Origin of the sequence: Halomonas sp. BN3-1, assembly GCF_003056325.1 — a bacterium.
Taxonomy (GTDB): domain Bacteria; phylum Pseudomonadota; class Gammaproteobacteria; order Pseudomonadales; family Halomonadaceae; genus Halomonas; species Halomonas litopenaei.
The window spans coordinates 1-230,686 of the sequence record NZ_PYVV01000003.1 but is presented as its reverse complement, the minus strand read 5'-3'; the positions used below and the strand labels follow the sequence as shown (position 1 = coordinate 230,686).

General features: G+C 64.4%; 191 protein-coding genes and 1 pseudogene (1 of these 192 cut by a window edge). 74 read left to right on the top strand and 118 right to left on the bottom strand.

Features of this window, described 5'->3' with window-relative positions; all coding sequences use genetic code 11:
* Positions 1 to 732 carry the 5' portion of a multidrug ABC transporter permease/ATP-binding protein gene (locus tag C9F12_RS06075; protein ID WP_108448290.1) on the bottom strand. It extends 972 nt beyond the left edge of the window, so 732 of the gene's 1,704 nt are visible here — the first part of the coding sequence; its start codon is at positions 730 to 732; its stop codon lies beyond the left edge, outside the window.
* Positions 733 to 1,116: 384 nt separating this feature from the next.
* Here C9F12_RS06075 and C9F12_RS06065 point away from each other — a divergent pair, with 384 nt between their 5' ends.
* Positions 1,117 to 1,719, top strand: coding sequence for a hypothetical protein (locus tag C9F12_RS06065; RefSeq protein ID WP_052704314.1), 603 nt, complete (start codon positions 1,117 to 1,119; stop codon positions 1,717 to 1,719).
* Positions 1,720 to 2,084: 365 nt separating this feature from the next.
* On the opposite strand, the gene C9F12_RS06060 is transcribed toward C9F12_RS06065, so the two are convergent.
* The 5 genes from C9F12_RS06060 to C9F12_RS06040 form a co-directional block, all read right to left on the bottom strand.
* Positions 2,085 to 2,960: an ABC transporter ATP-binding protein gene (locus tag C9F12_RS06060; RefSeq protein WP_083970345.1), complete on the bottom strand. Its 876-nt coding sequence runs from the start codon at positions 2,958 to 2,960 to the stop codon at positions 2,085 to 2,087.
* Positions 2,961 to 3,021: 61 nt separating this feature from the next.
* Positions 3,022 to 4,026 (bottom strand): iron ABC transporter permease, encoded by a 1,005-nt coding sequence (locus tag C9F12_RS06055; protein ID WP_108448378.1) that lies wholly within the window; start codon positions 4,024 to 4,026, stop codon positions 3,022 to 3,024.
* A 101-nt stretch (positions 4,027 to 4,127) separates the two neighbouring features.
* Positions 4,128 to 5,096, bottom strand: a complete 969-nt coding sequence (locus tag C9F12_RS06050; RefSeq protein ID WP_275886753.1) for an iron ABC transporter permease — start codon at positions 5,094 to 5,096, stop codon at positions 4,128 to 4,130.
* A gap of 29 nt (positions 5,097 to 5,125) precedes the next feature.
* Positions 5,126 to 6,109 (bottom strand): ABC transporter substrate-binding protein, encoded by a 984-nt coding sequence (locus C9F12_RS06045; RefSeq protein ID WP_240184184.1) that lies wholly within the window; start codon positions 6,107 to 6,109, stop codon positions 5,126 to 5,128.
* 168 nt (positions 6,110 to 6,277) lie between these two features.
* Positions 6,278 to 8,155, bottom strand: coding sequence for a ligand-gated channel protein (locus tag C9F12_RS06040; RefSeq protein ID WP_083970350.1), 1,878 nt, complete (start codon positions 8,153 to 8,155; stop codon positions 6,278 to 6,280).
* Positions 8,156 to 8,802: 647 nt separating this feature from the next.
* On the opposite strand from C9F12_RS06040, the gene C9F12_RS06030 reads away from it, so the two are divergent.
* From C9F12_RS06030 to C9F12_RS05985, 10 genes are all read left to right on the top strand, one after another.
* Positions 8,803 to 9,738: a LysR family transcriptional regulator gene (locus C9F12_RS06030; protein WP_108448288.1), complete on the top strand. Its 936-nt coding sequence runs from the start codon at positions 8,803 to 8,805 to the stop codon at positions 9,736 to 9,738.
* A gap of 88 nt (positions 9,739 to 9,826) precedes the next feature.
* A complete protein-coding gene (locus C9F12_RS06025; protein WP_108448287.1) occupies positions 9,827 to 10,045 on the top strand; it encodes a DUF1656 domain-containing protein in 219 nt (72 codons plus the stop codon).
* Positions 10,046 to 10,909 (top strand): efflux RND transporter periplasmic adaptor subunit, encoded by an 864-nt coding sequence (locus C9F12_RS06020; RefSeq protein ID WP_108448286.1) that lies wholly within the window; start codon positions 10,046 to 10,048, stop codon positions 10,907 to 10,909.
* On the top strand, positions 10,909 to 13,170 hold the full coding sequence (locus C9F12_RS06015) for an FUSC family protein (RefSeq protein WP_108448285.1): 2,262 nt from the start codon (positions 10,909 to 10,911) through the stop codon (positions 13,168 to 13,170). Before C9F12_RS06020 ends, C9F12_RS06015 begins: the two co-directional genes overlap by 1 nt.
* A 16-nt stretch (positions 13,171 to 13,186) precedes the next feature.
* On the top strand, positions 13,187 to 14,062 hold the full coding sequence (locus C9F12_RS06010) for an AEC family transporter (protein ID WP_045992015.1): 876 nt from the start codon (positions 13,187 to 13,189) through the stop codon (positions 14,060 to 14,062).
* Between the two features lie 121 nt (positions 14,063 to 14,183).
* Positions 14,184 to 15,314 (top strand): PQQ-dependent sugar dehydrogenase, encoded by a 1,131-nt coding sequence (locus C9F12_RS06005; protein WP_108448284.1) that lies wholly within the window; start codon positions 14,184 to 14,186, stop codon positions 15,312 to 15,314.
* Between the two features lie 373 nt (positions 15,315 to 15,687).
* Positions 15,688 to 16,890, top strand: coding sequence for a glycine betaine/L-proline ABC transporter ATP-binding protein (locus C9F12_RS06000; protein WP_045992017.1), 1,203 nt, complete (start codon positions 15,688 to 15,690; stop codon positions 16,888 to 16,890).
* A gap of 5 nt (positions 16,891 to 16,895) precedes the next feature.
* On the top strand, positions 16,896 to 17,729 hold the full coding sequence (locus C9F12_RS05995; protein WP_045992040.1) for a proline/glycine betaine ABC transporter permease: 834 nt from the start codon (positions 16,896 to 16,898) through the stop codon (positions 17,727 to 17,729).
* 106 nt (positions 17,730 to 17,835) lie between these two features.
* Entirely contained in the window at positions 17,836 to 18,690 is an 855-nt protein-coding gene (locus C9F12_RS05990; protein WP_108448283.1) for a glycine betaine ABC transporter substrate-binding protein, read from the top strand.
* 345 nt (positions 18,691 to 19,035) lie between these two features.
* Entirely contained in the window at positions 19,036 to 20,706 is a 1,671-nt protein-coding gene (locus tag C9F12_RS05985) for a BCCT family transporter (RefSeq protein ID WP_108448282.1), read from the top strand.
* Between the two features lie 109 nt (positions 20,707 to 20,815).
* On the opposite strand, the gene C9F12_RS05980 is transcribed toward C9F12_RS05985, so the two are convergent.
* From C9F12_RS05980 to dctP (C9F12_RS05960), 5 genes are all read right to left on the bottom strand, one after another.
* Positions 20,816 to 21,538, bottom strand: a complete 723-nt coding sequence (locus tag C9F12_RS05980) for a 3'-5' exonuclease (RefSeq protein ID WP_045992020.1) — start codon at positions 21,536 to 21,538, stop codon at positions 20,816 to 20,818.
* A gap of 5 nt (positions 21,539 to 21,543) precedes the next feature.
* A complete protein-coding gene (locus tag C9F12_RS05975; RefSeq protein WP_108448281.1) occupies positions 21,544 to 23,442 on the bottom strand; it encodes a DUF294 nucleotidyltransferase-like domain-containing protein in 1,899 nt (632 codons plus the stop codon).
* A gap of 362 nt (positions 23,443 to 23,804) precedes the next feature.
* Positions 23,805 to 24,194, bottom strand: coding sequence for a DUF4168 domain-containing protein (locus tag C9F12_RS05970; protein WP_108132478.1), 390 nt, complete (start codon positions 24,192 to 24,194; stop codon positions 23,805 to 23,807).
* Positions 24,195 to 24,486: 292 nt separating this feature from the next.
* Positions 24,487 to 26,682: a TRAP transporter large permease subunit gene (locus tag C9F12_RS05965; protein ID WP_108448280.1), complete on the bottom strand. Its 2,196-nt coding sequence runs from the start codon at positions 26,680 to 26,682 to the stop codon at positions 24,487 to 24,489.
* 93 nt (positions 26,683 to 26,775) lie between these two features.
* On the bottom strand, positions 26,776 to 27,945 hold the full coding sequence (gene dctP / locus C9F12_RS05960; RefSeq protein WP_083970293.1) for a TRAP transporter substrate-binding protein DctP: 1,170 nt from the start codon (positions 27,943 to 27,945) through the stop codon (positions 26,776 to 26,778).
* Positions 27,946 to 28,619: 674 nt separating this feature from the next.
* On the opposite strand from dctP (C9F12_RS05960), the gene C9F12_RS05955 reads away from it, so the two are divergent.
* Entirely contained in the window at positions 28,620 to 29,492 is an 873-nt protein-coding gene (locus C9F12_RS05955; RefSeq protein ID WP_108448279.1) for a DMT family transporter, read from the top strand.
* A gap of 16 nt (positions 29,493 to 29,508) precedes the next feature.
* On the opposite strand, the gene C9F12_RS05950 is transcribed toward C9F12_RS05955, so the two are convergent.
* From C9F12_RS05950 to doeA, 8 genes are all read right to left on the bottom strand, one after another.
* Positions 29,509 to 30,321 carry a DUF1206 domain-containing protein gene (locus C9F12_RS05950; protein WP_108448278.1) on the bottom strand — a complete coding sequence of 271 codons (813 nt, stop codon included), beginning with the start codon at positions 30,319 to 30,321 and terminating at the stop codon, positions 29,509 to 29,511.
* Positions 30,322 to 30,382: 61 nt separating this feature from the next.
* Positions 30,383 to 31,342, bottom strand: a complete 960-nt coding sequence (locus C9F12_RS05945; protein ID WP_108448277.1) for a cyclodeaminase — start codon at positions 31,340 to 31,342, stop codon at positions 30,383 to 30,385.
* Between the two features lie 58 nt (positions 31,343 to 31,400).
* Positions 31,401 to 32,435, bottom strand: a complete 1,035-nt coding sequence (gene eutB / locus C9F12_RS05940) for a hydroxyectoine utilization dehydratase EutB (protein ID WP_108448276.1) — start codon at positions 32,433 to 32,435, stop codon at positions 31,401 to 31,403.
* A gap of 233 nt (positions 32,436 to 32,668) precedes the next feature.
* Positions 32,669 to 34,078, bottom strand: a complete 1,410-nt coding sequence (locus tag C9F12_RS05935; protein WP_045992026.1) for an aminotransferase — start codon at positions 34,076 to 34,078, stop codon at positions 32,669 to 32,671.
* Between the two features lie 108 nt (positions 34,079 to 34,186).
* On the bottom strand, positions 34,187 to 35,656 hold the full coding sequence (locus C9F12_RS05930; protein WP_108448275.1) for an NAD-dependent succinate-semialdehyde dehydrogenase: 1,470 nt from the start codon (positions 35,654 to 35,656) through the stop codon (positions 34,187 to 34,189).
* 245 nt (positions 35,657 to 35,901) lie between these two features.
* Complete coding sequence (locus tag C9F12_RS05925) at positions 35,902 to 36,387, bottom strand: Lrp/AsnC family transcriptional regulator (RefSeq protein WP_045992028.1); 486 nt, start codon at positions 36,385 to 36,387, stop codon at positions 35,902 to 35,904.
* A gap of 114 nt (positions 36,388 to 36,501) precedes the next feature.
* Positions 36,502 to 37,515 carry a N(2)-acetyl-L-2,4-diaminobutanoate deacetylase DoeB gene (gene doeB / locus C9F12_RS05920; protein WP_108448274.1) on the bottom strand — a complete coding sequence of 338 codons (1,014 nt, stop codon included), beginning with the start codon at positions 37,513 to 37,515 and terminating at the stop codon, positions 36,502 to 36,504.
* A gap of 173 nt (positions 37,516 to 37,688) precedes the next feature.
* Positions 37,689 to 38,888 carry an ectoine hydrolase DoeA gene (doeA, locus tag C9F12_RS05915; protein ID WP_108448273.1) on the bottom strand — a complete coding sequence of 400 codons (1,200 nt, stop codon included), beginning with the start codon at positions 38,886 to 38,888 and terminating at the stop codon, positions 37,689 to 37,691.
* Positions 38,889 to 39,098: 210 nt separating this feature from the next.
* Between doeA and C9F12_RS05910 the strand changes: the two genes are divergently transcribed.
* The gene (locus tag C9F12_RS05910) at positions 39,099 to 40,505 is read left to right on the top strand and encodes a PLP-dependent aminotransferase family protein (protein WP_045992031.1); all 1,407 of its coding nucleotides are present in this window, start codon (positions 39,099 to 39,101) and stop codon (positions 40,503 to 40,505) included.
* A gap of 31 nt (positions 40,506 to 40,536) precedes the next feature.
* Positions 40,537 to 41,481: a glyoxylate/hydroxypyruvate reductase A gene (locus C9F12_RS05905; RefSeq protein WP_108448272.1), complete on the top strand. Its 945-nt coding sequence runs from the start codon at positions 40,537 to 40,539 to the stop codon at positions 41,479 to 41,481.
* Between the two features lie 165 nt (positions 41,482 to 41,646).
* Here the strand turns inward: C9F12_RS05905 and yghU are convergent, their stop codons facing one another.
* The 5 genes from yghU to C9F12_RS05880 form a co-directional block, all read right to left on the bottom strand.
* A complete protein-coding gene (gene yghU / locus C9F12_RS05900; RefSeq protein ID WP_108132470.1) occupies positions 41,647 to 42,522 on the bottom strand; it encodes a glutathione-dependent disulfide-bond oxidoreductase in 876 nt (291 codons plus the stop codon).
* 178 nt (positions 42,523 to 42,700) lie between these two features.
* The gene (locus tag C9F12_RS05895) at positions 42,701 to 43,459 is read right to left on the bottom strand and encodes an SDR family oxidoreductase (protein WP_108448271.1); all 759 of its coding nucleotides are present in this window, start codon (positions 43,457 to 43,459) and stop codon (positions 42,701 to 42,703) included.
* Positions 43,460 to 43,582: 123 nt separating this feature from the next.
* Positions 43,583 to 44,689 carry an alkene reductase gene (locus C9F12_RS05890; RefSeq protein ID WP_108448270.1) on the bottom strand — a complete coding sequence of 369 codons (1,107 nt, stop codon included), beginning with the start codon at positions 44,687 to 44,689 and terminating at the stop codon, positions 43,583 to 43,585.
* A 424-nt stretch (positions 44,690 to 45,113) separates the two neighbouring features.
* Complete coding sequence (locus C9F12_RS05885; protein WP_108448269.1) at positions 45,114 to 45,698, bottom strand: TetR/AcrR family transcriptional regulator; 585 nt, start codon at positions 45,696 to 45,698, stop codon at positions 45,114 to 45,116.
* A 138-nt stretch (positions 45,699 to 45,836) separates the two neighbouring features.
* Positions 45,837 to 46,394 carry a DJ-1/PfpI family protein gene (locus tag C9F12_RS05880; RefSeq protein ID WP_045992037.1) on the bottom strand — a complete coding sequence of 186 codons (558 nt, stop codon included), beginning with the start codon at positions 46,392 to 46,394 and terminating at the stop codon, positions 45,837 to 45,839.
* A 175-nt stretch (positions 46,395 to 46,569) separates the two neighbouring features.
* Between C9F12_RS05880 and C9F12_RS05875 the strand changes: the two genes are divergently transcribed.
* From C9F12_RS05875 to C9F12_RS05845, 7 genes are all read left to right on the top strand, one after another.
* Entirely contained in the window at positions 46,570 to 47,259 is a 690-nt protein-coding gene (locus C9F12_RS05875) for a hypothetical protein (RefSeq protein WP_108448268.1), read from the top strand.
* Between the two features lie 347 nt (positions 47,260 to 47,606).
* The gene (locus C9F12_RS05870) at positions 47,607 to 48,533 is read left to right on the top strand and encodes a lysine exporter LysO family protein (protein ID WP_108448267.1); all 927 of its coding nucleotides are present in this window, start codon (positions 47,607 to 47,609) and stop codon (positions 48,531 to 48,533) included.
* A 119-nt stretch (positions 48,534 to 48,652) separates the two neighbouring features.
* Complete coding sequence (locus C9F12_RS05865; RefSeq protein ID WP_240184183.1) at positions 48,653 to 49,729, top strand: LacI family DNA-binding transcriptional regulator; 1,077 nt, start codon at positions 48,653 to 48,655, stop codon at positions 49,727 to 49,729.
* Between the two features lie 148 nt (positions 49,730 to 49,877).
* The gene (locus C9F12_RS05860; protein ID WP_045994065.1) at positions 49,878 to 51,317 is read left to right on the top strand and encodes an ATP-binding protein; all 1,440 of its coding nucleotides are present in this window, start codon (positions 49,878 to 49,880) and stop codon (positions 51,315 to 51,317) included.
* A complete protein-coding gene (locus C9F12_RS05855; RefSeq protein ID WP_045994066.1) occupies positions 51,314 to 52,021 on the top strand; it encodes a response regulator in 708 nt (235 codons plus the stop codon). The genes C9F12_RS05860 and C9F12_RS05855 overlap by 4 nt, the downstream gene beginning before the upstream one ends.
* Positions 52,022 to 52,244: 223 nt before the next feature.
* The gene (locus C9F12_RS05850) at positions 52,245 to 52,631 is read left to right on the top strand and encodes a type II toxin-antitoxin system RelE/ParE family toxin (RefSeq protein WP_108448266.1); all 387 of its coding nucleotides are present in this window, start codon (positions 52,245 to 52,247) and stop codon (positions 52,629 to 52,631) included.
* Complete coding sequence (locus C9F12_RS05845) at positions 52,612 to 52,932, top strand: DNA-binding transcriptional regulator (RefSeq protein WP_108132465.1); 321 nt, start codon at positions 52,612 to 52,614, stop codon at positions 52,930 to 52,932. The genes C9F12_RS05850 and C9F12_RS05845 overlap by 20 nt, the downstream gene beginning before the upstream one ends.
* A 280-nt stretch (positions 52,933 to 53,212) precedes the next feature.
* Here the strand turns inward: C9F12_RS05845 and C9F12_RS05840 are convergent, their stop codons facing one another.
* Complete coding sequence (locus tag C9F12_RS05840) at positions 53,213 to 54,736, bottom strand: DUF3360 family protein (RefSeq protein WP_108448265.1); 1,524 nt, start codon at positions 54,734 to 54,736, stop codon at positions 53,213 to 53,215.
* 291 nt (positions 54,737 to 55,027) lie between these two features.
* On the opposite strand from C9F12_RS05840, the gene C9F12_RS05835 reads away from it, so the two are divergent.
* Positions 55,028 to 55,927, top strand: a complete 900-nt coding sequence (locus tag C9F12_RS05835) for an AraC family transcriptional regulator (protein ID WP_108448264.1) — start codon at positions 55,028 to 55,030, stop codon at positions 55,925 to 55,927.
* Between the two features lie 27 nt (positions 55,928 to 55,954).
* On the opposite strand, the gene C9F12_RS05830 is transcribed toward C9F12_RS05835, so the two are convergent.
* Entirely contained in the window at positions 55,955 to 56,551 is a 597-nt protein-coding gene (locus C9F12_RS05830; RefSeq protein WP_045994069.1) for a LysE family translocator, read from the bottom strand.
* 279 nt (positions 56,552 to 56,830) lie between these two features.
* On the opposite strand from C9F12_RS05830, the gene C9F12_RS05825 reads away from it, so the two are divergent.
* From C9F12_RS05825 to C9F12_RS05815, 3 genes are all read left to right on the top strand, one after another.
* Positions 56,831 to 57,457 (top strand): hypothetical protein, encoded by a 627-nt coding sequence (locus tag C9F12_RS05825; protein WP_108448263.1) that lies wholly within the window; start codon positions 56,831 to 56,833, stop codon positions 57,455 to 57,457.
* Between the two features lie 416 nt (positions 57,458 to 57,873).
* Positions 57,874 to 59,919 (top strand): choline BCCT transporter BetT, encoded by a 2,046-nt coding sequence (betT, locus tag C9F12_RS05820; protein WP_045994071.1) that lies wholly within the window; start codon positions 57,874 to 57,876, stop codon positions 59,917 to 59,919.
* Positions 59,920 to 60,095: 176 nt separating this feature from the next.
* Positions 60,096 to 60,443 carry a DOPA 4,5-dioxygenase family protein gene (locus tag C9F12_RS05815; protein WP_045994072.1) on the top strand — a complete coding sequence of 116 codons (348 nt, stop codon included), beginning with the start codon at positions 60,096 to 60,098 and terminating at the stop codon, positions 60,441 to 60,443.
* Positions 60,444 to 60,446: 3 nt separating this feature from the next.
* Here C9F12_RS05815 and phnX read toward each other — a convergent pair whose 3' ends face one another.
* The 3 genes from phnX to C9F12_RS05800 form a co-directional block, all read right to left on the bottom strand.
* Positions 60,447 to 61,280, bottom strand: coding sequence for a phosphonoacetaldehyde hydrolase (gene phnX, locus C9F12_RS05810; RefSeq protein WP_108448262.1), 834 nt, complete (start codon positions 61,278 to 61,280; stop codon positions 60,447 to 60,449).
* 148 nt (positions 61,281 to 61,428) lie between these two features.
* Positions 61,429 to 62,457 carry an alcohol dehydrogenase AdhP gene (gene adhP, locus C9F12_RS05805; protein ID WP_108448261.1) on the bottom strand — a complete coding sequence of 343 codons (1,029 nt, stop codon included), beginning with the start codon at positions 62,455 to 62,457 and terminating at the stop codon, positions 61,429 to 61,431.
* 189 nt (positions 62,458 to 62,646) lie between these two features.
* A complete protein-coding gene (locus C9F12_RS05800) occupies positions 62,647 to 64,167 on the bottom strand; it encodes an aldehyde dehydrogenase family protein (protein WP_045994075.1) in 1,521 nt (506 codons plus the stop codon).
* Positions 64,168 to 64,314: 147 nt separating this feature from the next.
* Between C9F12_RS05800 and C9F12_RS05795 the strand changes: the two genes are divergently transcribed.
* The gene (locus tag C9F12_RS05795) at positions 64,315 to 65,013 is read left to right on the top strand and encodes a response regulator transcription factor (RefSeq protein WP_108448260.1); all 699 of its coding nucleotides are present in this window, start codon (positions 64,315 to 64,317) and stop codon (positions 65,011 to 65,013) included.
* Between the two features lie 35 nt (positions 65,014 to 65,048).
* Here C9F12_RS05795 and C9F12_RS05790 read toward each other — a convergent pair whose 3' ends face one another.
* From C9F12_RS05790 to ptsP, 6 genes are all read right to left on the bottom strand, one after another.
* Positions 65,049 to 66,461, bottom strand: a complete 1,413-nt coding sequence (locus C9F12_RS05790; RefSeq protein ID WP_231498611.1) for a hybrid sensor histidine kinase/response regulator — start codon at positions 66,459 to 66,461, stop codon at positions 65,049 to 65,051.
* Positions 66,445 to 67,650: a nitric oxide-sensing protein NosP gene (gene nosP, locus C9F12_RS05785; protein WP_083970549.1), complete on the bottom strand. Its 1,206-nt coding sequence runs from the start codon at positions 67,648 to 67,650 to the stop codon at positions 66,445 to 66,447. The genes C9F12_RS05790 and nosP overlap by 17 nt, the downstream gene beginning before the upstream one ends.
* 97 nt (positions 67,651 to 67,747) lie before the next feature.
* A complete protein-coding gene (locus C9F12_RS05780) occupies positions 67,748 to 68,320 on the bottom strand; it encodes an antibiotic biosynthesis monooxygenase (RefSeq protein ID WP_204248979.1) in 573 nt (190 codons plus the stop codon).
* 409 nt (positions 68,321 to 68,729) lie between these two features.
* The gene (locus C9F12_RS05775; protein ID WP_045994077.1) at positions 68,730 to 70,493 is read right to left on the bottom strand and encodes a PTS fructose-like transporter subunit IIB; all 1,764 of its coding nucleotides are present in this window, start codon (positions 70,491 to 70,493) and stop codon (positions 68,730 to 68,732) included.
* Positions 70,490 to 71,491: a 1-phosphofructokinase family hexose kinase gene (locus C9F12_RS05770; protein WP_045994078.1), complete on the bottom strand. Its 1,002-nt coding sequence runs from the start codon at positions 71,489 to 71,491 to the stop codon at positions 70,490 to 70,492. The genes C9F12_RS05775 and C9F12_RS05770 overlap by 4 nt, the downstream gene beginning before the upstream one ends.
* Positions 71,488 to 74,376 (bottom strand): phosphoenolpyruvate--protein phosphotransferase, encoded by a 2,889-nt coding sequence (ptsP, locus tag C9F12_RS05765; RefSeq protein WP_108448259.1) that lies wholly within the window; start codon positions 74,374 to 74,376, stop codon positions 71,488 to 71,490. The genes C9F12_RS05770 and ptsP overlap by 4 nt, the downstream gene beginning before the upstream one ends.
* Before the next feature lie 331 nt (positions 74,377 to 74,707).
* On the opposite strand from ptsP, the gene cra reads away from it, so the two are divergent.
* Entirely contained in the window at positions 74,708 to 75,706 is a 999-nt protein-coding gene (cra, locus tag C9F12_RS05760) for a catabolite repressor/activator (protein ID WP_108448258.1), read from the top strand.
* Between the two features lie 66 nt (positions 75,707 to 75,772).
* Here cra and C9F12_RS05755 read toward each other — a convergent pair whose 3' ends face one another.
* The 6 genes from C9F12_RS05755 to C9F12_RS05730 form a co-directional block, all read right to left on the bottom strand.
* Positions 75,773 to 77,947, bottom strand: coding sequence for an ATP-binding protein (locus tag C9F12_RS05755; protein WP_108448257.1), 2,175 nt, complete (start codon positions 77,945 to 77,947; stop codon positions 75,773 to 75,775).
* Positions 77,948 to 78,113: 166 nt separating this feature from the next.
* Positions 78,114 to 78,527: a molybdopterin-dependent oxidoreductase gene (locus C9F12_RS05750; protein ID WP_240184182.1), complete on the bottom strand. Its 414-nt coding sequence runs from the start codon at positions 78,525 to 78,527 to the stop codon at positions 78,114 to 78,116.
* Positions 78,528 to 78,769: 242 nt separating this feature from the next.
* Positions 78,770 to 79,588, bottom strand: coding sequence for a DUF2189 domain-containing protein (locus C9F12_RS05745; protein WP_045994083.1), 819 nt, complete (start codon positions 79,586 to 79,588; stop codon positions 78,770 to 78,772).
* A 221-nt stretch (positions 79,589 to 79,809) separates the two neighbouring features.
* Positions 79,810 to 80,238: a universal stress protein gene (locus tag C9F12_RS05740; RefSeq protein WP_045994084.1), complete on the bottom strand. Its 429-nt coding sequence runs from the start codon at positions 80,236 to 80,238 to the stop codon at positions 79,810 to 79,812.
* A gap of 11 nt (positions 80,239 to 80,249) precedes the next feature.
* Positions 80,250 to 82,844: a TRAP transporter permease gene (locus C9F12_RS05735; RefSeq protein WP_045994085.1), complete on the bottom strand. Its 2,595-nt coding sequence runs from the start codon at positions 82,842 to 82,844 to the stop codon at positions 80,250 to 80,252.
* Positions 82,845 to 83,057: 213 nt separating this feature from the next.
* Positions 83,058 to 84,041 carry a TAXI family TRAP transporter solute-binding subunit gene (locus C9F12_RS05730; RefSeq protein WP_045994086.1) on the bottom strand — a complete coding sequence of 328 codons (984 nt, stop codon included), beginning with the start codon at positions 84,039 to 84,041 and terminating at the stop codon, positions 83,058 to 83,060.
* A gap of 419 nt (positions 84,042 to 84,460) precedes the next feature.
* Here C9F12_RS05730 and C9F12_RS05725 point away from each other — a divergent pair, with 419 nt between their 5' ends.
* A complete protein-coding gene (locus tag C9F12_RS05725) occupies positions 84,461 to 85,327 on the top strand; it encodes a carbon-nitrogen hydrolase family protein (protein WP_052704464.1) in 867 nt (288 codons plus the stop codon).
* A gap of 11 nt (positions 85,328 to 85,338) precedes the next feature.
* Complete coding sequence (locus C9F12_RS05720; RefSeq protein ID WP_204248980.1) at positions 85,339 to 85,866, top strand: macro domain-containing protein; 528 nt, start codon at positions 85,339 to 85,341, stop codon at positions 85,864 to 85,866.
* Between the two features lie 76 nt (positions 85,867 to 85,942).
* Here the strand turns inward: C9F12_RS05720 and C9F12_RS05715 are convergent, their stop codons facing one another.
* From C9F12_RS05715 to C9F12_RS05705, 3 genes are all read right to left on the bottom strand, one after another.
* Positions 85,943 to 87,238, bottom strand: a complete 1,296-nt coding sequence (locus tag C9F12_RS05715) for a TRAP transporter large permease (protein WP_108448255.1) — start codon at positions 87,236 to 87,238, stop codon at positions 85,943 to 85,945.
* The gene (locus C9F12_RS05710; protein ID WP_045994089.1) at positions 87,228 to 87,704 is read right to left on the bottom strand and encodes a TRAP transporter small permease; all 477 of its coding nucleotides are present in this window, start codon (positions 87,702 to 87,704) and stop codon (positions 87,228 to 87,230) included. The genes C9F12_RS05715 and C9F12_RS05710 overlap by 11 nt, the downstream gene beginning before the upstream one ends.
* 89 nt (positions 87,705 to 87,793) lie before the next feature.
* Positions 87,794 to 88,816: a DctP family TRAP transporter solute-binding subunit gene (locus tag C9F12_RS05705; RefSeq protein WP_108448374.1), complete on the bottom strand. Its 1,023-nt coding sequence runs from the start codon at positions 88,814 to 88,816 to the stop codon at positions 87,794 to 87,796.
* Between the two features lie 423 nt (positions 88,817 to 89,239).
* Between C9F12_RS05705 and C9F12_RS05700 the strand changes: the two genes are divergently transcribed.
* Positions 89,240 to 90,136, top strand: a complete 897-nt coding sequence (locus C9F12_RS05700; RefSeq protein WP_045994091.1) for an EamA family transporter — start codon at positions 89,240 to 89,242, stop codon at positions 90,134 to 90,136.
* Here C9F12_RS05700 and C9F12_RS05695 read toward each other — a convergent pair.
* The 9 genes from C9F12_RS05695 to gcl form a co-directional block, all read right to left on the bottom strand.
* The gene (locus C9F12_RS05695) at positions 90,133 to 90,642 is read right to left on the bottom strand and encodes a DUF192 domain-containing protein (protein WP_045994092.1); all 510 of its coding nucleotides are present in this window, start codon (positions 90,640 to 90,642) and stop codon (positions 90,133 to 90,135) included. The two genes, C9F12_RS05700 and C9F12_RS05695, sit on opposite strands and share 4 nt — an antisense overlap.
* A gap of 9 nt (positions 90,643 to 90,651) precedes the next feature.
* Positions 90,652 to 91,800: an ABC transporter ATP-binding protein gene (locus C9F12_RS05690; protein ID WP_108448254.1), complete on the bottom strand. Its 1,149-nt coding sequence runs from the start codon at positions 91,798 to 91,800 to the stop codon at positions 90,652 to 90,654.
* A 2-nt stretch (positions 91,801 to 91,802) separates the two neighbouring features.
* A complete protein-coding gene (gene modB / locus C9F12_RS05685) occupies positions 91,803 to 92,471 on the bottom strand; it encodes a molybdate ABC transporter permease subunit (RefSeq protein ID WP_045994094.1) in 669 nt (222 codons plus the stop codon).
* Positions 92,472 to 92,478: 7 nt separating this feature from the next.
* Positions 92,479 to 93,240 carry a molybdate ABC transporter substrate-binding protein gene (gene modA, locus C9F12_RS05680; RefSeq protein ID WP_239452589.1) on the bottom strand — a complete coding sequence of 254 codons (762 nt, stop codon included), beginning with the start codon at positions 93,238 to 93,240 and terminating at the stop codon, positions 92,479 to 92,481.
* A 100-nt stretch (positions 93,241 to 93,340) separates the two neighbouring features.
* Complete coding sequence (locus C9F12_RS05675) at positions 93,341 to 94,063, bottom strand: GntR family transcriptional regulator (RefSeq protein WP_045994095.1); 723 nt, start codon at positions 94,061 to 94,063, stop codon at positions 93,341 to 93,343.
* A 162-nt stretch (positions 94,064 to 94,225) separates the two neighbouring features.
* Positions 94,226 to 95,701, bottom strand: a complete 1,476-nt coding sequence (gene pyk, locus C9F12_RS05670) for a pyruvate kinase (protein WP_108448253.1) — start codon at positions 95,699 to 95,701, stop codon at positions 94,226 to 94,228.
* A 582-nt stretch (positions 95,702 to 96,283) separates the two neighbouring features.
* Positions 96,284 to 97,195, bottom strand: a complete 912-nt coding sequence (locus C9F12_RS05665) for a 2-hydroxy-3-oxopropionate reductase (protein ID WP_331281210.1) — start codon at positions 97,193 to 97,195, stop codon at positions 96,284 to 96,286.
* A gap of 19 nt (positions 97,196 to 97,214) precedes the next feature.
* The gene (gene hyi, locus C9F12_RS05660; RefSeq protein WP_045994098.1) at positions 97,215 to 97,994 is read right to left on the bottom strand and encodes a hydroxypyruvate isomerase; all 780 of its coding nucleotides are present in this window, start codon (positions 97,992 to 97,994) and stop codon (positions 97,215 to 97,217) included.
* 83 nt (positions 97,995 to 98,077) lie between these two features.
* Entirely contained in the window at positions 98,078 to 99,853 is a 1,776-nt protein-coding gene (gene gcl / locus C9F12_RS05655; RefSeq protein ID WP_045994099.1) for a glyoxylate carboligase, read from the bottom strand.
* A 612-nt stretch (positions 99,854 to 100,465) separates the two neighbouring features.
* On the opposite strand from gcl, the gene C9F12_RS05650 reads away from it, so the two are divergent.
* Positions 100,466 to 102,520: an EAL domain-containing protein gene (locus tag C9F12_RS05650; protein WP_162816396.1), complete on the top strand. Its 2,055-nt coding sequence runs from the start codon at positions 100,466 to 100,468 to the stop codon at positions 102,518 to 102,520.
* Positions 102,521 to 102,580: 60 nt separating this feature from the next.
* Here C9F12_RS05650 and C9F12_RS05645 read toward each other — a convergent pair whose 3' ends face one another.
* The 3 genes from C9F12_RS05645 to puuE form a co-directional block, all read right to left on the bottom strand.
* Entirely contained in the window at positions 102,581 to 103,423 is an 843-nt protein-coding gene (locus tag C9F12_RS05645; RefSeq protein WP_045995186.1) for a bifunctional allantoicase/(S)-ureidoglycine aminohydrolase, read from the bottom strand.
* A 66-nt stretch (positions 103,424 to 103,489) separates the two neighbouring features.
* Positions 103,490 to 103,981 (bottom strand): ureidoglycolate lyase, encoded by a 492-nt coding sequence (locus tag C9F12_RS05640; protein ID WP_108132437.1) that lies wholly within the window; start codon positions 103,979 to 103,981, stop codon positions 103,490 to 103,492.
* Between the two features lie 77 nt (positions 103,982 to 104,058).
* Complete coding sequence (gene puuE, locus C9F12_RS05635; protein ID WP_045995184.1) at positions 104,059 to 105,000, bottom strand: allantoinase PuuE; 942 nt, start codon at positions 104,998 to 105,000, stop codon at positions 104,059 to 104,061.
* A 784-nt stretch (positions 105,001 to 105,784) separates the two neighbouring features.
* Here puuE and C9F12_RS05630 point away from each other — a divergent pair.
* The 4 genes from C9F12_RS05630 (at position 105,785) to C9F12_RS05615 (ending at position 111,452) form a co-directional block, all read left to right on the top strand.
* On the top strand, positions 105,785 to 106,543 hold the full coding sequence (locus C9F12_RS05630; RefSeq protein WP_108132434.1) for an aspartate/glutamate racemase family protein: 759 nt from the start codon (positions 105,785 to 105,787) through the stop codon (positions 106,541 to 106,543).
* 71 nt (positions 106,544 to 106,614) lie between these two features.
* Positions 106,615 to 107,976 carry an NCS1 family transporter gene (locus C9F12_RS05625; RefSeq protein WP_108132433.1) on the top strand — a complete coding sequence of 454 codons (1,362 nt, stop codon included), beginning with the start codon at positions 106,615 to 106,617 and terminating at the stop codon, positions 107,974 to 107,976.
* A gap of 87 nt (positions 107,977 to 108,063) precedes the next feature.
* Entirely contained in the window at positions 108,064 to 109,515 is a 1,452-nt protein-coding gene (locus C9F12_RS05620) for an NCS1 family nucleobase:cation symporter-1 (protein ID WP_108448251.1), read from the top strand.
* A gap of 338 nt (positions 109,516 to 109,853) precedes the next feature.
* Positions 109,854 to 111,452, top strand: coding sequence for an inorganic phosphate transporter (locus tag C9F12_RS05615; protein WP_108448250.1), 1,599 nt, complete (start codon positions 109,854 to 109,856; stop codon positions 111,450 to 111,452).
* 179 nt (positions 111,453 to 111,631) lie between these two features.
* On the opposite strand, the gene C9F12_RS05610 is transcribed toward C9F12_RS05615, so the two are convergent.
* From C9F12_RS05610 to uraH, 3 genes are all read right to left on the bottom strand, one after another.
* Entirely contained in the window at positions 111,632 to 112,366 is a 735-nt protein-coding gene (locus C9F12_RS05610; RefSeq protein ID WP_083970245.1) for a GntR family transcriptional regulator, read from the bottom strand.
* Positions 112,367 to 112,476: 110 nt separating this feature from the next.
* Complete coding sequence (locus C9F12_RS05605) at positions 112,477 to 113,709, bottom strand: urate hydroxylase PuuD (protein WP_045991738.1); 1,233 nt, start codon at positions 113,707 to 113,709, stop codon at positions 112,477 to 112,479.
* A gap of 77 nt (positions 113,710 to 113,786) precedes the next feature.
* Positions 113,787 to 114,140 carry a hydroxyisourate hydrolase gene (gene uraH / locus C9F12_RS05600; RefSeq protein ID WP_045991737.1) on the bottom strand — a complete coding sequence of 118 codons (354 nt, stop codon included), beginning with the start codon at positions 114,138 to 114,140 and terminating at the stop codon, positions 113,787 to 113,789.
* A gap of 438 nt (positions 114,141 to 114,578) precedes the next feature.
* Between uraH and uraD the strand changes: the two genes are divergently transcribed.
* On the top strand, positions 114,579 to 115,097 hold the full coding sequence (gene uraD / locus C9F12_RS05595) for a 2-oxo-4-hydroxy-4-carboxy-5-ureidoimidazoline decarboxylase (RefSeq protein ID WP_045991736.1): 519 nt from the start codon (positions 114,579 to 114,581) through the stop codon (positions 115,095 to 115,097).
* Between the two features lie 715 nt (positions 115,098 to 115,812).
* Here the strand turns inward: uraD and C9F12_RS05590 are convergent.
* Together C9F12_RS05590 and C9F12_RS05585 are read right to left on the bottom strand one after the other, a co-directional pair.
* Positions 115,813 to 116,169, bottom strand: a complete 357-nt coding sequence (locus C9F12_RS05590) for a hypothetical protein (RefSeq protein WP_045991735.1) — start codon at positions 116,167 to 116,169, stop codon at positions 115,813 to 115,815.
* A gap of 849 nt (positions 116,170 to 117,018) precedes the next feature.
* On the bottom strand, positions 117,019 to 117,732 hold the full coding sequence (locus C9F12_RS05585; RefSeq protein WP_045991734.1) for a glutathione S-transferase N-terminal domain-containing protein: 714 nt from the start codon (positions 117,730 to 117,732) through the stop codon (positions 117,019 to 117,021).
* 357 nt (positions 117,733 to 118,089) lie between these two features.
* Here C9F12_RS05585 and C9F12_RS05580 point away from each other — a divergent pair, with 357 nt between their 5' ends.
* Positions 118,090 to 119,793, top strand: coding sequence for an L-lactate permease (locus tag C9F12_RS05580; RefSeq protein WP_045991733.1), 1,704 nt, complete (start codon positions 118,090 to 118,092; stop codon positions 119,791 to 119,793).
* A gap of 615 nt (positions 119,794 to 120,408) precedes the next feature.
* Here the strand turns inward: C9F12_RS05580 and C9F12_RS05575 are convergent.
* The 10 genes from C9F12_RS05575 to C9F12_RS05530 all read right to left on the bottom strand — a co-directional run bounded on the left by C9F12_RS05575 (position 120,409) and on the right by C9F12_RS05530 (position 132,480).
* The gene (locus tag C9F12_RS05575) at positions 120,409 to 120,933 is read right to left on the bottom strand and encodes a gamma carbonic anhydrase family protein (protein ID WP_045991732.1); all 525 of its coding nucleotides are present in this window, start codon (positions 120,931 to 120,933) and stop codon (positions 120,409 to 120,411) included.
* 88 nt (positions 120,934 to 121,021) lie between these two features.
* On the bottom strand, positions 121,022 to 122,050 hold the full coding sequence (ltaE, locus tag C9F12_RS05570) for a low-specificity L-threonine aldolase (RefSeq protein WP_045991731.1): 1,029 nt from the start codon (positions 122,048 to 122,050) through the stop codon (positions 121,022 to 121,024).
* Positions 122,051 to 122,151: 101 nt separating this feature from the next.
* Positions 122,152 to 125,160: an FAD-binding and (Fe-S)-binding domain-containing protein gene (locus C9F12_RS05565; protein WP_045991730.1), complete on the bottom strand. Its 3,009-nt coding sequence runs from the start codon at positions 125,158 to 125,160 to the stop codon at positions 122,152 to 122,154.
* 65 nt (positions 125,161 to 125,225) lie between these two features.
* Positions 125,226 to 126,449, bottom strand: coding sequence for an aminotransferase class V-fold PLP-dependent enzyme (locus C9F12_RS05560; protein WP_108448249.1), 1,224 nt, complete (start codon positions 126,447 to 126,449; stop codon positions 125,226 to 125,228).
* 178 nt (positions 126,450 to 126,627) lie between these two features.
* Positions 126,628 to 127,815 carry a CoA transferase gene (locus tag C9F12_RS05555; RefSeq protein ID WP_045991728.1) on the bottom strand — a complete coding sequence of 396 codons (1,188 nt, stop codon included), beginning with the start codon at positions 127,813 to 127,815 and terminating at the stop codon, positions 126,628 to 126,630.
* A 25-nt stretch (positions 127,816 to 127,840) separates the two neighbouring features.
* The gene (locus tag C9F12_RS05550) at positions 127,841 to 128,635 is read right to left on the bottom strand and encodes an enoyl-CoA hydratase (RefSeq protein ID WP_045991727.1); all 795 of its coding nucleotides are present in this window, start codon (positions 128,633 to 128,635) and stop codon (positions 127,841 to 127,843) included.
* 28 nt (positions 128,636 to 128,663) lie between these two features.
* Positions 128,664 to 129,950, bottom strand: a complete 1,287-nt coding sequence (locus C9F12_RS05545; RefSeq protein ID WP_045991726.1) for a TRAP transporter large permease — start codon at positions 129,948 to 129,950, stop codon at positions 128,664 to 128,666.
* A gap of 13 nt (positions 129,951 to 129,963) precedes the next feature.
* Positions 129,964 to 130,530 carry a TRAP transporter small permease subunit gene (locus C9F12_RS05540; protein ID WP_071211091.1) on the bottom strand — a complete coding sequence of 189 codons (567 nt, stop codon included), beginning with the start codon at positions 130,528 to 130,530 and terminating at the stop codon, positions 129,964 to 129,966.
* Positions 130,531 to 130,592: 62 nt separating this feature from the next.
* Complete coding sequence (locus C9F12_RS05535) at positions 130,593 to 131,567, bottom strand: TRAP transporter substrate-binding protein (protein WP_045991725.1); 975 nt, start codon at positions 131,565 to 131,567, stop codon at positions 130,593 to 130,595.
* 436 nt (positions 131,568 to 132,003) lie between these two features.
* On the bottom strand, positions 132,004 to 132,480 hold the full coding sequence (locus C9F12_RS05530; RefSeq protein ID WP_045991724.1) for a heme-binding protein: 477 nt from the start codon (positions 132,478 to 132,480) through the stop codon (positions 132,004 to 132,006).
* Positions 132,481 to 132,714: 234 nt separating this feature from the next.
* Here C9F12_RS05530 and C9F12_RS05525 point away from each other — a divergent pair, with 234 nt between their 5' ends.
* Entirely contained in the window at positions 132,715 to 133,374 is a 660-nt protein-coding gene (locus C9F12_RS05525) for a GntR family transcriptional regulator (protein WP_045991723.1), read from the top strand.
* Between the two features lie 46 nt (positions 133,375 to 133,420).
* Here the strand turns inward: C9F12_RS05525 and glcC are convergent, their stop codons facing one another.
* Positions 133,421 to 134,194 (bottom strand): transcriptional regulator GlcC, encoded by a 774-nt coding sequence (gene glcC, locus C9F12_RS05520; RefSeq protein ID WP_045991722.1) that lies wholly within the window; start codon positions 134,192 to 134,194, stop codon positions 133,421 to 133,423.
* Between the two features lie 186 nt (positions 134,195 to 134,380).
* Here glcC and glcD point away from each other — a divergent pair, with 186 nt between their 5' ends.
* From glcD to C9F12_RS05465, 10 genes are all read left to right on the top strand, one after another.
* Positions 134,381 to 135,880 (top strand): glycolate oxidase subunit GlcD, encoded by a 1,500-nt coding sequence (glcD, locus tag C9F12_RS05515; RefSeq protein WP_108448248.1) that lies wholly within the window; start codon positions 134,381 to 134,383, stop codon positions 135,878 to 135,880.
* A gap of 281 nt (positions 135,881 to 136,161) precedes the next feature.
* A complete protein-coding gene (gene glcE / locus C9F12_RS05510) occupies positions 136,162 to 137,247 on the top strand; it encodes a glycolate oxidase subunit GlcE (protein WP_045991720.1) in 1,086 nt (361 codons plus the stop codon).
* Positions 137,248 to 137,375: 128 nt separating this feature from the next.
* Positions 137,376 to 138,608: a glycolate oxidase subunit GlcF gene (gene glcF / locus C9F12_RS05505; protein WP_108132418.1), complete on the top strand. Its 1,233-nt coding sequence runs from the start codon at positions 137,376 to 137,378 to the stop codon at positions 138,606 to 138,608.
* A 405-nt stretch (positions 138,609 to 139,013) separates the two neighbouring features.
* Positions 139,014 to 139,415: a heme-binding protein gene (locus C9F12_RS05500; RefSeq protein ID WP_045991718.1), complete on the top strand. Its 402-nt coding sequence runs from the start codon at positions 139,014 to 139,016 to the stop codon at positions 139,413 to 139,415.
* Positions 139,416 to 139,556: 141 nt separating this feature from the next.
* Positions 139,557 to 140,453 carry a DMT family transporter gene (locus tag C9F12_RS05495; protein WP_108448247.1) on the top strand — a complete coding sequence of 299 codons (897 nt, stop codon included), beginning with the start codon at positions 139,557 to 139,559 and terminating at the stop codon, positions 140,451 to 140,453.
* A 182-nt stretch (positions 140,454 to 140,635) separates the two neighbouring features.
* Positions 140,636 to 140,950 (top strand): hypothetical protein, encoded by a 315-nt coding sequence (locus tag C9F12_RS05490; protein ID WP_045991716.1) that lies wholly within the window; start codon positions 140,636 to 140,638, stop codon positions 140,948 to 140,950.
* 533 nt (positions 140,951 to 141,483) lie between these two features.
* The gene (locus tag C9F12_RS05480; protein ID WP_108132416.1) at positions 141,484 to 141,834 is read left to right on the top strand and encodes a hypothetical protein; all 351 of its coding nucleotides are present in this window, start codon (positions 141,484 to 141,486) and stop codon (positions 141,832 to 141,834) included.
* Positions 141,835 to 142,109: 275 nt separating this feature from the next.
* Complete coding sequence (locus C9F12_RS05475) at positions 142,110 to 143,684, top strand: bifunctional GNAT family N-acetyltransferase/carbon-nitrogen hydrolase family protein (protein WP_045991713.1); 1,575 nt, start codon at positions 142,110 to 142,112, stop codon at positions 143,682 to 143,684.
* Between the two features lie 3 nt (positions 143,685 to 143,687).
* A complete protein-coding gene (locus C9F12_RS05470) occupies positions 143,688 to 144,530 on the top strand; it encodes a M90 family metallopeptidase (protein ID WP_108448245.1) in 843 nt (280 codons plus the stop codon).
* Positions 144,530 to 145,237: a TVP38/TMEM64 family protein gene (locus C9F12_RS05465; protein WP_108448244.1), complete on the top strand. Its 708-nt coding sequence runs from the start codon at positions 144,530 to 144,532 to the stop codon at positions 145,235 to 145,237. The genes C9F12_RS05470 and C9F12_RS05465 overlap by 1 nt, the downstream gene beginning before the upstream one ends.
* Positions 145,238 to 145,254: 17 nt before the next feature.
* Here C9F12_RS05465 and C9F12_RS05460 read toward each other — a convergent pair whose 3' ends face one another.
* From C9F12_RS05460 to C9F12_RS05450, 3 genes are all read right to left on the bottom strand, one after another.
* On the bottom strand, positions 145,255 to 146,331 hold the full coding sequence (locus tag C9F12_RS05460; RefSeq protein WP_108448243.1) for a sensor domain-containing diguanylate cyclase: 1,077 nt from the start codon (positions 146,329 to 146,331) through the stop codon (positions 145,255 to 145,257).
* 168 nt (positions 146,332 to 146,499) lie between these two features.
* A complete protein-coding gene (locus C9F12_RS05455; RefSeq protein WP_108448242.1) occupies positions 146,500 to 147,837 on the bottom strand; it encodes a glycosyltransferase in 1,338 nt (445 codons plus the stop codon).
* A gap of 236 nt (positions 147,838 to 148,073) precedes the next feature.
* A complete protein-coding gene (locus C9F12_RS05450) occupies positions 148,074 to 148,952 on the bottom strand; it encodes a LysR substrate-binding domain-containing protein (protein ID WP_108448241.1) in 879 nt (292 codons plus the stop codon).
* Positions 148,953 to 149,116: 164 nt separating this feature from the next.
* Between C9F12_RS05450 and C9F12_RS05445 the strand changes: the two genes are divergently transcribed.
* On the top strand, positions 149,117 to 150,295 hold the full coding sequence (locus C9F12_RS05445; RefSeq protein WP_240184181.1) for a TauD/TfdA family dioxygenase: 1,179 nt from the start codon (positions 149,117 to 149,119) through the stop codon (positions 150,293 to 150,295).
* Positions 150,296 to 150,311: 16 nt separating this feature from the next.
* Here the strand turns inward: C9F12_RS05445 and C9F12_RS05440 are convergent, their stop codons facing one another.
* Positions 150,312 to 151,217, bottom strand: a complete 906-nt coding sequence (locus tag C9F12_RS05440; RefSeq protein ID WP_108132410.1) for a LysR family transcriptional regulator — start codon at positions 151,215 to 151,217, stop codon at positions 150,312 to 150,314.
* A gap of 173 nt (positions 151,218 to 151,390) precedes the next feature.
* Between C9F12_RS05440 and C9F12_RS05435 the strand changes: the two genes are divergently transcribed.
* A complete protein-coding gene (locus C9F12_RS05435; RefSeq protein WP_045991709.1) occupies positions 151,391 to 152,467 on the top strand; it encodes a tartrate dehydrogenase in 1,077 nt (358 codons plus the stop codon).
* Positions 152,468 to 152,506: 39 nt separating this feature from the next.
* On the opposite strand, the gene C9F12_RS05430 is transcribed toward C9F12_RS05435, so the two are convergent.
* The 4 genes from C9F12_RS05430 to C9F12_RS05415 all read right to left on the bottom strand — a co-directional run bounded on the left by C9F12_RS05430 (position 152,507) and on the right by C9F12_RS05415 (position 157,011).
* Complete coding sequence (locus C9F12_RS05430; protein ID WP_108448240.1) at positions 152,507 to 153,820, bottom strand: TRAP transporter large permease subunit; 1,314 nt, start codon at positions 153,818 to 153,820, stop codon at positions 152,507 to 152,509.
* On the bottom strand, positions 153,820 to 154,329 hold the full coding sequence (locus C9F12_RS05425) for a TRAP transporter small permease subunit (protein ID WP_240184180.1): 510 nt from the start codon (positions 154,327 to 154,329) through the stop codon (positions 153,820 to 153,822). The genes C9F12_RS05430 and C9F12_RS05425 overlap by 1 nt, the downstream gene beginning before the upstream one ends.
* A gap of 55 nt (positions 154,330 to 154,384) precedes the next feature.
* Positions 154,385 to 155,434: a TRAP transporter substrate-binding protein DctP gene (gene dctP, locus C9F12_RS05420; RefSeq protein ID WP_108132408.1), complete on the bottom strand. Its 1,050-nt coding sequence runs from the start codon at positions 155,432 to 155,434 to the stop codon at positions 154,385 to 154,387.
* Between the two features lie 509 nt (positions 155,435 to 155,943).
* Positions 155,944 to 157,011: a class I SAM-dependent methyltransferase gene (locus C9F12_RS05415; protein ID WP_108448238.1), complete on the bottom strand. Its 1,068-nt coding sequence runs from the start codon at positions 157,009 to 157,011 to the stop codon at positions 155,944 to 155,946.
* A 155-nt stretch (positions 157,012 to 157,166) separates the two neighbouring features.
* Here C9F12_RS05415 and C9F12_RS05410 point away from each other — a divergent pair, with 155 nt between their 5' ends.
* From C9F12_RS05410 to msrA, 11 genes are all read left to right on the top strand, one after another.
* Positions 157,167 to 157,763: a lipocalin family protein gene (locus C9F12_RS05410; protein ID WP_108448237.1), complete on the top strand. Its 597-nt coding sequence runs from the start codon at positions 157,167 to 157,169 to the stop codon at positions 157,761 to 157,763.
* 128 nt (positions 157,764 to 157,891) lie between these two features.
* Positions 157,892 to 158,914 (top strand): SMP-30/gluconolactonase/LRE family protein, encoded by a 1,023-nt coding sequence (locus C9F12_RS05405; protein ID WP_045992790.1) that lies wholly within the window; start codon positions 157,892 to 157,894, stop codon positions 158,912 to 158,914.
* 428 nt (positions 158,915 to 159,342) lie between these two features.
* On the top strand, positions 159,343 to 160,350 hold the full coding sequence (locus C9F12_RS05400; protein ID WP_108448236.1) for a succinylglutamate desuccinylase: 1,008 nt from the start codon (positions 159,343 to 159,345) through the stop codon (positions 160,348 to 160,350).
* A gap of 223 nt (positions 160,351 to 160,573) precedes the next feature.
* The gene (locus C9F12_RS05395) at positions 160,574 to 161,344 is read left to right on the top strand and encodes an ATP-binding cassette domain-containing protein (RefSeq protein WP_045992792.1); all 771 of its coding nucleotides are present in this window, start codon (positions 160,574 to 160,576) and stop codon (positions 161,342 to 161,344) included.
* Positions 161,345 to 161,362: 18 nt separating this feature from the next.
* Positions 161,363 to 162,067 carry an ABC transporter permease gene (locus C9F12_RS05390; RefSeq protein WP_045992793.1) on the top strand — a complete coding sequence of 235 codons (705 nt, stop codon included), beginning with the start codon at positions 161,363 to 161,365 and terminating at the stop codon, positions 162,065 to 162,067.
* The gene (locus C9F12_RS05385; protein WP_045992794.1) at positions 162,067 to 162,798 is read left to right on the top strand and encodes an ABC transporter permease; all 732 of its coding nucleotides are present in this window, start codon (positions 162,067 to 162,069) and stop codon (positions 162,796 to 162,798) included. The genes C9F12_RS05390 and C9F12_RS05385 overlap by 1 nt, the downstream gene beginning before the upstream one ends.
* Before the next feature lie 200 nt (positions 162,799 to 162,998).
* The gene (locus C9F12_RS05380; protein WP_045992836.1) at positions 162,999 to 163,760 is read left to right on the top strand and encodes a transporter substrate-binding domain-containing protein; all 762 of its coding nucleotides are present in this window, start codon (positions 162,999 to 163,001) and stop codon (positions 163,758 to 163,760) included.
* Positions 163,761 to 164,198: 438 nt separating this feature from the next.
* Positions 164,199 to 164,981, top strand: a complete 783-nt coding sequence (locus C9F12_RS05375; protein WP_083970403.1) for a transporter substrate-binding domain-containing protein — start codon at positions 164,199 to 164,201, stop codon at positions 164,979 to 164,981.
* A 61-nt stretch (positions 164,982 to 165,042) separates the two neighbouring features.
* Positions 165,043 to 166,200, top strand: a complete 1,158-nt coding sequence (gene iadA, locus C9F12_RS05370) for a beta-aspartyl-peptidase (protein ID WP_108448235.1) — start codon at positions 165,043 to 165,045, stop codon at positions 166,198 to 166,200.
* Between the two features lie 115 nt (positions 166,201 to 166,315).
* Entirely contained in the window at positions 166,316 to 166,762 is a 447-nt protein-coding gene (msrB, locus tag C9F12_RS05365; RefSeq protein WP_045992796.1) for a peptide-methionine (R)-S-oxide reductase MsrB, read from the top strand.
* Between the two features lie 2 nt (positions 166,763 to 166,764).
* Complete coding sequence (msrA, locus tag C9F12_RS05360) at positions 166,765 to 167,274, top strand: peptide-methionine (S)-S-oxide reductase MsrA (RefSeq protein ID WP_045992797.1); 510 nt, start codon at positions 166,765 to 166,767, stop codon at positions 167,272 to 167,274.
* Between the two features lie 144 nt (positions 167,275 to 167,418).
* Here msrA and cadR read toward each other — a convergent pair whose 3' ends face one another.
* Positions 167,419 to 167,868: a Cd(II)/Pb(II)-responsive transcriptional regulator gene (gene cadR / locus C9F12_RS05355; RefSeq protein ID WP_108448234.1), complete on the bottom strand. Its 450-nt coding sequence runs from the start codon at positions 167,866 to 167,868 to the stop codon at positions 167,419 to 167,421.
* 125 nt (positions 167,869 to 167,993) lie between these two features.
* Here cadR and C9F12_RS05350 point away from each other — a divergent pair, with 125 nt between their 5' ends.
* Positions 167,994 to 170,378, top strand: a complete 2,385-nt coding sequence (locus tag C9F12_RS05350) for a cation-translocating P-type ATPase (RefSeq protein ID WP_240184179.1) — start codon at positions 167,994 to 167,996, stop codon at positions 170,376 to 170,378.
* A gap of 94 nt (positions 170,379 to 170,472) precedes the next feature.
* Here the strand turns inward: C9F12_RS05350 and C9F12_RS05345 are convergent, their stop codons facing one another.
* From C9F12_RS05345 to C9F12_RS05300, 10 genes are all read right to left on the bottom strand, one after another.
* Entirely contained in the window at positions 170,473 to 170,742 is a 270-nt protein-coding gene (locus tag C9F12_RS05345; RefSeq protein ID WP_108132401.1) for a BrnA antitoxin family protein, read from the bottom strand.
* Positions 170,711 to 170,995, bottom strand: a complete 285-nt coding sequence (locus C9F12_RS05340) for a BrnT family toxin (protein ID WP_108132400.1) — start codon at positions 170,993 to 170,995, stop codon at positions 170,711 to 170,713. Before C9F12_RS05340 ends, C9F12_RS05345 begins: the two co-directional genes overlap by 32 nt.
* Positions 170,996 to 171,123: 128 nt before the next feature.
* Positions 171,124 to 171,858, bottom strand: coding sequence for a GMP synthase (locus tag C9F12_RS05335; protein WP_108448371.1), 735 nt, complete (start codon positions 171,856 to 171,858; stop codon positions 171,124 to 171,126).
* 122 nt (positions 171,859 to 171,980) lie between these two features.
* Positions 171,981 to 173,159, bottom strand: a complete 1,179-nt coding sequence (locus tag C9F12_RS05330; protein ID WP_185696393.1) for an iron-containing alcohol dehydrogenase — start codon at positions 173,157 to 173,159, stop codon at positions 171,981 to 171,983.
* 7 nt (positions 173,160 to 173,166) lie between these two features.
* Positions 173,167 to 174,552, bottom strand: a complete 1,386-nt coding sequence (locus C9F12_RS05325) for an aldehyde dehydrogenase family protein (protein ID WP_108448233.1) — start codon at positions 174,550 to 174,552, stop codon at positions 173,167 to 173,169.
* A 73-nt stretch (positions 174,553 to 174,625) separates the two neighbouring features.
* The gene (locus C9F12_RS05320; RefSeq protein ID WP_108448232.1) at positions 174,626 to 176,005 is read right to left on the bottom strand and encodes a glutamine synthetase; all 1,380 of its coding nucleotides are present in this window, start codon (positions 176,003 to 176,005) and stop codon (positions 174,626 to 174,628) included.
* A gap of 99 nt (positions 176,006 to 176,104) precedes the next feature.
* On the bottom strand, positions 176,105 to 177,163 hold the full coding sequence (locus C9F12_RS05315; RefSeq protein ID WP_045992803.1) for a twin-arginine translocation signal domain-containing protein: 1,059 nt from the start codon (positions 177,161 to 177,163) through the stop codon (positions 176,105 to 176,107).
* Between the two features lie 136 nt (positions 177,164 to 177,299).
* Entirely contained in the window at positions 177,300 to 178,622 is a 1,323-nt protein-coding gene (locus tag C9F12_RS05310) for a TRAP transporter large permease subunit (RefSeq protein ID WP_108448231.1), read from the bottom strand.
* Positions 178,623 to 178,818: 196 nt separating this feature from the next.
* Positions 178,819 to 179,394, bottom strand: a complete 576-nt coding sequence (locus C9F12_RS05305) for a TRAP transporter small permease subunit (RefSeq protein ID WP_108448230.1) — start codon at positions 179,392 to 179,394, stop codon at positions 178,819 to 178,821.
* Between the two features lie 183 nt (positions 179,395 to 179,577).
* Entirely contained in the window at positions 179,578 to 180,537 is a 960-nt protein-coding gene (locus C9F12_RS05300; RefSeq protein ID WP_045992806.1) for a LysR family transcriptional regulator, read from the bottom strand.
* A 183-nt stretch (positions 180,538 to 180,720) separates the two neighbouring features.
* Between C9F12_RS05300 and C9F12_RS05295 the strand changes: the two genes are divergently transcribed.
* Positions 180,721 to 181,521 (top strand): TraX family protein, encoded by an 801-nt coding sequence (locus C9F12_RS05295; protein WP_108132396.1) that lies wholly within the window; start codon positions 180,721 to 180,723, stop codon positions 181,519 to 181,521.
* A 24-nt stretch (positions 181,522 to 181,545) separates the two neighbouring features.
* Here the strand turns inward: C9F12_RS05295 and C9F12_RS05290 are convergent, their stop codons facing one another.
* Positions 181,546 to 182,490, bottom strand: a complete 945-nt coding sequence (locus tag C9F12_RS05290) for a LysR substrate-binding domain-containing protein (RefSeq protein ID WP_108448229.1) — start codon at positions 182,488 to 182,490, stop codon at positions 181,546 to 181,548.
* 201 nt (positions 182,491 to 182,691) lie between these two features.
* Between C9F12_RS05290 and C9F12_RS05285 the strand changes: the two genes are divergently transcribed.
* On the top strand, positions 182,692 to 183,696 hold the full coding sequence (locus C9F12_RS05285) for a YeiH family protein (protein ID WP_108448228.1): 1,005 nt from the start codon (positions 182,692 to 182,694) through the stop codon (positions 183,694 to 183,696).
* Positions 183,697 to 183,820: 124 nt separating this feature from the next.
* On the opposite strand, the gene C9F12_RS05280 is transcribed toward C9F12_RS05285, so the two are convergent.
* From C9F12_RS05280 to purE, 3 genes are all read right to left on the bottom strand, one after another.
* Positions 183,821 to 184,810 carry a BMP family protein gene (locus C9F12_RS05280; RefSeq protein WP_205254632.1) on the bottom strand — a complete coding sequence of 330 codons (990 nt, stop codon included), beginning with the start codon at positions 184,808 to 184,810 and terminating at the stop codon, positions 183,821 to 183,823.
* A 135-nt stretch (positions 184,811 to 184,945) separates the two neighbouring features.
* Positions 184,946 to 186,061 (bottom strand): 5-(carboxyamino)imidazole ribonucleotide synthase, encoded by a 1,116-nt coding sequence (locus C9F12_RS05275; protein WP_108448226.1) that lies wholly within the window; start codon positions 186,059 to 186,061, stop codon positions 184,946 to 184,948.
* A gap of 37 nt (positions 186,062 to 186,098) precedes the next feature.
* Positions 186,099 to 186,620 (bottom strand): 5-(carboxyamino)imidazole ribonucleotide mutase, encoded by a 522-nt coding sequence (gene purE, locus C9F12_RS05270; RefSeq protein ID WP_045992811.1) that lies wholly within the window; start codon positions 186,618 to 186,620, stop codon positions 186,099 to 186,101.
* 249 nt (positions 186,621 to 186,869) lie between these two features.
* On the opposite strand from purE, the gene C9F12_RS05265 reads away from it, so the two are divergent.
* Complete coding sequence (locus C9F12_RS05265) at positions 186,870 to 187,568, top strand: YbaY family lipoprotein (RefSeq protein ID WP_108448225.1); 699 nt, start codon at positions 186,870 to 186,872, stop codon at positions 187,566 to 187,568.
* Between the two features lie 92 nt (positions 187,569 to 187,660).
* On the opposite strand, the gene C9F12_RS05260 is transcribed toward C9F12_RS05265, so the two are convergent.
* The 6 genes from C9F12_RS05260 to C9F12_RS05235 all read right to left on the bottom strand — a co-directional run bounded on the left by C9F12_RS05260 (position 187,661) and on the right by C9F12_RS05235 (position 195,539).
* Positions 187,661 to 189,664 (bottom strand): TRAP transporter permease, encoded by a 2,004-nt coding sequence (locus tag C9F12_RS05260; protein WP_108448224.1) that lies wholly within the window; start codon positions 189,662 to 189,664, stop codon positions 187,661 to 187,663.
* A 140-nt stretch (positions 189,665 to 189,804) separates the two neighbouring features.
* Complete coding sequence (locus tag C9F12_RS05255) at positions 189,805 to 190,386, bottom strand: DUF1850 domain-containing protein (protein WP_240184177.1); 582 nt, start codon at positions 190,384 to 190,386, stop codon at positions 189,805 to 189,807.
* Between the two features lie 17 nt (positions 190,387 to 190,403).
* Complete coding sequence (locus tag C9F12_RS05250) at positions 190,404 to 191,366, bottom strand: TAXI family TRAP transporter solute-binding subunit (protein ID WP_108132391.1); 963 nt, start codon at positions 191,364 to 191,366, stop codon at positions 190,404 to 190,406.
* A gap of 245 nt (positions 191,367 to 191,611) precedes the next feature.
* Positions 191,612 to 192,814 carry an L-2-hydroxyglutarate oxidase gene (gene lhgO, locus C9F12_RS05245; protein ID WP_108448222.1) on the bottom strand — a complete coding sequence of 401 codons (1,203 nt, stop codon included), beginning with the start codon at positions 192,812 to 192,814 and terminating at the stop codon, positions 191,612 to 191,614.
* A gap of 142 nt (positions 192,815 to 192,956) precedes the next feature.
* Positions 192,957 to 193,952, bottom strand: coding sequence for a glutarate dioxygenase GlaH (gene glaH / locus C9F12_RS05240; RefSeq protein WP_108448221.1), 996 nt, complete (start codon positions 193,950 to 193,952; stop codon positions 192,957 to 192,959).
* Positions 193,953 to 194,117: 165 nt separating this feature from the next.
* Entirely contained in the window at positions 194,118 to 195,539 is a 1,422-nt protein-coding gene (locus tag C9F12_RS05235) for an APC family permease (protein WP_108448220.1), read from the bottom strand.
* A gap of 323 nt (positions 195,540 to 195,862) precedes the next feature.
* Here C9F12_RS05235 and C9F12_RS23025 point away from each other — a divergent pair, with 323 nt between their 5' ends.
* The 4 genes from C9F12_RS23025 (at position 195,863) to C9F12_RS22465 (ending at position 199,170) form a co-directional block, all read left to right on the top strand.
* On the top strand, positions 195,863 to 196,147 hold the full coding sequence (locus tag C9F12_RS23025; protein ID WP_071211119.1) for an XRE family transcriptional regulator: 285 nt from the start codon (positions 195,863 to 195,865) through the stop codon (positions 196,145 to 196,147).
* 114 nt (positions 196,148 to 196,261) lie between these two features.
* Entirely contained in the window at positions 196,262 to 196,927 is a 666-nt protein-coding gene (locus C9F12_RS05220; protein WP_045992818.1) for a hypothetical protein, read from the top strand.
* A 240-nt stretch (positions 196,928 to 197,167) separates the two neighbouring features.
* The gene (locus tag C9F12_RS05215) at positions 197,168 to 198,319 is read left to right on the top strand and encodes a diguanylate cyclase (RefSeq protein WP_052704349.1); all 1,152 of its coding nucleotides are present in this window, start codon (positions 197,168 to 197,170) and stop codon (positions 198,317 to 198,319) included.
* A 179-nt stretch (positions 198,320 to 198,498) separates the two neighbouring features.
* Entirely contained in the window at positions 198,499 to 199,170 is a 672-nt protein-coding gene (locus C9F12_RS22465; RefSeq protein WP_045992819.1) for a hypothetical protein, read from the top strand.
* Positions 199,171 to 199,172: 2 nt separating this feature from the next.
* On the opposite strand, the gene C9F12_RS05205 is transcribed toward C9F12_RS22465, so the two are convergent.
* Both C9F12_RS05205 and C9F12_RS05200 read right to left on the bottom strand, forming a co-directional pair.
* On the bottom strand, positions 199,173 to 199,760 hold the full coding sequence (locus tag C9F12_RS05205; protein ID WP_205254638.1) for a peroxidase-related enzyme: 588 nt from the start codon (positions 199,758 to 199,760) through the stop codon (positions 199,173 to 199,175).
* A gap of 239 nt (positions 199,761 to 199,999) precedes the next feature.
* Positions 200,000 to 201,499 carry a CoA-acylating methylmalonate-semialdehyde dehydrogenase gene (locus tag C9F12_RS05200; RefSeq protein ID WP_108448216.1) on the bottom strand — a complete coding sequence of 500 codons (1,500 nt, stop codon included), beginning with the start codon at positions 201,497 to 201,499 and terminating at the stop codon, positions 200,000 to 200,002.
* 248 nt (positions 201,500 to 201,747) lie between these two features.
* Between C9F12_RS05200 and C9F12_RS05195 the strand changes: the two genes are divergently transcribed.
* A complete protein-coding gene (locus C9F12_RS05195) occupies positions 201,748 to 202,695 on the top strand; it encodes a LysR family transcriptional regulator (RefSeq protein ID WP_108448215.1) in 948 nt (315 codons plus the stop codon).
* 108 nt (positions 202,696 to 202,803) lie between these two features.
* On the opposite strand, the gene C9F12_RS05190 is transcribed toward C9F12_RS05195, so the two are convergent.
* The 3 genes from C9F12_RS05190 to C9F12_RS05180 all read right to left on the bottom strand — a co-directional run bounded on the left by C9F12_RS05190 (position 202,804) and on the right by C9F12_RS05180 (position 206,411).
* Positions 202,804 to 203,466 carry a response regulator transcription factor gene (locus tag C9F12_RS05190; RefSeq protein ID WP_045992823.1) on the bottom strand — a complete coding sequence of 221 codons (663 nt, stop codon included), beginning with the start codon at positions 203,464 to 203,466 and terminating at the stop codon, positions 202,804 to 202,806.
* A gap of 234 nt (positions 203,467 to 203,700) precedes the next feature.
* Complete coding sequence (gene acs, locus C9F12_RS05185) at positions 203,701 to 205,650, bottom strand: acetate--CoA ligase (protein WP_108448214.1); 1,950 nt, start codon at positions 205,648 to 205,650, stop codon at positions 203,701 to 203,703.
* A gap of 170 nt (positions 205,651 to 205,820) precedes the next feature.
* A complete protein-coding gene (locus C9F12_RS05180; protein ID WP_045992825.1) occupies positions 205,821 to 206,411 on the bottom strand; it encodes a SprT-like domain-containing protein in 591 nt (196 codons plus the stop codon).
* A gap of 97 nt (positions 206,412 to 206,508) precedes the next feature.
* Between C9F12_RS05180 and C9F12_RS05175 the strand changes: the two genes are divergently transcribed.
* Complete coding sequence (locus C9F12_RS05175) at positions 206,509 to 207,246, top strand: YecA family protein (RefSeq protein WP_108448213.1); 738 nt, start codon at positions 206,509 to 206,511, stop codon at positions 207,244 to 207,246.
* Between the two features lie 96 nt (positions 207,247 to 207,342).
* Here the strand turns inward: C9F12_RS05175 and C9F12_RS05170 are convergent, their stop codons facing one another.
* Positions 207,343 to 208,455: a phospholipase D-like domain-containing protein gene (locus C9F12_RS05170; protein ID WP_108448212.1), complete on the bottom strand. Its 1,113-nt coding sequence runs from the start codon at positions 208,453 to 208,455 to the stop codon at positions 207,343 to 207,345.
* 141 nt (positions 208,456 to 208,596) lie between these two features.
* Here C9F12_RS05170 and plsB point away from each other — a divergent pair, with 141 nt between their 5' ends.
* Positions 208,597 to 211,041 carry a glycerol-3-phosphate 1-O-acyltransferase PlsB gene (gene plsB / locus C9F12_RS05165; protein ID WP_108448211.1) on the top strand — a complete coding sequence of 815 codons (2,445 nt, stop codon included), beginning with the start codon at positions 208,597 to 208,599 and terminating at the stop codon, positions 211,039 to 211,041.
* Here the strand turns inward: plsB and C9F12_RS05160 are convergent.
* The 6 genes from C9F12_RS05160 to ampD form a co-directional block, all read right to left on the bottom strand.
* On the bottom strand, positions 211,025 to 211,729 hold the full coding sequence (locus C9F12_RS05160; protein ID WP_275886751.1) for a class I SAM-dependent methyltransferase: 705 nt from the start codon (positions 211,727 to 211,729) through the stop codon (positions 211,025 to 211,027). The genes plsB and C9F12_RS05160 overlap by 17 nt on opposite strands.
* Before the next feature lie 38 nt (positions 211,730 to 211,767).
* Positions 211,768 to 212,487, bottom strand: coding sequence for a tRNA (adenosine(37)-N6)-threonylcarbamoyltransferase complex dimerization subunit type 1 TsaB (gene tsaB, locus C9F12_RS05155; protein WP_045992827.1), 720 nt, complete (start codon positions 212,485 to 212,487; stop codon positions 211,768 to 211,770).
* 100 nt (positions 212,488 to 212,587) lie between these two features.
* Positions 212,588 to 213,244 carry an adenylate kinase gene (adk, locus tag C9F12_RS05150; RefSeq protein ID WP_045992828.1) on the bottom strand — a complete coding sequence of 219 codons (657 nt, stop codon included), beginning with the start codon at positions 213,242 to 213,244 and terminating at the stop codon, positions 212,588 to 212,590.
* A gap of 289 nt (positions 213,245 to 213,533) precedes the next feature.
* Positions 213,534 to 215,588 carry a pyruvate dehydrogenase complex dihydrolipoyllysine-residue acetyltransferase gene (gene aceF, locus C9F12_RS05145; RefSeq protein ID WP_108448209.1) on the bottom strand — a complete coding sequence of 685 codons (2,055 nt, stop codon included), beginning with the start codon at positions 215,586 to 215,588 and terminating at the stop codon, positions 213,534 to 213,536.
* Between the two features lie 74 nt (positions 215,589 to 215,662).
* Positions 215,663 to 218,335, bottom strand: coding sequence for a pyruvate dehydrogenase (acetyl-transferring), homodimeric type (gene aceE / locus C9F12_RS05140; RefSeq protein WP_045992830.1), 2,673 nt, complete (start codon positions 218,333 to 218,335; stop codon positions 215,663 to 215,665).
* A 358-nt stretch (positions 218,336 to 218,693) separates the two neighbouring features.
* Positions 218,694 to 219,251, bottom strand: a complete 558-nt coding sequence (gene ampD, locus C9F12_RS05135; RefSeq protein ID WP_108448208.1) for a 1,6-anhydro-N-acetylmuramyl-L-alanine amidase AmpD — start codon at positions 219,249 to 219,251, stop codon at positions 218,694 to 218,696.
* Positions 219,252 to 219,358: 107 nt separating this feature from the next.
* Here ampD and nadC point away from each other — a divergent pair, with 107 nt between their 5' ends.
* Positions 219,359 to 220,216, top strand: coding sequence for a carboxylating nicotinate-nucleotide diphosphorylase (gene nadC / locus C9F12_RS05130; protein ID WP_045992832.1), 858 nt, complete (start codon positions 219,359 to 219,361; stop codon positions 220,214 to 220,216).
* Positions 220,217 to 220,396: 180 nt separating this feature from the next.
* Here the strand turns inward: nadC and C9F12_RS05125 are convergent, their stop codons facing one another.
* Positions 220,397 to 220,918 (bottom strand): GNAT family N-acetyltransferase, encoded by a 522-nt coding sequence (locus C9F12_RS05125; protein ID WP_045992833.1) that lies wholly within the window; start codon positions 220,916 to 220,918, stop codon positions 220,397 to 220,399.
* Positions 220,919 to 221,201: 283 nt separating this feature from the next.
* On the opposite strand from C9F12_RS05125, the gene tsaA reads away from it, so the two are divergent.
* Positions 221,202 to 221,939, top strand: coding sequence for a tRNA (N6-threonylcarbamoyladenosine(37)-N6)-methyltransferase TrmO (gene tsaA / locus C9F12_RS05120; protein ID WP_045992834.1), 738 nt, complete (start codon positions 221,202 to 221,204; stop codon positions 221,937 to 221,939).
* 187 nt (positions 221,940 to 222,126) lie between these two features.
* On the opposite strand, the gene C9F12_RS05115 is transcribed toward tsaA, so the two are convergent.
* The 4 genes and pseudogenes from C9F12_RS05115 to C9F12_RS05105 form a co-directional block, all read right to left on the bottom strand.
* Positions 222,127 to 227,019, bottom strand: a complete 4,893-nt coding sequence (locus C9F12_RS05115) for a YadA-like family protein (protein WP_162816395.1) — start codon at positions 227,017 to 227,019, stop codon at positions 222,127 to 222,129.
* 1,675 nt (positions 227,020 to 228,694) lie between these two features.
* A pseudogene (locus C9F12_RS05110) lies at positions 228,695 to 228,955 on the bottom strand (IS110 family transposase); the annotation flags it as partial.
* Positions 228,956 to 229,045: 90 nt separating this feature from the next.
* Complete coding sequence (locus tag C9F12_RS22460; protein ID WP_162816394.1) at positions 229,046 to 229,225, bottom strand: hypothetical protein; 180 nt, start codon at positions 229,223 to 229,225, stop codon at positions 229,046 to 229,048.
* 137 nt (positions 229,226 to 229,362) lie between these two features.
* Entirely contained in the window at positions 229,363 to 230,571 is a 1,209-nt protein-coding gene (locus C9F12_RS05105; RefSeq protein ID WP_162816393.1) for a type I secretion C-terminal target domain-containing protein, read from the bottom strand.
* Positions 230,572 to 230,686: the final 115 nt, after the last annotated feature.

The window sequence follows — 230,686 nt, the reverse complement described above, 5'->3', positions numbered from 1 at the left end:
GAGCATCATGATATTGGAGACATTGACCGCGCTCAGGTGATAGGTGTCGGCGCGGATGACGTGGTGACGATAGCGGCGGGCATCACGATCATAGGTCTCCTCGAACAGGGCTCTCGCCCGGGCGCGATTGAGCGCCAGTTCCTTGCGTCCATCGATGACCGCCTGATAGTCGCGATAGAGCGAATCTTCGGTCGCACGAACCTGGGCCAGATGGCGGTAGACCCGCCCTACCAGCCAGGCCCCTCCTGCCATGGTCAGCGTGACCCACAGCGCGGTGACCAACAGCAGTCCGGGGGACAGCCAGCCGAGATACAACGCCGAGCCCAGCGTCAGCACGATGCCCTGAACCAGCTCGGGCAGGCGTACGAAAGCGATGGTGATATTGCGGATATCGCTGGACAGACTGGCCAGTAATTCGGCGCTGCCCAGGCGTTCGAGGCGCTCGATATCGGTATCGAGGATCTGCTTGACCAGACGGCCTCTCAGGCCATAGACAAAATGATGACCCAGAGTGGTCAAGGCCAGCTGAGAGGCCAGAGTCACGGCCAGCAATGCCACGATCACCCCGAGAAACTGCGGCAGCACGCCGAGCGCATCTCCGGACACCTCGATCAAGCGGCGGTTGATAAAGGCGATGGCGCCGATACCCAGTCCGGCACTGGCAAGGCTCAGCAGCATGACGCCGATAAAGGGCCAGCGATAATGACGAAAGACGACGCTCAACAATTCCACGAAACAGGACCTCGAGGGGCGGGCCAGACGGCGCTTTCGCACCGCTTATACGGTGTCGATCGTCGCCCTGGCCATGATAATGCGGACAAGGGGCCGGTATTGTCCCAGAGGCAACACACCATGGAAAGCCGCATGCGCACCTGACTTTTCAAACAGGGACCATCCCTGAAATAGCGCCAGGTCGGCTCTCTCGAGCACGTTTGAAACAAGCTCTGTGGTGGCGTCATCGATAGGCAACAGAGCCTTGCATGTTTCTTTCACAAGACTGGCTTGAAATCTTGTACATAACCTCCACAATGATTCGTGCAACATCGCAAGTCGCAGCACAGGAACCCGCTGCGACCGATGACATCGCTGGAACCATCCGCGAGAAGGAGAAATGGAATGATCCGCAAGAATCTGCTGACTACCGCTATCGCAAGCACCGTCTTCGCCGGCACCATGGCCGTGGGCACCAACGCCTTCGCCGAGCAGAACACCGCTCAGAATAATGGCGCCGGTAACCAGCAGCAGGCTCAGGGCCTCTACTCCGCCGATGAGCTGATGGACGCCGACGTTTTCGCCAAGGGTTCGAGCGAGGATGAAGTGGGCGAAGTCGAGGACATCCTTCTCGACAATGACATGAAGGTCCGCGCCATCGTCGTCGAAGCGGGCGACCTGCTTGACCTCGGCGGCAGCGAGTATGTGGTCGAAACCGGCAACTTCACCGTGCAGACTGCCAACGGCGACAGCCTCGACAACATCGAGTACAGCGTTCATCTGGACATGACTCAGGACGAGGTGTCCCAGCTGCCCGAATACACCGACACCTGGTGGAACCAGACCAAGTCCAGCGTTCAGCAGGCCTGGATGGACACCAAGGAAGGCGCCCAGAGCGCCTGGCAGACCACCAAGTCTGCTACCGCCAACGCTCTGACCAGCGCTGGCAACGCCATCGAAGGCGCGGGCGACAATGCCCAGGACGCCGCTCAGGACGCTACCAACTAAGAGCGATCCGAAGCTGACGGGCAGCGCCCGTCAGCCAGAGAACACACCCGGCCTTCGCGCCGGGTGTGTTGCGTCTGGCTCCCCGAATTCGCTTCCCTCAAGGCCTGCATTTCCGTTCGGCCCCGCCAACCATGACCCGCCGCCGACTATTCCTCGCGCCGACTATGCCTCGCGCCAACCAGGCCCTGCCGACCAAGACCTGGCGACTAGGCCTCGCGCCAACTAGGCGCTGTCCGAAAAGTCGACGAGCGAAGGTTAGACAAGGCAAAAATCGGTGAGACAGCGCAGTTTACGGGGTGTAAATGAGCATGTTGATCCGATTTTTAACGCCGTATTACCGAGCGCAGGCACTTTTCAGACAAGCCCTAGGCCCTCCGACTAAGCCCTGCCAGCAATGGCTTGCCGGTCAGCGGGTCTTCCACCAGCGAGCAGTCCACGTCGTAGAGTTGCCTGACCAGTGCCGGCGTCACCACCTTTTCCGGCTCGCCCTCTGCCACCAGGCGCCCATCGCGCATGGCGACCAGGTGATCGGCGTAGCGGCAGGCGCTGGAAAGATCGTGGACCACCATGATCACCGTACGCCCTCGCTCCACCAGCCGATGCAGCAGTTCGAAGACCTCCAGCTGGTGACCCAGATCCAGCGCCGAGGTGGGCTCGTCGAGCAGAATGATCGGTGTCTGCTGGGCGATGGTCATGGCGATCCAGGCGCGCTGGCGCTGACCGCCGGACAGGGTATCGAGGGCGCGTTCGGCCAGGTCCTCAAGCCCCGCCGCGGCGATGGCGCGCGCCACCACCGCCTGGTCCTCCTCGCTCCACTGGCGATACCAGGCCTGGTGGGGCTGGCGCCCGAAGCGAATCAGGTCGCTGACGCTCAGCCCCTCCGGGGCCGACGCTTCCTGGGGCAACAGGGCGATGCAGCGGGCCAGCTTGCGCGCCGCAAACCGCTTGAGGTCCTGGCCTTCGAGCCAGACGCGCCCGCCACTTGGTGCATGCAGGCGGGACAGCCCGGCCAGCAGCGTCGACTTGCCGCAGCCGTTGGGGCCGACGATGGCGGTGAGCTTGCCCCGCGGGATCGTCAGGTCGAGACCATCGATGACCTTGTGACGGCCGTGGCAGAGCACCAGATCCTCGACCACATAGGGATGCGGCACTGCGGTGTCCCGCTGCTGGCCCGAATCCGGGTGCGAAGCCACCTCGGCCCGGGGAATTCCATCGGATCGTGAAGACAGCGTCAGTGACATCAAGGTCCCCTTGCACAAGCGCCCCCGGCCACCATTGGCCCGGGAGCGGGTCAATATGAATTCAGCGGCGAATCAGTATCCACAGAAGCCAGGGGCCACCGACCACGGCGGTGACGATGCCCACCGGCAGCTCCAGCGGCGCCAGCATCAATCGTCCCGCCAGGTCGGCCAGCACCATCACCGCCGCCCCGGCCAGGGCCGCACCGGTCAGCGGGACCTGACGGTTGCCGCACAGATGGCGCGCGATTTCCGGACCCAAAAGCCCCACCATGCCGACCGGCCCCGCCACCGATACCGCCAGCGCCGTCAACGCCACCGATACCACCAGTACCTGCAGCCTGCGACGCCTGAGCGGCGTTCCCAGGCCGAGTGCCACGGCGTCGCTGAAACGCATCAGGCTAAGCGAGCGCGACAGCCACAGCGCCACCGGGGTGAGCAGCGCAAGACCGATGGCGAGAACGACGACGGCTCCGGCCGGCCGTGAGTTCAGGGTGCCCACGGTCCAGGGGTAGGCGGCGTTGGCCGCATCGATGGCGGCACGCGACAGTATCAGCTGGGTCACCGCGGCGAAGATCGCCCCGACGCCGATGCCGGCGACGATAAAGCGATAGCCCTTGGCACCGCCCCCGGCGGCCAGACCGAAAGTCAGGGCCGCTGCGGTGGCTGCCCCGGTCAACGCCATGGCAGAAGGCGCCAGGCTCAAGCCCATCCCCACCACCGAGGCCACCGCAAAGGCGGTGGCACCGTTGTCGATGCCGATGATGCCGGGCGTGGCCAGACGGTTGCGCGCCAGCGTCTGCATCAGGCAGCCCGACAGCCCGAAGGCGGCGCCGCTGGCAAGCGCCGCCAACAGCCGTGGCAGGCGTAACTGTTCCACCACGAAGGTATCGAGCATCGCGCCCTGTCCATTGATGACCGCCCAGATTTTACCCGGCGACAGCGGTTTCTCGCCGAGGCACAGATAGGCCAGGCTCGCCCCGACCAGCAAGACAGCGAGCAACAGGGCGCCGAAAAGCTGGCGTCGATCGACCAGCAGGCTGAACCGCCCACTGCGCAGCAGCCACATGCCGTCGGGGGTAGCGCTGGCATCGCGGCGGCCGTGACAGTCGCGATATTCATCCGACGAGCGGGTGGCGGCGGCAGACAAGCAACGATCATCCAGCATAGTCACAGGCTCGGCAGACGGCGGGCGCGAACGACGCTGATCAGCACCGGCGCCCCGCATAGCGCGGTCAGCACCCCCAGCGGCATCTCCGAGGGCGCCACCAGGCGGCGCGAGATCACGTCGGCGGTCAGCACCAGCAGAGGCCCCAGCGGCAGGCACAGCCACAGGGTGCGACGCAGCTCCGGGCCGGCGATGGCACGGGCGATAAAGGGCACCACCAGGCCGACGAAGGCGATCGGCCCGGCGATGGCGGTGGCCCCGCCCACCAGCAGGGCGACGATCAGGATGGCCAATAGCCGCAGTCGCCCCGGATGGTGACCGAGACCGGCGCTGGCGCGCTCGCCCAGCGCCAGGCTGGCCAGCGGCCGCACCACCATCACCAGCACCAGCGCCGCCAGCGCCATGCTTGGCAGTACCGCCAGCAGGTCGTCGAGCCGCCGTCCCGACAGGCTACCCACCACCCAGAAACGAATCTCGTCGGCGGCGCGCCGGTCGGTGATCAGGATCAACGAGGTCATCGCGCCAAGCAGCCCCGAAAAGGCCGCCCCCGCCAGCACCAGGCGCACCGGATCGGCGCCGAGCCCACGGATGCGGCTGACCCCGAGCACGCACAGACAGCCGAGCAAGGCCCCCAGCTGGGCCACGCCGATGCGCAGCTCCAGCAGGCTGCCACCCAGCAGCAACATCAGCGCGACGGCAAAGGCGGCGCCGGCGCTGACGCCGAGCAGGCCCGGCTCAGCCAGGGGATTGCGGGTGATCGACTGCAGCAGGGTGCCGGAGACGCCCAGCGCCACCCCGACCACCAGGCCGACCAGGGTCCGCGGCAGCCTCAGGTCCCACACCACGAAGCGTGCCTCCTCGCTGCCCAGGCCCAGCAGCGCCTGAAACGACGGCACCGGGCCGATCTCCCCGGCACCCACGACAAGGCTCGCCATGATGGCGAGCCCAAGCAGAACGACAAGGCCGAACAGGATTCCTGCGGGTAAGCTGCGCTCTGCACTCACGGTGTCACGACGCCCTCCAGGGCCTGCTCGATGTCATCGAGCACCGCCTGGGCAGCGATGGGACCGCTGGCACTGGTCCACAACTGGCCGTCCACCGCCACCACACGGTCGTTGCCGACCACCGCCAGACGCTTGAAGGCGTCGCTCTGCATCGCCTGATCCAGCGCCTCGGCCCCGTTGGCGTCCAGGGTCGCGACAAACAGCCAGTCACCGTCGACCCGGGACAGCGCCTCCAGGCTCAGCGGGTCGCTGTGGGGCCGTCCCTGCGGCACCAGCTGATCGTCCTGGACGTCGAGGCCGGCGGCGGCGAGCAGGCCAGTGGTGAAAAGCTCGGTGGACATCACCAGCGGCCCCTGGGGCATCCAGCGAATCAGGAAGGCGTTGTCCTGGGACGTCTGTGCCTCGAAGGTAGTAGCGAGCTCGGCGGCGCGCGCTTCGGCCGTCTCGATGGCGCGATCGATCTCGCCTTCGTGGCCCAGCGCCCTGCCGAACAGCCGCGCCTCGTCCTTCCAGGCCTCGGGGGCGAAGCCCTCGGTCGCCGGTACCACGGTGGGGGCAAGCTGCGACAGCAGCGCGTAGGTATCCTCGGACAGTCGCGAGGAAGCCAGGATCAGGTCCGGCTCGAGCCCGACAACCGCCTCTACATTGACCTCGCCGGCGGTGCCCACGATCTGGATGTCGGGCACCTCATCCTTCAGGTAGTCGGCTACGTCCTCGGCGGCGCGGGTCGCCACCGCGCCAAGCGGCGTCACCCCGGCGGTCAGGGAGGTGTCCAGTGCCCCTTCGTAGAGCGTGACAACCCGCTCGGGCTGGCCCTGGATCTCGACCTCACCGAAGGCGGTGTCGAGGACGCGAGGTTCCTCCTGGGCGCTGGCCACCCCCAGGGTGACCAGGCTGAGTCCGAGTGCCAGGCCAATCCCCGGGCCTACTTTCTGGCCCAGCGCGACGGCGCCTCGGGCCAGGGGTGACATTCCACGCATGCTCATCTTCCTTGTCGGTTCCCCCGCAATGGGGCGGGGCATCACTATTGACGCTTATAGTAATCAATCTCGTTTGAGAATACCTGCCCTTCTCGTCCAAGCTCGCGCAACGATGCGTTCGATCATGGCGGACAGGCATTCTCTTTCTTTCCCTTGGCCCCTCAGGGATCAGAAATCGACGTTCAGCCCCAGCCACAGCCGGCGGCCATCCTCGACGTAGCCATACTCGTCGTAGTCGATGTCTTCATCGAACAGGTTGTAGATGCCGACGTTGACGCGGGCGGCGTCGGTCAACTGATAGCCGAGGCCGGTGTCGACGAAGGTGTAGTCCGGCGCGACGATTTCACTCTGGGACGGGCCGGTGGTGGGCTGACTCTCGTCGCCACGGTAGGTGACCCGGGTCCACTGGGACAGGCGATCGTTGATCTCCCAGTCGAGACTGGCCGAGAACTCGTGCTCCGGCAGCTGAGTCAGAGGCTCGCCCTCGTACTCGCCACTCTTCTGCTCGGAGTCGGTGTAGGTGTAGCTCGCCGACAGCTCGAGCGAGTCGCCAAGCGGCGTCGACAGCGACAGCTCCACCCCCTGGGTGACCGCTTCGTCGACGTTGACCCGATAGGTGGGGTTGCTGCCGAACTGGTTGGGGCCGTCGGTACAGACGTCGGCCGGGCACTCGATCCGCGTGATCTTGTCGTCGAAGTCGTTATGGAACAGCGTGGCGCTGGCCGACAACCCGCCAGCCCCGTTATAGAGAAGGCCCAGCTCCTTGTTGAGCGAGGTCTCCGGCTCGAGATCCGGGTTGCCGTAAACGTCACCGCCGCGGCTGACCTGGCCCCAGTCCGGGGTGATTTCCCTGAGGTCCGGCGAGCGATAGCCGGTGGACACGCCACCCTTGAGGGTCCAGTCCTGGGTCATGTGCCACACACTGTAAAGCCGTGGGCTGATCTCGGAGCCGTAGTTCTCGTCATGATCCATGCGCACGCCACCGGTCAGCGACCAGTCGTCGAGCAGCATCCATTCGTCCTCGGCGAACAGCGCCCATTGGCTGTTGCGGACATTGGTGAGATCCGAGATCTGGTTCGAGGTACGATCGTCCAGCTCCTCTTCCTCGAAGCTTGCGCCGACGGTGACGATATGGGCACCGAGCGGCACCACCAGGCTCGACTTGGCGTTGGTGTTGGTGATCTCCATCTCGCGGCTCTCGTTCTCGGACACCTCGCGCTGGACATAGGTCTCGCTGGTGCCGAAGGAGAAACGCCCGGTATGGGTCAGGGCGACGTACTCCTGGGTGTAGTCGTCGAAGCTGTCCTCACAGCCGCCACGACAACCGTCCGGATCGACGCTGTTGCCCACCAGCGCCTCGCGCTGCTGCTCGGTACGACTGGCCTCCAGCGCCAGGTCGTGGTTGACGCTGGGTGTCAGCGACAACCTCGCGGTCAGGCTCTGGACCTGCTTGTCCTCGTAGCCATAGAGGATATTGTCTTCATCGCGCTGGGTCGCACGGCCGTAGAGGGTCAGCCCGGCCAGCCCCTCGACCAGCGGACCAGAGGTATAGAAGTTGGCCTGACGGCTGTCGCCGGACGCGCTGTCTTCCTGCAGCATGGTGTCGAGCTGCAGGTTGCCGTGCCACTCATCGGCCACCTTGCGGGTGATGACGTTGATCACCCCACCGATGGCATCGGAGCCGTAAAGAGTGGCCATGGGGCCACGCACCACCTCGATGCGCTCGATGGCCTGCAGTGGCGGCAGCCAGTCCTGCTCGAAGCCGGCGCTGCCGTTGGGGCGGGTCTCACGAGTACTGACACGGCGCCCGTCGATCAGCAGCAGGGTGTACTCCGCGGGCATGCCGCGCATGCTGATGTCGTAACCGTTGTCGCCACCGCCGCCGCCGGTGACGATCACCCCGGGCACGTCACGTAGGGCGTCGGTGACGTCCTGGTAGTAGCGCTTTTCCAGATCCTCCCGGGTCACCACGCTGATCGAGGCCGGCGCATCGGCCACGCTCTGATCGAAGCCTGAGGCGGTGACCACCACGTCATCAAGCGCCATGTCTTCGGCGCCGAACGCCGGCACTGCGCCACACAGGGCGATCCCCGACAGCCCCGCCGCCAGGCGGCGAATGTGAAGCGATAGAGGGTGCAGCGACAGAGGGTGAAGCGACAGGCAACGAGCAGACAGGCTGCGAGATGACAGAGGTTGAGCTGACAAGCGCTGAGGCAACATCTTCTTCATGACTCCGAAAAGGGGTGGCAAGCCACCCGGTGGCACGCGCAATGGCTGGCGTTTCAGGACCGCCGCCCTGGGTCGAGGCGACCTGCGCATAACAATGAATGTGAATATTTATCATTTAGATTCTTCCATCAAAGTTGCACAATTGCTCGTGAACGTGACGTTGCAACTCTCGCAACCCCCTCCCGAAGCTGGCTTGCCTGTCTGGCCTACCTGCCTTGCCTGCCTTGCCTGCCTTGCCTGCCTTGCCTGTCTTGCCTGTCTTGCCTGTCTTGCCTGTCTTGCCTGTCTTGCCTGTCTTGCCTGCCTGATTCGCTCGCCCCCCGGCTTGCGTCGCTCCACGCGCAGGAAGTGCACGGCTGGGCATGCGGTAGAGGCCGCCAGCACAAGGGAGAATGATTTTCATCCGCACGATCCCGTGGCATACTGGCGGTTCGTGTTGCCCCTCTTCCCGCTTGCGTGATGCCATGCCAGATCTCGACGAACTGCTTGCCTTCAACCGCGTCATGGAGACCGGAAGCCTGACCCAGAGCGCCATCCAACTGGGTCTGGCGAAGTCGACCTTGAGCCGGCGAATCAGCCAGCTCGAGTCGCGGCTGGGCCAACCGCTGCTCAAGCGTCAGGCCAACCAGCTCCTGCCCACCGAGGCCGGACAGCGCTACTACGTGATCAGTCGGGAAATCCTGGAACTCGCCGAACAGGGTCAGCGCACCCTGGACAGCCTGCGCGAGGACGTCAGCGGCGAGCTTCATGTCGAAGCCCATCGCACCCTGACGCGAAGCTGGCTGGGCGGCGTGATGGAGACCTTTCTGGAACGTCATCCGGCGATACGCCTGACGCTGAGTACCGGCGAAACGGCACCACGGGATCCCGACTTCCAGGGCATCTGCGTATGGCTTGGCGAGACCGACGAGGGCAACCTGCGCCAGGAGCGCCTCGGCGCGCTGGAGCGCGGCATCTACGCTCATCCGGACTATCTGGCGAAGCACGGTACCCCGGAGGCTCCCGACGCCCTTGGCCATCACGCCTGGATCGACCTGATGGGCGACAGTCAGGGCGGCATCACCCTGTCCCACCGTCACGGCGGCACGGTGCACTTCCAGCCACCGGCGTCACGCTTTCGCGTCGACCAGTCGATGCTGCATATCGACGCCATCGCCCGGGGACGCGGGCTCGGCATCCTGCCGGTGTGGACCACCGAAGCCCGCGAACGCCATCACCCCGGCGAACTGGTGCGCTGCCTGGAAGACTGGTCGCTGGCACCGCTGCCGGTGACCCTGCTTTACGGTTTCGGCCATCAGCCGCGCAAGGTCAGCGCCCTGCTCGACCATCTGCGCGACGCCGTGCCGGACGCCTGGCGAGCCCTGGAGACCACCGCCCTGCACCGCCGTCAGGCGGGGTGAGCCCCTCCCGCCTTGCTTGCATGTTTGCTACGCTTGGTCTCGGTTACACGATTCACAACCGCACGGTTGAATTCCGGGGAGGCCCAGCATGGCGCTCAAGGAAGTCGCGCTTGGCGGTATCTATTTCAGCCCACTGCTGGTCTACGCCCTGATCGGACTGCTGCTCGCCGCAGTACTACGCTTCGCCCTGCACCGCCTGTGCGGCACCTCTCGGCTGTGGTACGAGGCGTGGCTGGACACCTCTCTTTTCGTTCTGTGCACCGCCGGGGTCGCCTGGTGGGGCGCGCTTGCCAGCGGAGGCGTCTGAATGCGCAAGACCCTGCGCGTGCTGATCACCCTGGCGGTGGTCGCCGCCGCCGTGGCGGCCGGACTGTGGCTATGGCGCTACTATCTGTACAGCCCCTGGACCCGTGACGCCCGGGTCGGCGCCGACATCATCACCGTGGCACCCGACGTCTCGGGCCGGGTGATCGCCCTTGCGGTCGACGACAACGACCACGTTGAAAAAGGCCAGGTGCTGTTTCGTATCGACGATGCTCGCTACCAGGCCGCCCTGGCCAAGGCCTCTGCCATCGTCGCCCAGCGTGAGGCCGAGCTTGCACTGAAGGAACACGAGGCGTCGCGGCGAGAGCAACTCAGCCGCCAGGCGATCAGCGCCGAGAATCGCGAAAGCGCCAATCGTGACCGCGATGTCGCCGCCGCCGCCCTCAACCAGGCCCGCAGTGACCTGACCAGCGCCCGCCTGGACCTGGAGCGCACCGAGGTCACCGCCCCGGCCCCGGGGCACCTGATCAACCTCAAGCTCACTCAGGGCAACTACGTCAATCGGGGCACCTCGGTCATGGCGCTGGTGGTGGAGGATTCCTACTACGTCACCGCCTACTTCGAGGAGACCAAGCGCCCTGCCCTGGCCGTGGGCGATCCGGCCAAGGTCATTCTGATGAGCGGCAACCTCGAGCTGGATGGCCACGTCGACAGCATTGGACGAGCCATCGCCAATGACAACGCCACCCCCAACGACCAGCTGCTGCCCCAGGTCGAGCCCACCTTCAGCTGGGTGCGCCTGGCCCAGCGCATCCCGGTACGCATCGCCCTCGACGAGGTGCCGACGAACCTCGACCTGAGCGCCGGCATGACCGCCACGGTGCGGGTCCGGCCCGAGCCTCGCTGATGCCTTTTTCGGTATGGTGGCAGGCCTACCTGACGCCGCCGGCCAGTGCGGTCAAGTTCGCCATCAAGGCCACCCTGGCCATGGCCCTGGCGCTGTACATTGCCCTATGGTGCGACCTCGATCGTCCCTATTGGGCGCTGATTTCCGCCGCCTTTCTGCAGATCCGCCCGATGAGCGGCATGGTGCTGGAGAAAGGCATCAGCCAGATCACCGGCACCGTCGTCGGCTGCCTCGCCGGCATCGCCATCATGTCGCTGTTCGTGCAGTCGCCGACACCGGCACTGGTCTGTCTGACCGCCTGGATCATCCTGTGCGCCTACGCCGCCTCGGTGACCCGCAACAACGCTTCCTTCGGCTGCATCATGGCGGCCGTCACCGCCATGCTGATCGTGGTCATCACCGCCAGCGCCCCCACGGGTCTGTTCGCGGTGGCCGTGGCCCGCCTGTCAGAGCTGGCGCTGGGGGCCATCTGCGCCACCCTGGTCAGCGCCTTGCTGTGGCCGATTCAGGTCCGTGATCATCTCGCCGACCTGGCCGATCAGGTGGTCAATCAGGCCTTCCTGCACGGCGCCCTGCGCCTGGACAACAGCGCCGATATCGCTGCCCTGCAAGCCACCCTGACCGCCAGTCTGCAACCCCTGACCCAGCTGGAAACCGACAGTCAGGCGGCACGCTACGAAGGCCCGGAAGGCATCGGCCGGCTACGCGCCAGCCATGTGCTGACGGTGCGCACCGCCCGCCTGCTGGCGATCCTCCACGCGCTGCAGCAACTGCTGCGCTCCCACGGCGCCGAGCTGCCATCGTCCACCCGACGCCTGATCGAGGACATGGCCAGTGACCTGCGCCACAGCGCCGAGGGCAGCGGTGTGGCCCAGGCCCGCCAGCGGCTGCAGGCGCTCAGGCATCGCGCCCTTCAGTGCATGGCCGCAGACTCGGACGAGGGCATAGCCCCGGCCCCAGCCCCGGCCCCAGACCAGGCCCCAGACCTGGCCTCGGACCAGACCCCAGGCCAAACCACAGCCCGGTGCGGGCGCAGCGCCAGTGGGCCCATCACCAGCGACCCCGCGCCGACACGCACTACCGAGTCACCAGAGGCGCTGCTGCAACGGCGCATCCATCTCGGCCTGCGCGAGGCCCTCGGCCACGCTCTGGTCATCCTCGATGCGCGGGAGGCGATCCACACCCCCGGCAAACGCCGCCTCAAGGCGCCGGCGCTGGCCTTTCACCGGGATCATCTGGAAGCCGCCCTCAACGGACTGCGAGCCGGACTGGTGTTCGCCCTGCTGGCCATCGTCTGGCGCTACACCGCCTGGGACAATGGTCAGATCGCGATGCTCGTCGGCACCCTGTTCTCGGCCTTCTTCGCGACCCGCGACAATCCGGCAGCGGTCGCCACCACCTTCCTCAAGGGCATGCTGGCGGCGGTGCCCAGCGCCTTGCTGTTCGGCCATGTACTGCTGGCCCAGGCCAATGACTTCGTCACCCTCGCGCTGGTGTTCATGCCACCCTTGTTCCTGGGACTGCTGGGCGCCGCCAACCCCCGCTTGATGGGCTATTGCCTGGCCTTCACCATCGGCAACATCCTGCTGACCATGCCCGGCAATGGCATGGACTTTTCCATCGATGGCTTCCTCGGCCGCGCTATCGCCCTGCTGCTCGGGCTCTCCACCGTGGTGATGGCCTTTCGCCTGGCGCCAGGACTCCCCACCACCATTCGCAAGCACCGGCTGGTCAGCGCCACGGTGAACGACCTCCACGGGCTTCACCGGCGTAGCCTGCATGAAGCCGAGTCACGCTTCGGTGGTACCATGGCGGACCGCCTACTCAGGCTCGCCCAGCACGACGACAGCCTCCCGGAAGAACGCCGCTATCTATTTTCGCTGGGCCTGGTGGGGCTGGACCTCGGCTACGCCAGCCTCAATCTGCGGCGACGGCTGGGCGGGCGCAGTGACGCGCTCGACCTCGCCCTTGACGACCTTGCCGCCGCCCTCGCCGACGACTACGGCGCCAGCGCCAGAGGCCACGCACCAGATAGAGCTCGTGAATACGGCAACCGGCTGCTGCAGACGCTTGAACGACAGGCGGATGACAGCGCCGAGTACCGGCTGATGGCGGGTCTGATCGAGCGCTTGACGATGTCGCTGGAGCGCCAGGCCGCTCGCTCTCGACAGGCCCGGCAAGCCGCGCCTGCCGTCGGCGTCGCTGGCCTGCAGCGTACTCCAGACCGACAGGGTGCCAAGGCCCCGGGTGTCGACCGATAAGGAGATAGATCCTCGCATGTTTGCCCAACTCTTTGCCGTGATGGCGCCGGTGATCACCGGCGCCGGTCTCGGATTCTTCTGGATCCGCCGCGGTTTCGACTATCCGGTGGCCTTCGTCACCAAACTGGTGTTCAACATCGGTACGCCTGCGTTGGTGATCGCCTCGCTGGCGGGTGCCGAGATCGACGCCTCGAGCTTCGGTCGCACCATGCTGGCGGCCGCCCTGGTGCTGTGCGCCATGGCCGCGCTGGCCTTCGTGCTGGCGCTGGTACTGCGCAAGGACTGGCGGGTACTGCTGGCTCCCACCATGTACCCCAACACCGGCAACATGGGGCTACCGGTGATCCTCTACGCCTTCGGCGAGGCTGGCTTCGCCTTCGGCATCACGGTGATGGTGACGGTGTCACTGTTCCAGTTCACCCTGGGCACCATGCTGGCCAGTCGTGGCAATCCGCTGAAGTCGCTGGTCAAGACGCCCACGGTCTACGCCATCCTGATCTCCATCGCGCTGTTGTTCACCGACACCGAACTGCCGCTGTGGCTGCAGAACAGCGTCGATCTGATTTCAGGCTTCACCGTGCCGCTGATGCTGATCACCCTGGGGGTGTCGCTGGCCAGCATCCAGGTCAGAAGCCTGCGCTCGGGTGTCTGGTTCAGCCTCTTGCGCATCCCGCTGGCGGCGGGCGTGGCCTGGGGCATAGGCATCTGGCTTGACCTGCCCCCCATGGCACTGGCGATCCTGGTGCTGCAGATGAGCATGCCGGTGGCGGTGTTCAACTATCTGTTTGCCCAGAAGTCCCAGCGCGAGCCCGCCTATGTGGCGAGCCTGGTGTTCTGTTCCACACTGCTATCCTTGATCTATCTACCGGTGCTGCTGGCGCTGCTGCTGTAACGCTTGTTGCCGTTGGCAGGAAAAGCGTCTCCGCCGACCTGGCACGCCATCGCCGCTCGGCGTGCCCGGGACTGGGAAGCGGTCCGCCACCGGAAACCCATACTTGCCGTGCGGAGTCTCCATGTTGCGAAGCCTTTCCCTCGCCCTGCTGACGTTGTCATTGCCTGCAGGCGCCCAGGCGGCGTCGTTGCCCGAGCAGGTGCCGGGGCTTCATCACCCGGTCGCGCTCGAGCTGATCACCGATGAGCTGGACACCCCCTGGTCGCTGGCCTTTCTGCCCGATGGGCGCATGCTGGTCGCCGAGCAGCCCGGGACCCTGGCGCTGGTGGATGACGGTGATGTCCAGAGGCTCGACGGCCTGCCCCAGGTCTCACATCGCGGCCAGGGTGGGCTTTTTGACCTGGCGCTGCATCCACAATTCGGCGATGGCACCCACGACTGGCTCTACTTCAGCTGGGCGCAGCCCGGCAAGGACGGCGACTCGGACGACGCCACGGCGGTATCACGGGTCAGGTTCGAGGACGACGCCCTGGGCGCGATAACGCCAATTTTTGTGCAGAATCGCTTTTCCACGCCAGGCCGCCACTATGGTGGCCGCCTGCTGTTCGACGACCAGGGCCTGCTGTGGCTGACCATCGGCGATCGCGGCGTCAGCAAAGGCCGCGCCCAGGACCCGGCAGACCACGCCGGCAGCCTGCTCAGGCTGACCGCAGACGGCGATCCCGCGCCGGACAATCCGGGCTTCGACGATGACGCGGCCCCCGAGGTCTACTCGATCGGCCACCGCAACCCTCAAGGCCTTGCCCAGGCTGCCGACGGCACCCTGTGGTCGACCGAGCACGGCCCGCGCACCGGCGACGAACTCAATCGTATTCTGCCCGGCGAGAACTACGGCTGGCCCGAGGTGACCCGCGGACGCGACTACGCCACCAACCTGCCGCTGGGCGTCGACAGTGCCCCGGGCATGCGCGATCCGGTGCATGTGTTCGAAGGACGCTTTGCGCCGTCCGGGCTCGCCGTGGTCAGCGGTGAAGAATTTCCCGCCTGGCAGGGCGATCTGCTGGCGGGCGGGCTTCGCGGCGAGCGACTGCTGCGCCTGCGCCTCGAGGGCGACAGCATCATCGAGCGCGAGGTGGTGCTGGATGGCGAGGTCGGCCGCATCCGCGACGTGCGGCTCGGCCCCGACGGCGCCATCTACCTGCTGACCGACAGCGATCCCGGTCGTCTGATCCGGCTGACGCGGGTACGCTGAGCGGCGCCGATACTGACCGCGACAGGAAGCGCGACAGGGAAATAGCTCCCCTTGCCCATGCCGTTCCGGCATGGGCTTCTCCCCCACTTCTACCCAATACCGCACCCATCGGGGCTTTCTCGATTCAGTCAACGTGCGCCCATGCTGAATTTGAATGATCTTTCAAAGACCTTTAGGGTATTGCACCTTTCTGCGCCTCAACGGTGAAAGCTGGCATGCTGTTCAGCCGTGGGGATGCGGCAAGGAGTGCCGCCCCTGACGCAGCCGCGCCAGCGCTGGACGATGAACGCCGACGCCAGGATGCACGTGACGTCGACCTTCATCGTTCGACCGGCTGGACGTGTTTACGCAACCCAACAAGGCACCCCTACCCATGAGCGAGAACCGATCCGTCAAGATCAAGGTTCGCGGGCTGAGCAAGGTCTTCGGCGACCAGCCGAAGAAGGCACTCAAGCTACGCGATGAAGGGCTCAAGCGTCCTGAAATCCTGGACAAGACCGGCCAGACCCTGGGCCTGTCGAACATCGACTTCGATGTCCATGAAGGCGAACTGCTGGTGATCATGGGCCTCTCAGGCTCGGGCAAGTCGACCCTGATCCGCTGCCTCAACCGGCTGATCGAGCCCACCGAAGGCGAGATCATCATCGACGGCGAGGACATTCCGCAGCTCTCCGACAAGGCACTGCTGGAGTGCCGCCGCCGTCACTTCTCGATGGTCTTCCAGAACTTTGCCCTGTTCCCCCACCGTACCGTGCAGCAGAACGCGGAATTCGGGCTGGAGATTCGCGGCATCGACGCCGACACCCGCGCCAAGACCGCCCGTGACGCCCTGACCCAGGTCGGGCTTAACGGATGGGAAGACGCCTACCCCAATCAGCTGTCCGGCGGCATGCAGCAGCGTGTCGGCCTGGCCCGGGCGCTGGCCAATGACTCCACCGTGCTGCTGATGGACGAGGCCTTCTCGGCGCTCGACCCGCTGATCCGCAAGGATATGCAGCAGGAGTTGCTGGAACTCCAGCACCGCATGAAGAAGACCACGGTGTTCATCACCCACGACCTGGACGAAGCGCTGAACATCGGTGACCGCATCGTCCTGCTCAAGGACGGTGAGGTGGTGCAGATCGGCACGCCGGAGGAGATCCTGACCAAGCCGGCCGACGACTACGTCGAGCGCTTCATCGAGGGCGTCGACATGTCCCGGGTGCTGACCGCCGAGAGCGCCATGCGCCCGGTGCGCGCGACCGCCCGCGAGGACGACGGCCCGCGTACCGCACTGCGCAAGATGAAAGAAAACGCCATGGACTCGATCTATGTCACCAGCCGCGATCGCAAGCTCAAGGGACTGGTCGAAGCCGACGCCGCCAACAGCGCCATCCAGAGCGGACAGGATCGACTGGATAGCGTGATGACCCAGGACTTCCGCACCGTGGGGCCCGACGAGCCGCTGCACAATCTGTTCGCGCTGTTCAACGAAAAGAGCTTCCCCATCGCCGTCATCGACGACGAGCGACGCCTGCTGGGCGTGGTGGTCAAGGGCGCGGTACTGGATGAACTGGCACAGGCAGGAGACCACTAATGGCGATCGAGATTCCTCGCATTCCCCTCGGTGACTGGATCGAAACCGGCCTGAGCTGGCTGACCACCGAATACTCTGCCGTCACCCGCGGCATCTCGCGGATTACCCAGACCGGTATCGACGGTCTCAATGACGCCCTGATGTGGCTGCCCGACTGGGCCCTGCTGCTGATCATCGCCGGCCTGTGCTGGAAGATGGCAAGCCCCAGGCTCGCCATCGGCGCGGTCTTGGGCCTTGGCCTGATCTGGAACCTCGATCTGTGGGACCCGATGATCGAGACCCTGACCCTGGTCGTCATCGCTACTCTGGTGGCGGTGGTCATCGCCTTGCCGGTGGGCATCGCCGCGGCGCTGTCAGATCGACTCTATCGCCTGATCATGCCGGTGCTGGACTTCATGCAGACCATGCCGGCCTTCGTCTACCTGATCCCGGCCATCCCGTTCTTCGGTATCGGCTCGGTGTCGGCGATCTTTGCCACCGTGATCTTTTCCATGCCGCCGGCCATCCGCTTCACCACCCTGGGCATCCGCCAGGTACCGGTGGAGCTGATCGAAGCCGCCGACGCCTACGGCGCCACCCGCGGCCAGAAGCTGGTCAAGGTGCAGCTGCCGCTGTCGCTGCCCACGGTAATGGCCGGCATCAACCAGACCATCATGCTGGCCCTGTCGATGGTGGTGATCGCCGCCATGATCGGCGCCGATGGCCTGGGCAGTGAGGTCTGGCGAGCCATCCAGCGACTGCGTCCGGGCGATGGTTTCGAGGCCGGCATCGCGGTGGTCATCCTGGCGATGCTGCTGGATCGCCTGACCCAGTCCCTGCGCAAGGAGCGCAAGCAGTAAACGCTCGACGCGGGCTCCCTCGGCCGGGGGAGCCCGCGGGGCGGCATTTGCAAGACACTGTCGCCTGCTTCACGCTAATACCTCTTATCGCAAGGAGAGTCGCACCATGTCACCCAAGGCAACTCGTTCTCTCGGTCTGGCCCTGGCCATCAGCGCCGCCGCCACCAGTGTTCACGCCCAGGACAAGGGCTCCGTGCACCTGGCCTACGTCGAGTGGTCGTCCACCGTGGCGTCGACCAACGTGGTTCGTGCTGTGCTCGAACAGGCCGGCTACGAGGTCGAGACCTCCGCACTGTCTGCCGCGGCCATGTGGCAGTCCGTCGCCAGCGGCGACGCCGACGCTCTGCTCGCGGGCTGGCTGCCGACCACCCACGAGGACTACTACGCGCGCCTCCAGGACCAGCTGGTCGATGCCGGCGTCAACCTCGACGGCACCAAGCTGGGCCTTGCGGTCCCGGCAGATTCCGAGGTCGACTCGATTGATGAGCTCAATGAACACGCCGACCAGTTCAACGGCGAGATCATCGGCATCGATCCCGGTGCCGGCCTGATGCGTCTGACCGAGGAAGTGGTCGACGCCTACGAGCTCGACCTGGACCTGCGCACCGGCAGCGGCGCCACCATGACCGCCGCACTGGGAAGCGCCATCGACCGTGGCGAGCCGATCGTGGTCACCACCTGGACCCCGCACTGGATGTTCGCCCGCTGGGACCTCAAGTACCTCGAGGACCCCCAGGGCGTCTACGGTGGTGCCGAACAGATCCACACCATCGTCCGTCAGGGCCTCGAAGAGGACATGCCGGAGGCCTACGCCATCCTCGAGAACTTCGAGTGGACCACGGAAATGATGGGTGAAGTCATGCTGATGAATCAGGAAGACGACACCGATCCCTACGAAAACGCCCAGAAGTGGGTCGAGGACAACCAGGACGTGGTCAAGGAGTGGCTCGGCGAGGCCTGAGCCCGATAGATGCCACGCCACCGTCATGATGCTGTGGCAATGGTCAGGGGTGCCACGGGGCGCCCCTGCTGTCGTTGCGGCCAGCACCTGCGTCGCCCACGCGGTGCAAGCGGTCGCCGGCAGAACCTCGAGTCTCGGACGATCGTGGCAAGCTGACCCAGGCGTGCCCGGGCGGCCTTGGAATAGATGCCGTTGACGGCACAACTGGCAAGCTGGCTCAGGCAGGCCACACTTCAGGCAGGCTGGACCGTACGGTATCGATGACAGACGAGCCAGCCGCGACCCCACTCCGAGTCGATGGCGTGACGCCACAGTTACCATTTTTAAACGCAAGGGAGATCGCACGTGGAAAAAGACCCCAACCACAAGCCTTCATCTGCCGACACCGGCAGCGAGGGTATTCCGGCCCCGGATGGGCCAGCCAACCTGATCGATACCGATTACGTCATCGGTCAGGACAATATCGTCACCAAGTCCTTCGGCGTGGACGTGGACCTGCACGGCAAGGTGTTCACCGTCTCGTCGCTGCTGATCCTGGTCTTCGTGATCCTGACCCTGGCCTTTCAGAGCGGCGCCGAGCCGTTCTTCAACGGCGTCCGCGGCTGGCTGACCAGCAACCTGTCCTGGGTCTTTCTGCTCGGCGGCAATATCTTCGTGCTGCTGTCGCTGGTACTGATCTTCACCCCGCTGGGCAAGGTCCGCATCGGTGGCGCCGAGGCCACACCCGACTATAGTTACATGGGCTGGTTTGCCATGCTGTTCGCCGCCGGCATGGGCATCGGTCTGATGTTCTATGGCGTGTCCGAGCCGATGACCCACTTCTCCACCGCGCTGGGTGGCACCTCGGTCGGCGAAAACGGCATACGTACCGACTGGGCACCGCTGGGCGCCGCCGCCGGTGACGAGCAAGCCGCGGTCAATCTCGGCATGGCGGCGACCATCTTCCACTGGGGTCTGCACCCCTGGGCAGCCTACGCCATCGTCGGCCTGTCACTGGCCATCTTCGCCTTCAACAAGGGTCTGCCGCTGACCATGCGCTCGGTGTTCTACCCGATCCTGGGCGAGCGCGTATGGGGCTGGCCGGGCCACCTGATCGACATCCTGGCGGTATTTGCCACCCTGTTCGGTCTGGCCACCTCGCTGGGGCTCGGTGCCTCCCAGGCCGCCGCCGGCCTGAACGAGCTGTTCGGTACGCCGAATACCGACACCACCATGGTGCTGCTGATCGCCGGCATCACCGCCGTTGCGCTGTGTTCCATCATGCTTGGCGTCGACAAGGGTGTGCAGCGCCTGTCCCAGGTGAACATGGTGCTGGCCTTCCTGCTGCTGGCGTTCGTGATCCTGGTGGGCCCGACTCTGGCCATCGCCACCGGCTTCTTCACCAACCTGGGTCACTACCTGGCCGAGCTGCCGGCGCTGTCCAACCCCTTCGGTCGCGAGGACGCCAACTTCGTTCAGGGCTGGACCGCCTTCTACTGGGCCTGGTGGATCTCCTGGTCTCCGTTCGTCGGCATGTTCATCGCTCGGGTCAGCCGTGGCCGCACCGTGCGTGAGTTCCTCACCGCCGTGCTGCTGGTCCCGACCCTGGTATCGGTGCTGTGGATGACCTCCTTCGGCGGTACCGCCATCGAGCAGTACATCACCGATGGTTTCCAGGGCGTCCAGGACGCCGCCCTCGAGCTCAAGCTGTTCGCCATGCTCGGCGAGCTGCCGCTGGCCTCGATCACTTCCTTCATCGGCATCGTGCTGGTCATCGTGTTCTTCGTGACCTCCTCGGACTCCGGTTCGCTGGTCATCGACTCGATCACCGCCGGCGGCAAGGTCGACGCACCCAAGCCGCAGCGCGTGTTCTGGGCCATCATCGAAGGCGCCATCGCCATCGCTCTGCTGCTGGGCGGCGGTCTTACCGCACTGCAGGCGGCGGCGGTCTCGACCGGGCTGCCGTTCACCCTGGTGCTGCTGGTGGCCTGCTACGCCATCATCAAGGGCCTGATGAGCGAGCCCAAGGCGGTCTAGGCCAGCCTTGTGCAGACAGCAAGTGCATGAAAAAAGCGGCAGCCCTCGGGCTGCCGCTTTTCTTTTGGCGAGATGGCTGACGTATCGACGGGCAGCTCAACTCCCTTATTCAGCTCCACAGCATGCCGATGGGCGTCTCCGGGCCGTAGTTGCCGGCTACTTGCGCCTGCAGCAATTCCGCCGTGGCGATGGCGTCGGTCAGGGCGTGGTGCCCATGATAATGCGGTAACCCGTAGCGCAGCCGACTGTCGTGCAGGCGGATCGACCTGGGTGGTCGGCCCATCCAGCGACGAAAGCGCGCCATGGTCGACTGACGGTGGATGCGCGCCTCCAGCGACATGGTGTCGATCACCGGGAAGCTCAGTGACTCCTTCCAGGCCGCGCGTACCGCGGCGTCCAGAAAGGACCTCTCGATATGGCGAAAGTGCACCACCAGCAGGTGGCCGGCCATGGCGCGGAAGACATCGGCGAGCACCTCCTCGATCCGCGGAGCCCCCTGGATATCGGCGTGGGTGATGTGATGAAAGGTCACCGACTCGGCGTTCAGGGTGCGATGGGGACGCACCACCCAGTAGCGCCGCTCGGCGAGCCGAATACGCGACAGCGAAAAGGGCACCAGGCCAATCGAGACGATCTCGTCACGCCTGGGATCGAGCCCGGTGGTCTCCAGGTCCAGTGCCATCAGCGGCGCCTCCTGAATCGGCAGGATCGGCGACAAGTCGGCCCCGGCGAAGAAGTCCACCAGCGCCTGCTGGCGGCTCTTCTGACGTCGGGCGACCAGGTAGTCGTGCCAATCCGGTGCCGAGCGAGTCTTGGGGCGAAGCAACGGCATGGCGGCTACCTGCTGGTCATGGGATAACGGAACTTGAGGAACTTCTGGGCGTTGCTGAGCGCCTGGAAGGCATCCTTGAGATTGTGTCGCTCCTCGCTGGAGACGTTTTCCGGCTCGATATTGTTGTCGGGCTCGTGCTCGTGCTCCAGATCGATGACCTGGTGACGAATCCGCGACATGGACAGAAACTCGAGCGCGTAGCGCAGCTTGTCGCTGACCCCGGGCGCCAGCAACTGGGTACGATCGATATCGTCCAGGCGGTCAAAGCTGTTCTGGGCGCGGGAACCGCAGGCCAGCGCATGGATACGGATCAGGTCCACCATCGGCGCCGTGCCGCGACGCTTCAGATTGATCGAGTTGTTGTGCTTGCCGTCCTTCTCCATCACGAAGGTGCGGAAGATGCCCAGCGGCGGCGTCCGATTCAGCGCATTACGCGCCATGGCGGAAAGAAAGCGCTTGTGCTTCGACGCCTTGGTGGCGACCAGGTCCTGCAACTCCTCCACCAGCGGATTGTCACCGTGGACCGTGTCCAGATCGAAGAAGATCGAGCTGTGCAGCAGCCCTTCCGGTGATGGGCGCTCGATCCATTCGGTGAAGTAGCCCTTCCACACCGACAGCGGCTGTCGCCACTTCGGATTGGTGGCCATCACGTCCCCCTTGCAGTAGGTATAACCGCAGGCGGCCAGGCCATCGCTGACCCGCTTGGCCATGGTCGCGAAGTACTCGTCGTGCAACGCCGGATCGAAGTCATCGGACAACACCAGGGCATTGTCCTGGTCGGTGACGATGCTCTGCTCGTTACGCGCCATCGAGCCCAGCGCCATGAAGCAGTACGACACCGGTGGCGGTCCTAGCTCCTCTTCCGCCATCTCCAGAAGACGCCGGGTGAAGCTGCGTCCAATGGTCGACAGCGCCTTGCCTACCATCTGTGAGTCGGCTCCGTCATGAACCATGCGCACAAAGGCGGCCTGGACGTCCGGCGCCAGCTTGGCCAGACACTCCACCGACGGCTGATGGAAGATGTTGCTGACCAGATAAAGGCTGCTCTGGGTCTCGTAGCGGATGATGTCGGAAAGATGCACGATGCCCACCGGTGAACGACGGTGCATCACCGGCAGGTGGTGGATATTGTTGCGCAGCATGCACAGCATCGCCTCCTGCACCGACTCGTCGGACTGCACCGCGATCAGGCGGCGGCCGGCGACCTCGCCCACCGGAGTATCCGGCGACAGTCCCTCGGCCACGACCTTGGTGCGAAAGTCGCTGTCGGTCAGGATCCCGGTGACCTGCCAGTAGCCACCTTCACTATCCTTGAAGGTGTAGCGCGGGTTGTTCTCGGGCTTGTCCAGCACCAGCACCGCCGAGGCCTGGGACTCGCTGATCTGGCGCGCCGCCTCCTGCACCGTGGCCCGCGCCTCGACCATGACGGGATAGCGAGTCAGCAGCTTGCGGATCCGCGTCACCATCATGTCGTTGTTCTTGCGCTGACTTTCCACCGCCGTCTCGAGCCGGGGGCGATCCACCTCGACGAACTCGGCGAACTGCTCATCCGCTTCGCACAGCTGGTGAAACATCGCCTCGGGGATGAAGTAGATCAGGCTGTCTTCCAGCGCCTTGGCCGGGAAGCGCACGCGACTGTGGCGCAGCAGGCTGAAGTGGCCAAAGATGTCGCCCTCCCCCAGCAGGTTGTAGAGCTCTCCGTTGCGCCGGGTGACCTCCACCGCTCCGCTGCGGATGTAGCAGAACTCCTGATGCACGGCATCAAGCTCGAGAATGGTCGAGCCGGCCTTGAAGTAGCTGACCTGCACCTGTCCGGCGACCTCGTCCAGCAACTCCTCCGACAGCCCGTCAAAGGGCGCAAAGCGCCCCATATGCTGGCTGATTTCCAACAGTTCCGCTTCCATGGTGTCCTCCGCGCGGTCGCCGTGGCTGGCAGCAGGACGCTCCCTGGTCCCCCACCCTCTGACTATCGGAAGCATGGAGCCGAGGCCAGCGGCTGTAAAGCATTAGCAGTATCTTGATCGGCCTCTCGCCAAACGCCGCAGAAGCCATCGAGCGTGGCCCGGAGAGCCAGGCATTGCTGACACTGCGACCTGATGACCGATCCATCCTTCGTTGATCACGACTTCACACCCGACCGGCCGCTCGAATCCTCGCCCTGTGCAAACATCTTCAGCACTGCAAACAACAACGCCCGCCGACCTCGAGGGCGGCGGGCGTCGATCTAGGCGGCCAGTCTCTTTGACTGGCGAGAGTGGCGGTCAGCTCACGACTGCGCCATCTCCTGTACGCGCTTCATCATGTCCGGGTTCTGCTGGATGGCCTGACCGATGGCGTTGAAGGTCTCGACCTCGAGCCCGCTCTGCTGGACGGCTTCGACCATCTTCTGGTTGGCCTCGGTGCGCACATCCTGCTGGGCCTGCTGGCCTTCGGCTTCCTGCAGCTGCTGGGTGTAGTCCTGAGAAATCGCGGCGATCTCCTTGGAAGCGTCGGCGAATTTCTCGAGCTGGGCATCAGAGAAATTCTGCGCCTGAGCGGCAGCCTCGACGTCAGCGTTGCCTGACGCCTGCGCGTTTGCTTCCTGGGCATGGGCGGTGGCGCTCATCAGACCAGCAGAAAGCAGGGCGGCGGTGATCAGGGCGGTGAATCGTTGCATGAAGTCCTCCAGGAGGTGGTTGAGAATTCGTCAATCGCTCGTACAGTGTGACGACGCAGTTGCATGAGGGTTCCCCACAATCGTGTTACGAAATGCAAGCCATTTTCGCCTCTGCGTCGCCGGTCGGCGACAACCGCCAGAGGCCACGGCAGGCCATGGAGATAAGCGTCATGATACGCCACGCAATTCTTCGGCGAAGCACCGAAAAAGGCGTGTTGCCTGCCACTGCTGAACATCTTGCAAAAACGCCTCCGGCCAAGTCGGCCGGAGGCGTTGTCATGACACCGCCCGACTAGCCGTAGGCCAGGTTGGGCAGCCAGGTGACCAGCGCCGGGAACATGATCACCAGCAGCAGGCCCACCGCTTGCAGCGCAAGGAAGGGAAAGGACGAACGGAAGATCTGGCCCATGGTGATATGCGGCGGACACACCCCCTTGATGTAGAACAGCGCATAGCCGAACGGCGGGCTGAGGAAGGACATCTGCATATTGACCAGGTAGATCACCCCGAACCACAGCGAGACGTCGGCGGGGTCCACCCCGGGCAGGCCAAATACCCCGGTGAAGTCCAGCCCCTTGATCAGCGGTACGAAGATCGGCACCGCCAGCAGCAGGATACCGACCCAGTCCAGGAACATCCCCAGCGCCACCAGCAGCACCATCATCAGCGCCAGCACCGCGTAGGGGCCAAGCCCTGCCCCGGCGATCAGCTCCTGCACGAAGGTCTGGCCGCCCTGCAGGATGTAGAAGCCGACGAAGATGCTGGCACCGAAGATGATCCACATGACCATGGCGGTCGCCACCAGGGTGGTCATGCAGGCGGCGTGCAGGTTGGGCCAGGTCAGCCGCTTGTGCATCGCCGCCACCACCAGCGCACCGAAGGTGCCGATACCCGCCGCTTCCACCGGGGTCGCCACCCCGGTGAAGATGATGCCGAGCACCAGCAACACCAGGGCGATAGGCGCCAGCATATTGCGCAGCAGGCGCAGCTTCTCGGCGGTGGAGACCCGGTCTTCCTCCGGCATCGGCGGCGCCACCTTGACGTTCAGGGTGCCCCTTAGCCAGCAGTAGAAGGCGTACATGCCGGCCAGCAACAGGCCAGGAATCAGCGAGCCCAGGTAGAGCTCGCCCACCGACTGCTGGGCGATGACGCCGTAGATGATGGCCAGGATGGACGGCGGGATGAGGATGCCCAGGGTGCCCCCGGCCATGATCGACCCCAGCGCGATCTCCGGCTGGTAGTTGCGCTTGAGCATGGCCGGCAGCGCGATCAGGCCCATGGTCACCACCGCCGCGCCGATCACCCCGACCATGGCGGCCAGCAGCGTCGAGGCGATGATGGTGGCGATCGCCAGGCCCGCCTTGAGACCGCCCATCCACTTGTAGACCACATCGAACAGCTCTTCGATGATGCCGGCCTTCTCCAGTACCGAGGCCATGAAGATGAACAGCGGAATGGCCGAGAGCTGGTAGTTGGTCATCATCGGGAAGATGCGCGAAGGCATCAGGTTCAGCATGTGCTGATCGCCCACCAGGTAGAGGAACACCACCCCCAGACCGCCGGTAACGAAGGCCAGCGGTAGCCCCGCTACCAGCACCACCATCAGGGTGCCGAACATCAACAGGGTCAGCGCGCCGATACCCACCGTGGACAGCGAGCTCTCAAGGCTGAGCGCCAGGCTCTCGTAGTCGGTCAGGGCGATATTGACGATTTCGTGGATGGTGTAGGCGCCGAGGATCACCGCCAGCACCACCAGAATGCTGGCAAACACCGTCGAGCCTTCGTGGTGCTCGCGGTGGTGACGATAGGCCTGGAGGTCCTTGATCAACTGCGCGATCCCCTGCAACAGCAGCAGCAAGGCACCGAAGAACAGCATGAACTTGACCGGGAAGTACTGCACCGCCCATTCGGTGAAGGACACCTCGTTGGCGTAGCTGTCACCGAACCACCAGACGTCGCTGACCGACTGCGAGAAGAAACGCCAGCCGGTGGTCAACAGCGCCAGGGTGAAGATGAAGAAGAAGATCGAGGTGACCAGGTCCAGCGCGGCCTTGTTGAGCGGCGCCGCCCGCTGGTAGAGGATATCGACGCGCACATGCCCGCCCTCGCGCAGCGCGAAGGCACCCGCCAGCAGGTACTGCATGCCGAACATCAGGGTCATCGACTCGTGAGCCCAGTTGGTCGGCGAGTTGAAGGCGTAGCGCAGCACCACCTCGTAGGTGAACACGAAGGGCGCGATCAGCGACCAGTAGGCCACGTAGCGCCCGGCAAAGCCGGAAATGCGGTCGATGCCGCGGGTCACCACATTGCCAGGCGCTGCGTAGGCCTGTTCGCTCGTCGCGACGGGGGTCTCGGCGGTATCGCCACCGCTCACCTCGCCACCCCGGCGGAAGCTTCGATCCACCAGCAGCATCACGATCAGCGGCAGTCCTGCCAGCACCGCCCAGTAGAGCCAGTGCGGCAGAACGAAATCAATCTGTAGATTCATTGACGCTCCTCCGCTGGTCGCCTGGCGTTTCGCCAGGCGACCACGGAATATTCATCGACGTCGACCGGGTCGCCCCGGTCGACACGTGCAGGCCTAGGCGTTGAGCTCGAAGTCCTTGATGTCCTCTTCGGTGATCAGTGCCACCGACGGATCGAGCATAGTGTTGAGGTGGGCACGGAACAGCTTGGCCGCGTCCGGATCCTTGTTGGCCCATTCGAACCACAGCGGGATCGCGGCGTCGCGGAAGCGGTCGGCGTCGTCCTCGGACAGGTGGATGATCTCGACGCCCTTCTCGCGGTACTTGGGCCAGGCCTCGGCGTTGGCCTTCTGGATGGCGGCGTAGTGCTCGCGGGAGTAGGCCGCGACCAGGTCATGCATCAGGTCCTTGGTCTGGTCGGACATGCGCTCGTAGACCCGGCGATTGACCGCGATATCCATCAGGTCGACCGCCTGGTGCAGACAGGGAGTCGAGGGCGGGCCCATGATGATGTAGTCGGTCACCTGCCAGAAGCCCAGCTCAAAGTTGACCGCCGCACCGGTGTAGTCGGCGGCGTCGATGGTGCCCTTCTCCAGCGCCGGATAGACCTCGGAGCCCGGCAGCAGCGTGGTACGCGCACCGATCTTGGCGAAGGTCTCGGCGACGATACCGCCGGGCATGCGGATCTTCACCCCTTCGAAGTCATCGAAGCTTCTCAGCGGTACCTTGGAGTGGATCAGGTTGAGGTCGTGGTGGACGTAGCCCAGAAGCTCCTGACCCTGCTTGCGGTAGAGGTCCTTGGCGATGCCGAAACCGCCGTAGGCACCGAACATCATGTCCCACTGGTGGGGTACCGACAGGCCCATCGGATAGGCGGTGAGAAAGACCCCGGCGGGCATCTTGCCCGGCCAGTAGACGGTGAACCAGTTCTGGCCGTCGAGCACGCCGTTGCGCACCGCGTCGGCTACCTCGAAGGCACCGGCCACGGCTCCGGCCGGGAACGGCTCGATGGTGACCTCGCCGCTGGTGGCCTCGGCGACGCCGGCGGCCCACTCCTCGAAGATGCGGTAGCCGGTGGTGCCGGGCTGCCAGGATGACTGCATGCGGATGCGGATGCCCTGCTGAGCCTGAACGTTGCCGACCCAGGGTGCCGCCACCGCGGCGGCGGAACCAACCGCAGCAGCCTTCAGAAAGCGGCGGCGGTCCGGGGTCGCGATGCGTTCGGACAGGGAGGCCGTTGGCGAGGCCGTATCAAGGTCTTGCTGGGGCTTGTCTAGCCGGGACATGGCATAACTCCTGGTGGATCGGTGCGGTCTCGATCTGCCGCACCCGATGTGTTGTTGTTGTCGATCCATGGCATCGTCATGAGCGCTCGAGGCACTTTCGCCGCAAGCGAGGCCCGCCTGTTGCAAGCGATGTGCGCCGCTGCGCTCTTGAGCCGGGCGTTGCCCGTGCGCGTCCTTGCGAGGACCTCCTCGGGGCATGAACGGGACATCGCTTCGATGCAAGCGAGGCGTCCCCCTCCCGGGGCGTCATCGAAAAGAAAGCTAGCGAAAAGGCCACAGGCGGCCAACGGCCCCATTCAACGCAACCTGTCTGCATTATTGGTCTGACCAGCGGCCATTTCGCCTATAAACTGCGCAAAAACAAGCATCGGCGTGGTCAGACCAATCTCACTCTCCCTCCACGACCTACGACCAAAGCACGAGAGCAACGCTTGGCAATCCCCTCCTTGAGGGAGGCGGGATAGGGCATCATGATTGGGCGCTCGCCCTGCCGATGACATGAACCACAAGGAAGTCCCCGCGATGCCACCCTCAGTGATCACCGCCCAGCCCCCGCTTGCCGCATCGTGTGTCGGGTGGCCGCTTACCGCAGCTTTTGTCGGGTGCCCGCTTACCGCACCTTGTGCGAGGTGCCCGTGAGCCGCCCCGCCCTGCCGTCCTGGCTATTGCCGGCCATGCCGCTGGTGTTCGTGGTGCTGTGGAGCACCGGCTTCATCGGTGCCAAGTTCGGCCTGCCCTACGCCGAGCCCTTCACCTTCCTGAGCATTCGCTTCGCCGCCACCCTGGCGCTGCTGGTCCCCATCGTCTGGCTGACCCGCTCGGCCTGGCCGTCGAGTCCCCGTCTGTGGGGGCATGTGGCGGTGTCCGGCTGTCTGGTTCACGGCGGCTATCTGGGCGGCGTGTTCTACGCCATCAGCCTGGGCATGCCGGCGGGACTGGCGTCCCTGCTGGTGGGGTTGCAACCCTTGCTGACCGCTGCGCTGGCGGGCCCCCTGCTGGGCGAGCGGCTGTCTGCGCTGCAGTGGATGGGACTGGCCCTGGGGCTGGCCGGGGTCAGCCTGGTGCTGGGAGGCAAGATGGACCTGTCGGCGCTGTCCTTCGAAGGGTTTGGCTGGCCGGCGCTGGCCTGCACCCTGGTGGCGCTGGTGGGGATTTCGCTGGGGACGCTGTACCAGAAGCGCTATTGCAGCGGCATGCCGCTGCTCGGCGGCACCGTGGTGCAGTACCTCGGGGCGCTGGCCTTGCTTGGCGCCGGCAGCCTGCTGCTGGAAACCCGCGAGGTGGAGTGGTCGCTGACCTTTGTGCTGACGCTGGGCTGGCTGGTGCTGGTGCTGTCCATCGCCGCCATCATGCTGCTGATGATGCTGATCAAGCGTGGCGAGGCGTCCCGCGTCGCCAGCCTGTTCTACCTGGTGCCGCCGGTCACCGCGGTGGAGGCCTGGTGGCTGTTCGATGAAGGGCTGCCGCCGGTATCCCTGATCGGCATGGCGCTGGCCATTGCCGGCGTCGCCCTGACCGTGCGGGCCAAGAAGCCCCGGGCGTCCTGAACGGCCGCTTAAGGCGCTACACTTTCACCTTGCGAAAGCGGGCATTGATGACGCAGTAGGTACCGTAGTTCATCAGTCCACCGGCCACGGCGGCGAGCAGCCACGGGCCGAAGGGCTGGGCGGCCAGGGTATCCAGGGTGCCGCCGAACCCTTCCGCCTTGGCGGGATCGACCTGCCAGGCGGCCACCAGCAGGAAACTGCCGATCAGCGCGAACACCAGCCCCCTGGCGGCCAGCCCCCAGCGGCTGAGGCCCGAGGCCAGATCACGCTGGCGTTGGCTCATGTCCTGCTGACGCCAGCGATTGAGATAGCTGCGCGCCAGCGCGCGCCACGACTGACGCAGCCCCACGCCGATAAAGATCGCCCCCAGGATCGCCACCAGCCAGACGCCGCCGGGGTGCGACATCAGCATGGCGGTGCGCTCCTCTGCGCCGCCGGTGGTCTCCTGGGGATCGTCCAGCAGCTCGACACCATACCAGCCGAGACTTGCGTAGATACCACCGCTGATGACCAGCGCCAGGCGGGTACCCAGGGCCTTCCAGCTACGCCCGCGGTGCTCGACATCGAACAGCCCCTGCAAGCCCCGCCAGGCGGCGTAGGCATAGAGCCCCAGCACCAGGGCCCCCAGCATCAGGGTGCCGAAGGGCTGGCGAGCCAGGTGCGCCAGCGCCTCCTTGGTGCCGACGTTGTCGCCGCCAAGGCCCGCAGCGCCGAGTGCCGCCAGCACGCCGATCAGCAGGTACACCAGCCCCTTGGCGGTATAGCCCAGGCGGGCGATGATGACGATCAGTCGGCGCCGGTGGCGCAGCAGGCACTGCAGCGAGGGCATGGGGGCTCCTGTCGGGATTAGGGTCCCCCATCCTCCCCAAAAATGCCTGATTCGGCAAAGCCTATCGTGCCGAATCCTCAGCCGACAGACGCGTCAGGGCGAACCCGGCGATGGCCGTATCCTGGACACCGGTACCGGTCAGGTCGCATACCGTGATGGTGGCGTCCGATAGCCGCAGACGCTCGCCCCGGGCAATGACCGCGCCCAGTTCGTGGACCTTGAAGGGTACCTCTCGACCGGCAAGGGCCTTGAGCTCGCCGTTGGACTCGCTCTGGGGCCGGGTATCGCAGACGAAGGCGTCCGCGCGGGTCAGCACGCTCTCGGCCAGTTCGCGCTTGTCGGGACTGTCGGAGCCCATGGCGGTGACGTGGACGCCCTCCGGCAGGTCCGCCGCCTCGAGGATCGGTGTCTGCGACGGCGTCGTGGTGACGATGATGTCGGCCGCTCGGCAGGCCTCGCGCACGCTGTCGTGGACGGTGACCTCGAGACCCGCAGCGCGCATGCGGGTAGCGTATTGCTCGGCGGCCTGGGGCCTTCGCGCCCAGACGTCGATGGCGGTGATGTCGCGCACCAGCCGCAGCGCCTCGACCTGCTTGACCGCCTGCTCGCCGGCCCCCAGCACCGCGATCCGGCGGCTGTTCTCCCGCGACAGGTGCTTGGCGGCGATGGCGCCGGCCAGGGCGGTGCGCACCAAGGTCAGGTAGCCCTCGTCGAACAGCACCGCATCGACCAGCCCGGTGCGCGCGGAGAACACCATCATCAGCCCGTTGAGGCTTGGCAGCCCCAGCTTGGGGTTGTCGAAGAAGCCGGGGCTGACCTTGATCGCGAAGCGCTCGTTGCCACGAATATGGGCGGTCTTGACGTCGACCTCGCCGTTGGCCTCCTCGATGGCCATGGACAGGATCGGCGGTTGCACCACCTCGCCACGGCCCAGGGCGGCGAAACCGGCTTCCACCGCCGCCAGCGCGTCCTGGTCGATGGCGACCGCCTGGCTGATCTGCTCACGCTTGTAGAGTTGCATCCTTGGCTCCTGATCGGGTTGTTGCTGGGCTTGTCTGTCGGTTGGTGGCCTTGACGGTCTATCGCTGGCCTTGACTGGCGCAATCCGCCGCCAGGCGGCGCGCCTGATCGAGGGTATCCAGTGACACCCCGTTGCCGGAAAGCACCAGCACGACCCGCTCCCCCTTGACCTCGAGGTGGCCCTCGGCCAGTGCCGCCAGTCCCACGGCGGCGGCACCTTCGACCAGCAATTTCTCGCTTTCGAGCATGTCCACCATGGCCTGGGCGATGGCGCCTTCCGACACCTGACAGTGGTCGTCCATCACCGCTTCGACCAGCGCCAGGGTGCAGCGGTTGTCGAGGCCGATGCCGCCGCCCAGCGAGTCGCCCAGGCTCTCGACCTCTTCCACCGCCACCGGCTTGCCGGCCTTGAGGCTCTCGCACATGGCCGCCCCCGCCGACAGACTGACCCCGCTGATCCTGGTCTGGGGTCGAACGCCCTTCAGCGCGGCGCCGATGCCGCCGAGCAGACCACCGCCGGACAGCCCGACGATGACCCGATCGACCCGCGGCAGGTCCTCGAGGATCTCGATGCCGATGGTGCCCTGCCCCGCCGCGATCAGCGGATCATCGAAGGGGGGAATCAGCGTCATGCCCTCTTCCTGCACCAGCCTCGCCACCTCTTCGAAGGCCTCGTCCTGGCTGGCGCCGACGCGACGCACCTCGGCACCGAGCGCCTCGATGGCAGCGACCTTGTTGGCCGGCACCAGCCGCGACAGGCAGATCACCGCCGGCACCCCGAGCCGGGAGGCGGCGTAGGCCACGGCACGGCCATGATTGCCGGTGGACGCGGTGGTGACGCCCTGGGCCAGGGCCTCGCGTCCATGGCGCTCGATCAGTGCGGCGATCATGTTGGTGGCACCGCGCAGCTTGAAGGCGCCGGTGGGCTGCAGCGTCTCGAGCTTGAGATAGACCTCGGCGTCGAAGCGTTCGGACAGGGCCCGCGACAGCACCAGTGGCGTGCGCGTTACCTGACCGGCGATGCGTCCCCGGGCCTTGAATATCTCGTCCAGGGTCACGCCGTGACTCGGGCAAGGGGGTGAAACCACCTTCATGACCTTCTCCTTGAACTCATATCGTGAAGACCGGTTGCCAATGCCGGGAGGGCAGGCGTTGTCGGCGCTTCGGCGCTCGCCTACCTGTTCCGCGCTCGCCTACCTGAATGAAAACCGACAGGGGCCGCCTCCTTCAAGGAAGCGGCCCCTTTTGCACCTGCCAAGGTGCGGGCGTCAGGCCAGACACCGGCCTGGGCTTGGACCAGGCATCAGGCCAGGTATCGGACCAGGCATCAGGCCGTCTGCAGTACGCCTTCCTTGACCAGCTCGTCGGTGACCTTGTTGACCGCACGCTCGGCGCGGGCAACGATCTCGTCGACCTCGTCACGGGTGGTGACCAGCGGCGGAGCGAAGCCGAGGATGTCCCCCTGGGGCATCGCTCGGGCGATCAGGTTCTGCTCCAGCGCAGCGGCGGCGATGCGTGCACCGACCTTGTGGCTGGGATCGAAGGGACGGCGAGTCTCCGGGTCCACGGCGAATTCCAGCGCCGCCAGCATGCCGACGCCGCGGGTCTCGCCGACGATCGGGTGATCGCCGAAGGCGGCCTGCATGCGGCTCTGCAGATAGGCGCCAGTATCACGGGCGTTGCCGGTCAGGTCCTCGCGCTCGATGATCGCCAGGTTGGCAAGGGCGGCGGCGCAGCCCAGGGCGTGACCGGAGTAGGTCCAGCCGTGGCCGATCGGGCCCAGCTCGCTGGTACCCTGCTCCAGCACCTGCCACACGCGATCGCCGACGATCACCCCGGACAGCGGCTGGTAGGCGCTGGTCAGGCCCTTGGCGATGGTGATCAGGTCGGGCTTGATGCCGTAGGCATGGCTACCGAAGTCGGCGCCGATACGGCCGAAACCACACACCACCTCGTCGGCGATCAGCAGGATGTCGTACTTGTTCAGTACCGCCTGGATCGCCTCCCAGTAGCCTTCCGGCGGCGGCACGATACCACCGGTGCCGAGCACCGGCTCACCGATGAAGGCCGCCACGGTGTCCGGGCCCTCGGCCAGGATCATCTCTTCGAGCTTGGCCGCGCAGTGGGCGGAGAACTCGCGCTCGCTCATGTTTTCCTGCTCGGCGCTGCGCTGGTAGTAGTGCGGCGCTTCGGTGTGCAGGATGCCGGCCATGGGCAGATCAAACTGGTCATGGAAGGCCTTGAGACCAGTCAGCGAGCCGGTGGCGAGACCAGAACCGTGATAGCCGCGCTGACGCGAGATGACCTTCTTCTTCTGCGGACGGCCAAGCACGTTGTTGTAGTAGCGCACCAGCTTGAGCTGGGTCTCGTTGGCATCGCTGCCGCCGAGGCCGTAGTAGACCTTGGACATGCCGGGGCCGGCGAGCTTGAGGATCTGCTCGGACAGGGCGATCTGCGGCTCGTTGGAGTGACCCACGTAGGTGTGGTAGTAGGACATCTCCAGCGCCTGCTGGTAGATGGCCTCGGCCACCTCGGTACGGCCGTAGCCGATGTTGACGCAGTACAGCCCGGCAAAACCGTCGATGAACTCGCGACCGTCCTTGTCGACGATGTTGATGCCCTTGCCGCCGGTGATCACGCGACCCGGTGCGTCGCCATGGGCGAAGTCACGCAGGTGGGTGGAGGCGTGGAAGGTTACCTTGCGGTCGCGGTCGATCAGGTCCTGATGGGTGCTCATCTCGTTTCCTTTTTTCCTTGGACCGCCCTCGCCGGGAGGGCGGCGTCATCTGTTCATCGAAAGGTGGCCGGCCCGCTGTCGGGCCGGCGATCACTGCCGCTCAGGGCATCAGCTGCCGGAGACGGAGCCCAGGGCGCCGAGGCAGTAGTACTTGGTTTCCAGATACTCGTCGATGCCGGTCGCGCCGCCTTCGCGGCCAAGGCCCGACTGCTTGACGCCGCCGAAGGGCACCGGCGGGCCGGTCATCTTCACCGAGTTGACCGATACCATGCCGAACTCCAGCGCCCGCAACAGCTTCCAGATGCGGCGGATATCGTGGGTGTAGACGTAGGCGGCAAGACCATACTCGGTATCGTTGGCCAGGGCGATCACCTCGTCGTCATCGCGATAGGCGGTGACACCGGCCACCGGCGCGAAGCACTCCTGACGCCACACCTGCATGTCCTGGGTCACCCCGGTCAGCAGTACCGGCATGAAGAAGTTCTCGCCCGGCGCCTGGGACTGGTCCCCGGCCACCAGGGTGGCACCCTTCGACAGGGCGTCATCCACCGTGGCGCGGGCATTTTCCACCGCCCGGCGGTGAATCAGCGGGCCGAGATCGACTTCACTTTCCATGCCGTTGCCCACGGTCAGCGCGGCCATGCGCTCGGTGAAATGCTCGATAAAGGCGTCGTGGATCGACTCGTGGACCAGGATGCGGTTGGCCGCCAGGCAGTCCTGACCGGCGGTCTGGAACTTGGCCGCCACCGCGGCCAGGGCCGCTTCCTTGGGGTCCATGTCGGGGCCGATGATAAAGGGCGCATTGCCGCCAAGCTCCATGGACACACGCTTGACCGTGGGCGCCGACTGTTCGAGCAGCAGGCGGCCGACCCGGGTCGAGCCGGTAAAGGATACCGCCTTGACGCGATCCTCGGCACACAAAAGCGAGGACACCTGGGCGGCGTCGCCCAGCACCACATTGAAGATGCCCGCCGGAATACCGGCACGCTCGGCCAGCTCCGCCAGCGCCAGCGCCGAGAACGGGGTCTCGTTGGCCGGCTTGACGATCACCGGACAGCCAGCGGCCATGGCGGCGGCGGCCTTGCGGGTGATCATCGCCAGCGGGAAGTTCCACGGCGTGATCAGAAGCGCAATGCCCACCGGCTCCTTGATGGTGCCCAGCGCCGCATTGGGGATGTGGCTGGGGATGGTCTCGCCATAGGTACGCTTGCCTTCCTCGGCGAACCAGCGCACGAAGCTGGCGCCGTACTCGACCTCGCCACGGGCGTCGGGCATCGGCTTGCCCTGCTCCAGCGTCATGATGGTGGCCAGATCCTCGCGATGGGCCTGCAGCAGGTCGTACCAGGCCAGCAGCCGCTCGCAACGCTCGTCGGCGCGCAGCGCCCGCCACTGGGCAAAGGCCTCGTCGGCGACGTCGACACTGGCGCGGATCTGCTCGGGCTCGAGCAGCGGGATATGGCCGATCACCTCGCCATTGGCGGGGTTGACCACCGCTTCCTCGCGGCCTTCGTCACCGTGGGTCCACTTGCCGCCGATGTAAGCGTACTGACGGAACAGGCGCGGATCGCTGAGTTTCATGACACTACCTCCCCAAGTGTGTCCCGCCGCAAGGTCAGGGGTGCGGAACACGAAAACGATGTCATGGCCTGCGCCATGTACTGCCGTCATGGTAAGGGAGAAGCCAGGGTCGGACTTTTTGAAGCGCCCGTCTGTCGATGGCGTTTTTTTTGTCCAGGCCCGTGAAAACGCGGTTTTTTCTGCAACGCCTGTTTTAGCAAAAACCTGCAAGCCGACAGGAACTTCCAGGCCAGTGCCAGAGACACTCAGAGCGCCCCGTTGGCCAGCTCGTCGATATCGACTCCCTCGCGAGGAGCCTTGACCGTCTTGGTGACGATATAGGTGAAGTAACGCTCGATGCCGACATCCGAGGTCAGCCAGTCGTCGATCAAGCGCTGGTAGGCGTCGATGGTCTCGGACTCGACCTTGATCAGATAGTCGACTCCCCCGCCCACCGCCACGCACTCGGTGACCGCGTCGGTGGCATGCACCAGCGACTCGAAACGCTGGAAGCTTTCGGCATTGTGGGCCTTGAGTTCGATCTGAACCCACACCGGGGTACGCCGGACCAGGGCGCTTGCGTTGATCCGGGCGCAGTAGCCTTCGATGATGCCGGCCTTCTCGAGGCGGCGGACGCGCTCCCAGCAGGGGCTCACCGACAGGTTGATGGCCTCGGCCAGGCGGGACTTGGTGATGCGGCCGTCGCGGGACAGGATGGAAAGGATCTTGAGGTCGTAGCGGTCGAGTTTCATGGCCGGGCTTGTGTGGTTGAACGGGACCGCCCCGCGAGAGGCGCTCGGCGGGGCGCTGATGACGAGAAACGGCGGGCGGGCTCGGGCAAGACGGTATCCCGAGCCCTGGCCCGTTCAGTCGCCCAGGGTCTCGACCACCTCGGCGATGACGGCGATGGTGTCGCCCATGTTCACCTGGGCGGGGAAGCGTCGAGCCGCCAGGATACCATCACGCTCGGCACGGTACTCGATCGGCTCGGCGCCGCTGCGGGTCATGTCGTAGACCCGGGCGATCACGTCGCCCTTGGCAATGCTGTCGCCGAGGGCGTAGGTCAACTCCAGAAGCCCGGTGTGCTCGCTTTGCACATAGCAGCTGGCATCCGGCATATCGAGATAGACCTGGGTCTCGGGCATGGCCACCTCGCCGTCCTTGAGCCCGAAATGGATCAGCACATTGTCGATGCCGCGCTCGGTGATGGCCAGGCTCTCCGGCGTGGAGGTGCCGCCGCCCCCGAGTTCGGTGGCAATGAAGATCTTGCCCTGGTTCTCGACCACGGTGTCGAATAGCGCCGAGGCGTCCAGCTCGAACATCATCATCGCATAGGGCGCGCCGAAGGCCTTGGCCCCTTCCAGCGCCTGGCGCTGCTGTTCGGGGTTGTCGAGCACGTGGGAGGCGCCGAAGGGAATGATGTCCAGGGTGCGGCCGCCGGAGTGCAGGTCCAGCACCACGTCGGCCATGGGCACCATCTCCCGGGTGAAGTAGTCGGCGATCTTCTCGGTCACGCTGCCGTCCGGGTCACCGGGGAAGTTGCGGTTCAGGTTGCCACCGTCCATCGGCGAGGTGCGACGGCCGACCTGGGCCGCCGGGGTGTTCATCATCGGTACGATGATCACCCGCCCCTTGACGTCTTCGGCCTTGAGCGAGGTCGAGAGCTTCTGCAGCGCGGTGATCCCCTCGTACTCGTCGCCGTGATTGCCACCGGTCAGCAGGGCGGTGGGGCCTTCACCGTTGGCGATCACGGTCACCGGGATCATCACCGCGCCCCAGGCGGACTCGTCGTTGGAAATGGGCAGTTTCAGAAAGCCGTGCTGCACACCCTGGGCGTCGAAGTCGACGGTGGCGGAGATGGGGCTCTTGCGCTTGCTCATGGTGACTCCAGAAACAGGGACAACGGTCAGATTGGATTGTAGTGGTGTTGGGCAACGTCGGTCACCGAGGGCCGATCACACCGGGCAGTTCACACCGCGCCGATCACATGGGGCTAATCAACAGGGCTAGTCAACAGGGCCTGATCGACAAGCCCTGCTCAGCTAACCCCGGCCTACTTGACGAACAGCTGTCGCGGAAACTGCGCCAGCGGCTCGGCGCCATTTTCGGTGATCAGGATGCTCTCGGTGATCTCGAGCCCCCAGTCGTCCATCCACATCCCGGGCATGAAGTGGAAGGTCATACCCGGTTGCAGGATGGTCTCGTCAGACGGACGCAGACTCATGGTGCGCTCGCCCCAGTCCGGCGGGTAGCTGATGCCGATGGGATAACCACAGCGCGCACCGCCTCGGTCGAAGCCGTACTTGTCCATGGCCGCGCCGAGCGCCAGGGCGATGTCCGCGGTCCGGTTGCCCGGCTTGGCCACGGCCAGGCCTTTCTCGATGCCTTCAAGCAGTGCCGACTCGCCACGCACGAAGTCCCGCGGCGGCTTGCCGAGAAACACCGTGCGCGACAACGGGCAGTGGTAGCGCTTGTAGCAGCCGGCGATCTCGAAGAAGGTGCCCTCGCCTTCGCGAAACGGCGTGTCGTCCCAGGTCAGGTGGGGGGCAGCCGCGTCGCTGCCGGTGGGCAGCAGCGGCACGATGGCGGGATAGTCGCCACCGTAGACGCGCCCTTCGCTGTCGGTCCAGCCCTCGATGCCGACCCGATAGATCTCGGAGACCAGCTTGGACTTGGCCAGGCCCGGCTCGATCATCTCGAGGATGCGCGAGTGCATGCCCTCGACGATACGCGCAGCGATGCGCATGTACTCGATTTCACGCGGTGACTTGATCGCCCGACACCAGTTGACCAGCGCGTTGGCATCCTGGAAGCGCGCGTGGGGCATCTCCTTGATCAGGCTCTGGTAGGCCTTGGCGGAGAAGTAGTAGTTGTCCATCTCCATGCCCACGACCCCTTCGCACCAGCCGCGATCCGGCATGATCGACTGTGCCAGATACTCCATCGGATGCATCTCGGGATTCTGGACATAGTAGTCGGGGTAGTAGGTGATATTGTCAGGGTCCATCCAGCAGGTACGCAGGGCACCATTGCTGTCCTGACGTCGTCCGTACCACACGGGCTCGCCTTCGAGCCCCACCAGTACGCACTGATGGACATAGAATGACCAGCCGTCATAGCCGGTCAGCCAGGCCATATTGGAGGGATCGCTGACAATCAGCACATCGATGCCTCGCATGGCCATCTCGGCACGCACCTTTTGCAGGCGCTGAGCATATTCCTCACGAGTGAACGGCAGGGATACCTGAATCATGAAACCACTCGCCACACAGTGTCATCACCGAAAAACCGGACTCACTGGAGTCCGGCGCGCCCTTGAAGCGACATTGCATCCCCTGTAGCGTGCTGACAGGTCACAATTGTCATGAGAAGCTCTTAACAAAGTCATGACAATGACTGATCAATGCCGTCTTGCTGATACTAGCACTACGAATAAGCTACCGGTCAAAGGCTTTATTGGATCATGACAATTGACCTGCTGCCATATCTGGATGATAGCCAACCCAAGTATCTTGCGATTGCGCGGGCACTTTCTCGCGCGATCCGTTCCGGTGAGCTTACGCCAGGCACCCGACTGCCGCCCCATCGACAGTTGGCGGAGCACATAGGCGTCAGCGTCCAGACGGTGTCACGAGCCTATTCACAGGCAGAAAAGATGGGCCTGGTGCAGGCCAGGGTCGGCAGCGGCACCTGGATCAACGCCCTCGATGACAACCGCGAATCCGCCTACCTGAGGGCCGGCGAGCCGCGAACCGAACAGGCGGTGATCGATCTGTCGATCGCCCATCCGGTCTGTCCCCCAAGCCATGACCAGCACTTTCGCGATGCCCTGAGAACGCTGGCCGACAGCGCACATCCCGACGTCTTCACCGCCTGCCGGCCGATCGCCGGCCTGCCCCATCAGCGCGAACGCGCCAGCTGGTGGCTGAACGAGCGCCTGGGCATGCCCGGTGAAGCGGACGACCGCATCCTGACCAACGGTGGCGCCCACGGCATCATGCTGGCGATTTCCAGCGTGGTACAGCACGGCGATCTGGTCCTGACCGAGGCACTGACCGACCATGGCCTGATCGCCCTGTCTCGTACCTTGGGCTTCCAGCTGCGTGGCGTCACCATCGATAGCCAGGGCATCGTACCCGACGCCCTCGACGCCGCCTGTCATCGCTTCAAACCGCGCGCCGTGTGCCTGACCTCGTGCCAGCTCAATCCCACCGGGGCCACCCTGGACGAGAGGCGCCGCGACGAGATCGCCGCCATTCTGGAGCGCCACGGGGTGTGGCTGATCGAGGATGACGTCCACACCCTGCTCGAGCCCGAGCCGCTGATGCCGATCAGCGCGCGCATCCCTTCCCATGCGTTCCACGTCACCAGTCTGACCAAGGCCACCCTGCCCGGGCTTCGCGCCGGCTATCTGACGGTGCCACGCAGTCAGCTGCACCACACCCTGCCCCGCCTGCGGGCGACCTCCTGGATGGCCACACCGCTATGCTTCGAGGTCGCCAATCTATGGCTGGAGGACGGCACCATCGAGCGCATGGCTCAGCAGCAACGCGAACTGCTGGCAGAGCGCCAGCAGCTCGCCGCACGCATCCTGCACAGCCATGGCAGGGCCTCCCGCCCCACCAGCCTGCACGTCTGGCTGTCGCTGCCGGGTAGCTGGCGGGCCGAGGAACTCCAGCAGCTGGCCGAACAGGAAGGGGTGGCCATCACCACCGCGACCCCCTTCATGGTCGAACAGAGTCCGGCGCCACGCCGAGTGCGCCTGAGCCTCGGCGCGGAGCCCGAGATCGAACGTCTCGAGGACGGCCTCAAGCGCCTTGCCAGCCTGCTGGATGACGCTCCGCCGCCCATGATGCAGATTGTCTACTGAACCCCATTCATTCGACCGGAGCGGAATTGTCATGAAGGTGATCGTACACACCGACCAGGCCGACCAGTGGCAGCAGGCGCTAAGCGAGCGGCTGCCCCAGGCCACCATCTGGAAGAGTCAGGAGGCCGACCGCGAACAGCGCGCCCAGGCGGACTTTCTGGCGGCCTGGAAGCCAGACGAGACGCTGCTGCGGGAGTGCACCGGACTCAAGGGCATCGTCAACCTGGGGGCCGGCGTCGACGCCCTGCTCGGCAACCCGGCCCTGCCTCGCGACGTTCCCATCGTCAAGTTGCGTGACGCCGGCATGGCCGAGCTGATCGCCGATTACGTGCGTTACGGTCTTTTCCATTTCCAGCGCGACTTCGACCGCTACGCTCGCCAGCAGCAGCAGTGCGAGTGGCGTGAGCACGAGGTGATCGACAAGCCGGACTGGCCGGTGGGCGTGCTCGGCCTCGGCGCCATCGGCGCCAAGGTGGCCCGCGCCATCGCCGCCGATGGCTTCCCGGTGCTCGGCTGGAGCCGTTCGCACAAGGACATCGATGACATCGAATGCCTGAGCGGTGACGAGGGGCTCGACCGGCTCCTGTCCCGGGTGAAGACCCTGGTGCTGCTGCTGCCCGATACCTCCTCGACCCGCCACATCATCAACGCCGAGACACTCGGCAAGATGCGCGAGGGAGCCAGCCTGATCAACCCCGGGCGCGGCACCCTGATCGACGAGGATGCCCTGCTCGCAGCGCTGGGCGACAAGGACCAGCGCCAGGAAGGCCGCCTCCGGGGCGCGCTGCTCGATGCCTTCCCGACAGAGCCGCTGCCGGAATCCAGCCCCCTGTGGCGCCACCCGCGGGTCATCGTCACCCCTCACATGGCGGGACCGACACCCTTGAGCGAAGCGCTCGATCAGGTCGCCGCAAGCCTCGACGCCCTGGACAAGGGCGAGGACATCGAGACCGTCGACCCCGACGCGGGCTACTGACCCAGGAGCTGGCAAGTGCCAGCGAGGGCCGGTAAGGAACGAGGCGGCGATCGTCTCGCGCTCCTGGCCCGCCCCCGGATCAAGCCCCAGATTGATTCAAAGAAAAGGGCGCCTCCTCGGAGGCGCCCTTGTCGGTGCTGAAAGCGACGTTTGAATTTCAGTGGATCAAGCGTCGTCGCCGATCTTGTCTTGGGTACGCAGTTCGAAATCGCTGGCGTCGTGACGCTCGTGGAGCTGCTCTTCGGGCTCACCGAAGGTGCGGTTGACCATGCGTCCACGCTGTACCGCCGGGCGCGCATCGATGGCCTTGGCCCAGCGCTGGACGTGCTCGTACTCGTGCACGGACAGGAACTCCGCCGCGTCGTATAGACGCCCCAGGGCGAGCTGGCCGTACCAGGCGAAGGTCGCCATGTCGGCGATGCTGTACTCGTCACCGGCCAGGTACTCGTGCTCGGCCAAATGACGGTCGAGCACGTCGAGCTGGCGCTTGGTCTCCATGGTGAAGCGGTTGATCGGATACTCGTACTTTTCCGGCGCGTAGGCGTAGAAGTGGCCAAAACCACCGCCCAGGTAGGGAGCCGAGCCCATTTGCCAGAACAGCCAGCTCATCGCTTCGGTACGCGCCTTGTGCTCGGTCGGCAGGAAGGCGCCGAACTTCTCGGCCAGGTAGAGCAGGATCGAACCCGACTCGAAGACCCGGGTCGGCGGCGTGGTGGTGTGGTCCACCAGGGCCGGAATCTTGGAGTTGGGGTTGATCTCGACGAAGCCGCTGGAGAACTGGTCGCCCTCGCCGATACGGATCAGCCAGGCGTCATACTCGGCCTGATCGTGGCCCTGCGCCAGCAGTTCCTCGAGCAGGATATTGACCTTGACCCCGTTGGGCGTGGCCAGGGAGTAGAGCTGTAGCGGATGCTTGCCCACCGGCAGCGCCTTGTCGTGGGTCGCACCGGCGATGGGACGGTTGATGCTGGCGAAATGGCCGCCACTCTCACCTTCCCACTTCCAGACCTTCGGCGGCTGATACTCGGCATCGTTGCTCATGATGTTCCTTCTCGTTGAGTGGGGCACCACCCGGCACCGCCGGGTTCATTGATGCAGTAAAGATACACAAGCCTAGCGAAAAATAGCGTCAGACGAAGCACCTTGGAGCGACCTGGCGTATTGCGCCGCGGCCGGACTGGCGTCTCCCGGGACGGCGACGCCAGTCGAACGCCAGCCCTTACAGCTCCTGGCGAGTGGGGCGCAGGATCAGTTCGTTGACGTCGACGTCCCCCGGCTGCTCTACCGCAAAGGCGATCGCCCGCGCCACGGCATCGGCATCGATGGCCAGGGTGTAGAGCTCGTTGACCCCCTCGGCGGTCTCATCATCGCTGATCGTCCGGGTCAATTCGGTGTCGATCGCGCCAGGAGAGATATTGGTCGCGCGAATCTCGCCATTGGATTCCTGACGCAGGCCCTCGGTCAGCGCCTTGACCGCAAACTTGGTCGCGCAATAGACCGACGCGGCGGGGAACACCACATGCCCGGCGACCGAAGACAGGTTGATCACGTGGCCTTCGTGCTGTTCGCGCATGGTCGGCAGCACCGCGGCGATACCGTAGAGCACGCCCTTGATGTTGACGTCGACCATCTGCTCCCACTCGTCGACCTTGAGCTTGTCCAACGGCGAAAGCGGCATCAGCCCGGCATTGTTGACCAGCACGTTGATGCGCCCGAATTCGTCGCGGGCGAGCTTGGCCAGGGCCTCGACCTGCTCACGGCTGGTCACGTCGGTGACACGGTAGACGGCCTGCCCACCGTCTGCCTTGATGTCGTCGCACAGTGCCTTGAGGCGGTCCTCGCGACGCGCGCCCAGCACCAGGCGGGCACCGCCCTTGGCCAGGCGCTTGGCGGTGGCCTCACCCAGCCCACTGCTGGCACCGGTGATGATCACGACCTTGTCCTTGATACCGTCGGTATTCAGGTTGTTCACGTCCATGCTGTCCTCCTGTCGGGCCGCCAAGGCCCCTTGAAATGTTCCAGATCGATGACGTTGGCAAGACGGCGAACCGCTTGGCGGTCATCGAGAAAAAGACGTCATCGCGCCAGCGATCTTCAAGCGCTAGCGATCTTCGAGAAACGGGTAGTCGGTATAGCCTTTTTCATCGCCGCCGTAGAAGGTGTCGTAGTCCGGCTCATTGAGCTCTGCTCCGCGACGAAAGCGCTCCGGCAGGTCCGGATTGGCGATGAAGGGACGACCGAAGGTCACCAGATCGGTCTTGCCGGCGGCGATGCGCTCACGCGCTTCCTCCGCGCTGTAAGCGCCATTGGCGATATAGACACCGCTGAAGCGCTCACGGATAGCGCTGATGATCGACTCGGGGCGACCGTTCTCGTGGTTACCCTGGAAGGAATCTTCCACGACCTCGAGGTAGGCGATGCCGATCTCGTCGAGCGCGGCGGCGAAGGCCGGGAAGGTCTCCTCGGGCTTCTGGTCGTGGACATCGTTGAAGCTGCCGGTCGGGCTGATGCGCACCCCGACACGGCCCTTGCCCCAGACGTCGACCACCGCACGCACCACTTCGAGAGGCAGTCGCAGGCGGTTTTCCAGGCTGCCACCGTAGGCATCGGTGCGCGCGTTGCTGTCGGACTTGATGAACTGATCGAGCAGGTAGCCGTTGGCGGCGTGCACCTCGACGCCGTCGAAGCCGGCTTCGCGAGCGTTGATCGCCGCCTGGCGGTACTGCTCGACGATGCCTGGAAGCTCGTCGGTGTCGAGCGCACGCGGGGTCGGCACCTCGACCATGCCGGACTCGGCGCTGATAAAGGTCTTGGCGCCTTCAGGCTTGATCGCCGAGGGCGCCACCGGGTCGGCGCCACCGGGCTGCAGCTCCGGATGCGAGATTCTTCCCACGTGCCATAGCTGGGCGTGCATACGACCGCCGGCGTCATGCACGGCGTCGGTGACACGGCGCCAGCCAGCGATCTGCTCCTGGCTATGGATGCCCGGGGTAAAGGCGTAACCCTTGCCCTGGGGCGAGATCTGGGTGGCCTCGCTCAGGATCAGGCCCGCGCCGGCCCGCTGACGGTAGTACTCGACATTCATCGCCTGGGGCACGTCCCCCGGTTGGGCCGCGCGAGAACGGGTCAGCGGCGACATCAGCACTCGATTAGGCAGGGTGATGTCACCGAGGACCTGCGGGGTAAAGAGGGGATCTTGCTCGCTCATGGAAATCTCCTGTCGTGAAGCTGATACCACGAGGCGCTGCGGCCTCAGCGAGGATGCACGGCTGAACGGTGGCTGGCGCTTCGTTGGCTCGTCGCCAACGGCTGCCCAAGATGTTCGACTAACGTTTTAGCGAATGTTCAGCCCTTACCGTACAATTCATGCATCACATATCAAGCACTTTTGTACAAAAATAGAGGGTTTTATAGACCAGTCTATTATTACTTAGGGCCAAGAAAACGGCAGGGGAATCGAGGACCCACCCTGCCACGCCTTCACCTCGACATACTTCGCTCGAAGGAGTATGCGAGCGATGGTCAGACAAGGCAAAAATCGGAGAGAAAGCGCAGTTTACGAGCTGTAAATGAGTACTTCGGGCCGATTTTTAACGCCGTATCACCGAGCGCAGTCACTCCTCGCCCAACAGCTAGCGTTTGATGCAGGCCAGTAACGTATTCTCGAATTCGGTCAGAGGCTCACAGGTTCTGGCCATCTTGGAGCGCAGCAGCGCCCCCTGCCAGCCGGCCAGAATAAAGGCCGCCATGGCCTGGGGCGTGATGTCGTCACGCACGCTGCCGTCGGCCTGTCCTTCCTTGAGGCAGCTGGCGAAGTAGCCTTCCCAGCGCTTGAAGATGGCGTCCAGGGCATCGCGCAGGCAATCGCTCTGGGATGACATCTCCTGGCCCAGGGTACCGATCAGACAACCCCGGGTATGACCACATTCGGCCATCGCCTGGCGCACGTCTTCGAAATAGTGGCGCAGGCGCGCAACGGGGGCGTCGTGGGAGTGCACCAGCAGCGCCTGGAAGCGTTCGTCGTAGTCTTCGGCGAACACCTCGACCACGGCAAGGCCGAAGGCCTCCTTGCTGGAGAAATAGTGGTAGAAGGAACCCTTGGGCACACCGGCAGCCTTGAGCACCGTATTGATGCCCGTCGCCGTATAGCCGTGCTCGGCAAAGGTGTTCATGCCGACCTGTATCAACAGGTCACGTGTGGGAGCCTTGGTTGTCATGCCCAAGACACTAGACCAGTCGTCTAGTCGTCGTCAAGTGGCTTTCTGCCAAGAGCCCAACGGTTGGGTTTCCAAGGGATCTGGCCTCACTCCTGGCCTGGGCCTGTACCCAGGCCAGAAGGGGCCGGACTGGCGGGCCTACAGCAATTCGTTGAGCTGGCGCAGCCACTCCGGGTGCGCGGGCCAGGCTGGCGCGGTCACGAACTTGCCGCAGGTGATGGCGTCGGTGACTTCGATGTCGACGAATTCGCCACCCGCCAGGCGTACCTCGGGGGCGCAGGCGGGATAGGCCGAGATACGATGTCCTGACAGTGACACCGCCGCCGCCAGAAGCTGGGCGCCGTGGCAGACAGCGGCCACCGGCTTCTCGCTGTCGACGAAGTGGCGCACCACTTCCAGCACGCGCTCGTCCAGGCGCAGGTACTCCGGCGCTCGCCCACCGGGGATGACCAGGGCGTCGTAGTCGGCCAGAGTGATGTCGGCGAAGGTCTCGTTGAGCGCGAACAGATGCCCGGCCTTTTCGGTGTAGGTCTGGTCGCCCTCGAAGTCATGGATGGCGGTCTTGACCTTGTCGCCTTCCTTCTTGTCGGGGCACACCGCATCGACACGATGCCCCATGGCCTGCAGCGCCTGGAAGGGCACCATGATTTCGTAGTCCTCGACAAAATCTCCCGCGAGCAGCAGCAAACGTGCCATGTGGCAAACTCCTTGGTCATTGAGGGGCGGTGCAGGGTCATGATGGCGACCATGCTGTAATGCAGCGTAACCACTGGACCGTGCTTCTGCCAGCCCGCCGGGGAACCTTCAGGGCGCACCGGCCTCCCAAGGTGACAGCTCGTTTCCATATGCCACTCAAGCAGCGGACGCTACTATGCCCAGCAACTCCATCGTCTACCGCTCGCCGTCTCTTCGCCCGCGCCTCGCGGCGGGGCTGCTATGGCTACTGTTCTTGCTGCCGTTTGCGGCACAAGCCGCATCGATGGCCAGCTTCGATGCCCGCTACCACCTGTCGGTGGATGGCTGGCCCGATGCCACCGTGCATCATCGGGTGTACCGCGAAGGCGATCACTGGCGCAGCGACATGCGCGCCCGGGTGGCCATCGCCGAAGGTCAGGAAACCGCACGCTTCGCCGAGAACGGCGACGGCTTGCGTGCGCTGGGCTATTCCAGTGGCTATCGTCTGCTGGGCATCGGCAAGAGCTACCGACTGGACAACCGTCAGCTACGGCGTCACCCCGACCGTCAGACCGCCCTGGTGGATCTGTCACGTAGCGTCCAGCGAGAGCGCTGCGCCAGCGGCTGCGAGATTCACTATCTCGATCACAAGGGCGACATCGAGACCCTGGTCGCAAGCCCTCTGCCCACCGCCGCCATCGACGTGAACGGGCGCATGGTGGACGCCCTGCGGGTCCGCCTGGTCGAGCCCGGCAAGGACGACCGCCACATGGTCGTGGCCTTCCACCCGGACCTGCCCGGCCTGCTGTTGGGGGTGGACTACATCAAACGCGGCGAGCGGGTCAGTCGGCTGAGCCTGACCTCCTTGGCCACTTCCAATAACTGAAGCTGCTCCGTTTCTCCCTTCCTCAGCCGCCTTTTTGGACGCTTGGTGAGGCGCTTGGTCAGCAGCCCTGCCTCACCACCATCCGGCCTTCCGCCCGCCGAGGCCGACGGCTCGTTGCCAGGATGCCTTGTCGACGTCCGGGGTGTGGCGCCGATCTTGCCGACCACTGACGCTTTGGTCGTCTTTTCTCCCTTGTGAAACTTGCATAGAGTATTGCGCTTTTGGTCGCGCCGTTGACCACCGATTTGTCCTGCTCATCCTCGACGGACGGGCTCACGAGCGCAGCAATTCATCGATGCGGTGCCTGACCGACACGCACCGCCTCCATCGAGCAAGGAAGTTCGTTCATGTTCACCGGTCTGTTGATCGTGCTGCTGCCGCTGGTGCTGGGCTATCTGGTACCGGTACGCCGCGCAAGCGTCATGGCCTGGATCAATCGCGGCGTCAGCGCATCGATCTACCTGATCCTGCTGTTGATGGGGGTGAGCCTGGCCGGCCTGCCCGACCTGGGCACTCAGCTGTCGCACATGGGCGGCCAGGCGCTGTTGTTGTTCGTGGTCATCTCGGCCTTCAACCTGGCCGCCCTGTGGTGGCTGTCGCGTCGACTGCGCCTGGACCTTGGCGAAAAACGCGTGATCGACGGCGCCCCGACCAGCAAGCTGGCGGCCATGGCGGGTTCGTTGTCACTGGTCGGGGTGGTGATCGCCGGACTGGTCATCGGGCTGATGCTGGTGGGACGCTGGGGGACGACGCCCTTCGAGCTGGCGGAACACCTGGCAGAATGGGTGCTCTACGTACTGCTGGCGCTGATCGGCTGTCAGCTGCGCAACTCCGGCATGCCGCTCAAACAGATCCTGCTCAATCGTCATGGCCTGTTCATCGCCATGACCCTGGCGGCAAGCTCGCTGATCGGTGGACTCGCCGCGGCACCGATGCTCGGGCTCGCCTGGAACGAGGGCCTGGCCATGGCCTCGGGCTTCGGCTGGTACTCGCTGTCCGGCATTCTGATCGGCGAACACCTGGGGCCGGCCCTGGGCGGCGTCGCCTTCTTCAACGACCTGACCCGGGAACTGCTGGCCTTCGTGCTGATTCCGCTGGTCATGCGACGCTACGCACCCCTGGCGATCGGTTATGGCGGTGCCACCTCGATGGACTTCACCCTGCCGGTGATCCAGCAGCACGGTGGCGTGCGCTGCGTGCCCATCGCCGTGGTCAGCGGCTTTATCCTGTCGCTGCTGTCACCACCACTCATTTTGTTTCTGGTCGCACTATAACAACCACTCATTCAGCGCTTTATGGAAGCACTCTGATGCCCGCTGGTGCTGCCAAGCCGTGACGCCCGATGGCCCAGCGCTTTATGCTGTCGAGAGCACGCAGCAAGGAACACAAGCCCGTGGTGAATCCTGAGGACCGCCCCATCACCCTGAAGAATCTGGCCCAGCGACTTGGGGTCTCTACGGCCACCGTCTCCAACGCCTTCAATCGCCCCGACCAGTTGTCTCGCGCCCTGCGCGAGCACATCCTCGAGGAGGCCCGACGCCTGGGCTACCGCGGCCCCGACGCCAGGGCCCGCAGCCTGCGCACCGGGCAGTCCCGCATCGTCGCGGTGGTGCTGGCAGAGACCCTGACCTACAGCCTCAACGACGCGGTTTCAAGCGAGCTTCTGACCGGCATCACCGAGGTGCTCGACGCCCACGGGCACACCCTGCTGCTGCTGTCGGGACGTCAGCCCGAATCTCCCCGCCACGCCGATGTACTCTGCCATCCGGGCTCCGCCAGCATGGCCGACGGCTTCGTCGTCTATGGCCTGATGCCCGGGGACCGGCTGATCAATGAACTGCCGGCCCAGCGGCCGCTGGTCGGGGTGGATTTCCATATCGATGCCCGCCCCACCGTGCATATCGACAACGAACCGGCCTGCCACGCCATCGCCTGCCACGCACTGAAAAAACGTCCACGGCGGGTCGGTATCCTCAGCCTGCGCTTGATCGATGAATCCTATAATGGCCCGGTGAGCGACGAGCATCGCTGCCTCGATGCCCATCGCACCATCACCCGCTCGCGCCTGGACGGTTTCCACCGCGCCCTGGACGAACACGACATCGACCCCACCGGCGTCCCGGTGTGGAACATCGACGAGAACACCCACGCGGTCTGCGCCCCGGTGATCGAGGAGATCCTCGACCTGCCGGCAGAACAGCGCCCGGATCTGCTTTTGTGCATGTCCGACCGCATCGCCCTGACCGTCCTGACCCTGGCCGAACAGCGTGGCATCCGCGTCCCCGAGGACCTGCGCCTGACCGGCTTCGACGGTATCGAAGAGGGCCAATACCGAGCCCCACGACTGACCACCGTGCGCCAGGACAGCATCGAGAAGGGGCGCGTCGCCGCGCGCATGGTGCTGGGTCTGGAACCCGCCGAGAACCGCCTATTGGGAACGCGACTGCTGATCGGGGAAAGCTGTCCCTGACGGTATGACCGCTACGGACTGAGGTGAACGCTCGACTCATCCGTCGGCGAAGGCTGCACAAAGGTTTCACCGTTATTGGCGCCTTTTTGGCGCCGACGATGGCATGCTGTGTTCATCTTTTTCGCCATTTCGGTCAAGGAATCGTCGCATGTCCGCGAAACGCCTGTTTCGCCCGGCTTTCTCACGCCTGGGTCTGAAGCTCTTCGTCATCATCCTGGTGGTCAATGTGGCCATCGCCGGGCTGGTGTTCGTGGCGATTTCGCGCAGCCTCGACCAGGGCTTCATCGAGTACCTCGACCGCTCCCAGACCCAGCGCGCCGAGACCCTGGCGGAAGGCCTCGGCGAGGCCTGGGCGCGACGCCAGAACTGGCAGTGGCTGCGCCAGTCGCCGCGCGCCTGGCACCACCTGGTACGCCGCCAGCTTTGGCCCGGCGACAACCTGCCGCCGATGAGCATCGAAGGCGACCTGGGCGACCCCAGGGACTTCGTGCTCCATGACGAAAGCGGCCTGCCGGTGATCGGCCTGCCCCCGGACAAGGACGACATGGCCGCCGAACTGCGCTGGCTGCCGGTGATGAGCGCGGGCCGCCAGGTCGGCACCCTGGGCTATCGCCCGCCGGAGCAGTTGATGGCACGCATGGACCGACTGTTTCTGGCCCAGCAGCAACGCAACCTGACCATCATCGTCATCGCCCTGGCGCTGACCTCGCTGCTGCTGGCCGCCGCCCTGTCCTGGTGGATGGGCCGACGCGCCCGCGGCATGGCGCTGGCCACCCGCCGGCTGACCGAGGGCGACTACAGCATCCGCCTGCCGGAGCGCGGTCGCGACGAGCTGTCCAGCCTGTCCCACGACTTCAATGTGCTGGCGGAAACCCTGGAAGCCAGCCGCGAGGCGCGTACTCGCTGGGTTTCCGACATCGCCCATGAGCTGCGTACCCCACTGGCGGTGCTGCGCGGCGAGATAGAAGCGATGCAGGACGGCATTCGCGCCCTCGACCAGGACAACCTGCGTTCGCTGTCCCAGGAGGTCGGCCAGCTAGAGCGCCTGGTCGCCGACCTGCGCCTGCTGTCCCAGAGCGACGCCGGCGCACTGGAAGTCCAGCTCGCACCGCTGGACCTGGGCGAGCAACTGGCCACCCGGCTGGACGAAGCCGAGGGCTGGCTTGCCGATCATGGCCTGACCCTTGAGCACGATATTCAGGGCCCGGCGTGGATTCGCGGCGACCTGCAGCGCCTGCGCCAGCTATGGAACAACCTGATCGACAATACCTGCGCCTACACCCAGGCGCCGGGGCGCCTCAAGGTATCACTGCGGCGTGAGGCCGACGACTGGGTGCTGCGCTGGGAAGATAGCGCCCCCGGGGTGCCGGTCAACGAACTGCCGCGGCTGACCGAACGCCTCTACCGGGTGGAAGGCTCGCGCAACCGCTCAAGCGGCGGCAGCGGCCTGGGGCTGTCCATCGCCACCGCCCTGGCCCGCGCCCACGACACCGACATGCGCCCCTCCCCTTCCGAGCTTGGCGGGTTATGCTGGACCCTGCGTTTTCCGGCCCTGCCGGACCATCAGCAGCACGAGGACGATGAATGAACGACACCGACGCCAGTCTCGACGACATCCTGATCGTCGAAGACGAACCCAAGATCGCCCGTCTGGTGGCGGACTACCTGGAGGGCAGTGGCTACGCCACCCACCATATCGACCACGGCGACCAGGTGGTCGGCTACCTCAGCGAGGCCGAGTCGCGCCCCAGCCTGGTGCTGCTGGACCTGATGCTGCCTGGCACCGACGGCCTGACCCTGTGCCGCGAGATCCGTCAGCGCTGGCCCGATATCGCGGTGGTGATGCTGACTGCCCGAGTCGAGGAGGTCGACCGCCTGCTGGGCCTCGAACTGGGTGCCGACGACTACATCTGCAAGCCGTTCAGCCCGCGCGAGGTGGTCGCCCGGGTCAAGGCCGTGCTGCGCCGCAGCCAGGCACACCAGCAGGACAGCGAAGCCAATCACGACCTGGTGCTGGACGAAAGCGGCTGGCGCGCCCTGGCCGACGGTCAGGACCTGGGCCTCACCGCGGTGGAATTCCAGTTGCTCAAGGTGATGATGCACTCGCCGGGGCGAATCTTCGCCCGCGAGCAGTTGATGGACCACATGTACCGCGACCACCGCATCGTCTCCGAGCGCACCGTGGACAGCCATATCAAGAAGCTGCGCAAGAAGATCGCCGATATCTGGCCCGAGCGGGAGATCATCCGCTCCGTCTACGGCGTGGGTTACAAGTACCAGCCGGAAGAGTGATCCTCGGGGCTGCCTGTCATGGCAGCCGTCCCCCGGCAACCGTCCCCCGGCGGCTGGACATCGTCCGGCCGCTCTGCCTTTCTCTTTTTCTGCTTGATGCCCCGCGTCTTATGCATCGAAAAGGAGACACTGCCCTGCAACGCCCTGCTGCAGGCAGGACAGTTGCTGCGGGCCGCATGATGTCACACTATGTAGTACACTACGAATGGCAAGGACACGGCCGGTGAGGATCTTCAAGAACGCCTGGTTTGAACGCTTCGCCAGAAAACAGAAACTTGACGCCGCCGCGCTGCGCGACGCTATCCAGCGAGCGGAACGGGACTTGATCGATGCTGACCTGGGCGGAGGCGTGATCAAGCCGCGGGTGGCTCGTCCCGGGCAAGGCAAGTCAGGCGGCTACCGCACGATCATCCTCTACCGCCAGGCACACCGAGCCTTCTTCGTTTACGGCTTCGCCAAGAGCCAACAGAGCAATATCAGCGACGAGGAAAAGGTTGCGTTCAAACGGGCCGCCCAACACATCCTCGAGCTGTCAGAAGAGCACCTGGTCGAGTTGATTCATAAGGGGCATTTTTTGGAGGTGGAAGACGATGGCGAAGAAATACCGTAGCGAAGCGATGGCGGCGATCCATGAAACCATGGAAGCTCTGCACGAGGTAGGCGCCGTCGACAAGCAAACGATGCGCGACTTCGATGAGAGCTGCCTCACCACGGTAGAAATGATTTCCCCCGACGCCATCAGAGCGCTGCGCGAGCGCGAAAATCTTTCTCAGTCTGTCTTCGCTCGCTACCTCAACGTCAGCAAGAACCTGGTCTCAGACTGGGAGCGCGGCGTGAAGCGTCCTGGAGGGCCCGCGCTGAGGCTACTGGCAGTCATCCAGAAAAAAGGCATTCAGGCCATCGCTTGCTGAGCGCGCCTCTCCATTCCTGCCGGTGGAAGGGCCACTTGCGTGGAGAGGCGAATCGAGCACCGTACTCAGGGGGCCGCCATATATCACGTTGTGCCCTCTGTCACGCTGCCATGGCCGTAATCGAGAGCCCCTTCTATCTGTTTCGCCTCGACTGACGGTAGGCCCGAAGATTCAGTCGCCAGCACCAAGCAAGCCGGTCGGCTAAGTGTCTCGACCGACTCACCGATAACGCAAGAGGCCGCCCAAGGGCGGCCTCTTGCGTATGGCACTTGCGCTCGATCTAGAACAGCGCGGGAATCCCGTACTGTCCCTCGAACATGCCCACCGCCAGCATGGCGAACAGACACACCGCCAGCACCGAGGCGGGGATGATCAGACGGTCGGCCAGCGACAGCCGGGTGGCGCGTTCGCGATCACCGATCCAGCCGTTGTTGTCGAGCAGCATGGTCACCGCCCAGGCCAATACCGGGTTGGTGACCGCCGCGGCGAACAGACAAACGCCGGCGGCCTGGGCGTCGCGGCTTTCCTTGATCATCTGCACGCCGGCCTCGAGCATCGGCAGGAAGACTCCGACCAAAAGCGCCACACACATCACCGGCGGCCACACCGCCACGTCCATGGGGAAGCCGAGGATGGCGATGGCGATGGTCATCAGGCCCAGCAGAATGGCGCCGGCGGGGATCGGACGCTTGGCGATGGCCGCCGGGATCATGTAGGTGCCCCAGGACGAGGTGATATTGCCACCGCCGAGGGCGGTACCGACCACCTGACGCAGCGAACACATCGTCATGGTGTCGTCGACGTCCATCAGTACCCGGTCGGCCCCCTTGGGATAGTTCATCTCCTGGAAGATGCGATGACCGAGAAAGTCCGGGGACCACATGGCAACCGCCAGGATCGCAAACGGCAGCGAGGCGATGAAGTGCTGCATGTTCGGCAGCCCCAGCATCCAGCCCTGGTCGGTGCTGCCCCACCAGTAGCTCGGGCTGAGCGGTGGCAGGCCGGTCTCGGTGGTGAACTCGAGATCAAAACCCGCACCCAGCGCCAGCGCCACCACCAGGCCGGTGACCGCACAGGCGGGAATCGCCAGCCAGCGCTTGCCCAGCCGCGCCAGCACGGCGTACAGCAGGATATTGACCGCCAGCACCACCAGGGCGACGTAGCCCATCTGGCCCTCGAGCCCCATGCCCCACGCCTTGAGGCTACCGATCTGGCTCATGGCGCCGGAAAAGCCGAGGAAGATCAGCAGACCACCGGCGGTGCCCTGGGAGGTCAGGTTGACCAGGCGCGAGCCGCCCTTGACCCAGGAAAGGCCGAGGCCAAAGGCGCCGATCCACAGCGCCAGGGCCAGCGGGTGGGCACCAGCCAGGGCCATGCTGGCGATCAGCGGAATCATCGGGCCGTGATTGCCGGCCAGGTTGGCACGCGGATTGAAGATACCCGAGCCCAGCACGCAGAACAGCAGGACCGGCAGCAGCATCTCCAGACGCGAGACGGCGATGGCGAACTCGCGCCCCAGGGTGACATCGGGCCAGGCGGCGGACAGGCCATTGGCCCAGGACATCATCACCGCCGAGTACATGGCGATGATGCCGATGGTGCCGGCAATCGCCGGAACCAGGTCCTCGAGTTCGAAGTGGAAGTCCCGGCCGATCAGATTAAGACCATAGCGCCGGGGACGCATGATCTTGAGTTCATGCTCGAGGTAGTCGGAACGGCTGGCAAATTCGCTGGCATCGCGGTGCATCTCGCGATAGCTGGGGGCCTCGCCGGCCTCCCGGGTGGACGTCACGGTGTCTGTCATGTGGATCTCGATGTCTGAGGTGACGCTGCTGTCCGACGCCGAGCCAAGTCCCCCTGACCGTTCGTCGAATTGACAGCGCGCCTTGAAAAAAGATGACAGACCTTAACAATGCCCCCCGCGGGCCTCGTTGACGGCTATCAGGCTTTGGCCTCGCCAAGGGTTGCGACGCCAAAAATGCCTGACAAACTCCCCTCTCCCTTGATCCAGCGCAGGCGTCTCTTGCCTGGCATCCCAGGATCGACGAGAGTGAAGACCTCGACGCAGCCACGGCGTCTTGCCAGGAAGACCGTCATGCCCCCCAGGATCGCTGCCACCTTTTCCCGCTACCTGCGCGACCCGCGGATGCCCCAGGTCGAGGCGCGCCGAGTCAGGGGCGGGCACCGGCTCAGCCACGCACCCCACAGCCACGACACCCACTCGCTGGGCGCGATCGTCCAGGGCCACTCGAGCTTCCTCAACCGCCACCGTACCCTAGAGGTGCGCCAGGGAGACGTGGTGCTGATCAACCCCGGCGACGTCCACGCCTGCAACGCCTTGAGCGAGCGAGACTGGGGCTACGACATGCTCTACCTGGACAGCGCCTGGCTGACCGAGCGCTGCGGCCTCGACGGCAATGACGGTGCGGTGTTCTCGGCACTGACGACGCAAGACGCCGCCCTTCACCAAGTCATTCGCGTCGCCACCGACGCCCTTGCCGATGACGATGCCAGCCTGCTTGAGCGCGAGACCGTGCTTGAGCGGCTCGCCGAGCGCCTGACAGGCCTGCTCGACCTGCCGGCGCAAGGCGAGGCAGAACACGGCGCGCCTCCCGAGCGACTGGTGCGCGCCTGGGAGCGTCTTCACGACGACTGGCAGCAAGAGCTGCGCCTGGACGACCTCTGCGCCGCCGCCGAGTGCCGCGCCACCAGCCTGATTTCGGGCTTTCGACGTCACTATGCCACCACGCCCCATGCGGCGCTGATCGACCTGCGCGTGCGTCACGCCAGGCAACGACTGCGACGGGGCGATCCCATCGCTGCGGTCGCCAACGACTGCGGCTTCGCCGACCAGGCGCACCTGCAACGCACCTTCAAGAAGCTGCTGGCCACCACTCCGGGGCACTATATCCAGAGTCATATGCAGGATCAGATGCAGGGTCAGATGCCAGGCCCGTTGAAGGGTCAGATTCAGCACCTTAAGCAGCGCGCCTGACCGTCGGACCGGTGCCCGCAAGCTGCCTCACAGCAGCATCAGCGCGCCACTAAAAATCAGCAAGGCCGCCAGCAGGCGCTGGAGGACCCGCCGTCTTGCCTCGCACGACAGCCAGCCCCGGGCGTGTCCACCAAGCCACGCCCAGCCGATGGCGCTCGCCAGACAGACGCTGCCCCAGACCAGGGTGAAAAGCGCGATATCGACGCTTTCCCGTCCCGCCGTGAACAGTCCCAGCCCTGCCAACGAGGCGATCCAGGCCTTGGGGTTGAGCCACTGCATCAGCGCGCCGGTGGCGGGCCCCGGCGGTTCGCGCCGCTGGTCCGTGCCCCAGTCGCCTGCGTCCGTCAACAGGCGCCAGGCCAGCCAGGCCACAAAGCTCAGGCCCGCCAGCCGCACCAGCCACTGAAGCCCGGGCAGCGCCAGCCAGACACTCCCGAGCCCCGCGGCGAGCAGGCCCAGCAGCAGGGTAAAACCGCCGCTGGCACCCACCACCAGGGGCATCGCTCGGCGCCAGCCGTGACCCACGCCGGTGGACAGGATCAGCAGGTTGACCGGGCCCGGCGATATCGAGGCCACCAGCGAGAAGGCAAAGATCGCCAGCAGTTCTTCCAGAGAAAACGTCATCACACATGCCTCACAGGATGGCGTTTCAGGCTGACGCGATGACGCCCTTCGGTATTGAAGAAAATTTCACCGGCGCCGACTCCTCGGCCTCGGCTCCACTGCCCCGCCGAAAATTCGAACCCTGCGTTGCACAAACTCGTCTGCGCTTGCCGCTTCTCTGCACATTGGCTGCATCAGCCTTGCACGAGCCAGGGTCAAGATGGATCACGTCAACAAGGGCATCGCCCGCCATAACGCCACGTCCTGTGACGAGGCATCAACGCTGAAGGAAGTCGACCCATGAAAATGACATTTGCCCGCAAGGCCCTGCTGTCCGCCGCTGTCTCTGCCGCCCTGCTGCCGGTCGCCATGACCGCGACGGCCTCGCCCGACCGCCCCGAAGGCCCGCGCCACGAAGGGGGCGAGATGCGCGCCGAGCTGTTTGACCGCGCCGGCATCGACGCCGAGACCCGCGAAGCCCTGAAGCAGGCCGCCATGGAGCACCGTCAGGAGATCAAGGAACTCAACGACGATTTCCGCGAGCAGCGCATGGAAATCCTCGGTGAAGACGGTGTCGCCGCCCTCGAACGTGCCCGCCACGAGCTGCGCGAGGAGCGCATCAACGCCCTGGTCGACAAGTGGGAGCTGTCCGACGACGAGCGCGAAGCGTTCAACGCCGCTCGCGAATCTTTCAAGGAAGGCGCCGAAGCGCTGAAGGCCCAGGAGTTCGAGAACCGCGAAGCCCGTCATGACGCCTGGCGCGAACTGATGTCCTCCACCCGTGACCAGCTGGCCGAGATCCTCGACGAGCGCCAGCTGCGTGAACTGAAGCACACCATGATGCCGGGCCACGGCGACCACCCGCGCGGTGGTCCGGGTGAGCACCGCGCTCATGGTCCCGACAAGCATCACGCCCCCGAGGCCTGATATTGACGCCCTCGGTTCGGCCATAGGCGCCGACCCGGGAGACCAGAAAGCCCCGTACCAACGCGCCATGTCCGAGCCTCGGGCATGGCGTTTTCGTGCGCCCCCTGCCCGCCGTTTCTCCCCCTCGGGTTGAAAGATGCTCCTCATCTCTGTATTTTATTGAACGTTCAATCAATAAAATAACCGCGCGCCCCTGGCCGCGGTGGGTCGCCCAGACCCTTCGCAAGAGCCGCCAACAGGTACCGAGCCACGACTCGGCCACTCCGCCATCATCATTTTGTTAATTGGTCGGTCAATTAACAAAATGGCGTAACGCTCACGGAAGCAGCATCAGGATGCCAGGATGGCATCGTGGAGAACGGCGATAGCCTCGCCGGGCAGGCTCTGTCTCACTTCATCCTCGAGGGAGCACGTGCATGTCACATCACGAGAGCGCCTCCCGCGATCGCCTCAACCCCGTCGTCTTTCACGGCGCGGTAGCCGGCATCGTGGTCTTTCTGTTCTTCACCATGACCTTCACCGAACGGGCCGGTGCCCTGTTCGACAGCGGTCTTGCCTGGGTCAACGACACCTTCGGCTGGTACTACATGCTGGCCGCCGTGGCCTATCTGGTGTTCGTGCTGGTCATCAGCCTGTCCCGGGTCGGCAACATTCGCCTCGGCCCGGACCACTCGCGCCCGGAGTTCTCGCTGCTGTCATGGGCCTCGATGCTGTTCGCCGCAGGCATCGGCATCGACCTTCTGTTCTTCTGCGTGGCCGAGCCGCTGTCGCACTATCTGACGCCCCCGGACATGGCCCCGGAAAGCGCCGCCGCCCTTAGGCAGGCGGTGCCCCAGACCTTCCTCCACTGGGGCCTGACCGGCTGGGGCATGTACGTGCTGATGGGCATGGCCCTGGCCTACTTCAGCTATCGCCATCGCCTGCCGCTGGCCATCCGCAGCGCCCTCTATCCGCTGTTGGGCAAGCGCATCTACGGCCCCATCGGCAATGCCGTCGATATCACCGCGGTGATCTCCACCGTGTTCGGCATCGCCACCAGCCTCGGTATCGGCGTCATCCAGCTCAACTACGGCCTGAGCTTCATGTTCGGCGTACCCGAAAGCCTGTCGACCCAGGTGGTGTTGATCGTGCTGGTGGTGATCCTGGCGACCATCTCGGTGGTCACCGGCGTCGAGAAGGGCATTCGCCGGCTGTCCGAGTTCAATATGCTGCTGGCCGCCGCCCTGCTGCTGTTCGTGCTGTTCCAGGGTGACACCCTGGCGCTGCTCAACGCCCTGGTGCTCAACGTCGGCGACTACTTCAGTGGCTTCGTCGGCAAGAGCTTCGACACCTACGCCTTCGCCGGCAGCGACGCCCAGCAGTGGAAAGGCTGGTGGACCATCTTCTTCTGGGGCTGGTGGATCGCCTGGACACCCTTCGTCGGGCTGTTTCTGGCGCGCATCTCGCGCGGGCGCACCATTCGTCAGTTCGCCCTTGGCGCCCTGCTGATTCCGCTGGGCTTCATGATGGCGTGGATGTCGATCTTCGGTAACGCCGGTATCGACATGGTCGCCAATGACGGCCTGGCGGTGCTCGGCGAGCAGGCGCTGGCCACTCCCCAGACCACCATCTACACCTTCCTCGAGCAGTACCCCTACATCGGCGTCACCGCCTCGGTGGTCACCCTGCTCGGAGTGGTATTCTTCGTCACCTCGGCGGACTCCGGCGCCCTGGTGCTGGCCAACTTCACCTCGATTCTGCGTGACGTCAACCACGACGCGCCGATCCGCCTGCGCATCTTCTGGGCGGCGGTGATCGGCCTGATTACCATCGCCCTGCTGATGGCCGGCGGCCTCGACGCCCTGCAAAGCGCGGTGGTGATCACCGCCCTGCCGTTCTCGCTGGTGATGTTCGCGATCATGGTGGGACTGGCCCGGGCCCTGCGCACCGAGAAGGAAAAGGCCGACGCGCGCAAGCTGGTCGCGGCCAGCGGCGAAGGCGGCAACTGGAAGGAACGCCTGGATCGGGCGCTGGACACCTCCAACCGCGCCGGTGCCGAGTCGACCATGGAGCACGCCCTGCGTCCGGGCCTGAAACAGTTCGTCGAGGAGCTCGAGCGTCGCGGCCAGTCGGCCACCCTGAGCGAAGAGCAGATCGAGGGCGAACCGCTGCCGCGGCTGACCCTGCAGGTAGACTTCGAGGAGATGCAGAGCTTCGTCTACCAGGTCCGCCCCCATCGCATGCGCACGCCGAGCTTCCTGCCGGCGGACGATGACTACTACCTGCGCCTGGACGTGCATCTGGCCGAAGGCGGCGTGGGTCAGAACCTCAATGGCTACACCCGGGGTCAGGTCATCGATGACGTGCTCGGCGAGTACGAACGCCACCTGCAGTTCCTGGCGATCGCCCGCCAGGGCACGCCGACGCCGGCCATGCCGGGCTTTATCGGCGAGCCACCCCAGGGCACGACCCAGGAACCCTGAGCGTGAACCGGCAAGGTCGTCACCGACGACGCCGGAGCAAGTGACAGCGGCGGCCCCAGGGCCGCCGCTTCAGTATGTAACGCTGGTGGGCAGGCGGGCGTGACACCGCGATTGCCATGCATCGCCAGGGACGCGATCCTTGTCGACGTCATCAGCAGAGCGCCCAGGAGAGTCCCATGCCCGACGTCGAGCAGATTCGCTACTACCACGCCCACCTCTACTACGACGATGCCGAAGGGCTTGCCCAGGCCAGGACCCTGGCCGAGCAATGCCAGTCGCGCTTTGCCGTTCAGGTGGGGCGTTTTCATCAACAACCGGTGGGGCCGCATCCGCGCTGGAGCTGCCAGCTATCCTTCGCGGCCGAGGCCTTCGGCGAAATCGTGCCCTGGCTCGCCATCCATCGGGGCGAGCTGGACATCTTCGTGCATCTGGGCACCGACGACGACCTCTTCGACCATACCCAGGGCGTCATCTGGCTGGGACGCAGCCACGCACTCGACCTGTCCGTTTTTTCCCCGAGCTGACCTTCACGAGGCCTGGGGTCGCTCGCCCCGGGCGAGCCGAGCCGCGATCTGATCCAGCACACCGTCAAGCTCGGCGACGCTTGCGATCAGGTAGTGGGGGCGACAGGCGCTCAGTCGCTCGGCTACGTGGCGCCGGCGCCGCTCGAGCGCGTCCGGCGGGGTCGCTTGGTAACCCTCGAGATCCAGCCCCATGGCGTTGCCGGTATCGGTCACCGCCACCGTCCACATGCCGGCGGCGCGCCCCTCCTCGATGCCGGGAGCGGTATCATCGACCTTGACGCAAGCCGCCACATCGCCGATACCGAGCGCCACCACATTGGCCAGCGCCTGAGCCGGCCCGGGTCGCCCGCGCACCACCTCGTCACCGGCGACGGCGTGGTCCACCTCGAGCCCCGCCTGGCGCGCCGCACGGCGCACCGGCGCCAGCACCTCGGCGGGATAGCCGGAGCAGGAACCGATCTTGAGTCCTCTGCCCCGCAGCCCCGCGAGACATTCCCGGGCGCCAGGAATCGGCGCGGAATGCTCGGCCACCTTGGCCACCTGCAACGGCATGAACCGCCGATAGAGCACGTCGACGTCCTCGTCGCTCGGCGAGTGGCCACAGGCCTGGCGAAAACGCTCGGCGATGTCGGGCAGATCGCACAGGGCGCGGATATGATCCCACTTGCTCATGCCCATGGGGCCACGGGCTTCGTCGAGGCTGACGGCCACACCGATCTCGGCGAACACCTCGACAAACACCTGGGTCGGGGCGAAGGAGCCAAAGTCGACCAGGGTCCCGGCCCAGTCGAAGATGACGGCCTCCAGGGCCAGGGGGGCGTGACGTTCGGTACTCATGCGGTCGGCTCCTTGCGGGTTCGAGATGCCATGGATGGTGCCGCGACACCAGCGTAGGCAAGGATGACAAGGACATCACATCAAGATGACAGGGCGGCGACACCCGGTGTCGCCGCCCTGCTGTATCGACCGCTGCTGCTCAGTCAACTTAGCCCTGCATATCGAGCACCACCCGGCCCTCGATCTTGCCATCGATCATGCGGCCGAAGATGTCGTTGATATTGGCCAGACGGTCGGTGGACACGGTGGCCTTGACCTTGCCTTCACCGGCAAAGTCCAGCGCCTCCTGAAGGTCCTGGCGGGTACCGACGATGGAGCCTCGCACGGTGATGCCGTTGAGCACGGTATCGAAGATCGGCAACGGGAAGTCTCCCGGCGGCAGGCCGTTCAAGGCGATGGTGCCACCACGCCGGACCATGCCCTGGGCCTGTTCGAAGGCCTTCGGCGAGACCGCCGTGACCAGGGCCCCGTGGGCGCCGCCGATGTCCCGCTTGATCGCCGCCACCGGGTCCTCCTTCAAGGCGTTGACGGTGACCGTGGCGCCGAGCCGTCGTGCCAGCTCCAGCTTGTCGTCGGCCACGTCCACCGCCGCCACGTTCAGGCCCATGGCCACGGCGTACTGCACCGCCATATGGCCAAGACCACCGATGCCAGAGATCACCACCCACTGCCCCGGGCGGGTATCGGTCATCTTCAGGCCCTTGTAGACGGTGACACCGGCGCAAAGTACCGGGGCAATCTCGACGAAGCCGACGTTGCTCGGCAGATGGCCGACGAAGCCGGCGTCGGCGATGGCGTACTCGGCGAAGCCACCGTTGACCGAGTAGCCGGTGTTCTGCTGGGACTCGCACAGGGTCTCCCAACCGCCCAGGCAGTGCTCGCAGTGGCCACAGGCGCTGTACAGCCAGGGAATCCCCACCCGATCGCCTTCCTTGACGTGGTTGACGCCCTCACCCACCGCGGCGACTTCGCCGACGCCTTCATGGCCGGGAATAAATGGCGGATTGGGCTTGACCGGCCAGTCGCCGTGGGCGGCGTGCAGGTCGGTGTGGCAGACCCCGGAGGCGGCGATCTTGACCAGAACCTCGCCCCTGGCGGGGCGCGGCACCTCGACCTCCTCGAGGGTCAAGGGCTGACCGAACTGACGAACGACGGCGGCTTCCATGGTGCTTTGCATTGTTGTGCTCCTTGCCCTGATCCGGGCAAAAAGGGTCTCGGTCCGCCCGCTATCAAGGAAGGACGGTACAGAGGAGAAAGGTGTCCGGGGACACCCGGTGAACGGGCGTGGCGCTGAGCAGCAAACGGCGTCAGGCCACTGGGGTGAAGCTTCCCGGGCCCGGTGGTACCGGGCCCGGATCGACTCCCTTTAGAAAAAACCGAGGGGGTTGGTGTCGTAGCTCACCAGCAGGTTCTTGGTCTGCTGGTAATGCTCGAGTGCCATCTTGTGGGTCTCGCGACCGACGCCGGACTTCTTGTAGCCGCCGAAGGCGGCGTGGGCGGGATACTGGTGGTAGCAGTTGGTCCATACGCGACCGGCCTGGATGCCACGCCCCATGCGGAAGGCCACGTTGATGTCACGACTCCAGACGCCGGCGCCAAGACCGAATTCGGTGTCGTTGGCAATCGCCAGGGCTTCTTCCTCATCCTTGAAGGTCGTCACCGCCACCACCGGGCCGAAGATCTCTTCCTGGAAGACGCGCATCTTGTTGTTGCCCTTGAGCAGCGTCGGCTCGATGTAGTAGCCGGTGTCCAGATCGGCATTGAGCTTGGCCTGGTTGCCACCGGTCAGGAACTCGGCGCCTTCCTCCCGGGCCACGTCCATGTAGGACATGATCTTGTCGAACTGCTCCTTGGAGGCCTGGGCGCCGACCTGAACCTCGGTGTCCAGCGGGTTGCCACGCTTGATGGTGGTGACCCGCTCCATCACCTTGGCCATGAACGGCTCGTAGATGCTCTCCTGGATCAGCGCCCGCGACGGGCAGGTGCACACCTCACCCTGGTTGAAGAAGGCCAGCACCAGCCCCTCGGCGGCCTTGTCGATGAACTCCGGCTCGGCGTTCATGATGTCGGCGAAGTAGATGTTGGGCGACTTGCCGCCAAGCTCCACGGTAGAAGGAATGATGTTGTCGGCAGCGCACTTGAGGATGTGCGAGCCCACCGGGGTGGAACCGGTAAAGGCGATCTTGGCGATGCGCTTGCTGGTGGCCAGGGCCTCCCCCGCCTCGGCGCCGAAGCCGTTGACCACGTTGACCACGCCGGGAGGCAGCAGGTCACCGATCACCTCCATCAGCTTGAGGATCGAAGCCGGGGTCTGCTCGGCGGGCTTGAGCACCACGCAGTTGCCGGCGGCCAGCGCAGGCGCGAGTTTCCAGGTGGCCATCAGCAGCGGAAAGTTCCAGGGGATGATCTGGCCGACGACGCCGAGTGGCTCGTGGAAGTGATAGGCCACGGTATTGGCGTCGATATCGGCGGCGGTGCCTTCCTGGGCACGAATGCAGCCGGCGAAGTAGCGGAAGTGGTCCACCGCCAGCGGAATATCGGCGTTCAGGGTCTCGCGCACCGCCTTGCCGTTGTCCCAGCACTCGGCCACCGCCAACGCCTCCAGGTTGGCCTCGATGCGCTCGGCAATCTTCAACAGGATGTTGCTGCGCTCGCCGGCGGAGGTGCGCCCCCAGGCCGGCGCTGCCCCATGGGCGGCGTCCAGCGCCTTGTCGATATCCTCGGCACCGGAGCGGGGGATCTGGCAGAACACCTGGCCGTTGACCGGGCTTACGTTGTCGAAGTACTGACCCTTGACCGGGGCGACGAACTCGCCGCCGATATAGTTGCCGTAGCGCTCGTCGAAGCTGACCACGGCGTCGGGTTGTCCGGGGTTGGCGTAGATCATGGCGTGTCTCCTTGGAAAGGATGTTGTAGTTGTCTGCCACTCCAGTCTTGGTCAGGAACCTGGCTTGCGACATACTGCCCTGGCAGGAGAGCGCCTCCTCCTTCGGTAGGAGACCGACCAAGGACACAGACAACCGGGACGCCAGACATGTACAGCCTGATGGTGGCTGACGATCACCCGCTCTTTCGCGACGCCATTGCCGCGGTCATTCAATCGGGCCTGCCCGGCACCGAGCTGCGCGAGGCGGACTGTTTCGCCGCGTTGACCAGCGCCCTCGACGCCGACGACGACGTCGACCTGGTACTGCTGGACTTGAATCTGCCCGACGCCTCGGCCCTGGACGGACTGCGCGAACTGCGCCGGGCCTTTCCGGCGGTGCCGGTGGCGGTGCTGTCGGCCGAAAGCGAGCGCGCCACGGTGCTCGGCGCCCTGGATCTGGGCGCCATCGGCTACCTGCCGAAGTCCACGCCACGCCCGGACCTGCTGGCGGCGATCAAGCAGATCCTCGACGGCCAGATCTATCTGCCCGCCGAGATCATGCGCCGCCCGGCCGAGGCCTCGAGTGCCCCGCCTGTGACGCAGGGGGCGACACAGGGGATGACGGGTCCAGCCGATGCAGGCGCACTCGAGCAACTGACGGTCAAGCAGCTCGAGGTGCTGTCCCTGCTGATTCGCGGCGCCTCCAACAAGGTCATCGCCCGCGAGCTCGATATCGCAGAGACCACGGTCAAGACCCACGTCTCGGCGATCCTCAAGAAGCTTGGCGTCGGCAGCCGCGTCCAGGCGATCCTGGCAGCCGACGAGCCCACCCTGCTGGCCTGCCTGGCCAGGCGGCGGGCGCGCTAGAAGGCAGAACGTCTCGCTGACCAAGGCAAGACGGCTCAACCGGCGTCGAGCAGGTGTATCAGTGCCTGACGCAGGCGCAGGGGCTTCAGCGGCTTCAGTAGACAGGGGAAGCCAAGCTCACGACAACGCCGCTTGATCTCGGCGTCGTGGTTGGCAGTGATCAGTATCGGGGCCAGGTCTACATGAGAGCCGGCCAGGCGCTGCGCCAGCGCCAGGCCATCTTCTTCGTCGCTGGACAGGTGGTAGTCGATCATCACCACCGTTGGCGACGGCCTATCCATGCCCTGTGTCTCGTGGCGCTCGGCCAGGCTCTGTTCCAGTTCAACCACTCGCGACGCGAGGCGCGCCCGACATCCCCAGCCACCCAGCAGCGCGCTCATGCCCTCGAGGATGGCGGGATCGTTGTCCAGCACCCATACCTCGGTACTCTGCAGCTGCCGCGTGCCGGCCTGCTGCAGGGTCGAGGCCGACGGGGCCACCGCACGCGCCGGGCGAGCGCAGGGCACGCTTACCGAGAACTGGGCGCCCTGGCCGGGTCGGCTATTGAGGGTAATGGGATGATCGAGCAGCCGGGCGATGCGATCGACGATGGCAAGCCCCAGTCCCAGCCCGCGCTCCTGCCCCGGGGCTGCGGCGTTGCCCCGGCGAAACTCCAGAAAGATCTCGTCGCGCCGAGCCTCGTCGATGCCCGGGCCGGTATCCCCCACCAGGATCTCGAGCCAGTACTGCTGGCCTACCCGACGTCTGCGACAGCCGAGCAGCACCCGCCCCGACTCGGTGTAGCGCACGGCGTTGGACATCAGGTTGCGAATCACTCGGGCCAGCAGCGCCAGGTCGGACTCGACCCAGGCGGAACTCGGCACATAGCGAAACGCCAGCCCGCGGGCGCCGGCCATCTGACGAAATTCCTCGGCGAGCGCATCCAGCAACTGCGAGACGGCGAAGGGGGCCACGTCCGGGGTCAACACCCCGGCATCCAGTCGCGAGATGTCGACCAGGGTCCCCAGCAGCAATTCCACGTCGCTGAGCGAGCGATCGATACGCTGCACCAGGCGACCGGATTCTTCAGGCAACTTTCGCTCTTCCAGGGCGCTGGCAAACAGCCGCGCGGCGTTGAGCGGCTGCAGCAGGTCGTGGCTGACCGCCGCCAGGAAGCGGGTCTTGGAGGCATTGGCGGCCTCGGCGTCGCGCCGGGCCTCCTCCAGACGGGCATTGGTTTCGGCCAGTTCATCCAGGGTACGGTGCAGGGTCTCGGTGCGCTCGCGCACCTGCTCGGCGAGCAGCACCGCGTGCTCGAAGGCACCATAGGGTGCCCCGCCCGCCCCGGCGGACTCGACCCGCTCGATCAGCGCCTGGCAGATCCGGCGTAACCGATGGTTTTCCTCCAGCAGTTCCTGTTCCAGTGCACTGCTGGCGCGATCCTGCCTTGGCTCACCGACCAGATCCAATCGCCACCCCCGTGAAAGTCTGGTTGATATGCATGCCGTGGTGCTGCTCACCGTAGGTGTTGAAGCCCACCACCGAGGCCCTGGAAAGTCGTTCGGAGGCGTCGCCGATCTGCGCGAGCGCCTCGAACTCCAGACGCCTGAGAAAGCAGTCACAGCCGATGATCAACTGCGGTTTCCCCAGCCGGCGCTGAAGGCCCCCCAGGGTATCGTCGAGGGCCTCGAGAATCGGCGTGCCGGCCATGGCGGTCAGCACGATGCCGGTCTCCACCGCGCAGTAGAAGCTGAGGCTACCGTCGGCGTTGGCACGCTGGATCGAGCGGACGTAGTAGGCATCGCCCAGCTTGACCGCCAACGGGTGGCGGGCAAACACGCCCTCATCGAGTTCGCTTGGCAAGACACCGACCAGCCGGGCGTACTCGTCCACCGCGGGCAGGGCATTGAGCTCCAGCACACGCCGGCCCGCAGGATCGGCGCGGGTGACCACCAGCTTGTCACGGCGTGCCGCCAGGTGATGGGTCGAGAACACCTCGAAGGGATGGTGGGTGGTGATCAGCACCACCACCGCCGCCGCGCTGTGAAAGCGCCCACCGGCAAACACATGGGTATGCGCCAGTCGGTTGTCGTCCCCGGCCGAGCCACCGAAGCTCGGGATACCACCCAGGGCGGCGTCCAGAGTGGTCAGCACCTGCTCTTCGCTGGCCGACAGCCCATCGAGCAGGGTCAGCGCGAAGGCCTCGCCATCCAGATGCCCCCTGGCGGTAGCAAGAAGCGACTCCACCCGACGCTGGGCGTCGATCAGGGAGACGCTCTCGAGGTCCTCGAGCAGGGTGGTGGCCACGCCAAAATGACGGCGATCGAACCCGATGGCGACGATGGTCCCGCGCTCGTACCCCAGCGGGGTGATCTCGCCAGCCGTGGTGCAACCCGCCAGCGGCAGCCCACCGAAGGTCGACTCCAGGGCCTGGGCCAGGGGGTCCAGCGCGTATTCGGCGCTGACGAAGAACAGCACGAAACCCAGGTCGGGATGATAGAGCTCGTGATGCAGCTCACACGCCGCCTGTTCAGCCTTGGGGTGGCGGCTGGCCGCCACCTTGAGTCCCAGCGACGCAAGCTCTTGTTGTTCTGGTGTAGGGCGCTCCCGCGCGGTGATGTCGCCTTCCACGCGGGGCGCCGTGCTCGCACTGCCCATGGGCTGTCCTCAAGATCCGCGGCAACGCCGCATGACCTGAGTGTAGGCGCGAGCAGTGGCCAGACTCAATGCGAGCCGGGAGGGCCGCCTGTCAGCCTCAGCTGCGGCGCAGACGCAGGCTCAGGCGAGCGCCACGTCCGGGCGGCGCCTGAAGCCAGGGCGCCAGCAGGCGGGTAGACAGGGGGATGAAAAGGAACACCATCACCGGGGTCAGCATCAGGGTGCTGGCGAGTACCCGAGGAACCAGCGGCAAGGTCGCCAGGGTATCGCCCAGCAGCCACTGGAACATCAGCGACACCGGGAAGAACGCCAGCCAGATGGCGATCGCCTGCTTCCAGCGCGGCGGCACCCTGGGGCCGGGGCTGGTGAACCAGCTGTCGAGTCCCAGGGCACGCCGCTCCTGGGGGGCCTCGAACAGGCCGGCACCACGCTCGAGCCAGGCACGGCGCGAGGCGGAATGCTCCCAGCGTGCGAGGGTATCGGTGTCCTGAAAGCGAAAGATGATCTGATACTCGTCGTCGCCGGGGGGCGGCGCCAGGATGCCGGAGCCGAGATAGCCGGGAAAGTCCGCCGCCAGCTCGCGGCCTTCATCGAGCCACAGGGTGAAGTCGCGGTAGCGTCCACGCGCCACGCGGCGGGCCACCATGAGAGTCACGGGTTCGCTTGACATGGGATCTCCTCATCAATCGGACGTACCGCCTCGTGCCTGCTCGCGCCGACTTTCGCCGGCCTTCACAAGAAAACGGTCGTCCTTGTCAGGCCCCGGGTGGGGGCCGCCTGGGCCCGGTAAGGCCCTGTCCCGGCTGAGGTGGGGTCGCCACCTGCTCCGGGTCCTGCCTAGCATGAGGCAAGAAGCGCGCCATTATGCCATGCGCTCGGAATTTTTCCGTCTTTTTACTGAGAATCCAGCAAAATACCAGTCGATCATTTCGTTAAAGGGTCAAGAACAAAAAAAATGGCCCGACCTGTCAGGCCGGGCCATTGAGCAATACCCTTCATCGTGCACCAGTGAGAGGCGCCCAGGACGCCATCTGCACCTTGCTGGCCGTCAACCGCCGGTGAGTGCCGAGCCCCCCTTATCAGGCCCCCTCGCCCACCGGCATGGAGGCCGTCTCGCCGCGCTTGATGGCGGCGTAACCGAGCCCGGTCACCAGCGAGCCCGCGACGATCGCCAGCAGGTACCACAACACTGGAGTAATCGCATTTGGAATCAACAGCACGAATACGCCGCCGTGGGGGGCCATCAGCTTGGCGCCCACCAGCATCGAGATGGCTCCGGTGATGGCGCCGCCCAGCATGCTGATGGGAATCACCCGCAGCGGGTCCTTGGCGGCGAAGGGAATCGCGCCCTCGCTGATGAAGCACAGCCCCAGCACGAAGGAGGCCTTGCCGGCCTCGCGCTCGGGGTCGGCAAACTTGCGCCCGGCGACGAAGGTGGCGATGCCCATGCCGATCGCCGGCACCATGCCGGCGGCCATGATCGCCGCCATGGGGGCGTAGGTCTCGGAGGCGAGCAGGCCCACCCCAAAAGTGTAGGCCGCCTTGTTGACCGGCCCCCCCAGGTCGAAGCACATCATCGCGCCGAGCAGAATCCCCAGCAGCACCGCATTGGTGGAGCCCATGCTCTCGAGGAAGGCGGTCAGTGCCTCGAGCACCCCGGCCACCGGCTCACCGACCACATAGATCATCACCAGACCGGTGACCAGACTCGCGACCAGCGGGATGATCAGGATCGGCTTGAGTGACTCGACGCTGGAAGGCAGCTTGACGTAGCGGGTCACCGCCTTGGCCACGTAGCCGGCCAGAAAGCCCGCCAGGATACCGCCGATGAAGCCGGCACCGATGTTCGACGCCAGCATGCCGCCGATCATGCCCGGGGCGATGCCGGGCCGATCGGCGATGGAATAGGCGATGTAGCCAGCCAGCACCGGCACCATCAGGGCGAAGGCGGTGCCCCCACCGATCTCCATCAAGGCGGCAGGCAGGGTGCCCTCCTCCTTGAAGGCCTCGATGCCGAAGACGAAGGACAGCGCGATCAAGAGGCCCCCGGCTACCACCATGGGCAGCATGAAGGACACCCCGGTCAGCAGGTGCTTGTAGACGCCCTTCTCCTTGAAGCTCTTGGCAGACTCGGCCCTGGCGCCACCATCCGCGCTTTCCACCTGGGCCTCGATCAGCGCCGCCTCGATGGTCTGGCGCGACTTCTTCAGGGCGTTGCCGGTGGACGTGCGGTAGATCCGCTTGCCGGCAAATCGGGTGGGATCGACCTCGATATCGCAGGCCAGGATGACCAGGTCCGCCTGGGCGATCTCGTCGTCGGTCAACTGATCCTGAGCGCCCACCGAGCCCTGGGTCTCGACGCGTACCTGATGGCCGAGCCCACGCCCTGCCTCGGCCAGTGCCTCGGCGGCCATGAAGGTGTGGGCGACCCCGGTGGGACAGGCGGTCACCGCGACGATGCGCGCCTCGTCGCTGACGTCTGCAGCCACGGGGCCATTCCCTGAAGCGCTGGCCGCCTCATCATTGAGGGGGGTAAACACCTGGGCGTCACGGGCCGCCCGCTCGAGAAAGTCCGACGGGTCGCTCAGGGCATCTTCCAGGCTGCCACGATACAGGCGCTTGCCGCTGAAGCGGTGGGCCCCGGCGATGGGTTCGCCCACCGCGATCACCAGCTCGGCCGCGGCCAGGGTCTGGTGGGACAGGGTCTCGACCGGCGCCAGGCTCGAGTGCACCTCGGTGGAGAGCTGCCAGTCCTTGGCCTCGGCGGCAGGGGTCAGGCGCTGGGCGGCCAGGTAGCTCGTGACGCTGCCGCCGGGGCAGGTCGTCAACAGGATCACGTTCATGCAAGTACTCCCCGGGCTTCGACGTCATTGAGGCGCCGCACCCTGGTGTCGGAAAGAAGGTCGGTGAAATCGGAGGCGTCGGCCCGGCCCACGCCGGTGTGGCGCACCGCCTCGGCGGACAGCGCCGTGGCAAACCTCAGCGCCTGTTCCACAGGCGCCTCGCACAGCACGCCGTGCAGCATGGCGGCAAACAGGGTATCGCCGGCACATACGGTATTGGCCACCCTGACCGCAGGAGGCAGCGACTGCCACAGGCCATGCGGACCCAGCCAGGTCACACCGTCGGCACCGGCGGAAATCAGCACGTCGCCGACGCCGGCGGCGTAAAGCTCAAGGGCTGCACGCTGAACGTCGACGTCTGTTGCAATGTCACGATCCGCCCAGTCGGCCAGCTCCTCCAGGTTGGGCTTCACCGCGTCGGCCCCCGCCTTGACCGCTGCCTTGAGCGCCTCGCCGCTGGTGTCCACCCACACGGGTACGCCGGTGGCCTTGATCCGAGTGATCAGTTCGGCCAGCGCCGAAGCGCCGACTCCCGGTGGCTGGCTGCCGCCGATCATTACCGCGGCGGGGCGCAGCGCAGGCGTCGTCAGGCGCGCCTCGATGGTGGCGATCAGGCGCTGCCAGGCGTCGGCATCGACGCTGAGTCCCGGCGCATTGATATCGCTGACGCGACCGTCGGCCTCGCTCAGCTTGGTGTTGATGCGGGTGGCGCCGGGCAATCGCACAAAGGCGTCCTCGACCCCCATCTCGGCGAAGGCATCGATGAAGGGCGAGTCGTTGTCACTGCCCAGAAATCCGGTGACACAGACCGGGTGGCCCAGGGCGGCGAGCACCCGCGCCATGTTGACGCCCTTGCCGGCGGCGGTCAGCTCGACTGACTCGGCGCGGTGCAGCGCACCTGGCGTCAGCCGGTCCACAGCGACAGACAGGTCCAGCGCCGGGTTGGCCGAAATGGTCAGCACCGGTGGCTTGACGGCATTGCCGGATATCTCGCTCATTGGTTCGCCTCCAGCTCTCTGCGCACGTCCCGGGCGGTGGGAGCGGCCAATGCCAGGGCGGCGAGTTCCCGGGCCCGGGTGGTGGAGACCGACGCCAGGCGTGCCTTGACCATGGGTACCTGGCGGGCGCTCACCGACAGCTCGTCGATGCCGAGGCCAACCAGCACCGGAATCGCCTGGCGGTCGCTGGCCAGCTCACCGCACACGCCGACCCACTTGCCATGGGCATGGGCCGCCTGGACGGTCATCTGGATCAGCCGCAGCACGGCCGGGTGCAGGCCGTCGGACTCCCCGGAAAGCTCAGGATGACCACGGTCGATGGCCAGGGTGTACTGGGTCAGGTCGTTGGTGCCGATGGAGAAGAAGTCGACCTCGGGCGCCAGGCTCGGCGCCAGCAGCGCGCAGGACGGCACCTCGATCATCACGCCCAGCTGCAGGCGGTCGCCGTCTCGGCTGACGCCGAGTTCGCGCAGCACCTCATCGAAGATCGCACGGGCGGCGCGGAACTCATCCAGGTCCTTGACCATGGGCAGCATGATGCGCAGCGGCCGGCCGTCGGCGGCCTTCACCAGGGCGCTGAACTGATCGCGCAGCACCTGGGGACGCCTGAGGGCCAGACGAATGCCACGCAGGCCGAGGAAGGGGTTGTCCTCCTGGGGCAGTGGCCAGTAAGCCAGCGGCTTGTCGCCACCCACGTCCAGGGTCCGCGCCACCAGCGGGCGGCCGTCCAGAGCATCCAGGGCTTCGCGATATTCGCGCTCCTGGGTCTCCACGTCCGGCAGCGAGGCGTGGGCCATGAACAAAAACTCGGTACGCAGCAGCCCCACCCCCTCGGCGCCGCGCGATACGGCGTCGCGGGCGTGGGCGGTATTGCCCAGGTTGGCGACCACCTCCACGCGGGTACCATCCTCGGTCCGGGCGTCCTCGAAGCGAGCGTCCCAGGCACGTGCCTTGAGCGCCTCCAGCGCTTCCATGCGCGCCTCGAAGCGCTCGCGACGCGCTTGCGAGGGTGCCGGCACGACCCAGCCTTCATCGCCGTCGAGCAGCATCTCAGTGCCATTTTCGAGCGCCAGCACGCCGGCACCGGCACCGACTACCGCCGGTATCCCTAGTGCCCGGGCGAGTATCGCGCTGTGGGCGGTGGCGCCGCCCCGGGCGGTGAGGATGCCGCGAACCCGCTCGGTGTCCAGGCGGGCGACATCGGACGGACCGATATCGTCGGTCACCAGCAGGTAAGGCACGGCCGGCGGCTCGGGCAGCTCGACGTCGCACAGGATACCCAGCACACGACGGCCGACGTCACGCAGATCCGCGGCTCGTTCGGCCAGCAGGCGATCGGCCAGCTGTTCCTGGGCGCGGGCGGCGACGTCGATGGCCTGCCACCAGGCGGCCTCGGCGGAAAGCCCCTCGTCGATGCCCTCGCGCGCGGCCTGGGCCAGTTCCGGGTCTTCGAGCATTTCCTCATGCATCGACAGAATGGCGGCGACCTCGCCTCCGGCGGTCCGGGCGATCAGGGCCTTGAGCTGCTCGCCGCCCTGGGCGATGGCCCGCTCGAGGCGCTGTCGCTCTAACGCGGAGTCCGCCGCCTCGCGGGGATAGTCGAAGTCCGGGGTCTTGATCACGAAAAGCGGCGCCACCGCGAGTCCCGGCGATGCGGCCACCGCTTCCAGCGGCTGGTCGGCGGGCGGCATGCTTGCCGCCACCGGCTCCGCGACCGCCTGCTCGGCTTCGCCTTGCGACACAGCCGAAGACGCCAGTGGCGTCACCTGCTCCCCCAGACCATCGTTGATCGCCTCGACCAGCGATGTCAGCGCCTGTTCGGCACCCTCGCCTCGCGCCGACAGGATCAGCTCCTGTCCTCGTCTGGCACCAAGACCGATCACCTTGGTCAGCGACGCCGCCGACACCGGGCGTCCGCTGCCCTCGGCCAGGCGCACCTGCACGGCGACCCCGCTTTCGCGTGCCTTCTGGACCAGCACCTTGGCCGGACGCGCGTGAAGCCCATGGGCGTTGAGCAGGCGTACGCGACGACTCTGGGCCGAGCCACCTTCGCCAGCCAGCAGCGCCAGCCAGTCGTCGGCGTCCCGCTCGCGCAGATGGGCGGCGTCGGACTCATCCAGTGACGCCACCAGCGACACGATGGCGTCGGCCAGCGGGCGTCCAGCCTCGCCATGGGAGGCCAGGCACAACACCGCCTCGACGTCGCTGCCCTGATGCTGGACGGGCTTGGCCGGCGTCACCGCAGCGAGTGCCGGCGTGGACACGCCGGCTTCGCTGGACGCAAGCCACAGCCCCCGTCCCAGGTGCGTCGGCATGGAGGTGACCATCTCGGCAAGATAGGCGGTATCGACCAATGCCAGCTGGCGCAGCCGCTGAGCCCCGGCCAGCGCCAGATCGAGCAGGTCGTCGGCGCGATGGCCCAGCACCAGGGTGTCCTGGTCCAGTCGCGGGCGAACCACCGGCCGAGCCAGCAGCTCGGTGATCTCCTCGGCGCTGCTCGCCTGGGCCAGGCGTTCGGAGACACCGTCCCGGTCGAGCACGTGGGTCAGGCTTCTGAGGATATCCAGGTGCTCATCACTCTGGGCGGCGATGGTCACCAATACATGAACGAGGTTGCCGTCGTGCCAGCGCACGCCCTCGGGGAACTGCAGCACCCGCACCCCGGTGCGACGCACCGCGCCTCGACTCTCGGGGGTGCCGTGGGGGATGGCGATGCCATTGCCAAGCCAGGTGGAAGACTGGGACTCCCGATCGACCAGGCCCTGGCGGTAGCCGTCATCGACCAGGCTGGCCGCCTTCAGGGCGTCAAAGGCGGCGTCGAGGGCGTGGCGCCAGCTCTCGGCACGACAATCCAGCAGGATGTCGTCGGCGTTCAGCGTCAGCATGAAGGGCTCTCCTGGGTGAGGTGCAGCGTTTCCTCACCGGTATCGGTTGAACGGTGTCGGCGAGGAGGTCCAGCGCCCCGGCACTGCCGGGATGCAACAGATACAGCGCACGCCGGATGCTGGGATCACCTGGCTTCGGCAAATGCAAATTGCTCGAAAGCTGAATCGTGTCACCTCACCATGCCACAATGCTGGTACGATTCAGCGCACATGGCAAGTCGCAAAAGCTACGACTTTGGCAGGGGGACACTGCTGCCATGCCAGGTAGACTAGAGGGAATTGACACCTTGTCGCCGTGACCACGCCCGACGCCTTCAATGGAGACACCCGCATGACCTTGGCCGAAATTGCCCGCCTGGCCGGCGTTTCCCGCACCACCGCCAGCTACATCGTCAATGGCAAGGCCAGGGAGCGCCGTATTCGTCAGGACACCGTGGACCGAGTGATGGCGGTGGTGGCGGAGCATGGCTACCGTGTCGATGCCCAGGCGGCGGCCCTGCGGCGCGGCAGCAGCCGCATCCTGGGGCTGATCGTGCCGGACCTGGAAAACTCCAGCTACGCCCGCCTGGCCAAGCACCTGGAACGCGGAGCGCGGGCCCAGGGCTACCAGCTGCTGATCGTCGGCTCCGACGACCAGCCCGACAGCGAGCGGGACCTGGCCCTGTCACTGCGCGCCCAACGCTGCGAGGCGCTGATCGTGGCAAGCTGTCTGGCGCAGCCGGCGTCCTTCTATACCGAATTGATGAATGAGGGTCTGCCGATCATCGCCATCGACCGGGGCCTGCCCGAAGCGAGCTTCGCCAGCGTCGTCAGCAACGACCGCGAGGCCGCCGAACAGCTCACACGCTCGCTGATGACGCCGGCAGTCAAGAGCGTGCTATGGCTCGATGCGGTGCCGCACCTTTCGATCACCGAAGAGCGCCGCGCCGGCTTCCGCGCAGGCGTAAGGGGACGCGAGCTCGAGTGCACCCTGGAAAGCGGCGACCACTATGCCCGCGAGGAAGGCGCCAGGCTGCTGGCTGACTACATCGACAAGAAGGGACTGCCCGACGCCCTGGTAACCGCGTCCTACATTCTGCTGGAAGGCGCCCTGGACGAATTGATTGCACGCGGCGGCCTGCCCCCGCGTCTGGCCATGGCGAGTTTCGGCGACAACCGCCTGCTGGACTTCCTGCCGCTGGCGGTCAACTCCGCCGTCCAGGATCATCGGGGCATCGCCGAGCAGGCCCTGGCGCTGGCGATGGATGCGGTGCGGGGTGAGTACCGGGCCCAACGGGTGGTGGTGCCACGACATCCGCGCTGGCGGCGTCCCCGTCCCCAAGGCAACTGAAACGGCACTTTCCCACGACCACTGAACAGTAGAGCTCAGCAACACAGCGGGACGCCGAAGCCGACCTCAGGTCTGGGAGGCGCGCCTCTCGCTGCGGGCAAAGGCCGCCAGGGTGCGTTCAAGCAGCTCAGGCAGCGCATCGATGACGCCTCTGGCATCCTCGATGCAGCCATCCAGGGCACAACGCTCCAGCGCTCGCGCCGCCTCGGCCAGAGCCATGGCGCCGACGCCGGCGGCCTCGCCCCTGAGCTGATGGGCCAGTTGGGCCAGCGGCTCCTCCTCGCCTCGCCGGTAGGCGCTCTGGATCTCCGGCAAGCGTTCGCGCGCCTGTCGCCCGAACAGGTCCACCAGAGCATCCCGGCGCTCGCCCCCAAGCCCTTCGTCCAGGGCATCGAGCGTATCGGCATTGATCAGTGAGGTGATACCCCTCGGAGTCGTCGAGGTCTCGGACTCTCCCAGCAGGTGGCGCTTGAGCACCATCAGCAGCGTGCCCATCAACAGCGGCTTGGTCAGATAGTCGTTCATGCCGGCGGCCATGCAGTCCGACTCATCGTGACTGGCGCCACCAGCGGTCATCGCCACCACGGGAACCTCACTACGCCAGTCGGAAAAGCTGCGAAGGCGTCGGGTGACCTCGCGACCATCGAGGTCAGGCATCTGGACATCCATCAATATCAGGTCAAAACGGCGCTGTGAGCAGAGAGCCAGCGCTTCCTTGCCGCAGGAAGCCAGGGTAGCCGAACAGCCGAGGCGTTCCAGCATCGCGATCGCCACTTCCTGGTTGACCAGATTGTCTTCCACCACCAGCAGATCCGCCTCGGCGAGCTGTTTGGGATGCGCGCGCGCCCTGGCCACCGTCAGCGGTTGACGGCGGGGTTCGTCACAGGGCACCAGCGGCAATCGGAACCAGAAGCGACTGCCCTTGCCTCGACGGCTGTCGACCCCTATCTCGCCCCCCATGGCCACTACCAGGCGCTTGGAAATCGCGAGGCCCAGACCGGTGCCGCCATAGCGCCGGGCGACGGAGGCATCGCCCTGGCGGAAGGGCTCGAACAACTGAGGCAGCAGGGACGCCTCGACACCCTGACCGGTATCCACCACGTCGAACTGCACCCAGCCCTCGTCCACAGGCGCTACCGACAGCCTCACCATGCCGCGGTCGGTAAACTTGATGGCGTTGGCCAGCAGGTTGAGCAGCACCTGCCGAAGCCGGCCTGGGTCCCCCTGGAGTCGTGCCGGCAGCGTCTCGTCCACGTGGCCAAGCAAGCGCAACCGCTTGTCGAGTGCGCGCGGACGAAACAGCTCCAGCGCATCTTCGATCAAGGCATCGAGTGCCACCGGCTGAACATCCAGCTCCATGCGTCCTGCCTCGATCTTGGAGAAGTCGAGGATGTCATCGATCATGCCCATCAGTTGGCGGGCGCTGTCATGAATGGTGTGCGAGTAGCGGCTGGCGGGCTCCGACAGTTCGAGATCACGCAACAGTTCGCTCATGCCGATGACGCCGTTGAGCGGCGTGCGGATCTCGTGGCTCACCGTGGCCAGAAAGTCGGACTTGGCCTGACTGGCGGACTGGGCGCGCCGGGCACTGATTTCCAGTTCGCCGCTCAGCGTCTCCAGTGCCTTGCGCGAGGCCTCGTTGTCACGGGCTTCCTTGAAAAGTACGGCAAGCATGACCCCTCCGGCCAGGCTCATACCGAGGATCATCACCAGCAGCAACAGGTACAGTCGCTGCAGACGAACACGCTCTGCGGTATTGATCTCGGCCAGATGGCCGTTGACGGCCATGATCAACCTTTCGGTCTCGGTGGATAGCGCGGCAAGATGCTGGTCAAGAACGGCCTCTGCCTCGCTATCGAGGGACGCCAGGGCACTGACCTCGGCATCCAGGTCCTGCATCAGGCTGATGATGATCGACAGTTGGCGACGCGCGGCCGGAGCCTCCTCGACCAGATCGTGAATGTCGCTGTGGCGAAACAGGTTCAGTCGACTGAACAACAGGTCGAACTCGAGCCTGAAGCCGGCCAGTTGTTCGGGTCCATGCTCCCCGAACAACAGGTGATTGCGCAGCAACACCACGTCTCGGTCCAGCTTGTAGGAATGCCAGGTGATGTCCTCCACCACCTGGTGGGAAAGATTGTCATGGCGCCAGGCGACCAGACCGATCACCACCATGGCAGCAGCAAAGAAGGTCAGTGCCGCCACGGCGCTGAATACCAGTCTCAGAGGATAGCGTCGCATACGGAACGGATGCGCCGAGCACCCTCCTCCTTGGGTCGGGAATCTGCTGGCAGAATGTTCGGGTCGACACCAGCCGATACACCGGGATCACTCACTATGGTATTGGGGCGCTGCACTCCCTGCCTTGCCTCCTGATGGCCTTCGACCGATCTCCCGGTGACATTGATCACGGGACCTCGATGGCATCTACCTGCCACACCGAGCGAAACTGGACCGACTCGTTTCGCAGTTCTGGATGATCATCGAAAGGGTACAACACGAACAGCGGGCCGAAGTTTCGCACCGACATCGCTTCGCCGTCCTGCTTCATGGCCAGGATGACGTCATAGCGATAGGCATCGGAGACCGGGATATCGGCCACGAAGCCGTTCAAGGCGTGCACGCGAATGCTGTCGGCGGTGACACCGGCGGATTCCAGCACGCTGCGGAGCAGCGGCCCCTCGAAACGGCTGGCCTGGCTATGCCACGGGGTATCGGTCACCAGCGCACGACTCTCCAGATCGTCGAGCATGGCACGATCCAGCAGAAGCTGTGCATCCACATTGGTGTTCTGGATATTGCCCGATACTTTAAGCAGCACAGGCCCCACCGGAGCTGGCAAAGGCTGGGAATGGGCCTGGCCGATTCCCCCTGCTACCAACAGCCCCAGGAGGACACCCACCTGGCAAAGGAAAGCTGGCACCCGCATGACGTCTCCTGACTCTTTCTGCAGGAGTAGATTACGTGATCGAGCGCCAAAGGTCAGTCTGCGGGCCCCTCGAGCTTTGCTGGTTCAGGAAAACGCCCCCTGTCGGGGCGTCTTCGCGGACCAGGTTGCCGCCCTCAGGCGCCGGGGTCGTCCAGCCGTTCGCACACCACCAGGTCTTCGTAGGCGTGCCAGCTCGCGTGCCCCAGTACCGGCAGAATCAAGGCAAGCCCGATATAGAAGGTGGCCATCCCCACCAGTACGCAGCCGGTGAGAATCGCTGCCCACAGCAGCATCGGTCGGAAATTGCGTGCCACCGAACGAATACTGGCCTCGATGCCCTCCATGAACGTCAGGTCCTGATCCATCAGGGTTGGAATCGCGACCACGCTAATGGAAAAGGCGCCAAACGCCAGCACACAGCCAAAGGCCAGCCCCACCACCAGCATGCCGAGGCCTTCCGGCGTGGTCAGAAGTGACGCATAGACCGTGGACGGATCCGGCGACTGGAGACCGAAGAACAGGGCAAACAGCAAGGTGGCCAGGCGAATCCAGGCGAGAAAGAAGATCATCATCATCACGCCCATCATGGCCAGTTGCCCGGTGTGGCCGCGCCAGGCGCCAAAGGCATCCCCCAGGGTCGGGGAGCGGCCTTCTTCCAGCGCCCTGCTGATCCCGTAGGAGCCCACCGCCACCAACGGCCCGATGAACATGAAGCCGGCCACCAGCGGCAACAGCCAATGCCACAGTCCCAGCGTCAGCGCCCCTGCCGTGACGGCGATGCTGAGCCCGACCCAGAACATGCCATAGGAAAGGCTGACCGCAGTGGCGGCCCGAAAGTCCTCGAATCCCGAAGATAACCACACCCTGGGCCGCCCCATACCGACGTTCTTGATGGAGATCTTTACCCTGGCCCCGCTCGACTCCTTGTCGTGTCGTGATGCTGCTGCACTCATCATCTACTCCCCCTTGTACCCACGGATGACGGTTGCCACCGCCCACCTGTCACGGGAGTCAAGGGGCAAGATGCGAGGTTCCTTCACGCCATCGCCGGCGCCCATCGACTCTAATTTGACTGTAGTTGATGGGCCCTGGATTCGCCTTCAACCTACGCAAGCTTACGAAAACGCCCCCTCATGTGAGGGGGCGTCGATGGCGCTAGCGCTTGTCGTCTGGGTCAACGCACGATCATCACCGAACACTTGCTGTGATGGACGACGTGCTCGGCGTTGGGGCCGATCACGTAGTCGGCGAACTTGCGCTTGGTATGCGAGGCCATGACGATCAGGTCGGCATCGATCTTCTTGCCGACCTTGATGATGGCTTCCCAGGGGGAGCCATCGGCGATGATCGCCTGAGCCGTCAGGTCCTCCGGCACGTGCTCGACGATGAAGTCATGCTGCGCCTTCTGTACCGCTTCATGGGCCTTCTTGGCGAAGTCCTTGGGGAAGTAGGACCCCACCAGCGGCATGCGGTAGTCCGGCAACACCGTCACCAGGTGCAGGCTGGCACCAAAGTTGCGGCACAGCGAGAGCGCCACCGGCAGTGCCCTCTCCCACGACGATGGCTCATTGAGATCGACCGGTAACAGGATCTTCTGGTACATGACGGACCTCCTCAGGCCGTGGCCTCAGTGGTTTCAGGGGGCCGGCGACGGCGTTGTGCCAACACGATCAGGGCGAACAGCAGCAGCGCCGGAATCCACATCAGCTCTTTCGGCCAGCGGTCCACCGGTGCCTGAATCTCGACGATCTCCTGATCGAAGTCGAAGCCGAGATCCGCAGCCTGACTGCCATAGGTCACCATGTCGACGATGGCGCGACCGTCCTCGACGATCAATTCCAGACCGAGATTGAGCAGGCGATCCTCACCGGTCTCGCCGTCTGCCACCGGCAGCGTCATGTAGGTCGTCAGCGGATCGCCGAAGGCGTCCTCGCCCTTGACCTGCAGACGCAGGGTGCTGTCCTCGTCCACGTTGCCGTAGGCCTCGACGAACTCGGACGGCGGCACACTGCGATAAGGATCATGGATGATGTCCATCCAGAAGCCCGGGCGGAACAGGGTGAAGGCCACCAGCAGCAGCAGGATGCTCTCGTACCAGCGATTGCGGGTGATCATGTAGCCCTGGGTCGCCGCGGCGAAGATCAGCATGGCGATGGTCGCCACCACGAAGATCAATACGCCCTGCAAGGGCGCCACATCGATCAGCAGCAGGTCGGTGTTGAAGATGAACAGGAACGGCAACGCGGCGGTACGCAGGCTGTAGTAGAACGCCTGGAAGCCGGTGCGGATCGGATCCCCTCCAGAAACCGCCGCGGCGGCAAAGGAGGCAAGGCCCACCGGCGGCGTGACGTCGGCCATGATGCCAAAGTAGAACACGAACAGGTGCACCGCGATCAGCGGTACCAGCAGACCATTCTGCTCACCCAGTTGCACGATCACCGGAGCCAGCAGCGCCGACACCACGATGTAGTTGGCGGTGGTCGGCAGCCCCATGCCCAGGATCAGGCTGAGAATGGCGGTGAAGAACAGAATCAGCATCAGGTTGCCCATGGACAGGATCTCGACCACGTCCGCGAGCACCAGGCCGACACCGGTCTGGGAGACCGCACCCACGATGATGCCGGCGGTGGCGGTGGCGATACCGATACCGATCATGTTGCGCGCGCCGGTCACCAGCCCCGTCCACAGGTCCAGACAGCCTTCGCGCAGATCCTTGCCAAGATCACCCCGCCCACGGAAGGCGTGCATGATCGGGCGCTGGGTCAGCATGATGAAGATCATGAACACCGTCGCCCAGAAGGCGGACAGTCCCGGTGACAGGCGCTCCACCATCAGACACCAGATCAGCACGATCACCGGCAGGATGTACTGCAGGCCTACCAGCACCGTGGGTCGGGTCTGGGGCAGCTTGTAGATAGGCTCGTTGGGATCATCGAGCTCGAGCTCGGGATAGTTTGCACCCAGCTTCAACAGCGCCACGTAGACCACCGAGAGCGCCACGGCCACCACCCAGGGAGTCGCATCACCCAGTACCGGCTTGAGCCAGCCCAGGCCGTAGTAGACACCCAGCGCCACCACCATCATCAGCAGCAGACCACCGAGGAAGCCGATCACCTTGCGTACCAGCGGCTTGGGCGGGTTGGAGCTTTCCAGCCCCTCCATGTTGGCCTTGAGCGCCTCGAGGTGAACGATGTAGATCAACGCGATATAGGAAATCAGCGCCGGCAGGAAGGCGTGCTTGATCACCTCCACGTAGGAAATGCCGACGTACTCCACCATCAGGAAGGCGGCGGCGCCCATCACCGGCGGCATGATCTGGCCATTGACCGAGGAGGACACCTCCACCGCACCGGCCTTCTCCGAGGAGAAGCCGACACGCTTCATCATCGGAATGGTGAAGGTACCGGTAGTCACGGTATTGGCGATGGACGAGCCGGAGATCAGGCCGGTCATGCCGGAGGCCACCACGGCGGCCTTGGCGGGCCCGCCCTTGTAGTGGCCCAGCAACGAGAAGGCGACCTTGATGAAGTAGTTGCCGGCACCTGCCTTGTCGAGCAGCGCGCCGAACAGCACAAACAGGAAGACGAAACTGGTCGAAACGCCCAAGGCGATACCAAACACACCCTGGGTGGTCAGCCACTGGTGATTGACCAGGCCGTAAAGGCTGACGCCACGGTGAGCGAGGATACCCGGCATCCAGGGCCCCGCCAGCGAATAGAAGATAAAGATCGAGGCGATGATCATCAGCGGCGGCCCGAGCGCCCGCCGTGTTGCCTCGAGCAGCAGAATCAGGCCGGTCACACCGACGATGACGTCCTGCAGGATGGGTGCGCCAGGACGGTCAGCCAGCTGTTCGTAGAACACGAACATGTAAGCCCCGGCGGAAGCGGCCAGAATCGCCAGCACCCAATCCTGAAGAGGAATGCGGTCCCGCGGCGAGCGCTTGGTCGCGGGGTAGGCCATGAAGGCCAGAAACAATGCAAAGGCCAGGTGAATAGAGCGCGCTTCGGTGGCGTTGAAGACGCCGACGCCGGCCATGAACGGCAACGGCGAAGCAATCCATAGCTGGAACAGCGACCATGCCGCCGCAACGCCTACCAGCAGCTTGCCGGGCGCACCCAAGGGGTTGCGCGAACCGGAGTCGCTGGAGGCGACCATGTCCTCGAGATCCACTTCGGACTGCGTGGATCTCTTGTTGTCCTCAGTCATAAGCGTGCCCTGCCTGGAAGAGGAATCGTCATGATGGAGGGCTTCGCCTCCATCCCCGAATGCCCGCTTTCGCGGGCCAGTCGTGCTGGCGCTGCCTGGTCTCTACCGAACGTCCGGTGTCGATCCATCGACGGGCCACAACGCACTGCGCGGCCGCCCAACGGCCGACCGCGCAGAGATTAGCTGGCTATTCCCCCGAGAGGGGAAGAACCCTTACTCGATCCAGCCCTGCTCGCGATAGTAACGAGCGGCACCTTCATGCAGCGGTGCGGACAGACCGTTGGATACCATGTCCTGCGGATCCAGGTTTTCGAAGGCCGGGTGCAGACGCTTGAAGCGATCGAAGTTGTCGAACACTGCCTTGACGGTCTGGTAGACCAGCTCGTCGTCGGCCTCGGCGCTGGTCACGAAGGTCGCGGCGACACCGAAGGTCTCGACGTCATCCGGGTTGCCCTTGTACAGACCGCCTGGAATGGTGGACATGGAGTAGTACGGATACTCCTCGACCAGGCCCTTGATGGCGTCGTCGTTGAGCGGCACCAGCTTGGCGTCGACGGTGGTGGTGGCTTCCTGGATGGAACCATTGGGGTGGCCGACGACGTAGGCCATGGCGTCGATGTTGTTGTCCGACAGGGCAGATGCCATCTCGGCTGCGTCGAGCTGCGAGGCCAGCGAGAAGGTGTCTTCGGTCCAGCCCTTGGCGTCCATCACCACTTCCATGGTGTTGCGCTGGCCGGAACCCGGGTTACCGATGTTGACGCGCTTGCCGGCCAGGTCATCGAGGCTCTCGATGTCGGCGTCGGCACGGGCCAGGATGGTCAGCGGCTCGCCATGCACCTTGAACACGGCACGCAGGTCTTCGTAGGCTTCGCCCTCGAAGTTGCCGGTACCGTTATAGGCCTGATACTGCACATCAGACTGGGCGACACCCATGGTCAGCTCGCCACTGCGAATACCATTGACGTTGGCCACGGAGCCACCGGTGGACGGCGCGTTACAGCGGATGCCGGTCTCTTCGCTGTTGCGATTCACAAAGCGGCAGACAGACTGGCCAACGACGTAATACACGCCGGTCTGACCCCCGGTGCCGATGGTGATGAACTGTTCTTCGTCCTGGGCCATGGCCGGGGACGTGAACATGGCGGCTCCGAGAATGGCGCTGGACAGTGCAGCGGCGGAGAAAGCATGGCGCTTCATGGTCACACCTCTTTTGGTATTGTCGACGTTGACGGCATGGACTCGTGCCTTGCCCCTCCTGGGCCGGCAAAAGATCCACCAGTCATTCCTTTTGCGATAAATTCACCTGGAGAGACCAGGCCGAATCATTGTAAAACGAGAGTTTAGCTACCGCTAACGTTTAGTGGGCGTTAATTTTTTCTGCACGCCCCTCAGGGCGTGGAGAAATATCCCTTCCCTCCCCGTCGGCCTGCAACGATGGCCAGGTACACAACGAGGACTTAAGGCGCTCGACCACTGACACTCGCGGAGCGGAAATCGAGCGTCGACGGTCTACCGTGAGCATAGCCCTTGGCACCGCTGACGCAATCGACTGCCGCCCATGTCGTCGCGCTGTCGATTCGGGTTACCCTGCCTCTTTCGCCAACTGCGAGGAATCCATGCGCCTGCTGGCTTGCCAGACCACAATCCCGGCGACCCGCAATCGGCTCGACCAGCGCGACCACCTGGACGCCCTGGCCGGGCGCCTGCGCACTGCCGCGTCGCAGCAACGCCCACAGCTGATCGTGCTGCCGGAGCTGTCGTCCCAGGAGTACGGCGAGCAGGCCTTCGAGGCGATGGATGAACTCGATGACGACCTGCAAGGGCCTGTGACAGCACACTATTGCGCGCTGGCCCGGGAACTCAGGTGCCCGATCGCCTTCGGCGTGGCGCGCAGATCACGCCGGGCCGACGGCTCCCTCTGGCGCCATATCAGCCAGGTGGTCGTCGACGCCGAGGGGCAACTGGCGGGAGCCTACGACAAGCTGCACTGCGCCCAGTTCGGCGCCAGCGCCGAGGCGGCCCACTTCAGCCCGGGCGAGCGCCTGGTGACGCTGGATATCGCCGGCTGGCGCGTCGGCTTCATGATCTGCTACGACCTCAGGTTCGGTGAGCTGGCCGCCCGCTACCGCCGGTTGGGCGTCGACCTCATGATCCACCCGGTGGCCTTCACTCGGGACTTCTCCTTCACCAGCTGGCACAGCTTCGTCATCACCCGGGCGATGGAAAACCAATGCTACTGGCTAAGCCTCAACCGGGCCGGTAACGGCTGGGGGCACTCGCTGTTGTGTCCGCCACTGGTCACCCCCGAGGCGTCGCCAGAGGTTCTGGGCGAAGAGGAAGCGTTGGTCAGCTGGCAGCTCGAGCGCGACACCCTGGAGCGTGCCAGGAAGCGGCTTCCACTGGCGGGCGACCGCCGTCAGGACATCGACCGGCTGGCCACAGGGCCGCTACCGTCACCGACGGTTACCACCGCAAGCCAATGACAGGAGTCTCCATGGACTATCCCTTGATCGAATGCATTACCGGTGACATCGCCCGCCAGGCCGACGTCGAGGCGGTGGTCAACGCAGCCAACGCCCAGCTGGAAAGCGGCGGCGGTGTGGCCGGCGCCCTTCACCGTGCCGCCGGCCCGGAGCTGGCCCAGGCCGGGCGGCCGCTGGCACCGATTCGCCCCGGCCAGGCGGTCATCACCGAAGGCTTTGCGCTGCCCAACGCCTGGGTGATCCACTGCCTCGGCCCGGTCTACGGCGTCGACGAACCGAGCGCCGAACTGCTCGCCGGCTGCTACCGAGAGGCGCTGGGCCTGGCCCAGCAGCAAGGCATCCGTCGAGTGGCGTTCCCGGCACTGTCCACCGGCGTATTCGGCTACCCGCTGAACGAGGCGGCGGAAATTGCCGTGTCCACGGTCCTGACCACCCTGCCCGCCTGCCCCGATATCGAACTGGTACGCTTCGTGCTGTTCGACGAGGCCAGCCGAGACGTCCATCAACGCTGGCTCGAGACGCTGACCGACAACGACTGAAGACCATGAACACAACAAGGCGCGAGCCATGCTCGCGCCTTGTGCCCCCACTGCCCAGGGTACTGCCCCAGGCGGCCTAGACGTTGTAACCCAGCACCCGAGGCAGCCACAGCGCGATCTCCGGGAAGATCACCACCAATGCCAGCGCCGAGGCCATCGCCGCCACGAACACCATGGCCCAGCCCAGGGTCTGCTCCAGCCTGACCTTGGCGACCTCGGTGGTCACCATCAGGTTGACCGCCACCGGCGGAGTAAACTGGCCGATGGCGATGTTCATGGCCAGCAGGATGCCGAACCACACCGGATTCCAGCCGAAGTGCTGCATCACCGGGATCAGGATCGGCATCATGATCAGGTAGATCGAGATGGCGTCCAGCAGCATGCCCGCGGCCAGCACCGCCAGCATGATCAACAGCAGCAGCAAGGTGCCGTTGTCGGATAGCCCGATGACCCACTCTGCCAGGTGACGGAAGGTGCCGAGCATGGTCCCGGACCAGGCGAAGATGCCCGCCAGGGCGATGATCAGCATGACCACCCCGGACACCACCACCGCCTCGCCCATCAGCCCCCACAGGTCCTTGAGCGACAGCTCACGGGTCAGCACCAGGCCGACCAGGATGCCGTAGGCCACGGCGACCACCGCCGCCTCGGTGGGCGTGAACAGGCCACTGCGCAGACCGCCGAGTATGATCACCGGCGCGAACAGCGCCGGCAGCGCCTCGCGGAAGCTCTTGCCGATGGGTGGGCGCTCCATCTCGGCAGGGTCTTCCCAACCATAGCGCCGGGACAGCCACAACGCCGGAATCAGCAGCGAAGCGCCGGCCAGCACCCCGGGAAAGAGTCCGGCGGCGAACAGCGCCCGCAGATCCACTCCCGGCACCACGATGGAGTACAGGATCAAGGCCACCGAAGGCGGGATCAGGATGGCGGTAGACGCCGAGGAAGCGATCAGGGTCGCCGAGAAGGGCCGCGGATAGCCCGCGCGGGTCATGCTCGGCAGCATCACCATCGCCACCGCGGCGGCGTCGGCGGGGCCGGAGCCGCTCATGCCCCCCATGATCATGCACACCACCACCGCGACCACCGCGAGGCCACCATGGCGAGGCCCGATCAGCGCCTGGGCGAAGCGCACCAGGCGTGCCGCGACCCCCGCCCGCTCGAAGATCAGCCCGGTCAGGATAAATAGCGGAATGGCGATCAGCGGATACTTGGCCACGCTGTTGTAGGTATTGGTGCCAAGGGTCGCCAGCATCGCCGGCGACAGCCCGGTGACGATGCCCACGGCGCCGGACAGGCCCAGCGAAAAGGCCACCGGCACGCCGGCGATCAGCAGCACCAGAAAGGCGATCAGCATCCATACATCAGGCGTCATCGTGAGCACCTCCGCGCAGTCGCTCCAGGCTCGCCTGGCACTGGCGGAGGAACATCAGCCCCGACAATAGCGGCAGCCAGATCAGGTACCACCACTGGGGCAGCCCAAGTCCGGGCGACAACGACTGCCACTGGTACTCCTGCCAGGTCATGAGCGCACCGAACCAGGTGATCAGGCCCAGCACCAGCAGCCCGCACAAGCCCTGGAAGATCACCAGCAGGCGATAGCCAAGCGGCGGCAGCGCCCGCTCCAGCAGGCCGATACGGATATGGCGATGGCTTCGCAGAGCCACCGAGGCACCGGCGAAGGTCAACATGACCAGCAGAAAGACAGAAAACTCTTCGGTGAACGCAAAGGAACCACCGGTGATGTAGCGCACCACCACATTGACCAGGCTGATCGCACCGATGATCAGGATCGCCAGGGTGGCCAGGGTGCGCTCGATTCGTGCATCAGGACGTTTCATCGAGAAAGGGCGTCGGTAGGGAGTCAATCAACGCCGACCCTCGATCATGAGGGTCGGCACAAGGTTTACCGCCGCGTCAGAGCGGTTGCTCAGCGCGCGTCGATGGCGCTTCGGGCGGCCTCGACCAGGTCCTCGCCGATGCGCGGTACCCACTTCTCGTAAACCCCTTCGGTCGCCGCGACGAACGCCTCGTGCTGCTCCTCGTTCAAGTCGGTGACGGTCACACCACGCTCCTGAATGGCCGCCAGGCGCTCGCTCTCCTGCTCGCGGGTCATGGCGATCTCCCAGGCGCCGGCTTCGACCGCGGTCTCACGCAGCAACGCCTTCTCGTCATCGGACAGGGTGCTCCAGACCTGCTGGTTGGCGGCGAAGATCAGCGGATCGTTCATGTAGTTCCACAGCGTTACGTGCTCCTGGCCGACCTGGTCGATACGCGCCACGTCGAACACCGACAGCGGGTTCTCCTGGCCATCCACCGCGCCGGTGGTCAGCGCCGGCTTGGCGTCGGCCCAGCTCATCTGGGTCGGGTTGGCGCCCAGTGCGCTGAAGGTGTCCTGGAACAGCGGCGACCCCACCACCCGGATCTTCAGGCCTTCCAGGTCCGCCGGCTCGTCGATCACGCCCTGGGAATTGGACAGCTGGCGGAAGCCGTTCTCGCCCCAGGCCAGCGGCACCACGCCCCGCGACTCGATCGCCTGGAACACCAGCTCGCCGGCCTCACCTTCGGTGATCGCGTCCACCGCGCTCTCGTCCGGCATCAGGAAGGGCAAGGAGAACAGATTGAGTTCCGGCACCTGGGGCGACCAGTTGATGGTCGAGCCCACCGCCAGGTCGATCAGCCCCGAGCGCATCGCCGAGAACTCCCGGGTCTGGTCACCGCTGACCAGCTGGGAATTGGGAAAGACCCTGAGCGTCAGCTCGCCGTCGGAACGCTCCTCGACCAGGTCAGCCCACTTCTGAGCGGCCTGGCCCCAGGGGAAGGCATCGGAAAGCACCGTGGAGACCTTGAGTTCCCGCGCTTCGACGTCCGCCGAGGCGGCCAGCGAGCCAAGGGCGATGGCCGCACCGACCAGGGTGAGAGAGAAACGAGACGGCGAGCGCGAGCCGAACAGAGATGTCATGACGTGTCCTTGCATTGATGCCCCCTTGGCCAGGCCAACGCTGAGCGGTACCTGACACAAGCGCTGCATCAGAAGCCGGATCTAGCCTGGCGAAGGCTGGGGGTCGAGTGTGGTGATTAAGGGAGAAACGTATTGATCTTGTCGACTTTTCAATATGCCTGCAAACGGTAATCCGCGACAAGTGCCGCGCGATGCGCGAAAGGCCCGTTGGCCTTCGGACACGCACGCTCAGATGTCCTCGCCATGTCGTTCGTGCGAGGGCTGCACGGCTGGAGCTTGTGAGAGCGTGGACACCAAACGTCTGCGAAGGGGGTGCTAGCATGACGCGGTGAACAAGGCAGTCGAACGAAGGCGCCCCTCGGACCGGCCCAGGGGCTCTGCTATGCTGCTCGTTTTACCCATCAAGGACGACCGGTGCCCCTACGCGACCTCCTCCTCGGCCTCCTGGTCATCGCCATCTGGGCGTTGAATATCATCGTCATCAAGCTTGGCGTGTCAGACATGCCGCCCTTGCTCCTGACTACCCTGCGCCTGGCACTGGTGGCCGCGCTGCTGGTGCCCTTTCATCCGGTGGCGCGCCATCAGCTGCCCTTCCTGGCACTGCTGTCGGTGACCTTCGGGGTGATGAACTTCGCCCTGCTGATCATCGGGCTCGGCCAGGCCGAGGCGGGTACCGGTGCCTTGCTGGTGCAGATGGGTACGCCCTTCGCCACCCTGCTGGCGGTGATCTTTCTCAGGGAGCGGCTCGGCGCAAAACGCCTGGTGGGACTGTTGCTGTCGTTCGGTGGCATCGGCGTGCTGGCCGGAGGGCCGACCCTGCCGGCGCCGCTGCCTACCGCACTGCTGCTGGCCAGCGCCCTGGGCTGGGCGGTATCCCAGCTATTGATCAAGCTCGGGCCCAAGGTCTCGCCGATGGCGATGGCCGGCTGGATCGCGCTGTTCGCCACCCCACAGCTGGCGCTGGCCTCCTGGTGGTTCGAGGACAACCACTGGCAGGCGCTGCAGGATGCTGGCCTTGCGGGATGGGGGGCGGTGCTCTACACCGCCCTGATGTCCTCGATCCTGGCCTACGGCATCTGGTTTGGCTTGATCCGGCGCCACGACGTCAACCGGGTGGTACCGCTGACGCTGCTGGTGCCGGTGCTGGCGGTGATCCTCGGCATCGTGCTGCTGGGTGACAGCGTCAACGCCTACAAGCTGGGCGGTGGTGGCATGGTGGTCGCCGGGGTGGCGCTGATCGTCATCCGCTTCGGGCCTCGTCGTGCTCCCGCCACCCCGCCGGTACCCACCGCCCCCAGCAAGGACCCCTAGCCGCTGCAGCTCTCGCTGCTGCCCGGCCAGCTGACACAGTCGCCGGGACCGACGCCCAGCGCCTCGAACGTCCCGGCCTTGACCTCCAGGGCAGCGTGGTAGCGCGACGCCGGGCGGGTGGTCGGACATTCCTGGGCCTCGCCCTGGCAGGGCTCCATGCGACGAATCTCCTGGATGCGTCCGTCGGCACCGATAAAGGCGATATCCAGCGCCAGCAGGGTCTGATACATCCAGAAGCCGTTATGCACCCCCTGGGGACTGGCGTAGAGAAACAGCATGCCGGCGTCATCGGCCAGTCGCTCGCGCCCCATCAGCCCACGGTTGCGCTCCGCCGCCTCGTCGGCCACCTCGACCGTCAGACGACTCGGCCCCTGGGATCCATGGACCACCAGGGTTACCTCTTCCCTGTCGGCGGCGGCAAAGGCCGACGTCGCCAGAAAGGGAGTAGAAAACGCCACCGGCGCGAGCGCCAGGGAGCTGAGGAATCGACGGCGAGTCAGGGTCATGGAGGCCTCTCAGTCAGGATGGTCATCGGCAGGCAAGGCAGGCAGCTTATCCGCTTGCATCAGGTGGATGCCAGCAGCCAGCAACGAGACATTGACCCAGGCACCCTGCTCGAGTCCATTGCGCCTGGCGGCGTGGGTCGAGATATCAAAGCGCAGGGGCTGGCTTTCGTGAGGCACCCTCAGGGTCACGGAACTCTGTCCGCCCAGCACCAGCAGCTCGTCTACCCGCGCGGTGACCAGGTTTTCCCGCACCCCGCGGGAGGGCCGGTCGCGGCGCTGCAGCACGATATCGGATTCCGGCAGGTACCAGGTCACCCTGGCTCCCTCGCCGAGTCCCTCGAGGCCTGCGGCCACCTCAAGACACCACTCGCCCCAGCCAAGGCGCAGTCCCTGGGCGGTATCGACCACTCGCCCGCTGAAGATGTTCGGCCGGTCCAGCAGGCGCGCCACCTCGGGACTGTCGGGGCGCCGGAACAGCTCGCTCGGGGTGCCCTGCTGCAGGGTCCGGCCGCCATGCAGCACGCACAGGCGATCGGCCAGGGCGCTGGCCTCGTTGAGGTCGTGGGTGACCAGCACGATGGGGATATTGAGGCGTTCGCGCAACTGCACCAGCTCACGCTGAAGCCGACGGCGCGTCACCTGGTCCACCGCCGAGAAGGGTTCGTCGAGCAGCAGCACCTGTGGCTCCCTGGCCAGCGCCCTGGCCAAGGCCACCCGCTGACGCTGGCCGCCGGACAGCTCTCGCGGCAGGCGCCGCTCCAGCCCTTCGAGGTTGACTCGCTCTAGCCAGTGCGCGGCTCGCAGGCGACGTTCACGCCGCGGCAGGTGGCCCAGGGCGGTGGCGATATTGTCGGCGGCGTCGAGATGAGGAAACAGCGCATAGTCCTGAAACACCAGCCCCACCCTGCGCCGCTGCGGCGACCACACGACCCCCTGTTCGGCGTCAAACCACCGCTCACCGCCACAGTGCACCGTCCCCGAGGCGGGAGCATAGAGCCCCGCGATGGCGCGCAGCAGGGTCGACTTGCCGCTGCCCGAAGGTCCGACCAGCGCCAGCAACTCCCCGGGACGGCAGGCGAACTGCGCCTCGAGCGGGATCGGCCCGGGCTGGGCCAGGTCGACGTCGAGTCCCGTATGGACATCCTGGTGATGGTGCATGCTCAACGCCCCCGCCAGCGGCGGCGCGCCGCCAGCCCGTAGACCACCGCAATGGTCACGAAGGAGACCACCAGCAGCAGCGCTGACATCACCCCGGCGGCCCCCTCGTCGAAGGCCTGGACGTGGTCGTAGATGGAAATCGCCAGGGTGCGGGTCTCGCCATCGATGGCCCCGCCGACCATCAGGATGACGCCGAACTCCCCCAGGGTGTGGGCAAAGGTCAACGCCAGCGCCGAGATGACGCCAGGCATCACCAGCGGCAATTCGATGGTCATAAAAGTGCGCCAGGTCGATAGCCCACTGCACCAGGCGGCCTCACGCAGGTGGTCCGGCAAGGCCTCGAAGGCACGCTGGATCGGCTGTACCGCGAAGGGGATGTTGACCACCAGCGAGGCCAGCAGGATGCCGCTGAAGGAGAAATTCAGGCTGGTGCCGGTCAGCGCCTGCCAGGCGCCGCCCAGCGGGGCGTCGGCACTGAAGGCGAGCATCAGGTAGAAGCCCATGACGGTGGGCGGCATCACCAGCGGCAGTGCCACCAGGGATTCCGCCAGCGGCCGCCAGCGTGACCGGCTGTGGGCCAGGCGCCGCCCTAGCCAGATACCCGGTGCCAACAACAAGAGACTGGTCAGCAAGGCCAGCTTGAGCGAGACGACCAGCGCCAGAGCGTCCATAAAGCGGCTACTCGCCGGTCACGGGCGCAGTGAAACCATAATCCCGCAGAATCTCCTGCGCCTCGGGCGTCTGCAAGAAGTCAAAGAAGGCCTCGGCGCCGGCGCCCGCCCCTTCGAGCAGCACCATGCGCTGTACCAGGGGTCGATGCCAGTCTGCGGGGATCAGCCGCCAGGCAGCGCGCTCGGCCAGGCGTGGCGCCTTGACCAGGGAATAGGCGACCAGGCCACCGGAGGCCTCGGCGGACAGCGCGAACTGGGCGGCCTGGGCGACGTTTTCACCCAACAGTTGCAGGGGTTCACTTGCCTGCCACAGCCCTTGGCGCTCGAGCACCTCGCGGGCGGCCATGCCATAAGGGGCGTGGCGCGGGTTGGCCAGGGCGATACGCCGCGCAGGGCCTCCCTGCTCAAGCCCTGCGACCGCCTCGCGCACCGCCTCAAGCGGTGCGTCCTGCGGCGGTAGCGGTCGGCCGTCACGCTGCAGCCAGACCAGCCGGCCCTGGGCATAGTCGACGCCCTCGCCCTGGGTAAGCTCGGCCTGCTCGAGGTCCCGGGCGCGGCGCTCGTCCGCCGACAGAAACAACGCGAAGGGCGCCCCCTGTTCGATCTGGCGCTGAAGATTGCCCGAGGCGCCGAAGGTGACGCTGAGGTCGATGTCGCCATCCTTGCTGGCGTCGCTGTCGCTCGTCTTGAAGCGCTCGATCAAGGAGGGCATCGCGAGCTGTAGCGAAGACGCCGCCGCGACGTGAACCCGGTCGGCCACGGCGGACATCGGTGCAAGTCCGAGAGACAGTCCAAGGAGAAGGATCGACAAGGGAAAACGCATGATCAACACGGCTCGCGGCGGCAATCAGGAAGAAAGGAGTCTCGCCTCAACCCTCGCCGCCCAGGATCGACTTGAGGTCGATACGGCTGTCCCGTGGTCCCAGGTCGAGAAGGCCCATCAGGCTGTCGAGGTGATGCTCGATGTCGTTGCGACTGGCTGCGGCGTCGCCACTGCGCAGGTGCTCGAGCAGACGGTGGTGATCGCCCTCGAGATAGCAGCTACCGAGCCCCTGGCGCTTGTACAGCGCGATGACGATCGAGGTGCGCAGGATCAGGTCGGTGAGCATGGTGCCCAGCACCCGGTTGGGAGAATGCTCCGCCAGCAGGTGGTGGATCGCCAGGGAATGTTCGATGCGTGAAGGCTCATCATTGGCGAGAAAGGCCTGACGCTCACGGTCGGCACGATCCTCGATCTGCAGCAGTACCGTCGATGGCAGCGTGCCGGCGGTCAGCGCCGCCAGCTCACCTTCCACCAGACGCCGGGCGGCAAAGGTCTGGCGGGTTTCGTCGACGTCCGGTGAGCGCACCCGCGCCACCTGATTGGGACGCTGGTCGACCACGTACTCGGAGGCCAGACGCGTCAGCGCCTTGCGCACCACCGAACGACTCACGCCGAACACCTCGCCCAGCGTCACCTCGGGCAGTCGAGTGCCCGGCGGCAGCCGCTGGGCCAACACGGCTCGGCGAACCTGGCGTACGATATCCCCATCGCTGATGCGTCCCCCGGCCTTGATCTCGGCCAGCACCTCTTGCTGCCAGGCGTTGCTCATTGCTGCCTACCCATCATCTTGGAAAGCTTGACCTTCTCACGTTTTCTGCCATTGCACCACATTCGGCGCATCATATGTATACACCAGTGGTGGCACCCCACAACGACCGCGCCCGATCCATTGGATCGGGCGCGGAACCTGTGCATCGGGCTGAGTGAAGGTTCAGCCAGCGACGTGACCGTCGTTGACGTCCAGGATCTTCAGGGTATTGGTGCCGCCGTGGGCGTTCATGTGGTCGCCGCGGGTCAGGATGACGTGGTCCCCCGGCACGGCCACGCCGTGGTTGACCAGACGCTCCAGGGCGCGGTCGTTGAGCTCGGAGGCGGACATTTCGCTGGTGTCGAAGGGCAGCGAGATGACCCCGCGATACAGCGCCATGCGCCGCTGGGCGATGGGGTTGTGGGCCAGCCCGACGATCGGCAGGCCCGAGCGGATGCGCGAGGCGATCAGCGGCGTATAACCGGTGGAGGTCATGCAGGCGATGGCGGCCACCCCCTCCAGATGGTTGGCGGCGTACATCGCCGACAGCGCGATGGTCTCGTCGATGCGCTCGAAGCCTTCGTGGATGCGGTGCCCGGACTCCTGGGCGATACGCTCGCGCTCGGCGCCCAGACAGACGCGATCCATGGCTTCGATGGTTTCCACCGGGTAGTCGCCGGCGGCGGTCTCGGCCGACAGCATCACCGCGTCGGTAGCGTCCAGCACCGCGTTGGCCACGTCGAACACCTCGGCCCGGGTGGGCAGCGGCGACTCGATCATCGACTCCATCATCTGGGTGGCGGTGATCACCGCGCGGTTATGGCTGCGGGCATGCTTGATGATGCGCTTCTGGGTACCGATCAGCTTCTCGTCACCGATCTCGACGCCCAGGTCACCACGCGCCACCATCACCGCCTCACTGGCCTCGATGATGTCATCCAGGGTCTCATCGGAGGCCACCGCCTCGGCGCGCTCGAGCTTGGCGACCAGGCCGATCTCGGCACCGGCCTCGCCCAGCAGGCGACGCGCCTCCAGCATGTCCTCGGCGGTACGCGGAAAGGACACGGCCAGATAGTCGACGCCGATATCGATGGCGGTCTTGAGGTCTTCCTTGTCCTTGTCGGTCAGTGCCGGCGCCGACAGGCCACCGCCCTGCTTGTTGATGCCCTTGTTGTTGGACAGCTTGCCGCCGACCACCACACGGGTATGGATCTGGCTGCCGTCGACGCGGTCCACGTCCAGCACCACGCGGCCGTCGTCCAGCAACAGACGGTCGCCACCGGCCACGTCGTCGGCCAGTTCCTTGTAGTCGCAGCCGACCCGAGTGGCGTCGCCGGCCTGGGAATCCATCGACACATCGATGACGAAGTCAGCGCCTTCTTCCAGATTGACCGCCCCCTCGGCGAAGCGGGCGATGCGGATCTTGGGTCCCTGAAGATCCCCCAGCGCGGCCACACTGCGACCGAGTCGATCGGCGATGGTCCGGACCTCGTTCAGGCGGCGGCGATGGTCGTCGGCGCTGCCATGGGAAAAATTGAGGCGAACCACGTCGACGCCGGCACGCAGCATCTCCTCCAGGACCCCTTCACGATCACTGGCGGGCCCGAGGGTGGCAACGATCTTGGTACGACGTACGGGGGTATGCGGGAGTTGGCTCATGCTGTCCTCGACTGGTTCGAAAATGACGCAAGCAGGATAGGTGGAAGCCACTTCGATGGCATCCAGATCCGAATCCTGTAATTTTACTACAAAATGATCGCTGTAGCGACCACCACTAAAGGCCAAGATGCTGGTGCCGCCACCTATACAATGCGCCAAGGTTAGGCGCAACCTGATGATAGACAAGGATCATCACGGAATTCGAGCACGCCAATTCCAGCGCAGGAAAATTTGATCGCGGCCTGTAATTAAACTACAAAACTTTCGTGATAGCGGGGCTCGCCAGCAGTGATACCTGTTCAAGGCTGCCTTGCTCAAGAGGCTATCGCAATCCCTCTTTCCGTCGATACGACAGAGATGCCCAGGACGAAAGGCAGAGAGGGCTCAGGTCAGCATCGCCTGGCATCAAGCGTCGCCTGTCAGCAAAAAGAGCTCACCGATGGGAAAAATGGGGGGGGCCCATCGGCGAGCAAGGATCGCCTGCGCGATCCCGACGAGTGACGACCTCACACCCGCCGTTCAGGGAGCAGTCATCTCCCTGCCCGGCCCCCGGACCTTGCCGGCCCGAGGGCTCGAACCCGTCTACTGCCCGATTTCGTGATCGGCCAGGGCCTCGAGGGCACGCACGATACCGGCGTGATCCCAGTCGCTGCCACCCAGGGCGGCACAGGACTGAAACAGTTGCTGAGCGTTGGCGGTACCCGGCAGCGCCAGATTGAGCCCTCGTGCTCCTTCCAGTGCCAGATTGAGATCCTTCTGATGCAGGCGAATACGGAAGCCAGGATCGAAGGTCCGCTGGATCATCCGCTCGCCGTGCACGTCGAGGATCTTCGACTGGGCCAGACCACCCAGCAGCGACTCACGCACCTTGGCCACGTCGGCACCTGCCTTGGAGGCGAACAGCAATCCCTCGGACACCGCCTCGATGGTCAACGCCACCACGATCTGGTTGGCCACCTTGCAGGTCTGCCCGGCCCCGTGACCGCCGATATGCGTGATGGTCTTGCCCATCACCTCCAACAGCGGCAAGGCACGCTTGAAGCCTTCCTCGGTGGCGCCCACCATGATCGTCAGGGCGGCATTGATGGCGCCCCCCTCGCCGCCGGATACCGGCGCGTCGACGTACTCGCCTCCGGCCTCGTGAATACGACGGGCAAATTCCTGGGTCGCCAGGGGCGCGATCGAGCTCATGTCGATCACCAGAGTGCCGGGCTTGAGCCCTTCGATCACGCCGTCTTCGCCGAACAGCACGTCTTCGACATCCGGGGTGTCGGGGACCATGGTGATGATCACCTCGCTGGCCTCGGCCACGGCCCTGGGGCTTGCGACCTCACTGAGCCCCTTTTCCGCCAGGGTCGCGTCGAGCTTGCCGCGCTTGACGCTGACCAGCTCATGCCCGGCATCCAGCAGATGTCCCGCCATGGGACGCCCCATGATGCCCAATCCGATAAAACCGATCTTGCTCATTGTGATTCTCCTTGCCTGATATTTCAGGGGGTTACGAATATCGGGATCACGCCCTGGCCTGGTCGAACCAGCCCAGGCCTTCCTGGGTGGTCGTGGCCGGCTTGTACTCGCAGCCGATCCAGCCCTGATAGCCGATCCGGTCGAGGTGGGCGAACAGGAAGGGATAGTGGATCTCGCCACTGCCCGGCTCGTGACGTCCGGGGTTGTCCGCCAGCTGCACGTGGGCGATGCGTGCGAGATGACGCTCCATCGTCGGCGCCAGATCCCCTTCCATGATCTGCATGTGATAGATGTCGTACTGCAGCTTCAGATTGTCGCTGCCCACCTCATCGAACAGCGCCAGCGCCTGTTCGGTGCGATGGAGAAAGAAGCCCGGGATGTCACGGGTATTGATCGGCTCGGCCAGCAGCACGATACCGGCGTCGGCCAGGCGTTCGGCGGCGTAGCGCAGGTTGTCGACCAGCGTACGGTGAGCCTCGTCCTGACTGACGCCCTGGGGCACGATGCCGGCCAGACAGTTGACCTGACCGCAGCCCAGGGCGGTGGCGTACTCAATCGCGGTGTCGACGCCGGCACGAAACTCTTCGACGCGATCCGGGTGGCAGGCGATACCGCGCTCTCCGGCGGCCCAGTCGCCGGCCGGCAGGTTGTGCAGCACCTGGGTCAGGCCATGGGCGTCGAGCCGCGCCTTGATCTCCTCGGCGGGATGGTCATAGGGAAAGAGGTACTCGACACCCTGGAAGCCGGCCTTGGCGGCGGCCTCGAAGCGATCGAGAAAGTCCACTTCGGTGAACAGCATGCTCAGGTTGGCGGCAAACTTGGCCATGAAAATCTCCTGTTGCGCGTAAGACACTTCGTCGATCGACGACCGCCAGACCACGGCGGCCGTCGCTCTCAGTTAGAGCTGAATCAGGTCAGAGCAGCGATGGAACTCGGTGCATCCTCGAGGTTCTCGGCCAGCGCCTCGAACTCGTTGATACCGGTCAGGTCGGTGCCCATGGCGATATTGGTGACCCGCTCGAGGATGACCTCGACCACTACCGGTACCCGGTGCTGGCGGGCCATCTCGCGGGCCTGCTCCAGCGCCGGCGCAATGTCATCGGGCCGGCTGACCCTGAGCGCCTTGCAGCCCAGTCCCTCCACCACCGACACATGGTCGACGCCGTAGCCGTCGATCTCCTCGCAGTTGATGTTCTCGAAGGCGAGCTGCACGCAGTAGTCCATGTCGAAGCCGCGCTGGGCCTGGCGAATCAGGCCGAGATAGGCGTTGTTCACCAGCACGTGGACGTAGGGCAGTTTGAACTGGGCGCCCACCGCCAGCTCCTCGATCATGAACTGGAAGTCATAGTCTCCCGACAGCGCCACCACCTCGGCCTCGGGATCCGCCCGGCAGACACCGAGGGCGGCAGGAATGGTCCAGCCCAGGGGGCCAGCCTGACCGCAGTTGATCCAGTGGCGTGGCCGATAGACGTGCAGGAACTGGGCACCGGCGATCTGTGACAGGCCAATGGTGCTGATGTAGCGGGCGTTGCGGCCGAAGACCTTGTTCATCTCCTCGTAGACCCGCTGGGGCTTCACCGGCACATCGTCGAAGTGGGTCTTGCGCAGCATGGTGCGCTTGCGCTCCTGACAGGACTCGGCCCAGCCGCTGCGATCCTTGAGCCGCCCCTGTTCACGCCACTCGCGGGCCACCTCGACCATCGTCTCGAGCGCCGCCTTGGCGTCGGAAACGATACCGTAGTCGGGGCCGAAGATACGCCCGATCTGGGTCGGCTCGATATCGATATGCACGAAGGTGCGGCCTTCGGTGTAGGTCTCGAGATTGCCGGTGTGACGGTTGGCCCAGCGGTTGCCGATCCCCATCACGAAGTCCGACTCGAGCAGTGTCGCGTTGCCGTAGCGGTGGGAGGTCTGAAGCCCCACCATGCCCGCCATCAGCGGGTGATCGTCCGGCACCGCGCCCCAGCCCATCAGGGTCGGAATCACCGGCACTCCGAGCAGCTCGGCCAGGGTCTGAAGCTCGCCGGCGGCGTCGGCGTTGATGATGCCTCCTCCCGCCACCAGCAAGGGGCGCTCTGCCTCATTGAGCATACCCAGGGCCTTTTCGCACTGGGCACGGCTGGCCCGCGGCTTGTAGGCCGCCAGGGGCTCATAGGCGTCTACATCGAACTCGATCTCGGTCAACTGGACGTCGATGGGCAGATCGATCAGCACCGGCCCCGGACGCGAGGAACGCATGATCTGGAAGGCCTGCTGGAAGGCGTGCGGCACCTGGGCCGCCTCCCGCACGGTGATCGCCCACTTGGTCACGGGCCCGGCGATGGCCTGGATATCCACCGCCTGGAAGTCTTCCTTGTGCAGCTTGCTGACCGGGGCCTGACCGGTGATGCAGAGGATCGGTATGGAGTCGGCGCTGGCGGAGTAGAGCCCGGTGATCATGTCGGTCCCGGCAGGCCCGGAGGTGCCGATGCAGACCCCGATATTGCCGGCCTTGGTGCGGGTATAGCCTTCAGCCATGTGGGAGGCGCCCTCGACATGGCGCGCCAGCACATGGTCGATCCCGCCGACGCGTCGCATCGACGAATAGAAGGGGTTGATCGCGGCCCCGGGCACGCCGAAGGCCACCTCGATACCTTCCTTGATGAGTACGTGAACAGCGGCGTCGGCAGCAGTCATGCGAGTCATGATGCATCTCCTGAGTTATCTATTATTGTATACATTTTTGCACTGCAACATTATACGGAAATGATTTTTTTGGAATTTCTTTCCATTATTTCTAGCAGCCAGACAAGCACCCCGCAAACAATTTTGGAAATTTTTTCCATCAAGCTGTTGGCGTCAGCAAACTTGCATCGGCAAGTCCCTGAAACAACGAGTGATCGGTGAGATGTGCCGTAGCGGGCATCGCCCATCCGGGAGAATCGCGCGACAACTGGCGGTCGCGCGGACAAGGAAAGGTTCGAAAGCACGGCGCCGTGCTTTCGAACCAGAGAAAACGTCAAGACAAGAGTGAGCGGAACAGCAACACTCACCCGCACAGCAACGGGCTATACTCGATAAACTGTGCGGTCTAAAGCACGACAGGCCGCCGGATTGGCGGGCACCCGCCCTATTCGCCTCTGATGACCAGAAGGGAAGGCAACCTTGCCCAGCGGTTCACGGTGCGCCAGCCAATGACGCTCTTGCTCTTGCTCTTGCTCTTGCTCTTGCTCTTGCTCTTGCTCTTGCCCCTGCCCCGCTCTCCTGCGCGCAAGCGTCACCGGGCGCTCGAGATCGACTGCCACGGTGATCGACACGATGGCCAACTTTCGCGATATCGATGAGCGCTTGTCCAGCCTGTCGGCGCATCGCACCCTGCTGGCCATTCGCAACGCCTATCTGTCGATCCTGCCCTACGTCATCGTGATGGCAGCGGTGACCGTGGCCGCCAATCTGTTTCACTTCGCTGGCATCGACACCGGCATCGCCGTCTATGTCAGCCACCTGGCACGCTATCTCGGAGAGCTGTTTCCCGAAGTGATCCTGCTGTCGTTGAGCTGGTCACTGAACAGCCACAACCGTATCCGAGCGCCGGCCGTCATGCTGGTGTCGCTGCCGGTGTTCTGGATCCTGTGTGGCTGGGACCAGCTCTACGCCGAAGTCGGCCAGCAGACCCGCAGCCTGGGGTCGACCATCGCCATCTACCCCGCGATCCTGCTGACCCACACCACCTTCAAGCTGTTCGCCCGGGAGAACACCCGGAGCCATCCCCAGCGAGTGGTCATGAGCCAGATGATCACCTTCAACCTGCGCTACGTGCTGCCTGGCGTGATCGCGGTAATGCTGGCCATCGTGCTGCGCTTTGTCTTCGTCGCCCTCGCCGATCGCTACGCCCAGGACATCTATGCGCTGCTGGTCGACCGTATTCCCTATCACCTGGAGGTCATCCTGTTCGTGATGTTTCTGCAGGTGCTGTCGCTGTTCGCCATCCACGGCTACGCCACCATGCTGGGGGTGTTCGAATACCTGCAGAACAAGAGCGACGTGCTGGGGCTGCCTTCGCCGGAGTTCTTCACCCTCTACGCCACCCCGGGCGGGGCGGGCTCGGTGTTGTGCCTGATGCTGGTGATGCTGGTGGTGAGTTCACGCCGGGAGTACAAGTCGCTGGCGCGCATCTCTGCCCCGCTGACCTTGTTCAACATCAGCGAGACCCTGGTCTTTGGCATACCGCTGGTGTTCAACCTGCGCATGGCCTGGGCCTTTATCTCGGTGCCGACGATCAATGCCAGCCTGGCCTACGCCGCCATGTCCATGGGCTGGGTGGCGCCGCCACCCAACAGCGTCCACTGGGCGGTGCCTTATCTGATCTCGAGCTACCTGGCCTTCGACGGCGTCTACCTGCCATCGATGCTGCTGCAACTGACCTGTATCGGCTGCGGGGTGCTGATATACAGCGTGGCGTGGCGCCGCTATGTTCACCGCGAGCGCTCCAGCAAGGACGAATACCCGGTCTTTCCCTCGCGCAATGCAAGCGACTCGGCGTTTGGCGATGACGCCCTGGATATCGTGCTGATGGAAGAGAACGTCAGCCGCTGGAGTCGTATCAAGCAGGCAGACCGAACCCTGAAATGGCTGAACGAAGGCCAGCTCGAACTGGTTTTCCAGCCCATCGTCGACGTCAGCACTCACCGCATCAAGCACATCGAGGCCCTGCTGCGCTATCGCGATGCCCAGGGCCTGCTGCATCCCCCGCAGTTTCTGGACGTGCTGCGCCACCACCCCGGCGTCATGGAAGGCATCGAATGCTGGGTGATAAGGACTGCCGCTCACCATGTGCGGCAGTGGAATGAGGCGGGGTTGTCCAAGCGTCTGTTCATCAACGTGACGCCGCTGTTCTTTTCCAGCGGCAACGTCCGGCGATGCTTCTTCAATGCGCTCAACGATTGCCCGATCAACTCGCTGGGCATCGAGATCACCGAACAGGCCCTACTCGAGGACCTTCCCCGAACGCTTTCCGATATCAAGCTGTTTCAATCCATGGACGTCCAGTTCGCACTGGATGACTTCGGCAGCGGATACTCCTCCTTCAACTACCTGAGCCAGCTTGGCGTGGACTTCATCAAGCTGGACAAGACGCTGATCGACGATATCCACCTGCCCCGCCAGGCCAGTGTCGTCGAATCGGTGTACCAGTTGTGCCGGCACTTGAGCCTGCAGGTCATCTGTGAGGGCGTGGACAAGGACGCCAAGGAGGCTCGCCTCGAGCGAATCGGCGTCACCCTGATGCAGGGCTTCCTGCTCTACCGCCCGATGGAGGCCCCCGCGCTGGAAACCCTGCTGCGTCAGGAGCAGCACGCAGCAGGTTCCGCGTAAAGGGCGTGAGGGGTCGGGGGCCTCAATCGAGCTCGCTTTCCGGGCCGAGGCCCTGGTCGGTCAGTCCAGCGTCGGCAGCTTCATATGCCGATTGACGTCCTTGTACAGCAGATAGCGGAACGGACCGGGACCACCGGCGTAGCATGCCTGCGGGCAGAAGGCGCGCAGCCACATGTAGTCACCCGCTTCGACCTCGACCCATTGCTGGTTGAGGTGATACACCGCCTTGCCCTCGAGCACGTAGAGGCCGTGCTCCATGACATGGGTCTCGTCGAAGGGAATCACTCCGCCGGGCTGGAAGGTCACCACCGTCACATGCATGTCGTGACGCATGTCGTCGGGATCGACAAAGCGGGTGGTCGCCCACACCTCGTTGCAATCCGGCATCACCGTCGGCGCGATATCGTTCTCGTTGGTGACGATGGGCTCGGGCAGATCGATACCGTCGACGCGTTCGTAGGCCTTGCGTATCCAGTGGAAACGCACGGCTTCCTTGCTGCGATTGTGCACCTGCCAGTCGCTGCCAGGGGGGATAAAGGCGTAGCCGCCGGGCACCATCACGTGCACCTGGCCCGCCAGGGTCAGCTCCAGCTCCCCCTCGACGACAAACAGCACGCCTTCCGCCTGAGGGTTGGGCTCCGGACGTTCACTGCCGCCCTCCGGGCCGACTTCCATGATGTACTGGGAGAAGGTTTCGGCGAACCCCGACAGCGGCCGTGACAGCACCCACAGCCGGGTGTTGTGCCAATGGGGCAGCTTGCTGGTGACGATGTCCCGATAGACGCCCTTGGGGATCACCGCGAAGGCTTCGGTGAACATCGCCCTGTCGGTGGTCATCACCTTCTGGTCCGGATGCCCACCGCGGGGCGCATAGTAGTGTCGTGTCGGTTGGGAAGCGCTCATTGAAAAATCCTTGTTGTTGGCCCGTATGCCGTGCAGCAGTGTCTTTCGCCCGGTCGACGGGGCTCGTCACTCACCCAGGGTGACGCGAATCTCGAGGGGGTATTCGTCGCAATTGTTGCCGTCACCACCGCGATCGACGACGAGAAACTCGCCTTCACGCTCCAGCACGGACTGGATGGCGTGCCAGGTACCGGCGCGGTAGTTGACGCCCTGACGGCCGTCGGTGACGAAGGCACGCACCTCGGCAGGGTCGATGCTATCGCCGGCCGGAGCCACCACGATGATGAAGCGTTCCTCATGCAGCGGCATGAAGGCCTGGCTGCCGAGAGGATGGCGCTCCAGAAAGGACAGCGTCAGCGGCAACTCGATGGGCTGGCTGACGAACAGGCTGATCATCGGCCGCGCGTTGTCGCCCAGAGTCTCGATCGGCACCAGATCATGGTGGCGCTGGGTGCGGCCAGCGTTAATCGGAAAGGAGGCGGAGCTGCGCGCGTCGATGACCTCGCCAAAGGGGGCGAAGGCCTCCGCCGTCAGGGGATGTGCGGTCAATTCGAGCATGGTATTTCCTGAAGTACGGGCGAGAAAGGGCTCCCCGAGGCGGTCGACACTCGGGGAGATCAGGGCGATGGCTTGCGTCAGCCGATTGGCGCCGGCGTCGGCGCGGGAAACTGCTCCGCCCAGTGGCGTGCAATATCGATCCGCCGGGTGACCCAGACCCGATCGTGGGCCTCGATATGGTCGAGAAAGCGCTGCAAGGCGCGAAAACGTCCCGGACGGCCAATCAAGCGGCAGTGCAGGCCCACCGACAGCATCTTGGGAGAGTCCTCGCCCTCGGCGTAGAGCACATCGAAGGCATCACGCAGATAGGTGAAGAAGTGATCGGCAGTGTTGAAGCCCTGGGGCGCGGCGAAGCGCATGTCATTGCTGTCCAGGGTATAGGGCACCACCAGATGCGGATGGTGCTGGCCCTGGCTGTCGGCCTCGCAGGTCCAGAACGGCAGGTCGTCGCCGTAGTAGTCGCTGTCGTAGAGGAAACCGCCTTCGTCGAGTATCAGCCGCCGCGTGTTGGGGCTGTCGCGGCCGGTGTACCAACCCTGAGGACGCTCGCCGTAGAGCCGCTCGAAGATCTCGATGGCCTTGCGCATGTGCTCCCGCTCGACCTTCTCCGAGACCTGCTGGTAGTGGATCCAGCGATAGCCATGACAGGCGATCTCGTGCCCCAGCTCCTTGAAGGCGTGGGCCAGTTCAGGGTGGCGTTCCAGCGCCATGGCGACTCCGAATACCGTCAACGGCAGCCCCCGCCGCTCGAATTCCCGCAGCACTCGCCAGACCCCGGCACGGGAGCCGTACTCGTAGATCGACTCCATGCTCAGATGGCGATCGGGATAGCTGTCGGCACCGATGATCTCGGACAGAAACTGCTCGGAGCCCGCATCACCATGGAGTACACAGTTCTCGCCGCCCTCTTCGTAGTTGAGCACGAACTGCACGGCGATCCTGGCCTTGCCTGGCCAGTTGGCATGGGGAGGCGTGCGACCATAGCCGATCAGATCACGCGGATAGGATGTTGTTGTCATGGGTAGCTTCTCCTGAAAGTCGGGCGATGGCCGGAGCCACCACTGCCGTGCGAGCGTGCAAGTACATAGGCGACAGAGCAAGGTGGCGTGCCTGCGGCCCCCGGACGCCTGCGGTTGAATGGGCACCTGAAACACAGTTTCTGGAACCTGGGGCCCGGGTCGTGGTGGCAGGCACACGGGACCAGGCACTTTTAGCCAGACACATGAGCAACGACGCCTGGAGCTCCCTGAATGGCGCGCTTGGGCTGATCGTTTCAACGAGACACTTCCGCTGAACGCTACCCTCCGGGCGCAGCGTTTGCGCCTGCCTTCGCTCCTCCCTTGCGCCTGCCTTCGCGCGCCGTGCGTGACGTCACCGCACGCCATTATGTATACAAACTAAAAATAGACTGTACTCATTTTCTTGGCAACACCTTCATCGATCCCCTACCAGGGGAAAAAGGCACATCGTACTTCGCCGCAGAACTCGCCGCGAAGCAACGCCCACGCCCTCCCCTCACTGCCCATACCGTTCATGACGACAGGCCGCATGAAGTCCATACACGAGAAACTGTATACAACAATTACCATTATATTGTACTGACTATATCGATAACCCAGTATTCACTTACAGTTCACACTCCTCATGATCGTGACCCTCGCACCACAAAAGCACTCAATGCACTGTTTTTTAAGGTGTTTCCCCGCCAACCGCGCTCGATCAATTCAGCCCTTGATGCGTATCCGATATCGATCTATTTTGTGTACAAAGATATTAATTCCTCGTCCATGAAGGAAGACAGGCATGCATCTCCACCTGATCAACCCCAACACCACCGCCGGCATGACCGAGACGATTCGCCTCGCCGGCAGTGCCATCGCCGCGCCAGGCACGCGCATCACCGCCTCCCAGCCGGTCAGTGGCCCGGTTTCCATCGAGGGCCATTTCGATGAGGCGATCAGCGCCGTGGGCGTGGTCGAGGAGGTCCTGCGCATGGACAGGGAAGCCCAGGTCGATGCCTACGTGGTGGCCTGCTTCGGCGACCCGGGCTTGTTGGCGGCGCGAGAAGCCACCCGTGCACCGGTGATCGGGATCGCCGAAGCGGCCTTCCATATGGCCAGCCTGATCAGCACGCGCTTCTCGGTGGTGACCACCCTGGGACGCACCGTGATCATCGCCGAGCACCTGCTCGACCAGTACGGTTTCCGTCACCAGTGTCGCCGAGTGCGTGCCGCCGAGATCCCGGTGCTGGACCTTGAAGACGATAGCGACTGCGCGCTCGACAAGATCATCGAGGAGAGCCGTCGTGCCAGGGACGAGGACGGCATCGGCGCCATCGTGCTGGGCTGCGGCGGCATGGCCGACCTGACCGAGACCATCAGCCGCGAGGTGGGCCTGCCGGTGGTGGAAGGGGTGACGGCGGCGGTGAAGCTGAGCGAGGCACTGGTAGGGCTGGGCCTTGGCACCTGCAAGACCGGTGACCTGGCCTTTCCCCGACCCAAGGCTTTTAGCGGCACCTTCCAGCATCTGTCCCATCTGGATCTGGAGACCACCGGCCGCTGACCCCTTCCCTCTGCCCCCTCACCGCATGACAAGGCTTGACCCATAACAATCCACAACGAGCGAGGTCCAAGATGACCACTTCCACTTCCCGGCCAGGCGAGCCCCAGGGCGTCGCCGAGGCCACCACCAAGAGCGTCGGCGACGAATCGCTGGCCCCCCAGAAGACCCGTATCATGGGGCGCACCTCCTACCTGCTGGCCTGGTTCGGCGGCTGCGTCTCGATCGGCACCTTCACCATGGGCTCCAGCGTGGTCGGCACCCTCAACCTGATCCAGGCCACGGTGGCCATCGCCATCGGCTGTTTCGTCATCGGCATCGCCCTGGCCATCAATGGCGCCGCGGGCTACAAGTACGGCATTCCTTTCATGGTCCAGGCGCGCAGCGCCTTCGGTTTCCAGGGCACTCGTCTGCCAGGACTGGTCAGGGCGGTGCCGGCCATCGTCTGGTACGGCTTTCAGAGCTGGATCGGAGCGGGCGCCCTGAACCTGGTGTCGGCCACCCTGTTCGGCTACGACAACCTGATCGTGTTCTTCATCGGCTTTCAGTTTCTGCAGATCGGCCTGTCGGTGCTCGGCTTCCAGGGCATCAAGTGGCTGGAGAACGTGGGTAGCGCCTTCATCCTGGCCTCGCTGGTCTACATGTTCTATAGCACCGTGGTCCGCTACGGCGATGCCCTCTCGGCCAACCTGTTGACCATGGAAGGCTCCTGGGGGCTGCCTTTCTGGGGTGCCACCATGCTGTTTCTGGGCATCTACTCGACCATGATGCTCAATGTCAGCGACTACTCCCGCGAGCACGTCAAGGGCACCGGGCCGGGTCTGTTGACCACCATCTACGCCATGTCGATCCTGCCGTGCACGCTGTTCATGGGGTTGATCGGCTACATGGTGTCCGAGGCCACCGGCGTGGCTGACCCGATCAAGGTCTTCGCCAACGCCGTGGACAACACTCCGCTGCTGATGACGACCCTGCTGTTCATCGCCTTCGCCCAGGTCACCACCAACGTGCTCAACAACGTGGTGCCGCCCACCTACGTGCTGATGGACACCTTCAAGATGAGCTTCCGCAAGGCGACGGTGGTCGTCGGCCTGCTGGCCTTCGCGACCTTTCCCTGGGAGCTGGTCAAGGACGAGTCTGCCGCCGGCCTGCAGGTGTTCGTGCAGACCTACTCCTCCTTCCTCGGCCCGATCTTCGCGGTGCTGGTGGTGGACTACTACCTGATTCGCCGCCGTACCCTGGATCTGGACAAGCTGTACGACGAGAACGGCCCTTACCGTGGCGTCAATCTGGCCGCCTTCATCGCCACCGCGGTGGGTGTCGTCGCCGCCTTCAGCATGCCCACGGTGTCCTGGTACGCAAGCCTGATCCCGGCGGGCCTCACCTACCTGCTGCTGATGCGCTACTGGAAGGGCTGCCAGCGCTTTACTCAGTAACACTACCTATCAGTACAGCTATCGACGGGGCCTCTGGCCTCGTCGTCTCCATGTCATTCCATCTCTCCAACAACAAGAGACACCTTTATGTCCCATGACGATCTAAGCCTCGATACCTCCCGGGTCGATCCGGGCCTGTACAACGAGGACCTGGCCCCGCTGCCCCACGCTCGGCGCAACTGGGGCGCCTTCGAGATCTTCAACGTCTGGTCCAACGACATCCAGAGCCTGTTCGGCTACACCCTGGCCGCGTCGCTGTTTCTGTCCTACAACCTGAGCGGCTGGGCGGTGATGGCGGCGATCATCCTGGCCGGGGTGATCGTGATGTTTCTGGTCAATCTGACCGGTGCCCCCAGCGTGCGCTACGGCATCCCCTTCCCGGTCATGGTGCGGGCGAGCCTGGGCGTGCGCGGCTCCAACCTGCCGGCGCTGTTGCGCGCCCTGGTCGGGATCTTCTGGTACGGCGTGCAGACCTACTTCGCCTCCACCGCCGTCACCCTGATGATCACCGCCCTGATCGGTACCGACGGCGGGGCCGGCATGCTCGGTCTGTCACCGGTCGCCTGGCTGTCCTTCGTGCTGGTGTGGCTGTTTCAGATCGCGATCTTCTGGTCGGGGATCGAGCGTATCAAGCACTTCCTCAACTGGGCGGGGCCGCTGGTCTACGTGGTCATGGTAGCGCTGATGGTGGTGGTCTGGTGGCAGGCCGGCAGCGAGCTGCTGCCGGCGGTGGGCACCATCTTCTCGGCCAGCGGGGAAGGCGGTGGTGGCATCGGCGCCTTCGCTGCCGTGGTCGGTACCATGGTGGCCTACTTCGCCGCCGTGGTGATCAACTTCGGCGACTTCACCCGCTTCGTCAGAACCGAACGTCAGATGAAGCTTGGCAACCTGCTGGGGCTTCCCCTCAACGTCGCCTTCTTCTCCTTTATCGCGCTGATCATCACCGCCGGTACCCTGGTGCTGTTCGGCGAGGCCCTGACCAACCCCACCGATATCGTCGAACGGGTCGACGCCTTGCCGTTGACGCTGCTGGCGGCGGTCACCTTCTTCGCCGCCACCGTCGGCATCAACCTGGTGGCCAACTTCATTCCCCCGGCCTACGACCTGGCCAACCTCTTTCCCCGGGTGATCAGCTTCAAGGTCGGCGGCCTGATCACCGCCTGCGTGGCCTTTTTCGTCGGCGCGCTGTGGGTCTCGGTGATCAGCCAGATCGGCGTGCCCGGCTTCGTCAACGCCGTGGGTGCCATCGTCGCTCCGTTCTACGGCATCATCGTGGTCGACTTCTACCTGATCAAGGGCCGCCGACTCGACGTCCAGGCGCTGTTCTCGTCCCGTGAAGGCGACGCCTACACCTACACCAACGGCTGGAACCTGCGCGCCGTGGTGGCCTTTGCGCTGGCCGCGATCTTTTCGCTGGCGACGGTAGTGGTGCCGGCCCTGCAAGGACTGGCCGGCTTCGGCTGGATGATGGGGGCAGCACTCGGTGGCGCCATCTACTACGCGCTGATGCGCCAGCACAAGCAGGTGGTGACGGCCTGATGGGAGCCAAGACGGCAGACCATCACTGGCCCTGCTGAGCCGCCGTCGTACTGCCAGTCCGTACGACTAAGCCACAGCACTACAGGGCCGCACTACAGGGCCGCAGCTAGCCTACCGTCGTCAGGCGGTAGGCTAGCTGCGAAAGGTGGGTACGAAAAGTCTTTCAAGTCTCGCGCCATCACCTACACCTTCACCCTATTTGCGCGCAAAACAGCGCAAAAAACGCGATAGAGTATAGTGCTCCATCACATTGCAACAAATCCGTAAAGCGCCCCCTCCATCGTCGTCCTCTTCCCGCCGTCCATCTTCTTCAGGCCGGCCCAACATGAGGACATCCAATGACAACACCCAGTCATTCCGTATCGACATCGTCGGGATTCAGGCCTTCCGGCCTCAGCCTGGCCTTCGCCGTGCTGCTGTTTGCCACCGTCGGCTACTTTCTGTTCTGGGGGTCTGGCTACACTCAGGGCCATTTTCCCCTGGTCTTTGGACTGGCCACCCTGTTCGGGGTGTTCATGGCCTTCAATATTGGTGGCAATGATGTCGCCAACTCCTTCGGCACCAGCGTCGGCGCCGGCACCCTTACCATCAAGCAGGCACTGCTGGTGGCAGCAGTGTTCGAGGTCAGCGGTGCGGTGATCGCCGGCGGCCAGGTCACCGACACCATTCGCAAGGGTATCGTCGACCTGTCCGGCTTTACTGTCGCGCCGATGGACTTCGTCTACATCATGATGTCGGCCTTGATCGCCGCCGCCCTGTGGCTGCTGTTCGCCAGCAAGAAAGGCTATCCGGTCTCCACCACCCACTCGATCATCGGCGCCATCGTCGGCTCCTCGCTGGTACTCGGCGCCTTGACTCCGGGCGTCCACAGCATGGAACTGGTGCAGTGGGACCAGATCTGGCAGATCGCGGTGTCCTGGGTGCTGTCGCCGGTACTGGGCGGTCTGGTCTCCTACGCCCTGTTCGGGCTGATCAAGAAGCACATCCTCAGCTACAACGACGAAGCCGAGAATCGCCTCAAGGAGATAAAGCGCCAGAAGTACGAGAACGACCGCCGCCACAAGGAGGCCTTCGAGCGACTCTCGGAAATCCAGAAGATCTCCTATACCCACGCCATGACACGTGATGTCCAGGCTTACCACGACCAGGACTACGAAAGCGCCGAGTTCGAGTCGGACTACTTCAAGGAGCTTTCGCGCATCGAGAAGCAGCGCGAAGATGTCGACGCCCACCGAGCCCTGCAGAACTGGGTACCGATGGTGGCCGCCGGTGGTGCCATGATCATTTCCGCCATGCTTCTGTTCAAGGGCTTCAAGCACCTGGAACTGGGTCTGACCACCCTCAACAACTACATGATCATGGGCATGATCGGGGCCGTCGTGTGGATGGCAACCTTCATCTTTGCCAAGACCCTCAAGGGCAACTCGCTGTCACGTTCCACCTTCCTGATGTTCAGCTGGATGCAGGTTTTCACCGCCGCCGGCTTCGCCTTCAGTCATGGTTCCAACGACATCGCCAACGCCATCGGTCCCTTCGCGGCCATCCTCGACGTACTGCGTAATGGTGCCATCGGCAGCGAGGCGGCGATTCCTCCGGTAGCCATGATCACCTTCGGGGTAGCGCTGATCGTCGGGCTCTGGTTTATCGGCAAGGAGGTGATCCAGACGGTGGGCCACAACCTGACGGCCATGCATCCGGCCTCGGGATTCGCCGCCGAACTGGCGGCTGCCGGAGTCGTCATGCTGGCCACGATCATGGGTCTTCCGGTCTCCAGCACGCATATTCTGATCGGTGCGGTGCTGGGGATTGGTCTGGTCAACCACCAGACCAACTGGACCCTGATGAAGCCGATCGGTCTTGCCTGGATCATTACACTACCGGCAGCAGGGGCCATCAGTGCGGTGTCGTTCGTGACGTTGCGCTCGATCTTTGGCTAGGGCTAGGCTAGCCTTGGGTCAGGCTGTTGCGGTTACAGGAAGCGAGCTGTTTCAGGCCACGGCCATACGCAAGACGGCCCCGCTGACACCATGGCGTCAGCGGGGCCGAAACCTGTCAAATCCGGGCGTTTACCAGCGGTCGAGTGGCCGCTGCTCCGCCGCTAGATCACTTGTCGCCGTCAGGGCGCAAAGATATCGAACAGGTTGGGCGCCTCGTCCTCTTCCTCGACGATCGACAACGAGGCCTCGATGGCCTTGAGGTGGCGGCCCATGAAGGCGGCGGCGCGCTCGCCCTTGCCGTCTTCCAGGTACTGGATCAGATCCTGATGGTCGTGTGACTCGCAGCCCAGGTGCCCGGCGTTGCCATAGACCGCCAGAATCAGCGAACTGCGCGAACACAGGCGCTCGACGAAATCCGCCAGGGTGCGGTTGCCGGAGACCCGGGCCAGATAGGTGTGGAAGTCGGCGGACAGGCGAATCGCAACGCTCTGCTCGCCGCTGCGCAGCGCTTCCCGCTCGCGCTGGGCCATGTCCTTGAGGGTGACGATGTCGTCCTGGGTGATGCGCCTGGCGATATCCGACATCAGCCCGCACTCGACCATCTGGCGGGCGTCGAACACGTCCTTGGCTTCGTCAGCGGTAGGACGCGTCACGCTGGCGCCACGGCGTGGCGTCAGGGTGACGAGCTGCTCCAGCGCCAGGCGCTGCAGGATCTTGCGAATGCCGGTACGACTGACCCCAAACACCTCGGACAGGGCATCCTCGCGCAAACGTGCGCCCGGCTTGAGCCGGTGCTCGATGATGGCGTCGCTGATCGAGCGATGAATGGCCTCGTGACGCTCGGCGCCGTCACCGTTCTTGCCCTGTCTGGGGGCCGGTGAGGCGGGGGGCGAAGGCTTCACGCGCTGATTCATCGACACTGTCCTCGGATGCAATATATCCCCATTGTATACGAGATATACCGACAGGAAAGAACCGCAGTTCCCCGCATCCCGCCGGGGCAACTGCGGCTCATCCTGGTCCTCTATTCGCCCCAGTTGGCGACCAGAGCACGCTCCTCGTCGGTCATCTGGGTCAGGTTGCCAAGCGGCATATAGCCGCTGGCGACCACCTGCTGGATCGCGGCCTTCTGCTGCTCGACCTGGGCCTCGGTTTCAAGCGCCACACCGGCGGGCGGAGCGGTGAATCCGGCGTGGGCGGGCTGGGCGGCGTGGCAGCTGACACAGCGCTCCTGCATGACGGCATGCACCTGGGCCAACGGCGAAGCGTCGGATGCAACCGGTGCACTGCTGCCGCTGTTGGCGTTGTCGGCGGCCGGACTGGTCGTCAGGCTCGGAGCCCCCACCGCGAAGGCCACCAGAATCAGCGCCACCCCGGCGGCCGGGTAGCTCGGCTTGTGCTGACCGCTGTGCATCAGCACGAAGTACTGGCGAATCAGGGCGCCGGCAAAGATCAAGAGCGCCATGATCACCCAGGCCCAGTCGCTGGTATAGGCGAAGGAATAGTGGTTGCTGATCATCAGCAGCACCACCGGCAGGGTGAAGTAGGTGTTGTGCACCGAGCGCTGCTTGCCGCGCTTGCCGTCCAGGGGGTTGGGCGTCTCGCCCGCCTTCATCGCCTTCACCATGCGGCGCTGACCCGGAATGATCCAGAAGAAGACGTTGGCGGACATGGCGGTGGCCATGACGGCACCGGTCAGCAGGAAGGCGGCACGTCCGGCGAAGATATGCACGCTGAGATAGGCCACCACCACCATCATGACGGCGACACCCAGGCTCAAGAGGCCATCGCGCTCCATGTTGGGGCTGACACGCTTGCACATCTCGTTGTAGACGACCCAGCCACCGAGCAGGAACAGCAGAGCCACCACATTGGCCTGCCAGCCGGACAGATTGGCGGCCCACTCCCAGGGACTCTGGGGGTTGACCAGGTAGAAACTGGGGTTGGCCATGTACAGAATCACGAACAGCGCAAAACCGGACAGCCAGGTGGTATAGGCCTTCCAGAAGGACCAGTGCAGATCGTCCGGCAGCTTGGCCGGCGCCGTGGCGTATTTCTGATTGTGGTAAAAGCCACCCCCGTGGACCGCCCACATTTCGCCGAACACACCCTTGCCGCGGTCTTCTTCGTCCTTGGGGGTCTTCAACGAGTTGTCCAGCATGACAAAGTAGATCGACTCGCCTATCCAGGCGATGGCCGCGATGACATGCAGCCAGCGCAGCAGAAAATTGCTCACGTCCAACAGGTACGATGACATGGCCCTATCTCGACTTCAGTTGTTGTTGGAAGGCAGTCAATATCGATGGCTGCCTGGTTGATCGTGCTCAATGACGCTCAGCTGCCGCGGTAGGTGGAGTAGCTATAAGGCGACAGCAAGAGCGGCACATGGTAGTGCTCACTGGCATCCGCCACGCCGAATCTCAGGGGAATCCGATCGAGGAAACGCGGCTCCGAGGCCTCGACACCCAGGGCGCGCAGATAGTCACCGGCGTGAAACAGCAGTTCGTACTCTCCTTCGACGAAGTCGTCGCCTTCGAGGATCGGGCTATCGCAGCGCCCGTCATCGTTGGTCATCGTCTCCCCGAGGCGCTGACGTTCGTCGCCAAGGATGCGGAAGAGCTCAATACGAATCCCCTGGCCTGGGCGGCCAAGCGCGGTATCCAGTACATGGGTGGTCAGGCGTCCCATAAGTGTCCTCCCCTCTCGCGGGTCATCAGCGGGTCGATCAGCGGGTCAATGTATCCAGTCCTGGACTGGCTAAAGTGAATCACTGATATGGAGCATCATCGTCTCTCGTCACACCTGGCCAGAGGCTTTCGCCGGTCGTGGCTTGCAGCAACACGAAGATGACTTCAGCGATGCCGGCATGGCGGAACCAGTGCATGGTGGTGTGGAACCATGACAACATACATCATTGACCAAATTAAGAGTACATTTCAAACTATTTTTTGTATACAGTTTGAGCATGCATAGCTGCCTGGTGTTTGCCGACAGCAACAAAGGCTCGACCGACCTCTTGCCGTCTGCGCCTACGCCCGCTGCCAACAAGGTGTGACCGACACCAACGAGTCATCAGAGCTATGCTCGTCCCCATCTACCTTGCCGTCATGACAGGAGCCACTCCCCATGCCTAGCCTCACCCAACGCCCCAGCCAGATGGACAAGACCCAATTCGTGACCACCTACGGAGACGTCTTCGAGCACTCACCCTGGGTGGCGGAGCGTGCCTTCGATCGTGGCCTGAACGAGCAGCATGACGACCCGGTACGTCTTGCCGAGCACATGGGCCAGGTCCTCAGCGACGCCTCCCCGGAGGAACAGCTGCAGGTCATCCGGGCGCACCCTGATCTTGCCGGCAAGGCTGCCGCCGCAGGCGAGTTGACCAACGACTCCACCCGCGAGCAGGCCGGGGCCGGGCTGGACCAGTGCACCCCGGAGGAGCTGGAGCGCTTCACCCGCCTCAACGAAAGCTACAAGGCGCGTTTTGGTATTCCCTTCATCATGGCGGTCAAGGGCGGCAATCGGCACACCATCCTCGCCGCCTTCGAACAGCGCCTGAACAACTCAGCCGAGCAGGAAAGGCAGGAAGCCGTGGTGCAGATCAATCGGATCGCTCGGTTCCGACTGGAAGATCGCGCTAGCTGAAGTAGCAAGCACACAAAAACGGCCGGTCACCTGGTGACCGGCCGCCAAACCCTACGTCGATGACCAGAGGCCTTGGCGCTCTCGTCATCCTGAAATCGTCACGCTTTTCGCGTCCGGGCTGGTTGTAGACGAACGGCCCCATGTGGATGGCGGCCTACCAGACCCTTTCACGTGGTGCCCATCGGCCACGTTCAGCGAACCACCGGGTCATGCTCTGGGCCCTGCCAGCTGCACGACAGTAGAGTTGCGCTACCTCACTTCTGGGGCTCGTCGCTCTCGCTTGAGTTGCACTACCTCATCTCACGACCATGCTGAAACTGCACCCAAGGCGGGACCATTACGCTCGTGCCCACCTTTCCGCGACTTGCGCAGCGCCTGTCGCTCGGGGCCAGGCACCTTTTTACTGCTTTATTTACTTCTGACTAATCTCTTTCTAGCTAATCTCTTTCTAGCTAATTTCCTGCTAGCTAAACGCTTGCTGGTGACGTTCCTGCTGGCTCCATTCTTCTTTTTTGATATCTCTGCTTGAGCCTGCCGGTGTCATCATCGACATGTCGACGTCGATATCTCCGGACCATATCGCCGAGCCATATCACCGAGCCATGTATCCGGGCCGTGTCTCAGGGCCGTGTCTGCGGGCAATATTCCTCGACGATGACGCTAGCCGATGTCTCCAGCCGACGCCCCTGGCGTCCAGAACGTACCAGCTTCGCCGCTACTCCTTGGCCGAATCCAGCGCTTCCTTGGCCACTCCCTGACACTTTTCCTGGTACTCCTTGCTCAACTTGAGCAACGTCTCGCTCTCCTCGCGCAGGCTCTCTCCGATCACCGACAGGGTTTCCTGCTGGGACTGGCTGGCGTTCTTCAGACTTTCGGCATCGCGCACTTCGCACCAGGACCGGGCCTGTGCGATACCTGCCTTCATGGCGGAGTCCATGGTCTTGAAACGCACATCCAGCATCTTCTGGGAATACTCCAGCGTCAGCAGGCTCCCCTCACGCCACGGACTCAACAATTTGTCCATGGAGGGGATCATGTTTTCCATTGTCGGCATTGCCTTGTTCTCGCTCATGTTGGTACTCCCTATAGGTATGCCAGCACGCTCGGCCCACGGGCAGCCTGACCGCCGTAACAACGACGAGACGAGGCAGCCTGGCAGTATCTTGTGCTGCACCGGTTACATATCGTCTTCAAACGAGCACAGAATCGTCTCGCATGTGAAGACTAGAACGCACCTTGTTGCACCGCAACATCATATAAGGCATATACGAGCCACTAATTGCACTAACGCGGGTAAAGTCACCCAGCATTCTCAGCATCTGCCCAGCGGCGCACCATTCGCACCATAGCAGTAGATGATTGACGCTCTGATGACAGCAGCGGCACCAGCTCCAGAAGCACAATAAACACGCTTTTGTGAGACATAACGACCAATACAATCGCCAATAACGACGGTCGCCGATAGAGACAATCGACAGCAGCGACAATCGGCAGTAGCGACAATCGACAGCTTCGTCATCAAACACAAGACCGCTGCTTCGCCATTTCCGACGGGCCACCGGAGCAACTTGCACGCAGATTCACCAGCTCGGTACAGCTACCGCAGCGTTGTCCGATGGCCTTCCAAAAGATATCTGCAAGATTAGCCAAGACGAGGGCCCTTGCTGGCGATCCTCTAAAGCCATGATCGACATGCGGTAATAACCGAGGGGTCATGATCGCCGCAGACTAAAGGCGAAAGCTTACCGAAGGAAACTGAGGAGGGAAGCGCAACGAGGAGCCAAGAGTCGAGAGCAGAGAGCAGAGAGCAGAAAGCAGAGAGCAGAGAGCAGAGAGCAGAGAGCAGAGAGCAGAGAGCAAAGAGCAAAGAGCAAAGAGCGAGACGACGATATCAGGGCGTCGCCTCGCTCGGCAGCAAGGGTCAGGCGCGATAGGCGCCTTCGATATCACAGATGCGCACCGCGTTGCGGCCGACACCGCCATTGGCATCAAGCATCCGCTCGATCCAGGCGTAAACCGGATCGGCATTGGACACCAGATCCGCGGTGGACACCGAACGCGCCCACATGAAGTTGGCAAACACCAGGTAGTCCGCCGCACCGGGTGTGTCGCCATCAATGAAGTCGCTTCCCGACAGCTGGCCACGCAGGGGCTCCAGGGCGCTATCGAGCTGGCTGAGCCCCTTGGCCGGAGAATGGAACTGCTCCAGGGTCATGCCCAGGCGTTTTTCACGAGTGGTGCGGAAGTAGTCGCGGTCCTTGGGATGGATGGCGTTCATCAGGTCCATCACGATGGTACGCAGGATCGGCAGCTGCAGGGCGCGCTCGCTGTAGTGCTTGAAAAAGCGGGCGCGGGATTCGGCCAAGGGACCGCCAAGCAGCGTCGGGGCCTCAGGGTAGGCACGATCCAGGTAACGCAGGATCTCGAAACTGTCGGTGATCACTTCGTCGCCATCGATCAGCACCGGGACCTTGTCATGGTCCGTGAATTCGAGCTTTTCCTTTTCGGTAAAGCACCAGGGCCGCGCCTCCACCTCGAGCCCCTTGTGGGCGATGGCCAGCTTGGCTCGCCAGCAGAAGGGAGAAAAACGCAGTGACTCATCGATGCCACACAGGTCGTACATCACCAGGGCCATGCCAGATACCTCTAGAAGGGGAATGTCTGCCGATAGTGCCATCAACCGCCCACCTCGCCAACGCCATGATTTCCTGAGGGATGGAGACAAACCTGTCCATTAGTCTAAGAAACTAGCCTCGTTCGCACCCGCCTCCAGCGTCTTTGTCGACTCTAACCTACTGTTAAACAATAAATTTGAAGAATGATCGGACGAGGAGTCATCAGCGCTGCATTGGTCTGACCAATATCCCAGTCTAGAACGATTTCGCTAGTCGGCTTATCGTGCCGCCTTGTCCGAGCCTTACCCCGGCGTGAGACCGCCAACTTCGACACAACGGATATTACAAACAAGGACACGACAAGAGACCCCAACACCATGACCGACACCACTCTAGCCTTGATAGCCTTTGTGCCGCTCATACTGGCCGGCATCCTGCTGATCGGCATGCGCATGGCCGCCAAGGTCGCCATGCCCATCGTCTTTCTGGTCACCGCGCTGATTGCCCTGGTGGCCTGGGACATGACCTTCACACGGGTCCTGGCCTCGACCCTGCAAGGGTTGATCCTGACCGTGGCGATCCTGTGGATCATCTTCGGCGCCATCCTGCTGCTCAACACCCTGAAGCACTCCGGCGGTATCGCCGCCATTCGCAATGGCTTCTCCGGCATCAGCCCGGACCGCCGCGTCCAGGCGATCATCGTGGCCTGGCTGTTCGGCTGCTTCATCGAGGGCGCCTCGGGCTTCGGCACGCCGGCGGCGGTGGCCGCCCCGCTGATGGTCGCGCTGGGCTTCCCGGCACTTGCCGCTGTGGTGGTGGGCATGATGATCCAGTCCACCCCGGTGTCCTTCGGCGCTGTCGGCACCCCCATCGTGGTCGGTGTCGCCGGTGGCCTGGACAAGGTCGGCATCACCGAGACGCTGGAAGCCGGCGGCTCCACCTGGATGGAGTACTTCCGCCTGATTGCCGGAGAAGTCGCGCTGGTGCATGCCGTGGTCGGTGTGCTTATGCCGCTGATCATGGTCAGCGTCATGGTGCGCTTCTTCGGTGCCAACCGCTCCTGGAAGGAAGGCCTGGCGATTGCTCCCTTCGCGATCTTCGCAGGCGTCGCCTTCGTGGTGCCCTACGCCCTGGCCGGAGTCTTCCTGGGCCCCGAATTCCCGTCGATGATCGGCGCCATGGTAGGCCTTGCCATCGTGGTCCCGGCCGCCCGTCGCGGTTTCCTGATTCCCGAAAAGAGCTGGGACTTCCCGGAAAGTGACAGCTGGCCTGCCCACTGGATCGGCAAGCTCAGCATCAAGGCCGACGAGGTCGTGGGCCGCGCACCGATGAGCACCTTCATGGGCTGGCTGCCCTACGTGCTGCTGGCGGTACTGCTGGTGGCGTCACGTACCATCGAGCCGTTCAAGCAGGCACTGACCTCGGTAAGCCTGGGCTTCAGCGACATCCTGGGTGAGGCCGGTATCTCCGGCAGCCTACAGCCACTCTACCTGCCCGGCGGAATCCTGCTGATGGTGGTGCTGATCACCGCTCTGATGCATCGCATGAACGGCAATCAGCTCAAGGCGGCCTTCAGTGAATCCAGCCGTACCCTGCTGGGCGCCGGCTTCGTGCTGGTGTTCACCATCCCCATGGTGCGCATTCTGATCAACTCCGGCGTCAACGGCGCGGATCTGGCCTCCATGCCGGTGGCCATGGCCACCGCGGTGGCCAACGGTGTCGGCGACATCTATCCGCTGTTCGCTCCTGCCGTCGGCGCGCTGGGTGCCTTCATCGCCGGCTCCAACACCGTGTCCAACCTGATGCTGGCAGACTTCCAGTTCAACGTGGCCCAGCAACTCGGTGTGTCCACCGCGCTGATGGTGGCGCTTCAGGCCGTCGGCGCCGCCGCCGGCAACATGATCGCCATCCACAACGTGGTAGCCGCCTCGGCCACCGTGGGCCTGCTGGGACGCGAGGGCATCACCATTCGCAAGACCATCCTGCCGACCATCTACTATGTGCTCGCGGCGGGGCTGATCGGGCTGGTGGCGATGCAGGTCGTCGGTATCTCCGACCCGCTGATGGGGCTGTTGCAGTAGGCACTACGCCAAGCCAGGCGCCACCTGGCTGACCGACAAGGGGGTGTCATCGACGATGACACCCCCTTCTTGTTGGCGACAGGCGCCACCTTTGCTCGAGAACCGCGCCACTCTAAGCACAGTTTGACTACCTCTGTGCTGATATGGCGGCCCTTATACCCTGCGCCTAGAGTTAACTCAGTGTAGTACGCACGTGCAGCATTCTTGCTTTCAGGTTCACCGGCAAGGCGCGTTGTCTGCGTGCTGACCAGGGGATGGCTCTTCGTGAGCGCCCACGGACGCATGGCCTCGACAAGGGCCACGACTCTCGACCAGGGGAAATTCAGATGTCCTATCTGCTGCTTGCCATGATCACCGTGATCGCCGTCGTGGTGATTACCAACGGCGCGAGATCCTCGGAATCCATGCTGTTGCTGAGGCACAAGGCTCCCGGTCCACACAGGGTCAAGCGGCACAGAAGGCCGACCCGACGGCATCTCTAGACCGGGGACGCTCCCTCCAGGGTGTTGACGAGTTGCCCGCAGACCACAGACAGCGCGGCGAAGTGTCCGTGGCCTCTTGCGAAGGGGGGGCCAGGCGCTGTCCGATACGTAGACGAGCGCAGGCTCTGATGACCTAGCCGATGCGAGCCAGCCGGGTACGATGTAGCCGCGCCTTGGTCACGTAGCCCTCGGCATTGGTCTTGAGTGCGGCGATGGCCTTGTCGTCCAGTTGCCGGATCACCTTGCCCGGCGAGCCGACGACAAGGCTGTTGTCGGGGATCTCGGCGCCTTCCTTGACCAGCGCCCCTGCCCCGATCAGGCAGTTCTTGCCGATCACGGCGCCGTTGAGCACCACCGCCTGGATGCCGATCAACGAGCCCTCGCCCACGGTGCAGCCATGCAACATCGCCTGGTGCCCCACCGTGACGCCCGGTCCCACCGACAGCGGGTAGCCGGGATCGGCGTGCAGCACGGCGCCATCCTGGATATTGCTGCCTTCGCGCACTTCAAGTGATTCGGTGTCGCCCCTGAGTACCGCCTGGTACCAGATGCTGGCGTCTTCATGGATTTTCACCTGGCCGATGACCTCGGCGCTCTCGGCGACGAAGACGGTGCGATGAATATGGGGGGAATGGTTACCCAGACGATAGATGGCCATGGCCCGCTCCTGACGAGGTTATCCTTGTGGATGGGGGGCGCTGGGCGCCCACCCTGCCTATATAGTGGACGCTGTTTCCAAACTCTGCCTACTCCGTTATCGGTTCCTGTGCGAGAGAGGCAAAGTACGCTGCGATCTCCGTCGCCACTCGGCGTACATCCGACTCGCTGACCCCCAGATGGGTCACCAGGCGGGTGCGCGGCCTCACCGCGATCAAGATGCCACGCTCGGCAAGAAAGCCCTCCAGTGCGGCGCAGTGAGGAGCCGGCACGTCGAGAAAGACCATGTTGGTGGCCTGACCTGCCACCCCGATGCCTTCAATACCACCCAGCCACTCGGCGAGCTGGCGGGCATGACGGTGGTCGTCGGCCAGTCGCTCCACATGGTGATGCAAGGCATGCCGGCAGGCCGCCGCCAGCAGCCCCGACTGGCGCATGCCGCCTCCCAGCGTCTTGCGCCAGCGACGGGCCGCGGCGATAAAGCGCTCGCCGCCGACCAGCAACGAGCCCACCGGCGCGCCCAGCCCCTTGGAAAAGCACAGCGATACAGAATCGAAACCGGCACACAGCTCCGCCAGCGACTTGCCGGTGGCGACGCTGGCGTTGAACAGGCGGGCGCCATCGAGGTGACAGGCCAGGCCTCTCTCGGCGGCAAGGCCGGTCACCTCCTGCACATAGTCCTGGGGCAATACCCGGCCCTGAAAGGTATTTTCCAGTGCGATCAGTCGGGTTCGCGCATGATGGATATCGTCTCCCTTGATGGCCTCGGCGATATCCTCCAGCGCCATGCGTCCATCTGCCTGCTGGGCCAGGGGCTGGGGCTGGATGCCGCCAAGGACAGCGGCACCGCCGCCTTCATCGCGATAGATGTGCGAGCGTTGCCCGGCGATCACTTCGTCGCCACGCGCGCAGTGGACCAGCATGGCGGTCAGATTGCTCTGGGTGCCGGAGGGAAAGAAGGCCGCCGCGGCGAAGCCCGCGCGATCGGCCACCTCAGCCTCGAAGGCGGCGACGCTGGGGTCATCACCCCAGACGTCATCGCCCACCGGAGCGATGGCCATGGCATCACGCATGGCCTCGGTCGGTTGGGTCACGGTATCGCTGCGTAGGTCGATCATGGCGCTCTCCTTGTTCGCGCTGCCCTTTCCCCGAGTATGCCAGTTCGGCCTTCACCTGAGGACTGCCCTCACGCGCATTGGCCCCCTGCCCTCCCGACGACTCAGGCCAGCGCCTCGGCCAGCACCCTGGCGACATGACGCGCCTCACGTGCGGCACCGTCACGAATCTGGTGACGACAGCTGGTGCCGTCGGCCACGATCAGCGCATCCTCGGCGTCGCGCACCGCCGGCAGCAACGAGAGTTCCGCCATCTGCATGGAGGCCTCATAGTGCTCACGCTCGTAGCCGAAACTACCGGCCATGCCGCAGCACGACGACTGGATGGTCTCCACCTCGAGCTCGGGAATCCAGGACAGCACCTGCTGCACCGGCGTCAGGGCATCGAACGCCTTCTGGTGACAGTGGCCGTGGAGCAGCGCCCGCGACACCGGTAGCGCCTCGAGCGAAAGCTCCAGCCTGCCGGCATCCTTCTCGCGCACCAGAAATTCCTCGAACAACAGGCTCGCCTCGGCCAGTCGCTTGGCGGGCTCGCCCAGGCCGAAGCCCAGGAACTCGTCGCGCAGGGTCAGCAGGCAGGATGGCTCGAGCCCGACCACGGCAAGCCCTTTCTCCACGTGGGGGGTCAGCGCCGCCAGGGTCCGCTCGGCCTCCGCCCGGGCCCGATCGACCTGACCGCTGGCCAGGTAGGTACGCCCACAGCACAGCGGACGACGATCCGCAGCGCTCGCCAGGATCACCCGGTAACCCGCGGCTTGAAGCACGCGCATGGCGGCCTCGGCGTTGTCGGCTTCCATATAGTTGTTGAAGGTGTCGACGAACAGCACCACCTCCTTCATCGCCTGGTCGGCAACGGCCGGTCGCTCGCCCTGTCGGGCCCGCCCCAGGTAGTCGTCGGTGACGCGTGGCAGCGCGCGCTCCTCGGCCAGCCCCAGCGCCCGCTTCAGCGGTGAGGCCAGCCAGGGCATGCCGTCGATGGCCTTCACCAAGGGTGACAGGCGTCGCAGCACCGGTGCGCGCCTGGGCAGGTCACCGATCAGTCGCTCGCGCAGCGACACCCCTTCCTTGGCGACCCGTGCCGCCCGGGCCTCGATCTTGATCCGCGCCATATCGACGCCGGTGGGACAGTCACGCTTGCAGCCCTTGCAGGAAACGCACAGATCGAGCGCCTCCTTGACCTCGTCGCTGGCCAAGCCGTCGCGACCGAGCTGGCCGGACAACACCAGGCGCAGGGTATTGGCGCGGCCGCGGGTCAGGTGCTTCTCGTCGCGGGTGATGCGGTAGCTAGGACACATGGTGCCGGCATCGAACTTGCGGCAGTGGCCGTTGTTGTTGCACATCTCCACTGCGCTGGCGAGGCCGCCGGTGACATCGCGGCCGCTACCCGGTGGGGTCTGCTCGCCGTTCAAGGGATCTCGCTCGACGTTCCAGGGCGACCAGTCCAGCACCGGCGTCAGTTCGATGCGCTGGTACTCCCCGGGAAAGCGGAAAAGCCGCGAGTCGTCCATCTTCGGGGTGTCGACGATCTTGCCGGGGTTGAGCAGGTTGTCCGGGTCGAACAGCCCCTTGACCTCGCGGAAGGCGTCGTTGAGTGTCTCGCCAAACTGCCAGGCCACCCACTCGCCGCGACAGATGCCATCGCCGTGCTCGCCGGAGTAGGCCCCCTTGTAGGCCTTGACCAGTGCCGAGGCCTCCTCGGCGATGGCGCGCATCTTCTCGGCGCCGTCCCGGCGCATGTCGAGAATCGGGCGCACGTGCAGGGTGCCGACGCTGGCGTGGGCGTACCAGGTGCCCTCGGTGCCGTGACGATGGAACACCTCGGTGAGCTTGTCGGTGTACTCGGCCAGATGCTCGAGCGGCACCGCACAGTCCTCGATGAAGGACACCGGCTTGCCGTCGCCCTTCATGCTCATCATGATGTTGAGTCCCGCCTTGCGCACGTCCCACAGCGCCTTCTGGGCCTTGGGTTCGGGCATGTCGACGACACAGTCCGGAAGTCCCAGGTCTGCCATCAGCTCGTTCAACCGGGCCAGGCTCGCCAGCAGCTCGTCGCGATTCTCGCCGGCGAATTCCACCAGCAGCACCGCCTCGGGCTTGCCGATCAGGGCCTTCTCGATCACCGGACGGAAGGACGGATTCTCCAGCGACAGCGCGATCATGGTCTGATCGACCAGCTCCACCGCCGTCGGTGACAGGGTCACGATGTGCTGGGTCAGGTCCATGGCCTGATAGAAGGTGGGGAAGTTCACCACCCCCAGCACCTTGTGCTGCGGCAACGGTGACAGCTTCAGGGTCAACTGGCGGGTCAGCGCCAGGGTGCCCTCGGACCCCACCAGCAGATGGGCCAGGTTGGCGCGACCGTCGGCCTCATAGGGCAGCGGGTTCTGACAGTCGAACAGATCGAGGTTGTAGCCCGCCACCCGCCTGAGCACCTTGGGATAGTGCTCGCGGATGCGCTCGCCTTCGCGCCGGGCGATGGCCTCGACCTGCTCGGCCAGCCGCGCCGCCCGGGAACCGGCGGCCAGCTCGTCGACCAGACCGAGGTGCACCTTCTCGCCGTCGGCCAGCAGGACGTCCAGTGCCTGGACGTTATGCACCATGTTGCCGTAGTGGATCGAGCGCGAGCCGCAGGAGTTGTTGCCGGCCATGCCGCCCAGGGTGCACTGGGCGCTGGTGGATACATCCACCGGGAACCACAGGCCATGGGGCTTGAGCCAGGCGTTGAGGTGATCGAGCACGATGCCGGGCTCGACCACCACCGTACGCGCTTCCTTGTCGAAGGACACCACACCGTTCAGATGGCGGCTGGCGTCGATCACCAGCGCCTCTCCCACCGTCTGGCCGCACTGACTGGTGCCGCCACCCCGAGGCAGCACCGGAATGCCTTCCCCACGAGCGATCTCCAGGGCCGTGGCCAGATCATCCTGATGGCGCGGGATCACCACGCCCACCGGGGTGATCTGATAGATCGAGGCGTCGGTGGAATAACGGCCGCGACTGGCGGCGTCGAACAGCACCTCGCCCTGGATTTCCCTGGCCAGGCGCGCGGCAAAGTCCGGCAGCGGCTGGATCCGTGCATCCCGCCCCTTGGCGGCAGACGTCAACGAGTTCATCACCCTCTCCTTGATAACCCTGGGTAGACCGTCGGCGACAGCGCCGCCGACGGGCGGGCGGTGGTTCAATCGCGAGCAAGGCGGGCCACGTGGGGCGCCGGGTTCTCGGAGAAGTACGCCATGGCAGCCTCGACGCCACTGCCGGCAAGGCTCACCCCGGAAAGCTTCAGCCCCATCTCGCAGCCGGCCAGGGTCGCCATCAGCGTCAGGTCGTTGCAGTCGCCCAGGTGGCCGATACGGAACATGCGCCCCTTGGCCTTGCCAAGCCCGGTGCCGAGCGACAGGTCGAAGCGCTCGTAGATCAGCTTGCGCACGGCATCGGCGTCGACGCCCTCCGGCATCACCACGCCGGTCAGCACCGGCGAGTAGACCTCGGGGTCCTGGCACTGGATCTCGAGTCCCCAGGCGTTCACCGCCGCGCGCACACCCGCCGCCCAGCGCTGATGGCGGGCCAGGACGTTATCCAGCCCCTCGTCCAGCAGCATGTCGATGGCCTCGTTGAGGCCGTAGAGCAGATTGGTATTGGGGGTATAGGGCCAGTAGCCCCCCTGGTTGGCCTCGAGGATCTCGTCCCAGGCCCAGAAGCTCTTGGGCAACCGCGACTCGCGACTGGCGGCCAGGGCCTTGTCGGAGATCGCGTTAAAGCTGATCCCCGGCGGCAGCATCAGTCCCTTCTGGGAGCCGGAAATAGTGACGTCGACACCCCACTCGTCGTGGCGATAGTCGGCGCTGGCAAGCCCCGAGATAGTATCGACCAGCAACAGCGCCGGATGACCGGCGGCGTCGATCGCGCGGCGCACCGCGGCGATGTCGCTGGTAACACCGGTGGAGGTCTCGTTGTGGACCACGCACACCGCCTTGATCCGCTGCTCGGTGTCTTGCTTGAGGCGTGCCTCGATCATGTCGGCCTGGACACCGTGGCGCCAGCCCTCGGCCCCCGGCAGGCCCAGAAACTCGGGCTCGAGTCCAAGACGCAGGGCCAGACGATGCCACAGCGAGGCGAAGTGGCCGGTCTCGAACATCAACACCTGATCCCCCGGCGACAGGGTATTGGCCAGGGCGGCCTCCCAGGCCCCGGTACCGGAAGCCGGATAGATGATCACCGGCTTGTCGGTCTTGAAGATCTTGCCGACCTTGCCGAGCAATTCACGTCCGAGGGCGCCGAACTCCGGGCCACGGTGATCGATGGTCGGCAGGCTCATGGCCCGCAGGATACGATCCGGCACCGGCGAGGGGCCGGGGATCTGGAGGAAGTGACGTCCGGTGGGATGAAAGTCGAGATTCAGCATGTAAGGCCTCCTGGCCAGACGTCGCACTGGGCGACGCCTGGGTAGCTGTTCGGGCGCCAAGCGCTGCCACGCCCCTCTTGTAATAATCTGTAATAATGAATGCAATTTTTATGGTGACACCGCCCCACCGATTCGGCGACATGCCAGACGCTAGCTGCCGATCACGGTGGTGCCGGTGTCAGCGCACGGCACCCTGCTGACGCAGCGCGTCGATCTCGTCCGCTGCCAGCCCGATCTCCCCAAGCACCTCGTCGGTGTGCTGGGCGAACAGCGGCGCCGGCTGGCGAATCGCCAACGGGGTCGCCGAGAACTTGCTGGGAAAGCCCAGGGTCTTCATCCGCCCCATGGTCGGATGATCGACCTCCAGCACCATCTCGCGGGCCAGGTAGTGTTCGTCATGCATGGCCTGGTCGAAGTCGTTGATCGGCCCTGCCGGCACCCCGGCGGCGTCACAGCGATCGAGCCAGTAGGCGCGATCCTGTTGCCCGAGGATGTCCTCGAGGATGGCTTCCAGCGCCTCGACGTTAGCCCCGCGGTCGAGGTTGGTCTTGAAGCGCTCGTCGACCATCAGCTCGGGGCGCTCGATGACGTCCTCGCAGAAGCGCTCCCAGGTACGCTGGTTGGCGCAGCCGAGCATCATGTAACCGTCGCGTACCCGCATCGCCTGGTAGGGCGCGGACACCCGATGGCGCCAGCCGGTGGCCTCGGGCACTCGGCCTTCGGAGAAGTAGGCACCCGCCTCCCAGGTGAACCAGGGCAGGCCACACTCGGCGATGGCGATGTCCAGGTGCTGGCCTTCGCCACTACGCTGACGGTGGATATAGGCCGCCAGGATCGAGTAGATGGCGGTCAGCCCGGCGCCGATATCGTAGACGGCGACCCCGGTCTTGAGCGGACGCCGGCCCGGTTCGCCGGTCATCGACATCAGCCCGCTCATGCCCTGGGCCACCAGGTCGAAGCCGCCCTTGTGACGCGACGGACCGGTCTGGCCGTAGCCCGAGATCGAGCAGTAGATCAGCCCCGGGTTGATCGCCTTGAGGCTGTCGTAGTCGATCTTCAGCGACTGGGTGACGCCGGGTCGATAGTTCTCGACCACCACGTCGGCTTCCTTGGCGAGGCGATAGAACACCTCGCGGCCCTTCTCTTCTTTCAGGTTGAGCGAAATGCTCTTCTTGTTGCGGTTGATCTGGGCGAAACAGGTCGATTCATCCTCGACGTAGGGGCCCATCTGGCGGCTGTCGTCGCCGCCGTTGGCCTTCTCGACCTTGATCACCTCGGCGCCCATGTCTCCCAGCACCATGGTGCAGTAGGGGCCGGCCATGATCTGCGAAACGTCGAGTACCTTGATCCCATCGAGTGGCAGCATTGTGGTTCTCCTTGCCTCAGGGCCTTTACTGACCCTGCCAGCGGAAGGGTGTCTTGTTGACGAACTTGTCCACCGCGGCCTTGAAGTCGCGGCTGGTGTAGCAGGTGGCGATCCAGTCGTCGCTGGCGTCGAAGGCCGGGCGGCGCTGTTCGATGACCCGCTGGATCACCTCCTTGGCCGCCCGCACGGTCAAGGGGGCACGCTCCTTGAACGCCTGCGCCCGCTCGACCACCGTCGCCTCGATGGCCTCGGCGTCGACGATCTCGCCGACCAGCCCCAGGGCCAGGGCCTCCTCGGCACGTACCAGTTCGCCCGCCATCAGTACCTGCTTGGCCCGGGCGATACCGGCGTGCTCGACCAGCCGCGAGACGTTGGTGATCGACAGGCAGTTGCCCAACGTCCTGGCGATGGGGATACCGAACTTGAGACTCGGTGTCGCCAGGCGGAAGTCACAGGCCAGAGCGATGGCCGCGCCACCGCCGACACAGAAGCCTTCCAGCAGCGCCAGCGTCGGCAGCGGCAGGGTCTCCACCCGCCCGACCACCCGGTCGATGCGACGCTCGTAGGCGATGGCGTCTTCGCCCTTGTCGAAGGCAGCGAACTGCTTGATGTCAGTGCCGGCGACGAAGGCTTCTCCGCCGGCGCCACGCATGACTACCGCCACTAGCTCCGGGTCGTTCTCGATGGTCTCGCAGTGGGCCTCGAGCTGGTCGTACATCTGCCAGGTCATGGCGTTGCGGCTTGCGGTGCGATCGAAGGTCAGCCAGGCGACGCCATCTTCGCTGTGGTAGTGCACCTGGCCCTGATCGTTGTCGCTCATGTCGTTGTTCTCCTTGTGGTGGTCGCGATCACACGCCGTAGATCAGGTTGACCAGCGCCAGGGCTACGGCGGGCACGTAGGTGTTGATCAGCAGGATCACGAACAGCACCGCCAGGAACCACAGATTGGTGCGCGTGGTGGCCCAGATGTCGGCCTTGGCGATGGAGCAGGAAGCGATCAGTACGCTGGCGACCGGCGGGGTCTGCTGGCCGATGGCCAGGTTCAGCGTCACGATCAGACCGAAGTGCAGCGGATCGATGCCCACCGCGGTCACCAGCGGCAGCACGATGGGCACCACCAGGATGATCGCCGCCGCCGAGTGCAGGAAGATGCCCAGCACCAGGAAGATGACGTTCAGAAGCGCCAGTACCACGTACTTGTTGTCGGTCATCTCGGCGATCGAGTTGGCCAGCTGCTGGGGAATCTGGGTCTCGGTCAGATACAGACCGACCACCGCAGAGGAAGCCACCAGCAGCATCACCACCGCCGTCTGCACGCCAGCATCGAGACAGGCCTTGTAGAAGATCTTGAGGCTGAACTCGCGATAGATCACCGCGCTGATGAAGATCGCCACGACCACCGCCAGCGCCGCGCCCTCGGTGGCGGTGACGATGCCGCCGAAGATGCCGCCGAGGATGATCACCGGAATCAGCAGCGCCCAGATGGCGCCCTTGAAGGCCTCCCACAGACGCGAGGCCTGGAAGCTCTGCTCCGCCGGCAGGTTGTGACGACGCGCCAGGAAGTAGCACATGGCCGCCAGCCCCAGGGCGCCGAGCAGCCCAGGGAAGATGCCGGCGACGAACATCTTGACCACCGATTCGCCGGACATGACCGCGTAGAGGATCATCGGGATCGACGGCGGCAGGATGATCGCCAGGCTCGCCGCCGAGGACGAGATGGCTGCGGCGAACTCCTTAGAGTAGCCCTTCTTGCGCATGGCCGGAATCAGGATCGAGCCGATCGCCGAGACACCTGCGACGGCGGAGCCAGAGATCTCGGCAAAGAAGATCGAGGCGCCGATGGTCACCATGGCGAGACCGCCCTTGATGAAGCCGACCATGGCCGAGGCCAGATCGATCAGACGGCGCGAGATGCTCGAGGCGTTCATGATGGCGCCGGCCAGGATGAACAGCGGTATCGCGATCAGCGGGAACTTGGTAGCACCGTCGAACATCACCATGCCGACATTGGGCAGGGCCAGGGTGCCGTAGCTGGCCACGGTGGCCAGGGCGCCGACGAGGCCGAGGGCGATGGCCACCGGCACGTTGATCAGTATCAGCCCGATCAGGCCGAAGAACATGGAAGCAATGATCATGGGGTTCTCCTCGTCAGCTGGCGCGCTGCGGACCGGTGGGTGAATCGTCGGTACGCACGTCGTCGGCCAGCACACCGGCCTCTTCGAGCTCGTGATCGACGAAGCCGGCTCCCTTGGCCGCCCGGATGACCTCGGGGAGCCTGAGCAGCTGGGCGAGAATGAACATCGCGGCACCGATCGGAATCACCGACTGGGTGAACTGCACCGAGATGCTGGGCAGGCTCACCAGGGTGGAGCCTTCAAGAATCTGCACCACCTGAAAACCGGTGACGCCGAGCAGCACGAAGAAGCCGATGGTGATCGCCTCGGCGAGCAGCGCGATGGGCAGGCGAATGGACGGCGAAACCATGTTGATCACGCTGGGACAGGCGATATGGGCGCCCTTGAGGGCGGCCAGGGCGGCGCCGTAGTAGGTCAGCCAGGCCAGTCCGATCGAGGCGACCTCGTCGTACCAGCTGAAAGGAGAGCCCAACAGGCGTGACGCGAACCCGATGGTCACCACCAGGGTCAGCGCCAGCACATTGAGAAAGACGATGACCTCCAGAATCTTCTGGTAGGCCGCGGAAATGGTGGTAAGCACAGAGCATCCTCCGAAGGTGGATGCGGCCTCACCGAAAGTGGAGAGGCCGCAGTGGACAGGCGTTATTCGCGCAGTGCTTCCACCCGCGACAACAGTTCCTCACCACCTTCCACCTCGGCGGCGAACTTCTCGTAGATCCCGCGGGAACCCTCGACGAAGGCGTCGGTGTCGACCTCGTTCACCTCCATGCCTTCCTCTTCCATGGTGCTGACCAGGCTTTCGTCAAGCGAGGCGCCCTGCTCCAGTGCGAAGGCCTCGACCTCTTCGGCGGTCTCGATCAGCACCTCGCGGACGTGCTCGGGCAGGCGGGTCCAACTGGCACCTGCCAGCACATAGGCCGGGGAATAGACGTGATTGGACAGCGACAGGTAGTCCTGGACCTCCTGGAAGCGCTGGGAATAGATCTGTACCAGCGGGTTTTCCTGACCGTCCATGGCGCCGGTCTGCAGCGCGACGAAGGCCTCGGACAGCGCCATGGGCGCCGGCGATGCGCCGTAGCTCTTGAACATCTCGACCCGCCACACACCGTTGGGGGTACGCAGCTTGATGCCGTCCAGATCCTCAGGGACCACGATCGGGCGGACGTTGTTGGTGATCTGGCGGAAGCCGTTCTCCCAGATGCCGATGATGCGGTAGCGCTTGTCTTCGGCGACCGGATACAGGACATCGCGCAGTACCTCGTCGCGGACTCGGGCGAGGTGCTCCCGGTCCTCGATCAGGTAGGGCATCTCGAACAGCGAGAATTCCGGCGCCACGCTGCTCATGATCGAGGACGGCAGCGACAGATCGATGGTGCCGAGCTTGAGCTTGTTGAGCATCTGCTCGTCGGAACCCAGCTGGCTGGAGCCATAGGTCACCACCTCGGCCTCGCCTTCCAGGCGCTCGTTGGCCAGACGGGCGAACTCGTTGGCGGTCTTCTCGAACAGCGATCCCGGGCCACCGACGTGGCCGAACTTGATCTGCACCTCGTCGGCCTGAGCGGCACCGACGCCAAGCGCCAGTACGGATGCGGCCAGTACGGTCTTCAGCAGTTTCATAACCCTCACTCCGATTGTTGTTGTCCATCGTGGTCTGGCGGTGGGCGCCGACTGGCACCCTGGAGGAAGCCTCAACGGGAGCTGGCGTGCTCTTCACGTAACGGTTCCGTCAGTCGCGGATTCCGTCACTTGAGCTTTCCGTTTCCAGGGCGTTCAGGGCCTGGGGACAGGAGTCGCTTCCCGCTGGGTCAGGGTCAATATGGATACATAATTCAAAATTAGGTATTATACTTTTGTCTTTCGCAAACTCGCCTTAGAGAATATTTATTTCTTAACTTTCAGTGTCTTATATCGAAACAACGAGCTATCCAAGCCACTCGCTCCCTTGCTGCATCCCTGGAGACATACACAAAAAAAGCGAGCTCGAAGGCTCGCTCTGTCGCTTGCTGGTCGGTCCAGCACCCGTCCCTTTTGCCAGACAGTTGCCAGACCGAAATCAGGGATCTGAGACCGTCTCGGGCTCCAGCCCGGCTTGCCAGCCTGCCGCCTCGATGCCAGCGATGGCGGCGGCCTGATCGTCGGCCGAAGAGGCGCCACTGATACCGACCGCCCCCAGAATGCGCTGGTCGTCATCGAGGATCAGCACGCCCCCCGCCACCGGCACGAAGCGGCCCCCGGAGGCCTCGGCCACCGCCGCCAGGAAGGCGGGACGCTCGCGGTTACGCTCGCCGGTGGTACCACTGGATACCCCGATACCCAGCGCCGCGTAGGCCTTGCCGTTGGCCACCGGCCAGCGCAGCGGGCTGCAGCCGTCTTCACGCTCGGCCGCCACCGGATTGCCGCCGGCGTCCAGCACCACCGCGGTCAGAGGAGGCAGTTCGCCCTTGCGGGCAAAGGCGAAGGCGGCGTCGAGCAATTGCCGCGCCGACTGACGCGACAATTGTACCTGTGCAAGAAATACGTTTCCGGCCATAGCAACTCCAGCGCAAGATATGAGAGAAGACAGAAAAGGCAGGCAGCAAGACAGCGGCCGGAATCCGATCGATGCCATTCGGCCCCACCCTCCGCTGCCTCACAGGGTTACCCGAGTGCCTGGCCAAATACGCTCGCCAACACTCGCATAATTTGAATAATGAATTCATAATACGGAAAAGTTGAACCGTCAAGCGTTCGACCGTCAAACGATGATGAGCCCGGGAAATCCGCTATGGAAAAGATTCAGCCGCGTAGCCTGTACCTGGAAGTGGCCGACAGGATCCGCGACCTGATCGAGCAAGGCAGCCTGCTGCCCGGCGAGAAGATCGCCGAAAAGGCCCTGTGTGAAACCTTCGGTGTGTCACGCACCCCGCTCAGAGAAGCCCTCAAGGTGCTGACCTCGGAAGGGCTGGTCGAGAACCTGCCCAACCGAGGTTCCCGCGTGGTGCGCCTGACCCGGCGTGGGGTCAAGAATACCTACGACGTCATGGGCGCCCTGGAAGGCCTGTCCGGTGAGCTGGCCTGTCAGCACCTGACAGATACCGACGTCGAGGAGATCCGTCGTCTGCATCAGCTGATGCTGGGCCATTACCAGCGCCAGGAGCTGGCCCCCTACTTCGAGGTCAACCAGCAGATCCACGAGTGCATCCTGGCCGCGTCGAACAACGACGTGCTGATCGAGATGTACAACAACCTGAGCCAACGGGTGAAGCGCATTCGCTACAGCGTCGAGATGGGCTCGGCCAACTGGGCCAAGGCCGTCGACGATCACGAGGCCATGCTGGAGGCGATCGAGGCCCGCGATGGCAAGCGCCTGGGCGACATCCTGCGCGCGCACCTCGGCCACAAGCTCGAGGTAGCCGCCGTCAGCGGCATCATCGACGAGGAATAGCAGGTCCCGGGACGGCGCGCAGAAGTCTCTGCCGTCGTCCCGGCACTTACCACTCCTCCAGGCGCATGGCCGAGCGCTCCAGACGCTGATCCTCGGCCTCGATCTCGCGCAGCATGTCACCGATGGTGGACAGGTGCTCCAGCGCCACCCGCCGCGCCAGTTGTGGCTTGCCCTCTACCACGGCTCGGTGCAGGCGGGCGTGCTGGCGGTTGATCATGTCCCTGGCGTCAGGGCGATGATAGAGGTGCTTGACCGAGGCGAACACCGAGCTCAGCAGCAGATCGGTCAGGCTCTGCAGCGTATGCGCCAGCACCGGGTTATGCGACGCCTGGCAGATCGCCAGGTGGAAGGCGTGATCGAGTCGCGCCAGACGCTCCACCTCGAGGGGGTCCGCCTTGTCCACGTAGTCCGCCATCTCGCGGTAGCGCCGGGTGATCAACACCCTGTCCGAGGCGGTGCCTCGGCTCGCGGCCAGGCTCGCCGACTCCCCTTCCAGCAGCGCACGCACCTCGAGCAGGTCGTACAGGGTGCGCGGGTGCTCGCGAAACAGGTGCATCAAGGGCGTGGCATGGGGCGCCTCCACCAGTGGCGCCACCTCGGAGCCACGCCCCTGGCGAGTCACGATCACGCCTTTGCTTCGCAGGCTGCCAAGCGCCTCGCGCAGCGACGAACGCCCCACCCCCAGCCGCTCGCACAGCCGCCGTTCCGAGGGCAACAGCTGGCCCGGGCGAAAGACACCGTCAAGGATCAGCGTCTCGAGCTTCGAGGCGATGGCCTGGGAGGTGCTGCTCGGTGCCAGTCGTTCTTCGTTGTCCCACATGTCCTGCCTCCCGCAGCGTGCGCGGTTCGTCGTCCGTATTGATGCCCTGAACCGAGCACATCTGCCAATAACTGGTCAGACCAGCAAACCAAAATCTGGACACCGAGGTCAAGACAACGCAGATTGTAGTGCAGACAATAACCATCATTAGCCGCACGACCGTGCTAGCTCAACCGAGGAAGCGTCATGAACATCCTCTATGACGAACGCCTGGACGGCGCCTTGCCACGGCGCGACAAGAACGAGGTGCTCGCCGAACTCACCCGCGTGGTCCCCGACCTCACCCTGCTGCACCGCGAGGAAGACCTGCGCCCCTTCGAATGCGACGGCCTGTCGGCCTACCGCGTACTGCCCATGCTGGTGGCCCTGCCAGAGCGCCTGGACCAGGTCGAGGCGCTGCTCAAGCAGTGTCGTGAACTCGGCGTGCCGGTGGTCACCCGCGGCGCTGGCACCGGACTTTCCGGTGGGGCCCTGCCGCTGGAACAAGGCGTGCTGCTGGTCATGTCGCGCTTCAATCGGATTCTCGACATCGACGCCGACGCCCGCATCGCCCGGGTCCAGCCCGGGGTGCGCAACCTGGCCATTTCCGAGGCGGCGTCGCCCTACGGGCTCTACTATGCGCCGGACCCCTCCTCCCAGATCGCCTGCTCGATCGGCGGCAACGTGGCCGAGAACGCCGGCGGCGTGCACTGCCTCAAGTACGGCCTCACCGTACACAACGTGCTGAGGCTCGAGGTGATGACCATCGAGGGCGAGCGCATGACCATCGGTTCCGAGGCGCTCGACAGCCCCGGTTTCGACCTGCTGGCGCTGATGATGGGCTCCGAGGGCATGCTCGGCGTGGTCACCGAGATCACCGTCAAGCTGCTGCCAAAGCCCGAGACCGCCAAGGTGCTGATGGCCAGTTTCGATGACGTGGAAAAGGCCGGCGCCGCGGTCGGTGACATCATCGCCGCCGGTATCATCCCCGGTGGCCTCGAGATGATGGACAACCTGGCCATCCGCGCCGCCGAAGACTTCATCCGAGCCGGCTACCCGGTGGACGCCGAGGCGATCCTGCTGTGTGAGCTCGACGGCGTCGAGGCCGATGTGGACGACGATATCGAGACCGTGCGTGAGGTGCTGGCCAAGGCTGGCGCCAGCGACGTTCAGCTCGCCCGCGACGAGGCCGAACGCGCCAAGTTCTGGGCCGGTCGCAAGAACGCCTTCCCTGCGGTCGGCCGCATGTCGCCGGACTACTACTGCATGGACGGCACCATTCCTCGCCGCGAGCTGCCGAGGGTGCTCAAGGGCATCAGCGATCTGTCAGAGCAGTACGGGCTCAAGGTGGCCAACGTCTTCCACGCCGGCGACGGCAACATGCACCCCTTGATCCTGTTCGATGCCAACCGCGAAGGGGAACTCGAAACCGCCGAGGCACTGGGCGGCAAGATTCTCGAGCTATGCGTGGAAGCCGGCGGTTCGATCACCGGTGAACACGGCGTCGGCCGCGAGAAGATCAACCAGATGTGTGCCCAGTTCGACAGCCTGGAGATCACCGCCTTCCACGCGGTCAAGGCCGCCTTCGACCCAGAAGGACTGCTCAACCCGGGCAAGAACATCCCGACGTTGGCCCGGTGCGCCGAGTTCGGCGCGATGCACGTGCACAACAACGAGCTGCCGCACCCGGAACTGCCAAGGTTCTAGCCATGACAGCCACGAGAGCGTCCCGACGCTGGCGCGCTGCGCGCGATCAAGGTTCAGTGCCATGCATGGTGCACAACAACGAGCTGCCGCACCCGGAACTGCCAAGGTTCTAGCCGGAGCCGCCACGCTTCCAGGCGCCGCAGGAAAGGGTCACGGTTCAGACAGGAAGGCGGCAAGCCTCGTCTCCCGCCATCGACCGTGACGTCCTTGCAGCGCTTCCGTGCTCCGTGTGTCGCGCCTTGTCGACGTTTGTCCCTCTTTGTCGGAATTCAGGTACCACCATGTCCAACAATGACGTTTCCCCTTCCGCCTTCGACGGCCTGGCGGCTCTGTCCGAAGCGATCCAGTCGGCAAGCGCCGAACGTCCGCTTCGCATCGTCGGCGGCAACACCAAGGCCTTCTATGGCCGCCCGGTGGAAGGTACGCCGGTATCCACCCGCGAACACCGCGGTATCACCAGCTACGATCCAGTCGAGCTGATCGTCTCGGTGCGTGCCGGCACCCTTCTCTCCGAACTCGAGGAGGCGCTGGCCGACCAGGGCCAGATGCTGCCCTTCGAACCCCCGCACTTTGGTGCCGAGGCCACCGTCGGCGGCACCATCGCCGCCGGACTGTCCGGGCCCCGCCGCCCCTGGGCCGGCTCGGTGCGGGACTTCGTGCTGGGCCTGCGGGTACTCGATCACCAGGGGCGTGAACAGCGCTTCGGCGGCGAAGTCATGAAGAACGTGGCAGGTTACGACCTGTCACGCTTGATGGTCGGCGCCCAGGGCACCCTGGGACTGATCACCGAAGTCACCCTCAAGGTGCTGCCGCTACCCACCGCCAGCGCCAGCCTGCGTCTGGAAATGTCCCAGTCAGAGGCTCTGAGTCGTCTGGCCGAATGGGGACGCAAGCCGCTCCCCTTGAGTGCAGCAGCCTGGCACAGTGGCGCCCTGCATCTGCGTCTCGAAGGCGGTACAAGCTCGGTGGCCGCCACCCGCGAGGCGATCGGCGGGGACACCCTCGAGGCCGACTTCTGGCGCGAGCTCCGAGAGCTGTCGCTGCCCTTCTTCAGGGATGCCAGCACGCCGCTGTGGCGGATCAGCCTGCCGACCAACACCCCGAGCCTGGACATCGCCGGCGTCGAGCCACATCAACTGCTGCTCGACTGGGCCGGCAATCAGCGCTGGCTCAAGGGGCAGGTCGACGCCGAGTCGCTGCGCGACGCCGTCGCCCAGGCAGGTGGCCACGCCACCTGCTTCACACCGGGCGCCGCCGAGCCCTTCACGCCACTGCAGCCGGTGGTCGCCAAGTACCACGAGCGGGTGAAACGCAAGCTCGATCCCGACGGCATCTTCAATCCGCGCCGACTGTATCCGGACTGGTAGACCGGGCACTGAACGATCACAGCCGCCCGGCGAAGGCGGCATGATCGGACAGCCATCGACAGACGACCTGATCCCCCGTTTGGCCCCGGCGAAGGTCCGGGCCTCGACCATGACTAGCGGATAACAACATGCAGACCCATTTCAGCGAAAAAGACCTCGAGAAGCCGCACATTCGCGAGGCCGACAGAGTCCTGAGAAGCTGCGTTCACTGCGGCTTCTGCAATGCCACCTGCCCGACGTACCAGTTGCTTGGCGATGAGCGCGACGGTCCGCGCGGCCGCATCTACCTGATGAAGGAGATGCTCGAAAGTCCTGAAGACGACGACCAGATCACCGAGGAAACCCGTCTTCACCTCGACCGCTGCCTCACCTGTCGCAACTGCGAGACGACCTGTCCCTCAGGCGTCGAGTACCACAAGCTTCTGGATATCGGCCGCGCCGAGATCGAACGGCGTGTGCCGCGCAGCACCTCCGACAAGGCGCTTCGCTTCGGCCTGCGCAAGGCACTGGTCGAGCCCGGCCGGTTCAAGGCCCTGCTGGCGCTAGGCCAGACCTTCAAGCCGCTGGTCCCCGGGGCGCTCAAGAGCAAGATGCCCCCGGCCCCGGTCGACGCTGGCAAGCGCCCCGACGGCAAGCGTCATCCGCGCCAGATGCTGATTCTCGAAGGCTGCGTGCAGCCCGGCCTGTCGCCCAACACCAATGCCGCCACTGCTCGCGTGCTGGACCGCCTGGGGGTCGGCCTGACGCCCGCCCCCGAGGTCGGCTGCTGCGGCGCCATCGACTTTCACCTGAACGCCCAGGAAGCCGGACGCGAGCGAGCCAGACGCAACATCGACGCCTGGCTGCCTCACTTGGACGCCGGTTGCGAGGCCATCATCCAGACCGCCAGCGGCTGCGGCGCCTTCGTCAAGGAGTATGTCGAAGTGCTGGCCGACGACCCCGACTATGCCGAGAAGGCACGCCGGGTCAGCGAGGCCGCCAAGGACCTGGTCGAGGTGCTGGGGCAGGAAGACCTGACAACCCTCGACGTGCGCGCCGACCAGCGCCTGGCCTTCCATTGCCCCTGCACCCTGCAGCACGCCCAGAAGCTCAACGGCGCGGTGGAAACGGTACTGACCAGGATGGGCTTCACCCTGACGCCGGTGCGAGATGGTCACCTTTGCTGTGGCTCCGCCGGCACCTACTCGATCACCCAGCCCGAACTGTCACGCCAGTTGCGTGACAACAAGATGGACGCGCTGGAGGAAGGCAAGCCGGAGGTGGTTGTCACCGCGAACATTGGGTGCCAGACCCATCTCGCCGCCACCAACCGCACCCCGGTGCGCCACTGGATCGAGATCGTCGATGAGGCCCTTGGCTAAGGACGGATGGTCACCGCGCTGAAATGTTCAGGTGCCAGACCCATCTCGCGGCGACCAACCGCACCCCGGTGCGCCACTGGATCGAGATCGTCGATGAGGCCCTTGGCTAAGGACGTATGGTCACCGCGCTGACATCTTCAGGTGCCAGACCCATCTCGCTGCGACTAACCGCACCCCGGTGCGCCACTGGATCGAGATCGTCGATGAAGCGCTGGGCTAAGGACGGATGGTGACCGCGCTGACATCTTCAGCTGCCAGACCCATCTCGCTGCGACCAACCGCACCCCGGTGCGCCACTGGATCGAGATCGTCGACGAGGCTCTGGTCAGACAGGCCCAGAGCGCCTAGACTAAAAACGAAAATATTTTCCATATTAACCACAACCCTCAATCACAAGGACTCCCCATGCCGACCAAGCCTTACCTCGACCAGTCCCAGGTCAACGCCATCCTCGACGCTGCCCAGAAGGAAGCCGAGGCCAATGGCTTCGCCGTGACCATCGTCGTCAGCGATGATGGCGGCTACCCGCTGGGCCTGCGCCGTCTCGACGGCGCTGCACCGTTCAGTGCCGACGTCGCGATGGCCAAGGCCCGCTCCGCCGCTATCGGTCGCAAGGAGACCCAGGTCTTCGAAGACATGATCAACGGCGGCCGCAACGCCTTCCTGTCGGCGCCCATGGAGGGCCTGATGTCCGGTGGCGTACCGGTGATCATCGACGGCCAGGTGGCCGGTGCCGTGGGCATCTCCGGCGTCAAGCCGGACCAGGACATCCAGGTCGCCAAGGCCGGGGCCGCCGCTATCGGCTAAACGCCTGGGCAGGACACAGTGATACGTCACTCGAATCCTGTACAAGCCTGCTGTACAACTGGTATTGCGTTATCGACCGCCGCCTTGACTGGCGGCGGTGCCTTTTCCGCCAGACCTTCTCGATGACATGGACCCGTCCCGATGCCCCTCCTGCCCTTTCTGGCGCCCCTGGGCGCCGTCTTGATCTGGTCCGGCAACATGACCATCAACCAGCTGACCGTCGGCACCATCGCCCCCAGCAGCATCGCCTTCCTGCGCTGGGTACTGGCGGTGGCCGTGTTGACGCCCTTCGTCTGGCGCCAGAGCTGGCGCGAGCGACACGCCATCGCCACGCATTGGCCCAAGCTTGCGCTTCTGGGACTGCTGGGCATGGCTCTGTGGCAAGGATTGGCCTACGTCGCGGCGGCCTCTACCAGCGCCACCAACATGGGCATTCTGGCGGCCATGGTGCCGCTGTTGACGATTCTGCTCAGCGCCCTGGTGCTGCGTGAGCCACCTAGCTGGGGCGGCTGCCTGGGCGGCGTGATGGCTCTCGCGGGCGTGCTGTGGCTACTCGGCAGAGGTGACATCGCCGTCCTGGCCAACCTGGAAGTGGCTCCTGGCGATGCGCTGATGGTGGTGGCCGCGACCTGCTACGCCCTTTACGGGGTCATGCTCAAGCGTTGGCCGCTTGCCATATCGCCCTGGGTCATGCTCTACGTTCAAGCGGTGTTCGCCGTCCTGCTGTTGCTGCCGGCCTACCTGCTGGGCCCAATGACACCGATCGACACAAGCAACGCCGGCCTGATCCTGTACGCCGGCATCCCCGCCTCTATCATCACCACCTATCTGTGGATGTTCGCGATTCGCCACATCGGCGCCAGCCGCGCCAGCATCTTCATCAACCTGATGCCGCTGTTCAGCGCCCTGATCGCCATGCTCTGGCTCGGCGAACGGCTTGGCTGGTACCACCTCAGCGGCGGCGCTCTGGTGCTTGCCGGCGTGCTGACGGCCCAGACCTTCCGGCAGCCGATCCGCCGTCACGGCGAGGCCCGCTGACTTTCGTCCCGCGGCCCCGTCACAAGGGCCGAGGACGTCAAGATGTCGCTGAAACGGCTAACCATAATTAGACAAGAATAACGTCCGTATTTGCAAAACCACCATGCGTTGTATAGGTTTAGTACAACCGTTGAGCACAGGACGCCAACGGCCTCTGCAAATCCAGCGACGAGAGGTTCCGCATGAAACACATCGTCAAGGCCGCAGCACTCATGAGCACGATGGCACTGTTCTCCAGCATGGCCATGGCCGCTCACCATGAGGAAAACGAAGCCCAGGAAAGCGGCGTCGATACCTCAAACAATGTGACCGAACAGCAAGACTCTTCCAGCATGGCCGATGACAGCGCCATGAATGCCGACAAGCCCCTCGTCGAAGACGGTGGCGTCGACTCTTCCAACAGCGCCGAGCAAGCCGACGACAGCATGTCCGAGACCCAGCCGAAGGGTGAGCTGGCAGAGGATAGCGGCGTCGACTCCGCCAACGACACCGAATAATCGCCAGGCCACGGATGGTCACAGTGGCAGGGACTCGCCACGGCATGGCGGCCAGGATGGCCGCTGGTGGTTCCAGGAAGGAACCGCAGGGCAGGACGCCCACGACTGAGCGATGGACAGGCTCGCGCCCGATATCCCCATGGACGATCTCGGGGCCCACGGAAGGGCCCAGGCCTTGACCCGAACAGCCGCGTGGCAGTCATCGCCGCGTGATAGCGGCCAGGATGGCCGCAAGAGGTTCCAGGAAGGAACCGCTGGGCAGGAACCCCAACAGAGCCAGCGGACAGGCTCAGTGCCCGACACCGACAGGGAAGAACACAGGGCCCACGGAAGGGCTCAGGCCACCCACTCGATGGCGTCACCAGGAAGGTGACGCAATATGTCGGGAGCAGGCCTGCTCACGACCCGCCCCACATCCCGCCCCCCACCCTTCAGTCCCCGCATGAAGCGACGGACAATGAAAGGTCGACGACGGGAATGCCGTTGTGCCGTCATCAGAGCATCATCAACAGCTACAACCCGGAGGTACTACGATGAACACCTACCAGACCACACTGCTGAAGCGCCTCGCCCTGGCCGGCTTGATCGGCCTGTTCTCCAGCGCCGCCCTGGCCGATCACCACGCCGAGGGAGACGAAGAGATGAAGCAGGAGCAAGTCATGCCTGAAGATAGCGGCGTCGACTCCTCCAACGATTCAGCGAAGGCCGAGGGCGAAGATGGCGCCATTCCCGGAGGCGAGATCGTCAAGGATGGCGGTGTCGACTCCAACCACGCGCCCAGCGACGACGCTTCCGCCAGCGACAGCCAGTCGGCGCTGGACGAGGGCGACCTGGTGGAAGACAGCGGTGTCGATTCGGCCAACGAGCCGGAAAACGACGTCTAAGCCTCCAGATTGCAGGACACCTGCGCTGCAGAGCTTGCACGCAGCATCCCAAGGCTCCGCTACGGCGGGGCCTTTGTCGTGGCAAGGCCCGCTGTTTGTTGGACGCGTTCTTTCCAGCGCTCTCTCCAGCGCTTCATGCTTCCCTTGATGTGCACTACTGCCCCCCGAGCTTTAGATGCATAACGCTTATGCTTTTGCGCTATGCTGCACACCTCGTTCCGCCTTGCTCTGGGCGGCATGTTAGACTATGCGGTCCATTTCCGGAGGAACGCTTCATGTCCCTCGATGATCTTCAGCTCAATCTCCGTAACCTCACCTGTGACGACTACCCTCAGCTCAAGGGGCTGATGGACAAGGTCTACCACGACATCGGCGGAGCCTGGCCCAGGATCACCATCGACAGGCTGGTGGCGGAGTTTCCTGACGGCCAGATCGTCATCGAGGACGACGGCCGGGTCATCGGCGTGGCGCTTACCGCCCTGGTCGACTACGAGGAGTTCTCCAACCCGCACAAGTACGACGACCTGATCGGCAAGCGCGAGACGATCCAGAACGCCAAGGACGGCGATGCCATGTACGGCATCGACGTGCTGATCGACCCCGACTACCGCGGCTATCGCCTTGGCCGTCGCCTCTACGAGGCGCGCAAGGAGGTCTGTCGCCAGCTCAACCTCAAGGCCATCCTGGCCGGCGGACGCATCCCCGAGTATCACCGGGTGGCCGACAGCATGTCGGCGAGCGAGTACATCGACAAGGTCTCGCGCAAGGAGCTGCATGACCCGATCCTGTCGTTCCAGTTGTCCAACGACTTCCAGGTCAAGCGCCTGCTGCGCAAGTATCTGCCGGAAGACGAGAAGTCCCAGGGCTACGCGACCCTGCTCGAGTGGAACAACATCCTGTTCGAGCCGGCCGAACGCATGCTGGAAAGTCGTCCGACCCAGGTTCGAGTCGGCGCCGTGCAGTGGCAGATGCGCGAGTTCGCCTCGGTGGAGGCGGTGCTGCAGCAGGTCGAGTACTTCGTCGATGCCTTGTCCGACTACCAGAGCGACTTTGCGGTCTTCCCGGAGCTGTTCAATGCACCGCTGATGGGCCTTCAGGACCGCGCCGCCCAGCAGGACCAGATGGCGGCCATCCGCTTTCTGGCCGGCTTCACCGAGCGCTTCAAGACCGAAATGTCGCGCATGGCGGTGGCCTATAACATCAACATCATCGCCGGATCGATGATCGAGGAAGGTGACGACGGACGCCTCTACAACGTGGCCTACCTGTGCCACCGCGACGGCTCCATCGAGCGCCAGGCCAAGCTGCATATCACCCCCCAGGAGCGCCGCGACTGGGTGATCGAGGGCGGCGAGGATCTGTGCGTATTCCAGACGGATGCCGGACGCATCGGCATCCTGATCTGCTACGACGTGGAGTTCCCGGAGCTGGGCCGACTGCTCGCCGATCAGGACATGGACCTGCTGTTCGTGCCCTTCTGGACCGATACCAAGAACGGCTATCTGCGGGTACGTCACTGCGCCCAGGCCCGTGCCATCGAGAACGAATGCTACGTGGTGCTGTGCGGTAGCGTCGGCAATGTGCCATCCATCGAGAACCTGGACATCCAGTACGCCCAGTCCTCGGTGTTCTCGCCTTCCGACTTCGCCTTCCCCCACGACGCAGTGATGGCAGAGACCACCCCCAACACCGAGATGATCATGTTCTCCGACCTGGATCTGTCGCGGTTGACCGTGGTGCGCGCCGAGGGCTCGGTGACCAACCTCAAGGACCGCCGCAAGGACCTGTTCGACCTGCGCCTGCGCGACTGGTCGTGGAAGTCCGGCGCCAGGGACCAGGACGACAGCTAGGCTGTGTTGTCACGACTCAAGCGCTGGCGGGCGGCCCGCTTCGATGCCCGCCACCCCTTCCCCGCCGCCACCTGGGCAGGCGCCCGAGCGCGCCTGCCCTTGCTGGCCCGCGTGCCCGAGGCTTCGGCCCAGCGCCTGGGTCAGCGCGCCTGGCGGTTTCTTCACGACAAGCGTCTGAGCCTGCACCCGGACCTGGACCCTGCGGCACTGGATAGCGAGGAACGCCTGGCCCTGGCGGCCCAGGCCTGCCTGTTGACGCTCGGCTGGAGCGAGCACGAGCACCAGGAAGCCTTTGCCAACGTGCACGAAGTACTGGTGTTGCCCGACGCCTTTCGTCGCCAGGTCGAAGAGATGGACGAGGCCGGGGTGATGCACGTCTACGAGGACGAGCGCGCCGGCGAGACCTTCTACCAGGGGCCGGTGGTGATCGCCTTTCCCGATCTGGTCGAGAGCGGTGGCCTGGATGGCTTCAACGTGGTCATCCATGAATTCGCCCACAAGCTCGACATGGGCAATTCCCAGGACGTCGACGGATTTCCACCACTGCCGGTCGCCATCGCCTCCAGGGAGTGGCATCGCGAGTTCACGGCGGTCTGGCAGGATCTGCAAAAGCGCCTCGAAGCAGGCGACCCCACGCCCATCGATGACTACGCCGCGAGCCATCCCGGCGAGTGCTTCGCCGTCTGCTGCGAGACCTTCTTCAGCGCCCCCGACCGTCTGATGGAGGCCTACCCGGGGCTCTACGGTCTGCTCTGTCGCTACTTTCAGCAGCAGCCCCTCAAATGGCCGCTGACTGCCGATAACGTCCCGCCCGCACCCTCACCCGCCACTCAGGAATCCCCTTGATGACGCGGCGCTGGCTACTGCCGACCCTGGCCATCACCGTGCTGGCAGCGCTGGGACTGACCTGGCAGTGGCTGGCCATGCATGACCTGCTTACCGTCGACACCCTGATGAAGCTTTCCCAGGATGGCACGGCGTGGCGCGACAGCCCCTGGGCCATCGTCGTGGTGGCTGCGGTCTATGCGGGGCTATCGCTTGTGATGTTTCCGCTGAGTCTGCTGGTGGCAGCGACCGGGCTGGTATTTGGCCCCTGGTGGGGCTTCGGCTACGCCCTGATCGGTACCCTGTCGGCCTCCTGCCTGACCTGGTGGGTCGGTCGCAAGCTTGGTCGCGATGCGCTGTTGCGCTACGGGGGAAAGCGCTTGAACGGCCTGTCACGCTACCTGTCGGGACGCGGCATCCGCACCATGACGCTGGTCAACCTGCTGCCGCTGGCCCCCTTTACCCTGACCAACATGATGGCCGGGGCCTTCCATCTGCGCTTTCGCGATTACCTGATCGGTTCCACCCTGGGCATCGCCCCGGGCCTGGCCGGGGTCACCCTGCTCGGCAGCCAGTTGGGCGAGTTGATCACCGCTGACAGTCGCAGCGAGATCTTCTATGCGCTGGGTGGCCTGGCGCTGGGTGTTGGCCTGCTGGTCGGACTCAAGCGCTGGGCCGACGGGAGAAAGGCCGATCGGGGATCATCCAGACAAGTGGAAAGCAAGTAGCACCGCCACGGCTGACCTTACTGCGTCACGTGCACGAACTCGACTCGGTTTCGACCATTGGTCTTGGCCTTGTACATCGCCTGATCGGCCTGGTTGACCAGGCTGTCGAGGTCGCTCCCATCGCTGTCGATCAGCAACGCACCGATACTGGCGGTGACGCGTATCACGCTGTCGGCGACGGGTATCTCCAGCTCGGACAGGGCAAGGTTGAAACGCTCGAGGGCAGACATCAAGGCGGGCTTGTCGACGCCCGCCATGACCACGCAGAACTCCTCTCCCCCCATGCGGGCGATAAGGTCCGACTTGCGAAAGCTTGCGTCGAGCGCCTTGGCCACGGCGACCAGCACCCGGTCTCCGGATTCATGGCCGTAGGTATCGTTGATCGACTTGAAGTGATCGAGATCGACCAGCGCGACGCCCAGCGCTCCCTTGCCGCGCTGCCAGCGCTTGGCCAGGGTGGCGAAACGGGTAGCAAAGGCGCGACGATTGCATACCCCGGTCAGGGGGTCGGTCTCGGACAGCACTTCCATCTCTTCGATCTGATGATGGATGCGTATGCTGGCGGCGACCCAGTGGGCCATGGCCTGCAGGCGCTCACGATCTTCGTCGGTGAAGGCATTCGGGCTTTCGTGGGCGATGTTCATGGTGCCCACGCAGCGACTGCCGCTGATCATCGGGACATCGAGACAGCACCCCAGCCCCTTGGCACTGAGCATCTGGCAGTCGAGATCGGGACTCCCGTCAAAACGCTCGGCGTACTCCGCCTGGCGAGTGCGATAGACACGTCCGACCATGGTGCCGTAGATCGGCACAGGCTGATCCATCGGGATGGCGTTGTTACCTTCCATGGCGATCAGGGTCAGCTCGGTCTCGGACTGCGCCAGAGTGATGGAAGCGCGGTTGGCGCCAAACACCGTACTTGACCAGCGTGCCACCGTATCCAGCACGTCCTGGAGCGATTCGGCCGCGGACAGCTCATGCACGAAGCGTATCGGTAACTCGATGGTCAGATCCGCGCGCAGGGACACGGCGTCGTCATCACGCTGCGCCGACGATGATCGCTTGCTGTCCTGCCGTGTCTGTTCCAACGTCATACCCTCACCGAGCGCTGGTCGCTCTATCCAACCGAAGAAACGAAGCCTTTGGAGATTCTATCGTGCTCTCCCGGGGAAGCACGAGTCACATGAGCATAAAATGAATAAACGCACTATTCGGAAAATCTTGTGCGTTTAAACCTGGGTGTCTTGAATCACCAAGCGGCGTCACCTCGACGGCAGTTCGGGTTCGTCTTCGTGTTGGCCGGGCCACCAGGATGGCCGCTCCTCACGCCACTCTTCACGCCACTCCTCCTGGACCAGATGGCGTAGCACCCTCCCTCGGTAGCGTAGCATCTGCCACTCCGCGCCCAGTCGGCTGCGTACACGCTCCCAGCCGCCGTCATCGGCGTGGGTGAAGGGGCCACCCCGGGCGATCGCCAGGCGGTAGACCCGCAGGCAGCGCTCGGCGCAGCGAGCCTCGTCGTAGGCCTGGGCCGTGCTCAGGGCGGCCTCGTGCTGGGCCGGCCAGTATCGTGCGTCGGTACATTCGGCCAGGGCCAGGGCGAAGGCCTGCTCATCCTCATGCGCCAGCAGCCGTCCATTCTCGCCATTTCGCACGACTTCGCGAACGCCAGGGGCATCGAGGGCCACCACCGGCAGCCCCGCCGCCATCGCTTCGGCCACCACCATGCCCTGGGTCTCGCTGTGTGATGCAAAGGCAAAGACGTCCATGGCGTGGTAGGCGTCGATCAGCGCCTGCCCGTGCAGGCAGCCGGTAAAACAGACACGCTCGCTCACCCCATGACGATCGGCGGCCGCTTCCACCGCTTCTCGGGCATCACCGTCTCCTACCACCAGCCACCAGGCCTCGGCATCCTCGACCAGCGCCTGGCACACCGCGCCCGCCAGAAATGCCAGATTCTTCTCCTTGGCCAGCCGACCAAGATGGCCGATCACCCGGGCATCAGCGGGGATCGCGAAGTGATCCCGCCAGCGATCACGCTTGCCCGTCGCAAAGCGTGAAGTGTCCACTCCGCTGGGCACCACCGTCATGTCCGGGTTGCCGGCGCGCTGGACCAGCAGCTGCTTGACGCTCTCGCTGGGAGCAATCACCTCGTCGCACAGCCAGGTGTACTGGGTCGCCAGCGCCACCGCAAAGCGCTGCATCCGCGAGGAATCTCCCGGCACGTAGTGGGTGTAGTGCTCGTACAGCGTGTGGTGGGTGAACACCAGTGGCAGGCCGTAGGTTTCCGCCGCGCGCGCTGCGGTGTCGCCCAGCAGGAAGGGATGGTGTGAATGAACGATGTCTGGCTCGAAAGCCTCGATGGCGTCGAACAGTTGTCCGGGGATTGGCACCGGCAGCGAGAAGTCGCTGCCGTTGAAATGCTGCACCGCGACGACACGCACCACGTCCGGCTCGTGTTGCGGCTGACCCTCCAGCCGAGGCGCCACCACCAGGACACGATGCCCCGCCTGCTGCAACTGGTGCTTCAGGCGCTGCACGGACTCGCTGACACCACCGACGATCGGCGCATAGGTGTTGGTGAACATCAACACATTCACGGCGGCAGCAGTCTCCCGAAACAGATGATGGACCGCACCCCGGCGGCGACAATCCCAGGGTGCGGTGCAGGCGGGAGCCGGACGGCACCCTCATTCTCAATTCTATGCTCTTACGAGCGCCAGCGCCCGCCAGCGATAGCGCTCGATAAGCGGGCACGATCATACCGACTCGAGCGGCTCAGCCCCAGCCCTCCTGGAGCAAAGTGCCGAAGCCTGACCTCTTGCCGACAAAGTTGTCACGATGGCCCTGGCGCCACCTCGCCCGCCAGCCAGCGCCATAGCCGTTCGCTTTCGATACTGCCCTGCGCACTGCGCGGGCGACACAACCAGAATCCTTCGCGGGTGGGCACCTCGATGTCGAACGGGGCAACCAGCCCCTGGGGATCTTCCAGCAGGCAGCGGTGCACCAGCGCCACCCCCGCCCCTTGCCGGGCCAGGGCCATCACCATGGACAGGTTGTCGCAGATCAGACTGTGACAGTGGCTCGACAGGTCCTTGCGCCCGGCGTGCTCCAGCCAGGCCGGCCAGCCGGCCGCGAAGCCCGCCGCGTGGAGCAAGGTCTGCCCGGCCAGGGCATCCAGCGAGACGAGCTGCTCTGCCAGCGGCGGCGTACAGACCGGCAACAACGACGACGCCCCCAGTGAGATCGACTCCATGCCACGCCACTCTCCCTGGCCGTAGCGCAGTTCGATATCGGCCCCTTCGGCACCGAAATCCGAACTCCAGACGGCGCTGACCACACGCACGGTCACCTCGGGGTGGGTAAGGTGAAATCGTGCCAGACGAGGCGCCAGCCATTGGCTCTGAAGCGCCGGCGTAGTGCGCAGCGTCACCGAACGATCCGGGGTCACGCCGAACACCTCCAGGGTGCCCTCATCGAGCCGCGCAAAGGCTTCCTGGACGCTCGGCAACCAGGCCTGGCCCGCCGGCGTCAGCGTCAGGCTGCGCGGGTGGCGCACGAACAGTGGCTGCCCCAGGCGGTCCTCCAGCAGCCGAATACGTTGACTGATGGCGGCCTGGGTTACCGACAGTTCCTGGCCCGCCGCGGTAAAGCTCAGGGTTCTTGCCGAGGCCTCGAAGGCCTGCAGCCAATGCAGAGGAGGAAGTCGGTGCATGTAGTTTCTGGCCCTGTGGTTTAGCGACGATGAAAAAGACAGTCATAAGCCAGGCTTGGCCTAAGGCGTCATATTAGTCGTTTGTCGCCATCGCCTCGAGCCCCCACCATCGGCGTCAACACTCGTCACCTATTTCGTCAACACTCGTCACCTGGGAGCCATCCATGAGCACCACCTCGTTGACCTCGACCGCCGACGCCGGCCACATCGACATGCACGAACTGGCCCCCTGGCCCCAGCACCTGACGCTGACCGACGTGGTCGCTGAAGACTTGCGTCTCTCGCTGGTCTGGAACAACGGCGACCGAGGACAATTTCCTCTGTTGTGGCTGCGCGATCACTGCGCCTGTGATCAGTGCCGCCACCCGCTGACCCGGGAACGCCTGGTCACACCGATGGCCGCCGTTCCAGGGCTCGACGAGGCCCGCATCGAGCACGGTCAGCTCCACCTTGACTGGCAGGACGGACACCACAGCCGCTTCGCCGCCGGCTGGCTGCACCAGCGTCGCCCCGGCGAGGCCGTCATCGACAGCCTGCCGCGGCCTGTCGCCTGGCAGACGCCGTTTTCCCCCCAGCATGTGCGGCATGCCGATCTGGTAGCCGGGGGCAACGGCGAAAAAGCCTGGATCACGGCGTTGCTGCGCGACGGTCTGGTGCTGCTCGACGAAGGTCCGCTGGAACTCGAGGAGGTCAGTCGCCTGGCACGGCGCATTGGCCCGCTCAAGGCCACCAACTTCGGGGCTCGCTTCGACGTCATTTCAAAGCCCAACCCCAACAACGCGGCCTACACCTCGATTGCCCTGGCGCTGCACACCGACCTGCCCAACTGGCGCCAACCGCCGGACATGCAGTTGCTGTATTGCCTGAAGAACGATGCCGAAGGCGGCGGCTCGATCTTCGCCGACGGCATCCAGGTCGCCGAGGCGCTGCGCGCGGCCAACCCCGATCACTTCCAGCTTCTGGCCGAGACCGCCATCGACTTTCGATTCCAGGACGAGGAACACGATATCGGCGTCCGCGAGCCGGTCATCGACGTCGGCACGGATGGGCGCATCCGCGAGATTCGCTTCAACAACTGGATTCGTGACACCCTGCACCTGCCTGCCGACCTGATCACCCCCTGGTACGAGGCCTACCACCACTTCTGGACCCTGCTGCATGCACCACAGCATCAGATTGCCCTCGACCTGCGTCCCGGGCAGATGGTGGCCTTCGACAACCGCCGGGTACTGCATGGACGTGAGGCCTTCGATCCCACCACCGGGGAGCGTCACCTCCAGGGCACCTACCTGGACCGCGACATGCTGGAATCCCGGCTGCGAGTGCTGGCACGCAAGGGCTGACGGGGCCGGCAGTCGTTCAATCGAGTGACGGGATCCTGGCCGCCAGGCGCCGAGCGAGGAAGTCGACCAGTGCACGCAAGCGCGCGGGGACGTGCCGGCGCTGGGCGTAGACCGCGAAGAAGTCGGCACGCACCCCCTGCCAGCCCGGCAGCAGGCTGACAAGGCGCCCCTCCTTCAGTTCATCGTGAACGTCCCACCAGGAGCGCAGCATCACCCCGTGACCATCGAGCGCCAGTCGCTTGATGACCTCACCGTCATTGCTGGTAAGGCGCCCGCCGACCTTGACCGACGTCTCGACACCGTCGGCGTCGACGAATCGCCACAGCGCAAAATCGCTGTCATTCTCCCGCAGTACCAGACAGGCGTGGCGCTGCAGCGCCTGGGGAGTCTCGGCCCGACCACAGCGCTCGATATAGTCGGGAGAGGCGCAGGCAACACGTCGGCTGGCCACCAGACGGCGGGCCACCAGGCGCGAGTCGGGGGGCTCGCCAATCCGGATGCCCAGATCCACGCCCTCCACCAATGGCGCGGGAAAGTTGGAGAGTTCCAGTGACGCCTCGATGCCCGGATGCAATGCACAGAACTCGGACAGCAAGGGCGCCACATGGCGACGGCCGAAACCGAAGGTCGCGTTGAGCCGCAGCGGTCCCGCCAGCGCTTCGCGATCCTCGCCCAGGCTCTCTTCCAGTTCGGCCAACTCATCCAGTAGCGCGACTCCCCTCGCCAGGTAACGCTCACCTTCGGCGGTCAGGGTAAGCCGCCGGGTGGTGCGCGTGGCGAGCTCCACCCCGAGCCGCGCCTCCAGCTGCTTCAGGCGCTTGCTGACCGCCGACAGCGACAGTCCCAGCTCGCGTGCGGTGGCGGTCAGATTGCCGGCCTGGGCCAGTTGACGAAAGAACGCCAGATCATCGAGTGACGCCACCCTTTTCTCCACTTGAGGTCAACAATGAATTGCCATCGAGCCCCATTATCGCCTCGCTGTAAAGAGCTAGACTGACTTCACCCCTTGCCCCCGCCAGGTTCCACGCCAGGCACCACCGTGGCCGGCGCGTGAGGCGCAAACGACACGCCAGCAGACAAGATCAAGGAGCTTTCATGGCCCATCGCATCGCCATCATCGCCGGTGACGGTATCGGCACCGAAGTCATGCCCGAGGGCGTGCGCGCCCTCGAGGCTGCCGCCAAGCGCTTCGCTATCGACCTGGATACCCAGACCTTCGACTTCGCCTGCTGCGACTACTACCTCGAGCACGGCAAGATGCTGCCGGACGACTGGCGCGAGACGCTGATCGACTTCGATGCGATCTTCTACGGCGCTATCGGCTGGCCCGAAAAGGTACCGGATCACATCTCGCTGTGGGGCTCGCTGCTCAAGTTCCGCCGCGAGTTCGACCAGTACGTCAACCTGCGCCCCTGCCGCCTGCTGCCGGGTATCAAGAGCCCGCTGGCCGGTCGCGAGCCCGGCGACATCGACTTCTACGTGGTCCGCGAGAACACCGAAGGCGAATACTCGAGCGTCGGTGGCACCATGTTCGAGGGCACCGACCGAGAGGTGGTGATCCAGGAAACGGTGATGACCCGCCACGGCGTCGACCGGGTGCTCAAGTACGCCTTCGACCTGGCCCAGAGCCGCCCGCGCAAGAAGCTGACCTCGGCCACCAAGTCCAACGGCATCGCCATCACCATGCCCTGGTGGGACAGCCGTGTGGCCGAGATGGCCAAGCAGTACGGCGACGTCGAGGTGGACAAGTTCCACATCGATATCCTGACCGCCAACTTCGTCATGCATCCGGACTGGTTCGACGTGGTGGTGGCCTCCAACCTGTTCGGCGATATTCTTTCCGACCTGGGGCCCGCCTGTACCGGCACCATCGGCGTGGCGCCCTCGGCCAACATCAATCCCGAAGGCACCTTCCCGAGCCTGTTCGAGCCGGTTCACGGCAGCGCCCCGGATATCGCCGGCAAGGGCATCGCCAACCCCATCGGCCAGATCTGGTCCGGCGCCATGATGCTCGAACACCTGGGTCACAAGGACGCCGGCGACGCCATCCTGGCCGCCATCGAGGCGGTGCTGGAAGACGGCGACAGCGAAGTGCTGACCCCGGACCTGGGCGGCAACGGCACCACCGAGCGTCTGGGCGCCGCGATCAGCGAGCGTATCGCCCAGGGCTGACCCCCCTGCCGGCCCGGCATCCTCGAGCCGGGCCGGTCTTCAGAACCCCACGATCTGCTCTGGCAACCATGTCGCCAGACTCGGCACCAGTGCCACCGCCAGTAGCGTCACCAGCTGGATCGCGATGAAGGGCAGCACGCCTCGGCACATCTGACCGTAGGTGATGTCATCCGGGGCGATGGACTTCAGATAGAAGATCGACGATGCCATCGGTGGGGTGAGATAGCTGGTCTGGATGGTCACCAGCACCAGGGTGGCGAACCAGACCGGATCGATGCCCAGTTGCTTGACCACCGGCGTGAAGATCGGAACGCAGATCAGCACGATGGAGGTCCAGTCGAGCACGAAGCCGAGCAGGAAGGTCACGCCGAGGAAGAACAGTATGACACCGGTGGGGCCGCCGAGCTGCTCAGCGATCTCGGCCACCATCTCGCCGCCGCCGTTGACCGCAAAGATCCCAGTAAACATGGTGCCCCCCGCCACGATCAGCAGAATCATGGCGGTGATGCGCACCGTCAGGGACAGCGACTCCCCTAGCGCCTGGACGCTGATACCGCCATTCATCACAGCCAGCAGCAAGGCGCCGCCCACGCCGACCGCCGCCGCCTCTGTCGGTGAGGCAATGCCCATCAGCAGCGAGCCCAGCACCGCAAACATCAACAACAGCGGGGGTACCAGGGCCTTGGCGGTGATCACGAGCTTCTGGCCCAGCGGCAAGGGTGTCGCCTCCACGGCCGGAGGGCCGTCCTGGGGGCGCAGGGCGCAGCGCACCAGAATGTAGAGAGCAAACAGCGAGACCATCAATCCGCCTGGCAGAATGATGGCGGCAAAGAGTTCGCCGATGGAAAGCTGGGCAAGGGCCGCATACACCACCACGATCACGGTCGGCGGAATGATCGTGCCCAGAGAGCCCCCGGCGCAGATGGTCCCGCTCATCAGGCTATTGCGATAGCCATAGGCGCGCATCGCGGGTATCGCCATCAGACCGATCATGATCTCGACAGCACCGACCACTCCAGAGGCGGCGGCAAAGATGGCCGCCATGGCGATCGTCGTCAGCGCCAGCCCCCCAGGCAGTCGGCCGATCCAGAGCTGGATGGCATCGAACAGTTGACGCGCGATTCCCGACTTCTCGAGGATTCCTCCCATCAGCACAAACAGCGGGATGGAAGACAGCACATAGTGGGTGGCGGCGCTGTAGACGCTACCGTACAGCTGCTGAAAGATCATCGGTCCGAAGGCGTACCAGCCAGCGGCAACCGAGACCAACGTCAACGAATAGGCGATGGGGATGCCCAGGAAGATAAGCAGAAATAAGCCGGGAAACATCAGACCGGCAACGAGGGCATCCATCAGCGACTCTCCTCGGTGGTACGTACTGTACAAAGCTGCCGCACTCCGTCCACCGCAAGCTGGCAGGCGAAGAGGGAAAGCCCGATGGCGATAAGGGCGTAGAGCGGCCACATCCTGGGTGCCCATACGCTGACCATTTCCACCTCATTGGTGTGCCAGGCCCGCAGGGTGCGCAGCCATCCGTGATGCGCCATCAGCGCCACCACCGGCATCATCAGCAGTAGATAGACGGCACCGTGCAGGCGCTGGGCCAGACGCGGCGGAAGCAGGCGACTAAAGGCATCGACCCTGACGTGGCCATCCACCTTGGCGGTCCAGGCGATGCCGAGAACAAAGGCAGTTCCCGTGGCCATGTAGGACAGATCGAAGGCCCAGATGGTCGAGGCATTGAAGACATAGCGTGCAATGACTTCGTAGAGCATGGCGCCGGTCAGGGCGACAAGCGCCAGGCGACTGCCCCACGCCAGCAGCGTCGACGCCCTGTCGATGAGGTTCATCAGTGTATTCATGAATAGGCGTCACCCCGCAGGCCGAGGTGACGTTCCTCCAGGATCGGTTGAGGGGTCAGTCGCGGATCAGGTAGTCGTTCTGCTCGCTCCAGCGCTGCTGGTAGGTGCGGTAGTCTTCCAGCAGCGCCTGCATTGCAGGATCGTCTGACGCTTCAACCGTGGCCTCCATCCAGGCCCGACCGCTCTGGGCCAGATCCTCGACAAACTCGGGGTCCAGGCTCACCACTTCATTGCGGCCCGAACGGTAAGCCTCCATGGCCAGCATGTCCTGGTGATAGAACTGGCTCAGGCCTTCATAGGTCGTGAGCTTGGCGGCGGCTTCGATCAGCGGCTTGAGGTCGTCTGGGACGGCCGCCCAGGTGTCCTCGGTCACGACAACCTCCCAAAGGAAGGTGGGCTGATGCACGCCGGGAACCACGATGTACTTGGCGGCTTCATGGAACCCTTCTGGCTGGTTGCTCGATGGGGTTGCCCACTCCACCGCGTCGACACCCTTGCGCTGAAGCAGGGTGTAGGTGTCCCCCGGCGGCACCACGGTCGGCACTGCGCCGTAGTATTCACGCATCACCTCCGCCCAGGGGCCCGACGTACGATACTTCAAACCTTCGAGATCGTCGGCACCATCGATCCTGACGTTGGCGTGAGCGAAGACTTCGGTGGAGCCGATACCGACGATCAAGGAATGCAACCCCTCGCTGGCGCGCAGCTCCTGCAAGGCCTCTTGACCGCCCCCTTCGTAGATCCAGTTGATATAGGTCTCCGGCCCCATGCCACCGGGGAAGCCGGCAAAGATGGCGTTGATGGGCTTCTGGTTTACCAGGTAGCTGGGCGTGGAGTGCCCCGCCTCCACGGTGCCTTCCAGCACGGCCTCGTATACCTGCAACGCAGGTACGATCACCCCTGCGCCGAAGGGTTTGATCTCCACCCGACCCTGGCTGAGGGTGTCGGCGTTGTCGGCAAACCGCTCCAGAAAGTTCTCGTAAAAAGGGGAGCCCGCCGGTACCGAGGTCGGCACCTTCCACTCGACGTCAGCCGCCAGGGCAGGCGCCACCAGCCCCATCACCAGACTTCCGATCGCTGCTGCACTCAAGGCCTTGTTGTTCATTGTATTGACTCCATCGGTGTATCCAGCGCCCATCGCCAGATTCCACATTCCCCAACGCTTCGACAGGCCGATACACCCAGACTCAGGCAACGCCGCCAAAAACGTAGATTGTATAAAATATATTTACAGGATACCCAAATGCAAGAGCGCCGTGAAAGCCCGCCCCTGTGATCCATCAAGACAATGGTCAGACCAGAACCCGGTCAGGTGGCGCATGCCAGCTCGACGTGACACAACCGCACCAGGCCACCCTGTACCAAGGCGTCGCGCGTCGGCCGAGAGAGCCCGCGAAAAAAGCACGGAGGGAAGGCAGGAAACAGAGAAGGATGCCGAGAGAAGAATGCAGAGAGACGACCAGAGAGCACAGAGCATTAGCAGGCTTGGCAAACCCGTGCCCCCGAGGAGGCAACCATGGGAGAGGGAGCCTCCTGGAGGAGGCCGTCCGCTGAACGACATACAGCGGCGCTTATTCTATGAATCCAGGTGCTTGAATTCAGGGGGTCAAACTGTCAGGTTCGCGGCAATGGGTGGTGTTGCCACACCCCCTGGACCACCCTAACCCGGTCGTCGCTGAGGTTATCGAGCAGGTTACGGCCCATCTCCACGAAGACCTCACCAAAGATCAGCGCAGGCCCGGGCAAGCGGGGACGAATGGGAGGACGGGCAGCAGGTCCTGACGCCTGAGGTGACGACTCGCCCCCCTCCTGCCTGGGCGGCTGCGCCTGGTCCGTGTTGCTGCCCCCATGGGCTCGGCGGTCGGTCCCGCCCTGCTCGCGACGCCGGTGATGGCTGCGCCAGGCCAGCGCCTCGGCGCTGACATCCTCCAGTGCCTGGCGCTGAAACCCGGCGGCCTGGAGGTGTTGCTCGAGATCCTTCAGGGACAACAGTCGGCTATGCTCGGGCGTTCTCGCCCAGGGCACCGGCAGCGATAACGGCGCAGGATTGTCGCCTCGAACCACCTCGTGGAGCAGCAACCTGCCGCCCGGGGCGAGCACCCTGCGACACTCGCTCAGCACAGCGGCGATGTCCGGCATATTGAGCAGGGCATGCTGGCACCACACCGCCTCGACACTGGCATCCCCCAGCGGCAACTCGGCAGCATCGGCGCACACGAAACGGGTACTGTCCTCCAGTCCACAGGCCCGACTCAGCCAGGTCGCGACCTCGATGAAGCCCGGCGTGATATCCACCCCCACCACTTCGTAGCCAAGCTCACGGGCCAGCAGACGACTGGCGCCGCCGGTACCGCAGCCCAGATCGAGCAGGCGCGCTGCGCCGCTGGAACCCGTGCCCGCACCCGCGAACGCGTCCAAGCGAGGACCGTCCCCCTTGTTCGGGGGCTGGCCGGCATCCCTCCCCGCCAGGGCCATCAATCGCCGGCTGGCCGCCCTGCCCCCCAGATGCAGTTGATCGATACCGGCCATCTCGTCATGACTCAGATGGTCGGGGTCGCATCCCGCCTCGACAAAGGCACGTTCGAGCCGAGCCAGCAGGCTTCCTTTGGCATCATAGTGCTGGCCCAGCTGGCTACCTGCCGTTCCCTGCGCGGCCTCTCCTGGTGCCCCCTTTAGCGTCATGCGGCGCTCCTTGCACGTTTATGGCTGCTCGATCTCAAGCAGGAAGCCTCTTGGACAACAGCAGCAAAAAAGACATACACTTCTTGTACGGAAATTATGCAACACATTCAGCGGTGACTCGTCTTCCACCCGCCTGCCACCCTTCAGGAGCCCTCATGGATACGCAAGGACGCCGGCCTTCGTCGGCCCCGGCTCGAAAGCCGACGCGCCTCTCCACCCTGCTCGCAGCCGTTGGCGCCCCGCTGGTGCTGTCGGCCTGCACAGGCCTGCCCTCTGGCACCCAGCCCATCGATGACTTCGCCCTGGAGGACTATCTGGGTCGCTGGTACGAGATCGCGCGCTTCGATCACAGCTTCGAGGAAGGGCTCGACTGCGTCACCGCCGACTACGCCACCCGGGATGACGGTGGCGTCCAGGTGATCAACCGTGGCGTCGACCTGTCCAAGGGCGAGCCCGACGTGGCCGAAGGCAAGGCCTACCTGCTGGAGGAAGACAACGTCGGCCGCCTGAAGGTGAGCTTCTTCGGCCCCTTCTATGCAAGCTACAACATTCTGGCGCTGGATGACGCCGGACAATGGTCGCTGGTCACCGGACCGGACCGCGACTATCTGTGGATCCTCGCCAGAAGTCCCCAGCTTGACGATGCGACCTACCGCTCGCTGGTCCAGCGCGCACAGGATCTGGACTACCCGGTCGAGGAGCTGATAGAGGTCGAACAGGGCGAGGAGTGCGAGCCCTATCGCCAGGGCTGAGCAATAGTCAGGCGCTGCCGCAGGGCCGCCTGACTTCGTCAGAATGTATAACATACAGACCAGTGAACACCTCATACGCTGAAAGGGCGACCACCTCGGTCGCCCTTTCACTGCATGGAGGTCAAGCAATGTCACTGGGAAGACGAGAGTTTCTTGCCGCCACGGCGGCCATCGGCGCCACCGCTGCGGCGCCGTCGCTATTTGCCCACGCCGGCGGCACGCCCGAGCGCTATCCGATCGACGCCTGGCAGGTGGTGGATGATCGCTTCAAGCAGTACATGCTGTTCAACGCCCCGCTGGAACGGGAATGGACGGGCGGACTCTGGCTCGAGGGGCCTGCCTGGAACGCCGTGGGTCGCTACGCAGTGTTCAGCGACATCCCCAGGGCCCGGCAGATGCGCTGGGACGAGGCCAGCGGCCAGGTCAGCGTGCTGCGTGATCATATCGGCCATTCCAACGGCAACGCTTTCGACGATCGTGGTCGCCTGATCGCCTGCGAACACTCGCCGGCCCAGGTGGTTCGCTACGAGTGGGACGGCAGTCGCCATGTGCTGACCAGCACCTTCGACGGCAAGCCACTCAATGCCCCCAACGATCTGGTCACCCTGCCCGGCGGCGCCATCATCTTCACCGACCCCGGCTACGGCGCGCACTCCGACTACGAGGGCAAGCAGCGCTCGCTCGAACTCGAGACCGCCATCTACTACTGGGAGGACGGCATGCAGGAGCCGACCCGTCTGACCACAGAGCTCTACAAGCCCAATGGTATCGCCCTGGGGCCGGACGGCAGCTCGCTGTATGTCACCGATACCGCCCCTTCGCACCATCCCGATCAGCCCGCTACCATCACGCGATTCACTTTCAGCGCCGAGAACAGGACGCTGGCTGGTGCCGAGAGGCTGGTGGAAAGCACCAGCGAGGGCTACGACGGCATGTGCTGTGATGAGGACGGCAACCTCTGGGTCGGCACCTCAGGGGGCGAGGGCAAGGATGGGGTCAGCGTGTTTGCTCCGGATGGCACCCTGATCGGTCGCGTCCTGCTGCCAGAAGTCTGCGCCAACGTCTGCTTCGTCGGAGAGAAGCGCAACCGTCTGCTGATGGCCGCCAGTCAATCGCTGTATACCCTCTATACCGGCGCTCGCGGTCTCTAGGCGCCTGCCGCTGTGGCCGCTCATCTCCAACCCGGCGGCGAATGCTGCCGGGCCTTTCATTATCGCACCCCCGGTTTTCACCAGATCGACGCTCGCTCTTGCGAGGTCCCTCGCTGCCTAAGAAGGTGAAGCGGCATCCGCGCCTCCAGCGATGATCGAATGCCCGACCATCGGCCGCTGACAGGCCACGCCCTGCCCTGTTTCCGTTCGCCCCAGCTCGGCTGGCGAGTCGGCCCGGAGGGTCGCTAGTGGGTAGGTAGTGGGCCAGCTCTGGGCCGATAAGAGGCAACGGGGTCCTCCTGGGGGCTCGCAATGGTGCGGCGACAAGAATTCGATAAATGCCTTGGCAACAAGAAGACTCCCGATGACGTTTGTTCTGACACCCGACTCAGGTTCCCTTTGTTCCTCGCCTCTGGCGGGAGGTCGCCATGCTGGCTGAGTGGCTGACGGCAAGTCTTGAGGCCGATGCGTCGTCCCCCGACCGGCCGATCAAGGGCCGGGAAGGCTCGCTAAAAGGCGGCCGCTATCGGATCGAGGGGCCAGGCCTGCTGCGCCTGATCCCGGACACCGTCGGCGCAGATGCACGCGCCTGCGTGCTGTCCGTCGGCATCCACGGCAACGAGACCGCGCCGATCGAGCTGCTGGGTGATTGCCTGGCGCGCCTGGAGGCAGGGCTTGCCTCTGTCGGTGCTCCGGTATTGGTGATCCTCGGCAACCTCGAGGCGATTCGTCGCAACACCCGCTTCGTCGAGACCAACCTTAATCGGCTGTTCCGGCGGGAACTCGACCAGCTAGGCGACGAGGCCGTCCGCGCGCGTGAGCTGATGGCCGCGGTGGATGCCTTCTTCGCCGACCACAGCCAGCTGCCAAGGCTGCACTACGACCTGCACACCGCGATCCGCGACAGCCACTACCCACGCTTCGTGGTGGACCCTTTCGCCGAGACTCGTACCGATAGCGAGCAGTGGCACTGGATGGCCGGCGCGGGCATCCAGGCGGCGCTCAAGCAGCATCAGCATAGCTGGACCTTCTCCCACTACAGCAAGCACTACCACGGCGCCCAGGCGTTTACCCTGGAACTCGGCAAGGCGTTGCCGTTCGGCCACAATGATCTCGAGCCACTTGAACCCATGGGCCGGCTGATTCAATCGCTGATCGCCGGACAATTGCCCGAGTCGGGCGAGATCCAGCAGCTGGATGGCTTTGCGGTGGCTGTCGAAGTGTTCCGTGAAAGCGAGGACTTCGCGCTGTGCTTTGCCGATGACATTCCCAACTTCACCGAGTTCGCCCCCGGTACCGTGGTGGCGCGTGACGCCCAGGCCGGCGATACCCGTATCGGTGACGAGCCGCTCAAGGTGGTGTTCCCCAACGCCAGGGTAGAACTCGGCGCTCGAGCGGCGCTGCTGGTGCGCCCGGTGAGGCTGACATCAGCGTAAGATCGCACCTCTTTTACTTACAATAAATATATACATAACAACAACCTGGAGATAGACGCATGACAACTCCCGCCCCTATACTCGACGAAGGTCTATACCCCCTCGGATCAGCTTCGTCTGCTGCGCCGTTCCAAGCCTGTTAGAATCCCCCGTTTTTTTCGCGCCAGCCCGCGCCATCCGGCCGGCCCACCCGGCACGGCCGATTCTATCTGGAGCCCGATTCATGGCTGATACACCAATTCCGCTGGAAGTGCGCAATATCAAGAAGCGCTTTGGCAACACCGAAGTGCTCAAGGGGCTGTCTCTCGAGGCCCGCAAGGGGGACGTCATCACCCTGATCGGCGCCTCCGGCTCCGGCAAGAGCACCTTCCTGCGCTGCATGAACCTGCTTGAACAGCCCAACGAGGGCGAGCTGTTTGTCCACGGCGAACAGATCCGCTTCAAGGAAACCAAGCACGGCCGCGAGCCTGCCGACTGGAACCAGGTGGTACAGATGCGCGCCAAGCTGTCGATGGTCTTCCAGAGCTTCAACCTCTGGGCCCACATGACCCTTCTGGAGAACGTCATCGAAGCGCCTGTCCACGTGCTCAAGAAGTCGAAGAAGGAGGCCATCGAACACGCCCGCGCCCTGCTAAAGCGGGTCGGCCTGGCCGAACGCGCCGACTACTATCCGGCCCAGCTTTCCGGTGGCCAGCAGCAGCGTGGTGCCATCGCCCGGGCACTCGCCATGGACCCGGAGGTCATGCTGTTCGACGAGCCGACCTCGGCGCTGGACCCGGAGCTTGTCGGCGACGTGCTCAAGGTCATGCGTGACCTGGCCGAGGAAGGCCGCACCATGATTGTGGTAACCCACGAAATGGCCTTCGCCCGCGACGTCTCCAGTCAGGTGATCTACCTGCACCAGGGTCAGGTCGAGGAAGCGGGTCCGCCCGACCAGGTGCTGGGCAACCCCAGCTCCGAGCGACTCAAGCAATTCCTTGCACCCAAGCGCTGAGGCGGCCAGGAGAGACCCATGATTGACCTTCACGGTTACGGGCCACGCCTTCTCGAGGGGGCGCTGGTCACCATCGAACTGGCGGTGCTGTCACTGATCCTGGCCATCGGGCTTGGCCTTGTCACCGCCAGCGCCAAGATGTCGCGCAACTGGGTGGCCCACCGCCTGGGCACCCTCTATACCACCATCATCCGCGGCGTACCGGACCTGGTGCTGATGATGCTGCTGTTCTTCGGCGGCCAGATCGGCATCAACATGGTCACCGACTGGCTGTATGCCCGCTTCGGTATCGACATCTTCATCAACGTCAACGAGTTCGTCGCCGGCGTCCTGACCATCGGCCTGATCTTCGGTGCCTATATGGGCGAGACCTTCCGTGGCGCCTTTCTGGCGGTGGACAGCGGCCAGATCGAGGCAGGCCGCGCCTACGGCATGAGCCACGCCCTGGTGTTCCGCCGTATTCGCTTCCCGCAGATGATGCGCCATGCCCTGCCGGGCCTGTCCAACAACTGGATGGTGCTGTTGAAGACCACTGCCCTGGTCTCGGTAATCGGCCTGTCCGACATGGTGCGGGTCGCCGCGGAGGCCTCCAAGGCCACCCGCGAGCCCTTCCTGTTCATGATCATCGTGGCGGTCATCTATCTGCTGATCGCCAGCGTCTCGGAGTGGTTCTTCGCCAGACTGCAGAAGCGCTACGACGTCGGCTTCGGAGGGCATGACTGATGGATTCACTGCTTGCCTCAATCGAAGCACTGCTGGCCAACAACACCATCTTCACCCTCGACACCCTGTCCTACTACGGTGAGGGCCTGACCACCACGGTCCAGCTGGTGTTCCTGTCATTGATCGTCGGCCTGATCGCCGCGGTGCCACTGGCCATCGGCCGGGGTTCCAAGCGCCGCTGGATCAAGATGCCGATCTTCTTCTACACCTATGTGTTCCGCGGCACGCCGCTGCTGGTGCAGCTCTATCTTATCTACTACGGCGTGGTGTTCGTCGAGGGCATCCAGGACACCTGGCTATGGGTACTGCTGGAGAAGCCGTTCTTCCCGGCGCTGGTGGCGTTCTCGTTGAACACCGCGGCCTACACTACCGAGATCTTCCATGGTGCGATCAAGGCCACCCCGCGTGGCGAGATCGAGGCGGCCAGGGCCTACGGCATGCGCTACTCGCTGATGATGCGCCGCATCGTGCTGCCCAGCGCCTTCCGCCGGGCGCTGCCGGCCTACGGCAACGAGGTGATCTTCATGCTCCACGCCAGCGCCATCGCCAGCGTGGTGACCATCATGGACCTGACCGGTGCGGCACGCTTCGTCTATGCCCGCTACTACGCGCCCTTCGACGCCTTCCTGTTCGTGGCGGCGATCTACCTGTGCCTGACCTTCGCCATCCTGTACCTGTTCCGCTATCTGGAAAAGCGCCTGCTGGCTCACTTGAAGCCGGCCTCCGGTTAAGCCGTCGTGACGCCGGAGGCCACCGCCTCCGGCGCCGTCGCGCTATCGTCAAACAAGCGTTGGGAACTGGCGTTTCATTTCTGCCGCCCTGCCCTTCCTGAGAGGGCCCCGATTCGCTAAGGTGATGGTATGCGTCCACAAGACGCCCTCCCATCGCATCAACACCCGCTTATCAATAACAAGGGTTTACCGATATGACACTGCGCAAGCTCTTTACCGCTGGCCTGATCGGCACCGCGGTTCTCGCTTCTACCGCCCAGGCCGAGGTTCGTGACATCCGCATCGGCGTCGATGTGCCCTACGAGCCGATGGAATACCGCACCCCCGACGGCGAGCTGACCGGCTTCGACATCGATCTGGGTAACGCTCTTTGTGCTGAAGTCGGCATCCAGTGCGAGTGGGTGGTTCAGGGCTGGGACGGCATCATCCCCGGCCTGATGGCGCGCAAGTACGACGCCATCATGTCCTCCATGACTATCAACGACGAGCGTCGTGAGCAGGTGCTGTTCTCCGACCCCTACTTCACCCCGCCGTCCGCCTGGTTCGCCCCGACCGACCTGGAGATGGGCAACCCTGACGTCGAGTCCCTCGAGGGTCTGACCATCGGCGTGCAGCGTGGCACCCTGCAGGACAACTACGTCACCGACCTGTACGGCGACGTGGCCGATGTCAGCCGCTACGCCACCGCCGACGACCTGGTGCTGGACATGGACTCCGGCCGCGTCGACATCGGCTTCCTCGACTATCCGGTCGGCAAGTCGACCCTGCTGGACAGCGAGGCAGGCGACTACAAGGTGGTCGGCGAGCAGATCACCGAGCCCAAGGAGTACTTCGGTGACGGCTTCGGCATCGCCTTCCGTCAGCGTGACGAGGACCTGGCCAAGGCCTTCAACGAGGCGCTCGCCACCCTGAAGGACAACGGCACCTACGAAGAGATTCATGCCAAGTACTTTGCTGAATAAGTCTTTGCTGAATAAGCATCTTGCTGAAGCAACAAGTCCTGCTCGAGCCAACGCCTCGAGCAGGCACCGCGCCGGACCTTCCGGGTCCGGCGTCACCACCGGCACTCGCTGGAACACTTGCTGGCAATCTTGCTATAGCACTCGCTAGAACACTCGCTAGAACACTCGACAGCACCTTGAAGCGACAGGACATCTTCGTGCCCCTGACCCGGCTCCCCATCTTCGCAGAGTCCCTTCCCCGGCCGCCCTGGCTGGATGGCTTTGCCCTGAGCGAATGGTTCGACGAATAGCGTCCCCGGCGTATACTCCAACGCCTTGAAAGTTCTGCTTGTTCGCCCTCCCCTGGCGACATTCCCCTGTCTGTCGGCAGCCCCCTGCTGATGCATCGTTGCAGGGGTCATATGCTGTGGTTATTCACTCTTGTCCAAGGAAGTCCCCATGAATCGTTCCCCCCTTCTGCTGGCCTCCGCCCTGTCCGCGCTGATGATCGGCGCAGGCCCGGCACTCGCCGATGAGCCGCTGCGCCTGGCCGTCGATGTGCCCTACGAACCCTTCGAGTACAAGACCGCCGACGGTACCCTGACCGGCTTCGAGATCGACCTGGGCAACGCCGTCTGCGAGCGCCTCGAGATCCAGTGCACCTGGGTCGAGCAGCCCTGGGACGGCATGATCCCGGCGCTGATGGCGCGCAAGTTCGACGCCATCATGTCGTCCATGGCGATCACCGAGGAACGCAGCCGCCAGGTGCTGTTTTCCGAGCCCTACTACACCACCCCGAGCGCCTGGATCACGCCGCGCGGCCGCGACATCGACATCGCCGACAAGGCCAGCCTCGAAGGCCTGAGCGTCGGCGTGCAGCGCGCCACCCTGCAGGATCGCTACGTCACCGACCTGTACGGCGATGTGCTCGAAGTGCGCCGCTACGCCAGTGCCGACGACGTGGTCGCCGACCTGCGTGCCGGCCGCCTGGACCTGACCTTCATGGACTATCCGATCGCCGAGGCGATGATCGACATCGATACCGAACAGAGCGACTTCGTGCGCATCAGCGACTTCATCAAGGAGCCCGAGACCTACTTCGGCCAGGGCGTCGGCGTGGCCTTCCGCAAGCGCGACCGTGAACTCGCCGAGCGTTTCAACGAGGCCCTGGCCGAGCTCAAGTCAGACGGCACCTACGACGAGATCATGAACGAGTACTTCAGCTACGACGTCAAACTGTGAACGTTGCCCTTTATCGTTCAGGCCGGCCTGCCCCAGGGCCGGCCCTGTCTCGGGAGCCGCCATGCTGACCCTTCTGAAGAATGCCCGCCTCTACGCCCCTGCCGCGATGGGCCTGAAGCACCTGCTGATCACCGACCGCCGCATCGCGGCGGTGCTGGAGCCCGAGGCCAGCGTCGATGAACACTTTCCCGGCCTCGAGGTACACGACCTCGAGGGCCGGCGGGTCATCCCTGGCCTGGTCGATCCGCTGGTGCACATGACCGGCGGTGGTGGCGAAGGCGGCTTTGGCACCCGCACCCCCGAGCTCCGCCTCGAGGATGCCATCGCCTCCGGCGTCACCACCCTGGTGGGGGCGCTCGGCACCGACGCTCTGACCCGCACGCCGGCCAACCTGCTCGGCAAGGTACGCGAGCTCGCCGCCGGCGGCCTGAGCTGCTACGCCTACACCGGCTCCTACCAGCTGCCGCCGGTGACCCTGACCGGCTCGGTGGCCGAGGATATCGTCCATATCCCCGAGTTCATCGGCGTCGGTGAGGTCGCCATCAGCGACCATCGCGGCTCCCAGCCCAGCGCCCATGAGCTTGCTCGGCTGGCCTCCGAGAGCCGCACCGCAGGAATGCTCGCCGGCAAGTCCGGGATCGTCTTCATCCACACCGGCGACGCCGAAGGTGGCCTGGAGATCCTGCGTGAGGTAGCACGCACCACGGCCTTGCCCATCGCCCAGTTCATGCCGACCCACATCAACCGCACCGCGGCGCTGTTCGAGGATGGCCTGCGCTTCGCCCGGGACGGCGGGCGGATCGACTTCACCACCAGCACCACGCAGGAGCTTCTGGCCGACGGCGAGGTGCCTGCGTCAGAAGCCGCCGCCAGGGCGCTCAAGGCCCGCGTCGACCCTTCGCGCATCAGCCTGTCCTCCGACGCCAACGCTTCCCTGCCCCGCTTTGACGCCGAGGGGCGATTCGTCGGCCTCGAGGCTGGCCGCCTGGACAGCCTGTTCGAGGTACTGGGCGAGTGCGTCAACGACCACGGCATCGCCCTGGAGGTCGCCGTGGGCCTCGCCAGCACCCACGCCGCAGACGCCCTCGGGCTCAAGCGCAAGGGACGTATGGCGGTCGGTCAGGACGCCGACCTGCTGGTGCTCGGCGACGATGACTGGGCCATCGACCAGGTCTGGGCGCTGGGCCAATGCCTGCATCGGCGTGACACGAATCGTTAGGCGTGTAAGGATCTCTCCATCACCACGACTGATTACGGTCCCGCAAGCTGGCGTGTAACCTTGAGGGCAAGCCATCGCGCCGAGCCTGCGTCTCCCCCACCCACGAGGAGAGCCCATGAAAACCTATGAAAAGTCACCCGAGGCCATCGCCCGACTGAACCGCGAGCAGTATCGGGTCACCCAGGAAAGCGGCACCGAGCGTCCCGGCACCGGGGAGCACCTGCACAACCAGGAGCCCGGCATCTACGTGGACATCGTCTCTGGCGAGCCGCTGTTCGCCTCGTCGGACAAGTACGAGTCCGGCTGTGGCTGGCCCAGCTTCACCAAGCCGATCGAGCCGGCCTACGTCAACGAGCTGGTGGATTCGTCTCATGGCATGATCCGCACCGAGGTGCGCTCATCCCACGGTGACAGCCACCTGGGTCACGTCTTCAACGACGGCCCCAGGGACAAGGGAGGCATGCGCTACTGCATCAACTCGGCGTCGCTCAGGTTCATCCATCGCGATGACATGGAAGCCGAGGGCTACGGCGAATATCTGAATCAAGTCGAGGAGGTCTGAACATGGCACAACAACGCGCAGTTCTCGCAGGCGGATGCTTCTGGGGCATGCAGGATCTGATTCGCCAGTTGCCAGGGGTCGAGTACACCCGGGTCGGCTACACCGGTGGCGACGTGCAGAACGCCACCTATCGTAACCACGGCACCCACGCCGAGGGTATCGAGATCCTGTTCGATCCCGACGTGATCAGCTATCGCAAGCTGCTGGAGTACTTCTTCCAGATCCATGATCCGACCACGCCCAATCGTCAGGGCAACGACCGTGGCATGTCCTACCGCTCGGCCATCTACTACGTGGATGAAGAGCAGAAGCGTGAAGCGCTCGACACCATCGCCGACGTGGAAGCCTCGGGTCTGTGGCCCGGCAAGGTGGTCACCGAGGTCGAGCCGGTGGGGGATTTCTGGGAGGCCGAACCCGAGCACCAGGACTACCTGCAGCGCATTCCCCATGGCTACACCTGCCACTTCCCGCGCAAGGACTGGGTACTGCCCAGGCGCACCGAAGAGGCCTGATGCGCGTCGTCTGACAACGCCAACCAGGCCATCGCATCACGGCACCCACCAGCGCCGCCCCTCGGGGCGGCGCTGTCGTGTCCGGCTCCTGGTGTCCTGTCCGGGCTCTCTGCAAGGGGAGACGCGGGCTTGCGCCAGCCGGGCTCAACGCCGCGGATGGACGCCACCGACGTGGGCATGCTCCAGCGTCTCGGGGGGATCGACCGGTTGGGACAGTTCATTGAGGATGCCGCACTCGCCGACCTTGCCCTGGCCTGCGCAGCGACGACGCAGGCCTTCCAGTTCGACCTTGAGCTTGGAGAGCTGAGCGATCCGCTGCTCGACGTGCCCCAGGTGCGCCTCGATCAGGGCGTCGGCCTCCTCGCAGGGCTGCTCGGGATCGTCCTGACAGACCAGCAGCGCGCGGATCTCGTCCAGCGTCATGTCCAGGGCGCGGCAGTGACGGATAAAGTCCAGGCGCTCGGCGTGGGCCTCACGATAGAGTCGATAGTTGCCCTCGCTGCGCGCAGGCTCGGGCAGCAGGCCTTCGCGCTCGTAGTAGCGCACCGTCTCCACCTTGACCCCGCTGCGTCTTGCCAGCTCGCCGATCTTCATGGGTATTCCTCCCGCCAAACGTCCGTCCACTCCTGCCAGGCATCGACTGTCTCGTACCAGCCCTTGACCCTATAGTGACTACAGGGTGTCAACTCTGACTCAGAGACCCGAGTGGAGTTCCCAGGATGGTAGATTCCCCCAAGATGGCAGATTCCCCCAAGATGGCAGATTCCCCCAAGATGGCAGATTCCCCTGAAGAGCGCAGCGCGAAAAGTACGAGCAAGGCCGGCTGCTGCGCCTCCAGTGCCACGCCCCGCACTGAAACCAAGACCGAAACTAGAGACGAAACAACAAGCGAAACCAGGCCGGCGGGAACCAGTACCTGCTGCGGGGCAGCCGAGACTGCCGACACCCCACAGAGCAGCGAAGCGTCCCCTTCGGCCAGTCGTCTTGCGCTGACCATCGACGAGATGTGCTGCCCCACCGAAGAAGGCGTGCTCAGAAAGGCGCTGGCCGATCTTCCCGGGGTCGAGGCACTGAGCTTCCAGCTGATGCAGCGTCGTCTGGTGGTCCATCACCACGGTGTCGATCGCGAAGCCTTGGCCGCCCGTGTCCGCGACACCGGCATGACGCCTCGCTTCGAGGATGACCAAGGCGCCGACGCCACCGATGATTCCCGCAGCACCACGACGACGCCCTGGGGGCGCCTCGCGCTGGCCGGCATTCTGGCCCTGGGCGCCGAGGCCATCGGCTGGCTCGGGCTGACCGCAGGCTTGCTTACGCCGCTGCTGGCCATCGTCGCCATCGCCCTGGTCGGCATTCCCACCTGGAAAAAGGGCCTTGTGGCGCTGCGCCACGGCACCCTCAACATCAATGCGCTGATGAGCGTGGCGGTAACCGGCGCCATGCTGATCGGCCACTGGGCCGAGGCGGCCATGGTGATCGTGCTGTTCACCCTGGCCGAGCACCTCGAGGCCAGGTCGCTTGCACGCGCGCGCCAGGCCATCTCTGGACTGCTCGATCTGGCCCCACCCAGGGCACGGGTGCTGGATGAAGGAGAGTCTGGCAGCGGCGAGTGGCGCGAGATCGACGCTGACGACGTCGCCATCGGTGATCTGGTCAGGGTACACGCCGGCGAGCGTCTGGCGCTGGACGGCGAGATCGTGCGCGGTGACCCTAGCCTGGATGAGGCGCCGATCACCGGCGAGAGCCTGCCGCGTGATCGCTCCCTCGGCGAGAGCGTCTACGCCGGCTCCATCAACCTGGCCGGCGACTTCGACTACCGCGTCACCCGGCGGGCCAATGACACCACCCTGGCGCGCATCATCCACGCGGTGGAAGAAGCCCAGTCCCGTCGCGCGCCTACGCAGCGCATCATCGATCGCTTCGCCGCCATCTACACCCCGGTGGTGTTCGTGCTGGCCGGGCTGGTCGCGCTGGGCTGGCCACTGCTCGGCCTCGGCCCCTGGCTCGACGGGGTCTACCGCGCCCTGGTGCTGCTGGTCATCGCCTGCCCCTGCGCGCTGGTGATCTCCACCCCGGTAACGGTGGTCAGCGGCCTCGGTGCCGCCGCACGCCAGGGTATCCTGATCAAGGGCGGCGTCTTTCTCGAGCAGGCCACCCGACTCACCCACCTGGCGCTGGACAAGACCGGCACCCTGACCGAGGGCAAGCCACGGCTGGTGCGCTCAGCTGCGCTCGGTGACAGCAGCGACGCCGAGGGACAGCGCCTGGCCCTCGCCCTGGCGGAGCGCTCCAACCATCCGGTGTCCCGCGCCCTGGTGCAGGGGCTGGGCTCTCAGCCTGCTTCTCAGCCCGCGGTCTCACTGGAAGGTGTCGAGGAGCGCGGCGGTCGTGGTCTGGTGGCAAGCGAGGCCGATAGCGGTGCGACGGTGTGGCTCGGCAACGCCCGCCTGGCCGGCGAGATGGGGGTCAGCCAGGCCCAGCTGACCAGCGGTGACGCCGACAACGACGACGCCGGCATCGTCTGGCTGGGGCGCGACGATCGGCTGCTGGCCTACTTCGCGGTCAGGGACGCCCTGCGCAGCACCAGCCGCCAAGCCATCGAGCGCCTGCATCGCCAGGGGGTGAGCGTCAGCATGCTCAGCGGCGACGCCCAGGCCAGGGTCGATGCCATCGCTCGTGAAGCCGGCATCGACGAGGCCTACGGTGAGCTGTTGCCGGAGGACAAGCTGGCGCGCCTGGACGCGCTGTCCCGCCGCGGTGTGTGCGCCATGGTCGGCGACGGCATCAACGACGCCCCGGCGCTGGCCCGGGCCGATATCGGCATCGCCATGGGCGCGGCAGGCAGCGACGTGGCCATCGAGACCGCCGATATCGCACTGATGAACGACGACCCGGCCAGCCTGCCACGGCTGATCGACCTGGCCCGCAGCACCCGCCGCCTGCTGGTGCAGAACATCGCCCTGGCGCTCGGCATCAAGGCGGTATTCCTGGCCCTGGCGCTGACCGGCCACGCCACCCTGTGGATGGCGGTATTCGCCGACCTGGGCTCGAGCCTGCTGGTCGTCGGCAACGGACTGAGGATACTCAGACAGCGGTTTGATTGAAGCGCAGTATCCACTCGGCCATCACGCCGTCGTCGATGCGTCCGGCTAGCGAGGCCTGGCCTGGCATGTCCGCCAGCTATTTGGCGGCCAGACCTCAATCGCTACCATGTTCTCGAATGTACTGTTTCAGGGCCTGGTCGATGCGGCGCTGCCAGCCATCACCGCCCTGCTTGAAGTGGTCAATGACGTCCCGAGACAGACGGATCGACGTCTTCACCTTCGTCGGCGTTCGTTGCGCCCCCCGCTGTCCGATGGCCCGTTTGAGGTTTGCAGGCAACACCTCATCCATGGGGCGCATACGTTCGATATCCTCATCGGTGAGTTCCCGGACCTCACCTGTCCTGTCCGTGAGTCGCCTTGTCATAGCGCCGCACCTCCCGAGCGTTGGCCTTTCTCAAGCTGATGACGCGAATTCCACCTTCAATCGGCGTGAAGCACACCACGTGGGCCCGCTGACCGATCATCCCGATGGCAACAAACCGACGCTCCGGGTAATCGTTGCGCTTGTCTTCGGTCAGTAGCGCCCCTTCCCAATCGAAATGAGACACCTCGCTGAAGGGCAGGCCGCGCTCTCTGGCATTCCAAGCGCTCTTCCCCGGATCGAAGTCGATGATCATGCTTTAAATGTATGGACAAAAAAAGGACAAGAAGGTTCGTTCTCCCACTACGCACTCGTTGCCGAAACTAATGCTTGCCAGGTGCCTTGGCTGCCACCACCAAATAATGGCCTCCATCTTGCGTCTCGTCACCCCTCCCTGACCGCCATCGCCTCGCGCATGAAACGCAGTATCCACTCGGCCATCACGCCGTCGTCGATGCGTCCGGCCAGCGAGGCCTGGCCCTGGCGTACTCGCTCCTCGCCGACCAGGCCCTGGCGCAGTCGCATCAGGTCGCGGGAGTAGTCGGGGCGAAACTCGGGGTGGCCCTGGACGCCAAGAAAGCAGCGGCCGACGCGGATCAGGTAGTGGGGACAGAAGCCGCTGCCGCCCAGGGTCGAGGCGCCTTCGGGCAGCGTCTCGACCTGATCCTGATGGCTGACCAGCAGATCGAGGTCATGCTGCCAGGGGGTCATCCAGGGCTCGCGCTCGCCGACCCGATTGTTGGAAAGCCCCACGCCCCAGCCCTTGGGACTCTTGATCACCTCGCCGCCCAACGCCTTGACGATCAACTGGTGACCGAAGCACACCCCCACCAGAGGCTTCTCGGCGCGATAGAGCGCGCGCACGAAGTCCTCAAGCCGGGCGATCCAGGCGTGGCCGTCGTTGACCCCGAACTTCGAGCCAGTGGTCAGCCAGGCGTCCACAGCCTCGACGTCATCGGGAATCTCGCCGTCCAGGCAGCGGTAGACCTGCCACTCGAGGCTGACCCCCAGAGAAAAGGCCGCCGGCGCCAGCAGCGCCTCGAACATGGCCGGATAGTTGCCGTGGGCGTCGATCAGCTCCGGCGCCACGTCGTCGCACTGCAGTAGACCGATTCGCATGATGTTCTCCATCACCAGTACTCCCTTGACGCTGGCCGGCCACCTTGCCAGAGACGAGCCGGGCGCCGCCAGGGCCACGTCATCGGGCGGGGCCGGGCGCTATACCAACGCTATACCAAGCGCTATAGCCGGCCCTGCTGGGCCGCCAGGAAGATGCGTTGATAATCCTCGGCCGTAAAGGCGATGGGATTGCTTGCCGCGGACGGGTCGACCACCGCCATTTCGCCGATCTTCACCGCCTCGGCGTCATCGATGCCGATGGCCGCCAGGTCGTGGGGGATCGCGAGCCGCTCGCGCAGCTCGAGCACCCAGTCGATGGCACTTGAGGTGCCCGGCTGGCGAATATCGAGATAGCGACACAGGCGCACCATGGGCTCACCGATGGCGCGCTCGTTGGCCTTGAGCACATAGGGCATCAGGATGGCGTTCAAGGTGCCATGGTGGGCGTCGTACAGCGCCCCCAGTGGATGGGCCAGGGCATGCATGGCGCCGAGCCCCCGCTGGAAGGCGGTGGCGCCCATGCTCGATGCCACCAGCATGTTGAGCCGGGCCTCCAGATCGTCGCCGTGGGCGTAGGCCCGGGGCAGATAGTCGCGGACCCGGCGCATGCCCTCCACCGCGATGCCCTCGGCCATGGGGTGATAGCCCGGCGCGCACCAGGCCTCCAGACAGTGGGACAGAGCATCCATACCGGTGGCGGCGGTGACCGCAGGGGGCAGGCCCACGGTCAGGGTCGGGTCCAGGATCACCCGGGCCGGCACCATGCCGGGGTGGAAGATGATGCGCTTGACCCGCTCGGCCTCATCGGTGATCACCGAGGCGCGTCCTACCTCCGAGCCGGTACCGGCGGTGGTCGGCACCGCCACCAGCGGCACGATGGCGTCGCCGTCGGCGTTCTTCCAGTTGTCGCCGACATCCTCCAGCGACCACAGCGACAGGCCGTCGCGCTGATTGGCCATCAGCGCCACCGCCTTGGCCGCGTCGAGTCCGGAGCCTCCGCCGAAGGCGATCACGCCGTCGTGTTCCCCCTGGCGGAAGGCATCGACGCCGGCGATGACGTTGGCACCGGTGGGATTGCCCTTGATCTCGGCAAACAGCCCCGCCCTGAGTCCTTCGCCGGCGCAGTGATCGAGCACTTCACGCACCATCGGCAGCGCCGCGAGCCCCGGATCGGTGATCAACAACGGCGCCGTCATGCCAAGCTCTCGGCACTGCGCTGGCAGATCACGAATTCGACCGGCGCCGGTGAGGATGGCCGAGGGGTAGTTCCAGCTGGTGGTGTAGCGGCTGATATCGCTCATGGTTGCCTCAGGCGTGTTTCAGGTGGAAGGACTTGGGCCGGGTCAGGCTGTCGAAGCCGAGCCGCGACAGCGAGCAGCCGCGGCCTGAGTGCTTGACGCCGGTCCAGGCCAGCTCCGGGTCCAAATAGTCGCAGCGGTTGACGAAGGCGGTGCCGACCTGAAGCCGCGCAGCCAGCGCTTCGCCGGTGACCAGGTCGCGGGTGAAGATCGCCCCGGTCAGGCCGAATTCGGAGTCATTCATCAAGGCGATGGCCTCGTCGTCGCCGTCCACCGCCATCACCCCGACCACCGGGCCGAAGCTCTCCTCGCGCATCACCGCCATGCTGTGGTCGACCCCGGTCAACAGCTGTGGCGCCAGATAGGCGCTGCCGGGGCGCGACAGCGGATAGTCGCCGGGGTCGATCCAGGCGCGGGCGCCGGCGGCCACTGCCGCCTCCACCTGGCCCCGTACGAAGTCGGCGGCGGCGGGCTTGACCACCGGCCCCAGGCTGGTAGACGGGTCGCAGGGGTTGTCGAGCCTGAGCTGCTTCAGCCAGGCCACCGCCCTTTCGACGAAGTCATCGAAGATGGCGCGCTCGACGTAGATCCGCTCGATGCCACAGCAACTCTGGCCCGAGTTGAAGAAGGCGCCGTCCATCACCCCTTCCACCGCGCTGTCCAGGTCGACGTCGGCGCGCACATAGGCGGCGTCCTTGCCGCCGAGTTCCAGCGCCGTGGCGATAAAGCGCCCGGCGGTGGCGGCTTCGACGGTGCGACCACCGCCCACCGAGCCGGTGAAGGACACATGGTCGATGCGAGGGTCACCCATCAGGGTCTCGGTGGCCTGGTGGCTCAGGTGCAGGTACTGGAACACCCCCTCGGGGATACCCGCCTCTCGGGCGGCCTCGACCATGCGCTCGGCACACAGCGGGGTCTGGGCGGAGTGCTTGAGAATCACCGCATTGCCGGCGAGGATCGCCGGCACCACGGCGTTCACCGCGGTCATGTAGGGGAAGTTCCAGGGCGCGACGATCAGCGAGACGCCCAGCGGTTCGCGGCGGATATAGCGGGTAAAGCCGGGCTTGTCGGCCAGGCGCAGCGGCGCGAGCGCCTCAGGCGCCATGGCGATCATTGCCCGGGCGCGCTCCTCGAAGCCGCCGATTTCCCCGCCGCCCTGAGAAATGGGCCGGCCCATCTGCCAGCACAGCTCCTCGGCGTGCTGATCGCGCCGGGCGACGAAGGCGTCCACCATTGCGCTGCACAGGCGGCAGCGCTCGGCGACGTCACGCTCGCGCCAGTCCTGCTGGGCCTCGACCGCGCGGACCAGGGCCGTTTCGATCTCGGCCGCGCCGGCCTGCTCGCGCTCCACGTACACCGAGCCGTCCACCGGCGATATCGTCTGTTGAATGGCCATGCAGTTCTCTCGTCTGTCGGTTGGCGGGATGCCGGGCATCCGCGTCAGATGATCTCGATACCGGGCATCCGCGTCAGATAATCTCGAAATAGCGATCGAGCTCCCAGTCGGTGATATGCCGACGGAATTCGCGCTCCTCCCACTCCCGGGTGGCGGCAAAGTGCTCGACAAAGTCGTCGCCGAAAAGCCCGCGCGCAGGCGTCGATGCCTTGAGCCGTTGGGCCGCCTCCCACAGGGTTCGCGGCAGCGCCTGGTGCTCGGGATGGTCGAGCTCGTAGGCGTTGCCGGTGACCGCGGTATCGGGCTCGAGTCCCTGCTCGATGCCATAAAGGCCGGCTCCGATGGCCGCGGCCAGCGCCAGGTAGGGATTGGCGTCGGCGCTGCCGAGCCGGTATTCGACCCGCTGGGACTTGGCGCTGCCGGGGATCACGCGCAGGGCGGTGGTGCGATTCTCGACGCCCCAGGTGGCGTCCGTCGGTGCCCAGAAGCCGGGAATCAGCCGGGTGTAGCTGTTGATGGTGGGGGCGAACATGGCCAGAAACTCCGGCATCAGCCGCTGCTGGCCGGCAACGAAGTGACGCTGGATGGCGCTCATGGAGTGCTCGGCGTCGGCGTCGTAGAAGGCCGACTCGCCGCTCTCGAGGTGCTTCATCGACAGGTGGATATGGCCGCTCTGGCCGGGATAGTCCGGCGACCACTTGGCCATGAAGGTGGCCATCAGGCCGCGTCGCTGGGCCCACACCTTGGTGAAGGTCTTGAACAGCGCCGCCTTGTCGCCGGCGGCCAGCGCCTCGTCGACGCCGATGGCGGCCTCGAGCACGCCTGGCCCGGTCTCGGTGTGCAGCCCCTCGATGGGGAAGTCCATGCGCTGGGACAGCTCCAGCAGCTCGTGGTAGAGCTCGGCGTGCACCGAACTCCTGAGCATGGAGTAGCCCATCATGTCCGGGGTCAGCGGGCGCAGGTTGCGAAAGCCCTTCTCGCGCACCGATTCCGGCGTCTCCTGGAACATGAAGAATTCATACTCCAGCGAGCCGTGTACCGAGAAGCCCATCTCGGCGGCCCGGCCCAGCACTCGCCGCAGCAGGCCACGCGGACAGATCGCCTCGGCCCGCTCGGTGAATTCGGCCATGAACAGCAGCATGTCGCCTTCGAAGGGTACCTCGCGACAGCTCTCCGGCAGCACGCGCAACTGGGCGTCGGGATAGCCGGTGTGCCAGCCGGTGTAGCGCGTGTTGTCGTACAGCTCGTCCTTGCTGTCCCAGCCCAGCACCACGTCGCAGAAGGCGAAGCCGCCGTCGAGGGCGGCAAAGAACTTGTCGCGGTGCATGTACTTGCCGACCATCACCCCGTCCAGATCGAGAAAGCCGATCTTGACGTGGGAGAGGTTGCGCGCCTCGACCACCCGGCGGGCGTCATCCGCCGTGCGCACGTCCCTGGGATTGAGTCCTGACATCGATCACCCTCCTCATGGGCGAAGGAACAAGGGCGAAGAAACAACGGGCCGACCTTGATTGCCGGGCCGGCCCGCAACGCCCGATATCTACCGAGAGTGTCAGCTGTAGCGGTAGGGAGGTCCCGCCTGCTGCATGGTCTGACGATAGTCCTTGAGGATCTGCACCACCTTGGCGTTGCGCTCGCTCTGGCCTGCGATCTCGTCCCAGAAGCTCAGTGCCTCGTCCTCGATGGTCTGCCACTCGCTTTCCGGGATCGAGGTCAGCTCCAGCTTGCCGCCCTGGGTGCGGTAGTGGGCCTCGCCCCACCAGTACCAGTGCTGACGATAGTAGTGAGAGCTGTCCATGCACATTCTGAACAGCGTCTTCAGGTGATCCGGCAGCTCGTTCCAGCGCTCGCTGTTGGCGAAGTAGGAGCCGGCCCAGGCGCCGGAAATATTGTTGGTCAGGTAGTAGCTGGAGACGTCCGCCCAGCCCACGGTGTAGGCCTCGGTGATGCCGGCCCAGGCGATGCCGTCGAGTTCACGAGTCTGCATGGCGACCTCGATGTCCTCCCACGGCAGGGTCACCGGCACCACCCCGAAGCGGGTCAGGAAGCGCCCGGCGGTGGGGAAGGTGAAGACCCGTTTGCCCTCCAGGTCCTTGATGCTGCGGATCGGCTCCCGGGTGACAAAGTTGCAGGGGTCCCAGCTGCCGGAGCCGAGCCAGGTCACTCCCTCGATCTCGCCGTAGGCCTCCTCCCAGATTTCCTTGAGGCCGTAGTGGTTAAACAGGGTCGGCACGTCCAGGCTATAGCGCGAGGCGAACGGGAAGTAGCCGCCGAACACCGAGACATCGACCGGAGCATTGATCGAGTCGTCATCGCTCTGCACCGCGTCGATGGTGCCCCGCTGCATCGCCCGAAACAGCTCGCCGGTGGGCACCAGCTGGTCGGAGAAGTACAGCTCGATCTCCATCTCGCCGTTGGCGGCCTTGTTGAAGGCCTCGATGGAAGGCTTGATCACGTGCTCCGCCAGGGCTGGTCCTGCGTAGGTCTGCAGTCGCCAGCGGATCGGCGTCTTCGACTGGGCGTGGACGTAGGGGGCGGCCAGGGTGCCCGCCCCCACGGTGGCGGCGGTGGCGACACCGGCCTTCTTGAGGAAGTCGCGACGATTGGTCATCCGTTCTCTCCCGTTTTCGTTGTTGTTGCCTGACGTTGCGTCCGTAAAGGACGCCTGTTGTCGTCTTCTCCTGCCTTCTTTAAAGCTCCTTGCTTCACATCCCTGCCTGCCGGGCCAAGACCGCGACAGTCCTGCCTCAGTAGTCCCTGAACAGACCCGGCAGCCATAGCGCCAGCTCGGGAAAGGCGGTGATCAGCGCAAGCCCCGCCAGCATGATGGCGACGAACGGCCAGACGCTGCGGTAGATGTCGCCGAGGCTGATCTCCGGCGGGGCCATGGCGCGCATCAGAAAGAGGTTGTAGCCAAACGGTGGGGTCATGTAGGCGATCTGCACGGTGATGGTGTAGAGCACTCCGTACCAGATCGGGTCGAAGCCCAGGGTGATCACCAGCGGCACGTACAGCGGGGCCACGATCACCAGCATGGCGGTGTCGTCGAGGAACATGCCGAGCAGAATGTAGGACAGCTGCATCATCACCAGGATCTGCCAGGGGGTGAGGCCGAACTGGTCGAGGAATACCGACTCGATGGCGCGCACCGCGCCGAGACCGTCGAACACCGCGCCAAAGCACAGCGCCGCCAGGATGATCCACATGAACATGCAGGTGATGCCGAGCGAGCGGCGCACCGTGGTGTCGATCACCGCCAGCGTCAGACGGCGCTTGAACGCCGCCGCCAGGGTCGCCGACAGCGCCCCCACCGCGGCGCTCTCGACCAGGCTGGTGACGCCCATCACGAACAGCCCGGTCATGAAGAAGAAGATCGCCAGCGGCATGATGCCCGCGCGCAGAAGCTTCAGCTTGTCGGCGGTGGACAGGTTGCGCTCCTCCGGCGGCAGCGCCGGCCCCAGGCTCGGCTGCAGGCGACAGCGCACCACGATGTAGATGACGAACATCGCCGCCAGGATCAATCCGGGGATGGCTCCGGCGAGCCATAGCTGGCTGACCGGCTGTCGCGCGATCATGCCGTAGAGCACCAGCACCACGCTGGGCGGCACCAGGATGCCAAGCGAGCTTCCGGCCTGGATCACCCCGGTGACCATGATCTTGTCGTAGCCCCGGCGCAGCAGTTCCGGCAGGGCGATGGTGGCGCCGATGGCCATGCCGGCCACACTCAGTCCATTCATCGCCGAGACCACCACCATCAGGCCGATGGTACCCACGGCGAGCCCGCCCTTGAGCCCGCCCATCCATACGTGGAACATCTCGTAGAGTTCGGAGGCGATGCCCGACTCCGACAGCATGTAACCCATGAAGATGAACAAAGGCAGGGTCAACAGCGGATACCAGTTCATCAACTGGATGGCGGCGCTGAACGGCATCTCCATGCCGCCATCGCCCCACAGCAAGAGCGCCGCCGCCGCGCCGACGAAGCCGATGACGCCGAACACCCGCTGTCCGGTCAACAACAGCAACATCATCGAAGAGAACATCGTCAGCGCGATCATTTCATAGCTCATCGATCGCCCTCCGTCCCTGGCTCTGGCTTAGCAACAGCAACATCATCGACGCTCTCGACAAGGGCAGCGTAAGCGCGATCATTTCATAGCTCATCGATCGCCCTCCGTCCCTGGCTCTGGCTCTGGCTCTGTCTTAGCAACAGCAACATCATCGACGCTCTCGACAAGGGCAGCGTAAGTGCGATCATTTCATGGCTCATCGATCGCCCTCCCCGTCCTTCCGGTCCTGCTCTTCCCTGCCGTCCTTCTCCCCCTCGGTCTGCTCGAGCGGGTGTCCTCTCAGCACGGCGATATCCTTGAACAGGGTCGAGAGGCACTGGGCGAGCATCAGCGCCACCCCCAGGGTCATGATGATCTTGATCGGCGCCAGCGGCGGTGCCCAGGAGCTGTAGTTGGTCTCGCCGTACTTGATCGCGTAGCTGGTGCTGGAGATGCCGCCGGCCAGCAGGGTGGCGAGGAACACCAGCAACAGCAGCATGGTCAGGACGTCGCTCATGGCCTTGGCCCGTGGCGACAGTCGGGTATAGAAGAGATCCATGCGCACATGGTCGTCGAGCTGCATGGAGTAGGCGCCGCCCAGCAGAAAGTAGGCGACCATCAGGAACTGAGAGACCTCGACGCCCCAGATCAACGGCCGATCAAACAGGGTGCGCGAGAGCGAGGCGTAGAGCAGGACCCCGATCATCACGAAGATCAGGTACATGACGATACGACCGATACGCCGATTGAATCGGTCCACGTAGCGGACGTAGAGACGAATGGCTGCCGGCATGGGCGCTCCCGGACACAAGAGGAATCTCCTGAGTCTTGGCCCAGCCTGGCTGGACGTGCCAGTTGCATCGACTTCAACGACGTGATGACTATCGAAGCTTTCGATACTGCTCAAGCAAAGTGCAGAGAAAAGCAGCCACTGCACCGAAACCGGCCATGAAACTGGCCATCGCCGGGAAGATCCTCAGACGGAAGTGACGATCTGCTCCTCGACCCAGGGCAGCTCCTCGGTGAGCGTGGCACGAAAGTCGCCGTCCAGCAGGCGGCGGGCGTCCCGCGCCAGCTGTCCAGGCAAGCCACCGAGTTCGTCGCGCCTGGCGACCAGCGTCAACGAGCGCTTGAGCGGCGCCAGCGGCAGCGCTTCGATGCGCACCCTGAGCTGATCGAGCCCCGCCTGATACAGGCACAGCGGGGTCGTCACGGTAAAGCCGACGCCGTCGCTCACCGCCTTGAGCAAGGCGCAGGTATTGTCCAGGTGCAGCCGCGCCGGCAGCTCTACTCCGGCCAGGCGCAGGTGGCGCTCGATACTCTGGCCGATCAGCGACTGTGGCACATAGCGCACGAAGTCGAGCTGACGCGATAGCCAGCGCAGATTGTCAGCAGGCCCCGTCCAACTCGCCGGCAACACCAGCACAAAGGGCTCGTCCAGCACCCTGTGACGCTCCAGGCCGTCGTAGTTTTCCAGCCGATCGTCGGAGATGATCACGTCCACGTGCCGGGTCAGCAGCGAGTGGCCGTGCATGTGCGAAAGCCCGGTGGTCAGGGTGTAGTCACGGGTGTGGCGGCGGATGACATCGATCAGCGGCTTGCCCACGGCGGTGGCCAGCGAATCTACCAGCGCCAGGCGCATCTGATGCAATTGACCGAAGGCGCCGGTGATCAGTTCGCGGCGGGTATCCCGGGCCTCGCCCAGCAGACGGCGGGCACGGTCATAAAAGAAGCGTCCGGCGCTGGTGGGTTCCAGCGGCCGCGAGCGGCGCTCGAACAGCGCCAGCCCCAGGCTCTCTTCGAGGGTCGCCAGACAATGCGACACCGACGACTGGGTCAGGCCGAGCGCCTCGGCGGCGGCGCTCTGGCTACCGCGTTCCAGGGTCTCGACGAAGATTTCCATACTGCGCAGGTCGAAGCCGAAGCCATTCTTCATGGCGTCTCCTCGGTGGTGATGTTGTTATTGTCTCGGCGCTGTTGTCGGCTCTTGCAGGGGCTGTCGCAGAGATCCTTGACCCGGTGCTGATCCTGGTCGGTGTCGAAGCTCTACTCTGACTCCTGCGGAACTTGTCGGCCCGGCACAAGTCTACCCTGGCAAGCCGAACAACAGGGAAGTCCGATGACCTACGTCGCCAGCGCCAGCTACCACGAACGACCGTCCTCCCACTGGACCGGCTGGGGCCAGTGGATCGCGCTTGTCACCATGACCCTGGACCACCTGGCACGCTACCTGGCCACCGACGCCTGGCACCTTGGCTGGGTCGACTCGAGCGTGGGCCGTATCGCCTTTCCACTGTTCGCCGGCATGGTCGCCTGGCACGGGCTGTTCAATACCCGTGATCCGCTGCGCTACGCGCGCCGGGTGATGATCATCGGTCTGCTGGCCCAGTTACCCTACCAACTGATGCCCCGCGAGGCGCTGTTTCAGCTCAACATCTGCTTTACCCTGGCGCTCGGGCTGATGGCCGGCCACTGGCTTGAGCAACTGACCCGGCGACAGGAGGCCGGAGAGCTGGGCCATGTACGCCTGGCGCTGGAAACCCTCGGCGTGGCAACCGGCTGGTACTTTGCCGGCTTCTGGGTCGAATACGGCCACCATGGCCTGTTGCTGGTGCCGTTTTTCATGCTCGGCATGGGCCAGCTCCATCGTACCGACGACGCCCTGCTCTCGCGCCTGCTGGCGGTGGTCGGCTGCCTGCCGCTGCTGCTGGTGGCAGGCATGATGAACAGCTCCGACATGGCCAAGTCGGTGACCGTGGCCACGGTCCTGGCGGTGCTGCTGCTGGCCGCTGGTGCTCACCGGCTATGCCGCGCGCCCGGCATCGTCATGCCGCGGCGGATGTGGCTCGCATGGTATCCCGCCCACTTCGCGGTGATCGCCGCCATCCTGCTGTGGACCGGCAACGCTCAGATAATGTAACGGCACCGGCAACGCTCAGATCCTCTAGGCGTCCTGCGCCGGAAGCGCGAAGCGGCTTCTCTGTTCCATCAAGAAGACCTTGAAGGCCTGCCAGGCCGGGCTGCGGTAGCGGTCCGGATGCCACACCAGCGAGAAGTGGCGGGTCAGCGGCAAGTCATGTGACAGCGCCAGCAACTCCCCTCGTTCGAGCTCTCCCCGCACGCTCAGGTGCGACAGGCAACCCAGTCCCAGGCCCGCCGCCACAGCCTGCTTGATCGCCTCGTGCTGCCCCAGCTCCATGCGTACCTTGAGCCTCGGCACCCGGGGCAGCACCGCCGCCTCGAGCACCTCCCGGCTGCCGGAGCCGATCTCGCGCAGGATCCACGACTGCTCGATCAGATCAGCGTCCTCGACCCGGCCCTTGGCCACCAGCGGATGTCCGGGCGCGCAGACGATCACCATATGGTCCTCGCACCACACTTCGCTGGCGAGTCCCGGCTCGTGACAGCGCCCCTCGATCATCCCCAGGTCGGCGTCGAAGCGCTGTACCTCGGAGATCACCTCGCCGGTATTGCGCAGTCGCAGGCGCAGGTCGACCCCCGGATGCAGCCCGCCGAACTCCCCGGCCAGCGGCGGCAACAGATAGGTGCCGATGGTGGCGCTGGCGGAGATCGCCAGGCTGCCGTGGAGCTCGTCTCCCGGTTCCTCGGCGGCGGCGATCAGCTCGCCCAGATCATCCAGCAGCTGTTCGGCGCGCGGCAGCAGCCGATGGCCCATGTCGTTCAGGCCAAGCCGCCGTCCCGGGCGTTCGAACAGGGTGACACCAAGCTGACGCTCCAGGTCTGCCAGCGCCTGGCTGGTCGCTGACTGGGACAGGCTCAGTTGCCTGGCCGCGGCGCTGACGGTTCCCAGCCGGGCCACCGCCACGAAGACCTCGAGCTGGCGCAGGGTGATATGGGAGCGGGCGGGACTGTCTGGCGAGAAACTCATCACGGTGCTCGACGGTTGCAGGGAAGATGGCGGGGAAACGACAACGGCTCCTATATCGGCTCAGCTTATAACAGGTTTCGTTATTACACGATAATCATCTGGCATATCCACGCCTAGAATCTCCCTATCGAAGCGACGCCTCAGGCTCCACCCAGACGAGCCGGTAGCGGCGATACCCTGACACGAAGAGGAGATCCGCCCATGTGGCAAGGACTTGCGCTATGCGCACTATTGACGCTGGCCGGGCAGGCCATCAGCCGACTGCCCGGTATCGCCGACGCAGGCGTGAGTCCGCTGGTGTTCGCCCTGCTGCTGGGCATCGTGGTCGGCAATCTGCCGCTCAAGCGCACCGTCGAGGGCGCCCAGCCGGGGCTCGCCTTCGCTACCCGCTGGCTGCTGCGCGGCGGCATCGTGCTGTTCGGCCTGTCGCTGACCTTCGCTCAGGTGGTCGGACTCGGGCCCAAGGTGCTGCTGCTGGACGCGCTGATCATCACCGCGGTACTGCTGGTCGGCTACCAGATCGGCACCCGGGTGCTCGGCATGGATCGCGAGACCACCCTGCTGACCAGTGCCGGCAGCGCCATCTGCGGCGCCGCTGCGGTGCTCGCCACCGAGTCGACCATTCGCTCGAAGCCGGCAGCAGCGTCCATGGCGGTGGCCACGGTGGTGCTGTTCGGCTCCCTGGCCATGCTGACCTACCCGCTGCTGTATCCGTGGCTGGGCATGGACGAGGGACTGTTCGGGGTCTATATCGGCGCTACCGTGCATGAGGTGGCCCAGGTGGTCGCCGCCGGCGACGCCGTCGGCCCGGATGCCCTGGCCAACGCGGTCATCGTCAAGCTGGTGCGGGTGATGCTGCTGGTGCCCTTCCTGCTGGTGGTCGGCCAATGGTGGCTGCGTCAGCCGACCCAGGAAGGCGCCGAGGCAGGCGGTCAGGGTGCGGCCAAGCTGGTGATCCCCTGGTTTGCCCTCGGCTTTATCGCCATGGTCGGCGTCAACAGCGTCGTCACCCTGCCCGCGCCGCTGCACTCGGGCCTGGTGCTGGCCGGCCAGATCGCCCTGACCATGGCCATGGCCGCGCTCGGCATCAACACCCGGATGTCTCGCCTCAAGGCGCTCGGCGTGAAGCCCTTTCTGCTCGCCCTGATCCTGTTTGTGCTGCTGGTGGTCGGTGGCGGAATGGCCAGTGCCCTGCTGATGGGCTGACCGGATCGACGTAACGGGCAGGAACCCGATTCACAGCGAAGAAGGCGGCCTTGCGGCCGCCTTCTTGCGTGGTGCTGATCCATCATTGAGCAGCGATCGACTTGCGCGCTCGACTTGCCCCCTGCTACAGAGAGAATTCCTCGCCGTCGTAGGACGTCTGTACCTCGATGCTTCCTTCGACGATCTCGCCGGCGAGGCGATCGAGTTCGGCGACGATGTCGTCCTCGACCCAGGGCGCCAGCGACAGACGCACCGCCTCCGGGTTCTCCAGGCCGATACGCACCACCTCACCCGAGCTCCAGCGGCCCTGCTTGACCGCCTCGGCAGCAACAAAACCCGCCATGGACACGTTGGCGATGGCGGAGCCGGCGAACACCTCCGGGTAGTCCTCATGCCACTCGCGCACATTGCCGAACTGCCAAACGCCTTCGGTCTCCTGCATCGCCTCGATGGCCCCTTGGCGACCCGCATTCAACATGGTGAAGATGATATCGGCACCGGCCTCGATCTGGGCGCTGGCCACGTCATGGGCCAGTGACACATCGTCCTGATCGCCGGCGAAGATGGTGAGGAAGTCGGCGTCCGGTCGGGTATGCTGCAGACCGTGGTAGAAGCCCCCGCGACCCTTGAGACCCGGAGTGACGCGAATCCCCGAGATATGGCCCACCACGCCGCTTTGGGTCAGCAGACCCGACGCTGCACCGGCGAGCCAGGCGGATTGCTCCTGAAGGACCTCATAGCTCGACACATTGTCGCCGGTGACATCCCCCTGGGTGACGGAGAACAGCACCTCGGGATAGTCCCCTGCCACCGTCATCACCGCCTCGGAATTCTGACCGCCGTGGGCGATGATCAGGTCCGGCCCGGCATCCGCCAATCGCCGCAGGGCGGCCTCAAGCGCGTCGGGCTCCGGCGCTATCCCGTCCTCGTAGCTGATCTCGGCGCCAAGTTCGGCCTCGATGCGCTCGAGTCCACGGTAACCCGCCTCCATGAAGCCGCCGTCATCCTTCTGCCCCGGCAATAGCATGGCCACCTCGAAGGCATCCGCCACGGCCAGGGAAGGCGAAAGCGAGAGACCACACAGCGCCGCCATGTATCCAACTTTGCGAATCATCGAACACCTCATTACTTATTTTTGTATACAGAACGCATCAACTACTCTAGCGCCGCGGTGGCGTCATCGCCACCCCGAAACAACGACGGGCCCCGTGTTGGGGCCCGTCCTGGAGGGAGCAAAACAGCGCCTGGCTCAGTCTTCGAAGCTGAAGCGCACCTCGGGCGCGTCCGGCACCAGGGCGGCGCATTCGCGCACCCGCTCAAGCAGGCTCGCGTGATCGTCGGCGACCAGGTTGATGTGACCAAGCTTGCGACCGGCGCGCTCGCTCTTGTCGTAGCGATGAAGATGAGCGTCGCGCATGGCCAGCACCTGGCTCGGCTCGGGCTCGCGTCCGATCACGTTGACCATGCAGGTCGGCGCCCGGGCACTGGTGTCCCCCAGCGGCAGGCCCTGGATGGCACGCAGATGATTCTCGAACTGGCTGGTCACCGCGCCATCCATGGTCCAGTGGCCGGAGTTGTGCACTCGCGGTGCCATCTCGTTGGCCAGCAGGCTGCCGTCGGCGCACTGGAACAGCTCCAGGGTCAGCACACCGACATAGTCCAGCTCATCCAGCAGCGCCCGGATGTATTCATCGGCGGTGTGCTGGACGCTATCGTCGAGATCCGGCATCGGCGCCAGCGAGTAACGCAGGATGCCATCGACATGGACGTTTTCCGCCATGGGGTAGAACACCACCTCTCCGTCGCGTCCGCGCACGGCGATGATCGACACCTCGCGCACGAAGTCGACAAAGGACTCGACGATCAACCGCGGGTGATTGATGCGCTTCCAGGCATCGGCAGCTTCCGCCGGGTCCTTCAGCACCGCCTGCCCCTTGCCGTCATAGCCCTCGGTGATCGACTTGGCCACCACCGGCGTGCCCAGCTCACGAGCGGCGGCTTCCAGCGACTCGGCGCTGTCCACCAGGCGATAGGCCGGCGTCGGAATACCCAGTCGATCGAACAGCGCCTTCTCCTCGGCACGATTCTGACACACCCGGATCGCCTCACTGCCGGGGTAGACCGGTTTCTCGGCTTCGATCGCCTGGACCAGCGACACCGGCAGGTGCTCAAACTCGTAGGTGACCAGGTCGACGTCTTCGAGGAAGCTCTGGACGTGCTTCTGGTCGGTGTCGATCATCACCTCGCCGATCCCGGCGCTGGGGTGGCCGGTGGTATCGAGAAAGCGGAACCGGTTGGCCAGCGGATAGCCGGCCAGCGCCAGCATACGGCCGAGCTGTCCGGCCCCGAGAACGCCAATCTTCATGACTTGCTCCTGTTTTCCTGCGGGTACACGACGCCGTTCAGCCCTGACGAGACTCGGGCGGACGAGGATCGGGATTGTCGAGCACGGTCTGGGTCTGCTCGGCGCGGAAGGCCTCGACGGCCTCGCGAACCTGGCTGTCCCCGAGCCCCACGATCTGGGCTGCCAGGAGGCCAGCATTGGTAGCACCAGCCTTGCCGATGGCCAGGGTGCCGACGGCGACGCCGCCTGGCATCTGGGCGATCGACAGCAGTGAATCCAGTCCCTTGAGCGCCTTGGACTCCACCGGCACGCCGAGCACCGGCAGCGCGGTCTGGGAGGCGACCATGCCGGGCAGGTGCGCTGCGCCGCCGGCCCCGGCGATGATCACCTGAATACCACGCTCGGCGGCACCCTTGGCGTAGTCGAACAGCAGATCCGGGGTGCGGTGGGCGGAGACCACCTGGGTCTCGTAGCTCACGCCGAGGCGCTCGAGCATGGTCACGGCGTGTTCCATGACCGGCCAGTCGGACTTGGAACCCATGATCACGCCGACCCGGGGCGCTGGGGAAGTGGATGACATCGGCAACTCCTCGAAGAAACGACGGCGCCGCGGCAAAGAAATCGCCACGACAAGGGAACAATCGGGAAGCGGCATAGTCTAGCAGAGCCGGGGGAGCAGTACCTCTCCCTATGCGGAGACGTCGCCAGCCAGCGACAGCGCCTTTCACCCTGACTGCGCATTGGCCTGCTAGGGTAACGCTGCTGTCGCGGCCATCGCCGACACTCCACGCCGCCTGACAGGACGACCCGCTCACCCAAGGAGAGAGCCATGAAACCGACCCTGCTGCTTATTGCCGCCCTGACCTCCGGCCTGGCGCTGGCCGGTTGCGATGAGGGACAGAGCACCGCCAGCACCGCGCAGGAGGGCTCGAACGCCAGCCAGCAGAGCACCACCGAACAGGCGCAGAAAATGACGCTTGACGGTACCCTGAGCTTCGCCGAGGCCGGCCAGAGCCTGCCCGACAATGCCGAGGCCACGGTGTTGCTCAACGACGTTGCCCTCGCCGACGCCCCGGCCAGGACCATCGCCGAAACCACGGTGACCATCGAGCGCCAGGCGCCGACCGACTTCTCGCTGAGCTACGCAAGCGACGCGGTGAACCCGCGCCACACCCACAGCCTGCGTGGCGAGATCCGCAACGACGAAGGTCAGTTGGTGTGGACCAGTACCGAAGCCACTCCGGTGGAAGTCGGTGCCGACGCCGACCAGCCGCCGGTGTCGGTGGTGCTGCGCCCGGTGGGTGCCGACGGCAATGCCCAGAGCGACAGCATGCAGAAGGCCCAGGAGGCGCTGCTGTCCAGCGGTGATGAACCCACCGCCGCCGAGAAGCAGGCCGTGGAAGAGGCCGACGCCGTGGCCGAACAGGCCGCCGGCATGCAGGAGCCCAGCCAGGGCGCCGCCGCGGCGAGCGGCGAAAATGCCGACACCGGTGCCAATACCGAGACGTCGTCCAGCCAGCCGCAGTAAGCGAGCGCCCTCGACGGACCGGCTCCTCCCGATATGACAACGCCGTGCCCAAGGGCACGGCGTTGTCGCTGCTGGCGGCTGCCCTGGCGCCGCTAAGCTGTTGCCGGCGAGCGGCGAGCCTGCCAGAAGTTGAGGCTGATGATCGCCAGCATGACGGCGGCACCGGCGACGTCGAACACCAGCGACGGCAGGAACACCCCGACGATCGCCGGCAGCAGCAGCACGCGCTGCCAGATCGCCATGCGGGTGAACAGATAGCCTTCCAGGGTGGCGGCGAAGGCGCCCAGCGCCAGAAGCCCGGTGAAGCCCTTCCAGATCAGCAGCCAGACCGGCCCGCCGACGATGATCTCGGGGTTGTAGACCATGAACAGCGGCACCAGGTAGAGGCCCTTGGCAAACTTCCACGACTGGAAGCTGGTCTCCATGGGCTTGGCCCCGGCGATGGCGGCCCCGGCGAAGCCGGCCAGCGCGATCGGCGGCGTCACGTTGGAGTCCTGGGAATACCAGAACACCACCAGGTGGGCGATCAGCAACGGCACCCCGAACTCATTGGCCAGCGCCGGTCCCACCAGCACGATCAGCACGATATAGCTGGCCGTCACCGGCAGCCCCATGCCCAGCACGAGACTCGCCAGCAGCACCATGATCAGCGCCAGCAGCAGGTTACCGCCCGAGAAAGCCAGCATCATGGCCGAGAACTTGAGGCCGAGACCGGTCAGCCCCACTACCCCGACGATGATCCCTGCCACCGCACAGGCCATGGTCACCGCCACGGCGTTGCGCGCACCGAGTTCGAGGCCTTCAATCAGCTTGAGCAGACCGTTGCGACAGGCCAGCCCCAGACGCTCGGCGGTCACCGGCTGCCCCTCGCCTGGCGCCACGAACAAGAACCACACCGCAAAACGCAGCACCGCCACCAGCAGCATGCAGACGATGGCGTAGTAGCCCACTCGCATCGGCGACATGTTCATCATCAACAGCCACACCAGCACCGCCAGCGGCAGCAGGAAGTGCCAGCCGTGCTTGAGCACGTCGCTCATCTGCGGCAGCTCGTCCTTGGCCATGCCCTGCATGCCCTCCTTGAGGGCGATGATATGCACGAACAGATAGACGGTGGCGAAGTACATGAAGGCCGGCAGGATGCTGACCTTGACCACCTCGAGATACGGCAGCCGGGTGTACTCGGCGATCAGGAAGGCACCGGCCCCCATCAGCGGTGGCATGATCTGGCCACCGGTCGACGCCGCCGCCTCGATGCCACCAGCCTGGTGGGGCTTGTAGCCCAGGCGCTTCATCAGCGGGATGGTAAAGGCGCCGGTGGTGACCACGTTGGCGATGGCGCTGCCGGAGATCGAGCCCATGCCGGCGGAGGCGATGACCGCGGCCTTGGCGGGCCCGCCACGCTGGCGGCCGGTGGCAGCGTAGGCAAGATCGATAAAGAACTTGCCCGCCCCGGTGATCTCGAGAAAGGCACCGAACAACACAAAGATGAAGATATAGGTCGCGGCCACCCCCATGGGCAGGCCGAAGATGCCTTCCTGCCCCAGGTAAAGCTGGCCCACCAGGCGATCGAGATTGTAGCCGCGATGCTCGAGGATGCCGGGCAGGAACTGGCCGAGCCAGGGTAACTCGCCACGAGGCCCGGCAAAGGCGTAGAGGATGGCGATCAGGCCGATGATGGTCATGCCCAGACCCACCGCGCGACGGCTGGCCTCCAGCACCGTGATGGTGGCGATGATGCCGACGGTGATGTCGGTCTGGCTCCAGAAACCGGCGCGATTGATGATCTCGTCCAGAAACAGCGCCATGTAGCCGCCGGTGATCATCGCTCCGGTAAAGAACACAAGGTCGATCGCCCCACCCAGCACGCCCCTGTCACGCTTGGGACCGAACACCGGAAACATCAGGAACGCCAGCATCATCACCAGCGCAAGGTGGATGCTGCGCTGATAGAACAGCCCCAGCGGCTGAATCCCCGCCGAGTAGAGCTGGAACAGCGACAGGCCGACCGCCACCAGGGTGATCAGCCATAGGATGGTCTTGGGGTGGTTGGCCTGGCTGCCAGGCACCACCGGTGAAGCTGCCGTTTCGCTCATTGTCGTGATTCTCGTCAGGCCTTGCCGGCGCTTGGCCGGTCGGCATAATTCGGAATGCTGTCGCAGGTCGCAGGCCCCTCGAGGGGCCGAAGTGCCCACGCGGTTGGTGGCGTTATTCGATAGCCTGGGCCAACGACAGGCTAGTCGCGCCGCTCGAGTCCAACGCTGACCAAACGCCCCGCCGCCAGATCGCTCAGGCTGATGGGCGTGGAGGCCGCCGGCACGGCCAGGGAGTCCCCGTCCGCACAGTCGGCCCGAGCCTTGATCAACGTCTCCAGGGTCGGCTCACCACGGCTGACCAGGCGATGATCGACGCGCTTGGCGCCGACCCTCAGCCGATAGCGATTGCCGGGGACGGGCTCGTCGATGTCCTCGATCCAGTAGCCGCCCTGACCGTCGCTGACCTGGCGTCCGCGCCCGGGCACATGGTCGAGGCCCGCGGCGAAGTCCGGCAGGTGGCTACGTTCAAGCACCATGGCACCGCCGAGGTTGCGATAGCAGTCAAGCACCTCGAAGCCTTCTACCGAGTGATTCCAGGCCAGGCACCAGCCGGCGCCATCGGGCATCGGCAGTTCCACCAGCGCGGCGCCCTCGGCGTCGCGCACGCTCAAGGTAAATAGAGCATCGCTGTCGGCATCACTTGCCTGGCCAGCGCCCGCCACGGTCATCAGCGTGACCAGCCCAAGCGCAGGCAGGGCGAGCCCGGAGGCCCGCCCTGCCATGTGTCGACGCCCCGCCATCAAGGACGCTGCTTGTCCTGCACCTCGGCACCGACTTCCTCGTAGTAGCGCAGTGCGCCAGGGTGGAAAGCGATGGGTGTGGAGTTCACCGAGAACTCGACGGTGGTGTCATTGGCCGCCGGATGGATGGCGATCAGCTCGTCGGTCTGCTCGAACAGGGTCTTGGTGATCTGGTAGGCCAGTTCCTCGTCCATCTCGCTGCTGGCGATCAGCACGTTGGGTACGCCAAGGGTCTGCACCGCTTCTTCCATGCCTTCGTAGAGACCGGCCTTGAGCTCATACGGGGCAAACACCGGTTCGTCCTCGCGCGCCTTGGCGACTTCCTCGTCGCTGAGGCCGATCAGCCGAACATCGCTGGTGGTGGCCAGATTCAGAATCGAGCTGGTGGGCGGTCCCACGCTCCAGAAACCGGCATCGATATCGCCATCACGCAGGGCGTCGGCGGTCTCGTTGAAGTTCAAGCGACGCGGGTCGAAGTCGTCGTAGCTGATGCCGTTGGCTTCGAGGATGGCGCGGGCGTTGAGCTCGGTGCCGCTGCCGGGCGCACCCACGGACACGACCTTGCCTTCCAGGTCCTCCAGCGAGTCGATGTCGGAGTCGGCCATGGTCACGATCTGCACCGCATTGGGATAGATGGAGGCGATGGCACGAATGTTCTCGAGCTTGCGCCCCTCGAAGTCACCGGTACCGGTAGCGCCCTGGTGGACGGTGTCGGCCAGCGCCAGCGCCAGATCGGAGTCACCACGCCAGACCAGTCCCATGTTCTCCACCGAGGCGCCGGTCACTTCGGCCACGGCGTCGTAGCCGTCGACGTGCTTCTTGATCAGCTCGGCCAGGCCTCCACCGTAGGGGTAGTAGGTGCCGCCGGTTCCACCGGTGGCGATCGACAGCTGGCTCTGGGCCACGGCGCTGTGGCTGGCAACCAGCAGGGATGCCGTCAGGGCAAGGGTCAGTGCTCGCATGGTCTTCCTCCGTTCCTCGTGGGAACCGCTTAGAATTTATTGTGCGGAATTGAAGTGTCGATACAGCAATCGCCTAGGCAAGCTAGCAAGAGCCGGCCTCGCTTGCCACTGCAGACATTTCGACGTTTTTTATCTTTGTCTGCAATTCTCACAAGGTCTTAGAGACACTGGCCCGCCATCCTGCCCGTCGAACCCCCGAAGGGCGCGCGTCTCAGGGAGCTGGCGTCGCGCCGGCTTTTCACGCCTCAGCGTTGACTGTCGACCAGCTCGCGTACCTTGGCGACGATATGGGCACCGATCGGCAACGCCGAGGTCGCCGCCGGCGATGGCGCATTGCCTACGTTGATGGTGCGCGGCGTGTTGACGAACAGGAAGTCGTCGACCAGCTTGCCGTCTCGTGTCACCGCCTGGGCACGCACCCCGGCCGGGTAGGGCTTCAGGTCATCCAGGGTGAGACTCGGGCAGTACTTGCGCACCTCTTCCAGATAACCACGCCGTGACAGCGAGTTCTTCATCTCGCGCATGCCAGGGCCCAGATGACGCCACAGCACCTTGAGAATACCCGGATGGCTGACCATGCCGACCAGATCCGCTGCCGAGACATCACGCTTGCGATAGCCCTCGCGGGCCAGTGCCAGCACGGCGTTGGGCCCCACCGTCACGCTGCCATCGATCATGCGGGTAAGGTGGACGCCGAGAAACGGCATGCTGGGGTCCGGAATGGGGTAGATCAGATGATTGACGATGGCGTTGCGGTGCTCGGGCAACTGAAAGTACTCCCCGCGGAAGGGACAGATGGTGAAGCTCGGGGTCTGCCCCAGCATGCGCACCACCCGGTCGGCCATCAGCCCCGAGCAACTTACCAGGTAGCGACTGCTGAAGGTCTCGGTGGTGGTGGTCACCACCACTTCCTGGCGACGTTCGTCGAGCCCGGTGACCTCCCGTGAGTAGCGGATCTCGCCACCGCGTCGCTCGAACTCGGCGGCCATGGCGCGAGTGACCTCGGCATAGTCGACAATACCGCTGGACGGCACGAAGATGCCGCCGACGCCGGTGATGTTGGGCTCACGCTCTGCAAGGGCACCGGCGTCGAGCCATTCACGCTCGAGCCCATTGGCTTCGGTGCGTTCCCACAGGGCCTTCATCCGCCCCAACTCCACCTCGTTGGTGGCGACCAGCAGCTTGCCGCAGCTGTCGTAGGCGATGCCGTGGGTCTCGCAGAACGCCTTGGTGGCACGGTTGCCTTCCAGACAGAAGCGCGCCTTGAGGCTGCCCGGTGTGTAGTAGACCCCGGCGTGTATCACGCCACTGTTGTGACCGGTCTGATGGCGAGCCGGACCGTCCTCCTTTTCCAGCAACAGCATGCGCTTTTCAGGATAGGCGTCCTTGAGCTGCATGGCGGTGGACATGCCCAGAATGCCACCGCCGATGATGATGAAGTCGTACATGGGGGTCTCGTTGTCCTTGGTCTTGCCCCGCCGCCGGGACGGGACCGGATACATCGTGGGCGGCCGGGTATCGCGGGGCCCATCACCCTAGAGTACCGCGTCGGGCCGTGCCCCGCTGCACCCCTCTTCCCCGGAGGACACCTCAGCCCTGGCGCGCTCGCAGGGTGCTGCCACAGGTGAAGACACCGCGCTGGCGCATCAGCTCGCGTCTGAGCTGCGGGTGAGCCTTGAACTTGTCGCGACCGTGCAGCCAGAAGTGGTTGTTGATCAGCAGGAAGCTTCCGACCGGGTTGGGCAGGGAGATGACGCCGTCGCTCGACTCCAGCGAGTCCGACAGCTCGCAGAGCCAGTTGCCCTCCTCCAGATCACGTGGCTGGACAAACTGATCGATGTAGGCCATCACCGGGCGGCCATCACGGTCGACGTCGAATACCGGGTGAAAGACGTCGCGCACCACATTCTTGCTGGGCGGAGCCGACCAGCGCATCTCACTGAACGCCAGCGGGTGACGGCAGAACCGCTCCAGCTCGTGCCAGTCGTCCAGATGGAGCAGCCGCGAGTTGCCGCCTTCCATGTGCTGCTCGTCAATCTTCATCATCAGCACATAGTCGGTGACCTGCTCGACGAAGGTGCCGTCGTTGTGAAGCTCCATCACCCGATGCGGCGCCCGCAGATAGCTGTCGGAGGTGTCGACATTCTCGACCACGAAGCGGGCATAGTACTGACCACTCATGGCATCGAAGTTGGATCGTCCGATCAGGTGGGCAACGGCGGTGGCAAACTTGACCATGTCCTCGGCCTGCTCGACCCGGTCCAGCCCTTCCGGCACGACCTGCAGCGCTCCCTGGCGACGGTCCAGCAGGATATTGGCCAGCCGCGGCTTGAGCGTCCCCTCGCACAGCTCATCGAGTATTCCCGCGACACGAAAACGCAGCATCGACTTGTACTCCAGCGCCTGAATCGGCCATTCGGCACAGGCGTCGAGGAAGGCAGCGACGACCGACCGCTCGACACGCAGCTCCTGCAGACGCTCGGAAGAGGTCGACGGGACCAGGGTGAACCCGCGTGGATCGCGTGCGCCAGGGGCGGTGGTCTGATCATCACGATCCTGAAGCTGGGCAGAGGCAAGGATGGACATGGCAGGGCTCCGTATTGTTTTGACGTTTTGTAAAAATATCTACATTTTAATTTTTGGTCAACAAAAACCCGGCTGCCGCCGGGTGCTGATTTTCGGGACAAGGTCCAGAGTTCTTGAAGCGTCCGCCGGCCGGCAAAGCCGCCGACCGGCGTTGCGGTCAAGGCGTCAGGTGCCTTCCAGCTCACGACGCATCTGTCGCTGGCTGTAGGCCGTGCCATAGCGGCGGCGGGACCACAGGTACAGGCAAAGCCCGGCGCCCATCCAGCCGGCGAACAGTCCCCACTCGATGGGTGACAGCGCCGAGGGGCTGCCGGGCAGGTAGAGCCCGATCAGTCCCAGCGACAGCACCACCGCCAGCCAACCGACCAGGCGAGGATGGCTGACCTTGAACGGCCTTTCGAGTTCCGGCTCCTTGCGCCGAAGCACCAGAAACGAAATGGATACGAACAGGTAGGCGATGACGATGCCGAGACCACCGGCCACCACCAGCCACACCATGGCCTGGCGGCCCAGCAGAGGCGCCAGGCTCGACAAGGCTCCCATCAACAGGATGGCGTTGACCGGCGTCCTGTGACGAGGATGCAGCTTGGCCAGAAAGGCCGGCAGCATGGCGCAGTGGGCCAGTGCATAGATGGCGCGAGAGCCACCGACGTAGAAGGCGTTCCAGCTGGTCAGGATGCCGGCGATACCCGCCAGTACCATCAGGTTGGCCGCCCAGGGGGTATTGAACACCGCCCCCATGGCGTCAGGTACCGCCAGGGAGCTGTTCTCGAGCTCCGCCTTGGGCAGCATCAATGCCGTTCCCAGCACGATGAAGGCGTACCAGAACACCGCCAGGACCACCGACAGCATCAAAACCCGACCGATCTCGCGAAACGGCAGGTCGATCTCTTCCGCCGCCTGCGGGATGACGTCGAAGCCGACAAACAGGAAGGGAACCATGATCAGCACCATGGTGATCCCGCCCAGCACACCCTCTTCGGTGTTGAACAACGGTGTCAACGAAGCACTGCTACCCTCGAACAGTGCGCCGGTGATGAACATCACACCGACGGCCAGAATCAGCAGCGTCACCACCTTCTGCACCAGCGCCGCGGTGCGCACGCCAACATAGTTGATGGCCATCATGACCACCGAGCCGGCCACACCGACGGCAACCCAGGTGGCCTTGACGTCCCAGCCCGCCAGGGTCCACAGGTGACCGACGGCGTAGCCGGGGAACAGATGCTCGACCACGGTGGGCAGCGCTACCGCCTCGAAGGCCACCACGCTGAGATAGCCCAGCACGATCGCCCAGGTACACAGGAAGGAGGCAAAATGGCCCAGGGCACGGTAGCTGTAGACGTGCTCACCGCCGACCTGGGGCATCGCCGAAGCGAGCTCAGAGTAGGTCAGCCCCACCAGCACGATCACCATGCCGCCCAGCACGAATGCCAGTATGGCGCCAAGGCTTCCTGCCGAGGTGATGAAGCCACCCGTCAATACGATCCAGCCCCAGCCGACCATGGCACCGAAGGCCAGCGCCAGGACGTCCTTGCGGGCCAGCACTCGGCTCAGCTGGGCTCCGCCATTGCTGTTATTGTCCATGAGATAAACCTCTCGCCGCAGTGGTGCGTTCCCGCAGAACAGTGATTGTTGACCGGGGACAGGACGCACCGTTGAATTTATCAATCGCGCGTGCAACTTATCATGAGGATGTTTGCCGTCCGCAGCCTTCGTTTATACCTCTTTGGTCTAAGTTTGTAGGGCCTGCAGATGGCGCCATCGCCGTCAGCCGCAGTCTCCCGCGGCGTCTGCGGAATGAGGAGTTTTCGTCGCTGCGCCACGTCCAGAACGGACACCAAATTGGACTGGCAAGAGGGCAAAAAAGGTTGCATGCTGTAGGGGTCGAAAACGCCCATTGGAGTACCATGAGCACCGCAGATTCCTTGTCTCGAGCAGACGCTTCCGAACCGCCTCCTCGACGATGCCCTGACCTCGATGTCAGGGACCTGGAACAGCGCACACGACTGATGCGCATTGTTACGCGGCTTATCGCCGTATCTGATCTCGGAAGCCGCGAGATCGCACGCCGCGCGGGTCTCCCCATGCAGAAGATCAGTGATCTGCTGTCGGGACGACTGGAACACTTCACCTGCGACGAGCTGCAGGCCATTCGCCGCATCATCGACGATGGCCATCTGTCACTCTCCTGATTGGCCCGTGCTGGACGGCGCCCCGGAAGGCAATTCTGCCAGGGCGCCGCGTCTTGTTCGCGCGAGCCATTGCCCCGCCCTTCCCCTTGATCTTCATGCCATGAGGAATCATCGATGCGCCGTCTGCTAGCGGCTTGTCTGCTATGTGTGTCTGCAAGCGCCCTGGCCGATGGCCAGGCCACCCTGGTCGATGGCAGTGGCGACCCCGAGAGCGCCGTCACCGCACGCTGGATCGGTGATCAACTGCGCCTGGACTTTCCCCGCCACGCGGCCAAGGGCTATCTGCTGTTGAGAGACGGCAAGGGCCACGTGGTCACCAACTTCGGTGGTCAGACGGTGGTGCTGGGCATCCGCGATGTTCAATCCATCGCCGGGCAACTCGGTGGCCAGGACCTGTCCGACCTCGGCAGTTACCAGGCCCAGCAGGTGCTGTCGCTGGAGCCTGTCGGCACGCGGGAAAGCGTCGCCGGCATCGAGGGCGAGGTCTATCGTCTTGACTGGATTACCCAGGAGGGCGATCGCCGAGAGGATGAACTGGTACTCAGCCAGCGACCGGAGGTCATCGAGCTTTTACGGGTCGTCGACCGCTATCAGAGCATTCTGTCGGGGCAACCGGACCCGGTGGCGGCAAGGCTCGAGCAACAGGGGCTCGGACTTCTGCGTTTTGGCGACAAGTTTCAGGTGGCCAGCCTGACGGCGACGTCGCCCGATCCTGCCCTGCTGGCATTGCCGTCCCAGAGTGGCAACGTTGGTGAGCTGTTGCGTTCGGTCATTCAATAGACTTAGGGCCAGGCGCCAACTTTCCCCCTCTCCAGCACTAGATCCACAGCATACCTAGGATGGTGTACTTGATCGCGCACCGCGTGGAATAGGTGTGTGTCAATTGCGTGTAAAACCGCGAAAATGCGATGCAGGAGTCTCCAATCCACGATATATCTTGAAGGTAGCCTTCAAGACATGGTGCGGCCGCACGGCTCGATGTCGTTCCGCAGTGGTCGCACCCATCCAGTGAGAGTTGCCATGAGGCCAATCGACAAGTCCCTGCTGGAACAGATGCACATCAGCGAGGTCGAGATCCAGCGTCGCAAGGAATTCCTGAGCCTCGACGAAGCCGACCTGGCCGATCTGGCAGCGCTCAAACCCCTCATCAACGAGCATATCGAGATCATCGTCGAAGAGTTCTACGAGCGGCAGACCGAGATCGACGAGATCAGCCTGCTGATCGGCGACTCCGAGACCCTGCAGCGACTGCGCTCGGCCCAGCGCCAGTACGTCCTCGACATCTTCACCGGCTACTACGACGCGGAATACGTCAACAGTCGGCTGCGCATCGGTCTGGTGCACAAGCGTATCGGCGTCGAACCCAAGCTGTTTCTGGCCGCCATGCGCACGCTCAAGGAAATCCTGTTTCGCGTCATCGACGAGAACCTCGAGGACGTGCAGGCGACCAAGTCGGCGAAGAACAACCTCGACAAATTGATGTACTTCGATATCACCCTGGTCTTCGATACCTATATCGATACCCTGCTCAACGAGGTCCACAGCGCCAAGCGCCGAATGGAGCTCTACGCTCGCAACCTGGAAGAGAAGACCAAGGAGCTGGCCGCCTACGCAGAAAAGGACGCCCTTACCGGGCTGTTCAACAAGCGAGGCATGAGCGAGGCCCTGAACAGGGAGATCCGCATGGCCGAGCGACGTCACTCGCTGGTCAGCCTGATCTACTGCGATATCGATGACTTCAAGCAGATCAACGATACCCACGGCCACCACAAGGGTGATGAAATCCTTGTCACCTTCGGCCAGATCATGCGTGAAACGGTCCGCAGCAGCGACATCTGCTGCCGCCTCGGGGGGGATGAATTCTGCTGTATCCTGCCAGACTGTGACGCCAAGAGCGCCAAGACCATCGGCAGCAAGATTGAACTGGCCTTCCAGAGCAAGTACCCGAACTTCTCGATCAGCCTGGGCGTCGCCGAGACCGGGGATCGAGACTACCTGCGCGAGGAAGAACTGCTGCGCGCCGCCGACGCCATGATGTATCGCAACAAGGAAGCCAGAAAGCGCAGTGCCGCAGAGGCCGCCTCGAAGACCTCAGCCAAGACGTTGCCAGCCCCCGCCCAGGCAGCAGAGAAGACAACCAGCTCAACGGCCGCCCAGAGTGACGATCACTGACTTCCACTCGCCTGGCTCGGCATTGTCTCGATAAAAATTTAAATTTCTGCTAATAAAGTTGGGTCTAAAATAAAAAGCCTCGATCAGGGCATGCGGGAAGCTCGGCAGACGCCCCTGCTTCAACCAGGTCCTGATGGTGGCATGTGCTGGTTGTCGTACGGTCTCGAGGAAAATGCCCCATGTCCTACCATGAAGCCAAGGAACACGCGCCCGGTCGCCTGCATCGGCTATTCAGTTCGCCCTATACCGCCTTCGACAACCAGACCAGCGAGCGACGCCTGCATCTACTGCTGGCCCTCAATCTGCTGGTCTTCGCGCCGATGCGCCAGGGCCGACTGACGTTACGACTGCTCGATGGCTGGGAAAACGGCGACTGCGAACAGCACACCCTGAACTTCCGGGACGCCGACATCCACCGCCCTCATGACCTCATCAACGCCGCACCACACACCCAGTCACACCCACTGCTCGCCCCGGCCCTGGAAGAGGCGTTGTCCAGCGCCGAGGCCAATGCCATGGGGCTGGATAGCGATATTCGCCTTCACCCGGCGAAGTGGCCGGCCTTCCCCGGCGGACTCTCGCTCTACACACGCTACAAGGTCTGCCATCGCCTCATCTATGGCGAAGACGACAGCTACCGCTCGATTCGCTGCGAGACCCCGGTAGGCCTGCGCGAGATTCACGAGTTCCACCTCGAAGAAGGCGACTTCGCCGTCAGCCTGCCCCACGATGACTCCCCCGCCGACAGCGATGACACCGTGGGCCTGGTCCTTCATGCGGCCCAGCGCTCCGCCCTCACCCACTGGCTTGCCGATCTGGCAGAGCAACCACTGTCGAAGCTGATGGGCTGAGTTCAGACGTCTCTGGGCACCCTGCCCATCAAGTAGAATTCCGGGTTGGGTGGCGTACCGGTCAAGGTCACCAGGCGGTTGGACAGCCCAAAGAAGGCGCAGATCGCACCGATATCCCAGATATCGTCGCGGCTGAACCCCACCGCCTGCAGACGTTGCTCCCACTCATCGGTCAGCTCGCCCAGATCGATTGCGCAGTGCAGCGCGAAGTCCAGCATGACGCGATGTCGCTCGCTCAAGCCAGAACTGCGATGGTTGACCGCCACCTGGTCGGCGAGCAGAGGATCCTTGCTGTAGATCCTGACCAGCGCTCCATGAGCCACCACGCAGTAGAGGCAGTGGTTGCGGGCGCTGGTGGCGACCACGATCATCTCCTTCTCGGCCTTGGTCAGGCTATCAGACTCACGCTCCATCAGCGCATCGTGATAGGCGAAGAAGGCACGAAACTCCGCCGGCCGATGGGCCAGCATCAAGAAGACATTAGGCACGAAGCCCGCCTTCTCCTGAACCGCCAGGATGCTGTCACGGATATCATCGGGCAGATCGTTCAGTGATTCGGGGACGGGAAAGCGGCTGAGAGATGGGCTGATCGAGGGGCTCATGGGGGCTCCGGGCTGACGTGGGCATGGAAGAAGGGCCAGGCAATACATTGACGTTAACGTAAAGGTCAATTTAGTGCTCTGGTACTTTGATCGAATGCCGGGTCGCCGCTGCCGAAAACGACGATGCCCCCTTGATGGGGGCATCGCAGCCTGCAGCCGGGCCAGGCCCGAGAGCTCGAGTCAGACAGGACGTGGCCGCTGCGTCAGCATGCCTGCTCGGCCCTGGATCAGCCGAGCGAGATGGTGCTGTTGATGCCGCTCGAGACGTTTTCCGGCTCGAACCAGCGCGCGGTCACCGTCTTGGTCTGGGTCCAGAAGCTGATGGCCTGCTTGCCATTGGGGCCAAGGTCACCCAACTTGGAGGCGCGCGAGCCGGTAAAACTGAAGTAGGCCACCGGCACCGGGATCGGCACATTGATGCCCACCTGACCGACATCGATATCGCTCTCGAAGCGACGCGCCACCCAGCCGGAATTGGTGAAGATGGAAGTACCATTGCCGTTGGGGTTGGCGTTGACGAAGGCGATGGCCTCGTCCAGCGTGTCCACCTCGACCACGCACAGCACCGGACCGAACACCTCTTCACGATAGATGCTCATGTCCGCCGTCACGCCGGCGAACAGGGTTGGGCCGACGAAGTTGCCGTCGGGGTAGCCCTCGACCTGGCAGCCACGTCCGTCGACCAGCAGCCGAGCGCCTTCCTGTTCGCCCTTGGCGATCAAGCCTTCGACACGATCCTTGGCCGCCGGTGACACCAGAGGCCCGAGATCCGCCTCGCGGTCGGTGCCCGGCCCCACCTTCATGTTGCGAGCCCCCTCGACGATATCCTCGAGCCACTCCCGGGCCTGGCCGACCAGCACCACCACCGAGTTGGCCATGCAGCGCTGGCCGGCGGCGCCGAAGGCCGACCCCAGCAGGTTGTTGATGGCCTGAGAGCGGTTGGCGTCAGGCATCACCACACAGTGGTTCTTGGCACCCATCATGGCTTGAGCGCGCTTGCCGGACTCGCTGGCACGGCGATAAAGCTGGGTGCCGACATGGGTGGACCCGATAAACGACATGGCCTTGATATCCGGGTGCTCGCACAGGTGATTGGCGACATCAGGGCCGCCATGCACCACGTTGAGGACACCGGCGGGGACACCGGCCTCGAGCGCCAGTTCCACCAGGCGCAGGGTGGAGCTCGGGTCCTGTTCGGAGGGCTTCAGCACGAAGGTGTTGCCGGTGGCAATGGCCAGCGGGAACATGAAGCAGGGCAACATGATGGGGAAGTTGAAGGCGGTGATGCCGGCACCTACCCCCAGCGGCTGGTTGAGGGTGTAGACGTCCACCTCGTTGGCGGCGTTCTCGGCCAGCTCCCCCAGTTGCAGCGAGGTGATCGAGCAGGCGTGTTCGACCACCTCGAGACCACGACCGACTTCACCTTCAGCGTCGGGCAGGGTCTTGCCGTGCTCCTCGGTGATCAGGGCGGCAAGCTCCGGGGTATGCTCGCGAATCAGCGCCTGCAGCTTGAGCATGATGCGCATGCGCTTGGCCAGCGGCACCTTGCGCCAGGTGGCAAAGGCCTGATGGGCGCTGGCAACGGCCCGGTCGACCTCCTCCAGGGTACAGAATGGCACCCGCGCGACCACTTGCTGGGTCGCCGGATTGATCACATCGCGCCATTCGCTGGACTGCGAGAGGACGGCCTGACCATCGATGATCATGGGAATTTCGCGGACTGACATGGGCGTGCTCCGGCTGTTGTCGTTGTGCATGAGCGTGGCGTCGTATGAGATGGACTGGGCGTACTGCCATGCCAGCAGCCGCCTTGATCGCCGTGGCGGTGTGCACCACGGCACGGCTATCCATGCTGACCAGTCTAGACACAGGTAGGATGGCCAAACAACGGCCAGCCAGGCACATTGCTTGTGCACTGATGCACAACCACAAACACATCGAAGTCCACGACGTCGTCGCTCAGCGGAGGTGATTTTTGCTCGACTGGCAGGATCTTCAGGTCTTTCTCGAGGTGGCCAGGCATGCCCGCCTGTCCGACGCCGCCCGACGGCTGGGCGTTGACCACTCGACCCTGTCGCGGCGAACCCGCCGCTTCGAACAGCGACTCAACACCCAGTTGTTCGAACGCAGCACCCACGGCTACCGCCTGACTCCCGCCGGCGAACGTCTGAAGAGCCACGCGGAACAGATGGCCCGACACGCCGACGAGGCCGCCGACAGCCTGACCGATCAGAACCTGCGCCTGGAGGGCCAGATCCGACTTGGCGTGACCGAAGGCTTCGGGACCTGGGTGGTGGCCCCGCTGCTCAGCGCCTTCTGCCGGCGTCATCCCGGCCTCACCCTGGACCTGCTGGCGCTGCCTCGCGTGGTCAATCTCAGCCGCCATGAGGCAGACCTGGCGATCACCATCGAACGACCGGGCAATCCCGGCCTGGTCACCTCACGACTGTGCGACTATCGGCTCAAGCTCTACGCGGCGAGGCACTACGTCGAACGCCACGGGGCACCGCAGCAGCTTGCCCAGCTGGGCACACATCCGCTGATCGGCTACGTGGACGACCTGTTGTTCAGCGAGCAGCTCAACTACCTGGATCCGTTGCTGTCGCCGCAGGTGCAACAGGCGCAGCAGACCCACTTTGCGCTTCGCAGCACCAGCGTGACGACCCAGATGATGGCCACCGAGAGCGGCGCAGGCCTGGGCATTCTGCCGTGCTTCATGACGGCGGGACGAGACGGGCTGATGCCGCTGCTGGAGGACGAAGTGTCGGTGGTGCGTCAGTTCTGGATCACCGCCCGGCAGGAGCAGCGCCAGCTTGCCCGGGTGCGTCTGCTGTGGGACTTCCTGCGCGAGGCGCTGGCAATGAATCAGGATTTTCTGATGGGACGCCATGACCGGCTGGTGCTGCCGGACGACGTCGAATGAACACCGGCTGGCTGCCACCAGGGCCGGCGCCAGCATAGGACTGGGCCCCCGCCCCAGAACCACGACACCCCGCCTGGGCGGGGTGTCGTCGATGCGCAAGCAACCGCGTCAGGATTCGACCTTGGGTGGCTCGACCTCGAGCTTCTGGGCAGCGATCACCGCCTGGGTGCGCGAGTGCACGCCCAGCTTTCTGAGGATGGCGGTCACGTGGGCCTTGATGGTGGCCTCGGAGACGTTCAGCTCGTAGGCGATCTGCTTGTTGAGCAGGCCTTCGGTCAACATGTTGAGTACGCGGAACTGCTGAGGCGTCAGCGAGGCGATGGCCTCGGCAAAGCGCGCCTCTTCCTCGTTGGCCTCACCCAGGGCGTCAGCCATCTCTTCCGGCAGCCACACTTCGCCGTCGAGGATCTCGCCCACCGCCTCGGCGATCAACGCCAGCGACGAGGACTTGGGAATGAACCCCGAGGCACCGTAGTCGATGGCGCGGCGCACGACGTGCACTTCATCGCTGCCGGATACCACCGCCACCGGCACATCCGGGGTCTGACCACGCAGCTGGATCAGCCCGGAGAAGCCGTGGGCCCCGGGCATGTGCAGATCGAGCAGGATCAGGTCCGCGTCGGGGTGGCGAATGACCACGTCCGAGGTGGCCTCCATGGTGTCGGCCTCGATGATTTCGGCCTGGGGCGCGAGCTGGCGAAGCGCCTGCGTCAGGGCGGCACGGAACAGCGGATGATCATCGGCTACGATGAATTTCTGGGCAAAGGCCATGGACTCTCCTCCGGATTCCGATGCAGCGTGTCAGGCCTGGACGCCGCAACGCAAGACGCTTGTTTGCACAGCATGTTACCCCATGGTTGCCGGCTTTCCCAAGCGCCCTGACGCAAGCATCCTCAACGGCTACCCGTGGTGCCGACTCTGCGGCCTCCATCACTATGCAAAAACGGGCCGGCGCCGGAAGTTTCCGGCAGCCGGCCCGCGGGACCTGCTGTTACGCCATGAGCCTTACTTGGCGGCGCGGTGCTCGATCAGATCCTCGACCACCGAGGGATCGGCCAAGGTACTGGTGTCACCGAGGCCATCGCACTCATTGGCGGCAATCTTGCGCAGAATCCGGCGCATGATCTTGCCCGAGCGGGTCTTGGGCAGTCCCGGTGCCCACTGGATATGATCCGGCGAGGCGATCGGGCCGATGTCCTTGCGCACCCACTGGGTCAGTTCCTTCTTGAGCTCGTCGGTGGGTTCGGCCTCGTCGTTGAGGGTCACGTAGATATAGATACCCTGCCCCTTGATGTCATGGGGGAAGCCCACCACGGCGGCCTCGGCCACCGCTGAGTGTGCCACCAGCGAGGACTCGATCTCGGCGGTGCCCATGCGGTGACCGGACACGTTGAGGACGTCGTCCACCCGGCCGGTGATCCAGTAGTAGCCGTCCTCGTCACGGCGACAGCCGTCACCGGTGAAGTAAGTCCCCTCGTAGGTGGAGAAGTAGGTCTGGATGAAGCGCTCGTGATTGTTCCAGATGGAGCGCGCCTGTCCCGGCCAGGAATCGAGGATGACCAGGTTGCCGTCGGTGGCGCCCTCGAGGCGCTTGCCTTCGTTGTCCACCAGCGCCGGCTGCACCCCGAAGAACGGCAGGGTCGCGGAGCCCGGCTTCTGGTCGATGGCACCGGGCAACGGGGTGATCATGATGCCGCCGGTCTCGGTCTGCCACCAGGTATCGACGATCGGGCATTTGCTGTTGCCGATCACCCGGTAGAACCACTCCCAGGCCTCGGGGTTGATCGGCTCGCCCACCGAGCCAAGCAGGCGCAGGCTATCCCGCGAGCTGGAATCCATCACCTTGTCGCCGTGGGCCATCAGGGCGCGCACCGCGGTGGGGGCGGTGTAGAGAATATTGACCTTGTGCTTGTCGACGATCTCGCCCATCCGGCCGTGGGTCGGATAGCTCGGCACCCCCTCGAACATCAGGGTCACCGCACCGTTGGCCAGGGGCCCATAGACGATGTAGCTGTGGCCGGTGACCCAGCCCACGTCCGCGGTGCACCAGTAGACCTCGTCCTCGTGATAGTCGAACACGTACTGGTGGGTGAGGCTGGCGTAGGTCAGGTAGCCACCGGTGGTGTGCTTGAGCCCCTTGGGGGTGCCGGTGGAGCCGGAGGTATACAGGATGAACAGCGGATCCTCGGCGCCCATCTCTTCGGCGGGGCAGTCGGTGTCCTGGTCGGCCACTGCGTCGTGGTACCAGACGTCACGCCCCTCGTGCCATTCGATGTCGCCGCCGGTGCGCTTGACCACCAGCACCTTCTCGGCTACGTCGGTGCCGTCACGGGTCAGGGCGGCGTCGACGTTGTCCTTCAGCGGTACCTGCTTGCCACCGCGTACGGACTGGTCGGCGGTGATGATGACCCGTGAGGCAGCGTCCTTGACCCGCTGGGCCAGGGCGTCGGGAGAAAAGCCGCCGAACACCACCGAGTGCACCGCACCGATACGGGCGCAGGCCAGCATGGCCATGGCGGCTTCCGGGATCATCGGCATGTACAGGGTCACGGTGTCACCCTTGCCGATCCCCATTCCTTTCAGGGCGTTGGCCAGCTGGCAGGTACGCTCGTACAGCTCGCGGTAGGTGATCACCGAAGATTCGTTCGGGTCGTCCCCTTCCCAGATGATCGCCGGCTTGTCGCCACGCTTGTCGAGGTGTCGATCCAGGCAGTTGGCCGCCACGTTGAGGGTGCCATCCTCGAACCAGCGGATATCGACATTGTCGCTGGCGAAGGATACCGACTTGATGGTCTGCGGCGGCTTGATCCAGTCAAGGCGCGCGGCCTGCTCCTTCCAGAAGCCCTCGGGATCTTCCACCGACTGCCGATAGAGCTTGTCGTAGGTGGCCTTGTCGGCCCAGGCGGTCTTGGCAAACGCATCGGAAACCGGATAGACGTGCTGATGATCGCTCATGGTGCTCTGTCCTTGGATACCCATCGAAGTGAAGAGCCAGCCGCCTGAATAAGAGAGACCGACCGGCGCGAATAACCTGACAGCCAGCATAACGTCGCCAGGCCAGGGTTTCCCCTTAGACATTGGTATGACTATTTTTTTATTTTATAACAATAGCTTAAGCACAAATTTCAGCACTTCTTCCCAACCAGGCACAGTCGGCCACGACAGTGCCGGCAGCGATACTCCTGACCGGCCTGGGCGTTGGCGTGACGCCGTGCCGAGAATCCGTGCTCGCGACAGGCGCAGCGATAGCGATACGGGACAGGGCTCGAGCGGGCGGTATCGAAGCGATGGGTGACCCGGGGGGCCAAGCCGAACAGCCTGAGCATGACGGTCTGCCACTCCCTGCCATGGGGGCGAAAGGTGGGGCCATCTTCCAGGTGCCAGACCAGCCAGTGGGCCACCTCGTGGGGCACCACCTCGGTGAAGAAGGCGTGGCGGTTCTCTTCCAGCAGCTGGCCATTGAAGCGCAGTCCGCCGCGACCGAAGTGGGCCTGCCCTGCGCCCTTGCCGCGCAGATCGCACCACACCTTCGGCTCCGGCAGCCCAGGATGATAGTCACGACACAGCGCCACCGCCTCCACGACTCTTGCCATCAGCGCCTGGCGCAGGGCGGCGACGTCGAGTGACTGAAGCCAGGCGTCGTCGACGTCGGGCAACACCGGGGTGGGAGAGTCACCGCGAGCGCGCGGGCGAATTGATGGCCGGGTCGAGGTCATGACGCAGTCAGAGTAGGTAAAGGAGTGCTAGAATGCCGCCTCGAACGGGGACGGTAAAGACCACCGTCCAGTCATCCCCTCGCCAAGTGAGCGCCCCATGTCCGACGCCGAAACGCCGCTCCCCCTCCCCTTGCTCGAAGACGACGCTCTGGACCTGCTCGATGACTTTCTCGAGGAGCGCGCCGGTCCCGATGCGCTGGACCTGATCGGCGCCCACGGCTTCCTGGTCGCGCTGGCGGTGGCGCCGCGGGATGTCGAGGCTGCCGCCTGGGTCGCGGAGCTGTTCCACGGCACCCCCGAGTTCGAAAGCGACCAGGAAAGGGAGATCATCCTGGGCCTGCTCGAGCAGCTCAGGACCAACGCCATCGGCGTGCTGGAAGGCGGCGGCCTTCCCGAGCTGCCCTTCGAGCTGACGCTGGACGGCATGGCGGCGGAAGAGACGCCGATCGGCGACTGGTGTGCCGGCTTCATGGAAGGCGTCTTCCTCGACGAGGCCGCCTGGTTCGAGGGCGATGAAGAAACCGTGGCCACACTGCTGTTGCCCTTCATGGCGCTGTCGGGACTGTTCGCCGACGAGCCCGACATGGCCGATCTGGCCGGGGAAGGCGAGCGACTCGAGCGCCTGGTCGGTCAGTTGCCGGAACTGGTGCTGGATCTGTACCTGCACTTCCGGGTACCGCCGGACACCCCCAAGCCCAAGCCCCGCGGCAAGGCGCCAGCCGGCGGCAGGGGTGGCAAGGCAGGCAACAAGGGGCCTGGCAACAAGAGCCAAGGCAACAAGGGCAAGGGCGGCCAGGGCAGATCCCAGGCCAAAGGCCCCAAAGGAAAGCGATAGCGAATAACAGGCCAAGCGCTAGCGAAGAACAGGCCAAGCGATAGCGAGTCACAGGCCAGGCGCTGGTCAGCACCGGAGCAAGCGATAGCCGGCGCCTCAGCGCAAGCGGGTCAGCCAACCATCAAGGGTGCCGTACAGCCAGGTCCTGATCCTGGCCCACCAGGGGCGGCGCGCCCAGCTTTCCCGGGTGATCTCCCGACTCGCCGCGAAATTGCGCTCGAACAGCGCCGCGACCTCGTCGGCCAGAACGGCGTCCTCGACCTCCTGATTGGCCTCGAGGTTCCACTGCAGGCTCCAGTGGTCGAAATTGCAGGATCCCAGGCTGACCCAGTCATCGGCGACCACGAACTTGGCGTGAATGAAGCTTGGCTGGAACTCGTAGATGCGCACCCCCGCCCGCAGCAACCGGGAGTAGAAGCGCTGCCCGGCGTAGCGAATACCGGGATGGTCGTGGTCCCGTCCTGGCAGCAGCAGGCGCACGTCACGGCCCTTGCGCGCCGCGCGCTGCAGCCTGAGCCTCAGCCCCAGGGTGGGCACAAAGTAGGGCGTACACAGCCACAGGCGCCGTTCGGCGTGGGCGATTCGTTCCTGCAGTGAGTGGCGAATGGCCTGAAAGCGGTAACCCCGCCCCCAGATCACCCGTGCCCTGACTCCAGGGTCATGGCGCCTCTCGCCACTCGACGGAGGCAGCGCCGGCGCCTGCGGGGCGCCTCTGGTCAACGGCGAGTTCCACACCTGGGCAAACAGTGCCACCCAGTCGTCCACCACCGGGCCCTCGACACGCACGGCCACCTCGAACCAGGCCGCCAGGAACTCATCGACGGCGCCAAAGCCCCCGGTAAAGGCCAGGCGCTGGTCCACCACCACCAGCTTGCGATGATCACGACTGACGTTGCGTCCCAGCGAGTGCCAGCCCAGCGGGTTGAAGTCCCGCAACCACACGCCGGATGCGACCAGGCGTTCTCGATCCTGGCCTGAAAGCCCCATGGCGCCGAAACCGTCCAACAGCAGATAGACGGCGACGCCGCGCTGCGATGCGGCCACCAGCGCCTCGATGACGCGGTCGGCCAGTTCGCCGGACTCCATCAGATAAAGTTCGATCAGCACGCTTTGACGGGCCTCGGCCACCGCCTCGAACAGCGCCGGCAGGAAGCGATCGGCCTCCGGCAATAGATCGACGCGATTATGCTGTCGCCACGCGGTGGTCATGCTGCACGTCTCCCTGGCGGTGTCATATCAACCGGATATCAAGCAGATCATGGCGCCACCCTAACCGATCGTTATACTGACGGCACGACATGGATGGCCCGCAGACGGTCCTCGCCTACTGCCCCGAACAACGGAATTGCTATGCCTGGCATGCTTCGCGCACCGCTGCGCCGACTCATCGAACTGTGGACAGAGGTTCGGCTGGCGGAACCGACGCCGGATAAACTGGCGCTGGATCCGCAGCTGCCGACGCTCTATGTGCTACCGCGTCCCTCGCTGAGCGACGCCCTGCTGCTGGACAGCTACTGCCAACGTCATGGCCTGCCCCCGGCGCGTGGCCGGTTGGCGCTGCCCGACAGCAACCTGCCGCGCTGCGTGGCGCTGCCGGCACGCCGGTTCCGGCTGTGGCCGGGCCAAGCCACCGGTGTCGCGCCCTTCACCGAGCTGATCACCAGCGACACCCGGATACAGCTGGTGCCCGTCAGTGTGTTCTGGGGGCGAGCCCCGGGCAAGGACTTCGGTCTCTGGCATCTGCTGGCAGCGGACAGCTGGCGCCTGACCGGACGACTGCGGCGAGCGCTGTCGGTGCTGGTCAACGGCCGCGACGTGGAAATCCAGTTCGGCGCCCCGCTGCACCTCGAAGAACTGCATGACGGTGACGCCCCACGCACCAACCGCAAGGCGGCAAGGCTGTTGCGGGTACACTTTCGCCGGGTGCGTACGCGGGTGCTGGGGCCGGACCTGTCGCACCGCAGCACGATGATTCAGGGAGTGGTGGCAAGCGACGAGGTGCGTCGGGAGATCGACCAACTGGCAGAGAAGGCCAGCTCACGCAAACGACTCAAGCGACGCGCCAGACGCTATGGCCACGAGATCGCGGCCAACATGACCTATCCGGTGCTGCGCTTTCTGGCCGGCGCCTTGAAGCGCCTGTGGAACCGGCTCTACGACGGCGTCGACGTCAATGGTCTGGAAGAGGTCAAGGCCCTGGCCGAGGATCACACCCTGATCTACGTGCCCTGCCACCGCAGCCATATCGACTACCTGCTGCTGTCCTACGTGCTCTACCGCGAAGGCTTGATGCCGCCCCACATCGCCGCAGGACGCAACCTTGACATGCCGTTGATCGGCCCTTTGCTGAGACGTGGTGGCGCCTTCTTCCTGCGTCGCAGCTTTCGCGACAACCGCCTCTACGGCGCGGTGTTCAACGAATATCTGCACCGCCTGCTGGCCCGGGGCTATCCGATGGAGTACTTCATCGAAGGCGGTCGTTCCCGCAGCGGTCGCATGCTCACGCCTCGTCCCGGCATGCTGGCGATGACACTGCGGTCCTTCCTGCGCTGCCAGCGGGTCGACGAGCGGCCGATGGTCTTTGTTCCGGTCTATATCGGCTACGAGCGCATTCTCGAGAACTCCAGCTACCAGCGCGAACTGGGCGGTGGCAAGAAGCGCAAGGAGTCCCCGCTGGATCTGCTGCGGGTGCTCGGACGTCTGCGCGAGCCCTACGGCCGGGTATCGGTCAATATCGGCGAGCCGCTGCCCATCGGGGGCTTTCTCGACAGCCACGCCCCTGGCTGGCGAGACGACGAATCGCCGCGCCCCGACTGGCTGGCACCGACGGTCACCACGCTTGGCAGATCCCTGACCCGGCGCATCAACCGGGTGGCGGCGCTGAATGCCATCAACCTGACAGGCCTCGCGCTACTCTCGTCCCCGCACCGCGCCCTGGAGTACGCCACCCTGACAGACCAGCTCGCCCTGCTCTGTCGCCTGGCCGACAGCCCCGCCTGCGGCGAAAGACCCAGTCTGCCCGACGAGTCTCCGGAAGCCTGCATCGCCAGGGCGGTGGACCTGGACATGGTCGAGCGCCACGCCCATAGCCTTGGTGACATCGTCAGCGCCACGCCCGAGCAGGCGGCGCTGCTGGCCTGGTATCGCAACAACGTGCTGCACCTGTTCGCCCTGCCGGCGCTGGTCGCCTTCGCCTTTCGCAGCCGCCACCAACGCAGCCTCCACGAACTCTGCGACCTGTTGACGCCGCTTTGGCCACCGCTGGCCCGGGAGTTCTGTGTCGATGAAAGCGCGGACATGAAAGAACGCCTCGCGGCCATTCTTGCCGTCCAGGTGGACCTGGGGCTGCTGGAGCGCCATGGCGAAGGCTTTACGCCGGTGGAAAGCCTCGAAGGCAGAGAACGCCTCGAGCTGATCGGCCGCATGATCCAGCCATCGCTGGAGCGCAACGCCCTGCTGATCGAGGTGCTGCTGCGATCCGGATCGGGGGCACTGGACCGGGCCACCCTGAAGGAGCGCTCGCGTGCGCTGTCGGAGCGCCTTGGACTGCTCAGCGGCCGCGAGGCACCGGAGTTCTTCGACCCCAAGCTGTTCGAGACCCTGATCGATACCCTGGAACAGGAAGGCTGGGTGTGGCTCGAGCAGGACCGGCTGCACTTCGACGAGTGCCTCAAGCGCGCGGCCCAGCGGGCCTCACGCCTGCTCGACGCCTCGCTGCGACGGCGGCTGGCGTTGATCAGCCGTCACCGCGAGGAGGCCATCGAGACTCCCTCGGAGGTCAGCGCTCAGCCTTGAGCGAGCGGTGCACGTAGATGTCGTAGCGGCTGGTCTTCTCCTCGAGTCGATGCCTCGGCTCGGGGCCTGCTATGGCAGGCGCCTTGCGCGGACGCTTGACCACCACGCGGTGGCTGGCGACGTCCAGCGCCGCTTCCAATAGCCGCGGTGCATCGTCATCGTCCCCCGCCAACTCGCGAAACAGCCGCATCTCCTTCTTGACCAGGGCCGACTTGTCGCGGTGGGGGAACATCGGGTCCAGGTGGATCACCTCCGGGGCTACCCCGGCCGCTGCCACGATGGCGCCAAGCTCACGACTGCTGTCGCCGTGGGCAAGGTGCATGTGCGCCGCCGCTTCCTGAGTGTCGCTATCCTCCCGGGCACGCTGGAGTCCATCATCCAGCAGGGCCGCAATCGCGGCTACCCGCTCGATCAGCAGCACCTCGGCGCCCAGGCTCGCCAGCACGAAGGCGTCACGGCCTAGACCCGCGGTGGCATCGATGATGCTCGGGGTGACGCCCTTGGCCAGACCACAGGCCCGAGCCACCAGCTGACCGCGCCCGCCGCCGAAACGCCGTCGGTGGCCGGCTCGCCCACCGACGAAGTCCACCCACAGCGGCTTGCCATAGCGGGCCTCGTCACCGACCAGCACCAGCCGACCCTGGTCATCCCGTTCCAGCGCCAGCGCCGCCTCGGGATCGGTGTCCAACACGAAGGGCAGCGCCAGGTCAGGGCTCAGGCGAACACTCACGAACGCGCCTTCCGCTCGGTCTTCTTCCAGGCCACCTGGTCGCGCAGATAGACGGGCTGGGCGTCATGGGGACGCTGGGCATCGCCTGCGGCAAAGACCTCGACGGCCAGGCGCACCATGTCCTCGGCGGCAGGGTCGACATCGGTCACGGTCAGATTGAGGCTGGCCTGGATCTCGGCGGGCATCTGATCCCACAGCGCCCAGCCAGACCCCAGTCCCACCCAATCATGGTCTTCATGCTCCCGGGGCAACACCAGTCGTTCGGGCGGCAGCACCGCTTCGTCCATCAGTGCCAACGGCCGCCCGTCCTCGACCCGCCAGGCACCGACGTAGATTTCGCCCATGCGGGCGTCCAGCGCGGTGACCATGTAGCGATAGCGATGGCGCAGGTGGCCGCCCAGCGCCAGTGCCTCCAGCGTCGATACACCGACCAGCGGGCGGTCCAGTCCATAGGCCAGCCCCTGGGCCACACCCGCGGCAATCCGCAAGCCTGTGAAGGAGCCTGGTCCGCGTCCGTAGGCCACGGCGTCCAGTTCGCTGGCCGCCACCCCGGCCTCGGCCAGCACTTCGTCGACCATCGGCAACAGACGGCGGGTATGCTCTCGCGGGGTCTGCGCAAAACGCGCTATCACCTCGTCCGGGCTACCCTCCTGGCGACGCAGCAGGGCCGCGGAGCAGGCGCTCGAGGAGGCATCGAGGGCCACAATCAAGGTCATGTCAGGCTCATCCTGGTAGTGAATCCGGCACATTATAAACGACTCACGGCCCGCCTTGGGGCGAGCCGTGAGTCGAATGCAGCAAGCGTGGTGCGGTCGATCAGCCTTCGAGGGCCTCGCGCACCTGACGGGTGATGTCGTCGACACTGCCCACGCCTTCCACGCGATGATAGCGGGGGGCATCTTCTGGCGCCTGCTGGGCCCATTGCTGGTAGTAGCCCACCAGCGGCTCGGTCTGCTCGTGGTAGACCGACAGACGATTGCGAACGGTATTCTCGCGATCATCATCACGCTGAACCAGCGCCTCGCCGGTCACATCATCCTTGCCGTCTTCCTTGGGCGGATTGTGGTCGACGTGGTAGACGCGGCCGGACGCCGGGTGGACCCGACGACCCGCCAGACGATTGACGATTTCCTCGTCGGCCACGGCGATCTCGAGCACGTGGTCGATCTTGACGCCACCTTCCTTCATGGCATCGGCCTGGGGAATGGTGCGCGGGAAGCCGTCAAACAGGAAACCGTTGGCGCAGTCAGGCTGGGCGATGCGTTCCTTGACCAGGGCGATGATGATGTCATCGGAGACCAGGCCACCGGTGGTCATGATTTCCTTCACCTTGAGGCCCAGTTCACTGCCTTCCTTGACCGCTGCACGCAGCATGTCACCAGTGGAAATCTGCGGGATATCGTAGCGCTCACAGATGAATTGGGCCTGGGTGCCCTTGCCGGCACCCGGGGCACCCAAGAGGATCAAACGCATCGTTGGAACTCCTTCGAGAAAGCGAAAAGTCGGGGTGAAGAATGGGTTAAGCGAACAATACCCGTGCCGTCTTGGCGACACAACCTGAGGTTACACGCAACTCACCGAAAACCTGCAGAAAAAGCGTTTAACATCAAGCTGCTGGCATCTAGATTGCACTTTGGTCAGGAGTCATAGAAGCGTCACGATTCGCCCGGCCTGGCACATCCACATGGCACGCTGTCAGAGCTGACGGCAGGACGAGAAACGGCGCCTTGCGGCGCCGTTCTGTTCTCGCATTCAGCCTGAATTACAGCAGAAGGCGACGCACGTCGGTCAACAACTGTCCCAGCAACGCGGTAAAGCGCGCGGCATCGGCACCGTTGACGGCACGGTGGTCATAGGACAGCGACAGCGGCATCATCAGTCGCGGCTGGAAGTCCGCGCCATTCCACACTGGCTTCATCGACGCCTTGGAGACCCCGAGGATCGCCACCTCCGGCGGGTTCACGATGGGCGTGAAGGCGGTCCCGCCGATGGAGCCCAGGCTCGAGATGGTGAAGCAACCACCGGTCATCTCGTCACGCTTGAGCTTCTTCGACTGAGCCTTCTTGGCCAGCTCCACCGACTCCTTGGCCAGGTCGATCAGCGACTTCTTGTCGGCATCACGGATCACCGGCACCATCAGGCCATCGGGCGTATCCACGGCGATACCGATGTGCACGTACTTCTTCTGCACCACGGTCTCGCCGTCGGCCTTGAGGCTGACGTTGAACTGCGGGTACTTGTTCAAGGCATAGGCGCACGCCTTGATCAGGAACGGCAGCGGAGTCAGCTTGGCGCCCTGGGCTTCCGCCTCGGCCTTCATCGACTTGCGGAAGGCCTCGAGCTCGGTGATGTCCGCCTCGTCGAACTGCGTGACGTGGGGAATATTGACCCAGCTGCGATGCAGATTGTTGGCGCCCATCTTCATCAGGCGGCCCATCTGCTTCTCTTCGATCTCGCCGAACTGGCTGAAGTCCTGATCCGGGATCGGCGGAATGCCAGAGCCCCCGGCAGCAGGTGCCGCAGCGGCGTCGCTCTTGCCCTTGCCCTGGTTGGCCATGGCCTGCTTGACGTAGTTCTGCACGTCTTCCTTGAGCACTCGGTCCTTGGGACCGGAGGGCTTCACCAGGGCCAGGTCGACACCCAGTTCGCGGGCCAGCATGCGCACCGCAGGGCCGGCGTGGACGCTCTTGGCATCACGCGGCTTGTCGGCCACCGCAGAGCCCTGACCGGACGCCGCCTGCTGCTTGGGCGCGTCCTTCTTCGGGGCATCCTTTTTCGGGGCGTCCTTCTTGGGAGCGTCCTTCTTCGGCGCCTTCTTCTTGGGCGCCGCGCCGGCGACCTCGATGTAGCCGATCAGGTCACCCTCGGAGACACTGTCGCCTTCCTTCACCGACAGCTCCACCACCTTGCCCTTGAACGGACTCGGCACGTCCATGGAGGCCTTGTCGGACTCCAGGGTGATCAGGGCGTCCTCGACGTCCACCTCGTCACCTTCGCTGACGGCCATCTCGATGATCGGCACGTCGCTGGAACCGGACAGGTCGGGGACACGAACCTCCTGACGACCACCTTCGGCGGCCTCGTCGTCGGAATCGTCCTCTTCCTGCTCTTCCGACGCGCTTTCGGCGGACTCGGCTGCACTATCATCGGCAGACTCATCGGCAGACTCATCGGCAGAGTCGTCATCGCCATCATCGCCTTCACCGGCGACTTCCATGGAGCCGATGACGTCACCTTCGGAGACGGTATCCCCTTCCTTGACGTTCAGGCTGACCAACTTGCCGGCGTGGGGGCTCGGCACGTCCATGGAGGCCTTGTCGGACTCCAGGGTGATCAGGGTGTCTTCCTCGCCGACCTCGTCGCCTTCGGACACCGCCACCTCGATGATCTCGACGTCGCTGGAGCCACCCAGGTCCGGCACCTTGATCTCGACGGTCTTGCTGCCACCGCCGCTCTTCTTCTTCGGTGCCGGCTTGTCGTCGGACTTGGGCGCTTCCTGCTCGTCGCCGCCGGAATCGGCCTGCGACTCTTCAGCCGAATCGGCGTCGGCGTCAGCATCCTCGTCGGCGTCGCCACCACCTTCGGCCTCGATCTCGACGATGTCATCGCCTTCCGAGACGGTGTCGCCTTCCTTGACCAGAACCTTGAGGACCTTGCCGCCCTTGGGCGCCGGCACGTCCATGCTGGCCTTGTCGGATTCCAGGGTAATCAGGGTGTCTTCCGGCTCGATCACGTCACCTTCGGACACCGCGACTTCGATGATTTCCACATCGGTGTCACCACCGATATCGGGCACTTTGATGATTTCGCTACTCAAGGTCGCGCTCCTTCAAACTCTTGACGGAGGCGGGCCACCGGCCCGCCATGCCACCGGACAGTCCAACCGATGCCTTACACCTCGAGCGGGTTGGGCTTGTTCGGGTCGATGTCGTACTTCTTGAGTGCCTCGGCCACGACCTTGCGGTCGATCTCGTCACGATCGGCCAGCGCCTTGAGCGCCGCCACGGTGACGTAGTAGCGGTCGACCTCGAAGAACCGGCGAAGCGCTTCGCGGGTGTCGGAGCGACCATAGCCGTCGGTGCCCAGTACATGATAGTCGGTCGGCACCCAGGCGCGGACCTGGTCGGCGTACAGCTTCATGTAGTCGGTCGAGGCGATCGCCGGTCCCTTGCGCCCTTCCAGACACTTGGTGACGTGAGGCTTCTCGGGGTCCGCATCCGGGTTGATGAAGGCCTGACGATCGAGCCCCAGGGCCTCGCGACGCAGCTCATTGAAGCTGGTCACGCTCCAGATGTCGGAGCCCACACCCCACTCTTCGGCCAGTATCTCGGCGGCAGCCTCGACCTCGCGCAGGATGGTACCGGAGCCCAGCAGCTGGACGTGGCCCTTCTTGCCCTTGGTCTCGCGCAGCAGGTACATGCCCTTGATGATGTCCTCGGCGGGAATCTCCTCGAGCTCGGGGTGCTCGTAGTTCTCGTTCATCAGGGTCAGGTAGTAGAAGCAGTTTTCCTTGTCGGAGAACATCCGCTTCAGACCATCCTGCACGATGACCGCGACTTCGTGCCCGTAGGTCGGGTCATAGGTGCGGCAGTTCGGGATCATCGCTGCCTGCAGCAGGCTGTGACCGTCCTGGTGCTGGAGACCCTCGCCGTTGAGCGTGGTACGACCGGCGGTACCACCGCACAGGAAGCCGCGAGCCTGCATGTCACCGGCGGCCCAGGCCAGATCACCGATCCGCTGGAAGCCGAACATCGAGTAGTAGATGTAGAACGGCAGCAGAGTGGTGTTGTTGTTCGAGTACGAGGTGGCCGCGGCAATCCAGGCAGACATGGCGCCGGCCTCGGTGATGCCTTCCTCGAGGATCTGACCCTTCTGATCCTCGCGGTAGAACATGATCTGGCCCTTGTCGACCGGCTCGTACTTCTGGCCTTCGGAGGTGTAGATACCGAGCTGACGGAACATGCCCTCCATACCGAAGGTGCGCGCCTCGTCGGGGATGATCGGGACCACCCGCTTGCCGATCTTCTTGTCCTTGACCAGGCCATTGAGGATCCGCACGAAGGCCATGGTGGTGGACACTTCGCGGCCCTTGGAGCCGCCGGTCTGGGAGGCGAAGGTCTTGTCATCGAGGCCGGGAATCTCGAGCGCCTCGAAGTCATTGCGACGGCTCGGCAGATAGCCGCCTAGCTGTTCGCGCTGATAGTGCATGTACTTCATTTCGGGCGAATCGTCGTCCGGCTTGTAGTACGGCACTTCCTTGAGCTGGTCGTCGGAGATCGGGATGCCGAAGCGATCACGGAAGCGCTTGAGCGCCTCGTACTCCATGGTCTTGACCTGGTGCGCCTCGTTGGCCGCCTCGCCGTCGCCGCCACCCATGCCGTAGCCCTTGACGGTATGCGCCAGGATCACGGTGGGGCGACCATTGGGTTTGGTGGTCGCCTCGTGGTACGCCGCGTAGACCTTGAACGGATCGTGGCCACCGCGATTGAGCTTCCAGATGTCCTCGTCGGACATGTCCTTGACCAGGTCGGCGGTCTCCGGGTACTTGCCGAAGAAGTGCTCACGGGTGTAGGCACCGCCGTTGGCCTTGTAGTTCTGGTAGTCGCCGTCGACCGCCTCGTCCATGCGCTTCTGCAGCATGCCCTTCTTATCCTTCTCGAAGAGCGGGTCCCAGTGACGACCCCAGACGACCTTGAGCACGTTCCAGCCGGCACCGCGGAAGACACCCTCGAGCTCGTCGATGATGCGGGAGTTGCCGCGCACCGGGCCATCGAGACGCTGCAGGTTGCAGTTGATAACAAAGATCAGATTGTCGAGCTTCTCGCGGCTGGCCAGGTGGATGGCGCCGAGAGATTCCGGCTCGTCACACTCACCGTCGCCCATGAAGCACCAGATCTTGCGATCCTGCATGTCGTGCAGCTCACGGGAGTGCAGGTACTTCATGACGTGGGCCTGGTAGATCGCCTGGATCGGGCCCAGACCCATGGAAACCGTCGGGAACTGCCAGAACTCCGGCATCAGCCACGGGTGCGGGTAGGATGACAGGCCGTTGCCATCGACTTCCTGGCGGTAGCTGTCCATCTGCTCTTCGGTCAGCCGGCCCTCGAGGTAGGCGCGGGCGTAGATGCCCGGTGCCACGTGACCCTGGATGTAGATCAGGTCGCCTTCGAAGTCGCCGTTGGGGGCACGGAAGAAATGGTTGAAGCCCACGTCGTAGAGAGTCGCGGAGGACATGAAGCTGGCGATGTGGCCACCCAGTCCCGGCTTCGCCTTGTTGTTGCGAATGACCTGAGCGATGGCGTTGTAGCGGATCACCGAGCGAATACGACGCTCCATGAACAGATCGCCAGGCATCGGGGCCTCGCAGTGCACCGGAATGGTGTTGCGATGCGGGGTGGTGACCGAGAAGGGCACCTGCATGCCGTCCTGGCGATAACGGTCGGCGAGCCGCGTCATCAGGTACCGGGCACGATCCTCGCCCTCACGATCCAGAACAGACTCCAGGGAATCCAACCATTCCTGGGTTTCGACCGGATCGAGATCTTCTCTTGAACCAAGACTCATAGAACGTCTCTCCGAATGACGATGGGGGTCCATTGCCCCACGATCGAGGCCAATGAGCGAGCGGGATAGAGGGGGTGATTCCCCGCCCGCCTCGCAGCGTCAGGCATGTAGTAATATTACTAGAATGTCCGTGCCAAACGAGCACGATTGGGCAAGAAGATACCTCAAACGCCCTGCACTGCCAATTGAAGCAGCTATGGAAATATTTTTCAATTACCTCATATTGCACTGCAACACAATGGCTTAACCCAAAGGGGGTATGACTTAAGCGCCTCAAGTCAGCCACTTGTAAACAAACTACCGTTTGACCTGAAGGTGATGGCTCGCGCTATGCCGAAACGATGCATGGCATCTTCATCTAGCGGTGCTGCAAACAGCGCCGCAGGTACGCCCAGTCGAAGGAGGGGCCGGGATCGGTCTTTCGCAGGGGAGCGATTCGCGCGTGACTGGTCAGTCGTTGGGGGGTGATCTCGGGGTAGGCGTCAAACAGCGCGTGCAGCACCTGGGCCAGGGCACGGTACTGGGCGTCTCGATAGGGCGACACCTCGTCCCCTTCGAGCTCGATCCCGATCGAGAAGTCGTTGAGCTCGCGGCGCAGGCAATGGCCATCGAACCAGCTGGAGCGTCCCGCGTGCCAGGCCCTCGCCTCGAAGGGCGCAAACTGAACACACTCTCCGTCGCGACGGATCAACAGATGCGCCGAGACCTTGAGTCCGGCGATACTCGCGAAGTAAGGGTGGGCCTCGGGATCCAGACGGTTGGTGAATAGTTCCTCGATGTGCTCGCCGCCGAATTGACCCGGCGGCAGACTGATGGAATGCACCACCACCGCCGATATTTCTCGTTCGGGTCGTTCATTGACGTTGGGCGAAGGCACTCGCCTGGCCCCGTCGAGCCACCCGTCGTGACACTGCATGCTGGTGTCTCCATTGTCTGAATATGGGATCGTCACCTCGCCCACTGACGTCGAGGTGCTAGTGCCCCTATAATGTCGGCTCCACGCGCCGCAATACAGAGATACCCATGCACTTTCAGGACGCCCTTGCCGAAGACATCCGCAACAGTGCCGCTCGCCTGCTGGCCGAGGACGTCGGTCCGGTGGACATCACCGCCCAACTGATTCCCGAAAAGCATCTGGGCAAGGCCCGCGTCATCAGCCGCGAGCCGGCGATACTCTGCGGCGTGGCCTGGGTCGACGAGCTGTTCCGCCGCCTCGATCCCCGGGTCGCTCTGACCTGGCACGCCGCGGACGGCGATCGACTGACGCCAGACGAGCCCTTTCTCGAACTGGCAGGCCCCGCACGCAGCCTGCTGACCGGCGAGCGCGCGGCTCTCAACCTGCTGCAGACGCTGTCGGCCACCGCCACGCGCACCCGCCACTACGTCGACCTGCTCGAGGGCACCGGTGTGCGGCTGCTCGACACCCGCAAGACGTTGCCAGGTCTGCGTATCGCCCAGAAGTACGCGGTGGCCTGTGGCGGTGGCTGCAACCATCGGATCGGCCTCTACGACGCCTTCCTGATCAAGGAAAACCATATCTCGGCCTGCGGCGGCATCGCCGGCGCCGTGAAGGAGGCCCGCAGCATCGCGCGTGACCTGACGGTGGAGGTGGAAGTCGAGACCTTCGAGGAACTGGATCAGGCGCTGGCCGCCGGCGCCGACGTGATCATGCTCGACAACTTCTCACTGGATGACATGCGAGAAGCGGTGCGCCGCGTCGCAGGCCAGGCGACGCTGGAGGCGTCCGGCAATGTCGACGAGACGACGCTGAAAGCCATCGCCCAGACAGGTGTCGACTGCATCTCGAGCGGCGCACTGACCAAGGACGTGAAGGCCATCGACCTGTCCATGCGCATGGTCGAGGAAGGCCCGGCGGGCTGAGGCCCTGCCCGTTTCGACAAGCGATCCCCCGGCCTGGACCCTGGCCCATGCCTGGGGGCTACTCTTGAAGGGCACTATCGGGGTCACTCCTGGAGATTACTCTCAGGGGGCTCTCCAGCGGGGGGCTCTCTCTAGCGGGGTCTCTCTCTAGCGGGGGCTCTCTCCAGCGTCCAGCGGAGGTCACTCCAACGGCTTGCTCATGCATAGCCGTGGCAGCAGCTCTCCGGCGCGCTCGACCCACTCTTCACCGTGGGATTCCCAGCCGGCGTCGAGCAGTGGCTCTGCCAGCATCAGGCTGGCTTCGATGATCATCCGCCGGGCGCCGGCGTTTCTCAGGCGCTCCTCGGCAAGCGACAGCAAGCGGCCGCCGATGCCCTGGCCGGTCAGCGAGGGCCACACATAGAGCGTCTCGACGCGCGCGCGACCGGGGTCCAACTCGACAAAGCCGACGCAGCGACCGTCACACTCGGCCACCAGGGTAGTAAACAATGCCTGACGAGCACGCCAGGCGGAACCGTCCCTGGGCAGCGCCGAAGCCCAGGCCTGACGCTGGGCCAGACTGTAGTGGCGACTGGCCCCCATCATGACGGCGTGATAGAACACTTCGGCTTGATCCGAGCCATCCTTGGCGAGGGCCTCGCGATAGTGAATACGGGAACGTCGCTCGACCGGCATGGCTTGCGACATTCTGGGTTCGGACATGTAGGGAACTCCTGCAGGACTGGAGACGGATAATCCGGCGCGTCGAGGTTCGCCAAGCCTAATCAGATAACGGGCTCGATCCAACACTCCTGACCACCCTGATGCCCGGCGACGCTGTTTCATGCCCAACTGGAGCTTTGTCATGTCACGATACCTGCAAGCACGTTGCTGGAGTCATTCAGGTCACCCCTGACCCACTTCCTGCGTCATCAGAGTTTCGACATCAAAGCATCGACGTAAAAGCATCCACATCAAAGCATCGACATCAGAGCCTCACCAGATCATGCCCGACGACCTCTATACCCTGACGCCCATCGGCACCATACGCAGCGACTTCCCGGACAAGTTCGGCGTACCCCGTCAGCCAGGGCTTGCAGAAGATGCCAGAGCTCGTCTGGTGCTGGAGGGCGACTTCGCCAATCCCATGGCCGTACGTGGGCTGGAGGGGTTCAGCCACCTGTGGCTGACCTTCATCTTTCACCTTAGTCCGCCCCACTGGAAAGCGATGGTCCGTCCGCCTCGACTGGGAGGAAATGCACGAATAGGCGTATTTGCCAGCCGCAGCACCCACCGCCCCAACCGTCTCGGGCTCTCGCTGGTGGAGTTGATCGACATCGATACGCGCGACGGCGTCAGCCTGGTGCTCAAGAGCGCCGATCTGGTCGACGGCACACCAGTGGTGGATATCAAGCCCTACCTGCCCTGGGCCGAGAGTCGCCCCGACGCCCGTACCGGTTTTGCACCTGAAGCGCCGACGCAGCATCCGGTGGTGTTCTCGGCCGAGGCCGAAGCGGTGCTTTCCAGCAGCGACAACGATGGTTCCTTGCGTCGCTTGATCGCCCAGGTCCTCGCCCAGGACCCGCGCCCCGCCTATCGCAGCAAGGGCAGTGACGACGATCGCCAGTACGGTGTCAGCCTGAGAGGTTTCAACGTGCGTTTTCGCGCCGAAAACGACAAGGGCGCCCTGCGCTTTCGCGTGGACGCCCTTGAAACCGGGCAGGAACCAGGAAGAAACGACTGACCCGCTGTGCTCGTAACTCCACTGGCCGCAGCATCATATGCCGCTACTTCAACTTCCGCGCCCACTGTCACTGTGCATCGACGCCGATCACCATCCGTGATCGCGACACCGTCAGTACCGCTGTGCCTTGCGACACAGCCACACCCAAGGTGAACGACCAGGTTTTCGTTTGACCTGCCCACTGGTCTCAATCGATGACCCCGGAGATTCCCAGACCGACCGTTGGGCCACCGTGGGAGGCGCCAATCCCCATCCCGACACTCCAGCGGCCAGTATCAGCGGTTCGTCGTACGCTCACACCTAGTGCCGATTCTCCGTTGTAGTAGCCAGTCCCCACATGATAGGTGAGCTTTCCTGCGACATAGGGTGCATCGCCCATGGCGGCCAGGGCCGCGATCCCCGCACTGGCATCTCGCTCTACTTCGTCAATCTTGTGGTCGAGTTGGTTGTAGTCGGAAGTGAACTTGCGGTTCAGTTCATTGAGCTGCGACATGTTGACCGCGTCGGTGGGTGCCGAACCGGCAGCCACGTTATGCAACTGGGTGGGGCCACTGCCATTGCCCAGGCTGACAGAGTGGTAGTCGACGCTGCCATCCTCGCTACGATCGTAGTTGACCGCTCCCTCTTGCACGGCACTGAGCTGGCGCACATTGACCGCATCGGTGTCCTCGGTGCCCCCCGCGACGTGGGTGATCTGACGTTCACCACCCTCGCTGCCGACCGCAACAGCTCCCTTGGATGACTCCACCGCCACGTGCGAAAAGGCTTCCTCCTCCCCCTTCATGCCTTCTCTATCGGCCACAGCGCCATCACCAAGTGCAACACCTCCTTCAGCTTGTGCCTTGGCGCCACCTCCGATGGCAACGGTGTCTGCAGCACTAGTAGTGGCAGCGTCTCCCTGCGAATTCGCCTGGAAGTACTTGGTGTCCTGACCACTCAGTGCCAGGTCGCCGATATCCTCCATCAAGTCCCAGATCTGACCACCATTGACCGCATCGGTACTGCCTTGATGGATATCGCCTTCGGCCAGATTGCTGATCACGGTACCACCGTCGGCACCAGCCAGAGTGATCTTTCCCTGGTTGGAATCTGGGTCATATTGCACGACATTCTGGGCCGGGTTGCCGCTGCCGCCCCCCAAGCTGTCGAGGGTCGTCTGGATATCACCGACATCGCCTTCAAGATTGGTGAGACGACCATTGGTGGCGTGGAGCTGACTGCCGTTGACCGCCTCTAGACTGGTGTCGGAAAGCGACCCATCCGCAATATTACCGAGCACGGTGCCGCCGAAGGCTCTACCAGGCGACTTCAGGGTTACGTGGTTCCAGTCGACGCTGCCGTCGTTGAAGTGGTCATACGCCACCACTTCCTCAAGCGCCTTATTGGTCGCATGGAGCTGGCTGCCATTGACCGCATCGGTACTGGTAGCGGAGATTCGACCCGCGGCCAGGTGGGTCAAGGTTCGCTCCTGCCCTTCGTCACCGATGCTGACGGTAGCAATGGGGTTTGTGCCGGCGTATTCATGCTGTTCACCGAAGATAATGCCTGACTCGGTGCCTATTGCCTCCTGTGAGGTCGACTGGGCCCCCAGCGCCACATCCATAGCCTGATTGGCGCTGGCTCCAGCACCCAGGGCTATCGCCTGCTCGCCCGAGGACACTGCCGTACTACCGACCGCAATCGCATCTTCCAGCAGGGTGTGGCTCTGGTCGCCAATGGCAACCGCACCGGCTGCCCCTATCTCCACCTTGGCGCTCACCCCCATACCGATGGCGTCATCGCCATTGACCGTGGTATCAGGCCCAATGGCGATGGAGCCTTCGCCGGTGGCAAGGGCGTCGACTTCCCCTCCCCCGTTGGCATGAAAATACAGCGATCCCGTATCCGAGAGCGACCCCACGGCCCCCTTGAGCTGACGCATGGTCACCGCATCGTGATCCTCGATACCATCGGCGATGTTGATCAACTGGCGATACTCACCGTCCCGCCCCACGGAGACCGCTCCCATTAGATCGGCGTCCGAAGTGTTGTACTGAATGGTGGCATTGCCCACGACGATCTGGCCGGAGACCTTCGCCACCTCGCGGTTCGCGATCGCTCCGCTGCCCAGTGCCACGCCGCCAAACACCGAGCTTGAAGCGCCATTGCCGATGGACACCGCATTGGTTGCCGAGGACACCGCCGCCGGCCCCATCGCCAGGCTGTCGGTGCCGCTGGCACTGGCGCCGCTACCGCTGGATTTGGCCTGGTAGTACGCGCTGTCGGCGGCGATATCCCCCAGGTTGGTGGTGAGATTGGTGATATCGCCTTCGTTCTGGGTCACCCTCACATTGGTGGCGTTCAACTGACGGCCGGTGACCGCATCGGTGCTGTCGGTGGACAGGGTGGCGTCGGTCAGATTGGTGATCCGGGTGCCGGCATCACCGGCCAGGGTGATACTGCCCTCATTGAGCGTGCCGTCGTCGCTACGGTCGTAGACCACCGCACCGGCCGCCAGATCCCCCAGGTTAGTGGTGAGATTGGTGATATCGCCTTCGTTCTTGGTCACCCGCACATTGGTGGCGTTCAACTGACGGCCGGTGACCGCATCGGTGCTGTCGGTGGACAGGGTGGCGTCGGTCAGATTGGTGATCCGGGTGCCGGCATCGCCGGCCAGGGTGATACTACCCTCATTGAGCGTGCCGTCGTCACTGCGGTCGTAGACCACCGCACCGGCCGCCAGATCCCCCAGGTTGGTGGTGAGATTGGTGATATCCCCTTCGTTCTGGGTCACCCGCACATTGGTGGCGTTCAACTGACGACCGGTGACCGCATCGGTGCTGTCGGTGGACAGGGTGGCGTCGGTCAGATTGGTGATCCGGGTGCCGGCATCACCGGCCAGGGTAATACTACCCTCATTGAGCGTGCCGTCGTCACTGCGGTCGTAGACCACCGCACCGGCCGCCAGATCCCCCAGGTTGCTGGTGAGATTGGCGATATCGCCTTCGTTCTGGGTCACCCGCACATTGGTGGCGTTCAACTGACGGCCAGTGACCGCGTCGGTACTGTCGGTGGACAGGGTGGCGTCGGTCAGATTGGTGATCCGGGTGCCGGCATCACCGGCCAGGGTAATACTACCCTCATTGAGCGTGCCGTCGTCACTGCGGTCGTAGACCACCGCACCGGCCGCCAGATCCCCCAGGTTGGTGGTGAGATTGGTGATATCCCCTTCGTTCTGGGTCACTCGGATATTGGTCGCGTTCAACTGACGGCCGGTGACCGCATCGGTGCTGTCGGAGGACAGGGTGCCATCGGTCAGATTGGTGATTCGGGTGCCGGCATCGCCGGCCAGGGTGATCCTGCCCTCATTGAGCGTGCCACCGGCACCGCGGTCGTAGACCACTGCGCCCTCGGCCAGATCCCCAAGGGCCTGGTTGGTGGCATGGAGCTGGCTGCCGTTGACCGCGTCGGTACTGGTGGCCGAGAGTCGACCTGCTGCCACGTGGGTGATAGTGCGCTCGCTGCCGCTAGTGCCCACGCTGACCGTACCGGTCGGGCTGCTGCCGGCCAAGGCGTAGTCAGTACCGGCCACGGTGGCCGTGGTGGTGGCCACTGCCGCTTCCGTGGTGGCACCGTTACCCAAGGCTACGCTGTTGGCGACGCTGGCCTTCGCGCCATTGCCGATAGCCACCCCATTGGTTGCCGAGGACACCGCCGCCGGCCCCATCGCCAGGCTGTCGGTGCCGCTGGCGCTAGCGCCGCTACCGCTGGATTTTGCCTGGTAGTACGTGCTGTCGGCGGCGATATCCCCCAGGTTGGTGGTGAGATTGGTGATATCCCCTTCGTTCTGGGTCACTTGGATATTGGTCGCGTTCAACTGACGGCCGGTGACCGCGTCGGTGCTGTCGGTGGACAGGGTGGCGTCGGTCAGGTTGGTGATCCGGGTGCCGGCATCACCGGCCAGGGTGATGCTGCCCTCATTGAGCGTGCCACCGGTACCGCGGTCGTAGACCACTACGCCCTCGGCCAGATCCCCCAGTGCCTGATTGGTGGCATGGAGCTGGCTGCCGTTGACCGCGTCGGTACTGGTGGCCGAGAGTCGACCTGCTGCCACGTGGGTGATGGTGCGCTCGCTGCCGCTGGTGCCCACGCTGACCGTACCGGTCGGGCTGCTGCCGGCCAAGGCGTAGTCAGTACCGGCCACGGTGGCCGTGGTGGTGGCCACCGCCGCTTCCGTGGTGGCACCGTTACCCAAGGCTACGCTGTTGGCGACGCTGGCCTTCGCGCCATTGCCGATAGCCACCCCGTTGGTTGCCGAGGACACCGCCGCCGGCCCCATCGCCAGGCTGTCAGTGCCGCTGGAACTGGCGCCGCTACCACTAGATTTGGCCTGGTAGTACGTGCTGTCAGCGGCGATATCCCCCAGGTTGCTGGTGAGATTGGCGATATCGCCTTCGTTCTGGGTCACCCGCACATTGGTCGCGTTCAACTGACGGCCGGTGACCGCATCGGTGCTGTCGGTGGACAGGGTGGCGTCGGTGAGATTGGTGATCCGGGTACCGGCGTCACCGGCCAGGGTGATGCTGCCCTCATTGAGCGTGCCACCGGTGCCGCGATCGTAGACCACCACTCCGTCTGACAGATCTCCCAACGCCTGCACGCCTTCAGACAGTTCTCCCAGCGCCTGATTGGTAGCGTTCAGCTGACTGCCGTTAACGGCATCGGTGCTGGTGACAGATAACCGTCCAGCCGCTACGTGAGTAATAGTACGCTCGACGCTGGCTACCGCATTGCCCCCGCTATCGGTCGTTGCCGCCGCGCCAAGGCTCAGAGTGCCTGTGGGTGCCGCACCGGCGAAACTGTAGCTCTTGCCCGCGATGGTAGCCTGGGTGGTTCCCACCACCGCCTCGGTGGTGGCGCCGTTACCCAAGGCCACGCTGTTGGCCACGCTGGCCTTGGCATTGGTACCGATGGCAATGGCGTTGCTGGCGGACGCCTCTCCGGAATCACCGAGCACCATGGAGTAGTTGCCACTCGCTTTCGACCAATTTCCCACGACATTGGTAGAGCCGCCGGCGACGGTATTTTGAAGACCTACCACATTGGCGCCTGTGGCAGTCGATGACAGCGTGTTACTTGAGCCGAAAACACCGGAAAAATCGCTAGTCACGTTATTGGTATTTCCAACGACCCGGACTGCATTGCCTTTAACGGTGTTGTTGAGACCAATCGCAGACGCATATGTCGATGCGCCTTCAATCTTGTTGGAAGTACCAATGGCAATCGCGCTCTTGGCACCTGTCGATGTTGAGTTGCTCTCACCCAATGCAAGGCTATTGTCGCCATTGGAAATGTTGAGATGGCCAACACTGACACTTTTCGCGCCCTTGGCAACACTGCCCGATCCCAGTGCCGTGGAGTGGCCGCCTGTCGCTTTAGCCGTGGCACCGAGTGACGTCGCATTGGTCGCCGTGGACGTCGCCTTTGCGCCAATAGCAAGACTCGAGGTGGCGCTGGCAACGGACCCTCCGGTCAGGTCTCCGCCAATGGCTATGGCGTTTACACCTTTAGCTTGTGCGCCGTTCAATCGAGTGACGGTGCCGCTCGACAGCGCCCCACCACCGATAGCAACGCCATTCTTGCTTGTCACGTAGGCTCCACGCCCAATGGAGACACCGGCCAAACCGCTGGTAACGGCCTGATCACCCAGGGCAACACCAGAATCTGCCGCCGCACTCGTGGTCGCATAGTAGCCCATCGCTATAGATGCATCACCATCGCCAACGGCACCGGTGCCTATATGGATGGCAGATGCCCCCGCAGCGGGCTGGATACCCATCGGCGCCAGATAACGATTGACGACCAACTGTTCAGGCTTGTCGGCAGGCGTCGACGCCTCATTCGGTATCACGCATCTATCTTTAATCGGTGACGCCAGAGGTATCGCTGCCTCCTCTGACGTTGTCTTTCCGACCTCGCCACCCGCAGTCGAACAGCCATCAACGAGGGGGCTAGCCTCTGCTTTACCCACCCCCAGCCCAGACGTCATCCCTACAGCGGACAGCGACACCAGGATACAGGAGATATAAACGCTTCTGGTCCCGATTTTTGCTGTTTTGAGCGAGTCAACGAACCAAAAAGTACGGCCATCCCATTCACTCACCCCGACCTCCTTGCCACCTACAGTTACGTGACGAATTTATGCACAACCAAGAAATAAACTTCTATATAAAAACCATCTTCAACCGCTCTTCCACCTCATAAACTCCTGTACCAAGGTAAGAAAAGTCAAAAAAATAGCGCACAAAAACTTACCTTACAGACACAAAACTAGCATGAATAAAAACAGCCAGAAAAACCTACACGCGCAGCACCGTCACTTCCATTGCAAAACGTGACACAGATCATTTCTTTATTTCGGTTGATTAAGGACATCAAAAGGCACAAAACCACCGGTCAGTTTCAGAAACATTGCGGCTACTGGTAGTTTGCATCTTATCCACGCAGTCATAGCCAGCCGTAATCGAAAGCCGACAAGCGGTGGGCACTCTCATTACAGCGGGTATGCTGCTCGAGCGTTTTCTCGAGAACCTCGATCTCGTCACTTAGGCGCTGTCCGAAAAGTCGACGAGCGAAGGTTAGACAAGGCAAAAATCGGTGAGAAAGCGCAGTTTACGGGGTGTAAATGAGCATTTTGATCCGATTTTTAACGCCGTATTACCGAGCGCAGGCACTTTTCAGACAAGCCCTAGCCAGGTGCAGCGCCCTTGGGGGCGTTAAGCCAGCGCCACGAAAGCGGGTGGCAAGCCTTCCAGATAGCTCGTGAGACGACGGATCGCCGCATGCTCGACCGGCAAGGCCACCCCGAATTCGAGCAGGAAGCCGTGCAGGAGATTCATGATCGCCGTGCGTTCGGCGACCAGCCCTTGACGAGTACGGTGTAGCGCACAGAGGATCTGCTGGTCTTCGCTCTTGATCGCTGCGAAGCGCATGACCGGACGTGAGGCCGCTTCGCAGATCACCTCGGCATCGACGAAATCGTTCTTATTGGTCTAGACGAAGGGCTTGACGTACTGGGGCGAAATCAGCCGTACGTCGTGCCCTAACGCCTGGATCTGACGGGCCCGTCAATGGCTTCCGGCACAGGGTTCCACGACCACCCGACAGGCAGGTTGCTGAGCCAATTGCGACAGCCGTTTCTGGCGTGACAACGCCTTGCGGAACAAGGGTTTGCCGTGGCGAGTTTGAGCATGCCGATGGAAGCAGCGTTTGCCCAGGTCGATGCCGATGATGGCGGGAGCGGTCATGAGCGTGGTCCTCTGAAAAGAAGAAGCCCAGCAAGCATAGCCTGCTGGGCTTATTGCTTGAATTCAGGAGGTCAGGCTGACCATCTCATTAAAGCCCGGCATTAGCCGGGCTTGACGCATCAGTATAGCTGCGACTGCTACACGACCAATTGACCGTTATCGATCAAGGTGGAGAGAAACTGTTCGCTGGTGCTACCCGCCATGTCCACGTCTAGCAACATGATCGAAAGGTCTGCATGCTCCCCCGAGTCACCTATCACGCCGTCGGAGTCGACCGAAATCAAGGTATCTTCCCCCGACTGTCGAGCTAAAAGATACTTCGATATTGATCCCTCTTCGTCCACTTCAACAACATCAGAAAGATCCAGGCGATCGCCTTGAGAAAACCTACCGAAGTAACCCAAGGTAAAGTCCACAATAGTGTCTTCTTCTTGAGCTTCATTTCTCGAAAGATGGGCAAGATGGTACGCGAAGGTATCAGCACCTTTCCCCCCTACGAGAAGATCATTACCCGCACCTCCCTTGAGCAGGTCAATGCCACCACCCCCGACCAGGATATCGTCGCCTTCACCACCATCCAGTGTATCCCGTCCCCCGTCAGTTCGACTGTTACCCCACAGGCTCTGGTGATTATCCCGTATGTACTGGCGCACCTGCTGCCCGGAAGCCATATCTCCATCGTTGACTGCCCACTTCAAGTACTCCAGCAAACCTTCAAACCCAAAACCGTCGTGCTGCCCCGGCAGAAAGGTTTCACCACTATCACCATTCACCCAACTCAATCCATCTGTATCTATTGAGTCTCCAAAAATAACATCATCACCCGACCTGCCGAAAAGCTCATCGCCACTGACACTTTTCTCACTACTCACTTCCCCACCAGCATACAACGGAATCTCCAGTTCGCTTGCAGAAGCCAGTATCTCTGCCTCTCCACGCTCAAAGAAAGAGAAAACATCGTATTCTCTTTCTTCCAAACGGATATTATCGATGGCAAGATAATCATCACCACCAGCTCCGTTATCCATCTCGAGAACAATTCGATACTGCCCCGCTTCGAGAAATCCGGCATCCCAGGTCTTCCAACTGGTTGACGGTGTTAAAGAAGCATCTGAATATACAGACCATTCGCCATCCACCAACGTCTCGACCCTGTACGCCACTCGGTCTCCCAGGGCATACCCATTCGTCGAGTACTCGTAAAGCAGCGCTGTCTTTACATTGGCCTCATTACTTTCTGAAACAAAGAATATCGGGCTGACCAACTGTGCTTCATGGCCATCATTCTTCCAGTCTTCAATCCTCAGATGGCCATTCGTCTGGAAACCCTTGGTGGGCGGTCTCAATGAGCAAGTGCAACACCTGATCGATCAGGTACGCTATCGCTATGACTCATTGCTACCACCACCTTACTGCTGAAGAACGTGCCACCATCATGCTGATGCGTGAAGGTCACTCGAT

Excerpts from the sequence above, each read along its gene's own strand:
- C9F12_RS06065 (WP_052704314.1), top strand. The coding sequence starts at position 1,117 with ATGATCCGCAAGAATCTGCTGACTACCGCTATCGCAAGCACCGTCTTC.
- C9F12_RS06060 (WP_083970345.1), bottom strand. The coding sequence starts at position 2,960 with ATGTCACTGACGCTGTCTTCACGATCCGATGGAATTCCCCGGGCCGAG.
- C9F12_RS06055 (WP_108448378.1), bottom strand. The coding sequence starts at position 4,026 with ATGTGGCTGCTGCGCAGTGGGCGGTTCAGCCTGCTGGTCGATCGACGC.
- C9F12_RS06045 (WP_240184184.1), bottom strand. The coding sequence starts at position 6,109 with ATGCGTGGAATGTCACCCCTGGCCCGAGGCGCCGTCGCGCTGGGCCAG.
- C9F12_RS06040 (WP_083970350.1), bottom strand. The coding sequence starts at position 8,155 with ATGGCGCTTGATGACGTGGTGGTCACCGCCTCAGGCTTCGATCAGAGC.
- C9F12_RS06030 (WP_108448288.1), top strand. The coding sequence starts at position 8,803 with ATGCCAGATCTCGACGAACTGCTTGCCTTCAACCGCGTCATGGAGACC.
- C9F12_RS06025 (WP_108448287.1), top strand. The coding sequence starts at position 9,827 with ATGGCGCTCAAGGAAGTCGCGCTTGGCGGTATCTATTTCAGCCCACTG.
- C9F12_RS06020 (WP_108448286.1), top strand. The coding sequence starts at position 10,046 with ATGCGCAAGACCCTGCGCGTGCTGATCACCCTGGCGGTGGTCGCCGCC.
- C9F12_RS06015 (WP_108448285.1), top strand. The coding sequence starts at position 10,909 with ATGCCTTTTTCGGTATGGTGGCAGGCCTACCTGACGCCGCCGGCCAGT.
- C9F12_RS06010 (WP_045992015.1), top strand. The coding sequence starts at position 13,187 with ATGTTTGCCCAACTCTTTGCCGTGATGGCGCCGGTGATCACCGGCGCC.
- C9F12_RS06005 (WP_108448284.1), top strand. The coding sequence starts at position 14,184 with ATGTTGCGAAGCCTTTCCCTCGCCCTGCTGACGTTGTCATTGCCTGCA.
- C9F12_RS06000 (WP_045992017.1), top strand. The coding sequence starts at position 15,688 with ATGAGCGAGAACCGATCCGTCAAGATCAAGGTTCGCGGGCTGAGCAAG.
- C9F12_RS05990 (WP_108448283.1), top strand. The coding sequence starts at position 17,836 with ATGTCACCCAAGGCAACTCGTTCTCTCGGTCTGGCCCTGGCCATCAGC.
- C9F12_RS05980 (WP_045992020.1), bottom strand. The coding sequence starts at position 21,538 with ATGCCGTTGCTTCGCCCCAAGACTCGCTCGGCACCGGATTGGCACGAC.
- C9F12_RS05975 (WP_108448281.1), bottom strand. The coding sequence starts at position 23,442 with ATGGAAGCGGAACTGTTGGAAATCAGCCAGCATATGGGGCGCTTTGCG.
- C9F12_RS05970 (WP_108132478.1), bottom strand. The coding sequence starts at position 24,194 with ATGCAACGATTCACCGCCCTGATCACCGCCGCCCTGCTTTCTGCTGGT.
- C9F12_RS05965 (WP_108448280.1), bottom strand. The coding sequence starts at position 26,682 with ATGAATCTACAGATTGATTTCGTTCTGCCGCACTGGCTCTACTGGGCG.
- dctP (WP_083970293.1), bottom strand. The coding sequence starts at position 27,945 with ATGTCCCGGCTAGACAAGCCCCAGCAAGACCTTGATACGGCCTCGCCA.
- C9F12_RS05955 (WP_108448279.1), top strand. The coding sequence starts at position 28,620 with ATGCCGCTGGTGTTCGTGGTGCTGTGGAGCACCGGCTTCATCGGTGCC.
- C9F12_RS05950 (WP_108448278.1), bottom strand. The coding sequence starts at position 30,321 with ATGCCCTCGCTGCAGTGCCTGCTGCGCCACCGGCGCCGACTGATCGTC.
- C9F12_RS05945 (WP_108448277.1), bottom strand. The coding sequence starts at position 31,342 with ATGCAACTCTACAAGCGTGAGCAGATCAGCCAGGCGGTCGCCATCGAC.
- eutB (WP_108448276.1), bottom strand. The coding sequence starts at position 32,435 with ATGAAGGTGGTTTCACCCCCTTGCCCGAGTCACGGCGTGACCCTGGAC.
- C9F12_RS05935 (WP_045992026.1), bottom strand. The coding sequence starts at position 34,078 with ATGAGCACCCATCAGGACCTGATCGACCGCGACCGCAAGGTAACCTTC.
- C9F12_RS05930 (WP_108448275.1), bottom strand. The coding sequence starts at position 35,656 with ATGAAACTCAGCGATCCGCGCCTGTTCCGTCAGTACGCTTACATCGGC.
- C9F12_RS05925 (WP_045992028.1), bottom strand. The coding sequence starts at position 36,387 with ATGAAACTCGACCGCTACGACCTCAAGATCCTTTCCATCCTGTCCCGC.
- doeB (WP_108448274.1), bottom strand. The coding sequence starts at position 37,515 with ATGAGCAAGCGCAAGAGCCCCATCTCCGCCACCGTCGACTTCGACGCC.
- doeA (WP_108448273.1), bottom strand. The coding sequence starts at position 38,888 with ATGATTCAGGTATCCCTGCCGTTCACTCGTGAGGAATATGCTCAGCGC.
- C9F12_RS05910 (WP_045992031.1), top strand. The coding sequence starts at position 39,099 with ATGACAATTGACCTGCTGCCATATCTGGATGATAGCCAACCCAAGTAT.
- C9F12_RS05905 (WP_108448272.1), top strand. The coding sequence starts at position 40,537 with ATGAAGGTGATCGTACACACCGACCAGGCCGACCAGTGGCAGCAGGCG.
- yghU (WP_108132470.1), bottom strand. The coding sequence starts at position 42,522 with ATGAGCAACGATGCCGAGTATCAGCCGCCGAAGGTCTGGAAGTGGGAA.
- C9F12_RS05895 (WP_108448271.1), bottom strand. The coding sequence starts at position 43,459 with ATGGACGTGAACAACCTGAATACCGACGGTATCAAGGACAAGGTCGTG.
- C9F12_RS05890 (WP_108448270.1), bottom strand. The coding sequence starts at position 44,689 with ATGAGCGAGCAAGATCCCCTCTTTACCCCGCAGGTCCTCGGTGACATC.
- C9F12_RS05885 (WP_108448269.1), bottom strand. The coding sequence starts at position 45,698 with ATGACAACCAAGGCTCCCACACGTGACCTGTTGATACAGGTCGGCATG.
- C9F12_RS05880 (WP_045992037.1), bottom strand. The coding sequence starts at position 46,394 with ATGGCACGTTTGCTGCTGCTCGCGGGAGATTTTGTCGAGGACTACGAA.
- C9F12_RS05875 (WP_108448268.1), top strand. The coding sequence starts at position 46,570 with ATGCCCAGCAACTCCATCGTCTACCGCTCGCCGTCTCTTCGCCCGCGC.
- C9F12_RS05870 (WP_108448267.1), top strand. The coding sequence starts at position 47,607 with ATGTTCACCGGTCTGTTGATCGTGCTGCTGCCGCTGGTGCTGGGCTAT.
- C9F12_RS05860 (WP_045994065.1), top strand. The coding sequence starts at position 49,878 with ATGTCCGCGAAACGCCTGTTTCGCCCGGCTTTCTCACGCCTGGGTCTG.
- C9F12_RS05855 (WP_045994066.1), top strand. The coding sequence starts at position 51,314 with ATGAACGACACCGACGCCAGTCTCGACGACATCCTGATCGTCGAAGAC.
- C9F12_RS05845 (WP_108132465.1), top strand. The coding sequence starts at position 52,612 with ATGGCGAAGAAATACCGTAGCGAAGCGATGGCGGCGATCCATGAAACC.
- C9F12_RS05840 (WP_108448265.1), bottom strand. The coding sequence starts at position 54,736 with ATGACAGACACCGTGACGTCCACCCGGGAGGCCGGCGAGGCCCCCAGC.
- C9F12_RS05835 (WP_108448264.1), top strand. The coding sequence starts at position 55,028 with ATGCCCCCCAGGATCGCTGCCACCTTTTCCCGCTACCTGCGCGACCCG.
- C9F12_RS05830 (WP_045994069.1), bottom strand. The coding sequence starts at position 56,551 with ATGACGTTTTCTCTGGAAGAACTGCTGGCGATCTTTGCCTTCTCGCTG.
- C9F12_RS05825 (WP_108448263.1), top strand. The coding sequence starts at position 56,831 with ATGAAAATGACATTTGCCCGCAAGGCCCTGCTGTCCGCCGCTGTCTCT.
- betT (WP_045994071.1), top strand. The coding sequence starts at position 57,874 with ATGTCACATCACGAGAGCGCCTCCCGCGATCGCCTCAACCCCGTCGTC.
- C9F12_RS05815 (WP_045994072.1), top strand. The coding sequence starts at position 60,096 with ATGCCCGACGTCGAGCAGATTCGCTACTACCACGCCCACCTCTACTAC.
- phnX (WP_108448262.1), bottom strand. The coding sequence starts at position 61,280 with ATGAGTACCGAACGTCACGCCCCCCTGGCCCTGGAGGCCGTCATCTTC.
- adhP (WP_108448261.1), bottom strand. The coding sequence starts at position 62,457 with ATGCAAAGCACCATGGAAGCCGCCGTCGTTCGTCAGTTCGGTCAGCCC.
- C9F12_RS05800 (WP_045994075.1), bottom strand. The coding sequence starts at position 64,167 with ATGATCTACGCCAACCCCGGACAACCCGACGCCGTGGTCAGCTTCGAC.
- C9F12_RS05795 (WP_108448260.1), top strand. The coding sequence starts at position 64,315 with ATGTACAGCCTGATGGTGGCTGACGATCACCCGCTCTTTCGCGACGCC.
- nosP (WP_083970549.1), bottom strand. The coding sequence starts at position 67,650 with ATGGGCAGTGCGAGCACGGCGCCCCGCGTGGAAGGCGACATCACCGCG.
- C9F12_RS05780 (WP_204248979.1), bottom strand. The coding sequence starts at position 68,320 with ATGTCAAGCGAACCCGTGACTCTCATGGTGGCCCGCCGCGTGGCGCGT.
- C9F12_RS05775 (WP_045994077.1), bottom strand. The coding sequence starts at position 70,493 with ATGAACGTGATCCTGTTGACGACCTGCCCCGGCGGCAGCGTCACGAGC.
- C9F12_RS05770 (WP_045994078.1), bottom strand. The coding sequence starts at position 71,491 with ATGAGCGAGATATCCGGCAATGCCGTCAAGCCACCGGTGCTGACCATT.
- ptsP (WP_108448259.1), bottom strand. The coding sequence starts at position 74,376 with ATGCTGACGCTGAACGCCGACGACATCCTGCTGGATTGTCGTGCCGAG.
- cra (WP_108448258.1), top strand. The coding sequence starts at position 74,708 with ATGACCTTGGCCGAAATTGCCCGCCTGGCCGGCGTTTCCCGCACCACC.
- C9F12_RS05755 (WP_108448257.1), bottom strand. The coding sequence starts at position 77,947 with ATGCGACGCTATCCTCTGAGACTGGTATTCAGCGCCGTGGCGGCACTG.
- C9F12_RS05745 (WP_045994083.1), bottom strand. The coding sequence starts at position 79,588 with ATGAGTGCAGCAGCATCACGACACGACAAGGAGTCGAGCGGGGCCAGG.
- C9F12_RS05740 (WP_045994084.1), bottom strand. The coding sequence starts at position 80,238 with ATGTACCAGAAGATCCTGTTACCGGTCGATCTCAATGAGCCATCGTCG.
- C9F12_RS05735 (WP_045994085.1), bottom strand. The coding sequence starts at position 82,844 with ATGACTGAGGACAACAAGAGATCCACGCAGTCCGAAGTGGATCTCGAG.
- C9F12_RS05730 (WP_045994086.1), bottom strand. The coding sequence starts at position 84,041 with ATGAAGCGCCATGCTTTCTCCGCCGCTGCACTGTCCAGCGCCATTCTC.
- C9F12_RS05725 (WP_052704464.1), top strand. The coding sequence starts at position 84,461 with ATGCGCCTGCTGGCTTGCCAGACCACAATCCCGGCGACCCGCAATCGG.
- C9F12_RS05720 (WP_204248980.1), top strand. The coding sequence starts at position 85,339 with ATGGACTATCCCTTGATCGAATGCATTACCGGTGACATCGCCCGCCAG.
- C9F12_RS05715 (WP_108448255.1), bottom strand. The coding sequence starts at position 87,238 with ATGACGCCTGATGTATGGATGCTGATCGCCTTTCTGGTGCTGCTGATC.
- C9F12_RS05710 (WP_045994089.1), bottom strand. The coding sequence starts at position 87,704 with ATGAAACGTCCTGATGCACGAATCGAGCGCACCCTGGCCACCCTGGCG.
- C9F12_RS05695 (WP_045994092.1), bottom strand. The coding sequence starts at position 90,642 with ATGACCCTGACTCGCCGTCGATTCCTCAGCTCCCTGGCGCTCGCGCCG.
- C9F12_RS05690 (WP_108448254.1), bottom strand. The coding sequence starts at position 91,800 with ATGCACCATCACCAGGATGTCCATACGGGACTCGACGTCGACCTGGCC.
- modB (WP_045994094.1), bottom strand. The coding sequence starts at position 92,471 with ATGGACGCTCTGGCGCTGGTCGTCTCGCTCAAGCTGGCCTTGCTGACC.
- modA (WP_239452589.1), bottom strand. The coding sequence starts at position 93,240 with ATGTCCGCCGTGGCCGACCGGGTTCACGTCGCGGCGGCGTCTTCGCTA.
- C9F12_RS05675 (WP_045994095.1), bottom strand. The coding sequence starts at position 94,063 with ATGAGCAACGCCTGGCAGCAAGAGGTGCTGGCCGAGATCAAGGCCGGG.
- pyk (WP_108448253.1), bottom strand. The coding sequence starts at position 95,701 with ATGAGCCAACTCCCGCATACCCCCGTACGTCGTACCAAGATCGTTGCC.
- hyi (WP_045994098.1), bottom strand. The coding sequence starts at position 97,994 with ATGGCCAAGTTTGCCGCCAACCTGAGCATGCTGTTCACCGAAGTGGAC.
- gcl (WP_045994099.1), bottom strand. The coding sequence starts at position 99,853 with ATGACTCGCATGACTGCTGCCGACGCCGCTGTTCACGTACTCATCAAG.
- C9F12_RS05650 (WP_162816396.1), top strand. The coding sequence starts at position 100,466 with ATGGCCAACTTTCGCGATATCGATGAGCGCTTGTCCAGCCTGTCGGCG.
- C9F12_RS05645 (WP_045995186.1), bottom strand. The coding sequence starts at position 103,423 with ATGAGCGCTTCCCAACCGACACGACACTACTATGCGCCCCGCGGTGGG.
- C9F12_RS05640 (WP_108132437.1), bottom strand. The coding sequence starts at position 103,981 with ATGCTCGAATTGACCGCACATCCCCTGACGGCGGAGGCCTTCGCCCCC.
- puuE (WP_045995184.1), bottom strand. The coding sequence starts at position 105,000 with ATGACAACAACATCCTATCCGCGTGATCTGATCGGCTATGGTCGCACG.
- C9F12_RS05630 (WP_108132434.1), top strand. The coding sequence starts at position 105,785 with ATGCATCTCCACCTGATCAACCCCAACACCACCGCCGGCATGACCGAG.
- C9F12_RS05625 (WP_108132433.1), top strand. The coding sequence starts at position 106,615 with ATGACCACTTCCACTTCCCGGCCAGGCGAGCCCCAGGGCGTCGCCGAG.
- C9F12_RS05620 (WP_108448251.1), top strand. The coding sequence starts at position 108,064 with ATGTCCCATGACGATCTAAGCCTCGATACCTCCCGGGTCGATCCGGGC.
- C9F12_RS05615 (WP_108448250.1), top strand. The coding sequence starts at position 109,854 with ATGACAACACCCAGTCATTCCGTATCGACATCGTCGGGATTCAGGCCT.
- C9F12_RS05610 (WP_083970245.1), bottom strand. The coding sequence starts at position 112,366 with ATGAATCAGCGCGTGAAGCCTTCGCCCCCCGCCTCACCGGCCCCCAGA.
- C9F12_RS05605 (WP_045991738.1), bottom strand. The coding sequence starts at position 113,709 with ATGTCATCGTACCTGTTGGACGTGAGCAATTTTCTGCTGCGCTGGCTG.
- uraH (WP_045991737.1), bottom strand. The coding sequence starts at position 114,140 with ATGGGACGCCTGACCACCCATGTACTGGATACCGCGCTTGGCCGCCCA.
- uraD (WP_045991736.1), top strand. The coding sequence starts at position 114,579 with ATGCCTAGCCTCACCCAACGCCCCAGCCAGATGGACAAGACCCAATTC.
- C9F12_RS05590 (WP_045991735.1), bottom strand. The coding sequence starts at position 116,169 with ATGAGCGAGAACAAGGCAATGCCGACAATGGAAAACATGATCCCCTCC.
- C9F12_RS05585 (WP_045991734.1), bottom strand. The coding sequence starts at position 117,732 with ATGGCCCTGGTGATGTACGACCTGTGTGGCATCGATGAGTCACTGCGT.
- C9F12_RS05580 (WP_045991733.1), top strand. The coding sequence starts at position 118,090 with ATGACCGACACCACTCTAGCCTTGATAGCCTTTGTGCCGCTCATACTG.
- C9F12_RS05575 (WP_045991732.1), bottom strand. The coding sequence starts at position 120,933 with ATGGCCATCTATCGTCTGGGTAACCATTCCCCCCATATTCATCGCACC.
- ltaE (WP_045991731.1), bottom strand. The coding sequence starts at position 122,050 with ATGATCGACCTACGCAGCGATACCGTGACCCAACCGACCGAGGCCATG.
- C9F12_RS05565 (WP_045991730.1), bottom strand. The coding sequence starts at position 125,160 with ATGAACTCGTTGACGTCTGCCGCCAAGGGGCGGGATGCACGGATCCAG.
- C9F12_RS05560 (WP_108448249.1), bottom strand. The coding sequence starts at position 126,449 with ATGCTGAATCTCGACTTTCATCCCACCGGACGTCACTTCCTCCAGATC.
- C9F12_RS05555 (WP_045991728.1), bottom strand. The coding sequence starts at position 127,815 with ATGCTGCCACTCGATGGGATCAAGGTACTCGACGTTTCGCAGATCATG.
- C9F12_RS05550 (WP_045991727.1), bottom strand. The coding sequence starts at position 128,635 with ATGAGCGACAACGATCAGGGCCAGGTGCACTACCACAGCGAAGATGGC.
- C9F12_RS05545 (WP_045991726.1), bottom strand. The coding sequence starts at position 129,950 with ATGATCATTGCTTCCATGTTCTTCGGCCTGATCGGGCTGATACTGATC.
- C9F12_RS05535 (WP_045991725.1), bottom strand. The coding sequence starts at position 131,567 with ATGAAACTGCTGAAGACCGTACTGGCCGCATCCGTACTGGCGCTTGGC.
- C9F12_RS05530 (WP_045991724.1), bottom strand. The coding sequence starts at position 132,480 with ATGGCCGGAAACGTATTTCTTGCACAGGTACAATTGTCGCGTCAGTCG.
- C9F12_RS05525 (WP_045991723.1), top strand. The coding sequence starts at position 132,715 with ATGGAAAAGATTCAGCCGCGTAGCCTGTACCTGGAAGTGGCCGACAGG.
- glcC (WP_045991722.1), bottom strand. The coding sequence starts at position 134,194 with ATGTGGGACAACGAAGAACGACTGGCACCGAGCAGCACCTCCCAGGCC.
- glcD (WP_108448248.1), top strand. The coding sequence starts at position 134,381 with ATGAACATCCTCTATGACGAACGCCTGGACGGCGCCTTGCCACGGCGC.
- glcE (WP_045991720.1), top strand. The coding sequence starts at position 136,162 with ATGTCCAACAATGACGTTTCCCCTTCCGCCTTCGACGGCCTGGCGGCT.
- glcF (WP_108132418.1), top strand. The coding sequence starts at position 137,376 with ATGCAGACCCATTTCAGCGAAAAAGACCTCGAGAAGCCGCACATTCGC.
- C9F12_RS05500 (WP_045991718.1), top strand. The coding sequence starts at position 139,014 with ATGCCGACCAAGCCTTACCTCGACCAGTCCCAGGTCAACGCCATCCTC.
- C9F12_RS05495 (WP_108448247.1), top strand. The coding sequence starts at position 139,557 with ATGCCCCTCCTGCCCTTTCTGGCGCCCCTGGGCGCCGTCTTGATCTGG.
- C9F12_RS05490 (WP_045991716.1), top strand. The coding sequence starts at position 140,636 with ATGAAACACATCGTCAAGGCCGCAGCACTCATGAGCACGATGGCACTG.
- C9F12_RS05480 (WP_108132416.1), top strand. The coding sequence starts at position 141,484 with ATGAACACCTACCAGACCACACTGCTGAAGCGCCTCGCCCTGGCCGGC.
- C9F12_RS05475 (WP_045991713.1), top strand. The coding sequence starts at position 142,110 with ATGTCCCTCGATGATCTTCAGCTCAATCTCCGTAACCTCACCTGTGAC.
- C9F12_RS05465 (WP_108448244.1), top strand. The coding sequence starts at position 144,530 with ATGACGCGGCGCTGGCTACTGCCGACCCTGGCCATCACCGTGCTGGCA.
- C9F12_RS05460 (WP_108448243.1), bottom strand. The coding sequence starts at position 146,331 with ATGACGTTGGAACAGACACGGCAGGACAGCAAGCGATCATCGTCGGCG.
- C9F12_RS05450 (WP_108448241.1), bottom strand. The coding sequence starts at position 148,952 with ATGCACCGACTTCCTCCTCTGCATTGGCTGCAGGCCTTCGAGGCCTCG.
- C9F12_RS05445 (WP_240184181.1), top strand. The coding sequence starts at position 149,117 with ATGAGCACCACCTCGTTGACCTCGACCGCCGACGCCGGCCACATCGAC.
- C9F12_RS05435 (WP_045991709.1), top strand. The coding sequence starts at position 151,391 with ATGGCCCATCGCATCGCCATCATCGCCGGTGACGGTATCGGCACCGAA.
- C9F12_RS05430 (WP_108448240.1), bottom strand. The coding sequence starts at position 153,820 with ATGGATGCCCTCGTTGCCGGTCTGATGTTTCCCGGCTTATTTCTGCTT.
- C9F12_RS05425 (WP_240184180.1), bottom strand. The coding sequence starts at position 154,329 with ATGAATACACTGATGAACCTCATCGACAGGGCGTCGACGCTGCTGGCG.
- dctP (WP_108132408.1), bottom strand. The coding sequence starts at position 155,434 with ATGAACAACAAGGCCTTGAGTGCAGCAGCGATCGGAAGTCTGGTGATG.
- C9F12_RS05415 (WP_108448238.1), bottom strand. The coding sequence starts at position 157,011 with ATGACGCTAAAGGGGGCACCAGGAGAGGCCGCGCAGGGAACGGCAGGT.
- C9F12_RS05410 (WP_108448237.1), top strand. The coding sequence starts at position 157,167 with ATGGATACGCAAGGACGCCGGCCTTCGTCGGCCCCGGCTCGAAAGCCG.
- C9F12_RS05405 (WP_045992790.1), top strand. The coding sequence starts at position 157,892 with ATGTCACTGGGAAGACGAGAGTTTCTTGCCGCCACGGCGGCCATCGGC.
- C9F12_RS05400 (WP_108448236.1), top strand. The coding sequence starts at position 159,343 with ATGCTGGCTGAGTGGCTGACGGCAAGTCTTGAGGCCGATGCGTCGTCC.
- C9F12_RS05395 (WP_045992792.1), top strand. The coding sequence starts at position 160,574 with ATGGCTGATACACCAATTCCGCTGGAAGTGCGCAATATCAAGAAGCGC.
- C9F12_RS05390 (WP_045992793.1), top strand. The coding sequence starts at position 161,363 with ATGATTGACCTTCACGGTTACGGGCCACGCCTTCTCGAGGGGGCGCTG.
- C9F12_RS05385 (WP_045992794.1), top strand. The coding sequence starts at position 162,067 with ATGGATTCACTGCTTGCCTCAATCGAAGCACTGCTGGCCAACAACACC.
- C9F12_RS05375 (WP_083970403.1), top strand. The coding sequence starts at position 164,199 with ATGAATCGTTCCCCCCTTCTGCTGGCCTCCGCCCTGTCCGCGCTGATG.
- iadA (WP_108448235.1), top strand. The coding sequence starts at position 165,043 with ATGCTGACCCTTCTGAAGAATGCCCGCCTCTACGCCCCTGCCGCGATG.
- msrB (WP_045992796.1), top strand. The coding sequence starts at position 166,316 with ATGAAAACCTATGAAAAGTCACCCGAGGCCATCGCCCGACTGAACCGC.
- msrA (WP_045992797.1), top strand. The coding sequence starts at position 166,765 with ATGGCACAACAACGCGCAGTTCTCGCAGGCGGATGCTTCTGGGGCATG.
- cadR (WP_108448234.1), bottom strand. The coding sequence starts at position 167,868 with ATGAAGATCGGCGAGCTGGCAAGACGCAGCGGGGTCAAGGTGGAGACG.
- C9F12_RS05350 (WP_240184179.1), top strand. The coding sequence starts at position 167,994 with ATGGTAGATTCCCCCAAGATGGCAGATTCCCCCAAGATGGCAGATTCC.
- C9F12_RS05345 (WP_108132401.1), bottom strand. The coding sequence starts at position 170,742 with ATGACAAGGCGACTCACGGACAGGACAGGTGAGGTCCGGGAACTCACC.
- C9F12_RS05340 (WP_108132400.1), bottom strand. The coding sequence starts at position 170,995 with ATGATCATCGACTTCGATCCGGGGAAGAGCGCTTGGAATGCCAGAGAG.
- C9F12_RS05335 (WP_108448371.1), bottom strand. The coding sequence starts at position 171,858 with ATGCGAATCGGTCTACTGCAGTGCGACGACGTGGCGCCGGAGCTGATC.
- C9F12_RS05330 (WP_185696393.1), bottom strand. The coding sequence starts at position 173,159 with ATGAGCGATATCAGCCGCTACACCACCAGCTGGAACTACCCCTCGGCC.
- C9F12_RS05325 (WP_108448233.1), bottom strand. The coding sequence starts at position 174,552 with ATGGCCATTCAACAGACGATATCGCCGGTGGACGGCTCGGTGTACGTG.
- C9F12_RS05320 (WP_108448232.1), bottom strand. The coding sequence starts at position 176,005 with ATGTCAGGACTCAATCCCAGGGACGTGCGCACGGCGGATGACGCCCGC.
- C9F12_RS05315 (WP_045992803.1), bottom strand. The coding sequence starts at position 177,163 with ATGACCAATCGTCGCGACTTCCTCAAGAAGGCCGGTGTCGCCACCGCC.
- C9F12_RS05310 (WP_108448231.1), bottom strand. The coding sequence starts at position 178,622 with ATGAGCTATGAAATGATCGCGCTGACGATGTTCTCTTCGATGATGTTG.
- C9F12_RS05305 (WP_108448230.1), bottom strand. The coding sequence starts at position 179,394 with ATGCCGGCAGCCATTCGTCTCTACGTCCGCTACGTGGACCGATTCAAT.
- C9F12_RS05300 (WP_045992806.1), bottom strand. The coding sequence starts at position 180,537 with ATGAAGAATGGCTTCGGCTTCGACCTGCGCAGTATGGAAATCTTCGTC.
- C9F12_RS05295 (WP_108132396.1), top strand. The coding sequence starts at position 180,721 with ATGACCTACGTCGCCAGCGCCAGCTACCACGAACGACCGTCCTCCCAC.
- C9F12_RS05290 (WP_108448229.1), bottom strand. The coding sequence starts at position 182,490 with ATGAGTTTCTCGCCAGACAGTCCCGCCCGCTCCCATATCACCCTGCGC.
- C9F12_RS05285 (WP_108448228.1), top strand. The coding sequence starts at position 182,692 with ATGTGGCAAGGACTTGCGCTATGCGCACTATTGACGCTGGCCGGGCAG.
- C9F12_RS05280 (WP_205254632.1), bottom strand. The coding sequence starts at position 184,810 with ATGATTCGCAAAGTTGGATACATGGCGGCGCTGTGTGGTCTCTCGCTT.
- C9F12_RS05275 (WP_108448226.1), bottom strand. The coding sequence starts at position 186,061 with ATGAAGATTGGCGTTCTCGGGGCCGGACAGCTCGGCCGTATGCTGGCG.
- purE (WP_045992811.1), bottom strand. The coding sequence starts at position 186,620 with ATGTCATCCACTTCCCCAGCGCCCCGGGTCGGCGTGATCATGGGTTCC.
- C9F12_RS05265 (WP_108448225.1), top strand. The coding sequence starts at position 186,870 with ATGAAACCGACCCTGCTGCTTATTGCCGCCCTGACCTCCGGCCTGGCG.
- C9F12_RS05260 (WP_108448224.1), bottom strand. The coding sequence starts at position 189,664 with ATGAGCGAAACGGCAGCTTCACCGGTGGTGCCTGGCAGCCAGGCCAAC.
- C9F12_RS05255 (WP_240184177.1), bottom strand. The coding sequence starts at position 190,386 with ATGGCAGGGCGGGCCTCCGGGCTCGCCCTGCCTGCGCTTGGGCTGGTC.
- C9F12_RS05250 (WP_108132391.1), bottom strand. The coding sequence starts at position 191,366 with ATGCGAGCACTGACCCTTGCCCTGACGGCATCCCTGCTGGTTGCCAGC.
- lhgO (WP_108448222.1), bottom strand. The coding sequence starts at position 192,814 with ATGTACGACTTCATCATCATCGGCGGTGGCATTCTGGGCATGTCCACC.
- glaH (WP_108448221.1), bottom strand. The coding sequence starts at position 193,952 with ATGTCCATCCTTGCCTCTGCCCAGCTTCAGGATCGTGATGATCAGACC.
- C9F12_RS05235 (WP_108448220.1), bottom strand. The coding sequence starts at position 195,539 with ATGGACAATAACAGCAATGGCGGAGCCCAGCTGAGCCGAGTGCTGGCC.
- C9F12_RS23025 (WP_071211119.1), top strand. The coding sequence starts at position 195,863 with ATGAGCACCGCAGATTCCTTGTCTCGAGCAGACGCTTCCGAACCGCCT.
- C9F12_RS05220 (WP_045992818.1), top strand. The coding sequence starts at position 196,262 with ATGCGCCGTCTGCTAGCGGCTTGTCTGCTATGTGTGTCTGCAAGCGCC.
- C9F12_RS05215 (WP_052704349.1), top strand. The coding sequence starts at position 197,168 with ATGAGGCCAATCGACAAGTCCCTGCTGGAACAGATGCACATCAGCGAG.
- C9F12_RS22465 (WP_045992819.1), top strand. The coding sequence starts at position 198,499 with ATGTCCTACCATGAAGCCAAGGAACACGCGCCCGGTCGCCTGCATCGG.
- C9F12_RS05200 (WP_108448216.1), bottom strand. The coding sequence starts at position 201,499 with ATGTCAGTCCGCGAAATTCCCATGATCATCGATGGTCAGGCCGTCCTC.
- C9F12_RS05190 (WP_045992823.1), bottom strand. The coding sequence starts at position 203,466 with ATGGCCTTTGCCCAGAAATTCATCGTAGCCGATGATCATCCGCTGTTC.
- acs (WP_108448214.1), bottom strand. The coding sequence starts at position 205,650 with ATGAGCGATCATCAGCACGTCTATCCGGTTTCCGATGCGTTTGCCAAG.
- C9F12_RS05180 (WP_045992825.1), bottom strand. The coding sequence starts at position 206,411 with ATGACCTCGACCCGGCCATCAATTCGCCCGCGCGCTCGCGGTGACTCT.
- C9F12_RS05175 (WP_108448213.1), top strand. The coding sequence starts at position 206,509 with ATGTCCGACGCCGAAACGCCGCTCCCCCTCCCCTTGCTCGAAGACGAC.
- C9F12_RS05170 (WP_108448212.1), bottom strand. The coding sequence starts at position 208,455 with ATGACCACCGCGTGGCGACAGCATAATCGCGTCGATCTATTGCCGGAG.
- plsB (WP_108448211.1), top strand. The coding sequence starts at position 208,597 with ATGCCTGGCATGCTTCGCGCACCGCTGCGCCGACTCATCGAACTGTGG.
- tsaB (WP_045992827.1), bottom strand. The coding sequence starts at position 212,487 with ATGACCTTGATTGTGGCCCTCGATGCCTCCTCGAGCGCCTGCTCCGCG.
- adk (WP_045992828.1), bottom strand. The coding sequence starts at position 213,244 with ATGCGTTTGATCCTCTTGGGTGCCCCGGGTGCCGGCAAGGGCACCCAG.
- aceE (WP_045992830.1), bottom strand. The coding sequence starts at position 218,335 with ATGAGTCTTGGTTCAAGAGAAGATCTCGATCCGGTCGAAACCCAGGAA.
- ampD (WP_108448208.1), bottom strand. The coding sequence starts at position 219,251 with ATGCAGTGTCACGACGGGTGGCTCGACGGGGCCAGGCGAGTGCCTTCG.
- nadC (WP_045992832.1), top strand. The coding sequence starts at position 219,359 with ATGCACTTTCAGGACGCCCTTGCCGAAGACATCCGCAACAGTGCCGCT.
- C9F12_RS05125 (WP_045992833.1), bottom strand. The coding sequence starts at position 220,918 with ATGTCCGAACCCAGAATGTCGCAAGCCATGCCGGTCGAGCGACGTTCC.
- tsaA (WP_045992834.1), top strand. The coding sequence starts at position 221,202 with ATGCCCGACGACCTCTATACCCTGACGCCCATCGGCACCATACGCAGC.
- C9F12_RS22460 (WP_162816394.1), bottom strand. The coding sequence starts at position 229,225 with ATGACCGCTCCCGCCATCATCGGCATCGACCTGGGCAAACGCTGCTTC.